The 230,686-nt window shown below is 39.5% G+C and carries 176 protein-coding genes and 1 tRNA gene (1 of these 177 cut by a window edge); 56 read left to right on the forward strand and 121 right to left on the reverse strand.

Features of this window, described 5'->3' with window-relative positions; all coding sequences use genetic code 11:
- Positions 1-191 precede the first annotated feature (191 nt).
- Positions 192-671, forward strand: a complete 480-nt coding sequence (locus tag ACXIUD_RS03990; protein WP_458051326.1) for an Mpo1 family 2-hydroxy fatty acid dioxygenase — start codon at positions 192-194, stop codon at positions 669-671.
- 193 nt (positions 672-864) lie between these two features.
- Complete coding sequence (locus ACXIUD_RS03995) at positions 865-2,877, forward strand: cation:proton antiporter domain-containing protein (protein ID WP_458051327.1); 2,013 nt, start codon at positions 865-867, stop codon at positions 2,875-2,877.
- A 1-nt stretch (position 2,878) separates the two neighbouring features.
- On the opposite strand, the gene ACXIUD_RS04000 is transcribed toward ACXIUD_RS03995, so the two are convergent.
- Positions 2,879-5,161, reverse strand: a complete 2,283-nt coding sequence (locus tag ACXIUD_RS04000; protein ID WP_458051328.1) for a patatin-like phospholipase family protein — start codon at positions 5,159-5,161, stop codon at positions 2,879-2,881.
- 123 nt (positions 5,162-5,284) lie between these two features.
- Here ACXIUD_RS04000 and ACXIUD_RS04005 point away from each other — a divergent pair, with 123 nt between their 5' ends.
- Positions 5,285-5,887 (forward strand): DUF4494 domain-containing protein, encoded by a 603-nt coding sequence (locus tag ACXIUD_RS04005; RefSeq protein ID WP_458051329.1) that lies wholly within the window; start codon positions 5,285-5,287, stop codon positions 5,885-5,887.
- 51 nt (positions 5,888-5,938) lie between these two features.
- Here the strand turns inward: ACXIUD_RS04005 and cdaA are convergent, their stop codons facing one another.
- Together cdaA and folP are read right to left on the reverse strand one after the other, a co-directional pair.
- Positions 5,939-6,811, reverse strand: a complete 873-nt coding sequence (cdaA, locus tag ACXIUD_RS04010) for a diadenylate cyclase CdaA (RefSeq protein ID WP_458051330.1) — start codon at positions 6,809-6,811, stop codon at positions 5,939-5,941.
- On the reverse strand, positions 6,808-7,692 hold the full coding sequence (gene folP / locus ACXIUD_RS04015) for a dihydropteroate synthase (protein ID WP_458051331.1): 885 nt from the start codon (positions 7,690-7,692) through the stop codon (positions 6,808-6,810). Before folP ends, cdaA begins: the two co-directional genes overlap by 4 nt.
- A 14-nt stretch (positions 7,693-7,706) precedes the next feature.
- On the opposite strand from folP, the gene ACXIUD_RS04020 reads away from it, so the two are divergent.
- From ACXIUD_RS04020 to ACXIUD_RS04030, 3 genes are read left to right on the forward strand one after another with little or no spacing between them, the layout of a single operon-like run.
- Positions 7,707-8,252 (forward strand): DUF1599 domain-containing protein, encoded by a 546-nt coding sequence (locus ACXIUD_RS04020; RefSeq protein WP_458051332.1) that lies wholly within the window; start codon positions 7,707-7,709, stop codon positions 8,250-8,252.
- A complete protein-coding gene (locus ACXIUD_RS04025; RefSeq protein ID WP_458051333.1) occupies positions 8,245-9,345 on the forward strand; it encodes a BT_3928 family protein in 1,101 nt (366 codons plus the stop codon). Before ACXIUD_RS04020 ends, ACXIUD_RS04025 begins: the two co-directional genes overlap by 8 nt.
- Positions 9,342-9,872, forward strand: a complete 531-nt coding sequence (locus tag ACXIUD_RS04030; RefSeq protein ID WP_458051334.1) for a shikimate kinase — start codon at positions 9,342-9,344, stop codon at positions 9,870-9,872. The genes ACXIUD_RS04025 and ACXIUD_RS04030 overlap by 4 nt, the downstream gene beginning before the upstream one ends.
- Here the strand turns inward: ACXIUD_RS04030 and ACXIUD_RS04035 are convergent.
- Together ACXIUD_RS04035 and ACXIUD_RS04040 are read right to left on the reverse strand one after the other, a co-directional pair.
- Positions 9,862-11,379 carry an OmpP1/FadL family transporter gene (locus tag ACXIUD_RS04035; RefSeq protein ID WP_458051335.1) on the reverse strand — a complete coding sequence of 506 codons (1,518 nt, stop codon included), beginning with the start codon at positions 11,377-11,379 and terminating at the stop codon, positions 9,862-9,864. The genes ACXIUD_RS04030 and ACXIUD_RS04035 overlap by 11 nt on opposite strands.
- Positions 11,380-11,450: 71 nt before the next feature.
- Positions 11,451-12,899 (reverse strand): hypothetical protein, encoded by a 1,449-nt coding sequence (locus ACXIUD_RS04040; protein ID WP_458051336.1) that lies wholly within the window; start codon positions 12,897-12,899, stop codon positions 11,451-11,453.
- A 126-nt stretch (positions 12,900-13,025) separates the two neighbouring features.
- On the opposite strand from ACXIUD_RS04040, the gene proS reads away from it, so the two are divergent.
- The 3 genes from proS (at position 13,026) to floA (ending at position 16,155) form a co-directional block, all read left to right on the forward strand.
- Positions 13,026-14,507, forward strand: a complete 1,482-nt coding sequence (proS, locus tag ACXIUD_RS04045; RefSeq protein WP_458051337.1) for a proline--tRNA ligase — start codon at positions 13,026-13,028, stop codon at positions 14,505-14,507.
- Positions 14,508-14,670: 163 nt separating this feature from the next.
- Positions 14,671-15,132: an NfeD family protein gene (locus ACXIUD_RS04050; protein WP_458051338.1), complete on the forward strand. Its 462-nt coding sequence runs from the start codon at positions 14,671-14,673 to the stop codon at positions 15,130-15,132.
- Positions 15,133-15,135: 3 nt separating this feature from the next.
- Positions 15,136-16,155, forward strand: a complete 1,020-nt coding sequence (floA, locus tag ACXIUD_RS04055; protein WP_458051339.1) for a flotillin-like protein FloA — start codon at positions 15,136-15,138, stop codon at positions 16,153-16,155.
- A 76-nt stretch (positions 16,156-16,231) separates the two neighbouring features.
- On the opposite strand, the gene ACXIUD_RS04060 is transcribed toward floA, so the two are convergent.
- Positions 16,232-17,800 carry a WG repeat-containing protein gene (locus ACXIUD_RS04060; protein WP_458051340.1) on the reverse strand — a complete coding sequence of 523 codons (1,569 nt, stop codon included), beginning with the start codon at positions 17,798-17,800 and terminating at the stop codon, positions 16,232-16,234.
- A gap of 76 nt (positions 17,801-17,876) precedes the next feature.
- A complete protein-coding gene (gene hemA / locus ACXIUD_RS04065; protein WP_458051530.1) occupies positions 17,877-19,148 on the reverse strand; it encodes a glutamyl-tRNA reductase in 1,272 nt (423 codons plus the stop codon).
- A 223-nt stretch (positions 19,149-19,371) separates the two neighbouring features.
- Here hemA and ACXIUD_RS04070 point away from each other — a divergent pair, with 223 nt between their 5' ends.
- Entirely contained in the window at positions 19,372-20,058 is a 687-nt protein-coding gene (locus ACXIUD_RS04070) for a ComEA family DNA-binding protein (protein ID WP_458051341.1), read from the forward strand.
- Here the strand turns inward: ACXIUD_RS04070 and ACXIUD_RS04075 are convergent.
- The 3 genes from ACXIUD_RS04075 to ACXIUD_RS04085 are packed head-to-tail and all read right to left on the reverse strand — an operon-like array spanning position 20,047 to position 21,572.
- Positions 20,047-21,012 carry an ABC transporter ATP-binding protein gene (locus ACXIUD_RS04075; RefSeq protein ID WP_458051342.1) on the reverse strand — a complete coding sequence of 322 codons (966 nt, stop codon included), beginning with the start codon at positions 21,010-21,012 and terminating at the stop codon, positions 20,047-20,049. The genes ACXIUD_RS04070 and ACXIUD_RS04075 overlap by 12 nt on opposite strands.
- Positions 21,009-21,362, reverse strand: coding sequence for an MmcQ/YjbR family DNA-binding protein (locus tag ACXIUD_RS04080; RefSeq protein ID WP_458051343.1), 354 nt, complete (start codon positions 21,360-21,362; stop codon positions 21,009-21,011). Before ACXIUD_RS04080 ends, ACXIUD_RS04075 begins: the two co-directional genes overlap by 4 nt.
- A 15-nt stretch (positions 21,363-21,377) precedes the next feature.
- Positions 21,378-21,572 carry a DUF6728 family protein gene (locus ACXIUD_RS04085; RefSeq protein WP_189579950.1) on the reverse strand — a complete coding sequence of 65 codons (195 nt, stop codon included), beginning with the start codon at positions 21,570-21,572 and terminating at the stop codon, positions 21,378-21,380.
- A 191-nt stretch (positions 21,573-21,763) separates the two neighbouring features.
- On the opposite strand from ACXIUD_RS04085, the gene ACXIUD_RS04090 reads away from it, so the two are divergent.
- Complete coding sequence (locus tag ACXIUD_RS04090; protein WP_458051344.1) at positions 21,764-22,342, forward strand: YdeI/OmpD-associated family protein; 579 nt, start codon at positions 21,764-21,766, stop codon at positions 22,340-22,342.
- 2 nt (positions 22,343-22,344) lie between these two features.
- On the forward strand, positions 22,345-22,506 hold the full coding sequence (locus tag ACXIUD_RS04095; RefSeq protein ID WP_458051345.1) for a hypothetical protein: 162 nt from the start codon (positions 22,345-22,347) through the stop codon (positions 22,504-22,506).
- 198 nt (positions 22,507-22,704) lie between these two features.
- Here the strand turns inward: ACXIUD_RS04095 and ispG are convergent, their stop codons facing one another.
- Positions 22,705-24,684, reverse strand: a complete 1,980-nt coding sequence (ispG, locus tag ACXIUD_RS04100) for a (E)-4-hydroxy-3-methylbut-2-enyl-diphosphate synthase (RefSeq protein ID WP_458051346.1) — start codon at positions 24,682-24,684, stop codon at positions 22,705-22,707.
- Between the two features lie 4 nt (positions 24,685-24,688).
- Positions 24,689-25,393 carry an SDR family oxidoreductase gene (locus ACXIUD_RS04105; RefSeq protein ID WP_458051347.1) on the reverse strand — a complete coding sequence of 235 codons (705 nt, stop codon included), beginning with the start codon at positions 25,391-25,393 and terminating at the stop codon, positions 24,689-24,691.
- Between the two features lie 128 nt (positions 25,394-25,521).
- On the opposite strand from ACXIUD_RS04105, the gene ACXIUD_RS04110 reads away from it, so the two are divergent.
- From ACXIUD_RS04110 to ACXIUD_RS04120, 3 genes are all read left to right on the forward strand, one after another.
- Complete coding sequence (locus ACXIUD_RS04110; protein WP_458051348.1) at positions 25,522-27,789, forward strand: helix-turn-helix domain-containing protein; 2,268 nt, start codon at positions 25,522-25,524, stop codon at positions 27,787-27,789.
- 99 nt (positions 27,790-27,888) lie between these two features.
- Complete coding sequence (locus ACXIUD_RS04115) at positions 27,889-31,101, forward strand: S41 family peptidase (protein ID WP_458051349.1); 3,213 nt, start codon at positions 27,889-27,891, stop codon at positions 31,099-31,101.
- Between the two features lie 199 nt (positions 31,102-31,300).
- A complete protein-coding gene (locus ACXIUD_RS04120; RefSeq protein WP_458051350.1) occupies positions 31,301-32,128 on the forward strand; it encodes an OmpA family protein in 828 nt (275 codons plus the stop codon).
- A 151-nt stretch (positions 32,129-32,279) separates the two neighbouring features.
- Here ACXIUD_RS04120 and ACXIUD_RS04125 read toward each other — a convergent pair whose 3' ends face one another.
- From ACXIUD_RS04125 to ACXIUD_RS04145, 5 genes are all read right to left on the reverse strand, one after another.
- Entirely contained in the window at positions 32,280-32,474 is a 195-nt protein-coding gene (locus tag ACXIUD_RS04125) for a hypothetical protein (protein ID WP_458051351.1), read from the reverse strand.
- Between the two features lie 228 nt (positions 32,475-32,702).
- Positions 32,703-33,932 carry a 6-bladed beta-propeller gene (locus ACXIUD_RS04130; protein ID WP_458051352.1) on the reverse strand — a complete coding sequence of 410 codons (1,230 nt, stop codon included), beginning with the start codon at positions 33,930-33,932 and terminating at the stop codon, positions 32,703-32,705.
- Complete coding sequence (locus ACXIUD_RS04135; protein ID WP_458051353.1) at positions 33,898-34,983, reverse strand: DUF4221 family protein; 1,086 nt, start codon at positions 34,981-34,983, stop codon at positions 33,898-33,900. The genes ACXIUD_RS04130 and ACXIUD_RS04135 overlap by 35 nt, the downstream gene beginning before the upstream one ends.
- A 171-nt stretch (positions 34,984-35,154) precedes the next feature.
- A complete protein-coding gene (locus ACXIUD_RS04140; RefSeq protein ID WP_458051354.1) occupies positions 35,155-36,033 on the reverse strand; it encodes a hypothetical protein in 879 nt (292 codons plus the stop codon).
- Between the two features lie 28 nt (positions 36,034-36,061).
- Positions 36,062-36,256 carry a hypothetical protein gene (locus tag ACXIUD_RS04145; protein ID WP_458051355.1) on the reverse strand — a complete coding sequence of 65 codons (195 nt, stop codon included), beginning with the start codon at positions 36,254-36,256 and terminating at the stop codon, positions 36,062-36,064.
- A 232-nt stretch (positions 36,257-36,488) separates the two neighbouring features.
- On the opposite strand from ACXIUD_RS04145, the gene typA reads away from it, so the two are divergent.
- Entirely contained in the window at positions 36,489-38,294 is a 1,806-nt protein-coding gene (gene typA / locus ACXIUD_RS04150; RefSeq protein ID WP_458051356.1) for a translational GTPase TypA, read from the forward strand.
- A gap of 480 nt (positions 38,295-38,774) precedes the next feature.
- Here typA and ACXIUD_RS04155 read toward each other — a convergent pair whose 3' ends face one another.
- From ACXIUD_RS04155 to ACXIUD_RS04165, 3 genes are all read right to left on the reverse strand, one after another.
- A complete protein-coding gene (locus ACXIUD_RS04155; RefSeq protein ID WP_458051357.1) occupies positions 38,775-39,953 on the reverse strand; it encodes a DUF4221 family protein in 1,179 nt (392 codons plus the stop codon).
- A gap of 537 nt (positions 39,954-40,490) precedes the next feature.
- Positions 40,491-41,033, reverse strand: a complete 543-nt coding sequence (gene hslV, locus ACXIUD_RS04160; RefSeq protein WP_458051358.1) for an ATP-dependent protease subunit HslV — start codon at positions 41,031-41,033, stop codon at positions 40,491-40,493.
- Positions 41,034-41,389: 356 nt separating this feature from the next.
- Positions 41,390-43,045 carry a pyruvate dehydrogenase complex dihydrolipoamide acetyltransferase gene (locus ACXIUD_RS04165; protein WP_458051359.1) on the reverse strand — a complete coding sequence of 552 codons (1,656 nt, stop codon included), beginning with the start codon at positions 43,043-43,045 and terminating at the stop codon, positions 41,390-41,392.
- A gap of 123 nt (positions 43,046-43,168) precedes the next feature.
- On the opposite strand from ACXIUD_RS04165, the gene ACXIUD_RS04170 reads away from it, so the two are divergent.
- The 8 genes from ACXIUD_RS04170 to ACXIUD_RS04205 all read left to right on the forward strand — a co-directional run bounded on the left by ACXIUD_RS04170 (position 43,169) and on the right by ACXIUD_RS04205 (position 51,054).
- Positions 43,169-44,128, forward strand: a complete 960-nt coding sequence (locus tag ACXIUD_RS04170; RefSeq protein ID WP_458051360.1) for a YheT family hydrolase — start codon at positions 43,169-43,171, stop codon at positions 44,126-44,128.
- A 20-nt stretch (positions 44,129-44,148) separates the two neighbouring features.
- Positions 44,149-44,847: an SOS response-associated peptidase gene (locus ACXIUD_RS04175; RefSeq protein ID WP_458051361.1), complete on the forward strand. Its 699-nt coding sequence runs from the start codon at positions 44,149-44,151 to the stop codon at positions 44,845-44,847.
- Complete coding sequence (locus tag ACXIUD_RS04180; RefSeq protein ID WP_458051362.1) at positions 44,847-45,746, forward strand: MBL fold metallo-hydrolase; 900 nt, start codon at positions 44,847-44,849, stop codon at positions 45,744-45,746. Before ACXIUD_RS04175 ends, ACXIUD_RS04180 begins: the two co-directional genes overlap by 1 nt.
- 111 nt (positions 45,747-45,857) lie before the next feature.
- On the forward strand, positions 45,858-46,856 hold the full coding sequence (locus ACXIUD_RS04185; RefSeq protein ID WP_458051363.1) for a 3-oxoacyl-ACP synthase III family protein: 999 nt from the start codon (positions 45,858-45,860) through the stop codon (positions 46,854-46,856).
- A 1-nt stretch (position 46,857) separates the two neighbouring features.
- A complete protein-coding gene (locus ACXIUD_RS04190; protein WP_458051364.1) occupies positions 46,858-47,406 on the forward strand; it encodes a hypothetical protein in 549 nt (182 codons plus the stop codon).
- An 89-nt stretch (positions 47,407-47,495) separates the two neighbouring features.
- Positions 47,496-49,061: a hypothetical protein gene (locus ACXIUD_RS04195; RefSeq protein ID WP_458051365.1), complete on the forward strand. Its 1,566-nt coding sequence runs from the start codon at positions 47,496-47,498 to the stop codon at positions 49,059-49,061.
- A gap of 63 nt (positions 49,062-49,124) precedes the next feature.
- Complete coding sequence (locus ACXIUD_RS04200; protein ID WP_458051366.1) at positions 49,125-49,292, forward strand: Lacal_2735 family protein; 168 nt, start codon at positions 49,125-49,127, stop codon at positions 49,290-49,292.
- 289 nt (positions 49,293-49,581) lie between these two features.
- Positions 49,582-51,054: a DUF6600 domain-containing protein gene (locus tag ACXIUD_RS04205; protein WP_458051367.1), complete on the forward strand. Its 1,473-nt coding sequence runs from the start codon at positions 49,582-49,584 to the stop codon at positions 51,052-51,054.
- Positions 51,055-51,109: 55 nt separating this feature from the next.
- Here the strand turns inward: ACXIUD_RS04205 and ACXIUD_RS04210 are convergent, their stop codons facing one another.
- Entirely contained in the window at positions 51,110-51,634 is a 525-nt protein-coding gene (locus tag ACXIUD_RS04210) for a cupin domain-containing protein (RefSeq protein ID WP_458051368.1), read from the reverse strand.
- A gap of 234 nt (positions 51,635-51,868) precedes the next feature.
- Between ACXIUD_RS04210 and ACXIUD_RS04215 the strand changes: the two genes are divergently transcribed.
- From ACXIUD_RS04215 to ACXIUD_RS04225, 3 genes are read left to right on the forward strand one after another with little or no spacing between them, the layout of a single operon-like run.
- Positions 51,869-53,107, forward strand: a complete 1,239-nt coding sequence (locus ACXIUD_RS04215; RefSeq protein WP_458051369.1) for an ROK family protein — start codon at positions 51,869-51,871, stop codon at positions 53,105-53,107.
- 23 nt (positions 53,108-53,130) lie between these two features.
- A complete protein-coding gene (locus ACXIUD_RS04220; RefSeq protein WP_458051370.1) occupies positions 53,131-56,418 on the forward strand; it encodes a VCBS repeat-containing protein in 3,288 nt (1,095 codons plus the stop codon).
- On the forward strand, positions 56,405-57,787 hold the full coding sequence (locus tag ACXIUD_RS04225; protein ID WP_458051371.1) for a vanadium-dependent haloperoxidase: 1,383 nt from the start codon (positions 56,405-56,407) through the stop codon (positions 57,785-57,787). The genes ACXIUD_RS04220 and ACXIUD_RS04225 overlap by 14 nt, the downstream gene beginning before the upstream one ends.
- Here ACXIUD_RS04225 and ACXIUD_RS04230 read toward each other — a convergent pair.
- The 6 genes from ACXIUD_RS04230 to ACXIUD_RS04255 form a co-directional block, all read right to left on the reverse strand.
- A complete protein-coding gene (locus ACXIUD_RS04230) occupies positions 57,750-59,606 on the reverse strand; it encodes an FAD-dependent oxidoreductase (protein WP_458051372.1) in 1,857 nt (618 codons plus the stop codon). The genes ACXIUD_RS04225 and ACXIUD_RS04230 overlap by 38 nt on opposite strands.
- A complete protein-coding gene (locus ACXIUD_RS04235) occupies positions 59,603-60,484 on the reverse strand; it encodes an ROK family protein (protein ID WP_458051373.1) in 882 nt (293 codons plus the stop codon). The genes ACXIUD_RS04230 and ACXIUD_RS04235 overlap by 4 nt, the downstream gene beginning before the upstream one ends.
- Positions 60,484-61,611, reverse strand: coding sequence for a glycoside hydrolase family 18 protein (locus ACXIUD_RS04240; RefSeq protein WP_458051374.1), 1,128 nt, complete (start codon positions 61,609-61,611; stop codon positions 60,484-60,486). Before ACXIUD_RS04240 ends, ACXIUD_RS04235 begins: the two co-directional genes overlap by 1 nt.
- Positions 61,612-61,681: 70 nt before the next feature.
- The gene (locus ACXIUD_RS04245) at positions 61,682-63,256 is read right to left on the reverse strand and encodes a SusD/RagB family nutrient-binding outer membrane lipoprotein (RefSeq protein WP_189579440.1); all 1,575 of its coding nucleotides are present in this window, start codon (positions 63,254-63,256) and stop codon (positions 61,682-61,684) included.
- 29 nt (positions 63,257-63,285) lie between these two features.
- Positions 63,286-66,414: a SusC/RagA family TonB-linked outer membrane protein gene (locus ACXIUD_RS04250; protein WP_458051375.1), complete on the reverse strand. Its 3,129-nt coding sequence runs from the start codon at positions 66,412-66,414 to the stop codon at positions 63,286-63,288.
- A 478-nt stretch (positions 66,415-66,892) separates the two neighbouring features.
- Positions 66,893-69,055 carry a glutamine synthetase III family protein gene (locus ACXIUD_RS04255; protein WP_458051376.1) on the reverse strand — a complete coding sequence of 721 codons (2,163 nt, stop codon included), beginning with the start codon at positions 69,053-69,055 and terminating at the stop codon, positions 66,893-66,895.
- A gap of 232 nt (positions 69,056-69,287) precedes the next feature.
- Between ACXIUD_RS04255 and mtaB the strand changes: the two genes are divergently transcribed.
- Positions 69,288-70,610 carry a tRNA (N(6)-L-threonylcarbamoyladenosine(37)-C(2))-methylthiotransferase MtaB gene (gene mtaB / locus ACXIUD_RS04260; RefSeq protein ID WP_458051377.1) on the forward strand — a complete coding sequence of 441 codons (1,323 nt, stop codon included), beginning with the start codon at positions 69,288-69,290 and terminating at the stop codon, positions 70,608-70,610.
- A gap of 13 nt (positions 70,611-70,623) precedes the next feature.
- On the opposite strand, the gene ACXIUD_RS04265 is transcribed toward mtaB, so the two are convergent.
- The 7 genes from ACXIUD_RS04265 to lpxK all read right to left on the reverse strand — a co-directional run bounded on the left by ACXIUD_RS04265 (position 70,624) and on the right by lpxK (position 81,359).
- Positions 70,624-72,537: a DUF3857 domain-containing protein gene (locus tag ACXIUD_RS04265; RefSeq protein ID WP_458051378.1), complete on the reverse strand. Its 1,914-nt coding sequence runs from the start codon at positions 72,535-72,537 to the stop codon at positions 70,624-70,626.
- Positions 72,527-74,575: a DUF3857 domain-containing protein gene (locus tag ACXIUD_RS04270; RefSeq protein ID WP_458051379.1), complete on the reverse strand. Its 2,049-nt coding sequence runs from the start codon at positions 74,573-74,575 to the stop codon at positions 72,527-72,529. The genes ACXIUD_RS04265 and ACXIUD_RS04270 overlap by 11 nt, the downstream gene beginning before the upstream one ends.
- 106 nt (positions 74,576-74,681) lie before the next feature.
- Complete coding sequence (locus ACXIUD_RS04275) at positions 74,682-76,370, reverse strand: GMC oxidoreductase (protein WP_458051380.1); 1,689 nt, start codon at positions 76,368-76,370, stop codon at positions 74,682-74,684.
- A 1-nt stretch (position 76,371) separates the two neighbouring features.
- Positions 76,372-77,616: an ABC transporter permease gene (locus ACXIUD_RS04280; protein WP_458051381.1), complete on the reverse strand. Its 1,245-nt coding sequence runs from the start codon at positions 77,614-77,616 to the stop codon at positions 76,372-76,374.
- A gap of 112 nt (positions 77,617-77,728) precedes the next feature.
- Positions 77,729-78,340: a tRNA isopentenyl-2-thiomethyl-A-37 hydroxylase MiaE gene (gene miaE, locus ACXIUD_RS04285; RefSeq protein ID WP_458051382.1), complete on the reverse strand. Its 612-nt coding sequence runs from the start codon at positions 78,338-78,340 to the stop codon at positions 77,729-77,731.
- Positions 78,341-78,343: 3 nt separating this feature from the next.
- Entirely contained in the window at positions 78,344-80,308 is a 1,965-nt protein-coding gene (locus ACXIUD_RS04290; protein ID WP_458051383.1) for a putative porin, read from the reverse strand.
- Complete coding sequence (gene lpxK, locus ACXIUD_RS04295) at positions 80,292-81,359, reverse strand: tetraacyldisaccharide 4'-kinase (RefSeq protein ID WP_458051384.1); 1,068 nt, start codon at positions 81,357-81,359, stop codon at positions 80,292-80,294. Before lpxK ends, ACXIUD_RS04290 begins: the two co-directional genes overlap by 17 nt.
- A 47-nt stretch (positions 81,360-81,406) precedes the next feature.
- Between lpxK and ACXIUD_RS04300 the strand changes: the two genes are divergently transcribed.
- The 3 genes from ACXIUD_RS04300 to ACXIUD_RS04310 all read left to right on the forward strand — a co-directional run bounded on the left by ACXIUD_RS04300 (position 81,407) and on the right by ACXIUD_RS04310 (position 83,788).
- Complete coding sequence (locus tag ACXIUD_RS04300) at positions 81,407-82,507, forward strand: Nif3-like dinuclear metal center hexameric protein (RefSeq protein ID WP_458051531.1); 1,101 nt, start codon at positions 81,407-81,409, stop codon at positions 82,505-82,507.
- A gap of 3 nt (positions 82,508-82,510) precedes the next feature.
- Positions 82,511-83,281, forward strand: coding sequence for a zinc ribbon domain-containing protein (locus tag ACXIUD_RS04305; protein WP_458051385.1), 771 nt, complete (start codon positions 82,511-82,513; stop codon positions 83,279-83,281).
- An 84-nt stretch (positions 83,282-83,365) separates the two neighbouring features.
- The gene (locus tag ACXIUD_RS04310) at positions 83,366-83,788 is read left to right on the forward strand and encodes a hypothetical protein (RefSeq protein ID WP_458051386.1); all 423 of its coding nucleotides are present in this window, start codon (positions 83,366-83,368) and stop codon (positions 83,786-83,788) included.
- Here the strand turns inward: ACXIUD_RS04310 and ACXIUD_RS04315 are convergent.
- A complete protein-coding gene (locus ACXIUD_RS04315; RefSeq protein ID WP_458051387.1) occupies positions 83,778-84,395 on the reverse strand; it encodes a histidine phosphatase family protein in 618 nt (205 codons plus the stop codon). The two genes, ACXIUD_RS04310 and ACXIUD_RS04315, sit on opposite strands and share 11 nt — an antisense overlap.
- Before the next feature lie 53 nt (positions 84,396-84,448).
- Between ACXIUD_RS04315 and ACXIUD_RS04320 the strand changes: the two genes are divergently transcribed.
- The 3 genes from ACXIUD_RS04320 to menD are packed head-to-tail and all read left to right on the forward strand — an operon-like array spanning position 84,449 to position 87,763.
- Positions 84,449-84,871: a hotdog fold thioesterase gene (locus ACXIUD_RS04320; RefSeq protein WP_458051388.1), complete on the forward strand. Its 423-nt coding sequence runs from the start codon at positions 84,449-84,451 to the stop codon at positions 84,869-84,871.
- A gap of 1 nt (position 84,872) precedes the next feature.
- Positions 84,873-86,087, forward strand: coding sequence for a chorismate-binding protein (locus tag ACXIUD_RS04325; RefSeq protein WP_458051389.1), 1,215 nt, complete (start codon positions 84,873-84,875; stop codon positions 86,085-86,087).
- Positions 86,084-87,763, forward strand: coding sequence for a 2-succinyl-5-enolpyruvyl-6-hydroxy-3-cyclohexene-1-carboxylic-acid synthase (gene menD / locus ACXIUD_RS04330; RefSeq protein ID WP_458051390.1), 1,680 nt, complete (start codon positions 86,084-86,086; stop codon positions 87,761-87,763). The genes ACXIUD_RS04325 and menD overlap by 4 nt, the downstream gene beginning before the upstream one ends.
- Positions 87,764-88,030: 267 nt before the next feature.
- On the opposite strand, the gene ACXIUD_RS04335 is transcribed toward menD, so the two are convergent.
- Both ACXIUD_RS04335 and ACXIUD_RS04340 read right to left on the reverse strand, forming a co-directional pair.
- Entirely contained in the window at positions 88,031-88,726 is a 696-nt protein-coding gene (locus tag ACXIUD_RS04335; RefSeq protein WP_458051391.1) for an ABC transporter ATP-binding protein, read from the reverse strand.
- Positions 88,723-90,210 (reverse strand): DUF5687 family protein, encoded by a 1,488-nt coding sequence (locus ACXIUD_RS04340; RefSeq protein ID WP_458051392.1) that lies wholly within the window; start codon positions 90,208-90,210, stop codon positions 88,723-88,725. The genes ACXIUD_RS04335 and ACXIUD_RS04340 overlap by 4 nt, the downstream gene beginning before the upstream one ends.
- Before the next feature lie 87 nt (positions 90,211-90,297).
- Between ACXIUD_RS04340 and ACXIUD_RS04345 the strand changes: the two genes are divergently transcribed.
- The gene (locus ACXIUD_RS04345) at positions 90,298-91,032 is read left to right on the forward strand and encodes a nitroreductase family protein (RefSeq protein ID WP_458051393.1); all 735 of its coding nucleotides are present in this window, start codon (positions 90,298-90,300) and stop codon (positions 91,030-91,032) included.
- Positions 91,033-91,093: 61 nt separating this feature from the next.
- On the opposite strand, the gene ACXIUD_RS04350 is transcribed toward ACXIUD_RS04345, so the two are convergent.
- The 8 genes from ACXIUD_RS04350 to purN all read right to left on the reverse strand — a co-directional run bounded on the left by ACXIUD_RS04350 (position 91,094) and on the right by purN (position 102,218).
- The gene (locus tag ACXIUD_RS04350) at positions 91,094-93,496 is read right to left on the reverse strand and encodes a ribonucleoside-diphosphate reductase subunit alpha (RefSeq protein ID WP_458051394.1); all 2,403 of its coding nucleotides are present in this window, start codon (positions 93,494-93,496) and stop codon (positions 91,094-91,096) included.
- Between the two features lie 36 nt (positions 93,497-93,532).
- Positions 93,533-94,513, reverse strand: coding sequence for a ribonucleoside-diphosphate reductase small subunit (locus ACXIUD_RS04355; protein WP_189579459.1), 981 nt, complete (start codon positions 94,511-94,513; stop codon positions 93,533-93,535).
- Between the two features lie 382 nt (positions 94,514-94,895).
- Positions 94,896-95,957 (reverse strand): aldose epimerase family protein, encoded by a 1,062-nt coding sequence (locus ACXIUD_RS04360; protein WP_458051395.1) that lies wholly within the window; start codon positions 95,955-95,957, stop codon positions 94,896-94,898.
- Between the two features lie 9 nt (positions 95,958-95,966).
- Positions 95,967-96,995, reverse strand: coding sequence for a LacI family DNA-binding transcriptional regulator (locus ACXIUD_RS04365; RefSeq protein WP_458051396.1), 1,029 nt, complete (start codon positions 96,993-96,995; stop codon positions 95,967-95,969).
- A gap of 27 nt (positions 96,996-97,022) precedes the next feature.
- Positions 97,023-98,006, reverse strand: a complete 984-nt coding sequence (locus ACXIUD_RS04370; RefSeq protein ID WP_458051397.1) for a M28 family peptidase — start codon at positions 98,004-98,006, stop codon at positions 97,023-97,025.
- Complete coding sequence (gene cysS, locus ACXIUD_RS04375) at positions 97,996-99,489, reverse strand: cysteine--tRNA ligase (protein WP_458051398.1); 1,494 nt, start codon at positions 99,487-99,489, stop codon at positions 97,996-97,998. The genes ACXIUD_RS04370 and cysS overlap by 11 nt, the downstream gene beginning before the upstream one ends.
- A 535-nt stretch (positions 99,490-100,024) precedes the next feature.
- Positions 100,025-101,551 carry a bifunctional phosphoribosylaminoimidazolecarboxamide formyltransferase/IMP cyclohydrolase gene (purH, locus tag ACXIUD_RS04380; RefSeq protein ID WP_458051399.1) on the reverse strand — a complete coding sequence of 509 codons (1,527 nt, stop codon included), beginning with the start codon at positions 101,549-101,551 and terminating at the stop codon, positions 100,025-100,027.
- Positions 101,552-101,660: 109 nt separating this feature from the next.
- Entirely contained in the window at positions 101,661-102,218 is a 558-nt protein-coding gene (purN, locus tag ACXIUD_RS04385; protein WP_458051400.1) for a phosphoribosylglycinamide formyltransferase, read from the reverse strand.
- Between the two features lie 219 nt (positions 102,219-102,437).
- Between purN and ACXIUD_RS04390 the strand changes: the two genes are divergently transcribed.
- Complete coding sequence (locus tag ACXIUD_RS04390) at positions 102,438-103,217, forward strand: prohibitin family protein (RefSeq protein WP_458051401.1); 780 nt, start codon at positions 102,438-102,440, stop codon at positions 103,215-103,217.
- Positions 103,218-103,272: 55 nt separating this feature from the next.
- Here ACXIUD_RS04390 and speB read toward each other — a convergent pair whose 3' ends face one another.
- The 21 genes from speB to htpG all read right to left on the reverse strand — a co-directional run bounded on the left by speB (position 103,273) and on the right by htpG (position 123,190).
- Positions 103,273-104,097 carry an agmatinase gene (speB, locus tag ACXIUD_RS04395; protein WP_458051402.1) on the reverse strand — a complete coding sequence of 275 codons (825 nt, stop codon included), beginning with the start codon at positions 104,095-104,097 and terminating at the stop codon, positions 103,273-103,275.
- A gap of 106 nt (positions 104,098-104,203) precedes the next feature.
- Positions 104,204-104,512, reverse strand: a complete 309-nt coding sequence (locus tag ACXIUD_RS04400) for a type II toxin-antitoxin system RelE/ParE family toxin (protein ID WP_458051403.1) — start codon at positions 104,510-104,512, stop codon at positions 104,204-104,206.
- On the reverse strand, positions 104,499-104,750 hold the full coding sequence (locus ACXIUD_RS04405; protein WP_458051404.1) for a type II toxin-antitoxin system ParD family antitoxin: 252 nt from the start codon (positions 104,748-104,750) through the stop codon (positions 104,499-104,501). Before ACXIUD_RS04405 ends, ACXIUD_RS04400 begins: the two co-directional genes overlap by 14 nt.
- Positions 104,751-104,854: 104 nt before the next feature.
- Positions 104,855-105,535 (reverse strand): hypothetical protein, encoded by a 681-nt coding sequence (locus ACXIUD_RS04410; protein ID WP_458051405.1) that lies wholly within the window; start codon positions 105,533-105,535, stop codon positions 104,855-104,857.
- Positions 105,536-105,815: 280 nt separating this feature from the next.
- The gene (locus ACXIUD_RS04415) at positions 105,816-106,139 is read right to left on the reverse strand and encodes a type II toxin-antitoxin system RelE/ParE family toxin (protein ID WP_458051406.1); all 324 of its coding nucleotides are present in this window, start codon (positions 106,137-106,139) and stop codon (positions 105,816-105,818) included.
- Complete coding sequence (locus tag ACXIUD_RS04420; protein WP_458051407.1) at positions 106,136-106,381, reverse strand: hypothetical protein; 246 nt, start codon at positions 106,379-106,381, stop codon at positions 106,136-106,138. Before ACXIUD_RS04420 ends, ACXIUD_RS04415 begins: the two co-directional genes overlap by 4 nt.
- Positions 106,382-106,491: 110 nt before the next feature.
- Positions 106,492-107,073 carry a precorrin-2 dehydrogenase/sirohydrochlorin ferrochelatase family protein gene (locus tag ACXIUD_RS04425; RefSeq protein ID WP_458051408.1) on the reverse strand — a complete coding sequence of 194 codons (582 nt, stop codon included), beginning with the start codon at positions 107,071-107,073 and terminating at the stop codon, positions 106,492-106,494.
- A gap of 231 nt (positions 107,074-107,304) precedes the next feature.
- Positions 107,305-108,075, reverse strand: coding sequence for a uroporphyrinogen-III C-methyltransferase (gene cobA / locus ACXIUD_RS04430; RefSeq protein WP_458051409.1), 771 nt, complete (start codon positions 108,073-108,075; stop codon positions 107,305-107,307).
- Positions 108,072-110,174 (reverse strand): HEPN domain-containing protein, encoded by a 2,103-nt coding sequence (locus ACXIUD_RS04435; protein ID WP_458051410.1) that lies wholly within the window; start codon positions 110,172-110,174, stop codon positions 108,072-108,074. Before ACXIUD_RS04435 ends, cobA begins: the two co-directional genes overlap by 4 nt.
- Before the next feature lie 299 nt (positions 110,175-110,473).
- Positions 110,474-111,736, reverse strand: coding sequence for a sulfate adenylyltransferase subunit 1 (locus ACXIUD_RS04440; protein ID WP_458051411.1), 1,263 nt, complete (start codon positions 111,734-111,736; stop codon positions 110,474-110,476).
- Between the two features lie 223 nt (positions 111,737-111,959).
- Positions 111,960-112,856 carry a sulfate adenylyltransferase subunit CysD gene (gene cysD / locus ACXIUD_RS04445; protein WP_458051412.1) on the reverse strand — a complete coding sequence of 299 codons (897 nt, stop codon included), beginning with the start codon at positions 112,854-112,856 and terminating at the stop codon, positions 111,960-111,962.
- A 244-nt stretch (positions 112,857-113,100) separates the two neighbouring features.
- On the reverse strand, positions 113,101-113,832 hold the full coding sequence (locus ACXIUD_RS04450; RefSeq protein WP_458051413.1) for a phosphoadenylyl-sulfate reductase: 732 nt from the start codon (positions 113,830-113,832) through the stop codon (positions 113,101-113,103).
- Positions 113,807-114,079: a DUF2061 domain-containing protein gene (locus ACXIUD_RS04455; RefSeq protein ID WP_458051414.1), complete on the reverse strand. Its 273-nt coding sequence runs from the start codon at positions 114,077-114,079 to the stop codon at positions 113,807-113,809. Before ACXIUD_RS04455 ends, ACXIUD_RS04450 begins: the two co-directional genes overlap by 26 nt.
- Positions 114,080-114,151: 72 nt before the next feature.
- Positions 114,152-114,568, reverse strand: a complete 417-nt coding sequence (locus tag ACXIUD_RS04460) for an RrF2 family transcriptional regulator (RefSeq protein WP_458051415.1) — start codon at positions 114,566-114,568, stop codon at positions 114,152-114,154.
- Positions 114,569-114,600: 32 nt separating this feature from the next.
- Positions 114,601-117,009, reverse strand: a complete 2,409-nt coding sequence (locus ACXIUD_RS04465) for a TonB-dependent receptor plug domain-containing protein (RefSeq protein ID WP_458051416.1) — start codon at positions 117,007-117,009, stop codon at positions 114,601-114,603.
- 401 nt (positions 117,010-117,410) lie between these two features.
- Positions 117,411-117,938, reverse strand: coding sequence for a hypothetical protein (locus ACXIUD_RS04470; RefSeq protein ID WP_458051417.1), 528 nt, complete (start codon positions 117,936-117,938; stop codon positions 117,411-117,413).
- A complete protein-coding gene (locus ACXIUD_RS04475) occupies positions 117,905-118,315 on the reverse strand; it encodes a 6-bladed beta-propeller (RefSeq protein WP_458051418.1) in 411 nt (136 codons plus the stop codon). The genes ACXIUD_RS04470 and ACXIUD_RS04475 overlap by 34 nt, the downstream gene beginning before the upstream one ends.
- A gap of 99 nt (positions 118,316-118,414) precedes the next feature.
- Positions 118,415-118,672: a hypothetical protein gene (locus ACXIUD_RS04480; protein ID WP_458051419.1), complete on the reverse strand. Its 258-nt coding sequence runs from the start codon at positions 118,670-118,672 to the stop codon at positions 118,415-118,417.
- 150 nt (positions 118,673-118,822) lie between these two features.
- Positions 118,823-119,848, reverse strand: coding sequence for a 6-bladed beta-propeller (locus ACXIUD_RS04485; RefSeq protein ID WP_458051420.1), 1,026 nt, complete (start codon positions 119,846-119,848; stop codon positions 118,823-118,825).
- Between the two features lie 202 nt (positions 119,849-120,050).
- Positions 120,051-121,031: a Fic family protein gene (locus tag ACXIUD_RS04490; RefSeq protein ID WP_458051421.1), complete on the reverse strand. Its 981-nt coding sequence runs from the start codon at positions 121,029-121,031 to the stop codon at positions 120,051-120,053.
- Positions 121,032-121,306: 275 nt separating this feature from the next.
- Positions 121,307-123,190: a molecular chaperone HtpG gene (gene htpG, locus ACXIUD_RS04495; protein ID WP_458051422.1), complete on the reverse strand. Its 1,884-nt coding sequence runs from the start codon at positions 123,188-123,190 to the stop codon at positions 121,307-121,309.
- Between the two features lie 269 nt (positions 123,191-123,459).
- Here htpG and ACXIUD_RS04500 point away from each other — a divergent pair, with 269 nt between their 5' ends.
- Positions 123,460-124,242: a formyl transferase gene (locus tag ACXIUD_RS04500; RefSeq protein WP_458051423.1), complete on the forward strand. Its 783-nt coding sequence runs from the start codon at positions 123,460-123,462 to the stop codon at positions 124,240-124,242.
- Positions 124,243-124,264: 22 nt separating this feature from the next.
- Here the strand turns inward: ACXIUD_RS04500 and ACXIUD_RS04505 are convergent, their stop codons facing one another.
- Positions 124,265-124,426 (reverse strand): DUF2200 family protein, encoded by a 162-nt coding sequence (locus ACXIUD_RS04505; RefSeq protein WP_458051424.1) that lies wholly within the window; start codon positions 124,424-124,426, stop codon positions 124,265-124,267.
- Positions 124,427-124,506: 80 nt separating this feature from the next.
- On the opposite strand from ACXIUD_RS04505, the gene ACXIUD_RS04510 reads away from it, so the two are divergent.
- On the forward strand, positions 124,507-125,172 hold the full coding sequence (locus ACXIUD_RS04510; RefSeq protein ID WP_458051425.1) for a heme exporter protein CcmB: 666 nt from the start codon (positions 124,507-124,509) through the stop codon (positions 125,170-125,172).
- 4 nt (positions 125,173-125,176) lie between these two features.
- Here ACXIUD_RS04510 and ACXIUD_RS04515 read toward each other — a convergent pair whose 3' ends face one another.
- Positions 125,177-126,049 carry a geranylgeranylglycerol-phosphate geranylgeranyltransferase gene (locus tag ACXIUD_RS04515; protein ID WP_458051426.1) on the reverse strand — a complete coding sequence of 291 codons (873 nt, stop codon included), beginning with the start codon at positions 126,047-126,049 and terminating at the stop codon, positions 125,177-125,179.
- A gap of 149 nt (positions 126,050-126,198) precedes the next feature.
- Between ACXIUD_RS04515 and ACXIUD_RS04520 the strand changes: the two genes are divergently transcribed.
- Positions 126,199-127,461, forward strand: a complete 1,263-nt coding sequence (locus ACXIUD_RS04520; RefSeq protein ID WP_458051532.1) for a replication-associated recombination protein A — start codon at positions 126,199-126,201, stop codon at positions 127,459-127,461.
- Between the two features lie 345 nt (positions 127,462-127,806).
- On the opposite strand, the gene ACXIUD_RS04525 is transcribed toward ACXIUD_RS04520, so the two are convergent.
- Positions 127,807-128,217 (reverse strand): nucleotidyltransferase substrate binding protein, encoded by a 411-nt coding sequence (locus tag ACXIUD_RS04525; RefSeq protein WP_458051427.1) that lies wholly within the window; start codon positions 128,215-128,217, stop codon positions 127,807-127,809.
- Between the two features lie 30 nt (positions 128,218-128,247).
- Positions 128,248-129,687, reverse strand: a complete 1,440-nt coding sequence (locus ACXIUD_RS04530) for a S1C family serine protease (RefSeq protein ID WP_458051428.1) — start codon at positions 129,685-129,687, stop codon at positions 128,248-128,250.
- Between the two features lie 187 nt (positions 129,688-129,874).
- Here ACXIUD_RS04530 and ACXIUD_RS04535 point away from each other — a divergent pair, with 187 nt between their 5' ends.
- The 7 genes from ACXIUD_RS04535 to ACXIUD_RS04565 all read left to right on the forward strand — a co-directional run bounded on the left by ACXIUD_RS04535 (position 129,875) and on the right by ACXIUD_RS04565 (position 140,558).
- Positions 129,875-131,041 carry a 1-deoxy-D-xylulose-5-phosphate reductoisomerase gene (locus tag ACXIUD_RS04535; protein WP_458051533.1) on the forward strand — a complete coding sequence of 389 codons (1,167 nt, stop codon included), beginning with the start codon at positions 129,875-129,877 and terminating at the stop codon, positions 131,039-131,041.
- A complete protein-coding gene (gene rseP, locus ACXIUD_RS04540; RefSeq protein WP_458051429.1) occupies positions 131,041-132,354 on the forward strand; it encodes an RIP metalloprotease RseP in 1,314 nt (437 codons plus the stop codon). The genes ACXIUD_RS04535 and rseP overlap by 1 nt, the downstream gene beginning before the upstream one ends.
- A gap of 110 nt (positions 132,355-132,464) precedes the next feature.
- On the forward strand, positions 132,465-133,694 hold the full coding sequence (locus tag ACXIUD_RS04545; RefSeq protein ID WP_458051430.1) for a hypothetical protein: 1,230 nt from the start codon (positions 132,465-132,467) through the stop codon (positions 133,692-133,694).
- Positions 133,695-133,707: 13 nt separating this feature from the next.
- Positions 133,708-135,768: a hypothetical protein gene (locus ACXIUD_RS04550; protein ID WP_458051431.1), complete on the forward strand. Its 2,061-nt coding sequence runs from the start codon at positions 133,708-133,710 to the stop codon at positions 135,766-135,768.
- Between the two features lie 154 nt (positions 135,769-135,922).
- Positions 135,923-138,406: an endopeptidase La gene (gene lon, locus ACXIUD_RS04555; protein ID WP_458051432.1), complete on the forward strand. Its 2,484-nt coding sequence runs from the start codon at positions 135,923-135,925 to the stop codon at positions 138,404-138,406.
- 12 nt (positions 138,407-138,418) lie between these two features.
- Positions 138,419-139,822, forward strand: coding sequence for an ATP-dependent protease ATPase subunit HslU (gene hslU / locus ACXIUD_RS04560; protein ID WP_458051433.1), 1,404 nt, complete (start codon positions 138,419-138,421; stop codon positions 139,820-139,822).
- A 7-nt stretch (positions 139,823-139,829) separates the two neighbouring features.
- Positions 139,830-140,558, forward strand: a complete 729-nt coding sequence (locus ACXIUD_RS04565) for an SDR family NAD(P)-dependent oxidoreductase (protein WP_458051434.1) — start codon at positions 139,830-139,832, stop codon at positions 140,556-140,558.
- A 17-nt stretch (positions 140,559-140,575) separates the two neighbouring features.
- Here the strand turns inward: ACXIUD_RS04565 and ACXIUD_RS04570 are convergent, their stop codons facing one another.
- The 5 genes from ACXIUD_RS04570 to ACXIUD_RS04590 form a co-directional block, all read right to left on the reverse strand.
- On the reverse strand, positions 140,576-141,334 hold the full coding sequence (locus ACXIUD_RS04570) for a 4'-phosphopantetheinyl transferase family protein (RefSeq protein WP_458051435.1): 759 nt from the start codon (positions 141,332-141,334) through the stop codon (positions 140,576-140,578).
- A 77-nt stretch (positions 141,335-141,411) separates the two neighbouring features.
- Entirely contained in the window at positions 141,412-145,416 is a 4,005-nt protein-coding gene (locus ACXIUD_RS04575) for a non-ribosomal peptide synthetase (RefSeq protein WP_458051436.1), read from the reverse strand.
- A gap of 12 nt (positions 145,417-145,428) precedes the next feature.
- A complete protein-coding gene (locus ACXIUD_RS04580; RefSeq protein ID WP_458051437.1) occupies positions 145,429-152,040 on the reverse strand; it encodes an aminotransferase class III-fold pyridoxal phosphate-dependent enzyme in 6,612 nt (2,203 codons plus the stop codon).
- Between the two features lie 138 nt (positions 152,041-152,178).
- The gene (locus ACXIUD_RS04585; RefSeq protein WP_458051438.1) at positions 152,179-153,033 is read right to left on the reverse strand and encodes a class I SAM-dependent methyltransferase; all 855 of its coding nucleotides are present in this window, start codon (positions 153,031-153,033) and stop codon (positions 152,179-152,181) included.
- Between the two features lie 70 nt (positions 153,034-153,103).
- Complete coding sequence (locus ACXIUD_RS04590) at positions 153,104-153,595, reverse strand: SixA phosphatase family protein (protein ID WP_458051439.1); 492 nt, start codon at positions 153,593-153,595, stop codon at positions 153,104-153,106.
- A gap of 89 nt (positions 153,596-153,684) precedes the next feature.
- Between ACXIUD_RS04590 and ACXIUD_RS04595 the strand changes: the two genes are divergently transcribed.
- From ACXIUD_RS04595 to ACXIUD_RS04620, 6 genes are all read left to right on the forward strand, one after another.
- Entirely contained in the window at positions 153,685-153,876 is a 192-nt protein-coding gene (locus ACXIUD_RS04595) for a cold-shock protein (protein ID WP_458051440.1), read from the forward strand.
- A gap of 106 nt (positions 153,877-153,982) precedes the next feature.
- Positions 153,983-155,440, forward strand: coding sequence for a DUF294 nucleotidyltransferase-like domain-containing protein (locus tag ACXIUD_RS04600; RefSeq protein WP_458051441.1), 1,458 nt, complete (start codon positions 153,983-153,985; stop codon positions 155,438-155,440).
- Between the two features lie 114 nt (positions 155,441-155,554).
- Positions 155,555-157,882 (forward strand): glucosamine-6-phosphate isomerase, encoded by a 2,328-nt coding sequence (locus ACXIUD_RS04605; RefSeq protein WP_458051442.1) that lies wholly within the window; start codon positions 155,555-155,557, stop codon positions 157,880-157,882.
- 74 nt (positions 157,883-157,956) lie between these two features.
- Complete coding sequence (locus tag ACXIUD_RS04610; RefSeq protein WP_458051443.1) at positions 157,957-158,838, forward strand: ROK family protein; 882 nt, start codon at positions 157,957-157,959, stop codon at positions 158,836-158,838.
- Between the two features lie 86 nt (positions 158,839-158,924).
- Positions 158,925-160,292: a cystathionine beta-synthase gene (locus ACXIUD_RS04615; protein ID WP_458051444.1), complete on the forward strand. Its 1,368-nt coding sequence runs from the start codon at positions 158,925-158,927 to the stop codon at positions 160,290-160,292.
- A 65-nt stretch (positions 160,293-160,357) separates the two neighbouring features.
- Complete coding sequence (locus ACXIUD_RS04620; protein WP_458051445.1) at positions 160,358-160,987, forward strand: hypothetical protein; 630 nt, start codon at positions 160,358-160,360, stop codon at positions 160,985-160,987.
- A 4-nt stretch (positions 160,988-160,991) separates the two neighbouring features.
- Here the strand turns inward: ACXIUD_RS04620 and ACXIUD_RS04625 are convergent, their stop codons facing one another.
- Positions 160,992-161,588, reverse strand: coding sequence for a hypothetical protein (locus tag ACXIUD_RS04625; protein WP_458051446.1), 597 nt, complete (start codon positions 161,586-161,588; stop codon positions 160,992-160,994).
- A 111-nt stretch (positions 161,589-161,699) separates the two neighbouring features.
- Between ACXIUD_RS04625 and ACXIUD_RS04630 the strand changes: the two genes are divergently transcribed.
- The 3 genes from ACXIUD_RS04630 to hemN all read left to right on the forward strand — a co-directional run bounded on the left by ACXIUD_RS04630 (position 161,700) and on the right by hemN (position 165,509).
- Positions 161,700-162,416, forward strand: coding sequence for an ABC transporter ATP-binding protein (locus ACXIUD_RS04630; protein WP_458051447.1), 717 nt, complete (start codon positions 161,700-161,702; stop codon positions 162,414-162,416).
- Complete coding sequence (locus tag ACXIUD_RS04635; RefSeq protein WP_458051448.1) at positions 162,409-164,040, forward strand: putative ABC exporter domain-containing protein; 1,632 nt, start codon at positions 162,409-162,411, stop codon at positions 164,038-164,040. Before ACXIUD_RS04630 ends, ACXIUD_RS04635 begins: the two co-directional genes overlap by 8 nt.
- A gap of 107 nt (positions 164,041-164,147) precedes the next feature.
- Positions 164,148-165,509 (forward strand): oxygen-independent coproporphyrinogen III oxidase, encoded by a 1,362-nt coding sequence (gene hemN / locus ACXIUD_RS04640; RefSeq protein WP_458051449.1) that lies wholly within the window; start codon positions 164,148-164,150, stop codon positions 165,507-165,509.
- A gap of 215 nt (positions 165,510-165,724) precedes the next feature.
- Here the strand turns inward: hemN and ACXIUD_RS04645 are convergent, their stop codons facing one another.
- The 30 genes from ACXIUD_RS04645 to ACXIUD_RS04790 all read right to left on the reverse strand — a co-directional run bounded on the left by ACXIUD_RS04645 (position 165,725) and on the right by ACXIUD_RS04790 (position 201,953).
- Positions 165,725-165,907, reverse strand: coding sequence for a hypothetical protein (locus tag ACXIUD_RS04645; protein WP_458051450.1), 183 nt, complete (start codon positions 165,905-165,907; stop codon positions 165,725-165,727).
- Between the two features lie 4 nt (positions 165,908-165,911).
- Positions 165,912-167,312 carry a radical SAM protein gene (locus tag ACXIUD_RS04650; RefSeq protein WP_458051451.1) on the reverse strand — a complete coding sequence of 467 codons (1,401 nt, stop codon included), beginning with the start codon at positions 167,310-167,312 and terminating at the stop codon, positions 165,912-165,914.
- Positions 167,302-168,045: a prolipoprotein diacylglyceryl transferase family protein gene (locus tag ACXIUD_RS04655; protein ID WP_458051452.1), complete on the reverse strand. Its 744-nt coding sequence runs from the start codon at positions 168,043-168,045 to the stop codon at positions 167,302-167,304. The genes ACXIUD_RS04650 and ACXIUD_RS04655 overlap by 11 nt, the downstream gene beginning before the upstream one ends.
- A gap of 197 nt (positions 168,046-168,242) precedes the next feature.
- Positions 168,243-168,950: a sulfite exporter TauE/SafE family protein gene (locus ACXIUD_RS04660; RefSeq protein WP_458051453.1), complete on the reverse strand. Its 708-nt coding sequence runs from the start codon at positions 168,948-168,950 to the stop codon at positions 168,243-168,245.
- Positions 168,950-169,375: a FixH family protein gene (locus tag ACXIUD_RS04665; RefSeq protein WP_458051454.1), complete on the reverse strand. Its 426-nt coding sequence runs from the start codon at positions 169,373-169,375 to the stop codon at positions 168,950-168,952. The genes ACXIUD_RS04660 and ACXIUD_RS04665 overlap by 1 nt, the downstream gene beginning before the upstream one ends.
- 628 nt (positions 169,376-170,003) lie before the next feature.
- Complete coding sequence (ccoG, locus tag ACXIUD_RS04670) at positions 170,004-171,416, reverse strand: cytochrome c oxidase accessory protein CcoG (RefSeq protein WP_458051455.1); 1,413 nt, start codon at positions 171,414-171,416, stop codon at positions 170,004-170,006.
- Positions 171,417-171,506: 90 nt separating this feature from the next.
- Positions 171,507-172,439, reverse strand: coding sequence for a cbb3-type cytochrome c oxidase N-terminal domain-containing protein (locus ACXIUD_RS04675; protein ID WP_458051456.1), 933 nt, complete (start codon positions 172,437-172,439; stop codon positions 171,507-171,509).
- A complete protein-coding gene (locus tag ACXIUD_RS04680; protein WP_189581407.1) occupies positions 172,426-172,617 on the reverse strand; it encodes a cbb3-type cytochrome c oxidase subunit 3 in 192 nt (63 codons plus the stop codon). Before ACXIUD_RS04680 ends, ACXIUD_RS04675 begins: the two co-directional genes overlap by 14 nt.
- 11 nt (positions 172,618-172,628) lie before the next feature.
- Positions 172,629-174,761, reverse strand: a complete 2,133-nt coding sequence (gene ccoN, locus ACXIUD_RS04685; RefSeq protein ID WP_458051457.1) for a cytochrome-c oxidase, cbb3-type subunit I — start codon at positions 174,759-174,761, stop codon at positions 172,629-172,631.
- Positions 174,762-174,764: 3 nt separating this feature from the next.
- A complete protein-coding gene (gene ccoS / locus ACXIUD_RS04690; RefSeq protein WP_458051458.1) occupies positions 174,765-174,947 on the reverse strand; it encodes a cbb3-type cytochrome oxidase assembly protein CcoS in 183 nt (60 codons plus the stop codon).
- Between the two features lie 2 nt (positions 174,948-174,949).
- Complete coding sequence (locus ACXIUD_RS04695) at positions 174,950-177,388, reverse strand: heavy metal translocating P-type ATPase (protein WP_458051459.1); 2,439 nt, start codon at positions 177,386-177,388, stop codon at positions 174,950-174,952.
- Positions 177,389-177,444: 56 nt separating this feature from the next.
- Positions 177,445-178,080: a hypothetical protein gene (locus ACXIUD_RS04700; RefSeq protein WP_458051460.1), complete on the reverse strand. Its 636-nt coding sequence runs from the start codon at positions 178,078-178,080 to the stop codon at positions 177,445-177,447.
- Positions 178,081-178,240: 160 nt separating this feature from the next.
- Positions 178,241-181,711 (reverse strand): hypothetical protein, encoded by a 3,471-nt coding sequence (locus ACXIUD_RS04705; protein WP_458051461.1) that lies wholly within the window; start codon positions 181,709-181,711, stop codon positions 178,241-178,243.
- Between the two features lie 60 nt (positions 181,712-181,771).
- On the reverse strand, positions 181,772-185,485 hold the full coding sequence (locus tag ACXIUD_RS04710) for an ATP-binding protein (RefSeq protein ID WP_458051462.1): 3,714 nt from the start codon (positions 185,483-185,485) through the stop codon (positions 181,772-181,774).
- Between the two features lie 49 nt (positions 185,486-185,534).
- Positions 185,535-185,798: a hypothetical protein gene (locus ACXIUD_RS04715; protein WP_458051463.1), complete on the reverse strand. Its 264-nt coding sequence runs from the start codon at positions 185,796-185,798 to the stop codon at positions 185,535-185,537.
- A gap of 11 nt (positions 185,799-185,809) precedes the next feature.
- On the reverse strand, positions 185,810-186,361 hold the full coding sequence (locus ACXIUD_RS04720; RefSeq protein ID WP_458051464.1) for a DUF420 domain-containing protein: 552 nt from the start codon (positions 186,359-186,361) through the stop codon (positions 185,810-185,812).
- Entirely contained in the window at positions 186,351-187,016 is a 666-nt protein-coding gene (locus ACXIUD_RS04725; RefSeq protein ID WP_458051465.1) for an SCO family protein, read from the reverse strand. The genes ACXIUD_RS04720 and ACXIUD_RS04725 overlap by 11 nt, the downstream gene beginning before the upstream one ends.
- Positions 187,017-187,094: 78 nt before the next feature.
- A complete protein-coding gene (locus tag ACXIUD_RS04730; RefSeq protein WP_458051466.1) occupies positions 187,095-187,418 on the reverse strand; it encodes a cytochrome C oxidase subunit IV family protein in 324 nt (107 codons plus the stop codon).
- A 19-nt stretch (positions 187,419-187,437) separates the two neighbouring features.
- On the reverse strand, positions 187,438-188,214 hold the full coding sequence (locus ACXIUD_RS04735) for a cytochrome c oxidase subunit 3 (protein ID WP_458051467.1): 777 nt from the start codon (positions 188,212-188,214) through the stop codon (positions 187,438-187,440).
- 15 nt (positions 188,215-188,229) lie between these two features.
- On the reverse strand, positions 188,230-188,811 hold the full coding sequence (locus ACXIUD_RS04740) for a cytochrome c oxidase subunit 3 (protein ID WP_458051468.1): 582 nt from the start codon (positions 188,809-188,811) through the stop codon (positions 188,230-188,232).
- A 1-nt stretch (position 188,812) separates the two neighbouring features.
- The gene (cyoE, locus tag ACXIUD_RS04745; protein WP_458051469.1) at positions 188,813-189,715 is read right to left on the reverse strand and encodes a heme o synthase; all 903 of its coding nucleotides are present in this window, start codon (positions 189,713-189,715) and stop codon (positions 188,813-188,815) included.
- Entirely contained in the window at positions 189,712-190,797 is a 1,086-nt protein-coding gene (locus tag ACXIUD_RS04750; RefSeq protein ID WP_458051470.1) for a COX15/CtaA family protein, read from the reverse strand. Before ACXIUD_RS04750 ends, cyoE begins: the two co-directional genes overlap by 4 nt.
- Positions 190,778-192,667 (reverse strand): cytochrome c oxidase subunit I, encoded by a 1,890-nt coding sequence (locus tag ACXIUD_RS04755; RefSeq protein ID WP_458051471.1) that lies wholly within the window; start codon positions 192,665-192,667, stop codon positions 190,778-190,780. The genes ACXIUD_RS04750 and ACXIUD_RS04755 overlap by 20 nt, the downstream gene beginning before the upstream one ends.
- A gap of 15 nt (positions 192,668-192,682) precedes the next feature.
- Positions 192,683-193,717 (reverse strand): cytochrome c oxidase subunit II, encoded by a 1,035-nt coding sequence (locus ACXIUD_RS04760; RefSeq protein WP_458051472.1) that lies wholly within the window; start codon positions 193,715-193,717, stop codon positions 192,683-192,685.
- A 21-nt stretch (positions 193,718-193,738) separates the two neighbouring features.
- Complete coding sequence (locus ACXIUD_RS04765; protein ID WP_458051473.1) at positions 193,739-195,028, reverse strand: quinol:cytochrome C oxidoreductase; 1,290 nt, start codon at positions 195,026-195,028, stop codon at positions 193,739-193,741.
- A gap of 2 nt (positions 195,029-195,030) precedes the next feature.
- On the reverse strand, positions 195,031-195,654 hold the full coding sequence (locus tag ACXIUD_RS04770; protein WP_189581321.1) for a c-type cytochrome: 624 nt from the start codon (positions 195,652-195,654) through the stop codon (positions 195,031-195,033).
- Between the two features lie 13 nt (positions 195,655-195,667).
- Positions 195,668-196,198, reverse strand: a complete 531-nt coding sequence (locus ACXIUD_RS04775) for a DUF3341 domain-containing protein (RefSeq protein WP_458051474.1) — start codon at positions 196,196-196,198, stop codon at positions 195,668-195,670.
- Positions 196,199-196,201: 3 nt separating this feature from the next.
- The gene (gene nrfD, locus ACXIUD_RS04780) at positions 196,202-197,566 is read right to left on the reverse strand and encodes an NrfD/PsrC family molybdoenzyme membrane anchor subunit (RefSeq protein WP_458051475.1); all 1,365 of its coding nucleotides are present in this window, start codon (positions 197,564-197,566) and stop codon (positions 196,202-196,204) included.
- A gap of 17 nt (positions 197,567-197,583) precedes the next feature.
- Positions 197,584-200,658: a TAT-variant-translocated molybdopterin oxidoreductase gene (locus ACXIUD_RS04785; RefSeq protein ID WP_458051476.1), complete on the reverse strand. Its 3,075-nt coding sequence runs from the start codon at positions 200,656-200,658 to the stop codon at positions 197,584-197,586.
- Positions 200,659-200,696: 38 nt separating this feature from the next.
- Positions 200,697-201,953, reverse strand: a complete 1,257-nt coding sequence (locus ACXIUD_RS04790) for a c-type cytochrome (protein ID WP_458051477.1) — start codon at positions 201,951-201,953, stop codon at positions 200,697-200,699.
- 367 nt (positions 201,954-202,320) lie between these two features.
- On the opposite strand from ACXIUD_RS04790, the gene ACXIUD_RS04795 reads away from it, so the two are divergent.
- A tRNA-Cys gene (locus ACXIUD_RS04795) sits at positions 202,321-202,391 on the forward strand.
- A 136-nt stretch (positions 202,392-202,527) separates the two neighbouring features.
- On the opposite strand, the gene ACXIUD_RS04800 is transcribed toward ACXIUD_RS04795, so the two are convergent.
- From ACXIUD_RS04800 to ACXIUD_RS04870, 15 genes are all read right to left on the reverse strand, one after another.
- Positions 202,528-203,142, reverse strand: a complete 615-nt coding sequence (locus ACXIUD_RS04800; protein ID WP_458051478.1) for a hypothetical protein — start codon at positions 203,140-203,142, stop codon at positions 202,528-202,530.
- Between the two features lie 353 nt (positions 203,143-203,495).
- Complete coding sequence (locus tag ACXIUD_RS04805; protein WP_458051479.1) at positions 203,496-204,836, reverse strand: TolB family protein; 1,341 nt, start codon at positions 204,834-204,836, stop codon at positions 203,496-203,498.
- A 31-nt stretch (positions 204,837-204,867) separates the two neighbouring features.
- Positions 204,868-205,491, reverse strand: a complete 624-nt coding sequence (locus ACXIUD_RS04810; protein WP_458051480.1) for a hypothetical protein — start codon at positions 205,489-205,491, stop codon at positions 204,868-204,870.
- Between the two features lie 795 nt (positions 205,492-206,286).
- Positions 206,287-207,429: a hypothetical protein gene (locus ACXIUD_RS04815; RefSeq protein ID WP_458051481.1), complete on the reverse strand. Its 1,143-nt coding sequence runs from the start codon at positions 207,427-207,429 to the stop codon at positions 206,287-206,289.
- Complete coding sequence (locus ACXIUD_RS04820) at positions 207,422-208,609, reverse strand: hypothetical protein (RefSeq protein WP_458051482.1); 1,188 nt, start codon at positions 208,607-208,609, stop codon at positions 207,422-207,424. The genes ACXIUD_RS04815 and ACXIUD_RS04820 overlap by 8 nt, the downstream gene beginning before the upstream one ends.
- Before the next feature lie 278 nt (positions 208,610-208,887).
- Positions 208,888-210,657 carry a 30S ribosomal protein S1 gene (gene rpsA, locus ACXIUD_RS04825; RefSeq protein ID WP_458051483.1) on the reverse strand — a complete coding sequence of 590 codons (1,770 nt, stop codon included), beginning with the start codon at positions 210,655-210,657 and terminating at the stop codon, positions 208,888-208,890.
- A 760-nt stretch (positions 210,658-211,417) separates the two neighbouring features.
- Positions 211,418-212,050, reverse strand: a complete 633-nt coding sequence (gene rsmG, locus ACXIUD_RS04830) for a 16S rRNA (guanine(527)-N(7))-methyltransferase RsmG (protein ID WP_458051484.1) — start codon at positions 212,048-212,050, stop codon at positions 211,418-211,420.
- A gap of 331 nt (positions 212,051-212,381) precedes the next feature.
- Entirely contained in the window at positions 212,382-213,755 is a 1,374-nt protein-coding gene (locus ACXIUD_RS04835; protein WP_458051485.1) for a vanadium-dependent haloperoxidase, read from the reverse strand.
- A 135-nt stretch (positions 213,756-213,890) separates the two neighbouring features.
- Positions 213,891-217,196, reverse strand: a complete 3,306-nt coding sequence (locus tag ACXIUD_RS04840) for a VCBS repeat-containing protein (RefSeq protein WP_458051486.1) — start codon at positions 217,194-217,196, stop codon at positions 213,891-213,893.
- Positions 217,197-217,226: 30 nt separating this feature from the next.
- Positions 217,227-220,541 carry a VCBS repeat-containing protein gene (locus tag ACXIUD_RS04845; RefSeq protein WP_458051487.1) on the reverse strand — a complete coding sequence of 1,105 codons (3,315 nt, stop codon included), beginning with the start codon at positions 220,539-220,541 and terminating at the stop codon, positions 217,227-217,229.
- Positions 220,528-221,148, reverse strand: coding sequence for a hypothetical protein (locus tag ACXIUD_RS04850; RefSeq protein ID WP_458051488.1), 621 nt, complete (start codon positions 221,146-221,148; stop codon positions 220,528-220,530). The genes ACXIUD_RS04845 and ACXIUD_RS04850 overlap by 14 nt, the downstream gene beginning before the upstream one ends.
- A 7-nt stretch (positions 221,149-221,155) precedes the next feature.
- Complete coding sequence (locus ACXIUD_RS04855; protein WP_458051489.1) at positions 221,156-224,533, reverse strand: VCBS repeat-containing protein; 3,378 nt, start codon at positions 224,531-224,533, stop codon at positions 221,156-221,158.
- A gap of 118 nt (positions 224,534-224,651) precedes the next feature.
- The gene (locus ACXIUD_RS04860) at positions 224,652-226,145 is read right to left on the reverse strand and encodes a RagB/SusD family nutrient uptake outer membrane protein (RefSeq protein WP_458051490.1); all 1,494 of its coding nucleotides are present in this window, start codon (positions 226,143-226,145) and stop codon (positions 224,652-224,654) included.
- A 19-nt stretch (positions 226,146-226,164) separates the two neighbouring features.
- A complete protein-coding gene (locus ACXIUD_RS04865; protein ID WP_458051491.1) occupies positions 226,165-229,149 on the reverse strand; it encodes a SusC/RagA family TonB-linked outer membrane protein in 2,985 nt (994 codons plus the stop codon).
- Positions 229,150-229,662: 513 nt separating this feature from the next.
- On the reverse strand, positions 229,663-230,686 hold the 3' portion of the coding sequence (locus ACXIUD_RS04870; protein ID WP_458051492.1) for a DUF4249 domain-containing protein. 53 nt of this gene lie beyond the right edge of the window; the window shows 1,024 of its 1,077 coding nt (coding positions 54-1,077); its start codon lies off the right edge, out of view — the gene reads right to left on this strand; its stop codon occupies positions 229,663-229,665.

The following is a 230,686-nucleotide window of genomic DNA, read 5'->3' on the forward strand; positions in this document are numbered from 1 at the left end:
CAAGTTTTGTATTTTTGTACATGATGTTTTGGTGTAGTGACTATAAACATCATAAATTTTAGCGAGGCATCATAGCCTCGCTATTGTATTTTTCTAAGATATCCAAAAACACGCAGTGTTTTTGTCGGATGACAGTAATTGTTTAACTTGTAAGCTATTCTACAAATAAACTCAAAATCACCTGATAACCCATGAGAAAAATTGATGAATTACTGCATGAATATGGTTTAAGCCACCAAAACGAAACCAATAAATTAATTCATTGGATATGCGTACCAGCTATTTTCTTTAGTATCGTCGGTTTGATCTTTTCTATTCCAGCAGGGCCTCTTCCAAACTTACTTCCCTTTCTGCACGGTTTTGCTAATTGGGCCACGATTACCTTAATTGTGGTACTATTTTATTATGTATCCATTTCTCCTCCCTTGGCTTTAGGAATGTTATTCTTTTCTGCTATTTGCTTAGCACTTGCAAACTTTATCCAGCTATCTCTTGGCGTACCACTATGGCTAGTAAGTGTTATTATTTTTGTTTTGGCTTGGATTTTCCAGTTTTATGGACATAAAATTGAAGGCAAAAAACCGTCATTCCTAAAGGACGTGCAATTTCTATTAATTGGCCCTGCTTGGTTGATGCATTTTATTTATAAAAAATTAGGCTTGGCTTATTAAGTCCTAAATATAACCCTAATACGCAGCAAGCCCGGTAGTTCACCTCCTAGGGAGCTACACAGTCTACCTTATAAGGAAAAACTACTGGGGTTTTTAACTAATTTATAAAAATAGGAGATTTATCGTGCACAGATTCACCTATTCCCCAAGAAAGCTTGTATTTTTAACATTAGTAACCATTAATTTTTATTGAATGCTACAATTTATACTCGCTGCCGCAGAATTACCCATGCTTTCTGATCTCGTATGGATCTTTGGATTAGCCACGTTGGTAATCTTGGTTTTTATGCGCTTCAAAGTACCTACCATTATTGGTTTCTTATTTACAGGGGCACTTGCTGGACCTTATGGACTATCACTTGTACAGGCATCAACGACTGTTGAGGTACTTTCAGAAATTGGTGTCATCTTATTGCTTTTTGTGATTGGGATGGAATTTTCCCTCAAAAGCTTGATGGCCATCAAGAAAGCGGTTTTTATTGGAGGATCCTTACAGGTATTTATCACGATTGCTGTTACTACTTTTGTATCCTATTTTTTAGGCTTTGACTGGAATGTAGCTGTTTTCATTGGTTTTTTGATATCCCTGAGTAGTACAGCTATCGTCTTAAAACTCTTACAAGAAGCAGGGCAAGTCAATACAATATCGGGAAGGACCACACTCGCCGTTCTCATTTTCCAAGATATCGTCATCGTACCCTTAATGTTATTGACCCCTATGCTTGCAGGGGAATCCGATAATGTGGTTTTATCATTGGTATTGATGTTGGTAAAAGGGGTTGCCGTGATAGTAATTACGATATTAAGTGCAAAATATCTGATGCCTCAGTTGCTATATAGAATTGCAAAAACAAGAAATGAGGAATTATTTCTGCTGAGCATCATAGTCATTTGTTTTGCCATTGCTTACCTGACTTCTTTGTTGGGACTATCCTTGGGTTTAGGAGCATTTCTAGCAGGGTTGATTATTTCTGAATCGGACTACTCCCATCACGCCACCGGAAAAATCTTACCATTTAGAGAGGTTTTCCTCAGTTTTTTCTTTGTGTCAGTAGGGATGCTATTTGATATCACCTTTCTGTATTCCAATATTTTGGTGATTTTGGAACTAACTTTATTAACCTTTTTTGTTAAGTTTATCATTGCTACACTTTCAGTAAAAGCTATCGGCCAAAATTTGAAAGACTCTTTAATTGTTGGATTTTCTGTTTTCCAAATTGGGGAATTTTCCCTCTTGTTAGCAAAGGAAGGAATGAAGTTCAACCTATTAGACCCAGTAACCTACCAGTACTTTTTGGCTATCTCTATTCTCACGATGACACTAACACCTTTTCTCCTGAATAACCGGGAGAAGTTAGCTTTTAAAATTATCAATCTGCCTGTTTCAAACAGACTAAACAAGCGTTTCAATATCAACTCAGCGACAAAGATTGCCATTGAAGAGGAAGAATTGAAGGATCACTTGGTCATTATTGGCTTTGGGCTAAATGGAAGAAACCTATCTTTGGCAGCAAAATCAGCCAAAATCCCCTACGCTATTATTGAAATGAACCCGGAGACAGTCAAAGTCGAGTCCTCCAAAGGTGAGCCAATCATCTATGGTGATGCAGGCAATGAAGCTGTATTGGAGCATGTGAATATCAATAAGGCCAGGGTAGCAGTTATTGCCATTTCTAACGCTGATGCCACCAAACGGATCGTAGCCACCATAAGGCATATCACTTCCAATCCTTATATCATTGTAAGGACACGATATGTCAATGAAATCGAAGAAAATATTAACCTCGGTGCGGATGAAGTAATACCAGAGGAATTTGAAACATCAATTGAAATTTTTTACCGTGTATTGGATAAGTACTTAGTAGCAAGGCATGACATTGAAAACTTTACTGAAGAAATCCGCTCCCATAATTATGAGCTGTTCCGGACTCCTCTCAGTCCAAAGCCTAATTTGAAAATTGACCTCCCCGACATTAATTTTGTGTGTCTAAAGGTTGAAAAAGATAGCGGTCAATATATCAATGTCCCCTTAAAAGATGCCCGGCTAAGGGACAAACTCGGCATCAATATCGTAGCTATCAAGCGAGATGGAAAGACCATCACGGATATCCAAGCTAATCAGGAACTCCGCTATGGGGATGCCGTCTATGTAGTGGGGAAACCAGATGCTATTAAGGAATTAGAAAATGAACTTGAAGTTGATTGATTCATTCCATCCATCTCACTTCTGACACCCTTCTGAGAGATGCTTGATTGAATGGATAATGGATCGTTTCTAAGATTGATTTCTTTTCCTGTGCCGTCAAACGCCAATTTAAAGATGCCCGTTGGATGTCCCGCAGATTAGTAGGAACCTCCCCCTCAGCATCTACAATTCCCCTTTCTCTTAAGAACTCCTCTGTGGAATATTCAAACTCAATTCTCTGCATGGGAAATGGTGCTTTTTCTTTAAAACGAGTAAATAAGGCTTCATTATGGAGGGTCTGCACATTATCCCAATTCACATAGATATTTTGAAGAGGAGTGAATAACTTTTGAAGAAACCGTGGATTGGGCTTCTCCTTGATTTCTGTAAATTTCTCAGAATCTCTGATAGTCACCAAGACTACTCCCGAGGTATTTTTTGAAATCCAATCTCGAAAGATATGCATAAACTTCAAGGCATCCTGAACCCCAAAATTATCTGACAAACCTGCATCCATCGTCTCCATACGAGGATTAGTTGGTAATTGCACATTAGGTGTTATAAATGGAAAAGAAGCTCCCATCCGCAGAGCAGAAATAAAACGTAACTGCATCGCATCCTTTTCTGTGAAAAATCGCTGAAAATCTATTCCCTGATTTTTTTCATTCCACCCTTCCAAGCGTTCATCCGAAATCGCCAAAAAAGACATAGGCGTTGGTGATATAATAAGTTTTCTTCCATCATTGGTAATCAAAGGAGTGATCGGCAATAAAGGGATAATCGCTTGTCTTTCTGGACCTTGATAATCAGAAATCGGTTTATCCAACACACCCTTTGTATTAATACTCAATTGATTTTCAAAAGCAAAACCACGATCTTTTAAATACCGCTTGCCATCAAACTCTGCATACTGAGTTCTGAAGATCAAATCATTGACCAATAGAGAGAAAATGATTGGGTTGAGATTATCTGCTGCAATTTGGTCCAAAAACTCCGATGAGAGATAGGGATTAGTAGGATTTAATTGATTCCTCAAGTACAGTTCTCTAAAAAATGCCGCTCCGATCATGCCTCCTGATGCCCCAGTGACCATTTGCGTATGCTTAAAAAGATTTTCGTCAGAAGCTAGCTGCATCTGTTGCAATACGTGCAATGTCCACAAAGCTGAACGCTGTCCTCCCCCACTGCTAGCAATAAAAACCATTTTGGGTTTTTTATCAGCCGGAAACTTCGCTCTCCAGTTATTCAATACATTCAACATGTACTCCTTATCTACTTTGACGGAATCCTCATGTAAATGTGCACGGATTTGATCCATGTTGTATGCTAGTGGCTCACCACTATAATCCATACCAAAAGCAGCATGCGGACGATTGAATAGTGGAATATCAGAAAAATAATTGAATAAAATCAATGCTCCCAATACAGCAGGAATCGCCCAACTTCTCAACCAAAATGTAATAGCACCTATCATCATGGTCAAAATAGCCATCAACAAAATAGCACTCGCTGCGGCAGGGATCTGTACGTATGGATTTTCTCGAAAAATACTAAGCAAAAATATTGAGCTTATCAGAACAGTCTGAATAATGACCAAGTTCAGGTGATTTTGATCAAAAACTTTCAATAATTTTTGAGCTTCAAACTTGGATAAATCTTGACGTACGGGAATAAAGTTGAAACTGATATCGAAATAATAGAGTACTTTATCTTTGGTCTGTTGTGTTTCTTTGATTCTACGGAGCATATTCGCTCGAGGTATTTTAGTTTTACGGAGTCTTTTTTCGACCGAATCCGCAAAGAGGATAAAAAAATCTTTGTTGGTAGCTCCAAAATAGACGAGTAAGATGATGTAGGTGAATAAATTCCCAATTAAGAATCCTAAGATTAATTTCCAAACTGACTGTTGGCTATCTATTTCATTGTTTTGCTGAAATTGAAAAATCGCAATCAAATAGATGACATGAAAGATTACAGGAATAATAGAGTTGTTCAGGCAAAATTGTAAAAATGGTCGATTGGAAACAGCCAGAAACTTAAATCTTGCCCCATCCAAAATATAGGTTGTCATCTGAAAAGCCATAGTAAAAATGGCAAGGGTAACACCTACCATAAAAAAGCTTCTCCATGAAACCTCATTGAGGTATTCTGGATCTAGAAACAGAAAAGGAATACCGAGTACAGTCCCAAAGCTTTGTACCACAATAAGAAACAGTACAAACCAAAAAGACAGCAATAGCAGGTTCTTTTTCAGGTGTAAAAAGAATAACTGAACAGGAAAACTGTATAAAAACTTATCCCACATGAAGACTTTTGTTCATATGGGAATATACGAGAAAAGTTTAAAATAAATCTATTGGATTCCTTTTGTTTTTCATTGTGGCTTTTCACATAATGCCTTACCTTCGCTTCCTTAAAATAAATAAACATGAGAGTCTGGTTTTTGTGTAAGGTAAAGTACGCCAAAGAAAATGAGCAAGGATTGCTTAAAAATGTCTCTGAGCAATATCTGGTAGATGCGGTGTCATTTACAGAGGCAGAGGCACGTATTTATGATATGTTGGGTTCCACTATCCGTGGGGATTTTCAAGTAACCAATATCAGTAAAAGTAATTTTGTAGATGTGTTCCCCTATGAGGACATCGATATTTGGCATAAGTGTAAAATTACCTATACCGTAGCAGATGGTGATAGTGGAAAGGAAAAAAAAGTTACCCAATACATGTTGGTTACCGCTCATGATGTGAAAGAAGCGTATGAGCGTATCCATGAAAGTCTAAGCAATATGTTGGTCACGTTCCGTGTACCTGATATTACGGAAAGTCCAATTGTGGAAGTCTTCCCATATGAACACGAGGATGAAGAGTTGCTACCTCCTCCCCCATCTAATTTGAAGCCTTTGAGTGAAGTGAAAGCAGAACAAGAGCGAAGAGAGGCTGCACGTCAAGAGACAAAAGAGCGTTTGGAGCCTGTAGAAGAGCCCAAACTAGTAGAATATGAGGAAGATGATGCGGAAAGTCTAGAGAATTAATTTTCTATCCAATTGAAAAAAGGGAGCTGATCGACATCAACTCCCTTTTTATTAGCTACTAGTTTTGACAGCCGATTTTTTAAATTGCGGGCGCTCGTACACAGAAATTGGATCAAACTTATCATCAATGTCTACTCCGGAAAGGTAATCATTCAAAAACTCTCGTACTTCCTGGAAAGATAGATTATGAAGAATCTTACCATTTTTTGCAAGTGATACTTGCCCAGTTTCTTCAGAAACAATCAGTACTAGGGTATCAGTCGCTTCTGACATCCCGATAGCGGCCCTATGCCTCAACCCGAATTGTGCAGGCACATCCCGCTCAGTTACCGGAAGAATACAGCGGGCAGCTTTTACTTTTCCACTGTAAATAATAACTGCTCCATCATGCAAGGGGCTATATTTATTGAAAATAGATATCAATAAACGCTTGGAAAGAATAGCGTCCATCAAATCTCCACTTTCAGAATAAAACTTAAGTTCAGAATTTCTGGATAAAACCATCAAAGCACCCGTATTGGTACCTGCCAAAGATTTGGTTGCTTCTATAATTGGACTGATATTGAATGCATTGGATTCCCTTTTTCTCCAAAACAAGAGCTCCTGCCAAATACTTTCATTTGACAGAAATGAAGAACGTCCTATGATCAATAAGAATTTACGGATTTCCGGTGCAAAAATGATGATGGCAGCAATCACCCCCACACCCATAAACTGCCCCAAAATGATGGTGAGCAGCTCCATTCGAAGGGCATTGACCAATAAATAAACCAAGTAAATTGATAAGAAACCCAAGAATATCTTGATGGCCACACTACCGCGAAGCAATTTGTATACCTGATAAATCAGGATACTCACCAGCGAGATATCGATCAGATTCACGACGGAGATTTCTAAAAAACCTATTTTAAATAAAAAGATCAACGGTATACTTGTTTATATAATTCAATTGTTTGCTTTGCTTCTAATACATCATGCACTCGCAAAACTTGTGCCCCATTTATCAAAGACACCATATGAAGTGCAGTAGTTCCATTTAACGAATTTTCGGCATTCACACCCAATTTTTTGTATATCATAGACTTCCTTGAAAGTCCTACTAAAATCGGCCGTGAAATATTCTTAAAATAAGATAAATTTTTCAGAATCCAATAGTTTTGCTCCAAAGTTTTTGCAAAACCAAATCCTGGATCCAAAATCACATCCCTAATTCCTGCTGCTACACATTCCTGATTTTTCTTATGAAAAAACAACAACATCTCTCTGAGTATATCCTCATAGTCCGTAAGATTTTGCATAATCTGAGGATTCCCCCGCATGTGCATGGCAATGTAAGGCACCTTCAGCTGCCCAACTGTTGGAATCATTTTAGAGTCCAATTCCCCGGCAGCTATATCATTTACGATATCTGCACCTGCATGGACGGCTTCTTGGGCAACTTTTGCACGAAAAGTATCTATGGAGATCCATTTCTCAGGAAACTCTTTCTTAATCAAGGATACAGCCCATACGGTCCGTTCGCACTCCTCGTTTTCAGAGACATCGGAAGCTCCAGGCCGGGTACTATATCCACCAATATCGAAAACATCCACCCCGTCTTGCACCATTTGTGCAGCTTTTTCAAGCAAAGCTTCCTCCTCAAATTTTACCCGACTTCCTTCAAAAAAAGAATCCGGAGTCAAATTCAAAATCCCCATTACCTTGGGTTCATCCAACAAAAAAAGCTTTCCTTTGGATTGAAGTGTTATTTTTGATGTAAAAGATTTATCTTCGATTTTCGAAGAAAGAAGAGAATTTGAACCCATTAAACTGAAAACCTTTGAAAACGCAAACTGTGAGCGAATATAATGAAGTTATCACCCATTGTAAAGAACTTTTCAAGAAGAAAACCCTCGATTATGGAACAGCTTGGAGAATCCTAAGACTTCCATCTATCACAGATCAAATTTTTATCAAGGCACAACGTATTCGGTCTATCCAAGAAAAAGGAAACCAAAAAGTAAATGACCCTATTGCAGATGAATTTATAGGTATCATCAATTATTGTATCATCGCTCTGATTCAGTTACAATTACAAAAAGATGAGCGCTTGGAGATTCCTTTTGAAGAACTAGAACCTCTTTACGATCATTGGGCAAATGCAACCCGAGGTTTGTTAGAAAATAAAAATCACGATTATGGAGAAGCTTGGAGAGATATGCGGGTTTCTTCTATTACAGATATTATATTAATGAAACTCTACCGGGTCAAACAAATTGAAGATAATTCAGGTAAAACCTTGGTATCGGAGGGCATTGAAGCCAACTATCAGGATATGATCAATTATTCAGTTTTCTGTTTAATCAAATTGAAAGACCATGTTTAAAAATATTTCTATTCTATTGGTACGCCTATTGGTAGGTGGCGTATTTATTTTCTCTGGACTCATCAAGGTAAACGATCCTGTGGGTACAGCTATCAAATTGGAAGAGTATTTTGATGTGTTTTCCAATGATATTGCCTCATTTTTCTACATCTTCAAAGACATTGCACTGCCGCTAGCAGTATTTTTGGTAGTACTGGAAGTGGTTTTGGGTGTTGCACTTATAGTCGGTACACGTTTGAAATGGACACTTTATGTATTACTGGCTCTGACAGTCTTTTTTACATTTTTGACCTTTTACTCTGCCTATTTCAATAAAGTAACAGACTGTGGCTGTTTTGGAGATGCTATTAAACTCACGCCATGGGAGTCCTTTACCAAAGACGTTATTCTCCTAATCTTGCTGAGCTTTTTATTTATATTCAGAAAAGATTTAGGCAATAATAGTCCCGCTTGGGCATCCTGGACCACACGAGTAAGCTTGGTTCTTTCACTTGTTTTAGCCATCATTGCTATTCGTAACCTTCCTTTCATCGATTTTAGAGCGTACAAAGAAGGTGTAAATATTCCTGAGGCAATGTTGCCTTCTGCCCCATTGCAGTACGAATATGTAATGACCAAGGATGGCGATGAATTCGTATTCGAATCTTACCCAATGGAAGATGATTACGAGTTCGTTGAAATGCGTTTAGTCAATGAAGATGCCCTTCCAAAAATCACTGATTTTGCTATTTGGAATAGTGAGGGAGACAATACAGAAGCAATCCTGCAAGGAAATCAAGCATTGATTTTAATCTCCAATAGTCGGAAATTAAATGTTGCCGATCTGAGAAAAATGAACGATTTGGTGGAAGAACTAGCCAACAGCCCTATTCAAGTTTCGCTGATTGCAGCATCATCTCAGGAGGAAATTGATGCGCTGATGCGCCAAATGAAATGGGATATCCCTACCTACCAAGGGGACGCTACAGTGATCAAAACCATAATGCGTGCTAATCCAGGAATTATGTTGCTGCAAGATGGTACCGTTTTGAAAAAATACCATCATAGAAACACTCCTTCTGGCTTTGATGTAAAAAGTCTCTATGTTCAATGAACAGGCCAATACTTAAAATTGTCTTAGTAGGCCTTCCCGGCTCGGGAAAGTCAACCTTTGGAAGAAAATTGGCGAAGGATCTAAACTTCGCCTTTATTGATTTGGACGAATACTTAGAGACTAAGGAAGGAAAAACTATCCCAAGTATCTTCTACGAACAAGGGGAAGGTGCTTTTCGAAAGCTAGAAACCCAGTATTTAAATGAGATTTTGGATCAAATAGAAGGCTTTGTATTGTCCACGGGCGGAGGCACCCCCTGTTTCAATGACAACATGGAACTTATCAATACCAAAGCAATTTCAATTTTCTTAGACATTCCAATTGACATTATTCATAAGCGACTATTACACTCAGAAGGAAATCGACCACTTTTTAATGGTTTAGACAGTACAGAACTGAAAACCAAACTAGAAGACTTAGCTCACATTCGCACACCTTATTATAATCAATCAAAAATAAAGTTCAGTGGAGAAGAGATCTCCACTGAACTTGTAGTATCTGAGCTTTTGGAATTCTTTAAAAGTTAATTCCAAAAGTTAAACTGCCCGAATTGATGGTGTTCCTAATCTCTGTGAATGGGCCTATATTAAATCCATTCTCAATGAAAGGGAATGAGTTGTACAATTGATCAAACATCATTACAGAATAAGAAAAGTCTATATAGAACTTATTCAATCGTATACCTGCGCCACCAGAAAACTGTTGTGCGGATCTATCAAAGTCTGAGTTTCTGAATGGATCTCCGTAAAATCCGTAACCACCTCTCAAGCGGAAAATATCTTTTCTAAACTCACCACCTAAGCGGTAATTCACAGCCTGACCGTATAAGCGTCGGATTTCTAAATTATCATCTGAAGGATTGAAATCTCTGGAATTTATTCTGGCAGTACTGTAATCAAGAAAATCAACATCTGCCGTTAAAAATCCATGCTTTCCTACGAAGAAGGTTGCACCACCACTAAGCCTTAATGGAGTATTGAGATTAAAGGTACCCAAAACTATGTCTGTTCGGGCCTCTTCTCTACCAAGTGTAATATTTTCTGGTTCGAAAAAGAAGTTATCAAATAAATTCACCATGCTGGCTTCATATTGCTCATTAAAACGATACCAAGTTGGTGATTGGAAATTAAAGCCAATATTCAATTGATCTATCGGCTTATAGATTGCACCAAAGTTCAAACTAACCCCGCCGCCTGTCATTTCTAAAAACTCGGTGATGGTAGATGTAATTAAGGGTTCATTAAAAAACTCTTCAGTATACCTTCTATCTCTTCGGAAATTAGCTGCTGTAAACATTACCCCTGCACCTACAAATAGCTTGTTATAGAAATTCGCCCCATAGGAAAAGGTTGTTTGGGAAGTTCGTCCTGTAGTTATAATAGTTTCGTCTTGAAATGGGAAGCCTAATACAAATGAATCATATTGCGTTGGATTGGTAATTGGATTACCATTTCCGTCTACTGTAATTGGGTTGATCAAGAAGGTGTCATAGGCCAAACCAGTCAATCCCGCATTTTGAATTTGACTTTCGGGAATTCCATCAGCCCTTCTCAAAAAGAAATCAATGATTGAAATGTCTCCCTCTATATCAGAGAAATACCCGAAGTCTGTATTAAAATAATTACTTCTATTAAAACTGATACCAAAAGAACCACCTCTAAATGCTCCACTTTGCAATGGGCCTTTAGGATTAGCGATGACTACCCCAATATTTGGCAATGCAAAATTGCTTGTTCTATTTTCCTGTACTTGACCCAAAAAATTAGATTCTGTAATCCAGTTATTAATCGTAGGAGTCATACTAAACTCAGATCTTCTAAAGAATCCAAGACCTGCAGGATTCATGTGAATGTTGGAAATGTCCCCTCCTAAGGACATCTGAGCTCCGCCTAATCCATTGATTCGCGCAGAACCTGAGGAACGAAACTGACTGAAACGTAAAGCATCTTCAAAATATCCAAATTGTGCAAATGCCTGTTGACTATCAAAGACATACATCACAAGGATCAAAAAAAAGATTTTTAAGATTCTCATATAGGTTAATGAATAGTATTGGTTAGTTTTCTTACTTGTTGGGGCAAAATTCGAGCCAAAAAAAGGGGGAATTAATTCCCCCTTCCTCCTCGTGAGCCTCCGCCACCGCCGGAGCTAACACCTCCGCCACCACTTCTCATTCCGCCACCACCGGAGCTAAATCCTCCGCTACTTGCGCCAGAACTTCTAGATGGAGCAGATCCAAACGATGAGCTTCTATTCGTTGGAGCTGTCATACCTGATGACCTTGAAGGTGCTGCCTGTCTTTGGAAGGAATTAGTGTTTCCTCTATTGTACGAAGGACTTGCACTTCTAGTATTTGATCTATTGTAAGAAGGGCTAGCTGAGCGATTTGCTGGCATTGCACCTCTATTGTTGAAACCTGAATTGTTTCCTCTAGCAGCTGATGGGTTGACTGCTGAACCTCTATTTCCAGCAGCTCTTGTATATGCTGGATTAGCACTGTTGACAGCAGAATTTCTACTTGGTCTAGTTGCGGCCGCTGAACTAGTAGTTCTATTGCCTGCACTTGATGAACTTGCTACTCTACTTCTATTGCTGTAAAGATCATTTTGCGATCTAGCAAAATCTCTGCTTGAATTTACTCTATTATTAGGAGCATAAGCATTGGCACCACTTGCGGCATCTCTCCTTGCTGCTCTTGCAGTAGCTGGCGCACCATTTGTCGCACCACCTCTATACCCAGGGGCCATGGAAGCACCTGTTCCCGGACGAGCACCTCTTACGATTCTTCGTTGTCCTTCAGCGCCACCCCATCCCGGATTGACTATGATTAGACCTGGACCGCCCCAGCCCCAACCTGGACCCCACATGCCTCCGCCCCAGCCAAAGCCAGGTCTCATCCATGGGTTACCCCACATGCCCATGCCACCCCAGCCAAAGCCAGCGTTCATGCCCCACATGGAGTTCCAACCTAGTCCCCATCCTGGTCTCATACCCCAACCAAAGCCAGGGCCAAAGCCCATACCTGGCCAGAATGGATCCCAGAAAGGATCCCACATACCCATCATGCCCATGCCACCCCAGCCCATGCCTGGCATCATCCATGGGTTGCCCCACATACCTCCACCAAAGCCAAAGCCAAGACCAAGGTTGAAGTTCATTCTAGGCTGATTCCATCCCATGCCATTGGCACCGGCACCATAGAAATTGTTGTAGACATTTACATTAGGAGCGGACTGCATTTCCGCGTCATCGAAATAAACAGTCTCATTATCCTGAACAGTTTGTTCTGAATAACGTGCGATATACTCAGGATTCACATTTCTTGCCGAAAAATTTTCTTGCTGAAAACTCTCCTGCGTCAGAGAATTGAAAGATCTGAAGTTTTCTGGATTGTTATTACGTACAGCGAATTCAGTAGCCACGCGAGCATCTGAAGCCATAAAGTAAAGGTCGTCAGTTTCACCACCTTTCATGGCATTAAATGAAGTACTACAGGATGATAATGCTATCGCTGCAGCTACTCCAAAGGGCAAGAAATTGTTTAATCGTTTCATTTGTTTGGCTTTTACTTGTACTCTTTTTATACGAGACAAATACCTGAGGGTTGTAATATTTCCCATATATTTGCCTTAAATATAGTTGAGCGAATATAAATAGATTTTTCAAATCAAAAAAATACTATGAGCAAAGGATTGCCAAAAAGAAGTGAAGACTACTCTTTGTGGTACAATGAATTAGTAAAAAGAGCTGATTTGGCAGAGAACTCTGCTGTAAGAGGATGCATGGTCATCAAACCCTATGGTTATTCTATTTGGGAAAAGATGCAGGCTGAACTTGACCGTATGTTTAAAGAGACTGGTCACACCAACGCCTACTTCCCCCTCTTTATCCCCAAATCATACCTCTCCAAGGAAGCAAGCCATGTAGAAGGTTTCGCTAAGGAATGTGCCGTTGTTACCCATTACAGACTAAAAAATTCCGAAGATGGCAAAGGAGTTGTAGTAGACCCTGATGCCAAACTGGAAGAGGAGCTGATTGTACGACCAACCTCAGAAACGGTCATTTGGAGTACGTATAAAAACTGGATTCAGTCATATCGTGATTTACCATTATTGGTCAATCAATGGGCAAACGTCGTGAGATGGGAAATGAGAACCAGACTTTTCTTACGTACTGCTGAATTTCTTTGGCAAGAAGGACATACAGCACATGCCTCCAAGGAAGAGGCTATAGCAGAAACGGTGCAAATGATGAATGTCTATGCAACTTTTGCAGAAGAATTCATGGCTCTTCCTGTAGTAAAAGGTGTAAAAAGTGAAAATGAGCGCTTTGCCGGAGCTGAAGACACCTATTGCATAGAAGCATTGATGCAGGATGGAAAAGCCTTGCAAGCAGGAACCTCACATTTCTTGGGACAAAACTTTGCGAAAGCATTCGATGTCAAATTTGCTACGAAAGAAGGTGGTTTGGAATATGTGTGGGGAACTAGCTGGGGTGTAAGTACGCGTTTGATGGGTGCATTGATTATGGCGCACTCTGATGACAACGGCTTGGTTTTACCACCAAAGTTAGCTCCTATTCAAGTAGTAATTGTTCCAATTTATAAAGGAGAGGAAGAACTAGAAAAAATCTCTGAGAAAGCCCAAGATATCATTAAGCAGTTGAGAAGAGTTGGCATTACCGTGAAGTTTGATGATCGGGATACGCACAAACCGGGATGGAAATTTGCAGAATATGAGTTGAAGGGAGTACCATTGAGAATTGCGATGGGACCAAGAGATTTGGAAAACAATACCGTGGAACTCGCCCGAAGAGATACTTTGACCAAATCAACTCTGTCCTTAGAAGGTATTTCTATTGCAGATTATATCTTGGACTTGTTGGATGAAATTCAGGCAACGATTTACTCCAAGGCTTTAAACTTCCGTACAGAAATGACAAGCGAAGCCAATTCATGGGAAGAATTTAAAGAAATTTTAGAGTCAAAAGGCGGTTTCATTGCTGCCCATTGGGATGGCACAACTGAAACGGAAGAAAAAATCAAAGAATTGACTAAGGCAACTATCCGATGTATCCCAATTGATGCAAAGGAAGAGACTGGTACTTGCATATTGTCAGGAAAACCTTCCAATAGAAGGGTCTTGTTTGCCAGAGCTTACTAATCGAAACGCTAACTTAATTCAAGCTATGAATTCTATTCATGCTAATGGTAATTAATCAAATTAAACGCCGGACCTAAATGTCTGGCGTTTTTTTTCAGATAAAATTCCTATATTGGATTGCTTTTCAAAACACGTGATGCGCTTCACCTTTAGTTGACTGAAAATGACTTGGTTTATTTTAATTAGCCTTTTATCTATCGGGTTAATCTTAGTAGTAGCAGAAGTTTTATTTGTGCCTGGAACCACCCTTGTTGGTATCCTGGGTGCTCTGGTAACTATCGCAGGGGTTTATTATGCCTTTATCAGTTTGGAAAAAAATATTGCCTACACAGTCGCTGCCGGGGCATTGACGATTAATTTGGCAGCCTTGATTTATGGCTTACGATCAGGGGTTTGGAATAAATTCGCTCTAAAAAATTCCATGCAAAGCAGAGCTTTTGACAACCGTTTAGATGGTTTATACGTCCAAATGGAGGGCGTGGCTACATCCGACATCAAACCTATTGGTAAAGCAGAGTTTGCCGACAAAATTTATGAAGTCAAGTCAGATGCAGGATTTATCCGCGTCGGAACCAAAGTTTGGATTAGTAAATTAGAAAATAATACAATCACCGTAAAAGTTTAACTTATGGAAATGACCAATTCAGCATTTATTTTATTTGCTGCCTTCGCAGGTTTGACCCTGCTTTTTATCTTCTTGTACTTTGTCCCTGTTAATCTATGGATTACTGCCATATTTGCCAATGTAAAAGTCGGCATTGGTGAATTAATTGGGATGCGTATCCGAAAAGTACCCCCAAGCATTATAGTTAACTCTATGATTACTGCCACAAAAGCAGGTCTTGATTTGACCACTAATGATCTAGAAACACACTACCTAGCGGGAGGGAATGTCCCCAATGTAATTAGAGCGCTGATTTCTGCCGATAAAGCCAACATCAACCTGAGCTTCAAACAGGCTACTGCTATCGACCTTGCCGGTAGAGATGTATTCGAAGCCGTACAAATATCTGTCAATCCAAAAGTAATCAACACCCCTTCTGTAGCAGCTGTAGCAGCAGACGGTATTCAATTGATAGCCAAGGCTCGTGTAACTGTTCGTGCCAATATCGCTCAGTTGGTCGGTGGTGCAGGCGAAGATACCATTCTGGCGCGAGTTGGTGAGGGTATCGTTACTTCCATCGGTTCTGCTCAAAATCATAAAATGGTACTTGAAAATCCAGATAAAATCTCTAAACTAGTATTGGAAAGAGGTTTGGATGCAGGTACCGCATTTGAAATCTTATCTATTGATATTGCCGATATCGATGTAGGAACCAACATTGGTGCAAAACTACAGATAGATCAAGCGTCTGCTGACTTAAAAGTTGCGGAAGCCAAGGCAGAAGAAAGACGTGCCATGGCTGTTGCATTAGAGCAGGAAATGAAAGCGAAAGCAGTTGAAATGAGAGCGAAAGTTATCGAAGCGGAAGCAGAGGTTCCAAAAGCGATCTCGGAAGCCTTCAGATCAGGTAACTTAGGAGTAATGGATTACTATAAGATGGAAAACATCAAGTCTGATACAGAAATGAGATCGTCAATTGCTGACCCAGGAAGCAGCAGTTCATCTTCTTCCTCTACTTCCAGCCTTGATCCAAACAAACAATAGTTTTTATCTAGAAAACAAAAAGCCAGTCAAATACAAATTGACTGGCTTTCTTATTTTTAACAAATTTACATTTGGTTTAAGAGCCCTTTCTTTTTCTTCCTTGAGTTGCTGTAGAGGGAGCTGCTGCATCTTCCATTTGAAACTGATAAAAATCCTCTGCAAGAATCTGCTGAGAGCCTTGATCAAAAATGATATTTCGATAATAGAGTGGAAGCAAAAACTCCCCATCTTCATTGAGAATTCCAAACTTATCTCCTTGTCTGGCGATGATTCTATCAAACTCCTCTCTTCTAACTTCCTGAAAGGCTGTCTCGGCGATAATTTTCCCTGCTGGAGATAACAAGCCTTGCAAACCATTTCGTTCTGTTAGGTAATAATTGCCTTCGGTTGGAAAAATTCTATCATACCCTTGTTCGAATAATAATTGTCCATTGCTATCAAGAAGGTTAAAAAGGCCTTGTTCCTGCACAATGGCAACTCCTTGAACAAACCCTTGTCCTTGTTCAAATCGAAAATCCGTTAACGTAGCCCCTTGGGTGTTAATAAATGCCCATCTATTTCCCGAGCGTACAGCTGCTTTTCCTTGATTAAACTTGCCCACCTGATCATAAGATGGCTGAATTATCCATCTTCCTTGTTTGTCTATGAAGCCAACTTTCCCACTTTTATACGCAGGGTAAAGACCTTCGGAGCCAGGAAGTATTTTATCAATTTGTGAAACAGGACTGACCTCCCAACCTTTAGGACCTAAAAGCCCAATTTTTGCATCTCTTAAGCGTACATTGTAATGCTTCTCTCCAACGCTATTTACTTCTTCCATACCCACTTGATCCAAGAGAATACCATCATAATTCATGACCCTTCTCAATTTCCCATGGATGTATTCCAAAATCACATCATTCTCTACTGTAATCTTGTGATATGAAGTGTAACGGATATCTGCCTTCCCTTCTCTTCCTCGGATCAGCATGTATTGATTGCCATCATATCCAAAGAAATAATCTCCATTCAAATGCTCCAAACGGTCAATTACTGGTTCCAATACATAATCCCCCTCTCTATTGATTAACCCATATCCCGTAGGTTGCTGAACAAACAAAAAATTCTCATTGACTTGGGTAATATTTTGAAAGATTCTGTCCGGATTGCTAGATAATGGCAAGAAATATCCTTGGGAGTTTTTGGCAATAACCTGACCATTTAAGGCCATAAAAGCTTCATCAAATATCCCGATCGATTTAGCTTGCTTGGTTGCATGATCATATACAAAATAACGATCACCTTTTTTGGCTAATACTCTGGTAAAATACGTTTGAATATCATCATAGGTAGTTGGGAAAACTTCAATTCCGTATTCGTGAAATGCCCCCATACCATCACTCCCTTTGACAACAATCCAAGGCTGATCGTAGGCAATCACCTGGTTTGCTTTTAAGTCAAAATAAGGCTTATACTCTCTACTCAATAATTTCAATTCATTGTTGACGGTACTGATGCGTACTGCTTCTCCCAAAATATTGATTTGATCGTATTCCACCCTGAATTTAAGTTTCAGGTCTTTATCAAACACCTCATATGTCTGAGCGTAAGAAGCGAGCGAAGACATACATGTCAACATCACCAACGATGCTTTTTTCAATCCCATAATTCTTCTTCTAATTAAAAAGTAAAGAAACAAGATTGGCGTGGGATTTCAATAAAAAAACCGGAGAAGCTCCGGTTTATTTTTTCTCATCTGAGACTTTTTCCAAATCAAATAAATCTGTAATAATATCAATCATTTGGTCAGCATCATCTCGTTGACATGCAGCTCTTAATTGTACCACAGGTACTTTCAAAATCTTCTGCATCATGCTTTTAGTAATTTTTTCTATGATAGCAGCCTCTTTTTCGTCTACATTTTTCAAGTATCGAGACAATTCTTCTTGCCTGATCTGCTCCAAAGCATTTTTCAATTTATTGATGGTTGGGAATACCATCATTTCTTTTTTCCAATTAAAAAAGTCAAGAATAGATTCCTCAATTATCTGTTCTACCATTGGAATGGCAGCCAAGCGTTTTTCCAAGGTAGCCGATGCTTTACTTCTAATATTGTCCACATTGTACAACAATGCACCTGGGACCTCTTCAATAGATGTTTCTATACTTCTAGGCACTGATAGGTCTACAAACAACTTGTAACTTGGTATTTCCAAGGACTGAACCAATGCTTTGGTAATGAATGGCTCCGACTTCATAATGGAGCATACGATAACATCAGCTTCCTGCACATAATCAAAGCATTTTTCAAAAGGCACTACTTCAAAACCCAATTCATCAGCCAATGCCTTAGCTTTTTCAAAAGTTCTATTCGTAATGGTAACTTTAGCCTCGGGAATATGCACCATATTTCGTGCAACATCCTCACCAATCTCTCCTACCCCTATGAGCAAAACTCTTGGCTGATACGTGTTGGAAGTTATCTCTTCTATTAATTCAACCGCAGCATAGGATACCGAAGCAGCACCATCGCGGAAAGCCGTCTCTTGTACCACTCGCTTACTAGTAAAAAACACAGAGTGCATCAAACGATGTAAAAAAGGACCTGCCATGTCCAAATCTGCAGAAAACTGATAGGCTTTCTTCACTTGACTGGCAATTTGTTGATCTCCAACGACCTGTGCTTCCAAACCCATGGATACCCTGAATAAATGATTGATAGCACCTTGATCATCATTCATTACTTTGAAATAATGCTGATAGTCAACAATATTGGTCAATCCCTTTTCTAAGCCAATGAGCTTAATTATCTCTGTACTTAGATCCAAATCATGGGAGTAGTAAACCTCTGTACGATTACAAGTAGATAATATCAAGATATCCTGGATACTGAAAAACTCTTTGAATTTAACCAAAAGCGAATGAATAGAACGTTCATCCAAAGCAATGACCTCTCTTATCTGTACAGGGGCACTCTTATGTGATAAACTAATAGCTCTAAACTTATTGGACATTTGATCTACTTTTAACATACAAATTTATATCAGAAAGATGAGAGAGGAAAACCGAGAGTATCGTATTACATAATTTATAATTCGTCTAAATAATTATTCCTTTTCATAAATTCTGTTTCGGAATACAAAATTGGTGAAAATTGTAAAATTATTCCAATTGTATTAACTTATGCCTCATAGATTCGAGCAATGAAGGGTGATCTGATTTTGAACTTCTCATTTTATGAAAAACAACTTGTTTTTTTGGCTTAAAACCTATCTAGGATTTTCCAAACGGGAATCTCAAGGCTTTGTTTTGGTTTTGCCACTATTAATTGCGCTTTATTCCATTCCTAAAATTTACGATCACTACATCCTCCAATCAAGCGAAGTAGATTATCAAACTTATCAACAGACCATAGACAGCCTTGTACATGCAGGGTTTACGGTTTCTCCAAAAGATGTTAATATATCAACACAAGATAGCTCTAAGAGATCAACTTCTTCTCCAAGACCTAGGACTGCTGCTACTTTCAACAAATTAGATTTTAATGAGGCCGACTCTATCGTGCTTCAAATAGTGCCTGGAATAGGGCAAACTATGGCGGGAAGGATTGTGAAATTCAGAGAAGGGCTTGGTGGCATGTGGGAAAAAGAGCAACTTTTAGATGTATTTGGCATGAGTCCGGAAGTCATGGAAAGGGTTTTTGATTACTTTGAATTTTCACCTGGCATATACCGTAAAGTAGCCATCAACGAATGGGATGCCTCTACCTTAGCTAATCATCCTTACATTACCTACGGCGCTGCAAAAGTCATCGTAGCCTTCCGAACACAGCATGGCCCCTATCAACAACCTGAAGACCTAATGAAGGTGAAAATTTTTACAGAAGATTGGGTAGAAAAAGTGAGACCATACTTAGAGTTTTAAGGGAAAATTCAAAATAGCAGCATCATCCCACTGTAAGAAAACAGAATCACCTTTTGAAAATCTCCTAGACTGATCTTCTAAACGCCACTGCGTCCCATCGGCTAAGGCTACAAACAACTGATTATAATGAATCAAATACTGCACATCAATGACCTTTACTTTCATCCCTTTTGTTTTGAATAAGCGTACGTCTGATGGTCGAATATAGGCACCTTTATTGTCAGGAATTGGATTCAAATGACTGAATAAGTGAGCTGCGTATTTATCGGCTGGAAACTTAAAAATCTCCGCAGCACTCCCTCGTTGTATCAATTTTCCATTTTTTATCAATACCAATTGGTCAGTTAATTGCAAGGCATCATCTAAATCATGAGTAACAAAAACTACCGTTACTCCCAATTCCCGAAACATGCTCTTTAACTCAACTAACAGCTCTCTGCGTTGGATGGTATCCAAGCTTGAAAAAGGTTCATCTAATAAAATCAATTCAGGCTCCAAACTAAGCGCTCGCCCTATAGCTACTTTTTGTTGCTGCCCTCCTGAAAGATTGCGTGGTAATTTATCCTTAAATGGCTCGAGCTTCAACAACTTCAACAAAAACTTCACGCGCTTTTCACGATAAGCTTTGTCATAAAGCAACAGCGGCCTTGCGATATTTTCCTCTACAGTGGCATTAGGATAAAGCTTATAATCCTGATACACCAGCTGTACTTCATCGTACCCCGGCACCAAACGCTCTGAGGGATTGGCTACCTTTAATTCCCCTACCATGATTTCTCCTGCATCCTTGTTTTCCAAGCCAGCAATCATTTTCAATAGCGTAGATTTACCAGAACCGCTTTCTCCAATCAAGGCCAATAAGGATGACTTTTCTACTTCTAAGGAAAAATCCTTGATGACACCCTTCTGATTGTGGTAATCTTTTTTTACATGTTGAATTTTAAGAAAACTCATGGATAAGAAAGCTCTAGTTGGAGTTTTTTGGGAAGTGATTTGACCACTTGATCATAAGAGTGGTCAACCAACTCTAAGATTTTTTTATCCGATACGGATTTATTAAAAAATACTGTATTCCAATGTTTTTTACTCATATGATAACCTGGCAGGATGTCTGTAAATTGTTCCCTGAGAACAATGGCATGCTCTGGTTCACATTTTAAATTGACTGATTCAAAAAGCTCGATATCAATAATCGCAAATATTTTTCCAGCAACTTTAAAACATAGCGTATTTACATCGAAGGGTGTATCTTCGGTCGCACCCTTTTTATTGAGGCAATATTCTCTAAAATAAACTATGTCCAATGAGTTTTAAGCTAGTTACAGAATGACTTTCCTGATAAATATAATAATCAGTGCACCTAAAAACATCAAAATGGAAATTTTATTAATTCCATGCATCATACGAAGGTTAAAATTACTTGGCTTGGATGGATCAGGTTTTTGAAACATCCTGATAAAATAATTGCCTACTTCTCCTAGTTTGAAAAACTCTTTCACTCTACTATTTGCCATGGGATTGCTGATTTTGATTGTTGCTATACTTTGTAAGAAAACACAGTTATCTATACATATGTTTCATCGCTAGCATAATTCTTTCGATACAAATGTACTACATATGAATCGCAGCGTAGCAAGAAAAACAATTCTTTGTATGAAATGCTTATACGTTTTAAGACTTTAAAAAATCTAAAGTCAAGTAGTTCATGATTCAAACAGACAATTTCCAAAAAATAGAAGTCAGCTCCCAAGAGGGCTTAAGAGATTGGCTTACTCAGCATCACCAACAAGAAGCGAGTGTTTGGTTGGTTACTTTTAAAAAATCAGTTCCGGAAAAATACCTTTCCACATCCGATGTTCTGAACGAACTACTTTGCTTTGGGTGGATCGATGGCATCCGAAGAAAGTTGGACGAAGACAGAACCATGCAACTGATTTCGCCCCGACGGATAGAACATTGGGCAAAAAGCTACAAGGATCGGGCTGCAAAACTCATCGAAGAAGGTAAGATGACCGAGGCAGGATTGAGATCCATCAAACTTTCCAAGCAAGCAGGTTTGTGGGATTTCATGGATGATGTGGATAATTTAATCGTTCCAGAAGATTTGCTGAATGCCTTAAAGCAATTTGACGGGGCGGAGGCCTTTTTTCACACGATCAATGACTCCAGCAAGCGATTTGTCCTACGATGGGTGAAATTGGCAAAAACCGAAAAAACCCGAGCTGCAAGAATTCAACAGCTTGCAGAGCTCTCAGCTAAAGGAGAAAAATTAAAGGGAAGCTGAACATGAGCTGGAAATGCCCCACATGTGAACGCACCCTACTACTAGACAATAAATGGCAAAGTGGTGTCAACAAGGGTATTGATACCCTGTTTGCAACGAAATCTAAGGAACAGGAATATGCTTTCGATAAAATCTTAGGGTTTGTCGTTGCGGAGTTTGGTTAATTTTTTTGTGCCTTAGCGACTTAGTAGCTACCAACTAATCTCGAATTGCCACAAAGTCTCCAAGACACAAAAACAAACCAATTGTATAATCAAACAAGCTTTGAATAAATACTAAAAGACAACTTTTGAGAAATCCTCTTTAATTTATCAGAAAAGACTAGTAAAGAAAATCCCGGTAATTCGTAGGAGATATGCCGATTACACCTCCGGTTCAATCCACATCCCATCCTTTCGGATGATTTCAATCAATTCATCTACAGCTTTCTCGGAAGGAACAGACTTTTTCATCACTTCCTTCCCTTTATAAAGCGTGATTTTTCCTTTTCCAGAGCCTACATATCCATAGTCCGCATCGGCCATTTCGCCCGGACCATTGACAATACAGCCCATGATACCAATTTTTACGCCTTTCAGATGATCTGTTCTTTTACGAATCATTGCCGTGGTTTCCTGCAAATCAAAAAGCGTTCGACCACAAGACGGACAAGAAATATACTCGGTCTTGGACATTCGGGTTCGTGCCGCTTGGAGTACGCCGAAACTTATGGAATTGTGCAATTTGATTTGGGCTTCTTTTTCTGTGCGCTCAGCCTCCTTATAGGCATCGGCACTAATCCAGATACCTTCTCCCAATCCGTCAATCAATAATCCACCAACATCTGTTGCTGCATGCAACATGGTTTTATCACTAGGTTGTATCGGATAATCCACCTTGACAACTACAGGGATCATTAAGTGATGTTCCATGATACTAACAAAAGCTCGTCGGAGTGCCGGTAAATTATGGGAATTATCACTACTCAATATCAAAACTATGTCCTTTCGATCTTCTAGGAGTGGAATAGCCTCCTCTACAGAAGTATCATTGATTTTCAAGAAATTCAACCCGTAGTGCGCTTCCTCCGCTTGTTTGAACTCTCCGAGTGTAAAAAGAGGAAATTTATTCGTTTTATCCTCCACAGATTTCCATACAGCATAATCTTGAATTTCCTTCATACCATTTGGTAGCATGAAAGGAATCGGATTTTTCCCCGAGTACACATAATCTGCTCCTTGATCGTTCATTTTCCACTTGTCCAATTCTGGTAAGTAAAAATGCCCGACTGCCTTCACTTCCTTTTCAGTAATCGATGGCATAATGGAAATGTCAGTAATCACTCGAGGTACATTACCTCCACCAAAATTGAATACTTCTAAACTCTCCCGTTTATTGTATTCAAAAGGTGTGATGGGGTAGTTTTTGATCGATGGAATTGGAGCATGACTGGATCTTTCATTATAGCGATCCACCAAAGCCTGTGCCACCGGTGGTTCAAACTCAGGATCCTCCGTCAACGATACACGCACAGTATCTCCCAACCCGTCTTCCAACAGCGCACCTATACCAACAGCCGACTTGATTCTACCATCTTCTCCATCACCCGCCTCCGTCACACCCAAATGCAAAGGATACGGTTTAAAACCTCCTTCTTCCAGCTTTTGAACTAACAAACGATAGGCCTGCACCATCACCTGTGTATTGGATGACTTCATGGAAATGACGATGTCGTGGAAATTTTCATCTTCACATATTCGCAAGAACTCCAAAGCCGACTCCACCATCCCAAGGGGTGTATCGCCATAGCGGCTCATGATTCTATCCGATAAGGATCCATGATTGGTTCCAATCCGCATGGCGGTGCCATGTTCTTTACAGATTTTCACCAATGGCAAAAAGCGTTCACGGATTCTGTCTAATTCTTCTTGATAGCTTTCATCCGTATATTCGATTACCTCAAATTTCTTTTTATCGGCATAGTTACCGGGATTGATACGGACTTTCTCCACAATCTTAGCTGCAATTTCAGCAGCATTTGGAGTAAAGTGAATATCAGCTACCAAAGGAGTTTGATATCCTCGATTACGCAACTCTTTTCGGATTTCACGGAGATTTTCAGCTTCTTTGATGCTCGGTGCTGTAATTCGAATCAATTGACAACCAGCTTCAATCATGCGAATACACTGTTCAACAGATCCCATGGTATCCATGGTGTCTACGGTAGTCATGGATTGGACCACGATGGGATTATCCCCACCAATGATGACATCCCCTACTTTAACTGGAATAGTTTTTCTTCGCGAGTACTGCGTCAGGCTATTGCAATACTTGATGCTTTCTAAAAGGTCCTTGGTGTGCATAGGTTTATAAGTCTCCTAATTGAGGTCTGATAATCATTTCTTCAACTACTGAAAAAGCAGAAAGGTTATACGCTCCCCACACAGCCTCCGCTACATCCTCTGCTTTCATAAATCGCTCCACTGGCAACTCCACGCCTTCCCAGCTCGCTGTATAAGTCGCTCCAGGAAGTATCGAAGTCACTCGTATATTAAAATCTTTTAATTCTTGACGTAAACACTTGGTAAAACCCAACATAGCCCACTTGGAAATGGCATAAGAACCACCGTTGGCATAAGCTGTAATTCCAGCAATTGACCCGATGGAAAAAATATGTCCCGATTTCCGCGCAATCATTTCATTGGCAAAAGCCCTCGTTAGATGGTATGCTGAAAATAGATTGGTCTGCATCATCAACTCTAAATTTCCTTCTGGCTCATTGTAAATGGATCCAGGAAGAAATACACCCGTATTATTTACCAAAATATCCGGAATAACCTCTGCTTTTACTGCCTCTGCAAAAGCCTTCACCTCATCCATGTTTGATAAATCAGCCTTCATGGTAAAAAGTCTTATAGAAGGATACTTTTCGGAAAATTCCTGTTGCATAACTGCCAAATCAGCAGCATTTCTTGCACAGGTATAGACATCGTAACCCTCTCGGGCAAATCGCTCAATGATGGCGCGGCCTATGCCTTTGGTACCACCTGTGACGAGAATTGATTGAGACATTTGATTAGTGCTTTAATAGTTAGTATAACAACTATCTTCGAGAGACAAAGTTACATTTTTTTAAAAACTTCCCACATTTAAACGTTTATTTCCCGACTCATCCCAACCCTATTGTTTAATTTTAGTGCATGGAATTTGAATTGACCGATAAAATTGAGATTGCTGCACAGTTTGTCAACAGCACCAACCGACCTATTTTCCTCACAGGAAAGGCAGGAACAGGCAAGACTACCTTTTTACGCAAGCTTACCAGCATCACGCACAAAAACTTCATCATCGTAGCACCAACAGGCATCGCTGCCTTGAATGCCAAGGGAGTAACTATCCACTCCCAGTTTTTATTGCCCTTTGGTTCCTTTATTCCTAGTCGTGAACCAGAGGGAAATTTTTCTCAGTCAGGAAATTTCTATTCCCAATTTACCTTGGGCAGGAGACATACCTTGAATGGTGCACGGAGAAAAGTACTGCGCTCGGTAGACCTGATCATCATCGATGAAGTGTCCATGCTGCGAGCAGATATTTTGGATGCCATCGATTACCGCATGAAAAGCCTCAAGCAAAATTTCGATGAACCTTTCGGTGGCGTGCAGGTGCTGATGATTGGGGACTTATTTCAGCTTCCTCCTATCGTGAAAAACGATGAATGGGCTGTGTTGGGTCAGTTTTATAAGGGCATGCACTTTTTTGAAGCACTGGCCTTACGCAACTCTGGCATGATTTACATCGAATTGGATAAAATTTTCCGCCAAAAGGACCAGACTTTCATAGATATTCTCAACAAACTGAGACTCAATAAAATTGAGCGATCCGATGTGGACTTTTTGAATCGTTTTTTCAAGACCGAAGCAGAAATCGAGAGCGAAAAAGAAGTCATCACCATCACTACCCACAATTACAAAGCTGACCAACAAAACCGGAAGGAATTGGATGCCTTGCCCGGGAAATCTCAGTTTTTTGAAGCGGTGGTCGAAAAAGACTTCCCTGAATCCCTCTACCCTGTTCCCTATACGCTAGAATTGAAAGTAGGTGCTCAAATTATGTTTATCAAAAACGATACGAGTGGTGAGGGGCGGTATTACAATGGAAAAATGGCAACCGTTACAGGGTTTGAGGAAGATGGAATTGAAGTAAAAATGAGCGATACCTATATGACGTATCATCTGAGTAGGGAAGTATGGGAAAATAAGCGCTATGCAGTCCAAGAAGATACCAAAGAAATCCAAGAAGAGGTTATTGGTACCTTTCAGCAGTTCCCTATCAAACTGGCTTGGGCCGTAACGGTACATAAAAGTCAAGGTTTGACCTTTGATAAAGCCATCATCGACGTAGGCCAGGCTTTTGCTCCGGGACAGGTGTATGTGGCTCTTTCCAGATTGCGGAGTTTGGATGGCTTGATTCTACGCACCAAAATCCAGCCCACGGTGATTTCTTCGGACCCAGAAGCCAGTCAGTTTACCAAAAGTACCGAAAGCCAGGAGCCCTTAGACAGCTTATTATCCAAAGGACAGCAGGACTACATGCTAACCCTTTTGGAAAAAACCTTCAATTTTTACGAAATCATCTTAGGAATCCAAGAGTTTCAAAAAGACTCAGATAGCAGTTTAGCATTTGAGGACGAGGAAATGAATCTAGCTATCCCTCAATTGCTGGCATGGATGGCTACGGAGTCAGAAAACACCTTCAAATTCCAGCGTCAATTGGTCTATCTTGGACACCATCAACAAATAGATCAACTTTCTGAGCGCTTAGAAAAAGGAAGTGCTTATTACCAGAACTTTTTGCTCGAAGCACTGAAGGCTTTGTACAAGCACATGGCCGAAGTAGAGCGATTCAGTCAAACCAAGCAATACCTTGAAAAATTAGGAGAGGTTGACCTGCTTATTTTCAGAAAATTGTTGGAAATCGCCCGTACCAAGACCTTAGTGGCCTGCATCATCAATGGAGAAGAAATTCCCAAAATGGAAAATTTCTCCCGTGAGCTCAGCAATCAAACCAAGGATATGCGTACCAAGGCTAAAGAAGAAGCGCTGGCTAATCCTAAATTTGGTAAAAACAAAACAGGAAGAAAGAAAAAAGAGGATGGTCCTAACCTGAAGAAAGCCAAGGGAGAAACTTATGAAATCACCTATGCTTTACACGATGAGGGGCTTACATTTCTCCAAATAGCAGAAATGAGAGGGTTGGCAGAATCTACGATCAAGAGCCATCTAGCAAAAGGGATTACGGAGGGCAGGATTGATATTGCCCAGCATTTTTCACCCGAATATATTGACGAGCTCCGAAAAGTAATTGTCATGCATCAATTCGACCTAGCCCAAATCAGAAAAGAATATCCTGGCATGTACGATTACGGGAGTTTGAAAATGGTATTGGCCCACATCAATCCGAAGGAATAAAGACTTTAAATCGTTTTTTGGAGCTTTATCCCAATGCTTTTGCAGGACAAACTAGGAAGAAGTATCTTGAAAGCTTGTAATTGAAATCTCAAGCTTGATATGAAACTGTTATTGAAATTTGTCTGTGCCTTATTTCTTGTTGGAAATGTGAGCGCTCAAGACATGGGCTACTACATGCATCCTGATATTCATGGAGAACTCATCGTCTTTGTTTCGGAGGGGGACCTTTGGAAAGTATCTACCAATGGAGGGAAAGCCACCCGTCTCACCACCCACCATGGAGAAGAATCCCATCCAAAAATATCTCCGGATGGAAAATGGGTTGCCTATGCGGCTTCCTATGAAGGCCCTACCGAACTGTACATCATCCCAATAGACGGTGGCCTACCTAGAAGATTGACCTATGAAACAGCCGCCTCCATTCCAACGGCTTGGAAAACGGCAGAAGTAGTAGCTTACACCACCAATCAATACGCCACTTTACCCCGCTTACAAACAGTTACTGTCAACATTCAGACAGGAGAGCGCTCCATTCTTCCCTTAGAAATGGCTGCGGAAGGAAGCTTTACAGAAGATGGCAGCACCTACTTTTTTGTACGACCCACCTTTCATAACAATGTCACCAAACGCTACGAAGGAGGCACTGCACGTCAAGTTTGGAAGTACACAGAAAATACCCCCGAGGCCATCAAATTGACCAAAGATTATAAAGGTGAAGACCACCATCCTACCTATCATCAGGGAAGAGTGTATTTTATTTCTTCCCGAGATGGCATCCAAAATGTATGGTCCATGGCCCCGGATGGAGCAGATCTTCGCCAACATACCAAACAAGAATCTTATGATGTGCGTGAATTTGCCCTGCATGGCAATTCCCTAGTGTACAGAGTAGGTGCAGATATCCATGTCATGAACCTCAGCAACAATACAGATAAGCAACTTGCTATTCAACTGAGTTCAGATTTTGAGCAAATGCGGGAAAAATGGATTAATAATCCAGAATCTTACATCACAGGCATTTCGGTTAGCAACGATGGACTGCAAGTAGCTTTGACCGCAAGAGGAAGAAGTTTTGTGCTTCCTGCCAAAGATGGGAGGATTGTTCGATTGGATAGAAAAGATGGGGTACGGATGCGAGATGCCGTTTTTTCTCCCGATGGAAAAAATATTTATGTCTTCTCGGATGAAAGTGGTGAATTTGAAATTCATCAATACGATAGTAAAGGGATGGATCAAGGTAAACAGTTGACCAAAGATGGAGTAACGTTACGCTTCAATCTGAAACCTTCCCCTGATGGAAAAAAACTTGCTTTCACTGATTTGAACAGAGATTTATGGATTTTGGAGCTTTCTACAGGAAAGCAAGTGAAAGCCTCTACCAACCGTGAGGGCATCAGTGGAGCTATGGCTTGGTCTCCTGACAGTCAATGGTTAGCATTTTCTCAGTCAGCCTCTAATACCTTTAATCAGATTTTCGCTTATGAATTTGCTACAGGCAAGCGCATTGCCATGACCTCGGACCGGGCCAACAGTACAAGCCCTCAGTGGAGTCCAGATGGCAATTGGCTGTACTTTTTATCCGATAGAAACTTCCAAACCAAGGTTGGTTCTCCGTGGGGTACCCGTCAGCCAGAGCCTTACTGGCACAAGCAGATGAAAATTTATCACATCTCACTAAAAAAAGGATTAGTCTCTCCTTTCCATTTCAACCATGAATTGAAAAAAGAAGAGAAAAAGGCAGAAGGTCCAGTGAAAGTGGTCATTGAAGAAGATGGTTTGATGCAACGTCTTCGAGAAGTACCTATACCTGCTGGCAATTACCGTAATTTAGTCGTGACCGACAAAGCACTTTATTACCTGAACGATGTCAACGATGATGGTAGAAATAACATTACCATGACTGCCATCAGTTCGAAAGTAGAACCAAAGACCTTTATCGACAATGTCAGGAGATTTGTCACTTCCGCCAACAATCAATTCATGCTAGTGACTGTAGGCAGTACGCATCATGTGGTAGAACTCAAGACCTCCCCTATTTCCAATTTAGCCGAATTCAAATTGGATTTGAGCAAATGGAATTTCTCCATCGACCCAAGAGAGGATTGGATTCAGTTGTATACCGATGCTTGGAGAATGGAGCGGGACTATTACTATGACCCGAATATGCACGGAGTCAACTGGGACAAGATGTATGAAAAATACTTACCATTGGCCAAGCGTGTAACTACCCGGGCAGAACTCTCAGATGTCATGGGAGAGTTGATCGGTGAGTTAAGTGTATTGCATGCCAGTGTGGGTGGTGGTGACCTGAGAAGAGGACAAGACCAAGTGACCATGGGCTTGCTTGGTGCCAGACTTTCTAAAAACGAAGCATTGAAAGGATTTCAAATCGATTACATTTATCAAACCGATCCTGACTATCCCGATGAGCAATCTCCATTGGCGCATCCAGACATTGATATTCCAGCTGGAACTGTCATTACCCATGTAGATGGTCAAGCGGTAGCTGAGGCTCTGGATTTGAATTACTTCTTAAGGGATAAAGCAGGTAAACAAATTCGTCTGTCATTAAAAAGTAAAACAGGTGCAGTTCTAGAAGACAAAATCCTCATTCCAATGAATGCCCGTGCAGAATCTAACTTGCGCTACAATGACTGGGAATATACCCGTCGACTGGAAGTGGAGAAAGCTTCTGATGGTGCGTTTGGCTATGTTCACCTGCGCGCGATGGGCGAAAGCGATGTCAACCAATGGTTCCGAGACTTCTATCCTCAATTCAAAAAACAAGGCCTGGTCATCGATGTCAGACATAACAGAGGAGGAAATATCGACAGTTTTATACTCTCCCGCTTGATGCGTGAAGCCTTCTTCTACTGGAAAAACCGGGAAGGGGAACCTTACTGGAATATGCAATATGCCTTTAGAGGTCATTTGGTATTGCTTGTGGATGAGTTCACTGCTTCGGATGGTGAGGCTTTCGCAGAAGGTTTCCGAAGACTTGAACTAGGCCAAAGCATCGGTGCACGTACTTGGGGAGGTGAAGTGTGGCTTTCGGGCGTTAATACTTTATCCGATAACGGCGTAGCCCGTGCCCCGATGATGGGTGTGTATGGAGAAGAAGGAGAATGGTTGATTGAGGGAGAAGGATTTATTCCAGACATCGAAGTGATCAACCTACCCAAAGCGACCTTTGAAGGAAAAGATGCTCAGTTAGAAGCCGCAATCGAGCATTTGAAGGAGTTGGACAAAAAAGACCCTAGACCCGTACCAAGTCCTCCGGCGTATCCTGACAAGTCGTTTAGGAATAATTAGTAAAATATAGTGAAACTATTGTAAAATGAGCTGGGAACATTTCCCAGCTCATTTTAAGTTTTAATAATTTCTATCTTAATCATACATATCGATTACAACATTTTAAAATAAGAGTCATTTTTGCATATACAAATCAAAACTATTCTTTAATTTTTTATATATTCGAACTCATTAATAAACAATTTCTAATATTTGATTCATGGCTAAGTTTTTATTTACTGCAATTTTTGTAGTAATGGTTGCGCAGCAAACCTTTCCCCAATCACCATGTAACCCACATCCACTTTTCAATATGCTACCCAATCACAGCATATCCGGATGTGAGGAAAAAGAGTTTGATAAATTGAAGTTGGACTATACTGATAGAGATGGGACTTGGATACAGTATGAAAAAGCTGGTTATTTCTTGAAGACCTATTATACCTTCGATGGAGAATGGGAAAAAAGACCTTCCAATGCTATGATTTTCCAAAATTACATCCAAGCAGTAGCTTCCAAAGGAGGGTCAGTCATCCATGAATCAAAATCTGTCATCTTTCTTACTTTAAAATCAGGGGGAGATACCTGGTGGATACAGGTTCAAAGTGATCAAAGCGGAACTTTCTCGGTGAGCACAGTTAAAGAGGAAGCGATGAACCAATACATTGTCCTTTCTGCTGAAGATATCGCCAAAGAAATGAAAGCCAATGGAAAAGCTACTTTTTATGGAGTTTATTTCGATACAGACAAATCAGAAATCAAGCCCGAATCCAAGGAAACCTTGGAGCAAATTGCCAAGTATTTAAATGAGAATCCTCAGGTAAATGTCTTTATAGTGGGTCATACAGACAACACAGGTACTTATGACCACAATCAAAAATTATCAGAAAAAAGAGCAGAAGCAGTTGTTGACTACCTAATTAATAATTATCAAATTGCTACTTCTCGACTAAAAGGATATGGCGTATCTTCCCTGTCTCCAATCACTACGAATACCTCAGAAGAAGGGAAAAGCAAAAACAGAAGAGTGGAGATGGTGGTAAGGTGAAATCTTATCAATCTACCATAACTCCATTCAATTACATGTTGGAAAGTACTTTACTAGGAAAAATTAACGCATATTTATTGAAGTATAAATAACTGTTTTGACTTTATCGGCTTTACGAGCATGGTTCAAAATAGAAAATATCCTACCCTACTCAAAAATTCAACTCAAACTGCACCATCAAAGACCTTCCAGGTAGCCAACTATTGGCATCGGCTATACCTGAAGCGTAATATGCATGAAAAGTCTCCACATGGTCATCAACGTTCCACACAGGTCTGCCATGCAAGCGGAGTTCAGGGTCTGCACCAGTAAATCGAGTGATAAAAAACAGGTTATTTCCGATCACAGATAATCTGTTACTAATTCTATTTCCTCTAATACTTACGTCAAAGCTTCTGGAGATGGATAAAAATTGAAGGTTGAGAAAACTTGAATTTTCAACGAAGTAGGAATTGAAGGTATTTTAGTGGATCAAACCCAAGACAAAACAAAATATCAGAACCAAACGCATACACATCAAAATCAAAGAATTGTAAATGTTAATGTAAAAAAAAATACAAATATACCTACCTGTCTAATTCTCCAGAAACTCTTTTTTCAATTTCATAATCATTATAACAGGATTATCCTCAGCTTTTACAATTCCAACCCCTTCCAATTCAATTTCTTCATTCTTGTTTTCAAAACTTTGAGAAGGAATAAGAATATCTATAAAATATCCTCCTTTATGGTAAACCTCATGATTCACAGGATGAAACGAGGTCAACAGCACTTTTTCAGGAAAGTTTGTGAGATCGTTTTTTATATTTTGTACATGAAATATCCTTCCTGAGCTTTTAAAGTCAATGAAATGATGAAGCCTTCCAGAATCGTTTTGCTTAAAGAAATAAGTAAGTAAAAAAAGGTTAGCATTGTTTACATGCAATACCGGAAATGAGGCAAGTCCCTCTGTATTCTTTTGCAAATACTCCATTTGTGCTTGTGTATTTCTTAAGCCAACCGAATTATCGATTCCATACTTACCAAAATCAATTGTCACTACTTCATGAGCCTCTCCATTGGAAAGTCTGTAGAATGTATTATTAAACATCAATGAAATAAATAGCTCTCCATTATCATTTATGGTAAAGCTCTCTGAATTGAAGGAGTAATAATTACCCTCAGTTGTGATTTTCTTTTTGAAAATTTCTTTTGGTAATTCATCATGTTTCACTGCAATAATATCTGCATTGGAGGCTTCCCCATTGACGATATTATCAATTTGCTGAGTTGAGAAATAATAAATATCTCCATCTCTCCTTGCTGAATTAGCTGAAGGTATAAAAAGAGGACGATCATTCAAGAACTCAAAGTTTTTAGTTGAATATCTAATAATTCGACCTTTATCCCCTCTACCATCTAAAATATCAATGTATTCCTCATCAATATCAATGAAAATATGACTCAAAAATGAATATTGATCAGGCCCATCTCCTCTTTTATCGAGCGTTGATACGAATTTTCCTTGCTTATCAAACACAAAAAGTACTGCTTGTGCAACATCGACGACATATATATATTTTTCTTTGATAATAATTCTATTTATCCTTTCACTAATCATACATTCATTGGTTGTCTCTAATTTGATATAATAAACAGAATCCACAAATTCTGATAGATTGATGGACTCTTCCGCATGAAATGGATTAATGGAAATTACCTCCTCTGATAAATCTTTCTCTTTGCAGGAAAACATTAGGAAAACCCCTGAAAAAGCAAGAAAAATGACTTTAAAACAAATCGAATTTATGGAAAGAAATTTCATCTTCTAATGTCTGTTTTAATCTAAGAAATAGTCTGTTCTCATGAACAAATGAATTTTCACTGACGTATTCGTTTTCGGGTATTTTAAAAAAAGTCATTGGAGTCAAATCAGGATAGCTATATTCAATCAATATCAATGGTCTGTTCGGATCTTTTTGATTTGATTTAACACCGTATTTATACCATCTAAATACTCTATTTGTAACATTATCAAATAGTAAACTCCCATACATATCTTTACTATTCATTGTCAAGTGCCAATCAGGACTATCATCTGTATAATTTGCTGAAGAAAACGGTGGAGAAATTTTTGTAAAAGTTTCACTAGTTGGAATTTCACCAAATTCTGAATCAGAAAGGTTGTAGTAGAATAGCGTATTAGAGGCTGGAAATGAATAAATTATTCTTTGATTTTTTAGATCCGGAATTTGATAGGCGTAATCAAATGAAAAAGCTCCCCAGTCGCCGTTATTATGATAAATCTCAGGTAACTTCCCGTACAGATTGATTTTCTTTGAGCTCAGTTGATACTTCATAAATGGCATATAATCTGAACTATACTGACCCCAAACGATTGAATTAAAATATAAAGCTTTTCCATCAAATATTACTGGACTGACCGAGCTTGAATATGGACTTTGCCTAAATTCAAAATCAATTAATTGAAACGTATCTATAATTTCTCCTGAGTAATCTGTGATATAAGAATATAGCCCTGTACCAAAGACCAAAATTGAATCCGTATTTAGATGATGATAATTCATGACACCTCTATTGATGCCTATTTCACCAACATGAAAATTTAATTTTTTCTCTAATTTAGTGTCAAGTAAATTATAATAGTAGATAGTATTTGTTAAGCTATTTAAAAAGGTCAAATAATCCTTATCAGCATCCTTTAACACTTCCATACCAATAAAATAGTTTGGTGTAACAGAGTCGAGTGAGAATGTTACCTTTTCTAAAAATTCTACTTCCTTGAATGTATCTAATTGTTTATGATTACAACCAAAAATCAATCCAATAAATAATAAAATGTAAGTTGTTTTCATGTTTAAATGCTTAATTAAAATCAAAAGAAATTAGAGCAAAAGCTCCAAAATGAAGAAATGCAAAAATTGCGATAAATAGTTTTTTCATATGAACTCGTTTTTTCCAAAGATATATATCAATATGAAATCTTGGTGATGCAACATTAAAAATTTAAGAAGTATTAAGTTGGGTTATTCCACCAAAAGCTCCACTTCAAAAGCATGATGGGAACTCCCTTTCATAGGAAAAAAATAAACAGTATTCGGTGGGGCGTACATGGCTGATTTGATCTTATTATCTTTATGCTGATGATAGGATATTGAGAAAATATCTGACTCCTCGTAAAGTTCTAAAATAATCACCAAATATTTGTATTCTCTCGAAATCTTAAGAGGTTCTGATAAAACAATTTCTTTCCAACCTCCATCTTTTACACTTTCTAGTACGGGTTCAAATCCTAATTCTGTAAATTCATTGGGATTATAAATTTTATAATCTACAAGATTTTTGTTTTTAGCTACTCCAAAAAGCCTCAAGTTGACTAATACAGAATGAGTATGAAACGCTTCTCCCACATGAAACTTCACTTTAGACAAATAAATTTCATTTGATTTTGGTAATGTAATTTTTACACCATAAAAAAGATTGTTTAAAGTTTTCATGTCTTCACTAACTAGTTTCCGGGATTTGCTTTCCTGAACAAGGTCTTTAGAGGAATCCCCAATCTGAAGTGCTTTAAGTGGTGAAGACTTCATTAGCATTTCTACCAGTTCCAGTTCTTTTACTCTTAATTTGATAACTGTACTATTTTTAATTTCATTTAACTCAAACAAAACATCATCCAATGCAAAACCCGACACCATTACCTCACGGTTGTCTGAAATGATTTGTGGAGTTAACTTAAATTTACCCTCAATATCAGTCACTATAAATTCTCTTGTTGGCAAAAATGTTACTTTTCGAAAAGACAGGGATTCCCCATTTTTTTCATCCACCAATTGAATAGTTTGGGCATGTAAACTTGATACCATCAAGCCTAACAGAACATATATGAAGTAAGTTATTTTCATTTTTTGGAATAAATGAGTAAGCATGAAATTATCTCAAAAGACCTGAAACCACATAAAATAAAGTCCCCAAAGTTTGACCCTGAGCAAGCAAAACTTGTCCTTTTCTTAAATCAAAGACATCTATCCAAGGCGAAAGATTAAAATCAGGGAGCCTTTTGGAAACAAAATCAAAACCATTCATATCAAAATAATTTAATAAAGTAAATACGTAACTAAAATACATGAATTAGTTTGATTTTAAAACACAACCCCAGATTTTTCCATAAACTCTACCAGAATTTCAAATTTAACAATGAATGACACCCTAAGCACGGCGAGTCTTGTAACCACTGGTTTTAACACAGGTACCATCAGCCCTCTCAAATAAACAAATCATTAAATCATAGGCACTTTGCATACTTAGCGAGTTGAAACCAAATTTTCTTCTTACCTTTGCACCCTAATTCAATTTTACAATGCTTAATATTCGGAATATCGCGATTATCGCACACGTTGACCACGGTAAGACCACCTTGGTAGACAAAATTATCCACGCCTCCAAAATCTTCCGTGAAAACCAACAGTTTGACGATTTAATCCTGGATAACAACGACTTGGAAAGAGAAAGAGGGATTACCATCCTTTCCAAAAACGTATCCGTACGATATAAAGACCATAAAATCAATATCATCGATACACCTGGTCACGCCGATTTCGGGGGTGAAGTAGAGCGTGTATTGAAAATGGCCGATGGAGTTATTCTTTTGGTGGATGCTTTCGAAGGCCCCATGCCACAGACAAGATTCGTATTAGGCAAAGCTCTAGCGCTAGGTTTGACACCTATCGTAGTGGTAAACAAGGTAGATAAACCAAACTGTAGGCCAGATGAAGTTCATGAGGCGGTATTTGACCTGATGTTCAACTTGGACGCTACCGAAGAGCAGTTGGAATTCCAGACCTTATATGGATCTGCCAAACAAAACTGGATGGGTCCAGATTGGCAAAATCCAACTGATTCTATCCTTCCATTATTGGATGCTATTATCGACCATATTCCTGCTCCAAAAATCGACGAAGGTTCACTGCAAATGCAAATCACTTCCTTAGACTACTCCTCATTCGTTGGACGTATCGCTATCGGAAGGGTAAAGAGAGGAACCATCACTGAAAATGCTCAATTGACCTTATGCAAGGCGGATGGTGTTTTCAAAAAAGTTCGTGTAAAAGAATTACATGTATTTGAAGGTTTGGGTAAAAATAAGGTTTCAGAAGTACATGCAGGAGATATTTGTGCGGTAACAGGCATAGAAGATTTCGAAATCGGTGATACCATCGCTGCATTGGAAAATCCTGAGCCATTGCCAAGAATTGCCATCGATGAGCCTACCATGAATATGCTCTTCACGATCAATAACTCTCCATTCTTCGGTAAAGAAGGTAAGTTTGTGACTTCCCGTCACATCAGAGACCGTTTGATGAAGGAAATGGAGAAAAACTTGGCTTTACGAGTGGAGTCAACTGATTCTGAGGACAAGTTTATTGTATACGGTAGAGGTATTCTTCACTTGTCAGTCTTGATTGAGACTATGAGAAGAGAAGGCTATGAATTACAGGTAGGCCAGCCTCAGGTAATCTTCAAAGAAATTGATGGTGTGCAGTGTGAACCTATCGAAACTTTGGTAGTAGATGTACCAGAAGAAACTGCTGGAAAGGTAATCGAATTGGCTACCCAAAGAAAAGGTGAATTACTCATCATGGAGCCGAAAGGTGATTTGCAACACTTGGAATTCAAAATTCCTTCCAGAGGTTTGATTGGTTTGAGAAATAACGTTTTGACAGCTACTCAAGGGGAAGCGATCATGAACCACCGATTCTCTGCTTATGAGCCTTTTAAAGGAAATATTCCAGGCAGAATTAATGGTTCCTTGATATCCATGGAAGGTGGACAGTGTACAGCTTATGCAATTGATAAATTGCAGGATAGAGGTGTATTCTTCATTGAGCCAGGAGACGACTTATATACTGGTCAGGTAATCGGTGAACACTCCCGTGACAATGACTTGGTGGTGAACGTACAAAAAGGTAAAAAATTAACCAACATGCGAGCATCCGGTTCCGATGACAATACCAGAATCGCTCCACCAAAAAGATTCTCTTTGGAAGAAGCCATGGAATATATCCAAAAGGATGAATACTTGGAAATCACTCCTAAATCCATCCGAATGAGAAAAATCTATTTGGATGAGAATGAGAGAAGTAGAATGGCGAAGAAAGATTCTTGATTGTTGTACCAAGTACGAAGTACCAAGATAGAGACCTCAGAAGTTGGAAGATTTTTGGGGTCTTTTTTTTGACCTTGGAGATTTAGCCACAAATGGCACGAATTTACACGAATTAAAAGGTAGGGGTGTCTAGCATTTAGGGGCGTAGCTCTGTAATATTCGTAAAAATTGATACCATAAGAGAAAGTAGAGATGCGTAAGACTGTAATCTTCTTAGGAATTGATATAATTGGAGAAAACAGAGGGGCGTAGCCCTGAGTTCTTCGTAGAAATTTGTACAAGGGAAGAAAAAGAGAGGCGCGTAGCGCTGATACCTTGTCAAGCTGGAAAGATTTTTTAGATAAAATGGAGGATTGAAACGGCAAATCAATTGTAAAACCTTCGAGGTTTCTTGAAACCTCAAAGGTCGTGGAGTCTGCTAACCTTTGAGGTCTTTTCGACCTCGAAGGTCTTTGTTACTTCAAAAAAAGAGCCTTTAAATTAATCAAACCTATAAATATCCAAAACAACTTCATCTTCATTGAGCCCTTCGTAAAATGAATTGGTTCGGGACAGGTAAAGTCCTTTTTTACCTACAAAAGAATTGTAAGGCTTATGAATCTTGCCTGGGAATCGCTTTTCAGTGAGCAGATTAAAGTCTTTATCCAATACAATGACGCTGAACTCATTTTTGACTTGAGGAAACTGTTCCTCAAAGTCTGAGTCTTCAACTTCTCGACCAATAGTGACAAATCGGTAATAAACATCCCTATAAGCATCATAGATCAATGAACTATAAGTAGTCTGAGATACTTTTTCTCTGATTTCGACATCTTTTGGAGCACCTGAACCAGCAGAATACTTCAATGGCTTAGCAAACTCACTTTTGGCATTAACAGATTTTACAAGTTCCCATTCATTATCATATATCAATAAAGAGTCTAAAGCAGACCAAGAATAAATCCATAAATCTCCTTTTCTGATTCTTGAATAATTCCCCAAACCCATGGGCCACATTTTACCATGATAAAATTCTGGAACAGTAATCTTTTCAATTCGCACGACTTCATTGTTTAGCAAATCAACTTGGACAGCTGGTCGAAATGCCTTCATATCTTCATCGGAATTCAAAAAGCCATTCAGAGTCATGTCCGAAAAATACAAACTACCAGCTTCAAAAATTGTCATATTATTCGCCCTTGAATAATGGTTCACCAAGCTTTTCATCATTTCCTGGGGATTACTCCTGTCCATTATTTGTGGATTATACTGAGTAACCACCTCTCCTTGACCATTCACCAAGGAAGTTCCATTCAATAGCATTTGATTAAATAAAAAAACCGAATCAGCATTGTGATAATAGAAACCATATAATGGACGTAAAGGAAACTTCTCATCTCTCACAATCACTGTTCTTTTGACCATTTCCCCCGTTTCCAACTCATAAAAATCAAGAGAAAAATTCACCTTGTTCAATACTAACAGCATCTCAATACCCTCTTCTTGAATTACCTGAAACTCAGTAAAATCAAAATTGGAAACAGAGTCTATTGCTAGTTTCACTTGTCCCTGATGAGTAAAACTATTGGTAAAAGCTTTCTTTTCAGAAAATGAATCTTTCTCTGAACAGGCCCACATGCAAACGCACAAGAGAATACACAGCAGCAAATATTTATTCATAATTTTCACACATTTCATTGACCTAAAATTAACTAATTAATTTTTTAATTACAAAATTAAAAATCTCTTTTACACTTTTTTTCGGACAAGCAAATCAGATAAAATCATCCTTAATGAGGATGTCGAAAATGTAATAATAGAGGAAGTTGAAACCAACCATATCAAGTACAAATATCTTGATAAAAATACTTCCTATACGGTTGATTTGAAAGCCCTAATTGCCAATGAAAAGCACAAGGCCTTTATGGAACAGCACAGAAATACCAAATACATTTACTTCCTCTTCAGCGAAAAAACATGGAGTGGTTCAAATAGTAACAACCAAGGAATTAAGGAGCGACAAATAAGATACCTTATCAAAAATTCTGTAGTAAACCAAAGGGAGTAGTCCCCTCAATCAATAAGATTTCAGGGATCTTTTTTTGATCCCCGAAGTTTCTAATACCCTTGGAATTTTTGCCACTTTGCACCCAACAGAAAAACAAAAAGCCTCTCAATTTTCCATTTGAGAGGCTTTTTGAAAAATTCCAAAGAGGTTTAGTTGACTACTTTTTCGACCACCAAATTGTGATTGGTATAAATGCAGACATCTGCTGCTATACCCAAACTTTCACGTACCATTTCCTCGGCACTGAGTTGGGGAGCAAATTTCTTCAATGCACGGGCAGCTGATTGAGCAAACATACTTCCTGATCCTATGGTTGCGATCTCCATATCAGGCTCAATAACATCTCCTGTACCTGAAATAATCAATATATCCTGAGAATCCGCCACAATCATCATTGCTTCTAGACGGCTCAGCATTCGGTCCATTCTCCATTCTTTGGCTAATTCTACAGCAGCGCGCTTCATATTGTTGCCATAGGCCCCCAATTTTTCTTCAAACTTCTCTAGCAAGGTAAAGGCATCAGCAGTCGAACCAGCAAATCCAGTGACGATTTTGCCGCCTTGTAATTTTCGGATTTTATTGACCGAACTCTTTGCAACCGTATTTCCCATCGTCGCCTGTCCATCCGCTCCGATGACCACTTCTCCATTATGCTTGATCGCTACGACGGTTGTTGATTTTATTTTTTCCATATGGGGAGTTGATTAGTGATTGGTTGATTAGTTGTTTAGTGATTAGTTGATTAGTTGATTAGTAATTGGTTGATTAGTGATTAATTGTTTGCTGGATAGGTCGAGAATCCACTATCCAAAGTTCGAACAATGAGCAGTGAACGATTCGCGTAATAAAAGGAAAAGGCGAGTTCTCTACATGCCCCAAGTCTTATGTCTTGTATCTTGTGTCTTATGTCTCATGCCCACTACCAGAATCCCTACTTGGTACTTAGTACATGGTACTTGGTACAACGTAAATGGTACACTCAAAACAATGACCAAAACAAAAAGTCCCGAAGAATCAGGACTTTTTGACAGGTATTTTATGTCTAGGATTAGATCAATATTCTAACCGGATCTTCCAAGAGTCCTTTAAGTGTCTGAAGGAAGGCAGAACCTACTGCTCCATCCACTACTCTATGGTCACAGGAAAGCGTTACTTTCATCACATTTCCGACTTGCATTTGACCGTTTTTCACAACCACAGTTTCTTTGATACCTCCTACTGCTAAGATGCAAGCATCTGGTGGGTTGATAATGGCGGTAAATTCATCGATACCAAACATTCCCAAATTAGAAATGGTAAAGGTATTCCCTTCCCAATCCTTAGGTTGCAACTCTTTTGTTTTTGCTTTTCCTCCAAGAGATTTCGCCTCGTTGGAAATCTGAGAAAGTGACTTGGAGTCCGCAAATCTGATTACAGGAACCAATAAGCCTTCTTCCACTGCTACAGCCATACCGATGTGGATATGGTCATTGTAACGAATTTTATCACCCAACCAGGAAGAATTTACCTTAGGATGCTGACGTAGAGCTGCCGCAGCCGCTTTGATCACCATGTCATTGAAGGAAATTTTTACTGGAGAGATTTCATTCATGCTCTTTCTTGCTTCGATAGCTTTGTCCATGTTGATTTCCATGGTCAAGTAGAAGTGAGGAGCTGTGAATTTACTTTCAGCCAATCGCTTGGCAATTACTTTACGCATCTGAGATACTTTCTCTTCACGGAAAGACTCCTGCCCCAAAGCAGGTGCAGAAACACTGGCAGCAGCTTGTGCTGGCGCCGCTTGGACAGCCGCAGGTGTAAAGGTCTCAACATCTCTTTTGATAATTCTACCCCCTTCACCAGAACCTTTTACCTGACGGATATCGATTCCTTTTTCCTCAGCTAAGCGTTTTGCCAAAGGAGAGGCTTTTACACGCTCACCATTCTCAGTTGCTGCAGCTACAGGAGTAGTAGAAGTGGTAGTAGAGGCCTTTGGCTCTTCTTTTGGCTCTTCTTTCACAGCTGGAGCAGATTCGGCTACAGCTTCAGGCTCATCAGAACTCTTGGCTTCATGGGCTTTTAACAAGGTTTGATAGTCCGCACCTTTTTCTCCGATGATCGCAATGACTCCATCTACAGGAACTGAATCTCCTGCTTCCACTCCGATGTAAAGTAAAGTACCATCTTCATAAGACTCCAATTCCATGGTCGCCTTATCCGTCTCTACTTCTGCGATAATATCACCAGATTTAATATCATCACCTACTTTTTTCAACCAGCTTGCGATAGTACCATCTGTCATAGTATCACTCATTTTAGGCATGGTAATGACTGTGGCATTGATACCGGAAGTATCGATTTTCTCTGCTTGTTTTGGTTTTTCTTCAGCAGCTTTTGATGGAGCAACTTCTTCTTTAGTATCTTCAGCTTTTGCAGCGGGAGCATCACCTGAGGCAATTTCCTTTAGCAAAGCATCTATGTTTTCACCTTTTTCCCCAATGATTGCAATGACACCGTTAACTGGTACTGCACCTTTCTCTTCCACACCAATGTGTAATAGTACACCTTCATCATAAGATTCCAATTCCATGGTCGCCTTATCGGTCTCCACTTCTGCTAGAATATCTCCAGGCTTAACAGTATCACCTACTTTTTTCAACCACGCTGCGATTACCCCTTCTTCCATGGTATCGCTCATTTTGGGCATTCTAATTATCTCGGCCATAAGTTTAATAGATTCCTAGTCCAAATTTAAGGAGTCCAAAAATAGTTGTTAAAATGTCTTTATTCAAATTTATAATACTATTTTCAGGATTGTAAAGCATGAAAACAGCAGAATTGTTCCCAAATGCCCTTAAGTAAAAACACAGAATATGAATCTCCTAAGTGGCTTTTCAATGGCCATCTTCAGACAATCATCCCTTCACTCTTTCGCTCAAGCATCCCGCTGCCCTTTGAAAGAGAGCGCATTACAACTGCCGATGGGGATTTTTTGGATTTGGATTGGTTGAAAAACAACTCCGATGATTTGGTTATCATCAGTCATGGATTGGAAGGTAATAGCCAACGCCCTTACATGACTGGTATGGCCCGACAATTTTATGCAAACGGATTTGATGTGTTGACTTGGAATTTCCGTGGTTGTGGAGAAGAACTTAATTCCAAACCTATTTTTTATCACTCTGGTGCCACTTATGACTTGGATACAGTCGTTAATCATGCCGCAATTGGTTACCAAAATATCCATTTGATAGGCTTTAGTCTAGGTGGAAATCTTACCTTGAAGTATTTGGGAGAAAAAAGAAACAGGCTTCCAAAAATTAAAAAAGGAGTTGCTATATCTGTTCCTTTGCATCTAGAAAGTTCTTGTCTCAAAATCTCTTCCGGGGAAAACATCATGTATGCCAAGCGCTTTTTAAAAACCTTGAAAGAAAAGGTCATCAAAAAAGCTAAACTATTTCCTGAAGATATTCCTCTGGGAACACTTCGGAAAATCAAAACTCTTAAAGACTTTGACGATATTTACACAGGCCCGCTTCATGGATTTGAGGATGCACATGATTACTACGAACAATGTTCTTCTTTATATTTCCTAGAGGGAATCGAAGTACCTACACTGGTCTTAAATGCACAGAATGATCCATTTTTAACAGATAAGTGCTTTCCAATTTCGCTGGGTAGGACCTTGGATACTGTCTGGATGGAGTTTCCCAAATTGGGGGGGCATGTGGGCTTTACTCCGAGAGAAAGCAAAGACATTTATTGGTCAGAGAAAAGAGCATTTGAATTTATCAGATTTGAACCTTAATTTTCTAAAAAAATACAGCTATGTGCGGTAGATATTCACTCAGTAAAAGTAAGATAGAACTCGAAGAACGATTTCAGGCAGAAATGCTGGGAGATTTCAATCCCCGATACAACATAGCGCCCTCACAACTCGTGCCCGTCATCACTTCAGATAGCCCCAAGGGATTTTCATTTTTCTACTGGGGACTTACGCCTGATTTTGCCAAAAATAAACCTGTATCTATAAATTTCATCAATGCACGTGCAGAGACAGTTCATCAAAAAGTCTCTTTCAAATCTGCCTTTAAACAAAGACGCTGCTTGGTACCGGCGGATTGCTTTTTTGAATGGAAACGGGTTGGCAAAAAGACTAAAATCCCTTATCGATTCGCATTGGAAAATGATGAAATTTTTGCATTTGCAGGGGTTTGGGAAGAATATGAGAATGAAAAGGGAGAAAATAATCACACATTTTTAATCCTTACCACCCAACCCAATTCGGTGGTTGGTGAAATCCATGACCGGATGCCTGTGATTTTGAAGAAAGAAGATGAGAAAAAATGGTTGGACAAGTATAGTTCGGAAGAAGCCTTGCTGAATCTTTTGCAACCATATAATCCCGAGTTGATGGTGTCACATACCGTTTCCCCTTTGGTGAATTCTGTTTACAATGATAGTCCTGCGATCATTCGAAAAACCTCCCCTATGGATCAATTTGGAAACTATACCCTTTTTGGATAATGCCCACTATACATACAATAGACCTACAATTTCTTGAAACCTCTGAAGCCATTGCTTGCTTTTTGATCGAAAGTTCAGAAGGCCCTATTTTAGTAGAAACTGGGCCTGAAAGCACATTTATACAGCTTAAAAACGGCATTGAAGCACTTGGATTTGAGATGTCTGATATTGCACACGTATTTTTATCACACATTCACTTTGACCATGCGGGAGCTGCTTGGAAGTTTGCAAAATCAGGTGCTAAAATACATGTTCATCCAGCAGGTTTACCACATTTAGCAAGTCCTGAAAAACTTTGGAACTCTGCGGCGATGATTTACGGGGCAGATATGGAACGTTTATGGGGTAGTATGGAGCCTATAGCTGAGGCCAATCTGGTTTCAGTAGCAGATGGTCAGCAATTTCCCATTGGAGACCTGACCTTGGAAGCCATTCACAGTCCCGGGCATGCGGTTCATCATATCGCATGGAAATTAGATGAAATCATTTTTACCGGGGATGTGGCAGGTGTTAAAATCGATGATGGCCCTGTGGTACCTCCTTGTCCACCGCCAGATATACACATTGAAGATTGGAAAAACTCCATCCAAAAAATCCTATCGCATCATCCAAAGCAACTTTTTCTAACACACTTTGGGGTAATTGATGAGCCTATTGGTCACATGGCATCATTAGAGGCTATCTTAGATGACTGGGCTAAATGGATGAAAATCCACTTTGAAAAGCAAACAGCTATTGAGGAGGTTACTAAATTATTTATGACTTACACTCGCGAACAACTCAGCTCCCAAAACTGTTCAGAAGCTTTGATCCAAGTGTATGAGTACGCCAATCCAAGCTGGATGTCTGTTGCTGGATTGCTTCGGTATTGGAAATTGAAAAGTCAAGGAAGGATTTAAACTTATTCAGAACATTTACAGGATTTAATAGTTTTGGTAATCCCATCCAAAGATTGGATATTTGCCTAGCCAACAGAATGCTAAGCCCAAGTTTAACCAAAATTATTTCCCATGAAAAAATCCAGAATAACAGGTGCAGGGCACTATGTACCTGAAAATATCATCACCAACGACTACCTTTCCTCTATCATGAACACCAATAATGATTGGATTGTGGAGCGAACTGGTATACAGGAAAGACGTTGGTTTACCCCTGGAAAAGATACTGTTACCAGCATGTCGGCTGCGGCTTCAAAAATGGCTCTCGAACGTGCCGGTTTAACAGCAAAAGACATAGATTTTATTGTTTTTGCAACTATTACCGCCGATTATTTTCTTCCAGGCAATGGAGTATTGCTACAGCGAGAGCTTGGGATGCATGGCATTGGAGCGCTTGATATACGAAATGCTTGCTCAGGATTCATTTACGGGCTTTCTGTAGCTGATCAGTTTATCAAAACAGGTATGTATAAAAATATCCTCGTGGTGGGAGCTGAAATCCAGTCTTCCGCTTTGGATAAAAGCGATGAAGGAAGGTCAAGTGCAGTAATTTTTGCTGATGGAGCTGGTGCTGTAGTATTATCAGCGGTAGAGCCCGATATGCCAGGAATCATGTCTACGCACCTACATGCTGATGGAGATTATGCAGAAGAATTATACTGCATAGCCCCAAGCTCAAGCCAACCTGTGAGAATATCTCAGGAATTGATCGAGCGTGGTGATTTCTTCTTAAAGATGAACGGAAATGCGGTATTCAAACATGCTGTGGTACGTTTCTCGGAAGTCATCAACGAAGCCTTGGAAGCTAACGGTGTAGATAAATCCGAAATCGATTTATTAGTACCACACCAAGCCAATCTTCGGATCAGTAATTACATTCAACAAAAAATGGGCTTACCTGATGAGAAAGTTTTCAATAACATTATGTATTTAGGAAATACAACAGCAGGCACCATTCCTATTGCTTTATCAGAAGCTTGGGAACAAGGGAGAATAAAAGAAGGTGACCTGATTTGCTTAGCCGCTTTTGGTAGTGGATTTGCTTGGGCCTCAGCTTTATTGAGGTGGTAATATGAGTCATACTATCAATCGTCGTTTGTTGGAAGACCAATCACTTTGGCCTGAAATCAACCAGCAAACGACGCTTTTTTTAGATCTTTTTGCAGAATTATCTAATACCTTCACACAGCAAAAACTTATAAAAATCTTCCCATCTTCTAAAGGCTGTAAGGTTACCAAAGGTTTGCAATTATTAGGTCATCCTTATCAAGTCTTGGATATCGTCAGAGATTTTAATGAAGAATCAGGTTTTAATATACGATTACTTAATTGGTGGGGTCATGGTCTTTTTTTGATTATTTTGGTTGGAAAAAAAAGAAACTCGCAACTAGCTAAATTTGGTGAAAGTCAGCCGAGTGACTATTCTTATTTTTCAGGAGTTGACCCTTGGGATTATGAACAAATGATCCGATCAAAAACAAAAATACAAATCTCAATAAAAGATGTTATTTCAGAAAATCGCTTACAAATTTTCAAGAAAATAGCGCTTCCCAGTAATGTAGGGATACTTCAAACAGTGCTATCCAAAGAAATTGACAGAATTATGGAATATACATGGTAATCTTTTCCTTTTTTCTTCAAATTGAACTAATTTACAACCGCATATTGAATATATTCGTACCTATATAATTGAATCCTGACCAACTTCTTATGAGATATATTTTTGTTGCTTTCTTTCTACTGAGTATCGCAACCCCGACGTTTGCTCAAAATAACCCCAATGTAGTCAGCATATTTAACAGTGACTCTACGTTGGTGGGCACAGGTATTTTGAGAAATGGCTTAATGGAAGGCCTATGGAGGTTTGAAAATCCAAGAACACGCCAGCTTATCCAAACTATTAATTTCGAAGCTGGAAGTAGAGAAGGTTTATTAACAACCTTTCAGGCTGGGAATGTAAAACGCTCCGAAAGACAATATAGAAACAATAAACTGAATGGCAGTTACCGCGAATTTGATAGCACTGGAGCATTAATTTTAGAAATGTCCTTTGCTGACTCTATCCCCGTAGGTAGTTACAAAGAATTTTTTGGAAGAGACGGCAATTTCAGCTGGCTTAACCCAAGACAGGTAAAATTAGAGGGACAATATCAAAACGGAAAGCGTGAGGGTCAGTGGGTGAGTTTTTATGACACCGGTGAACTCCTATCTCGGGAAATTTATAAGGATGGAAGAAGGGATGGCCCTTATCGTGAATTTTTCCCTCAAGGAGATGTAATGGTAGAGGTAGATTACCGTAATGGTGAACCCCATGGTCCTTACACCCGATACGCCGGAGCTCGCTTAGTTGCAGAAAAAGGCACCTATGATAACGGGAAAAAAATAGGGGAATGGGTAAGTTATTTCCCAGGCACTAAATCAGTGGAATCCAGACAATTCTTTGATAATAGAGGCAATAGAACTGGGGAATGGAAATTCTTTTATGAAAACGGAAGAACTGCCAGAATAGAACGTTACGAAAACGATTTGCCTACAGGTACTTGGGAAGAGTTTTTTCCAAACAGAAGACTTTCGAAGCGGATGATTTATTCACTTGGAGTACCTACAGGCGAATATATTGAAAACCATGCCAACGGAAAAGTATCTGTTAAAGGACAATATAGAAATGGGGCCAAGGATGGTCTTTGGATAAGTTATTTTCCGGAAGGAACCGTTTATTCTGCTGGTGAATACAGAAATGATCTTAAAACAGGTCTCTGGAAGTATTTTAATAAAATAGGCATTTTGATTGCAGAAGGAGAATATTCCTTGGGTTCTGAAAATGGACAATGGTTTTATTACTATGATGGAGGACAACTAAAATCCGTCGGTAACTATTTCCTTGGCTTTGAAAATGGTGTTTGGGGATTATTTTATGACAATAAACAGTTGACCCAAGAAGAATTCTGGGATAATGGAAGATTGATGAATGTTGGTGACTACTTCTCTTATGACGGTAGCACTACGTACGATAAAGGTACCCTAAGCAATGGCAATGGATCAAGAATCACCTATTACACTTCAGGGACCAAAGAATCTGAGGGAATGTATGTAAATGGAAAGGCAGATGGCACTTGGGTTTATTTCCATGAAAATGGACGGAAAGCCTCTGAAGGCCAAATGAAAGATGGCAAAAAAGAAGGACCTTGGAGATATTTTAACATTGCCGGTAGACTTGAGCAAATCATCAATTTCAAAGATGATGAGATCATACCTGATCCATCAGAAGGCTTTTAATTAACTAAACATTTGAAACCCTCAAACAAATAGACCATACAACTGTTATGATAAAAAAAGGCTATGTTTGGACTATTCAAAAAGAAATCAGAAATTGAAAAACTGCAGGATGAGTATAAGTCCTTGCTAGAAAAATCACATAAAATCTCCCATTCCAACCGTGCTGCTGCCGATAAATTGATGGCAGAAGCCGAAGAAATTGCAAAAAAAATTGACGCATTGAAAAAATAAAAAAAGCCGAATTAACGGCTTTTTTTATTTCCTTTATTTTCAGCGATTTATAATAAAACACACTGTTTCACCCCTCCCATTTAGCAATATGGCAAAGTATTTGCTATTTTTTAATCTTGAGCAATTATACTAACAACAAAATATAATTTTATTTTTTTAATTTTTTCATGCTTTTATTGCTTATTTTGACTTTTAACCGAAATCATAAATATGTATTTTGTAAAAAAACAAAACTTTCAATCAGTATCATCCGTAAATACATTCAAAAGTACACTAAACCAATACTGTTATGAAAAGGTCAATCAAAATATTCGTAATAGTCTTGATGATTGGCATAGCTAACATGCTTCCTCATCAAGCATCTGCTTCTCCTCCTTTCGGAGTAAGCTTTCAGGTTTTCTACAATGAATTAAGTCCATTTGGCGACTGGGTGATGGATCCTAATCATGGATATGTTTGGGTCCCTTATGTAGATGCTCATTTTCATCCTTATGCCTCTCACGGAAGATGGGTAATGACATCCTTTGGGAATACCTGGGTATCGGATTTCTCTTGGGGCTGGGCTCCTTTCCACTATGGAAGATGGTTTTGGTCAGATTTCTATGGATGGGCATGGGTACCTGGCTATCAGTGGGGTCCTGCTTGGGTAAGCTGGAGAAGTGGCGGAGGATTCTATGGATGGGCACCTCTAGGCCCTGGCCTTCATGTCAATGTAGGTTTTGGAATACCAAGTGCACACTGGGTATTTATTCCTCAAAGAAGATTCAGACATAGACATTTCAACAGGTATTTCATCCCTCATCACAGAGCGGTCAATGTCTTCCATCAAACTACGATCATCAACAATACCACTGTGATTAATAATAATACCTTCTACACTGGTCCTTCTAGAAGAGAAATTGAGCGTGTAACCAATAGTAGAGTGCCTGTATATACGGTACAGGAAAGTAACAGACCAGGAAGAGCAGTCGTACGTAGCAACGCAGTAGAAATGTATAGACCTCAGATCCAATCTGACAGAAATAGCAGAGAGGTTGTAAGACCTGCTACCGCTTACAGCCAAGATGAGTTTAGAAGCCGTAATGCTACAAGAGCTGCCGCTTCTAGTCAGGGAAGAGCTGTCTCTCCTGCTAGCCGTGGAACGGAAGTTAACGGGAATTCCAGAAATGGACAGGTAGGATCTGCTCAAACTCCTTCCAGAGTAAATACAGCAACTGGGAGTACAAGAGCAAATGAGGTCAATAGAACTTCCACTGGAAACAACAATACCTCCCGAGGGGCAACTGTAAACTCTGGTGGGCAGACTAGGAATGAAGGAGTGAGATCTACAGCTCCAGCAAATAGAAACACTACAAATGCTCCAGCGGTAAGAAATAATAATCAAAATACCAATAATTCTTCTGGTCCTGCTGTGAGAAATGCTCCTGCTAGAACTTCTGGAAATAATCAGTCTTCAACAGTTAACAGAAGTCAAAATAATGCACCAAGAGCTAGTGCACCTGCTTCTAGCCGAAGTCAGTCTGTCAAAGCACCTTCTAATAACCAAAGAAGCTCTGGCCAAGTAAGCGCCCCAAGATCAACCAATAACAGATCTTCGAACGCAAGCAAGCCAACGGTAGCTCCTAGCAGAAACAGTGGATCTTCAAGCGCTGCTAAACCAAGTGTTGCGCCTAGCAGAAAAAATAGTAGCTCCTCCAGTGGCACTAGTTCTTCTAGCAGATCTTCCAGCAGCAATTCCTCTAGAAACAGAGGCAACAACTAACAGGTAAACCAACTTAACTACCCTATAAAAACCAAAAAAGGCCTTCGGGCCTTTTTTATTTTCTTTTGAAGTCATCCTGAACTCTTACAATGTCCTCTTCATTGGAGGGATTATTGATGTCGACATGTTGCCATATTTCTGCTACTATACCCCAACTATCTTTTCCGATAAGACGATGTCTTTCACCCGTTGCCAATGTAATTATTCTCCCTGGAATTAAGTCTTCCACAGGACCTTCTTCATCTGAAAAACTTCTACAAATGGCCCCATTACCTGAAAGCAATTTCCAAACCTCAGACCTGCGGTGATGATACTGCCAGGACAACCTTTTTAGAGGTTCTACTAATAGCACCTTAGGACTAAGTTTCTGCTGAAATTGTTCCTCTGACATCTCCAGTTCAGAGAAAAAGAGCTCTTTAAATTCTCGGATTTGATCCTCGTCAATTACGAAAAAACCACCCCATGGTCTAGATTGATCTTCAGATATAACGCGAAAACCATATTCAGTAAGTTGGGAGCGAACCTGATCAAAAATAGATGTTCTTGGTGCCTGGGTATTTTGTATAACAACTAATTTCATGATAATTTTATTCAATCAAAAGTAGAAAAATCCTTTGGAAAAACTTGCCTTAAAGTGCTTTTTATTACTTTTCACTGCAAATCTTGCTGTTTTTGAAAAAAATCAGAGCGAATCATCTATCCCATATAAAATGAGCTGTGAATCTCTCTGATTTTTGGGTGATCACTAATTTTTTTAAAAAAGACAATTGCTAATCTTTGAAAATTTCTCATATTTGTTTAGAATCTTTAACTTATGAACTTAAAAAATCCAAATAAAACGCTTGAAAAAATCGAAGGGGTAGTTGAAGCCAAAAGTTATCTCAATAAACTTAAGCTGATCAAAAACCTTTATGTCAAAGGAAGCAACACAGCTGGAGAAATATGCAATGAAGTAGGTATCAGTTTACCAACAGTAAATTCTTTATTAAGTGATTTAATGAGTTCGGGTGAAATCATTAAACATGGCAGAGCAGAGTCCCAAGGCGGAAGAAAACCGGATTTATATAAGTTATCGGATAATTCCTTCTACATAATTTCAGTTGACATTAATAAATTCCGAGTTCGTACGGCAATTTATAACAGCAACAACCAACAAGTTTCTTCACCGGAAATACTTAAAGTCACTCTCAATAATGAAAAAGACACTTTTGAGATCATATGTGAATTTATCAGCACCCATTTACAAAATTCAGGAATTCCATCTGAAAAAATAATTGCAGCCGGCATATCTATGCCAGGACTGATTGATTCTATAACCGGCATCAATCATACATATTTAAAATTTGGTCAAAAAAGTTTGGTTGAAAAATTTGAAAACCGACTTGGAATAAAAGTTTTTTTAGAAAATGATGCTCGGGCAATGACACTTGCAGAATTTAAATTTGGTCAAAATGACCAATTTAAAAACGTCCTTGGAATATTTATAGGTTGGGGTATAGGCCTAGGGATCATTATTGATGGAAAAATATATCAAGGCGCCTCAGGATTTGCAGGGGAATTTTCTCATTCACCCATCTTTGAATCAAGAGAGGTAACCTGTACATGTGGCAAAAAAGGATGTCTAGAGTCCGTGGCATCGGGTACTGCCATTGTACGAATGGCCAAAGAAGCTATCGAATTTGATCATGATTCAATTCTTGCAAGGATGACCCGTGAAAACAATGGAGAAATAGAGCCTTATTTGGTAGTAGACGCAGCAATAGCTGGAGATCAACGGGCCATAACTATTTTATCCGAAGCAGGTTTGGATTTAGGAAGAGGAATTTCTATTTTGATTCAATTACTGAACCCGGAATTAATTATCATTGGCGGATCTGTAGCTGAAGCGAGGCAATACTTAGTGACCCCAATTCAGCAAGCACTTAATATTTACTCCATGGCCAAAGCGAGAGAAAACACAGAACTTACACTATATAAACTTGGCAAAGAAGTTGGATTACTTGGTGGAGTCGCTGTAGTCAATGAAAAAATATTTGAGGAATTCTTTCAATGAATTCCTCATTGATTTCCTAGCCTATGAATACCCAAAATCACCTACGCTTCTTCAGTCTTTTGATTATACTGTTATTAAGTAGCGGTAATACCACAAACCCAATCAATCCACCTCTTTTTGAGTTACTCAACCCAAAGAAGTCAGGTGTTACTTTTTCCAATAAGTTGACTGAAAACAAAAATAATAACATCCTTACCTATGAATATTTTTACAATGGGGCTGGAGTAGCGGTTGGAGACATCAACAATGATGGATTGGAAGACATTTTTTTTACAGGAAACATGGTGGACAATAAACTTTACCTTAATAAAGGGGACTTTAAATTCCAAGATATTACTCAATCGGCAGGCGTGGGTGGCAAAAACTCTTGGACTACAGGAGTCACCATGGTAGATATCAATGGAGATGGCCTTCTAGATATTTATGTCTGCTACTCTGGCAATGGAGATCTTGATAGCAGGAGGAATCAATTATTCATTAATCAGGGAGACTTGACGTTCAAGGAAGAAGCTAGTGTATATGGTCTAGATGATCCTTCCAATAGCACTCAGGCAGTTTTTTTCGATTTTGATAAAGATGGTGATTTGGATTTATTTTTATTGAATCATCATATAGAGGTGATCAATGAAATAGAATTTGATAAGGCACGATCGGTAAGGCATCCTTTTGCAGGAGATAAATTGTTCAGAAATGATAATGGAGTTTTTGTAGACATTTCAGAAGAAGCTGGCATCAAGGGTAATGCTATGGGCTTTGGCTTGGGTGTAGTCGCCAGTGATCTCAATGGAGACGGATGGTTGGATATCTATGTAAGTAACGATTATATAGAGCAGGACTATATCTATATCAATAATGGAGATGGCACATTTAGTGATCAAATGGAAGATATGCTCCAACATTTATCCCATTTCTCTATGGGGCTTGACATTGCTGACATCAATAATGATGGTTTGATGGATATTTTTACTTTAGACATGCTGCCCGAGGACAATAAACGTCAAAAACTACTCTATGGTCCTGAAAATTACGAACAATATGCTTTAATGGTCAATCGTGGTTTTTACCATCAAAATATGCGAAACATGTTGCAACTCAATCAAGGAATGGGGGCATTTTCTGAGATTGGACAACTTGCGGGCATTTCCAATACAGACTGGAGTTGGGCAGCCTTATTTTTCGACGCAAATAACTCCGGTTTCAAAGACCTATTCATAACGAATGGATACTTCAGGGACTACACCAATAGAGATTTTCTAAAGTATAAAGGAGATTATTACTTTAAGTCAGCTATTAATAGAGAAAAAGCGGATACACTTCACTTGGTCACTTCCATGAGTTCTACCCCTATTCCCAACTATATTTTTGAAAACAATGGGAATCTACAATTCAAAAATCAATCAAAAAACTGGGGTATTGCAAGCCCTGGTTTTAGCAATGGAGCTGCCTATGCTGACTTAAATAATGACGGATACCTTGACTTAATTGTCAATAATATTAATGAGCCAGCCTCTATTTTTCAAAATCAAGGAGGAAAGCTGGGAACAAAACAAAATTTTCTACAGATTAAACTAAAGGGGAATACGCTCAATAGCTCAGGTATTGGCGCTTTGGTTACTTTGTATACCGGCGGTATGATACAAACGCAAGAACTAATGCCCACTCGAGGATTTCAATCCAGTGTATCTCATCGCTTACATTTTGGACTTGGAAACGCCAATATGATAGATTCTATCGCCATTAGATGGCCAGAAGGCAAAGTCCAAAAATTAGGTTCCACTGAAGCCAATCAACTACTGACTATTGAGCAAGCACATCTGCAATCGTGGACAGTACCCTCATTTATACCACCAATTTTCACTGAATCCACCCTCACAATTCCATACAAACATGAGGAATCCGGATTCAATGACTTTAAGAGACAACCCTTGCTGATCGAAATGCCGTCTTTTGTGGGCCCGGTAATGGCAGCCGCAGACATAACAGGTGATGGACAAGAAGAGATTTTCATTGGTGGAAGTAAGGGCAAAGCAGGAAACCTCTTTCAATTGGTTGATGGAAAATGGAAAGTATTTAATGGTTATAAGGCCTCCACTGAATTTACGGACGCATGTGCCCTTTTTGCTGATTTTAATGGAGATGGATGGATAGATTTATATGTTTGTAGCGGTGGATATCATGATTATCTTTCCAATGATGAGTCACTTCAAGACCGTCTTTACATAAATGATGGAAAAGGCAATCTCATCTGGGACAAAGATGCCTTGCCAAAAATCCGGACGAGTACAACAGTCGTCACTATTGCAGACTTCAACCAGGACGGAAGACCTGATATTTTTGTAGGTGGTACGGTTATGCCCGGAAGGTATCCTTCTACTCCCCAAAGCTACCTCTTGATCAATGATGGTCAAGGGAAATTTAGTGACCAAAGTAAAAACTGGCTACCCAAACAAGGAAAGCTGGGCATGGTCAAAGCAGCTGCAGTAATTGATTTAAATTCAGATAGCAAACCAGACTTGATCATCACAGGGGAATATATGCCTATTGAAGTATTCATTAATCAAGGGAATTCATTTTCAATAGAATCCGATCAATATATCGATCAACCTACGCAAGGGTGGTGGTCAAGTATAGCATTGGCAGATTTAAATAATAACGGCAAATTGGATTTAATTATTGGAAATTTCGGTCTAAATAGCCCTTTTAAACCTAGCCCAAAAGAGCCATTAACCTTGTATTTTGAGGACTTTGATGACAATGGTTCCTTAGATCCCATCCTAACTTCTTACATACAAGGCAAAGCTTATCCATTTGCAAGTAGAGACGAGCTATTGGATCAACTTTATGACATGAGACGCAAGTTTACAGACTATGCTAGCTATGCGACAGCTGAAATTCATCAAGTATTCACCAAGGAGCAATTGGTAAATGCTTCAAGCCTGCAAGCAACAGAATTGCGGTCTGTTATTTTATTAAATAAAAACGATAAACTGGAAATGCATCCGCTTCCTATTGAAGCTCAATTTGCTCCTGTCCATGCTATACAGGTCTTAGATTATGATGATGATGGAAACCCTGATATTTTGCTTGGTGGCAATCAAAACTACACAAGGCTTAGAATAGGCCTGATCGATGCTAGTTTTGGACAACTATTCAAAGGGGATGGTAAAGGAAATTTCTCTTATATCCCACAACGGGAATCTGGACTTTGGCTAAAAGGCGATATAAAATCTATTCTTGCGCTGCCATCTAAGCCCAAAACTTTCTATTTTGGATTAAATAATCAAGGAATCAGCAGTTATGAATTGCAGTAAACAGTCTTGCATACAATTACAAAAAAAACTCCAAAGTTTATATCTTATTGGTATTTTGGCTTTAGCTTGTATTACTCAGGAGGTGAGTGCCCAAAAACAAGCTGCAACTCCTACCCTTTTTACTGAGAATTTATTTTTCGTCACCGAAGTAATGGTGACAGACGTGGCCTCCCCTCCTGCCGCGGCGAGGTTTTATGCATATTCAACCCTAGCTGCTCACTTGGCATATACTCAAGCTACCAAAGGCTCTTTGGATAAAAGCCTTCTTCACTTGACTAATAGACAACTACAATCACCGAGCATGGATAATGAAGGAATCAATCCTTCATTTGTATCTACCTATGCTATGCTATTGGTTGGTCAAGAAATCATGCCCTCAGGTGATTTTTTAATAGAAAAGCAACGAAATCTAATCCAAACTTTTTCAAAAAATAGATGGATAGGTAAGAAAGAAGTTGAAAAGAACATTCAATTTGCAAGCAGCATTGCCAAGCAGGTTTTGAACCTAGCACGAACAGATGGATATAGAAAGTTAAGTACACTTACACGTTACAGTCCCAAAAAAGGAGAAGGGTATTGGTTTCCAACCCCTCCAGCCTATATGGCTGCAGTTGAACCGGAATGGAGGACAATTCAACCATTTTTTTTGAAAAACATCGAACAGTATAAACCTAATCCTCCAGCACCATTTGACTTAACAGAAGGGTCTCCATTTAAATTGCAGCTAGATGAAGTGTTTGCAGTAACAAGTAAGCTAAATGAAGAGCAAGAGCTTATTGCCAATTTCTGGGATTGTAATCCCTTCAAGGTAGAATTTTCAGGACATATGGCCATCGGAATAAAAAAAATTTCCCCCGGAGGACATTGGGTAGGTATTACTGGAATTGCCAGCGAAAAAGCAGGGTTAAATTGGGAAAAAACATTGTATATACACGCCTTGGTCTCCATGGCTTTGCATGATGCCTTCATCAGTTGCTGGGAGGAAAAATATGATTCTGATCGAGTCCGTCCAGAGTCTGTAATTCAACGCCATTTGGATCAAGAATGGAGACCTTTGCTACAAACCCCTCCATTTCCCGAATATACAAGTGGACACAGTGTCATTTCTAGTGCTTCGGCAGAAATTTTAACCGCTTTCTTTGGTGATAACTTTGATTTTATAGACACTTCCGAGGTTTACTTCGGATTGCCAGAAAGAGCTTTCAACTCCTTCTACCAAGCTGCTGAGGAAGCTGCCATTTCCCGACTTTATGGAGGCATACATTTCCGCGATGCAATAGAAGAAGGAGTCAAACAGGGAAAGAAAATAGGATTGACTATTTTGCAACAAGTCAATTCTTCAACCTCCCTTGCAAATCAATCGAAATAGCAAAAGGATTTAGTAGCTTATCCACCAATACAGCCACCTGTTCACGGGTCAACTTTTGGTCACTCATTGGACGTTCTCCAAGGCCGCATTTGTCCCACGCTTGAAGAATCATTTCTACAGTCAGACTCTTATGGATTACTTCCATAAGTTCGGAAAAGAAAGCAAAGGTTAAGGTTTCACCAGACGCATTCCAGTAATTGGTAAGATTAGGGAAGAAAAGTCTTAAACCTTCAGCCAGCTCAAACTCCGAAAGTGTTTTTTCTGGATAAAACCAAGTTTGATTGGCCCATTTATAGGGTACTCCATATCCTTTCAAAATCCCAGTAGCTCCAATTCGTTGGATTGCCTGAAAGTTGGCATGAGAGGGTTGAATATCAATATAAGGCATTATGTAAGCATTGGAATCAAGTAGTTGTTGTTGCACTTCCCTTACTTCGACCTCTTGAAGATTTTGTTGGTTCAATATTGCCACAGCTGCTAAAGCTCCAGCAGCTTGACCAATTCCCAGTACAACTGGTTGTAATCGGCTAGCTCCATTTACAATATTTGAAACCCCTATACTTTTCTCGGCTACAATCAAATGGGTGGAACTCTTAGGAATCAAACTCCCCAAAGGAACATTATACGAAGGCACCCTGATTTTAATAAAGTCGATTTCCGGTGCTTCCGGATTCATCTTATGATGATGATCTATGGTATAATCACCGACTGCAATACCAGTTCTGTACAAGGGTTTTTCTTGTTTGAAGGGCTCCAATACATGGGGTAATGTAAACATTGCTTCCGCCAATGTTCTCCGTGATTCTCTATGATAGGGAATAAACGGCAATTGATCCTCCGTTGGAAACTCATCATCTGCAATCCCCAAATGTTTAAAGCCTAATTCCTGTTGAATGTAATAAATAAATCTCAAGGAATGCAGTTTAGCCTCCTTAAGTGCTTCCATTCGCTCTTCTGGAGTCATTTCAATGATATTCATATAAATATCATTCCCACAATTAGGCCAGTTGATCATATATTTTCCATTGGGAAGCTTCCCATAATTGAGCATTTTCTGACAGTCATTGGTGGGATCGTCAAAAGAAGTAGGATCAGCATGGTCACAAGCACATGCGAAAATGGACGCATCATAACCTGCTGGCTTAGGAATTGTCATATCGGCGCCTATTCCGAAATCCTTCAAGGTAACTACATAAGTTAAATCCTGAACTATATCATTTGCTTCTAGTGGTGCATAGATTTCTCCAAATCTCGCTTGACTGTCCATACCTACAAAATACTCGTATCCCTGAGACGCCATCACATCACCGAGCTCTGTCGCATCAATCAGCATTTGAGCCTGTATACTCTTCATCTGACCATCTTGTGAATAAGTCACTAACCATCTATTGTTTTCAAATTCAACAGTTTCCCATTTGGCACGTTGCATCACACGCAGATTGATTTGGTCTTTGGTCCATTCCTGAAAAAATTTATTCCCTATGGACGGTTCAAATAAGGTATTCGATACCCAGCCAGTACCAACGGCTTCAGGTCCTCCATAATGCCCGTAGAGCTTTCTCCTAAACTCTCCCCAAATACCAGATGGCATGCGGTGATTACCATCGATGGCAGAAACCCCCGCAGAAGTGAGCATTCCTCCCAACCAAGGAGTCTCTTCCAAAATTACCGTGGAGACTCCCATACCGGAAGCTTGAATTGCTGCGGAAACTCCACTAGCTCCTCCACCTATGATCAATACTTGTGTTTGATCTTGAGAAAAGGAGAGGGACCATGAAGTAACCAATAAAAGTAGCGTACAAAGGCTAAATCGTATCATAATTTTGTAGGGTTAAGTCCAGCAAATGAGGCTGCTCCATACAAGGGGGCAAGTCCGCCAAGTTCGCTGATGATAATGGTTAGATAAATATCGGCATCAATTAAATTTCTTTGTAAGGCAGGAATAAACCATGCATGAGCTTTGGCTATATTACCACCTAAAACCAAAGCTTCAAAAGGCTGCATCCGCCATTGAAGCCCAATAAATTCCGTAAGATTGGCAGCAAACTCATCAAAAAGTTGAAATGCTATTCTTTGATAAGCGAGATTTTCGAACAAGGCTCTTACATGGGGAACAGCTACGCCATACTTCTCTCGGGCCCGTCGAACAAACCAAGCTGTGCCTACATAAGATTCAATAATACTGTCTTTGAATGGGCTTGACCACAAGCCAGCATCCTTTACTACTTCACTTAGCTTCCAAGCAGACCCTAAACCTGTACCTAAGGTCAACAACAGCGCTGTATCAAAGTCAAGATTACTTCCAACTACCTCTCCTCTTAAATAAGCCTCTGCATCATTCAAAAAGCATATATCTTGCTCCTCCAATCCCAAAAATCTGCCAAACTCCTTTTTGAGATTTAGACCAAAAAGTGAGCGAAACTTATCTTGTTGCTCAATTAGACAAACACCGTTTTCATAATCAAAAGGTGCAGGAAATGCTACTCCTACTTTTTGAATTATATACTTGGATTTTAATTGGAGGAAAATATTTTCCCAAGCACTCAAAATCTCTTGCTGATTTTTAGACGAATCTACTGCTGCATCAATCGAATCAATTAATACTGGGACCGACTGAAGAGCATCAAATATCCCAACACCTATACGAGAACCTCCAACATCCACTCCTACAGTCACTATTTTTTTTGTGTCAATCATCAAGGTCGAAGATAACGATTCATTGCTTTTAGTAAGGTTCGCTCTTCAGTATCTTCATGATACTCCCAAAACATCATACCTCCTAATCCCATTTCTTTTACAAAATCTGCTTTTGCTTTGATGGACTGTTCATTTTCAAAAGTAAAGAAAATCGAATCAGCCGGGTTCCATAAATATGGGGCTTGACTAGCTTCATCCCATAGTTTCTCATAAGCATTATTTGCTATAAATGCTTGTATATCTTTAAAAGAGAAATTTTTCCAGCCAGTGGCAGGTTGGTATAAGCCATTATTTTCAGGGAATACAGACTTCCATGCTTTACCATAAAACGCAACACCTACTACCAATTTTTCGGCAGGAACGCCCGCCTCCAAATGTTGCCTAACTGCCGCCTGGGTTGAACGCATTTCAGATTTCGGAGCATTCAAGTTAGTATGATGTCCTGTCTCCGACGCCCAAACTCCTGTAAAGTCGTAGGTCATAATATTAATAAAGTCAAGATACTTTTGAGCTTCTCCAAGATTATTGGCATCTACATATTCTTTGAATCCACCCGATGCAATCGTGTGCAAATATTGCTTTTGATGAAGCCCCCCCAAACTGTCTAAGGCTTCCTTTACAGACTTCAACATCCAAACAAAATTTTCCCGGTCTTCATCCCTGTAAGGGTTATCATCTCCAGGAATACCAGGGTACTCCCAATCAAAATCCAAACCATCTAATTGGTGCCTTAACAAATACTCTATGGCCGAATCTGTTAATTTTTTTCTACCTTCTGGAGTAAGGACGGCATCTGAAAATCCCTTAGACCATGTCCAGCCTCCAATGGAGATCAAAATTTTTAAATCAGGATTAATAGTTTTTAAAGAATTTAGGGCTACTAAATTAAGGCTATCTTGCTCAAACCTACCCTCGCCTTCCATCACGAGTCCATCTATCACATTAGCAAAGGCGTAATTGATGTGGGTAAATGCAAATGGATCTATGGTCGAAACATCCAGATTTTTCCACCCTGCAATATATCCGATGAGTTTATAGGAAGGTTCCTCCACAGAATCCGTTGGTAACGTACATGAAACCAAACCAAAGAAACAGTATCCAATTAGAAAGAAAGATAGTTTTTTCATAGTATTTTGGAGTAAAAAAAGGTGCCACTACTCATGGCACCTTTTGGGACTAACAATAAATTATGAGCTTTTAATTTCCACCATCCCACCAAGTTTTAGTCATGAAGAAATCTCCTCCAATCCTGCTAACAGCAGAACGGTAATTTTGAGGATTGTTACCAATTTCATCTTCCCAGTATCTTAGACGTCGAGGAATTTCATTCGCTTCAAATCTATTTGGATCTTGCGTAGGCTCTAAAACAGGAAACCCTGTTCTTCTCCAATTAGCCCAAGATTCAATTGAATTCAACCAGGTGGCTGCCCAATATTCTTCACCTATAAGACGGAGTTTGTCTTGTGTAGAGGCTGCTTCGAAACCTCTTCCTGCAATGTAAGCGCTGATCTCAGCAGGAGATCTAGCAAATGAGGCGTCAAAATCTACCCAAGAATTGATTGCGGCGGCAACTCCATTAGCAAAATGTGTTGATGCGTCAGAAGTAATCCAACCCAACACTGCGGCTTCAGCCTTCATTAACTCCACTTCGGCATAAGAAATTAACCAATAAGGATCTTCCCAATCTAAATATTTAAGGTTTAGCATGGAAAACATTCTATTACCGACACCGGGGGTATCAAATATTGCCACATCCTCCGGAGACAAGATTGTCCTTAGTGTAGCAGAATTATAACCATTTGGCATTCCTCTTTGCGCTGCTGGATCTGTATTCCAAGTTTCTGGTCTTTCCGGATCTCCTAACCCCCCAGACACTATCATCAATCTCGGATCATTATTAGCTTTCATCCAATCCATGAATGTTTTACTAATTTTACAATCTCTAGAATACTTGTACGTATTCCAAAGTCCATCATTTAATCCATTTCTATTGACACCAATAGGTCCCGTAGTAAAGTGAATGTAACCATTGTCTGCAATAGACTGAAATGCCCCACTATTATTTGCCTCTACAAAGACCTCTCTAGCCCTAGTAGGGTTAACCTTACTCATTCGCATAGCGATTCTCATCAATAGAGCGTTCGTAAACTTTCTCCATTGATCAAGATTGCCCCCGTACATAAAGTCCTGATTACCCAACCCACGAGCAGCAGGAGAAAATTTCCCTCTTGCATCTCTCAAAGAAGAAATCATATCTTCGTAGATTTCCTGCTGACTATCGTAAACTGGAAACCAATTTTCAGCACCTTCCAAACCTCTTCCTGCCTGGAAGTACGGTATATCACCATAAATGTCTGTCATTCTGTGCAAGTCAAATACACGCATAACTGTGGCTGCCGCATACACATTAGCTTCCGCAGGATCATCTTGGGTTCTATTGATCACATGAGAATATAAACGGATCACATCGGTATAATGACGCTCCATATAAGCTCCACTATATTGTGGATTGTAGAAATATTTATCCCCACTGAAATAACCAGCTAAAGATGCAATATGCTGTATCATTGGAGCAGCATATAATACATTTGCTCTAGTATTTTCATATTCACCAGCAATTCTAAGAGTCGCTAGAGAAAACAAAAATTGCATATCCATATCTGTTACCGCATTCGGATCCACATTGAGGTCTAATAGCTCTTGCTCATTACAAGATGAAAACACAAGTGTGAATGCTAATAAAATACCTATAAATTTATTAATCGTTTTCATAATTCTTTCAATTTAATTGTTCAGGGTATTTAGAAATTCACATTTATATTAAAACCAAAGTTTCTAGCCACTGGCATTGCAAAGAACTCTAAACCCTGAGCGTTACCTGACACTGTGTATGCTGACTCGGGATGGATATTTGGAACATTAGACCAAAGCAAAGCTAAATTCCTACCGACCAATGATATACTAGCAGACTCAAATGGGGTTTTAGCTAAAAGCGTCCTTGGTATTGTATAACCAAATGACAATTCTCTTAACTGAACAAAAGACGCATCATATACAATATTTTCAGTAACCTGCGCATAGCGACTATAATAATTATTCAACCAATAATTATTTGGATCACCAGTCACAGCTGGTATTTCCCACGTTCGGGCTTCACCATTTCTATCTACGCCAGACACTGTCAGACCACCATCACGTCCAACCAAAGTTTCTTTGTGCAATCCATTGGAATAAGCAAAAAAGTTTGTACCCGAAACTAAACTACCTCCGTATCTCATGTCTAGCAAAACCATCAACCTGAAACCCTTATAGGAAAAGTTATTAGCTAGACCCGCAGAAACTGGATGCCTTGCTTCTGCGATTGTCTCCAAACCATCTGTCCAAACAGGTAAGCCATCATCATCATATACTTTCTGCCCGTTGATAGTTTTATGCTTAAATCCAGCAATCATTCCAAGTGGCTGACCTACGATGTGACGAATTCTTTCTCTTCTTAATCGAGATTCATCAAGGTTGATAAATTCTATTGGGTCGCCTTCAGCGTCATTGCCTAAGCTGAGCACCATACTCTGATTATTCGCATAATTGAATGAGAAATCCCACTGAAAATCTTTATTCCTTATGGCTGTGATGTTCAATAATAATTCAACACCACGATTTCTCAACTCTCCTATATTAACAATTGTGGAATTGAAACCAGAGGTTGCAGAGATCCCAGTTGCCAAAATATCATTGGTGGTATTTCTATTATAATAGGCAAAATCTAAACCAATTCGATTATCTAAAAATCTGAAATCACCGCCAATTTCATACTCTGTGGATAAATATGGTTGAAGTGCATTATTCGGAATTGACCCATTATTGATTTGTCCAAGACTACCACCCAAGTGACCAGCGCCCACTAATCCATAATTGAGATTCAAAGCATAAGGCATTGGAGCTCCACCCCCTGTTTGTCCCCAAGAAGCTCTTAATTTTGTAAAAGTGATAGCTTTTGGCATTTCAATTACATCACTCAATACAAAACTTGTTCCTACAGAAGGGTAAAATAATTTACTATTATCTGGAGCTAAGGTAGAAAATTGATCTTGACGAGCTGTTAGGTTTAGGAACAAGAAGTTTTTGTATCCAAAATTTGCTGAACCAAATATAGAATTGATACCCCATTCAGAGAAGTTGTATCCGACTACTGGTTCAGCGACATTTCGAACACTGTGAAAGAATGGAACGACTAAATCATTCCCTCCACCACTCAATGCCTCACTTGACCTTCTCATTCTATTAGCGCCCACCATAGCATCCACCGAAAAATCTCCAAAATCTTTCTGTCCACCAATAAACAGATCTAAATTATCTTCTCTTAAAGTCAATTTTGTTAAATTATAACTTCCTCTAGGTCTGTAAGCAGTACCCCAAGGTTCGTAGGCATTATCGGTTCTCGCTTGATAGTCTGTACCCGCTCTACCCATGATATATAACCAATCAGTAATATCATATTTTAATGTAACCTGACCAAGAACCCTATCAGTAACGTCTGATCTTGAAAACTGATGTGCTGCCCAATAAGGATTGGTTTGGAAAACGTTTTGCTGATATCTTAACTCAAGTAAATCCTCATTTGCCCCCAACTTATCCCCAGGACCTCTTAAAGCAGAAAATGGTACATTGCCAGGTCTGTTGAAAACTGAGAAATTTGCATTCCCCGGAGAATCTGACAATCTTGGTCTATTTTGAGCATCTTGATTGGAGTATTGACCACTGAAATCTAAGGTCAACTTCTCTCCTAGTTTACTATTAATATTTACATTTAAAACCCTTCTTTTAAATCCAGCATTTGGCATGATATCCTCATTATGCAAGTCTGAATAAGCAAAACGATAGGTTGCCTTTTCATTTCCACCACTAAGCGCTACAGAATTATTGATAGTCATTCCAGTCCTATAGAAATCATTAATCCCCTCTCCTGTATGTGAGTAAGGTCTAGACACCCCATCAAACTGTATAGAAGGAACACCATCATATCTAGGCCCCCAATGTCCTTGACCAATTTCTATCGCCTCATCAGCGGTTAATGGCCTAAGACCATCCCTACCTGGACCAAACTCACGCTGATAGTCTGTTAAATCCCATGCTCTATCAAATGTGATATTACTATTTAAGGAAACTCCAATACCTTTTCTTGCTTTACCTGATTTAGTAGTAATCATGATCACACCATTTGCAGCTCTAGCACCATATAAAGCAGCGGCAGCATTCCCCTTCAAAACTGAGATACTCTCAATATCATCAGGGTTAATAGAAGCCAAACCATCTCCGCCATCATTACCTCCCCACATCCCGGCACTTCCAAGATTACCTGTCTCTATTGGCATTCCGTTAACCACATAGAGTGGCTGATCATTACCGGTTAAAGACGACCCTCCACGAATAACTACACGAGTAGAACCTGCGGCACCAGAAGCCGGAGGAGAAACATTCACTCCTGCAATTTTACCTGTTAGGGCATTACCCAAATTGATGGCTCTAGACTCCGTGAATTTATCACCTCCTACTTGGGTCACTGAATAACCTAATGCCTTTTTGTCTTTCTCCATCCCAAAAGAAGTGACTACTACTTCTGTCAAATCAGCTGTATCATCCTGTAAAGTCAAGTCAAGTTGCGAACGGTTACCAACTAATACTTCTTGGGCTTTAAAACCGATAAATGAAAATACCAGCACTGAGCTATTTGTAACTGGAATTGAGTACTTACCATCCAAATCGGTGGTAGTACCTGAGTTTGATTGCTTATCCAAGACATTGACGCCTGGAATAGGCTCACCTGTAGGATCAACTATCTTACCTGTAAGCACTCTTGTCTGGGCATAAGAATCTAAAACTATTAGTAAACTTAAGACCAGTGAAATCATTAATAGTACTGCTCTGTTCATAGGATTTAATTAAGGTTAATCATATTTATTTTGGGTTAGGTCAATTATTTGCGGGAAAACTCTTTGTGGGACTTTTATTATTTTTTTCAAAAACAAGGTTGTTTTTCATAAAACACAATTTCCAAGCTTATTTTAAAATCTAATTTCACGAAAGTGGAAAAAGAACCATTAAACCATCAATGATTTAGACTTATTCATAATTTAATACTTGTAAATGTATCAAAAAAAACCTGTTACAAAAACTTTTTATAATTTTTTTTTAAATAAGTGGCCAATCTTTTATAAATTATTAATTCAAATGAATTCTTTTACAAAATATTTTTATTCAAAAATACTCTAAAAGACCAACTTTTTAATTTTTTAGTGAAAGATACTTGTACTTAGTTGCATTTATTAAAAAACCTGATTAATCAACTATTGACCATAAAAAAAGCCTGACCTCAAAGAGATCAGGCTTAGATTCCTTACATTCTATGTATTACTTAATAAACAGCATTTCTCTATACTTCACCAAAGGCCAGAATTCATCATCTACGATCAACTCCAACTTATCGGCAGCATATCGGATCTTGTCAAAGTAAGCTTCTTTTACATCTGTACAATAACCTTTAGCTCTTACTACAATATCGTCCTCTTTATTCAAACGACGTCTCGCATCAATCATTTCATTGACATTTTGCTTCAACGATTCTAAATAACCTGTAATCTGATTGATGGTTTCAATTGCAGCTTTATTTTCCAAGCCCAAATTTTTTAAACCTGTTGCATTTTCAATCAATTTGTTTTGATACTGAATCGCTGTCGGAATCACATGATTCAATGCCAAATCTCCCATCACTCGGGATTCAATCTGCACTTTCTTAATGTAATTCTCTAGCATAATTTCATGTCGGGCATGCACTTCTAATTCATTCAACACCCCGTGCTTTTCAAACAAAGCAATTACTTTTTTGTCGCGATATGCATCTAAGGCAAAAGGCGTACTCTTCAAGTTTGATAAACCTCTTTTTTCTGCTTCTTGCGCCCACTCTTCCGAGTAGCCATCGCCTTCGAAACGAATTTTCTTACTATCCTTGATGTATTTTCTCAAGACATTAACAATAGCAATCTTCTTTTCTTTTCCAGCTGCCATTTCTTTCTCGATGTCTTTGGCCATCCCTTTAAGCACTTCAGAAACAATCACATTCAGTACAGTCATTGGACCTGCTGAGTTAGCGCTGGAACCTACTGCACGGAACTCAAATTTGTTTCCTGTAAAGGCAAATGGAGAAGTTCTGTTTCTATCGGTGTTATCTAAGATGATTTCAGGAATTTTAGAAATCCCTAATTTCATATACATGTTATCCCCCTTTTCAATTTTTACATTACCATTTTTCTCCAATTCATCCAATACAGAGGTAAGTGTAGAACCCAAGAATACAGACATGATGGCAGGAGGGGCTTCATTTGCACCCAAACGGAAATCATTACTTGCAGAAGCAATACTTGCTCTCAATAAATCTGCGTTGTCATAAACAGCTTTAACCGTAGCTACCACAAAGGTTAAAAACTGTAGGTTTTCACGTGCTGAACTACTCGGCTGAAATAAGTTGATACCCGTATCGGTTATCAAGGACCAGTTGTTATGTTTACCCGAACCGTTAACGCCTGCAAATGGCTTCTCATGGAATAATACTTTCAGGCTATGCTTTTCAGCAACTTTCTCCATTAAATCCATCAACAATTGGTTATGGTCAATAGCCTTATTGATTTCTTCAAACACAGGAGCAACTTCAAACTGCCCAGGAGCCACCTCATTGTGACGGGTAGAAACCGGAATCCCTAATTTATGTGCCTCAATCTCAAAATCCATCATAAAATCCTTCACACGATTTGGTATAGATCCAAAATAGTGATCTTCCAATTGCTGACCTCTTGCAGGATTATGACCGAATACGGTTCTACCAGCCATTACCAAGTCAGGTCTTGTTGCAAACAAAGCTCTATCAATGACGAAATACTCTTGTTCAACACCTAATGAAGGAATTACTTTACGGACATTTCTATCAAATAACTGACATATCTGTACAGCCGCATCGCTTACAGCCTCCATGGACTTCAATAAAGGCGTTTTATAATCCAATGCCTCTCCTGTATAGGAAACGAAGATAGTCGGAATACAAAGTGTCTTATCAAAGATAAAAATAGGAGAAGATGGGTCCCATGCGGTGTAACCTCTTGCCTCAAAAGTAGATCGAATACCTCCATTTGGAAAAGATGAAGCATCTGGCTCCTGCTGCACCAAAGATGAGCCCTTAAAACGCTCGATACCGGCATGTGCATCGAAAAAAGCATCATGCTTCTCTGCCGTAGAACCCGTCAGCGGTTGAAACCAGTGAGTGTAATGAGTTACACCTTTAGAAAGTGCCCATACTTTTACAGCAGATGCAATTTCTTCAGCAGTTGCAGGATCAATTTTCGCTCCTTTATCAATCGCTTCAGCTACTTTTTTATACACCGAAGGTGCCAAAGACTCCTTCATTTGTTTTGTTCCAAATACATGACTTCCATAAAAGTCAGAAATCTTAGTGGACGGTGGGGTTACAGGAATTTTTGGTCTTCCCTGCGCAATTAATAACGCTCTTTGTCTTAAAGTTGCCATTTTCTACAATATGTGGTTTGATTTTACACCCACAAAATTAAAAAAATATATGTATTCTAAAGCAAAAGACTAATTTTTTAACCCATTTTTGGAAATTTTTACACATTTTTCAAAAAATCTACTCGATTTGAGGCCAAAATAGCTCAAAAATAGTGTGTTTGAGCTCAAAAAATAGAAAATTGAAAAATCTCACTTATTCCTTACCTTTGTGCCTCGTAAATAAGCAATTCCCGTGAAAAAAGTAGCATTCTATACCTTGGGTTGTAAGTTAAACTATTCTGAGACCAGCACGATCAGCAGAATGTTTGAGCAGAAAGGGTATCAAAAGGTAGAATTCGAACAAAATCCAGATATTTTCATCATCAACACCTGTTCGGTGACCGAAAATGCGGACAAGAAGTGTAAAAAAATTGTCAAAGAGGCAAAAAAGATATCTCCGGATTCTTATGTGACCATCATCGGGTGCTATGCCCAACTCAAACCACGTGAGATTGCAGAAATCAACGGGGTGGATGCTGTATTGGGAGCTGCCGAAAAATTTCGCTTAATCGAATTATTGGATGGGTTTGCCAAAGAACAAGAAACTAAAGTGCTTGCCTCCGAAATCCAAGAAGCCAAGTCATTCAATAATGCCTACTCCATGCACGACCGTACACGTACTTTTTTAAAAGTACAGGATGGGTGTAACTATGGATGCGCATTTTGCACGATTCCATTAGCAAGAGGGAAAAGCCGAAGTGATAGCATCCAAAATATTCTACAATCTGCTCATGAAATCGCTCAGACTGATGTAAAAGAAGTGGTACTCACAGGAGTCAATATTGGTGACTTTGGAATTCATGAAGGAAAAAGACAAGAAAAATTCATCGATCTGATACAGGCATTGGATACAGTCGAAGGGATTGAGCGATTCAGGATTTCTTCCATAGAGCCAAATCTATTGACAAATGAATGCATTGAATTTGTAGCTACTTCTAAAAACTTTGTTCCACATTTTCATATTCCACTACAATCGGGCAGCAATACTATATTGAGGAGAATGGGGAGAAGGTACTTACGGGAGCTGTATGAGGACCGAGTAGCAAAAATCAAAACACTCATGCCTCACTGCTGCATAGGTGTGGACGTAATCGTCGGCTTTCCTGGAGAAACGGATGAATTATTTTTGGAGACCTATAACTTCTTAAATGAATTAGACATCTCTTATTTGCATGTGTTTACTTATTCAGAACGCGCAAATACCCGTGCGGTAGAAATGGATGGTATTGTTCCTATGAAAAAGAGAAATGAGCGATCCAAAATGCTCCGAATCCTCTCGGAGAAAAAACGCAGGAAATTTTACGAAGAAAATCTAGGCAAAACATTTACAGTGCTGTTTGAAGAAGATGTTGAAAATGGTCAGATGCATGGATTTACTGAAAATTACATCCGTGTAGCCGCCAAGTACGATCCTCTTTTAGTGAATGAACTCAAAACAGTCACCTTAACTTCCATCAATGAAAATGGTAATGTGGAAGTAATTGAACCAGAATTAATCTATGAAAAACATACTTGAAAAGGAACTTCCATCAGTTCCTTTTCAAGACAATCTTAGCTTTATCAGCCTGTTCTACGACTGACAGAAAGTTTACATATTCATTATACAAAGAACCTTCATACACGCCATCTCTCATCTCAACTTTCCGATACACCACTATACCTGTGTCATGTAGTTGGTACTCATTTTTAAAATACCCAAAACTAGTCTCCATCGTTACCGATTTTGGCAAATTCTCCACGGTGTAGCCTTTTGGCAAGGTAAATCCAAATTCATCTTCGTCGATAAATCCCAATACTATTTCAAAATCTGTAGTACGGTTATCTGTAAGAGGAAGTGAACTTCTCAAGGTATTGAACTGATTGGGCTGGAAAAACAACCGGTTACCTGTCAGACTTCCAAAATTCTTAGACTGTATACTTGCCTCAAACCTAGCTTCAGGAACTGCCGATGGGATGATATCAAAAGTGTAAGAATCAACAGTCATGGAAGATAATTTATACATAGTCAAAGCCCATTTTTTCTTTTCCTGCTCCCCTGCTCTCGCTATATCTAGCAATCGGTTATTTTCTGCTTGTAGTCCTTTGGCAAATAACTGAATGGAACCTTTCATATCCCCTGTCTCAAGTAAGTCAAATGATGCTTTATGTACCTGAACATTCTCAGCAAATCCATATTTAGGTGTTCGAACAAGCTTCCCTCCACTTGGTGTAATCAACAGCGCATATCTATCCGATGTGAAATCAGACAAATACCCAAAAGGATTGTTTTGATCCGTACATTCTAAAAATAAATGGTCATCATCCCCTTGAGGAACAGTTAATATCACATGATTGAAATAATCCGCTGTAAATTCAGGGTAGACTTGTCGTGGATTATTACCTCCATAAATCAAGGTGTAATAATTCTCAATACCTACTACATCCAATAATGCCCCCATGTAATTGGACAAGGCTTTACAATCGCCAAAGCCATTTTTTTCAACATTCATAGCATCAAAGGGAACCAAACCACCCAACCCAAGCTGAATACTTACGTAGCGTGTTTTATTCTGCATGTAACGGTACAAAGCTTGGATTTTTTCCGCATCAGTCTGTAATCCCTCAGTCAGTGTTTTGACATCCTCAATTGTTTGGGGAGGAAGTTGTCTTTTGCCTTGATTCAGTCCATAAAACCATGCCCCCATTTCTTCCCATGAGTTCAAATTTCCTGCGAAACCATCATAGACAAAATCTGCCGGAGAAACCAATAAGCTAAAATAATTCTGACTGTTGCGTGCACTTAATGGCTCAACTTTTACTGGGTTCAACTCAAGCATCTCCCAGGTATAAATCACTCGGTCAGCTTCATTTTTGACGAGCTTGTAGTCATCGGAAATTGTTTTTGAAAAAAAGCGAATCTGTTTATCCCTGGGAACACTATAACTGACACTGGCTTTTTGAACTGGTATTTTTGTATAAATCTGAGGGCTCCATGAAGGAATATAATACAAATTAGGGTATTCTACTTCATAATCAAAGCTCACCCGATAAGGCAGCTTATGCTGTTGAATATCCAATACTTTTACACGGTTATCCTCATACACCGAAAAAGAGCTGAAATTGCTGTAATCCTGTATATCAGACTTTTTAAATTTATAGATCGATTTCCCAAGCAAATCAGTTGCCTCTCCTGTGATACTTTTTACTTTGATACTTTTGGTATAAGGAACAGTAAGAACAGCCAGCGCATTAGCATCTGTTTTTAAAATCGTAGCACTGATTTTCTTCCGTACGGTAAATTTACCAGAAGCATCTACCGTTACTTCTTGTGTGCTCTCATGAATAATTGCCGGTGCGTTCTTCCATTCATCTGGCAATTGATCTACACCAAACAACTGAGCTTGTTGGGCAACTGTAGAAAATATGCAACAGAAAATAAATAAGATCGAAACACTAAATCGCATTGGAGGTCTTTTTTAAGACAATCATTTCTTTTTGTTTCTTAGACATTTCTTGGAAGAAAACCTTCAGCTCTCCATATTCTTTTGTAGTAAACATGGTTTCATTCAGCTGATAATTCACCATAACTTGGAGTTTATTGGCAGCTATTTGAGAGATTCGATAGCTATACACAATTTTTTTATCCTGAAAATTCATCAACTGCGATTTTGGCATTTCATCTATTTCGTATCCTTCCGGAATTTCTAAGGTATACACTAATTGTCTTTTGGCTGGATAAATAAAATCAATTGGAAAGTCCCTTTTTTCTTGATTGAATGGATTAACTGCCAAGACCCCTTCCTCAAATGGGGCTAAGTAAATCAATTGCTGAAGATTGGATGCTCCCTCCCCCGCTACTACTGTGAGTTTTTCAACAAAAGGTAAATCCTTATTGGACTCATTTTCCATTGCATAATCTTTAATGGTCCAAGTCTTGCCTTGCGTACGAAGATCATCCATATATTTTTCTTTCCCATCACTCTGGATTTTTCGACGAACCTGAGATGATTGATAACCAAAAGAATTTCGTTGAATTTCCTGAATTTGACCTTGGTCCGTAATACTGACATTCACAAGAGAGGCATAAGAATTAACTTTTGAATTTTTCAAATCCGTCCATTTCGCTCCGCCTGAAACCACTATTAAACCTGTATTGTTGATTGCTCTGGTAGGTAAATATCCGAAAGGTAATGATGCGTCTGTCGCATCCACCAATAAATTTTGATCTTCTAACTGCACCAAACTTATAACATAATTCAACTTATGCATAACAGGGTTGGAAGGGTTCAAAAACCCCTTATCTCTACTGGTACTCACCACCGCATATGCATTCAATCCCAACTCCTGCAAGAGCAAGGTTTGAAGCAAATTGATTTCTGCCACAGAGCCTTTTCCTTCTTTGTACACCTTATCCAAGGACTTTCTGGGATAGATGCCGCGGGTACCATCCCAAGCAACAGTTGAAGTAAGGTGATTGTAGACAGCGATGATTTTTTCTTCAGGAGTCTCCAAGCCATCAGTAATTTGCTGAGCTAACTCTTTGGAAAACTTTCCTTTGGTTAGATGCTTTCCAAAATCCTCATCTTTTAACAATGACTCAGCCACTTCCTGCCAAGAGCCTGTAATTTGCTGCGGTTGAGTATTTGGAAACTGAACCGACTTCAATTGTAAGTCCACCCTTGATGCATAACTAAAAGGATTGTCAATATAAGGTTCAGATTTTAAGCCTGGAGCATTCCTTACTGCCAGCGTAATCTTTCGGGTACTGTAATCTACCCGATGTGAAGAAGATTGAGAGGTTGTGGTAACTCTTGTGTTCACTCTTTCGGTTTCCATCCAGCTTGCCACACCAGCACCTGCAGTCTGCTCGTTTTTGGCAAATTTCAAATGACCTTGAGTAGTCTGAGCATAAGTGAAGTATTCTGGATATTCAAAGCTGTATTCACTCCAAACTGTTGGAATCTCTTCCTGAAAAAACCATTCCCTCACATAGTTGAACAAATCTGATGTCAATTCATAATAAATCTCCACTACTGCCCCTTCGCGGACTGAAGGTGGGGAAACCTTTTTGATGGCATAAGTTTTGGATACTGCTTCATCAAAAATATTTTCCTTATCAATTTTCTGCTTGACCAGTTTTCCGTTTTCTTCATAATGGACAAAACCTTTTAGGGTATTCAACCCATCAGTTCTTCCTGTAAATTTATAATAAGGAATTTCTAAATCCGCATGTGACAAACCATCCTTATTCAAGATCTTCACCACCCTATAAACCCTATACTTAATTAGAAATCCATTACTTTGCTGATACTGGATTTCTGCATGCGAACTCGAGTGCAATATCACCGCAGGATCATCAGGATAAGAATCCTGATGCTTTTTGGTGATTAAATCATTCGGAAGTTTTCCAAATTTTAAATCTGCTTGCGCAACAACCTGACTAAAAGTAAGGCAACTGATGAGTAGAAATCCTCCAAAGGATCTCAAAAATGAATTTTTCATAAATGCTGGAACTAACAGTCTACAAATTAAAAAAACACACCAACTAAAACAAGTGGATTAGTTAATATTTTTGAAATATTTAAATTTTTTTTTGAAAAATAAAAACTCAGATTTCCCCTTTTTTCATTTGCTCAACAGCATAATTAACGGCCCTTGCTGTCAATGCCATATAAGTGATGGACGGATTTTGTGTGCCTGTGGAAGTCATACAAGCTCCATCGGTTACAAATACGTTTTTACAGGCATGCATTTGATTAAATCCATTGAGCATGGAGGTCTTCGGGTCTCGGCCCATACGCACTCCTCCCATTTCATGAATATCTAATCCCGGTGATTGCTTGGTATCTATTGCGCGGATATTGGTACACCCGGCAGCATCCAGCATTTCCGCCCCCTGTTCAAAAAAATCCTTTACTATTTTCTCATCATTGTCATCATAGTCCACAGACACCACCAGTTGAGGAATACCCCATGGATCCACCAAATCCTTGCTCAGGCGCACATGATTGGCCTCCTTTGGAATGGTTTCCCCCTGCATCATCATATACACATGCCAAGGACCTGGCTCTGAATTGAGTTCTTTAAATTGCTCACCAAAAGGCGCATCCCTTACACCTCCCCACCCACCTCTGCCAGCAGTATAGAAGGTCATGTAGCCTCTGAGAAAATCCATTTCCTGCTGGTGGACATTACGGAAATTGGGAAGCATTACAGCTGTGGGCCTTCTTCCAAAATAATACTTATCTTCATAGCCAGGCACATCAGCAAGGATATTTCCTCTGTAATTATGGAATGCAATATATTTCCCTAATATACCGTGGTCATTACCAAGACCCTGGGGGAATCTATTGGATAAACTGTTGAGTAAAATCAAATTGGTATTTAAACAGGCTGCATTCAAAAAAATCACTGTTGCAAAATACTCTTTTATCTCATTTGTCTCAGCATCTACTACCCGTACCCCCGTTACCTTTTCTAATCGGTCATCATAGATAAGAGAATGAACGACAGAGTCAGGGCGAATAGTCAAGTTACCCGTAGCCATGGCTGCGGGCAATGTCGCAGAGTTGGAGCTAAAGTAAGCACCATAAGGACATCCACGATAGCATTGATTTCTAGCCATGCACTGACCTCTGCCCATTTGAAGGTGATGTTCTTGAGGCTTTGTCAGATGAGCGCATCGGCCTATCATTACATTTCTATCAGAATACTTTTCGAGTATTCTTTTGCGAATATCCTCCTCTACACAATTCATGGTCCATGGAGGCAAAAACTCTCCATCAGGAAGCGTATCTACACCATCCCTATTCCCACTAATCCCAACAAAACGCTCAACATAACTATACCAAGGGGCAATATCATCATATCGAATGGGCCAATCTACTGCAAACCCATCACGGGCAGGCCCTTCAAAGTCATACCTACTCCAGCGCTGTGTCTGCCTCGCCCACGTGAGTGATTTTCCACCAACTTGATACCCCCGAATCCAATCAAATGGTTTTTCTTGCTGATAAGGATGCTCTTGGTCTTTAACAAAAAAGTGCTTCGTATCTTCCGCATAGGCATAACATCGATTGACTATGGGGTTAGACTCTTTATCATCCAATGTAATTTTATTCCGATGAGGCATTTCCCAAGGACTGGCAAGACTTGTAGGATAGTCCGACTTATGCTGAACCATTCGACCACGTTCTAGTACTAAGGTTTTCAAGCCTTTTTCACATAACTCCTTTGCCGCCCAACCGCCACTGATACCAGACCCTACCACAATTGCATCATAGGTATTTTCAGCCATTTTATTCGTATCTAAGTGACTCAATAGGATCCAGTCGGCTGGCCTTTCTAGCAGGGAAATACCCGGATGCCAATCCTACAAAAATACAGATCAAGAAAGCGACAATAATCCAGGTCCATGGAATCAAAAAACCTCCCGGACCTATCGCATTGGCAACTAGATTACCAATTCCAATACCCAAAATCACACCAAGGATACCCCCTAGTATACAAATCACGATGGCCTCTATCAAAAACTGCTGCCGAATTCGAAGCGGTGTTGCGCCCAAAGCTTTCCTTATTCCAATTTCTCGGGTACGTTCTGTCACTGAAACCATCATTATATTCATCAGACCTATAGCCGCTCCTAATAGTGTAATGAAACCAATTCCAAAACCTCCAATTCTTAGATATCCAGCCACTTCTTCCAAGGTTTCACCTACAGATCTACTTTTGGCAATTTCAAAAGAATCTTCTTCTCCCACACGGTCCTGTCGTACTTTACGCATCAAACCTGTGGCCTGCCCCATTTCATAATCCAATCGCAAGGGATCTGATCCACTTACTGTCAAAGTATATCGAAAGGCACCTCTCCGATCCAAGCGTACGCCGTTTTCTATCGGAATAAAAACAGCTCTATCAGCACCCGGTCCTCCGCCTACACTCCCTTGCTTCTCTAGAATCCCTATAATAGTGTATCGATTGCCAAATACTGTAATAGTCTGATTTAACGCATCCTCGTTTTTATCGAACAAGGTTTCAATCACATCCTGACCAATCACACATACATTATTTCCGTACTGCAATTCAGTCGCAGAGAAATTTCTACCCGTTTCAATCTTTAAAGCTTTGATTTTAAAGTACAAATCATCTACAGCTGTTACTCGGACATTAGGATTAGTTTTTTTAGAACCTCTCTTTACTTCTGCTGCCCCTGAAACAGTTGTGAATATGGTGGAAGGCGCAGTGTTATTAAAATCACTTTGAAAAGACTTTAATTCACGATACTTGACCAAGGGAAATGATTTTTGAACTTTCCCTTCCTGTACAGAAGATCCACCGGAAAAACCTTTGGATCTAATATCAAAATTACTAGCACCAAGACCTGAGAAACTATCTTCGATTTGGGCTTTGATGCCGTCGATAGCCGTAAGCATCCCCACCAACGCAGTAATACCGATAGCAATAATAGTTCCCGTCAGAATGGTTCTAAGCAAATTAGATTTTACAGACCTGAGGGCTTCCTTAATATTTTCGACCAAATTCATAGAATGTTCGGGTTTGAACAGAATTAAAAATTTCTTTCAATACAGACCTTAATATTAAGGAATAAACATGAAACTATACGTAGAATTTATCCAAAAAGAACAAATCAGTCCATCAATGCATACGATCCCCGCGAATCTCTAGATTTCGGATAACCTTGGCCTCAAAGTCCAGCCATTCCTGCCATCGAGTATTGACTTTAGCTGTATCATAAATCTCTCGGGCCAACTCAATGAAATTTACATAATGCCCAGCCTCGGAGATCATCAGTTCATAGTAAAATTTCTTCAATTCCTCGTCTCGTATATGCTGATATAACAGCTTGAAACGCTCACAGCTTCTTGCTTCGATTAAGGCGTTCATCAAGAGATACTCTGTCAATTGCTGCTGCCGACTGCCTCCTTTTTTCACAAACTGAGAGAGCTGCACCACATAATCATCTTTTCTCGGCTTGCCCAATTCCATTCCACGCTTTTTTAAATGCTCCAAAACGCGTTCAAAATGCCCCCATTCCTCAGCTACAACAGGCGTCAACACATCCACCAATTCTGGAAAATCGAAAAAATTTACAATTAACGATATACAAGAAGATGCCGCTTTTTGCTCGCAGTATGCATGGTCCACCAAAATATCCTCAATATTCATTTCTGCAATATTTACCCAACGCGGATCTGTAGGCAACTTAAGATGCAACATCTTCTGTCGTGTACTTTCTTCCCAACTCATAATCTAATCAAATAAAGGCCAGCTAATTCCAATATCAAATACCCTACGAAGACCTGTATAATACGGTGTTACGAAATATCCCGGCTGCTGCAGGGTATTGATATTTAAATGATTGAATCGAAATAAGATGCGAGTACGGTTAATTCGGGCATTGATAAAAAAATCTACAATAGGATATGCAAACACATTGAATTCATCCTGCAAGAAAAACTGTTGCATGGCGGGGTTATAGTTATCAGCAAAAAAATCATCCCTAAATCGACCATCAACCCCAATTTGCACATACAAGTTATCATTAAACATAGGGGATTCATAGTACACCCTAGAATTGATAAACCAAGATGGAATACGGAAATTATTTGCTCCCTCACCTTCTAACAAGGTGTAGTAAACTTCAGATTCCCAGAAGAGTTTTTTTCGGAGATTGACCGAGGAGCGGATACCAGGAATCACCATAAATACCTCAGCATTGGATTGGGTAGCTTGCTGTTCTTGGTTGAAGAAGACGTAATTATTAATTCTATTCAATGTCAAGTTTGGACGAATCGTAAAATAACGTCCATCAATTTTCAACATGCCTTGAATCTGATCTAAGCCTGTATTAGAAAAGCGATTGCTCCAACGATGATGATTACCCCGAGCAAGCTGCTGAAAAGAGGTGGGTCTATAGAGTGCTTTTGTGTAAGAAGCCTCTAACCAAGGAGACACAAACAATCCTTTGATTCTAAATGCATCTGGAAATAAATACTCACCCTCTGCCTCAAATCTCCACTGTTCTGTGATATCTCCTCTTAAGGCACCTCCTACAGAAACTTCCGTGAATCCATTATCTGCCACAAAAAAAGGACTTCTCATTCTACCGGTACGGTATTTCAAAAAGGCATTGTAATAAATAGGACCTAAATCACCTTTGAATCCAACTTCATTTCTCCACTCTAAAAACTGATTGTTATTAAAGGTACTATCTACATTATTGAAGCGTTCAGGGTTGAAACGATTAAAAAAGGCTGAGTCTGGAGAATTCAAATTAGTCCTAAAGGTAACTTCTTGATTTCTCCGATCGATCACATGATACAACTGCCATCCTTTGACTAGTTCATACTCTTGATAAAGATGTATATCCTGTCTTAAATCCGAAGCCCGGGAATTTCGTAACCAGACTTTTGCATCCTCATATGCGAACAGTAAGGAATTTTCATCAATAGTAGGAGATATAATTCCGCCCTGTTCATTGACTTTGTGGAGCATTCGGGAAAAACTAGCCAACAATAAATACCTATCATTCTCAGACTTGTACGAGGTATGCATAGAATAAGCATTTTGCTCTGCCAAGTTATCATCCCTTCGGTTGGGGTTCAGCGTTTTTCTGGCACGGATGGTATGGAAGTTGAAACCAACATTCCATCGTGGGTTAACATTTCTGGCAAAAACGATATCCAATAAATTTCTATTTCCTCCACCATAAAAGGCATTCATCGATGTGTAGGGTGACTTCGTATCGTAATACTTCATGCTATCCGTAGAGTTATAATACAGATCGTAAGCATGAAATCCACTTGTCGTCCCGATCATGACCGGTGCTTGATAAAACAAAGGTTTAGCTGCACTTCCAACATTTCCCAAGTCTTGGAACTTCCAGCCACTATTCGCATTAGGCTCGTAATAATGAAAATTATCTAACAAGGTATCCACCTCGTATTTTTTCATCCGATTACGTTTGATATCTTTTTCTAAAAAATATAGGGTTGTTTTAGGCCCATAGACCATCTTGGTAGAGTCATCGATCAATTTCTTTCTACCGGTTTGATCTCCTCGCTCTTGGTCAGGATTTCCTTGCTGCTCTCTATTTTGACCTTGATTGGGAGGAAATCCTTGATTTTGTCCGGGAAGCGGGCGCTGTGCCTGTGCAATTGACACAAGCATCATACAGCTTAATAAGAAAAATACGTACTTAATTTGCTTCTCCATCCGTTAATTTATCCTCCAACAGCTTTAACAGGTGCTCCTGCAGCAAATGCTGATCAGTTGCATCGAAAGTCATCATCATTGGCATGGCAAAAATCGGAATTTCTTCCAAAAATTCACTAAATGCCTGCACATTAAGTTTAGTCACATCCTTTTCCGTGGTCAAAAGAACCCAATCAGGGTTTTTCTTCAACTTTTCAGCAAGCATTTGGAGATCTGATTTAGAATACCGGTGATGATCTCCAAACGTCACCACTTCCTCTAAGGTATAGCGATTCTCCACTTCTTTTTTCAGCACGGTATCATCTGCGATTCCTGACACCAACAACACCTTACCAGTCCATGTTTTAGCTGCTTTTGAAACTGGATAAGGCTCTCCATATTGCAGACTGCTAAACAACACAGGCGTATGTTGACTGCTTGTATACTTATGGATTTCATGCTGAAAGCGATATTTTTCATCCCTAGATAGATTCCTGGGACATTTGGTCACTACTACTAAATCTGCTCTTTTAGCACCAAATCTATTTTCACGCAAAGTCCCCAGAGGAATCACATGATCTTCAAAAAATGGTTTTTGATAGGTTGTAAGCAGCACATATCCATCCGCTTTTACATAACGATGTTGGAAAGCGTCATCCAATAAAATGATATTCGTATCAGGCCTTAAAGCAATCAATTCTGGAATAGCCATGACCCGCTGTTCCCCTACTGCTACACTTACAACCTTGCCAAACTTGGTATAAATCTGAAATGGTTCATCTCCAATTTGCTTGGCATCAGAAGAATCATTTGCCAATATAAACCCGCTTGTTTTTCTTCCATATCCCCTACTTAATACTGCCAATTGATACTGTTTCTGAAACATGCGAATCAGAAACTCGATCATGGGAGTTTTACCCGTACCTCCCCAACTCAAGTTTCCGACTGCAATACTTGGCACAGCAAAGGAAATCATCTTCTTTTTCCCTGAATCAAAACGATGATTTCGGTAAGCGGTGGCCTTATCATACACCTTGGACAATAGATAGAATAAAGGATTATATGTGGGCATTAGGGAAATTTAAGTACTTTTGAATGAAACAAAGTAAAGGAAAATATATGGCATATACGATTCGGGAAGTTGTTTCTTATTTAGAGCAAATTGCTCCTCCTGCTTATCAGGAATCTTATGACAATGCACAGTTGATTACAGGTAACTCTCAGGCTGCTGTGAAGGGAATCCTATGTACCTTAGACGCCACAGAGGAAGTGGTCCAAGAAGCTATTGAATATGGATGCAATTTGATCGTCGCACATCACCCCATCGTATTCAAAGGACTCAAGAGTTTTACTGGAAGAAATTACGTGGAGAGGACTGTGATTCTAGCGATTAAGCATGATATTGCAATTTATGCGATCCATACCAATCTGGATCATGTTGCGCATGGAGTCAATAAAAAAATCTGTGATCGGCTTGGCTTGGAGAAGACCAAAGTTTTAGCTCCCAAAAAAGGATTACTTTCCAAATTGGTAACCTTCGTACCGAAAAACGCCAGCGACAAAGTCATGCAAGCACTCTTTGAAGCTGGAGCTGGGGAAATTGGAGAATATTCTTCCTGTAGCTTTTTATTGGATGGCACAGGTACTTTTACACCTTCTCAAAAAGCCAATCCATATGTAGGTAATCCTGGCAAGCCACATCAAGAACCTGAAACACGCATAGAAGTATTACTACCGACCCATATAGAGCGACAAGTACTGGGAGCGCTCAAGAATGTCCATCCTTACGAAGAAGTCGCTTATTACTTACAAACCCTTGAAAATGAACATCAGGAAGTAGGCGCAGGCATGGTTGGTGAGTTGACTGACCCTATGAGCGGGGAAGCCTTCTTAGCACACTTAAAGCATTCAATGAACTTAAAAGTAGTTAAGCATACAAAGCTCCTGGATAAACCTGTTACCAAAATAGCTGTATGCGGAGGTGCTGGCATTTTCTTACTTTCCCAAGCTAAAAAATCTGGGGCTCAATTTTTTATAACATCTGATGTAAAATACCATGAATTCTTTGATGCTGAAAATCAGATTGTTATTTGTGACATTGGACATTATGAAAGTGAAATCTACACAAAAGAATTATTGGCAGACATTTTGTCGCAAAAATTTACTAATATTGCACTCTATTTGACAAAAGTAGTTACGAATCCCATAACTTACATATAGTACATGGAAAGTACAGTTGCACAGAAGCTTGAAGCCTTATTAAACCTTCAGAAAATAGATTCCAGACTTGATTCAATTTTTAAAGTTAGAGGCGCTCTACCCGAAGAAGTTCAAGACCTAGAAGATGAAATAGCCGGATACGAGACAAGATTGGATAAATTCCAGTCTGACATCCAAACGCTTGATGATGATATCAAACGATTCAAAGAGAACATCAAAGAATCGGAGAAGTTGATCAAAAAGTACACCGAGCAGCAGATGAACGTCAGAAACAACAGAGAGTATGACGCAATCACCAAAGAATTGGAACTTCAAGATTTGGAAATCCAGGTTTCTAAAAAGAAAATCGGAGAAGCACAAGCCAAAATTGAACAGAAAAATACAGATGTCGAAGCTTTGAAAGAAGTGTTGAAAGACAGACAGAAGGATTTGGATGGAAAGAAGGGTGAATTGGATACCATCGTTGCTGAAAGTGAAGCGGAAGAGGCTAAATTAAACAACGACAAGGAGAAAGCTTCCAAGAAAATTGAAGAAAGATTGTTGAAATCTTACACCAAAATCAGACAAAACGCGAAAAACGGTTTGGCGGTAGTAATGGTGAAAAGAAATGCTTGTGGCGGTTGCTTCAACGTGGTACCTCCTCAAAGGCAAGCAGATATCAGAGAAAAGAAAAAATTGATTGTTTGTGAACATTGCGGTAGAATCTTCGCTGGTGTAGAAGATGAGGTGGAAGAAGAGGTAACAACCAAGAAAAAAAGAAGCAGCAGAGCTTAATACTAAAACCCGGAAAATCCGGGTTTTATTTTTTTGTGGAAACAGTTTTTTGGAAAGCTCGTTAAACTTTCATAAGTTTCTATCATGAAAAGGATTACACTCTCCATAATTTGTCTATTAATGATGACTCGGGCATTTGCGAATGATCCGGGGGAGAAGACATTTTTAATACTTTTTGATAAGGCTGAACTTAAAGAAAACAAAACCAGTACGGCATACATCGAACTAAGTTTGATGAATATTTTCAGAACAAAGTCTTATGCAGGCAATTCTGATGCAGCAATTTTGGTCAAAGTACCTTTCGGCAATATAGATAAACGCCAATTAGGTGATTTTTTTATTCGAGTAAACGCTTCTAAAATTACACCTTTAGATGAAATAGCTTTCCAAATTATCGACATGGATGAAAATCGAGCGATTTTTAATGCTATGTATGCGAGTTTGGAAGAGAAACTCAACAAAACCAAGAAAAACGGAAAAACAGCAAAAGCTGTGGCTACACCTTAAAATGAGCTCCTGAATTATATTTTTCAACTACATAATTTCCACTTTCATATCTATGTAGTAGGTATAATCCTAGATTTTGATGTTGAAATACGTCCATATACCTTAAATCAAGTCTCAAAAGTACAGCCATTAAAATACGAATGGCTCTTCCATGCATACAAATCAAAAGCGTTTCTCCCGGCTGTGATAAAATATAATCCATCCCGCGCTGCAAGCGTTCTGCTACTTGAATGGGGCTTTCTCCTCCATCAATCGCATAATTCAAATCACCAATCGACCATCGATGTAGCATGTAATGATAATATTGATTCTCTGAAGGAGTCATGGGAACACCTTCATATTTTCCCCAAGAGATTTCATTCAAATCCGGAATAGATTCCGAAGGAATTCCTAAATCTAAAAATCCTTGAATAGATTGCTTGGTTCGTTGCAGACCGGTGTAATAAACTTTATCAAATGCAACATCTTTATAATGCTCAAAAAAAGCCTTTGCCTGAGTAAAACCTGTTTCATTTAAGGATGCATCTATCCCACTTCCCTGCACCACTCCCTTTAAATTATAATCTGTTTGCCCATGTCGGACTAAGTAAATTTTTTTGCTCGGCAAGATTCTTTATTTTTGTTTGAATTCCCAAAGAAAAGAGTTTTAACTGAGAATACATGATATTTCCCCCGAACATTGCACTAGAAACCCTCAATAGTTGGGGAAAAAATACCATGACAGATTTCTTAGATATTCAGTTTACAGCAATTGGAGAGGATTATTTGGAAGCTACTATGCCCGTGACTGAGCGAACCAAACAGCCTTTAGGACTGTTACATGGAGGTGCTAATGTGGTATTGGCCGAAACCTTGGGAAGTGTCGCTGCGACCTTGACGGTGAATCCACAAACCCATTATTGTGTAGGTCTGGAAATAAACGCTAACCACATAAAATCCGTAAGAGATGGACATGTGAAGGGTATCACCAAACCTATTCATTTGGGTAAGAAAACACAGATCTGGGAAATTAAAATTTATACAGCCTCGGGAGATTTGAGCTGCATCAGCAGAATCACGATGGCTGTCATGGAAAAGAAATAACATGCAGACTTCAATCATACATCAGTCCTTGGACTTAGATGAACTTTTGGGGAGACTTATTGCGGAGCATTTACAGGATGATAACCAATTAGCAATTTGGAGATTTCCTAAGTCTAATGTCTTGCATGTCTTGATTGATACTACAAAAAGCATCACACGGGTACCCTTAGATCTGGAGGAGCTTCCTTCGGGATTTATTGTACACCCTTTTGAGGATCAGGAAGATCAAAAAGCTTATTTTTTGGAGGCGAATAACTATTTCACCATACAGTTGGATGTTACTTTGGAAGAACAGGAAGTTCCTTATTTTGAAGAGAAAACCGTCAAGGATCCCGATACGATACATGAACTTATCAGAAAATCATTTGCTTCCATCAATTCCTCCAGTGAATCGGTAGAAGATTATGCTTACACCAAAGAGGATTTTATAGATTTGGTAGAAAAGGGTATTGAAACCATCAGGGAGGGTAAGCTGAGCAAAATTGTACCTGCCAAATTAAAAAGAATCCCCTTATCAGAGGATTTTAATTTGATTACCTCTCTCCACCGATTATTGGAAAGTTATCCGAATGCCTTTATAAATTTCTTCCACATTCCCGGAATTGGTACTTGGATTGGAGCTTCACCAGAAACACTGATTCAGACAAAAGACAAAGAATTTTATACCATGTCTTTGGCAGGAACCCAAAAGGCACAAGGAGACAATCCCATTAAAAATGCTGCTTGGACACAAAAAGAAATCGAAGAACAAGCATTGGTCAGTAGGTATATTGTTGATTGCTTCAAAAAAATACGGTTAAGGGAATATAGCGAGCAAGGCCCTAAAACTGTAATTGCAGGGAATTTGCTCCACTTAAGATCCGATTTCACGGTGGACATGGAAGCAACCAACTTTCCTCAACTGGGGTCTGTGATGTTAAAGCTATTGCATCCAACCTCGGCGGTATGCGGAATGCCACGAAAAGAAGCTTTTGAATTCCTTCGAACACATGAACGCTTTAACCGTTCTCTATTTGCTGGTTTTATTGGACCTGTGAATATGGAAGGAGAGACAAGAATCTTCGTTAATTTACGGACAGCCCGATTACTGGAAAAAGAAGCTTTACTATACGCAGGCGCAGGGGTCACTGAAGACTCCAACCCTGAAAAAGAATGGGAAGAAACAGAAATGAAGTGTGATATCATCGGTAACTTCTTAAAAACCTTAAAGGCTTGATCTTACAACCAATACTTGACCTCGTCAGCATCTGCGCTGCTCAAGGAATCACAGACACCGTATTATCTCCTGGATCCCGGTGTGCACCACTTACGCTGGCATTTGCACGTCACCCCGATATTCATGTGAAAACCATCTCAGATGAGCGTGCTGCTGCATTTATCGCCATGGGAATGGCACAACAACAAGAAGTCCCAACAGTCTTGGTATGTACCTCAGGTTCGGCAGCCTACAATTATGCGCCGGCTATTGCAGAAGCTTTTTTCCAGCAAATTCCACTTCTAGTATTGACTGCCGATAGGCCACCCGAATGGATTGACCAATGGGATGGACAGACCATTCGACAGCAGGAGATTTACGGTAAGCATATCAAAGCCTCCTATCAGTTTCCAGATGACTTCAATCATCCAGAAAAAGTATGGCATGCGAATAGAATCGTCAGAGAAGCTATTCAAAATGCTCAGGAATTCCCGATGGGACCTGTGCATATCAATATTCCGCTCCGGGAGCCTTTTTACCCTAGTAAAGAGGAGGCATTTGAATTTCAGCAGTTTGATAAATTCGAAGTAATCGAAGGAAGCCGTACACTTAGCATACATCAGGCATCACACTTACAACAACAACTGGCTTCTTTTAAAAAGATCTTAATCCTTTGCGGACAACAAAGGCCTGATCCAACAGTCCTTAAGGAATTGGAAAATATCATTCAATCCCAAAAAGCGATTGTAGTAACCGATACCATTTCCAATTGTCAGGTGGATGGAAGCATTTGTTTTCATGACCATTTTTCAGGCATACAAGATCTTTCGGATGCACTGCAACCTGACCTGATTATCAGCTTTGGAAAAAGTATCATCTCTAAAAACCTCAAACTTTTTCTAAGGAAATCTGATGCCAGCCATTGGCATATCAGCCCTTCAGGCTATGTTCCTGACACTTTCCAAAAACTCTCAAAAATCATTCGCTCAGAAATACAACCTGTTCTGAACTTGTTGGAAAACACAGAGCCAACAGACACAAAATTTGTGGAGACTTGGGTGCATACAAACCAACTGCTGGCTGACAACCTGCCTAAGTTCCTTGCATCCTCTCCATTTGGAGAATTTCCAGCCCTTGAGCGTGTTACACAGTCCATACCTGAGGATTCCATCATCCATGTAGCCAACAGCATGGCTGTTCGCTATCTCAATTTTTTGGGACCAAGAAAACAGGAGATTGTTGCAAACCGCGGCACTTCAGGAATTGATGGTAGTAATAGTACAGCTGTTGGTTGTGCGTTGACCACAGATAAATTCGTAACACTCCTCACAGGAGATATGGCATTTTTCTATGATCGTAATGCCTTTTGGCACAATTACTCCACTCCTAACCTCCGCATCATTGTATTCAATAATCATGCAGGAGGGATTTTCCGCTTAATTGATGGTCCTGCCAATCAGCCTGAGTTGGAAGAGTTTTTCGAGACCAAACAATCCCTTGATGCTAAGAATCTCTGTGAAGAATTTGGATTTGACTACCATGCTGTAATGGATAATCCAACCTTGGACAACAGCCTCCAAGACTTCTATAGCCCAAGCACAAATCCAAAACTTATCGAAATCTTCTCGGAAAGCGGTGCAAATGCTAGAATACTAAAAGAGATTAAGGAGAGGATTCGGGAGTTAATAAGTGAATAGTATTTGAAATGAGGAATGCTTGTACTGAGCGTAGTCGAAGCAAGGGAATGAAGATTGGGGGGATTCTTTGGGACTATCGAGGGTGGTAACGAATAGCAATTGATGGGGATTAGAGGAAAAAACTTTTCCAAAGTTTAGAACTTTGGAAAAGTTAATTAGCCCACCTGTGGATTAACCAAATATGCTTTCAGTAATGAAACCCCTACTTAGTGAATCCCATAAAGCAATCTGCGCCAAATCCACTCAATTTCCTGAATCTGCGAGAACCTAAGTCCCGAAATAGGAATTCAACTCCTCCAACATTTGTTCTTTCTCTTGGAGATCTTTGATGATTTTCCCTTTTTCCAATAAGACAATACGATCACAAATCTCCGTCACATGATTCAAATCATGGCTGGAAATCAGGAATGTAGTATTGCTACGCTCTTTTTCCTGCAAGATGAATTTCTTCAGTTTAACCTGTGAACTGGGATCCAAATTCTCAAAAGGCTCATCCAAATACACTACCTCAGGATTACCGATCATGGCAGCAGCGATTCCGACTTTCTTTAAATTCCCTTTAGACAAATCTCGGATATACTTCTTTTTTCCTAGGATTTCATCATTGAACAATTCTTCAAACTTGGCCAAATGGTCCTGCATATCTGCATCAGAGAGCTTGTGGATTTTACGGAGTGTTTCGAAATACTCATCAGCAGTCAAATAAGACAGCAACATATGCTCATCTAAAAAAGCACCTACTTTACCTTTCCACTCTTCATGTTTAGCAACATTTAAATCATGCATGCGAACCTCTCCTGAGGTGGCACGAACCAAGTCCAGCATGATTCTGAAAAGGGTGGTTTTTCCTGCCCCATTATTGCCGACTAGACCGAAGCATTCACCCTGAGGAATGGTCAGTCCTGCCACATCGAGGACTACCGCCTCCTTGTATTGTTTTTTAAGTTCAATTACCTGTATCATAATTCTTGTCTAAATGCAGATGAAATTTCGTAACGTTTACTCATAACTCTTTTAATGATCAATTGGACGATATAGGGGTATGCAATGATGCCAATAATCCCAACAGCTCCCAGAGCTACCAAGCCTACATATTGATTGACCAATAATGCAAAAGGTAAATAAATAGCATAAGGAGCTCCCATCATTGGGATAATCATTAAAAACTGCGCTATCCCTACACCCTCGTAATTAAACATAGCCCCCTTGTTGAGATCCATAGGTTTAGGTTTCCATAAGGCCAAATAGATGACCATGTGCATGACTACCCCAATATTAAACAGAAAAGCAGCCACATGGATCATCAAAATCTCTACTCCAAAGTACACATAGGGAATGGAGAACAACAGACAGAGTAGAGAAACACCAATAAACAGTAAATACTTGCCCCGAATCAATGCTTCCAATCCACCTTTTTGACTGATGTAAAAATCGAAATTGGAAGAATTCCAACTGAGAAATAACTGCCCGTATTGTAACATGAATATCCCAGTGATAAAAGACCCTACAAAGACAAACATATGGCTAAATCCTTCATCAGATGCATACAATGGGTTGGTATAGAAAAACAGGCCATACAATAACAAAAAGCCAGCAAGCATCAGATAAGTACGGCTTTTCTTATGGCGCAAAATCAGTTTCCATTCTAAATTGGCCAACTCCCCTGCCAAGCCAAAGCGATCCAAAAAAGGAATATCCTGATTGATTCGCGCATCCACTTCCTCATCCACTAAGTCTTCCAAATAGGCATTGTCGAAATAATACCGGTAAGCAAAAAAGTATAGGCCTATACAAACCGCTAATAGTGTTATCACAGGAAGTGGGCTTGCCAAAGACCAATCAAACAGTGGTTTCATCCAGTCACCTAAATTAAACCATCCAAAATAATTGGAGCCTGCCCCCAGTAAAAACACAACAAAAACTGTCCCAATTCCTGCCAAGCTGTCTTCAAACTTTTGCTTGAACCACAACATCAGCCAATGCAATGACCAAGATGTAAGGATAACCGACCCTAACCAATAAATTGCCGCGTCTGTCCCAAATCGGGGAGCAATCTCCATAAATGCAAACGGAGAAAACAATAAAGGAGCAATCAAAGTCAAAGGAGAAACAACTGACTTACCAAGCAAAAAATGCATCAACCATTTCTTTTTGATGGGTAGATGTAGGAAACTCTGTAAATCCAATACCGGGAGCTTTTGTATGAAATACCGGTACATAAACTCCGTCAGAAAAAAGAAAATCAGGTTAGCGCTCAAGAAGGCATAAGCATCCTCCTTATCCAAACCTTTCACAATGATTTCCTTCAATAATATCCCCGCTATAAACACATAGCCGAGGAGTAGGACTGCCAAGAAGGCAAGAAAAACCGCCACCAACACACTTTTCGCAAATGCAGTGGAGCGAATAGTTTTGAGCAATTGTAATTTTAATAAAACAAGTATCATAGGCAGTGGATTAGAAATCGTATTTTTGAATCATTGAAGCGTTAAATATAACAATCCAATTTTAACTATTTTAAAATTAGTCGACTAATGCAACATAATACCTACGCTAACGAATTTTCTGAAATAATACATAGACGCAGATCGGTCAGGATATTTGACCAAAAAGAGGTTTTTGATCATGATATCGTCAACAAATGCCTGGAATTAGCTACGCTTTCGCCCAACAGCTCCAACTTACAATTATGGGAATTTTATCGTGTAAAGGAGTCCTCTACAAAATTTCCAACTTTGGTTAAGCTGTGTATGGGACAAAAGGCGGCAAAAACCTCACGTGAGTTGGTAGTGGTAGTTGCACGAAGAGATTTATGGAAATCCCGTGCGAAAGCTAATTATGTCTATATCGAGGATTGCTATAAGGATGCGGATCCTAAGAAACAAAAACAGGCTCTTTCCTACTATGGTAATTTGATCCCAAAACTTTACAGCAAATACCCTGGGTGGTCTGTGCTCAAAAAAGGAATTGCCTTCGCAGCCGGCTTGGGAAGACCGATGGTACGGGAGGTATCCGAAACAGCTGTTCGTATCTCAGTCCATAAAAGTGTAGCCTTGGCAGCAATGACCTTTATGCATGCCATGACTGCCCATGGATATGACACTTGTCCTATGGAAGGCTTTGACTCTAGCCGTGTAAAAAAACTATTGAACCTGCCGGCACCTTCTGAAATCAGCATGATCATCGCTTGTGGCAAAGGATTGGCAGAAGGAATCTACGGAGAACGATTTAGAATTCCGAATAAGGCTGTTATTCATGAAATCCCATAAAAAAAGAGCCCGAAACTTTCGGGCCCTTTTTTACCATAACGAACTCTAACTTAATTCTGTATTAACTGCCGCACATCTCGCAACCCTCAGGATCATCCAAAGAGCATGCGATAGCTGCCTGATTATTTGATCTTGTCATGTCAATTTCAGGTGTTGCAGCTGCGTTTGGCTTATCGTCCAAAGCAGACTTATCTACCGTAAACTGGATTGCACTCGCAGCAGCCTGAGATCTTAAATAGTACATTCCCGTCTTCAATCCTTTCTTCCAAGCGTAGAAATGCATGGAAGTCAACTTACCAAAGTTAGGGTCTTGCAAGAACACGTTCATGCTTTGAGATTGGCAGATATATGCACCTCTGTCCGCTGCCATATCAATGATGGTTTTTTGAGAGATTTCCCAAACGGTTTTATACAAATCCTTGATGTTTTGAGGAATACCTGGGATATTTTGTACAGAACCGTTCGCTGCTACAAGGCGATTTCTCATGGTATCATTCCAAAGGCCTAAACGAATCAAATCTTTCATCAAGTGCTTATTCGCCACAATGAATTCACCTGACAGGGTTCTTCTTGTATAAATGTTTGTGGTGTATGGTTCAAAACACTCGTTATTACCCAAGATCTGAGAAGTAGAGGCTGTTGGCATTGGTGCTACCAACAAGGAATTTCTCAAACCATACTTCACGACTTTTCCTTTCAACTCATCCCAATTCCATCGACCTGAACGTGGGGTTACCCCCCACATATCAAACTGTAGTATTCCTTTGGATGCCGGAGAGCCATCGTAGGTTTCATAGGTACCTTGAGTCTTCGCCAATTCCATAGAGGTCTCAACAGCCGCATAATAGATAGTTTCGAAGATATCTTCATTCAATCCTTTTGCCTCAGGAGAGTCAAATGGCATACGCAACATTATGAAAGCATCAGCCAAACCTTGCACACCCAATCCAATAGGTCTGTGACGGAAGTTTGATCTTCTTGCTTCTTCTACCGGGTAGTAGTTGACATCGATCACCTTATTCAGGTTTTTGGTTGCAACTTTGGTGATGTCATATAATTTCTGATGATCAAAGAACTTCTTACCATCCGGCCCTTCCTTCACAAATTTTGGAAGCGCAATAGAAGCCAGGTTACATACGGCAACTTCATCAGGAGATGTGTATTCCAAAATTTCGGTACACAAGTTAGAAGACTTGATAGTACCTAGATTTTTTTGGTTGGATTTTCCGTTGGCAGCATCCTTGTAAAGCATGTAAGGAGTACCTGTCTCGATTTGGGATTCCAAGATCTCAAACCAAAGGTCTTGCGCTTTGATTACTTCTCTAGCCCGACCTTCTTTTTCGTACTTTTCATACAGCTTCTCAAACTCTTCTCCATAGCAATCTGCTAGGCCAGGAGCTTCATTTGGACAGAATAGTGACCAAGATTCGTTTTGCTCTACACGCTTCATGAAAAGGTCAGAAATCCACATGGCGTAGAACAAGTCTCTTGCTCTCATCTCTTCCTTACCATGGTTCTTTTTAAGATCCAAGAAGTCTTTGATATCTGCATGCCAAGGCTCTAGATAAATTGCAAAGCTACCCTTACGTTTTCCTCCACCTTGATCTACATAACGGGCCGTCATATCAAAGTTTCTCAACATCGGTACAATACCATTGGAAACACCATTTGTGCCACGAATATAGCTTCCTTTTGCACGGATATTATGGATAGATAACCCGATACCACCTGCTGATTGAGAGATTTTAGCACACTGCTTTAAGGTGTCATAAATACCATCAATGCTATCATCCTTCATCGTCAATAAGAAACAAGAAGAAAGCTGTGGTTTTGGTGTACCCGCATTAAACAAAGTCGGAGTAGCATGGGTAAACCATTTCTGGGATAATAAGTGATATGTCTCGATAGCAGCGTCGATATCTTCTTTATGGATACCTACAGCTACACGCATCAACATGTGCTGAGGACGCTCCACCACTACCCCATCTAATTTGATCAAATAGCTTTTTTCAAGGGTTTTGAAACCGAAGTAATCGTAATCAAAATCTCTTGAGTAATCAATCACTTCATCCAACTTGGCAGCATATTTTTTCACAATCCCATATACATCAGGAGCGATTAAAGCAGCATTATCTCCTGTCTTTGGGTTGATATAGGTGTACAGCCTTTTCATGGTATTCGAAAAAGACTGACTGGTAGTCTTATGAAGATTGGAAATAGCGATCCTTGCTGCCAAAACTGCATAATCTGGATGCTTCACAGTAAGAGATGCACAAACCTCCGCAGCAAGATTATCTAACTCTGTCGTCTTTACGCCATCGTACAAGCCATCAATGACTTTTTTAGCAACCTCTATGGGTTGGATATATCGTGTATCCAGTCCATTGCAAAGGTTTTCAATTCGCGCAGTGATTTTATCGAATCTTACCGATTCTCTGCGCCCATCTCTTTTTATTACTAACATGCCTCTGTGATTTTTGGGTTGGTGGAAAAACTATTATTAGAAATCTTCTCCAATGGAGAATTTTGGTGAGTCTACTACTTCTTTACCTTTCATAACTCCTGCTTTTTGGTAATCGCCAACTCTCTTCTCAAAGAAATTGGTTTTACCTTGCAAGGAAATCATATCCATGAAGTCAAATGGATTGGTGCTATTCCAAACTTTTTCACATCCTAACTCTACCAATAGTCTATCTGCCACAAATTCGATGTACTGACACATCAAATCTGCATTCATACCGATAAGTCTAACTGGTAAAGCATCCGTCACAAATTCCTTCTCAATCTCAACTGCATCTTTGATAATCATCGTTACCGTTTCTTTTGGCAACTGATTGACCACATGCTTGGTATAAAGGTGACAAGCAAAATCGCAGTGTAAGCCTTCATCTCGTGAGATCAACTCATTAGAGAAAGATAATCCAGGCATCAAGCCTCTTTTCTTCAACCAGAAGATAGAACAGAAAGATCCTGAAAAGAAAATACCTTCTACTGCTGCAAAAGCAATCAATCGTTCTTGGAATGTACCGTTGTCAATCCAACGAAGTGCCCAATCCGCTTTCTTTTTTACACAATCAATATGCTCGATTGCATTCAATAATTTATCTCTTTCTGCTGAGTCCTTTATATAAGTATCAATCAACAAACTGTAAGTCTCAGAGTGGATGTTCTCCATGGCAATCTGAAATCCATAGAAAAACTTGGCTTCTGTATACTGCACTTCTGCTACAAAGTGCTCTGCCAAATTTTCATTCACAATACCATCACTTGCTGCAAAGAATGCCAATACATGTGAAATGAAATGACGCTCTCCATCGTTCAATTCTTTCCAGTCTTTCAGATCCTGGCTCAAATCAATCTCCTCTGCGGTCCAAAAACTCGCCTCCGCCTTTTTGTAATATTGCCATATATCATCATGCTGAATTGGAAATAACACAAAACGACCTTTGTTCTCCTCTAAAATCGGTTCAATCTGCTGCATCTTTTTATTGGTTTGTTTTGAAAATCAGATAGTAAGCGGCTGCTGACTCTCTTCAATTGCCGGAAAAGCGTGAGTGATTAACAAACGCTCTGAACAAATATGCCAAGCAATTTTCAAAAATAAAAACCGAAAACTCTAAAAATCAATAAAATTTGAATAAAGTTCAAATTAGTAATAAATAATTGACTTACAAATATTTATGATCATTTATTTAAAGCTTTTGATTATTGAAAACGGGTGTTTTTCAGCCATTTAAAGAAATTGAAGAAAATTGAAAAAAATTTCAAGTCTAAAAACGAATGATTTTTTAATAGAAATTGAACTTTGTTCAAAAAACAAAATCTCCTGAAAGAGCTTTAAAATTCAAGTATTCAATTAATAACTAGACAGTTAGCACAAATACTGTTTTACTAAGAAATACATCCCCTGCCTCTAATACCACTGATTTAAAGCTTGGTTGATTTACTGCATCCGGAAAATGTTGGGTTTCCAAACAAATAGCTGAATGCTTTCCATAGCGTACTCCATTCTTCCCAGTAAACTCCCCTCCAAGAGAATTTCCAGTGTAGACTTGCAAGCCTGGTTCTAAGGTATGTACCAACAATCTCCTTCCAGAAGCAGGGTGGACAAGTTCGGCAGCATCCATAGAGCTGTTTAGTACAAAACTATGATCGATTCCCCCCACCAGTTGTATTTGTGCGTGTTGATCTTCCAACCGCTCTCCCAATGTGGTAGGCTTCCTAAAGTCAAAAGGACTATTATTCACATGATTTATCTCACCTGTTGGCATTCCTTGTTTGTCAATGGGAAGGTAAGCATCCGCATCCACCCTAAATACATGATCTGAAATGGCCTTTCTAAAATCTCCGCTCAGATTAAAGTAAGCATGATTGGTAGGATTAATGATGGTTTTTTTGTCTGTTATAGCTTTGTAATGAATGAGAAATTCACCCTTATTAGTTAACTCATAAGTAACCCAAACATCCAAATTCCCTGGATATCCTTCCTCCCCATCTATACTCCTATAATTAAACTCAACACCAACTGAATCTGCTTGCTCCAAAATTCTAGCCTGCCACATTTTTCTGTCCCAGCCTTCCATTCCTCCATGCAAGTGGATAGTGCCTGTGTTCAAGGGCAATGAATACGTAATACCATCTAAGGTAAATTCATTTCCTTTGATTCTACCTGCTATTCTACCAACCGTCGAACCTATATAACAGTAATTATTTTGATAATCTTCTTGTAAGTACCCATCCAAATCATCAAAACCTAAAACTACATCCGCTAAGTTACCCTCTCGATCTTTTCCATAAAAATGAGTCCAAGTGGCTCCATAATCCATAACGGAGACAATAATGTCATCTCGAAAATTCAAAGTAAAAAGGGTCACTGCCTGTCCGGAAGGCAACACACCAAACGTTTGTTGTTGGATGGAGAGCATGAATGAAAATTAAGAAGAAGATTTTTTGGTAGAATTTCTCGGCACTAGGGTAGTTTGTAAAACAAAGGATTGTGGCTCCGTAGAAACCACTTCATCCAACTGATCTAACAAATGATTGGCAGCAATAACCCCCATTTCGTAGCCTGGCTGAGATACTGTGGTCAGGGAAGGTTCAATAACTCCGGAAGTTGGATTATTAGTAAAGCCAGCTAAGGCGATATCGCTTGGTATCTGAACGTTGTTTTCTTTGAATACCATCAAGACATCAATAGCTACAGGGTCAATCATGCAAAATACTCCATCTGCCCGAGGGTTGTCCGCGATGATTTTTTGCGCTATCTCCTGATTTCCTTTGGTAGTCAAATCTGTAACATAGACAATCGCATCCTCTAAGGACCTTCCATTATCCTGAAGTGCTTTAAGATAGCCTTCTTTCCGCTTTTTACTGATGTACAAATCCTCAGGACCAGAGACGAATGCTACTCGCTGACATCCCTCTTTCAGTAAATGATCCACAACCAAATAAGCACCATGAGCGTCATCCACAGTGACTTTGGAAACAGGAATTTCCTCCGTCACCCTATCAAACATCATAAAAGGAATCTCCCGCTCATATAAGTTAAGAAGATGCTCATAGCTCTTGGTCTCTCGACTCAAGCTGATCAATAATCCATCCACCTGTGCCGCTACGAGCGTACGTAAGTTGGCTTTTTCCTGCTCAAAGGATTCGTTGGATTGACAAATCATGACGTTATACCCCCGCTTGGATGCGGTATCCTGTATACCTGAAATGTTGGAAGAAAAAAAGTGGGAAGTCAACTCCGGTACAATTACTCCCAATACCTTGGTCTTACTGATACGCAGACTTTGTGCGAGTAGATTGTACTGATAGTTCATGCTTTCCGCCATCTCCACAATTCTCTTCTTGGTATCCGGATGCAATTCGGGTGAATCTTTTAATGCTCTGGAAACGGTAGAGACAGAAACCCCCAATTTTTTGGCGATTTCTTTCATGGTAACCTGATGCCCTTTTTTCATGCTTGTGTGGTTGAGGGGAATTGTATGTTATTCCTGATAGAGACTGAACAACACTGTTTGTCCAACCGCTTTCAGGGTACGTCTATCGATGATATCCATATTATCCAAATGGGTATGATGGTATAGTCCAAAACCCGTTTGAGGAGAATATTCAATAATATTGATCATAGGTATTTTTGCATCTCTATTGACAAATAGGTGATCGTCCATGATTTCCGGACTGTCCCGATGTATAAAGAAGTCAGAAAAACCTAATTCAGTTGCATAATTCCATACTTTCTGCACAATATTTTTAGCAAAATACATGGAATACCCTTCTCTATAAAAGCGTGCTCCTTTTGCTCCAACTAGATCAACTAATATACCAAAATAGGCAGTGTATCCCGGTTCATGTAGGTTCTTAGACCAATATTGGGATCCGTGGCACCACCAAACCTTGGAATTATTCCTAAAGTTTACATGCTCGGGCTCTCCATCATCCTCCCCATCAAATAAAATAATATCAATTCCAACATCGGGCTTATCTGAACCCGTACCAATCACCCGAGCAATCTCCAATAAAACAGCCACTCCCGAACCGCCATCGTTAGCTCCATCGATCGGTTCGTCCATGCGCTCTGTATCTTTATCAGCAATACGACGAGTGTCCCAATGGGCCCCAAGTAAAATCCGCTTTTTGGCATTGGGATTATAGCTCGCAATAATATTGGTTAGATCCCAAGTTAGATTGTCGTAAGTGGTTGCTTGAAATTCTTGGGTTTGAACTTCCCAACCATAGGACCTAAACTGTGCTATCAACCACTGCTTGGTGGCAGTGTGACCGGGCGTGTTCGGAACCCGAGGGCCGAAATCCACTTGTCGCTGAATAAACTGATAGGCAGAATCTGCCGAAAACTCAGGAGCTTCACGAAATGTAACTACTGACTGACCTTGGTCACTTTGCTTCTCACTGGCACAAGACCAGAGTAATAGCAAACCAAACAGACCTATCCAATACCTTTTACTCTTCATACGCCCAGTCGATTTTATCTTTCATATCCTTAACCACAAAACCCATGCCTTTCAAGGCAGCTCTGATTTCGTCAATCTTATCGTAGTTTCGGGCGGTTTTCGCTTCAGCGTATAACTTCAGCAACACCTGTATCAACTCGTCTTGTACATCAGATTTTTCTTCCCGAATACCCAATATCTCCTCCACGAAGGTCATGAAGGTTTGCAACATCTCGGTAAATACTTCCTCCCCTAGCTGTGCAGATTTGAGTTGCCCTGTATAAATGGAATTGATTTTCTTTAACAAGTTGAATAGGTGGCCAATCGCCTGGGCAGTATTGAAATCATCGTCCATAGCCCGGAACGCTGCCTGTATACTGGAAGTCACCTGCTTCACCTGATTTTCATCTGTAGCAATATCCTCAGATACATACACAAGCTTTTTGGCTATTTTCAGACCATTGATAATCTTCTTATACCCCTTTTGAGCAGCTTTTAATGCATCATTGGAGAAATCCAATGTGGAGCGATAGTGGGCCGTCAACATAAAATAACGAATCGTCATGGGGCTGTAGGCCTGTTCCAATAATTTATGATTACCTGTGAACAACTCCTGAAGGGTAATGAAATTCCCCAAGGACTTGCCCATCTTCTGTCCGTTGATGGTAATCATGTTGTTGTGCATCCAGTACTTGGCTGGGTCTTGGTGATTGCAGGCATTGCCTTGGGCAATCTCACACTCGTGGTGTGGGAACATCAAATCCATCCCACCTCCATGTATATCGAAGTGCTTTCCTAGATACTTGGAAGACATGGCCGTACACTCCAAGTGCCAACCTGGAAAGCCCATACCCCAAGGTGAATCCCATTTCATCAGGTGTTCGGGTGCGGCTTTCTTCCACAAAGCAAAATCAGCTGCATTTCTCTTTTCTCCCTGCCCATCCAAATCACGGGTTCCTGACATTAAATCATCCAACACACGGCCCGACAGCTTGCCATATTTCTCACGCTCATTGTATTTCAACACGTCGAAATACACCGAGCCATTGACTTCATAGGCAAGTCCTTCTTCCAAGATGGCTTGTACCAAAGCTATTTGCTCCGGAATATGGCCCGTAGCACGAGGCTCGATACTTGGCTTGATAGTATTGAGCAATTCCATATCCCGATGATAGGTATCCGTATATTGCTGGGCTACCTCCATAGGTTCGAGTTGTTCCAACTTGGCTTTTTTGGCAATCTTGTCTTCTCCCTCATCCGCATCACCCGTTAAATGTCCTACATCTGTGATGTTCCGGACATAACGTACTTTGAAGCCCAAATGGGACAAATATCTGTAAACCGTGTCAAAGGTAACCGCAGGTCGGGCATGCCCTAAGTGAGCGTCTCCGTAAACCGTAGGTCCACAGACATACATACCCACCAAGGGTGCATTGAGGGGTTCAAAAGTTTCTTTTTCCCTGGAAAGGGTATTGTAAATTTTCAGATTTGAAGAATGTCTCATAGTAGAATTTCCAATGTCCAGCCCATACCAGACTAATGATATCACAAAATAATGGATTTAGTTCGCAAATTACTGGATAAAATTCATTTGAGCGGAATTTGAAGGCAATTTTTAACTTTTTAAAAAACTGTACGAACAATTTTCATTCAGGAATCCAAAAACTTAAAATTGAGCAAATTTATCGAAGACGTATCATTTTTCAGTTTGAAGATATTTGGGCGAAAGCCAAAAATAGCCAACCTGACTCTCAATTATCCAAGTATCTAAATCAACTGAAAACAGTACCAAATTTTGTTATGGTCAAATATAAGTTGAAAAATTTTTGAGGGCAGCTTTACTAAAGGTTATATTCCCAAAAGAGTAAAACTAATGGTTTTATTATCTTCTTAGAATTCTTTTTTGCTGTATCTCTCAGCATAGGGAATCGTTCTTTCAAGATAATAAACCACTTTTTCTTCGGTTTCCCTTTATTAAAAGAACTTTATAAAGGCTGCCCCCTATTCGAAGACAGCCTTTTTTTATTTCAGCTTACCTCTCAGTGTTTGAAATGCCTCACTCCTGTCATGACCATGCTCATGCCATGAACATCACAGAAGTCGATAGAGTCTTGATCTTTGATGGAGCCACCTGGCTGAACCACGGCTGTAATACCTGCCTCGTGGGCAATTTCCACACAATCCGGGAATGGGAAGAAAGCATCAGAAGCCATCACAGCACCTTTCAACTCAAATCCAAAAGCTTTCGCCTTTTCAATTGCCTGACGCAAAGCATCTACGCGAGAGGTCTGCCCTACTCCAGAAGCAAACAGCTGATTGCTATTGCTCAAAACAATGGTATTGGACTTGGTATGCTTACATACTTTAGCTGCAAATACCAAGGCATCTAGTTCCTCCTCGCTTGGAGCAATTTTGGTAGCCACTTTGAAATCAGCCTTCGTTTCGGTCTGTAAATCCTTATCCTGCTCGATAATTCCGTTCAACAAGGTCTTGATTTGCTTGGTACCTGGCAAATCCATTTTCTGCAGTAGGAGAATTCTATTTTTCTTACCCTTCAATAGCGCCAATGCGTCTTCATCAAACGCAGGAGCAATCAATACTTCGAAAAACAAACTGTTCATTTCCTCCGCCGCTGCCAAGTCCACTCTTTGGTTGGTAACCAATACTCCACCAAAGGCAGAAGTAGTATCCGCCGCAAATGCCTTTTGGTAGGCTTCTTTTACGGTTGATGCTATAGCGCAGCCACAAGCGTTGGTATGTTTCAAAATCGCAAAAGCTGTCTCTCCTTTGAATTCGGAAATAAGTGCTACAGCCGCATCAATGTCAACCAGGTTGTTGTAGGAAAGTTCCTTACCGTTCAATTGCTCAAACAAGGCTTCCAAATCTCCATAGAAGTGAGCTGCCTGATGCGGATTTTCGCCGTATCGCAAGGCCTTTGCTTTGGATTCAGACACTTTCAGTGCAGGAATTTGTTCGGTTTGGTTGAAATAGTTAAAAATGTGGGTATCGTAATTGGAAGATACTTGGAACGCCTGAGCAGCGAAGTAGCGTCTGTCTTCTAAGGTTGTTCCTCCATCTTGAGTACGCAGTCTTTCTTCTAATTCACCGTACTGGGCTTTGGATGCGATGATGACTACATCTTTGAAGTTTTTGGCAGCAGCTCTGATGAGAGAAATCCCTCCAATATCAATTTTTTCAATCACATCTGCTTCTGAAGCACCCGAAGCAACAGTTTCTTCGAATGGATACAAATCCACAATCACCAAGTCAATGGCAGGAATAGCAAATTCAGCAGCCTGGGACACATCGGAATCATTTTCCCTGCGGTGAAGAATCCCTCCAAAAATCTTTGGATGCAAGGTTTTCACCCTTCCGCCGAAGATAGACGGGTAACCTGTCAATTCTTCTACCGGAACAACTGTGGCACCTTGCGCTTCGATAAACTGCTGTGTACCACCTGTAGAGTAGATAGTAACTCCTTGGGCTTTTAGCTGAGCGATGATGGGTTCTAGATTGTCTTTGTAGTAGACGGAGATTAATGCAGATTGTATTTTTTTGGTAGCCATGATTTTTGATTGCCACAAAGACGCTCAGACACAAAGAAATTGGTCAGGGCTTTGTAGCTATATTTTGGTGGAAAATTTTTCAAGTCGCAAAGGTAGGAAAATCAATAGATTAAAGCAGGCTTTCAATCACATTTGGAAAGTATTTGTATTCCAATTGATGGACTTTTTCAGCAATTTGTTCGGGGGTATCCTCTGGAAGAACCTCCACTGCCGCTTGAAAAATAATTTTTCCATCGTCATACTGTTCATTCACCAAATGGATGGTAATGCCCGTGTGGGTTTCTCCTGCTGCTTTCACAGCCTCGTGAACACGTATACCATACATGCCTTTTCCACCAAACTTGGGCAGTAAAGCTGGATGGATATTGACAATTTTATCAGGGAACGCCTGAATTAAATTTTCTGGAATTTTTAAAAGAAACCCCGCTAATACGACGAAATCTATTTGCAAAGCTTGCAATTGACTAACAAGGGTACCCTCCTCCAATTCTTGCTTAGAAAATACCATGGACGGCACATTCAGCTGTTGGGCTCTCTCTAACACGTATGCATTTGCTTTGTTAGAACCGATGATTACGACGGTGCCTTTATCCGATTGTTGGAAATAACGAGTGATGGCTTCGGCATTGGAACCGCTACCGGAGGCGAGAATGGCAATCCTTTTCACATGCATGGGGTTTGATTGATTTCAAAAATAAGAAGATGAAGGAAGGATGACAAAATTACTTTTTAAAACCTAAAACCTTGAAATTAAAAGTATTTCACAAATTACGTATTTGAAGATACTTTGTTTCAAATTGAAAATTAATTTGAAATTATTTTTTGTTTACGAAACCTTGATAAAAGATTCTTCCGTATGAACACTCAAACCAATATTATATTTCCCATGAAAAACCAACTGATAATAGCTAGTCTTTTAGGAATTTTTTTCCTGAGTTCGTGCGCCGTCATCCGTCAAGGAGAGGTAGGAGTCAAAAGTAGATTTGGAAAACTTTCCGATACTTCACTCGACGCAGGCTTAGTGGGATTCAACCCTTTTACCACCAGAGTGATTAAAGTTCCTATTCGTACTGTCAATCAAGAAATCCGCTTGCCACTTCCAAGTAAAGAAGGCTTGACCATTGAGTCAGAGATTTCGATTCTTTATAGCATTGAAAAAAATAAGGTGCCATTTATCCTGGAAGATATCGGAGAGAATTATGAGCGTGTGTTGATCTTAAATGTATTCCGTTCAGCGGCAGCAGATATTACCGCTCAATACATGGCTAAAGATATGCACTCAGGCATGCGTTCAGAAATTGAAAAGGAAATTCAGGAAAGAATGCATGAATCCTTAAGACAAAGGGGCTTCGTAGTCGAGCGAGTATTGATGAAAAGTATCAATCTACCAACAGAGTTAAGCCGAGCAATTGAACGTAAACTGAAAGCAGAACAAGAAGCGCAACAGATGGAATATATCTTAGAGCGGGAGCGTAAAGAAGCCGAGAGACGTAAAATTGAAGCGGAAGGTACCCGGGAAGCTCAAAAAATCTTAGCTGAAGGACTAGTAAGAGAAATCATCGAATTAAGAAGTATCGAAGCTTTCCGTGAGCTCGCCAACTCTCCAAACACCAAGATTATCATTACGGATGGTAAAACACCTTATCTGATTAATTCTCAGAAATAAAAAAACAAATCAACTGAATCATAGCGGCGTTAACGATAGGTTCTATTAAAGAACCCTAAAGGCCCTGCATCCTCGACAGGGCTTTTTTTTGTTTCATTTTACCGATCAACTCTTTCACCAATTTGAATGCAAGCATCGCAGTCATGTCGTGATGATCTCGAATTGGATTATACTCAACCAGGTCTGCGCCAATAATTGGTAATTGGATAGCATGAATAATATCGAGTAGCTGACGTGAACTCATTCCCCCTGGCTCATAATGCGATATTCCAGGAGCAAACGCAGGATCCAATACATCAATATCCAATGAAATATACAGCGGTCCTTCTAATGTCTTGATAAAATCCATACTGAAATCTTTCATTTCCATGATCTTGACCCTGTATTTAGCAGCCTGTTCCCGCTGATGTTGCGTCAGTGTTCGGATTCCCACCTGAGTCAGGGATTTTAGCAAGCCTTTTTCTAGTAAGCGTGCAAAAGGAGAGGCATGGGAATAGGGATTGTCTTCAAAATTCTCATACAAATCCCCATGAGCATCGAGCTGAAGCACATTCAAAGGCCCATATTTCAAAGCATGGGCTTCAATGACTGGGTAAGCGATGGAATGATCCCCTCCCAAACTCAGGAGTTTGCTTCCATCGGCGATGGCTTCACTGACAGCTGCTTTGATGTGTTCGTAAGCCTTTTGGGGATCCTGACTGGCAAATGATAAATCTCCTAAATCCTGATAATCCCTACCTGCTAGGATTTCGACTCCTTCCTCGGTGTAGTTATTGGCGGATCCTTCACTTGCCATCAGGCGTATTCTGGGAGGAGCTAAATACGATCCACGGAGGAAAGAACTATTAGCGTCAAAGGGTATTCCGAGTAGTTTGATCATGGGTGGTTTTTGATTGAATTTAATATTTAATAGTTAATTTCTACTCTAAATACATCTGAAAGAGCCATCCTAGTAGTTTGAGGGAGGAGTTAGCTAGCCTGATTTATTAGGCCTTGTGGAACTTTGATTTTAAATCCATTCTTTCATGAAGAATTCTAACAATTAGAACGTGATTTTTTTCAATTACTTTGTAAAAAACGATATGTTTCCCCGATTTAAACCCAAATATATCATCCTTAATCTCTGGATATCTTTGCCCGATTGAAGGTTGCATACCTATCATCTCACATACTTCTAAGAGTGTTTGATAATAAGTTTCCGCCTGTCTTTCAGACCAGTTGAAAACCGTATATTCCCAAATACTAGCAATATCCTGAAGGGCCTTTCTTGTTAAAGAGAAATTAGGGTTCAGCATTATAATTTGCCTTTAATTGCTCTAAAAATAGTTGAGGATCAAAATCTTCTACTATTCCACTGTCTAATCCTTCTTGAATAGCTAACTGTAAAGCCTTTACCTTTGCCTCTTCTTCCTCTAGCAGCCTTAATCCAGCCCTTACCATCTCGCTAGCATTGTTGTATCTACCATCATCAATACCTTTTTGAATAAAGCTTTCAAAGTGTTCTCCCAACGAAATAGATGTGTTTTTTGCCATAGCTAAACTTTTTCACTAAAATACCAATTTTTGGTAAAATCACCAAAATGCAAGAATCTGTATTCTCGTTTGAAAAAATGAACTAATCAACCCAACCACCTAACTTAAAGAAAAAACTTCAATGCAATACTCGGCGTCAGCAATTGAAAGGCTGCATTCCGGGTATTCAGGGTTACGGCTCCTTGGGCATCATAGCTCGCATCACGGCTTGTTAAGAAATTCATTACGCCCGTTTGCATGTAATTCACCCTCAGTTCAAGGAATGTATCCCCTCCCTTTTCTAAGGGTATCATCAAACCACCTCCCAATTGATACACATGAGCCCAATCATACACTTCTGTCCCTGCTACAAAAGGTTCTGTGAGTCTATTTTCCCTGACTTTGGAACGAGTATAGGTATGAATAGCCCCCAGTTGACCTTCTACAAAGGGACGAACACCAATTCCAATATCCGGCATGACACGAACTACTCCTGACAGATGAATGGCATTATTATTTCTTCTAATTCTGAATCGCTGATCAGTCCCGTTGATCACTTCTCTACTTCTATGAACAGCTGTTCCATATAGCATATAGCCAAACTCACCCCCCACATAAATGGGCGTATTTGAAAGCTGATGTAAAAATCCAAGATTGAGGGAAGGGAACCATTGACTGCCCACTTCTGATCGGAAATCAGCGGTAGGAAGTCCCGCATTGAATCGTAGTCCTCCAAGCATTTCCTGAGCCTGGGCTGAAAAAGAAAGACTAAGAAAAACTAGTAAGAAAGAAAGTATTGCTTTCATAAGCGCTTATTTTCAGAAGAAGGTATTGACTTTCTGAACGAAAAAGTAAGAAAGTGGTTACGGTTTTGGGATAGTTCTCGCAGAGGCGCTAAGAAAAAGTTGGGATAATGAATTCAGAACTTATAAATTGAACTAGTGCCAATCGATTACCTATGTGAGCTTGAGAAAAAGCCAACGCACCTATAATAAAAAAAAATTCAAAATTAAGAGAAGCTAGCGAACAACTGCGCCTTTGCGCCTTCGCGAGAAACCGTTATTAAACTTAGGTTTTCTATTAAATTTAGGTCTTAGGGTTATTTGACCTCTTTATTTTTGAGGGATTTTGTCTCGTATCAAAAACATCGGATATTTTGACACAATTATTCTCCTCATCTACAGAATAAATGATTTTATAATTAGTACATATCAGGTAACGATACTCAATGTGCCTACCTTTTAAAAACTCTTCTATTGGACCAACTAAAGGATTTCTCTTTAAAATTTCAGGAGCTTCAATGAGCTCTAAAACAATTTTCAAAGCCAATTGATGACTTACCTTTTTCGAGTAATAATCAAAAATTTCATCCAATTGTTTCTCTGCAAAAAGTGACCATATAATAGTCATATTTTTGTATTCTGATATTTTAAGAGTAATTCCTCGGAGGATTTAAATCTACCTTTTTCAAAGTCCTCCTCTGACCTTTCAATCCTTTTGTATAATTCTTCTTTATCAAAAGGGTTTAAGTTGCTTTTTCCAGACTCCAGTTTCTCCAAACTTAATAAACTCTCAAGTTTTGAAATTGAATCTTCATCTTCAAGTTGCAAAAACTCTTGAATAAACTTTATTTTCCTCGCTTCAATATTCATAACTTCCTTTTTTACAAAGTTAAAAAATCTCATGTAATCTTCCCACCCATTTTAGTAGTAGCTTTTCCTTTTAACCTTTCCGTCTATGCGAGAACCCAGTCTGAGTAACTTTACACCCGCTCCTTCTCCACTAGCATCCCAGTAATCTCGTTCATAGCCTTGACCTTGTACTCAAAATCACCTTTCAGGGTAGCGCGGTAGGCATTTAGGTTTTCTAGCAAAACATCGATTTCTTCCGGCAAAATCTCCTCAAAGAGTTCACGCAATCGCTTGGCTGTAGTCGGGGACTTGCCATTGGTACTGATGGCAATCTTCAAATTCCCCTTGGTCACTATCCCGCCCAAATAAAAATCACACAAAGCCGGCGTATCGGCCACATTGACCAAAATAAAACGTTCCTTGGCCTCATCATGTATCTGCTTATTGATTTCTGGGAAATTGGTAGCAGCGATGACAATATGTTTGCCCCCTAAGTACTTTTCGTGGTAAGCTTCCTTAATCAAGGTCACATGAGGAGCTGCTCTAGCAATCTCCAAGAATTCATAATTGAATTCTTTGGACACTACTGTCACATGTGCTTCAGGACTACTTTTGAGGAGAAAGGAGAGTTTCTCCGTACCCACAAAACCACCTCCGACAAGGAGGACGTTGAGTTGGTGAACTTTGAGGAAGATGGGGTATAAATGGTTCATGTTTTTAGATGGTTAGAGGCGAGAAATTAGATTAGAGACAAGAAACAAGAATCAAGATGCAAGACTTAGATTTTCCGAGGAAATACTATCCTTCAATAATTGAAATAAGGTAGAAATAAGGTTGATATAAAATTGAAATAATTTTTGTTGGACAAATCCTCCCTAGTATCGGGAATAATTTTTGATTCAAGATTATTTCACAAAGTATGTTTCCACCTTATTTCACGTAGTTTATTTCAACTTTATTTCCACCTGTTCATAAACCTCCTTCAATCGATAACTCTCCTTTACCACCTCTCCTACCACAATAATCGCAGGTGCGGCAATGCCGGCTTGGGCAGCTTTGAAAGTGATGTCTTGGATGGTACTGGCAACAAACTGCTCTTCTTTGGTAGTGCCATTTTGAATGATGGCCACAGGAATATCTGCTTTACCAGCTGATGTATAAGCCTTCACAATTTCAGGCAGCTTTTTGGTGCCCATCAAAATCACTACTGTAGCCGTAGATTGAGCAGCAATAGCAATATCACGGGAGAGTTCTCCGTAACTTGTGGTCGCTGTGATAACCCAGAAACTCTCGGAAACCCCTCGCTTGGTTACGGGAATGCCGATGGAAGCAGGAACTGCCACCGCAGAGGTAATCCCTGGCACGACCTCCGTAGGAATACCAAACGCTTCGATGTAGTCGATTTCCTCCGAACCACGACCAAATACAAAGGGGTCTCCTCCTTTTAGTCTGACCAAATGTCCGTGTTTGAGGGCATATTCCACACAGAGCCGATTGGTCTCCTCTTGAGGACAGGAATGTTTACCTACCCTTTTACCTACAAAGATTTTGATCGCTTTATCGGGAGCGTGTTTGAGCAAGGACTTATCGATTAATGCATCGTACAAGACCACATCAGCTTTATTGATCGCCAAAATGGCTTTCAAGGTGATTAATTCGGGATCACCTGGACCGGCTCCTACGAGTGTAACTTTTGGTTTGATGAGCTGATTCATGCAAGTACCTCCTTTTCTCTGTATGAACTAATAGCCTCGAATACTTTTCCTGCATCCTCAAAATAGGATTGGGCAAAAGCTTCGGATGGTTCGTGTTGATTGATTTGATAAATGATCTCTTTGAGCGTTCCTTCGATGATTATCTTTCCTGTATCCACGAAGGTCTCATCAAACAAATTCACAATATTCGCGTAGGAATTGGTGCTCTTGTTTTCGGATAATAAAATAGCTTTGGCTGCATTGACCAAGGCTGCATAGGTATGGTAAATGCTATCAGACCATCGTTTTTCCACAAAAGCTTCTTTGGATAAATCCAACTTCTCACGGGCTTCCAATAGCAAGGTAGCTACCAAGTCAATCACCACTCCTGCACATTCTCCTACACCCACTGCCACTTTGTAAGCATCTTCATTTCCCCAGTCAACTTGATCTTCTTCAGTAAGTGTTTCTGTATAAGTCAAAACTTTCAGAATATCATAAAAATACATTTGTCCATTCCGATCGTAGTAATGGAGGAAATCTTCTCCTGACTCTTGATTTTGAGCAAAGTCATCCAATAAAATTCTCAGTGCCTGAGGACCTCGTTTACTTGGAATTTTAATCACCTTGTCCGCAAAACGTCCATTACCATCTCCCAAAGTTCCTCCTCCTAGCAACACTTGCAAGGCAGGAAACACAGTCTTACCTGCTTTCAAGGACATACCCTGAAATCCAATATGGGCCATATTATGCTGCCCACAGGCATTCATACAACCAGATATTTTGATGGTCAACTCTTTGTTTTGGAGATATTGTGGGTATTCTTGGGCTATTACTTTTTCTAATTCCCTAGCAATCCCCGTACTACTCGCAATTCCCAAGTTACAGGTATCCGTGCCTGGGCATGCCGTAATATCACCTAAGGAATTATAGCCATAATCCGCCAACCCAATTTTCTTCAACTCTTGATAGAAATAAGGTATTAGCTCCTCCTTCACATCGCGGATCAAGAAGTTTTGTCTGAGCGTAAATCGGATTTCATCATTAGCAAACTGCTGAGCCAAGGCTGCGATGGCTCTAGCTTGAGCAGTAGTAAAATCCCCCAATAAAACTTTCACACCAATAGCTACATATCCTTTCTGTTTCTGTGGAATAACATTAGTCACTTTCCATTGCTCGTAGGCTAGGTCAAGTGGTTCTGAAATCTCTACCAATTCGGGATTTGGAAGACTTTTACTTGACTCATAGCTTTCAACTTCAATTGGATAGGTTTTATAAGGCAAAGCTTTTTTCTCTTCCTCTACCAACTGCAAGAATGACTCAATCCCCATGTCATTAATCAAAAACTTCATACGTGCCTTCAAGCGTCTTGCCCGCTCTCCATGTCGGTCAAATACTCGCAAAACACCCTCAATGAATGGAATTAACTCTTCGATTTTCAAGAATTCAGTAATCACATTTGCATGCCTAGGCTGAGAACCCAATCCCCCTCCTAGCAATACTTTGAAACCCCTGACTTCTTGTCCGTTCTCTACTTTCACTTTTGGAATAAATCCTAAATCATGCAAGTAGGAAAGCGCGGTATCTTCATCGGAAGAGGAAAATGCCATTTTAAATTTCCTGCCCATCTCTTGGCAAACAGGATTGCGAAGGAAATAACGAAAGACCTCATCCGCATAGGGAGTGACGTCAAAAGGTTCGTTAGGATCGATTCCGGCAGTTTCTGAGGCTGTCACATTTCGCACCGTATTCCCACAAGCCTCACGCAAAGTCACATCATCTTTTTCCAGTTCTGCCCAGAGTTGCGGGGTTTCGTCCAAACTCACATAGTGAATCTGAATGTCCTGACGTGTTGTAATGTGGAGTTTTCCAGTCGAATATTTATCCGAAACATCACAGATACGGATGAGCTGATTACCGGTAACACGTCCATAAGGCAATTTGATACGGATCATCTGAACGCCCGGCTGTCGCTGTCCATAGACCCCACGCGCCAATCGAAGGCTGCGGAATTTCTCCTCATCTATTTTCCCCTCCCGAAACAGCCGGATTTTCCGCTCCAATTCGATGATGTCCTTTTCGACAAGGGGATTCTCAATCTCGGTTCTAAAGCTTTCCATTGTTAGTTTATTCTATAGGTTAAGTAGAGTAATATGTTGTACGAAGTACAAGGTACCAAGTACCAAGTATGGATTTCTTGTGAGTTTACAATTTGGTTTTATTAGAGAGCTTACAATAATTTTAGAAACCTAATGGTTTCTAAAAAAGTCGAAAATTCAAATTGTAATACAAAATTACTTATCGAACCGTCTTGGTACTTCGTACCGTACTTTTGAAATGCACTTCTCTCTTGATTCTTGTTTCTTGCTTCTTGCTTCTTGTTTCTTGCTTCTTGTTTCTTAAGTCTAATCTCTCGCTTCTAGTTTCTCGCCTCTATAAAACCTACACTCACCGTATCATGCGTTCCTTCATCGATCAGGATAAAGCTTCCATTAGACCGGTTAACTTGGTAGGAATCGAAATGAATGGGCTTACTGAGTTTGAAACTCACTTTGCCTATATCATTTAACTTCAAGGTTTCAGTAGCTTCTTCCCCGCTGAAGTCGGTTTGGATTTTGGATTGGATAGCTTCTACTTTGGCCAAAACACGGTTGACGCCGTGCTGCAAGGTATATTTTTCTCCGATTCTCAAGGGCTTATGATTCACTTGACAGATGGTAGCAGTAATGCTTTTCTCAGAGGTTGGTAATTCCGAAGATTTGACAATCATGTCTCCCCTGCTGATGTTTACCTCATCTTCCAAGGTGATGGTAACTGAAGCACCCGGAACGGCCACTTCTAACTCCTGATCAAAGAATTGTATGGATTTGATTTTGGATTCGGTGAAAGATGGCAAAATGGTTACCTCATCGCCTACCTGAAGGATTCCTCCATACAACTTTCCTGAAAAACCTCTGAAATCATGGAAAGCATCTGTTTTGGGACGGATGACATACTGAACTGGAAATCTTGCGAATGCTTGCTCCTGCAAATCTTCTGGCTCCAACACTTCCAAATGATCCAAGAGAGTATTTCCAACATACCAAGGCATTTCTTCAGATTTCTTGGCAATATTTTCACCTTTCAAGGCTGAAATGGGAATAAAGGTAATCTGCTCTGTTTGGAAGTTGCTTTTCTCCACCAAGGCATCAAAATCTGCTTTGATTTTTAAATACACATCTTCCTCATAGCCTACCAAATCCATTTTATTGATAGCAACCACTACATGACTAAGGCGGAGCAAATTACTGATGAAAAAATGTCGGTAGGTTTGCTCGATCACCCCTTTTCTGGCATCGATTAGGATGATGGCAACTTGCGAAGTGGATGCACCTGTTACCATGTTGCGGGTGTACTCCACGTGCCCGGGTGTATCGGCTACGATAAAGTTGGTCTTATCGGTATTGAAGTAAATGTGGGCCACATCGATGGTAATCCCTTGTTCACGCTCAGCCACCAAACCATCCGTAGCCAAGGAAAAATCAAGGTAATCAAAACCCCGCTGCCGACTGGTCTTCTCGATGGCCTCCAGTTTATCCGTGGTCAAAGAACCCGTATCATACAATAATCTACCGATCAGGGTACTTTTCCCATCATCCACCGAACCGGCAGTAGCTATTTTTATCAATTTTCTATTTTCCATTTTTTTAGACGTTAGACGTTAGACATTAGACGCTAGACTTTGTGGGTATCAGAAATGCGATAGAGGTTTAATTGAAATAAAGTGGAAATAAGTAGAAATAAGGTTGAAATAAGAGGTTTGGCTAAATTCAATGGATTCGTTAGCATAGAAGGAAAGGATTGATTTTTTACACGAATTTCTACTTGGTACATGGTTCATGGTACTTGGTACACTTTCTGCGCTTCTAGAAATACCCCACCTTCTTCCGTTTTTCCATCGCTGCTTCCGATCGTTTGTCGTCGATTCTGGCACCTCTTTCGGAGATGGTGGATTGACGAATTTCATCTACGACAGTTTCTAGTGTATCCGCTTCAGACAACACCGCTGCTGTACAAGTCATGTCACCGACTGTACGGAAGCGCACCATTTTCTCAACAACTTCTTCATGAGCTTCTCTGTACACATGCTCATTGGCAGTCCAAATCAGTCCATCCCTGAAGAAAACTTCCCGCTTATGTGCAAAGTAGATGGAAGGGATGTTAATATTTTCAGTTTTGATGTATTCCCATACATCCAATTCTGTCCAATTAGAGATCGGGAAAACACGAACATTTTGCCCTTGCTCAATACGTCCGTTGAGCATATCAAAGAACTCAGGACGCTGGTTTTTCTCATCCCACTGACCGAAATCGTCTCTTACGGAGAATACACGTTCTTTTGCTCTCGCTTTTTCCTCATCCCGCCTCGCTCCTCCAATACAAGCATCAAATTTGAATTCCTCAATCGCATCCAAAAGTGTGGTCGTTTGCAAGGTATTTCGGCTGGCATAGCGGCCTTTTTCCTCCCGAACTTTCCCTTGATCTATGGAATCCTGTACATTTCTCACGATGAGTTCCAGACCCAATTCCTTAACCAATTCATCTCTGAATTGAATGGTCTCAGGGAAATTGTGCCCTGTGTCGATGTGCAATAATGGGAAAGGAATCTTAGCTGGATAAAAAGCCTTTTGCGCCAATCGCACCAAAGTAATGGAATCCTTCCCTCCCGAGAATAAAAGTACTGGACGCTCAAATTGCGCCGCCACTTCCCGCAGGATGTAGATGGATTCGGATTCTTTAGGATTGAAGTATATGGAGGACATGGTATTTTTGATTTTAGATTTTAGAATTTAGAATTTAGATTTGGTTAAAAGAGATAAGAGTCAATAGACAAGACTCAAATGCTCGTTGAAACACAATTATTCTAGTATTGGCACTAGGTTTTAAATGTTGTTTTTGTCTATGGCATTTAAAACCATGACAAATATTTTCAGGTCAAATTTTATGATTCTACACGAATCCCATCTTGGTACTTTATACTTGGTACTTGGTACAATTAAATTATGTCTAGCTTCTCGCTTCTAAACTCTCGCTTCTACTCCCATGCAAGCCACATTCCTTCTTCGACTCTTCCCACCACCATCTGCCTGCTCTTGGATCTTCTCCGGGTAGGATGGCTCGGGTACAGGGAGCGCAACCGATGCTGATGAACTGTTGATCGTGTAAGGGGTTGTAAGGAATTTTATGTGCATGGATGTATTCCAAGAGTTGCTCGTAGGTCCAATCCAGCAAAGGATTATACTTGATGATTTGGTTGGCTTCATCCCATTCCAAGCGCTTCATGCTGGCGCGATTGGGGCTTTGCTCAGCTCTCAGGCCTGTTATCCAAACTTGATTACCCGCCAATGCTCGCTGCAAAGGGACTACCTTCCTAACGAAGCAACATCTTTTTCGCTGCTCCACCCCTTCGTAGAATCCATTGATACCCTGTTGGAGCACTAATTCCTCCACCTGTTGAGTTTCGGGATAATACACCTTGATAGGAAGTTCGTATTTAGCTTGGGTGCGCGCTAACAAGTCCAAAGTTTCGGGAAAGAGACGTCCTGTATCTAAAGAGAAGATGCTAACTGGCAATTTCAAGGATGCTATCAAATGCGTAATTACTTGATCTTCCTGCCCTAGGGAGGTGGAAAAAGTGATTTTCCCTTGAAAATGATTCGCTATTACCTGCAACTCCTCCTCCAAGGAAAGATTAGCGATACTAGCTTCCAACTCATGCAAACTCTTTGGTAGGCTCATCTTTGTTTTGTTTAGTTGCTGCTTCCCATGCGCGCTCATGTAAATAATACAAAGCGATTTTAGTAATGACTTCAATAGAACCTATAGATATCGCCATCATCAATTCCCCAGTCACGAAATAAGAGATAACCATGGTATCCAAGGTGCCGACTATCCTCCAGGATATGGACTTTAGGAAGCTCTTGATGTTGCTGTCCTGTCCCTTTTTATTGATAAACCATCGCTTGATGGGCTGATCTAGTATCATAGGTTCGAATACAAGTATTTTACAAAAGTATATAAAACCTATTTATTTTATAGGGTAATTAGGTAAAAAATTTTATTCTTTGTCCAAAATATCCGCTAAACTCTTGTTTTCCAGCACATTTAACATTTCGTCCCGAACTTGAATCATCACTTTATTCAAGCCGCAGGCTGTTTCATCCTTGCATTCCGCGCAGGGCTCATAGTAGTTTAAACTTACACAGGGAAGCAAAGCAATCGGCCCATCCAATAAGCGAATTACCTTTGAAAGGGCTACATCCTTGGGGTCTTTGATTAAGTAATAGCCTCCACCTTTTCCTTTTTTGCTACCTAAGATGCCCGCTTTTTTGAGTTCCAAGAGGATATTTTCCAAAAACTTATGGGAAATCCCGTATTCCGCAGCGATATCTTGAATCAACACTGTCTTTTGGTCTCTGTTTTTGCCCAAATAGGTAAGGGCATGGAAAGCATATTTGGTTTTTTTGGATAGCATGGTCAAAAATACAAGAATTTTTGAAAAGGTGTCTATTTCTGTATGCGGTAATACATTTGAGCGCTTCCTGGAATACCGCTAAAACTCAATCCTTGTATTTCTACCAATATCTCACTTTCAAGGTCATGATTAAAAAAATTTATTGAGGCTTTTCCATTAACATCAGTTTCTATCATAGGCTCCCAAAATAATGTAACCCTGCGATCTGGTTTGGGAGAGCGTAATTGCTGCCCGTCATAGCTAGGAGAATAAAACTCTTTATGGACCTGATAGCCTTTGAATCCTTGGGGCAGATTTTTTTTAACATCGATTTTCTCAACAGCATTAGATATTTTCCCTCTTTTAGTATAAAACCCAATGGCACCATTTGAGCCTCTAGACCCAAAAATAGCAGTATCACCTCCTTTCCATACAGTTACCTCTTCGATTTCTTCAACTGGAAGCGTTAACAAAACTTCTAAAGAAACTGGAATATCGTCCACCATAATCAAAGGTTGTGAAGAACTGTTCAAAGAATTTATCCCTTGTATAGCAACAGATTTATTCTGACCAGAACCAGATACCTGAACTCCTGGCACCCTTCCTCTTAGGAGATCAAGTGGATGAAAGAGATTTTCTAAAGCTGGATTCCCAGAAACCTGTATTTTGGTTGTACCTCCCACATAAATTCTTGGCTTACCCTCTAAATTGGAATTTTTTTTAGCTAGAACCTCTACTTCATCCAAAAACACTTCATTATCAATGGATGGGAAAGCTTGCTCTATAGACTTACGGATTTTTGCTTCCTCCCAAAATAATCCTAGATTTTTTTGAAAATTGTTAATTGTATTTCTTTTACTAAAAGACAGGCCCTCTTTGTCTTCATCAATTAAAAGCTCCAAAGATTTTCGATTTTTAGCAGCTTTAACTTCTAGTAAGACTTCACTCCCATCATAAAAATATAAATCATTCATCTCAAATCTACCGTCTTGATCAGATTTGACACTAAGAGAAGAAATAATTGGATTTACAGATAAAAAGGAAACATCTGCGTTGGAAACAGGCTGTTTGGAGACTTGATTAATAACAGTACCCCTTATGCTAATTCCACGTTCTACACCAAATGTCGATTCTGGTAAAATCCCCTTCGATGCTTCTTGAATACTATATTTGCGCCATCCCTGTGTTAAAAGTAAATAATCCAATGCCTCCCATCTATCCTCATTTTTTTCATCAAAGTAATATTCAGGAGACTCTACAAAGCCTTTCAGTTCTGACGTCATCAACAAATGTGTTCTGATAGAAGTAACGTTTTGGGATTCTGGCAATAGAGTTGAATCAACTACTCGAAGAGAAAAATTACCCTGCACTGGTTCCCCATTTTTATCAAGAACTTCAATTTCCAAAGAAGTCTCTTCTCTTGGTAGGTAAACTTGCTTTGGCGACTGTATATTTATACGAAGCTGATCTCCTTGATCAACAAAGACTAATCGTTCTGTAAGTGGGACTCCTTCCTTATCAAGAACTGTTAACTGAACAATTCCTGAAAGAAACTCTTGTTTGGGCAAACGGATAAATGCTATTCCATTGCTGAGGTCTACCTTAGCAGATGCATTTACTACCCCCCGACTTTGGGCTAAGAGGTAAACTTCTTCCAATTTGGACTCAACTGATGCTAGTAACTTCACTTGCAAAAAATCAGCTTCTGGGTTATTATTGACCGCCATAACTATACCTGTTGGTAAGGCAACTGGCAATACATAAATGTAGGGATGGTTATGTATTTTGGCGGTATAAATTTTACCTTGCTGTGGAACTAAAGGAAAAATTCCTGTTCCTAAATGATTACTCCTAAATTGGGTGATTTCTGTATCATCCTCTAATATTACCCCTTCAATCTTCCGTCCAAGACCATCTGAACCAACAACTTTGAAAGCGACTTTGCTAAACAAATTCTGCACGAGTGTTCCACCTTCGGGAAAAAACTGTAACGTTAGGCTATCAATAGAAGAAACTGTGTCCTGATTTATTGACTTTTCGCCATAAACCTGAATAATCCGCTCATAAAAATATGCTTCATCATTATTTCTCATCCATTGTGTGTACGCTCTGATACGGTACTCCCCTGTATTCAACGAATCAGGAAGCTCCAAATAACCGGTGCTAAATCCATGAAAACCGTAAATTAACTCACGCTTAACAACGTGATTATTACTATCCCATAACTCTATATAGAGTGTTTGACTAAGGGAAGATGGCAACAGATACGGACCTGATGTAAGGTAAGCCTTTAACCAAATAGTTTCACCGGCAGCAAATATATCTCTATCAAAATGTAGAAAAACCTTCTCTTCGGGCATTTCCTGAATCCACCGTTCAAAAGAAGTTCGAATTTTTTCGATAGGATCGATGTAAAAAATAATAACTATAAAACCTTTAACAACAAATTGCAACAGCCGCATATTAACAAAATTTTTTTTAATATGTAATTTGTTAGGTACTACATTCAAAATCCATGTAAATCTTTATAACATTTATACAGGATGAACTTCCTGTAGCCCAATATAATTGACCACATCCATCATAATATTCAACTCTAGAGCAAGCATCTCCTCCATAAACTTTAACTTCTTTTAAAAAAAAGTCTAAAAAGATTACTATCGAACACGCAACTATAATCTTTTTAAGATAATTTAATTTCATTTTTTTTATTTTATTTAAATCACAAATGCATTCTCGAATATAAATAATGTATTTTATTAAATTTAATCTGAACGATATTATATATACTTATAACTATGTAAGAAGGTTGTTTAATAGTAATCTAATTTTTTTTAAGCACTTCCCTGAACTCTTGTATAATTTAATCCAATGTCTTCATCTTACACAGCACTAAAATAAATGTATCCTCTCCTAAGCGAGGACCAAACTCATGTACGAACCTGTATAGATTGGAATCTCTGGAAGGTAGTTTATCATCAGAAAATATTTTTCTGTAGTCATTACGAAAGTCAGACGCATGCATGTAAAATCCAATAGCTTCGTCTGTTGCAAACCAAGGCACTACATTTACCGGCATTTGGTCAATGTCGTTTTGTATGTTCTTCAAATGCTTTACCATTTTAAAATTCTTATCGAGCAATACCTCCATAGATTCTTTAAGGCCTCTAGCATAGGACAGATAATAGCCAGACTTGACAGGGTAGAAAGAAAAAATTTCCAAAACAATCTTTTCATCCATTTGTAATTCAATCGTTTGGTCAATAGACAGGTTATTTCTCTCAGCCTCCGAAATACCTGCACTACCAAAATCCACTGTAACAAGGTCATCTAATTTTCCTTGAGAAGAAAATAATGCTACTTGATAACTATTCGGAATCCTGAATAACAACTTCCCTGAATTAGAATCCCAAACGAAGCCATCTTTATCTGAAAATCTTCTGCCCTGATAAATTCACCCGGACCATCCCCGGATGGAGTTAGTTGAAATAAAGGCTGCCCCTTTAAATTGTATGAAACAAACTTATCGAGGTCCCAATCCACTAAGTTTATGCTGGAATCACTTATAACTATTTTCCCTGGTCGAATAATGGGAAAATCGTCTGCATTACTTAAAAAGACATACTCAATGTCCTCAAAAATATCAGAAAACTTTCCTTCGATTGATTCATCTGGGTTGATGGAAATAGTAAATGCACTTTCTGATTCCAATGAATAATTTGTACAGCCAAAACAGAAAAAGAGGATAACTATGAAAAAGTTCTTCATGTACTATAATGAAATTAAATAATATGGCAAATCCTCATGTTTGATTATCAATTATTGCCAAATATATACAAAATCAAAAAGAAGGCCACAATTAAAACCTCAGGTCAATCCAAGCTTATCTTTAAAATAGTCCATAACTTTAGGTGCTATCACCAATGCCAAGTCCACCATAACCAACAAAATCAACATGGAAAAGAAAATTGTAAAGCCCGCCAGTGCAGCATAAAATCTCCAAGATTCAGGAGTATTTAAAGCTTCAATTGAATTGCTAAAAACATATCCAGAACAAACTACTGCAAGTATCGCACATATGTAAGCAGTTAATTTTAGAAAGCGTAATCTAAATTTTAAATCCATATCACTTATCTGTATGATCAAATTATTGACATACTTTAACTTAGCCGATCGAAATTTAAATTACTATTTAGAAGAATTAAATCCCAACTATTGAAAAAAAGAATATGTTCAAAAACACAACCAACTGATTTTCAATTAAAAATATTAAAATCACTTACTCCTCACCGCTCCCATCACCAACACATGCCCATTGCCATTCCATTGATCTAGCACTTCTTGGGGAAGGATGGCTTGCTGTTGAGAGGGATTTAATTGCTCGAATTGTTCCATATCAAGTGCCCAAATCAGCTGATTTGAACTATGCACGCCAACCAAAATAATCGGAAGGGTATTGCCTGAGATAGACAATTTCTCAAAACTTATTGCTTCTCCTGAAACCTTATCAATTGCAGTATGAATAAATTTTCCAGTCCCAAAAGGACCGATAAAATTTGTCAGCAGGTAATGATTTTTGGTTTCTTCTATACTAAAGGAATGTGCTTTAGGTCTTTCAGGATCCAAAATCAAATCAAAAGCTCGATTGAAGTCGTTATTCAACTCATTTAATTCCTCATCAGAAATTCCATACTGACCGAAATCCAACCTAACCATTTTTACTAAATTCAATTCTTCATCAAAATTGTGAATAACTGCTTGAAAAGGATGTATATATGAAAGGGAGTTTTCGTTTTTTGATAAACCTTTATCCCCTCCAAAATCAAAACCTACTACTATAGAATCTAAAGGACTGACCCATTCGAGTAATCGGGAGTTTTTATCCAATACCCTAAATTTATAATTAGAACCAGTAATTGTATTTAAAACCACTCGATCATCAAGGACCTGAAAAGCTCCATATCCATCCCTTTGGTTACTTTTCAAATCCACTATTTCTTTCAACTTTCCATCGAAAGTAAAAACCATTAAACGGATTTTAGCTCCATCTAATATCCAGATTTCATCTTCTCCAAGTTTAAAATCATCAATAAGTGTATACTCTTCAGGACCTTCGCCTTTTCGAGCAATAAGTACTGAAGTATTTCCATAAGAATCGATTTTGTAAACCTTTTCTTTTTTTCTATCTATTAAAAACAAGCCATCATCAGATGATTGGACCCTGTAGATTGGCGATATTAACTCTGGATTACTAACCAATAAAAATGTTGGTTCGTCAAAAATAGTTATCCAAGAAATCATATCCTGGATTGATTCAATGGTTACTACTTGGTCGGCTTCTTTTTTGGGCGATTGGCATGCTAACAAAAAACCAAGTAGAAATATCGTTAAAAATTTTTTTACTAAAAGTATTCTTATCATATCTTTATAAAACTAGGATCATAATTAAAATTAAGGTTGAAATTTATCAAAACTTTCAAACTTAATTCGCCTTCAAATTAAACTATGAATGCATCACCTGGGGCAGGATTACATTCTTTTGATAGAGCGTTGTTTTTTTATCTCCTGATTTGGTGATCAAACCAAGCGCTACTCCATTTTTGAGATCTCTACTTGCCGTAGCGGAAGATAGCTCCTTATGGAACTTCATATAATCTTTCCTTGAAAACATGTTGTCTGATTGTTCCAAGAAAATTTCAAGTCTTTCTGTTTCATCGAGCTTCTTTGTATTGGTTTCAAGAAGTTCGTCTAACGATTTCTGAATTAGCGATAGCATGTATTCAATAAACTGTGTTGATTTCCCTTCCTTATCACTCGCAGAAAGAGCCAAATAATACTCCTTTTGATTTTTAGCGATGAGACTTTCAAATGGAAGAAATTCGAATAAAGGGTGATTTTCCATTAGAATAACAGTTTGCCACAACCTCCCCATTCTTCCATTTCCATCCATGAATGGATGAATAAATTCCATCTCGTAATGAAACACACAGCTTTTGATCAACGAAAGCTCAGACTTATCCTTAAGGTAGGTAAAAAGTTCTTTCATGAGGAAAGCAACATTTGATGCTGGTGGTGCAAGATGTTCAACCTTGGAGCCTTTGACAATCCCCACCCCTTTTGTTCTATATGTGCCCGGAACCTCAACCAATTTATTCATCAACATCTTATGTGCCTTCAAGAAATCTTTTTCTGAAGAAGGCTTCCAATGTTTCAAGTGCTTATACGTATCCAATGCATTTAAGACTTCAATGATATCTTTTTCAGGCCCAACCACTCTTTTATTCTCGATAATTGCAGTAATCTGTTCCTCAGATAAGGTATTTCCTTCGACACTTAAAGATGAATGGATGGTCTTGATTTGATTTTGTTTCCTAAGTTTCGGATTTTGTTTGACAATGAATTTGGCATTTACCGCCCCTATTTTTTCTGAAATCGAGGTGAGGAGTTTAAGGATCGAAGGCGTTAGATCGTACGGAGGTTTCATTATTCTGATAGTATCAAATGATACTATCAAAAATAACAATTTTTGAGAAATATTTATACCAAACCCCCAAATCATAAATAATACTCCTACAAAAAATCTGTGAAAATCAGTGAGAATCCATTCTCAATCCGTGTTTTAAAATCTACGTTTAAAAACCGTTAATCATTCCCCCTAAAAATCCTGCTCATTTGCGATAAAAAAACCTTTGAGCGCAACTTTTTGCACCCAAAGGTCTCCCTAGTGTACTCCATTGAAGGCTTTAAGGCCTTTATGACTTAAATCATCTCCACACTTCTCTTCACAAAGGCAGTCAAATCCTTACCAGTCAACAATCCTTGCGCCAAGAGAGCCAAGTCAAAGGCTTGCTTCGCCAATTTCTCTTTTTCTTCTACTGATTCGGATTTAAGGATCTTATCTACCAATGGATGGTTTCCATTGACCGCAACTTTATAATTATCCGGCATTGCTCCGTAGAAACTCATGCCTCCACCCATCTGAGCCATTTCTTTCATGCGGCGCATAAATTCATCCATGGTTACGGTTACTGGCAGTTCTTCTGGACTTAAGCCTTCTACTGCCACACTGTACGTTTGGCTTCCGATTGCTTTTTCAAAGATTTCCTTCACCTGCGTAGATTGCTCCTCTGTCAACAAGTTGGCGTAGCCATCGTCCTTGACGATCAACTTCTCCACCACATCAGAATCCACACGCTTTAAGGTAGTTTTCTCCTCCTTCATTTCCAGATGTTGGATGTAATGGTTGTCAATCGGAGAATCCATCACCAAGACATCGTAATCCTTTTTATTGGCAGACTGAATGAAAGCATCCTGCTTGGCTACATCCGTTGCGTACAAATACACCACCTGATCCTCTTTGTTAGTCTGCAGTGCTTTTACTTTTTCTTTGTACTCGGCAAGCGTGAATAACTCACCATTGGTATTTTTCAATAAGGTGAAGTCTTTTCCTTTTTCAGCAAATTTTTCTTCGCTGATCATACCATACTTCACAAATAGACCGATATCGTTCCACTTTTCTTCGTACACCTTCCGGTCTTTCTTGAACAATTCTGCCAACTTGTCTGCCACCTTCTTGGTGATGTAGTTGTTGATCTTTTTCACATTACCATCCGACTGCAAGAAGCTTCGGGATACGTTCAATGGAATATCCGGAGAATCAATCACTCCATGTAGAAGCATCAAGAATTCAGGCACAATATCTTTCACCTCGTCGGTAATAAACACCTGACGGCTGAAAAGCTTGATTTTGTTCTTTTGGAACTCAAAATCATTTTTCACTTTCGGGAAGTACAATACTCCCGTCAAGTTGAACGGATAATCCACATTCAAATGAATCCAGAACAATGGATCTTCGCTCATTGGATACAACTCTTTGTAGAATGACAAGTAATCCTCATCCTTCAAGTCATTCGGAGACTTGGTCCAAATTGGGGCAGTCGTGTTGATGATGTTATCAACTTCTACAGACTTCCACTTCTTTTCGCCCTTATCATCTACACCGTCTTCTACGCTTTCAGACTTGGTACCGAACTTAATTGGAATAGGTAAGAATTTGGCGTATTTGTCCAAAATTCCCTGCAATTTCCACTTATCCAAAAACTCTTCTGAGTCCTCATTGATGTGTAGAATGATGTCAGTACCGCGTGTTTTTCTGTCTCCTTCGGAAATTTCAAACTCCGTACTTCCATCACAAGTCCAACGGGCAGAGGCAGCGCCTTCTTGGTAAGAAAGGGTATTGATCTCCACCTGCTTGGCCACCATAAAGGCAGAATAGAAACCCAAACCAAACTTACCGATGATTTCATTGGCATCTTTGGCATCCTTGAATTTCTCTACAAACTCAGTAGCACCGGAGAAGGCAATTTGGTTGATGTACTTCTTGATTTCCTCAGCGGTCATTCCAAGGCCGCTGTCAGAGATGGTGATGGTCTTTTTGTCTTTGTCGAAAGCAACTTCCACAGTCAGGTCACCCAACTCACCGCTATACTGCCCCAATTGAGCCAATCGCTTGATTTTTTGGGTGGCATCTACAGCATTGGAAACCAATTCCCGAAGGAAAATCTCATGATCGGAATATAAAAACTTTTTGATGATAGGGAAAATGTTCTCGGTATGTATCGAGATCGTACCTTTTTCCTGCATAGCTCTATAATTTTATGTTGTGAAATACATGATTGATAATTACTCTTTATCAATGCCTGTTCCAAAGGTGTAAAAATGTCATTTTGGCAGAATTTTTAAAGATATTGGTTGATATTCGATATTGGGATATTGGGGGTTGGAGAAATTTATTGGGGTAGAGAGAGGAAATAAAGTTGAAATAAGGTGGAAATAGAGTGGGAACTAGCAGTATCTTATACTCCTTGAAATTAAATTTTTGTATATTGCGTAGTAGTTCCCAAACAATTATAATGAAAATTTTATTAATCAGTGAGTGTACACCGAGAGAGCGGATATTGGTGTATGAAGTTCTCAAAAACTTTAAAGATGTCACATTAATAGTACCCTCATCCAAGTCTGGCAGCCCAAACGGCACGAAAACATCTAAAGGCAAATCTAGCTTTTCGCATCGTTTTTTTAAAAAAATACATAAAACCCGACTCAACAAAGCCATTAAAGGATTTGATCTGAATGAGTTTCCTCATAAACGTATTCCCGTAGCTTTTTCAGATCTGCAAACAAAAGAATGCATCGCTCAACTTTCAGCACTTCAGCCAGACCTGATACTCACGTGCAGAGCACCTCTGTTGACTAATGAACTGCTTTCAATTCCAAAAATTGGATCTATAAACATCCACTATGGTATTCCTCCGGAGTACAGAGGAAATGACACCTTATTCTGGGCTTTTTTAAATAAAGATTTCGACCATGTAGGAGCATCGGTTCATTCCATCAATTCGGGAGTGGACAGAGGTGAAATCTTCGCATTGGGCTACCCAAGTCTAGAACCCAAAGACGGGGAGCTCTCTATAGATATTAAAACCAGTCTGGTGATATCAAAGGCCGTGATAGAAATTTTAAAAAAGATAGAACAAACCAATGCCCTTCCTTTGGGATTGAAGCAAACCAGTTTAGGTAAAAATTACAAAAAAACGGATAGGTCATTATCAGCCGATCTCAAATATGTGTTTAAAAAAAATCTAGGCCTCCTTCGTCCAAAGCCTAGAGAAGAAACCATCGAGTATTATTTGTAGTCCAAAAGTAAGATCCTACATTTTACTTAGGCTCTTGAGCTTTATCCATTTTCTTGCCTTTAGCAAATTGATCAACAAGGCTATTCAGACATGGAACTTGTGTAGACAATTCATTTTCAATATTTTCAAAAACAAAGTACTCAAAACTAATTCTTGGCTTGGTAGGTTTTTGAAATCCTGCCATGCCTGCAGTAGTTCCATTTAGAGCTTTGTCTCTAGTTGGCACTGCAAATCTAATCTCTAAAAATCCCCTATCTTTGCTCCATGTTGCGACAAATCCAAACCCTTATCATTAAAGAATTCACCCTCGAATGGAGGCAGAAATATGCCCTCAATGGTATTTTACTTTATGTGGTATCTGCTGTTTTTATCGTGTATCTGAGCGTAGGAGCAAAACAGGGGAACATAGGTGTTCCAACCTGGAATGCACTTTATTGGATCATTATCTTATTTTCGGCAGTCAATGCGGTGGCGAAGAGTTTCATGCAGGAACATCAAGGCCGACAATTATACTACTACATGATTGCTTCACCTGAAGCTATTATCATTTCAAAAATGCTTTATAACACCCTGCTAACATTGGTTTTGGCCTTGTTAGGATACTTGGTTTTCAGCATCATTTTAGGTAATCCCGTTCAAGATCAAGGCTTATTTATCCTAAATTTGCTATTAGGTTCCATCGGGTTTTCCGCATGCTTGACCATGGTTTCGGGGATTGCTTCCAAAGCCAGTAACAATGCCACTCTGATGGCAATCTTAAGCTTTCCAGTCATTATCCCTATTTTGTTAATGGCCATTCGGGTCTCCAAAAATGCCATTGATGGATTGGATTTTTCTGTCAGTGTAGATAAATTAATAACACTTGCTGCCATCAATGCCATTATTGCTGCGGCTGCTTACATTTTATTCCCTTATTTATGGAGAAGTTAATCAACTAGATTAGCCCCATACTCAGTATCCCCGCAAGCATCAAAAGTTTAGACAGCAAACTCAATTGGGTAAAATGAGCCTTACGATCTGCTTGATAGATTTTGTACATAAACAAAAAGAACAGAAAGCTTAGTCCTCCAAAGTAATAGAAGAGTGATAATTTATTGATTTTAAAAGTTACCACCAAGATGGCAATCACAAACACAAAGGCAATAAAAAATATGATGTACTTGGTGTTACGAAACCCAAAGACTATCGGTAGGGTCTGACACCCGTGTTTTCTATCCCCATGTCTGTCTTCTATATCTTTGAGAATCTCTCGAATCAAATTCAAGAAAAAAGCAAAAATGGCGTAGGTGAGTACCAACAACTCTGAGTTTTGATAGTAATAGCCAATGATCCAAATAGACGTCCCCGTCAATAAGGCTACAGTCAAATTCCCCACAAAAGGCAGGCGCTTCAGTGCGTTACTATACCACCAAAGTAAGAAAGCTGCTATAAAATTAATCACTGCTACCCGAGGACTAACTAAGTAGCCTATACCTATACCTGAAAAATTGAGTAAGGTATGCAAAAAAATCACTACCCTGCGCTTCATTCCTTTGCCAATAATCACCTCATTAGGCTTATTGACATAATCAATCTTCACATCGTAATAATCATTAATCATATACCCAGCAGCTGCAATAATCACCGTAGACAAAATGATTAAATACAAGTTGATATCCTGCAACACAGGTACTCCTTGACGGGTAGTTTCCACCAAAAAATGCGCAGTCATCAACTGTGCGAATACCACAATCAGCAAATTGGAAGGTCTGCTGATTTTCAGCAGGCCTTTGATAGTAAATGTAGGTGTGGCTGTCATGGAATTCATCTTACAAAATTAAGCAAAAAACCTTGCCTTATCAGCGAATTTAACGGGCTGATAGATTTAATGTTGGCACCTTACCAATACTTACCCAAAATATACCTTAGATAACCTTGAGCTTTTTATCTTTGAAATTCCTTCAAGCATTGAAAATGATGAATCCCACTCCTCTAGCCGAACGCATGCGCCCTACCCGCTTGCAAGAATTGATTGGACAAGAACACCTGAGCAAACCTAATACGTTTTTGTACAGAGCCATTCACTCAGGAAATGTACCTTCCTTGATTTTATGGGGACCTCCAGGGGTGGGAAAAACAACCATAGCCAATATTATAGCCAACGAGATCAAAGTACCTTTTTACACACTCTCGGCCATTAGCAGTGGAGTCAAGGACATCCGGGAAGTCATCGAAAAAGCTAAATTCCAGCAAGGTGTAGTCTTATTTATCGATGAAATCCACCGATTCAATAAATCCCAACAAGATGCTTTACTCGCTGCAGTAGAAAAAGGAACCATCCGTCTCATCGGAGCTACCACAGAAAACCCTTCTTTCGAAATCAATGCAGCCCTACTCTCACGCTGTCAGGTATTTACCTTGAATGCATTGGGAAAAGAAGAACTCCTAGCCATGCTTAAGCAGGCCATGGAAAAGGACCTTGACTTGAGAAAAAGAATCATACAATTGCAGGAAACGGAGGCTTTACTCAGACTTTCCGGAGGAGATGGAAGGAAATTGTTAAACTTGTTTGAAATCGTCGTCAATGCCATCGAAGAAGAACCTTGTGTAATCACCGATGCTCAGGTAAGCACTATTGCTCAACAAAAAGTGGCCTTGTATGACAAAAGTGGAGAACAACATTACGATATCATTTCTGCATTTATCAAATCTATTCGGGGTTCAGATCCAAATGCAGCTGTATATTGGCTGGCTCGTATGATTGAAGGAGGTGAAGACGTGAAATTTATAGCCCGTAGATTGGTTATTCTTGCTTCCGAGGATATTGGAAATGCTAACCCCAATGCCTTGCTATTAGCAACTAACTGTTTTGAGGCAGTAAAAATCATAGGTTACCCCGAAGCTCGAATCATCTTATCCCAATGTGTCACCTACTTAGCTAGCTGCCCCAAAAGTAATGCTGCCTACATGGCAATAAACGAAGCACAACAAGCGGTAAGGCAAACGGGCGATTTACCAGTTCCATTCCACCTTCGCAATGCCCCAACCAAATTGATGAAGGACTTAAACTATGGCAAAAACTATCAATATGCCCATGACTATGAAGGGAACTTCATCAACCAAGAATATCTTCCCGACGAACTCAAAAACACCTCCTTCTACCGCCCGGGTAGCAATGCCCGCGAACAGGAACTCAAACGCTATCTTAAGGAAAAGTGGAAAGGGAAGTATGGGTATTAAAAGTGAGCATTGCGCAGTGCGTAGTGAACAGTGGAGAGTGAAAGATTAGGAATGAAGAATGAAGAATGAAGAATGAGGAATGGGATGTAACCTTCGTCTGTGGGTTTTAACTCACTATCTTAATTGAATTTTTGAGACGAAACTCATGCGAAGTTCTAAAGAATCCACCAAATCAAGTGCCGTGGATTTTAATCCTTAGCATTGGAGGAAGAATGCGTAGTGAACAGTGAAGAGTGATAAATTAGGAATTTGGAATGAATAATTGGGGGTGAAGGAGACCATAACATCCTAAAACCACTACTTGGTATTCAGAGTGTCGGTACAGGCTATTGTACTTGGTATAATTCAGATCTTAGTAAACTTCCGATCAAAATTATCCATAAGTTTGATGTATTGTTGAATGATTTTTTCGGCTAATTCCGCATCGTGATCTTCGGGATAAACAGGGTTGAACTTGATGCGGTCGATTACCATGTCTAGCCAGCCCTTTCCATCATCAATCAAGTCTGCATGAAAAGCCTCTACTGTCAAATCTCTGGATCCTGAAAAAGGACCTTTCCCCTGTTTGCGAAAAAACTCCTCCATGGTAAGCAAGGCTTGTTCATGCGTGATTTCGAACAATCGAATAACCTGTTTGCGATACTTTTTCACATCGCTATTTTTGAAATCAGATGTACGAGTGTAATCATTCAATTCTGCCAGTGCTTCTTGAAATTTTGCATGGGGAGCATATGTAGTCGAGCTGTTCAATTTCATGATAATCTTGATTTTGGGTTCACGGAATATTTAACGAACATTATAGGACTGCATAAAAGGCTGTCCATTGGCGGTAAATCCTTCCAATCGCAACCGCCCACTGAACTTCTCCAAGAATTCACCTGTTTGTTCAGGATTTTTGGCAGCCTCCCCATTGATTTGAGTAATGATAAAGCCATTATTTAAGCCTAAATCCCTAAGGTAACCACGGGTCATTCCTGTTATTTTTATTCCATGAGAAATATTGAAACGGTCCTTTTCCAAGGTATTGATTGTTTCTAATCGAGCACCTAATATATTGGAAGTAAAGAACTCTCGACGTAAAACACCAGTACCCCCTTCCAGATTTTGAAGAGTTAATTGAGCGGCACGAGAGTCCTTACCTCTTCTGTAATGAACAGTGATTTTATCTCCTGGATAGTAGTATGAAAGCACTTCTTCAAAACTCCCTTTACCAGTTACCTCAAAATTCTCAATTCTAGTAATTACATCATTTCGCTGCAAACCAGCTTTTTCTCCGGCACCATTACGAATAACATGGGTGACGATTACTCCATCTAATGAATTGAGAGCCATCTCTTCTGCCAATTCAGGAGTCACCTCCACCACATCTACCCCAGGAATTGCCTTTTGAACTTCTCCAAATTTGATCAAATCATTGGCAATTTTTACCGCAATATCTACCGGTACAGCAAAACCATACCCAGTATAGGATCCTGTTCGTGAAAGAATAGCAGTATTGATTCCCACCAATTCCCCTTTTACATTTACCAAAGCCCCACCGGAATTTCCAGGATTAATCGGAGCATCGGTTTGAATAAAAGACTCCAAGGGAAATTCTCCGCCAAGGATATTTATCTGACGTTCTTTTGCGGAAACAATCCCTGCCGTAACAGTGGATGTCAAATTAAAGGGATTTCCTACAGCAATGACCCATTCTCCAATCCTCAACTCCCTGCTGCTACCTTGTTTGATCGCAGGAAGGTTAGAAGCCTCTACCTTTAACACGGCAATATCTGTATTTTTATCTGTCCCGATCAATCGTGCCGGATAAGTTCTTTTTTGATGTACCACTTCTATAGTCTCGGCTCGCTCAATCACGTGGTTATTGGTAATAATGTAACCATCAGAACTAATAATCACTCCTGAACCTGTACTTACTCGTTGGGTAGGACCAGTACCAAAGAAATAGTCAAAAATACTATATCTGCGTTGATCTGTTCCGGAAAAATTTTTGATAAAAACCACGGAAGGAGTGCTTTTTTCTGAGGCCTCCACAAATGAGGTAGGTGCATTCATCGATACTTCTGCACTGCTCTCGGTGGCATAATTGACACGGAAAGGTGTTTCTATTGGATTAAATTCGGCTAAAGAGTATTCCTGAGTGGAAACAAAAAGCTGCTGGTAGGTCCAAGCACCCGCTAAACCTGCGAGAAACGCCAATACTATAAATTTTAAATTCTTTCCCATATACTTTTTAACGAAAATGAATTAGAAACAGTTAATCAAATGTCAATTTACATCATCCTTTTCCCAATTGCATGCCAAATCGGCCAAAACATAAAAACAAACCGAAGAATAGCAGGAAAAGTAAGATAACCTTGTAATTTTGTCAGATTATTTAAATAACCCAAATTATTTCTTCAGGGATTCGTTGATGTCAGAAAAAAAACACGTCGCCATCTTAGGGTCGACAGGAAGCATAGGAACACAGACCTTGGATGTCATTCAGGCACATCTTGATAAGTTTGTGGTAGAAGTCTTAACTGCCCAAAACAATGCAGATTTATTGATTTCTCAGGCCAAGCAATTTCAGCCAAATGCAGTAGTAATTGTAAATGAAGAACTTTACATGTATGTAAAGGAGGCTTTAGACCCATTGGACATTAAAGTCTATGCAGGTGAAAAGGCGCTAGCGCAAGTGGTGGAAATGGATTGCATCGACGTTGTTTTAACTGCCTTAGTGGGTTATTCTGGCCTTTTGCCAACCATCCATGCAATCAATGCAGGTAAACACATTGCCTTGGCTAACAAAGAGACTTTGGTAGTAGCCGGAGAATTGATAACCGAATTGGCAAAAAACAAAGGAGTCAATATTTATCCCGTTGATTCCGAGCACTCAGCAATCTTTCAATGCTTGGTTGGTGAATTCCATAATCCAATTGAAAAATTGATCCTGACTGCCTCTGGTGGTCCTTTCAGAGGAAAAGATAGAGCATTTTTGGCAAATGTAACCAAGGAACAAGCCTTGAAGCATCCTAATTGGGATATGGGGGCAAAAATCACCATTGACTCTGCTTCTTTGATGAATAAAGGCTTGGAGGTAATTGAAGCAAAATGGCTTTTTGGCGTCAAAAGAGAGCAAATAGAAGTCATTGTGCATCCTCAGAGCATCATACATTCCTTGGTACAATTTGAAGATGGAAGTATCAAAGCCCAACTTGGATTGCCAGATATGCGTATCCCTATTCAATTTGCATTGAGTTATCCTGATAGATTTCCATCAAATTTCCCTAGATTTGACTTTATTAATTACCCCAATCTTACATTCGAGCAACCTGACACAAAAACATTCCGCAACCTCCAATTGGCCTACGATGCCTTGGAAAAAGGCGGCAATACCGCTTGTATACTCAATGCTGCCAACGAAATTGTTGTGGCAGCATTCTTGCGGGATAAAGTTGGCTTCTTGGAGATGTCAGACATCATCGAAGAAACCTTAGTAAAAATGAATTATATTCAACACCCAAGCTTGGAAGATTACGTAGAAACAGATAAGCTTTCGCGGTTGATGGCAACAGAACTAATAACAAGTAAAATATAATGGATACTTTGATTATGATAGCCCAGCTTTTGCTCGGGTTGTCAATCTTGGTGGGCTTGCATGAACTTGGCCACCTTCTTACCGCCAAAATGTTTGGCATGCGTGTAGAAAAATTCTCTATCGGTTTTCCCCCCAAGATTATTGGATTTCAATGGGGAGAAACTGAATACTCCATTGGAGCAATTCCTTTGGGAGGATTTGTAAAAATCTCCGGAATGGTAGATGAGTCTTTGGATACGGAACAAATGTCTTCCGAGCCTCAACCTTGGGAATTTAGAGCTAAACCAGCCTGGCAACGCTTGATTGTCATGCTTGGAGGTATCATTGTCAATGTAGTGACAGGTATTATCATATTTGTAGTTTTGGTGTATCAAAACGGAGAAACATTCTTTTCACGAGATCAAGTATTGGAGCATGGTATCGTAGCCTATGAAATCGGTCAACAAATCGGTTTTCAGGATGGAGATAGAGTATTGGATATTAATGGTGAATCATATACCAGTTTTGCGGAGCTTAGCAGTGGAGAAGCTTTACTGAGCAGCGGATACTATACTGTAAATCGAAATGGAGAAATCATCCAAATCCAAATACCAAGAGGCTTTATCAATTCCTTCAGTAATGAACAGGCCATAGCCAGTTTTATCAATATCCGATTCCCCTTTGAAATACGGGATGTTGCTGCTGGATCTGTAGCCGAGCAGATCGGGCTACAAGCAGATGATAAAATTGTTGCTGTAAATGGTCAACCGATTGTTTATTTTGATGAATTACAAAAGGCATTAGCAGAAGTTAAAGAGCAGAAAGTAGATTTAACTATTGAGCGTAATGGAGCAACTATAGAAAAAACTGCAACTGTAAGTGCCGAGGGGACTATAGGGATTGCTGTAAATTCGTTGCTGGAACCCGTCGTTAGAAAATATGGTATTGCTGAATCCATAACCAAAGGAACCGAACGGGCCTTCGGTGTAGTCATCATCAATGCAAAAGCACTTGGTAGAATGTTCACGGGAGAAGTTTCAGCAAAAAATGTTAGCGGCCCTATTGGCATGGCTAAAATTTATGGAAACAAATGGGATTGGGTTAAGTTTTGGAGTATAACAGGTTTGATTTCCATGATTTTAGCATTTATGAACTTACTTCCGATTCCAGCCTTGGATGGAGGGCACGTCATGTTTCTCTTGTATGAAATGATCTCAGGTCAAGCCCCTTCAGATAAGTTCTTGGAAAATGCCCAAAAGGTTGGCATGGTTGTCTTATTGGCGTTAATGGTATTTGCTATCGGCAACGACATTTTAAAACTATTTACCTCGTAATTTAATGGTTTGATTTACACAAATTTATGCAATCGGGAATAAATATTATTCCCGATTATTTTTTTTAAATTATTTTTTTCGGTAAAATTCATAGCATTATTAGTAAGCTTATGAAGTTTTTAACCTCACTTTCCTTTTGCTTTTTGCTGTTGTTAGTCAGCTTTTCGCAAAAATCATGGTCACAACAGTTACCTAACCAAGATTATATCATCTTAAAGTCCGGAGAAATTGAAACTGGTAAGATTGTAAGATCTTTTGACCAAAGTAACTATTCCGTAGTGAAATTTATATCTCAATCTGGAGCAAAAAAAGACTTATTACCTAATGATATTCAGGGATTTGGCTTGGATAATGGAAGAATCTTCAAAAGCATGAAGTTACCCGGTAAACCAAACAAAGTTTTTGTTCAACAGATACTCACAGGCACTTTCAATTTACTTAGCCATCAGGACGACATTTACATTGAAAGTGAGTCAGAGCTTATTCTTATGTATAAATCGCTGGAAGAAAACAACTTCGCTGGGAGAATTGTAACCAATATCAAAAAACCATTCGTAGATGATTTATTGATCTTATTTGCCGGAAACTGTGGAACTTCGTTGAGAAAAAACATAGAAAAAACCTATTACTCTGATTATGGTTTTTTAGACCTGCTGGTCAGATACCACGAATGTGAAAATCTCCCGTACCAAGTTCACATCGAAAATATTCCAAAGTTTAGGTTATCTCCTACCATAAATGTGGGCGGCAATTATGCTGCAACCCTCATAAGTGACCGAACCAATGATCGCTTGGATGTTTTTGAGCAACAGTTCTTCCCTTCTTTCCAAATAGGTTTGCGACTCCATCAAATAAGAAATGTGCCAAAATTTGGGCTTGATTTGGGCGTAGGGATGAGTTCCTATTCAAACACGGTCATTTCCCAGTTTGAAAACCAAAATACGGTTTTTACAGGTAGAGAGAACTTTCATATAAGTTCTACTTTCATCCCCTTTTCAATCAACTATTCATTTTATAGAAATAGATTTTTCGATGCATTTGCAGGTGTAGGGGTGATTTATCGGATGAATACCATTGAAAGTGATTTTTCAATTTTAGATAGAAAAAACAAGGTAATAAATACAACTACTTTGGAGGAAATCCGACTCACTACTTATAAAGAACACATTACAAGCCCCACTTTTAAAATCGGTACGCATATTAATTATTCCAAAAAACTTGGGATAATTATAGAATTGCAAAGCAGCTTGCTGTCAAGTAGTTACTCTGTTTGGTTAGAGAATAATCGTGCGCAGTACAGCGAAGTCATTAACTCTCTTTTAATCGGCATTAGATATTAATTCATAGAACATCATGAAAAGCATTCAATTTTATATCGCTGCAATCACATTTTTATCAATTCTATCTTGTCACTCAGATCGCATTGAACCAATAACCCATCCAAGATTTACAATTGCATTTATCCAAGATATTAGTGAGAACGGGGTTCAATTATCCGCCGATATTCATGAATTTGGGAGTGAAGAGATATTGGAATATGGGTTTATGTATACATCCACTGCTGTTCCTCGAAGCAATAACTCCATTCGAGTCTTTGAAACAGGTAGACCAAGTAAGTCCTTTCAAATGCTTGCTACACATTCCATGAAGAAAGGAATAACGTACAATGTTGTCGCTTACATCAAAACTTCCTCCGGATATGTTTATTCTGAAAATGTACGATTTGAAAGTAAGGGCTCCCAAGGATTTGTTTTACAGGACATGATTATCCCACAACCACTTTACTTTGGAGACACCATTACCGTATTTGCAGCAAACATCAGTCAGGTCTTGAGTTATTATGATATCAAAATTGAAGAGGCTTATCCAGCAAAAACCATAGAAATCGGTGAAAACAGCTTCAAATTCATCTTCCCTGAAGTATTTGAATTCAATACCCGAAACTCCGAAGAAGGGATATTTCGCTTTGATTTAAAAATTTCAGATAACACTTTGACGGTCCTGAAAGAGGTAGCATTTCGAGAACCCGTCTTCAAAGAAAATGCCTTATTTCCCGTAAACTATAATCAAAACGTAGTATTAGAAGGAGAATTTTTAGAGTCCTCAGAAATACGAGTAGAATATCAACAGCAGCCTTTGGAAGTTGTTCAAAAATCACGCAATCAACTTACTTTCAGGCTAAATGCCCGTTTTGATGAGGCTACTCCCACTATTCATGTCTGGATAAGGGGTCGGTCCTACATTGTGAAAAATAGTTTTAAGATAAACCCCACTGAATTTGCTACTGCGGAGCCCTTGGTTATTTCCAACTGGCTTGAACGTATTACAGTTCCGGTTGTAAATAAAAACCCTTTTGAAAACACCTTTTTCGTAGAAAATGAAAGCTTGAAATTGGAGGAATTACAATTCCCGATAAGTGCTGATGATGTAAATTTTAGAATTTTACAAGTAAATGATTTGAGTAAAGCCCAGCACAAGGTGTATTTTAAAAACTCTAATAATCAATCAGAAAATTCACTCAACTTACAAATTACAGGCCCCTATTTACCGATACTTCATTTGACTCCAGAAGAAATAAACATCCTAGGTGTAGGGGGTATAGGTATTAGTGATGATTCAAGAAAAGTCGGATATTTCTTTAGAAGAAGAAGCATCTACCAATACGATCCTAAAACAAATCAATTGACATTTAAAATCAGTAATAGTGAATCAACTAAGAACACTATAGCTAATCTTTTTGCTATGAGTTCACCAAATGGGAAAATTTATACAGGAGCATCTGACCCTTGGAATTCCTCAGTACCTTCAGATTTTTATGAATTTGATCCGGCGATCAACAGCCTGAAAAAACTGCCAAACTTACCATCAGATTTATTATTCATTAAAGCGGCACTTGCGCTTAATGATTACTTTTACTTGGAAACAGAAGATACTTTTTGGAATGAAAAGATAGGTGGTGCTACTTCTATCGTGGAACGCTGGAAATTTGATTACGTGCAACAAACCTGGCAGCTGTTATCGAAAGTGACAGAAGCCCGTGAAGCAGGAGTAAGATTTCTCCAAAGTTTTAGATACAATGGTCATACATATATGATTGGAAGCCTTGGAGGTGATAGAAGGCTACTTATCTTCGATGAGGCTCAAGAGCAACTAAGAGATCTAACAGCTATCAACTTACCTAGTCTGCAAAAGAGTGAGCCCATAGTGAGAGGGAATAAGGTATATTTATCTGCAGGAAATGGATATTATGAATTAAACATGATGACCTACGAGGTAAACCCTCAGCTTAAAGCGGCTCGTAGCTATTTCAACCGATTTAATCAATCTATGGCTGTACATATAAATGATGAACTTTTTATGTACAGCGGTGATGATCAATTAGTCTATCTGAATATGAAATTATTTGATCAATAAGTGGAGGTAACCCACCAAGGGAAAAGACACCTGTCAATTTGTACCGAAATAAACATTGGCATATTCCTTGAATTTATTGAAAGAACCTTCTTAACTTGAAGGTTCTTTCTATTTATACGATTAACGTGGCAGTAAACCTGCCATCTTGTCCTTTATGAACAAACACAACGAAAATCCATATCAATCATTATTCTTGGGAGATTTTGCGGGAGAAGGAGATTTGATCCATTTAATTACAGAAGAAGAGGGAGAAACTTCCAATCAGATTGATTCCTACCCAGATGCAATACCCATTTTATCGGTTAGAAATACGGTTCTTTTTCCAGGAGTTGTCATACCAATTACGGTAGGGCGACAGCGAAGCATCAAATTGGTAAAAAAAGCCCAAAAGGGAGATAAACTTATTGGTGTCTGCGCACAGGTAAATCCAAATAACGATGACCCTTCTTGGGATGATATCTACCATGTGGGTACTATTGCAAAAATCATCAAAATGATTGTCCTACCAGATGGTAACACAACGATCATTATCCAAGGCAAAAAACGGTTTAAAATAAGCGAGCCAATTTCAGAGGATCCTTATTTTACTGCAAAAGTTGAGTTTTTGGAAGAAAATTTCCCCAAAAACAGCAAGAGGATTCAAGCCTTGGAAGAGTCTATCAAAGAAGCTGCCGCTAAAATCCTTCACTTAAATCCTGAGATTCCAAGAGAGGCCCAAGTAGCCTTGGATAATATAGACAATACTGCTTTCCTGACGCATTTTCTTTCATCCAATATCAATGCTCCCGTTGAGGCAAAACAGAAACTGTTGGAAATTAATGATGGCTTAGAGAGAGCTACGCTACTGCTAGAGTTGATGATGAAAGACATACAGATGTTGGAGCTTAAAAGTGAAATTCACCGAAAAGTTCACACCGACATCGATCAACAGCAGCGTGATTATTTTTTGCGTCAGCAAATGAAGGTACTTCAAACTGAGTTAGGTGAAGAAGGTCCCGAAAAAGAAGTGGAGGAACTACGTGCCAAAGCTGCCAAAAAGAAATGGCCAAAGGCAGTTGCTGAGCACTTCGAAAAAGAGGTCAATAAAATTCTACGCATCAACCCTTCGGCTGCAGAATACCCGATCGCGCTCAACTATGCAGAAACCATGGTTGAGTTACCTTGGAATGAATTTACAGAGGACAACTTTGACCTGAAAAATGCCAAAGCCATTCTCGATAAAGATCACTCTGGATTGGAAAAAGTAAAGGAGCGCATCATTGAATACCTAGCTGTATTGAAGCTAAAAAATGATTTAAAAGGTCCTATTCTTTGCTTATATGGACCTCCAGGAGTTGGTAAAACTTCCCTGGGCAAATCCATTGCAGCTGCTTTGGGAAGGAAATACATCCGCATGTCTTTGGGTGGTGTGCATGATGAAGCTGAAATCCGTGGTCATAGAAAAACCTATGTAGGAGCTATGCCAGGTAAGATCATCCAAAACATGAAAAAGGTCAAAACTTCTAACCCAGTATATGTATTGGATGAAATTGATAAGTTAAAAGCCGATTTTAGAGGAGACCCTTCTTCCGCTTTTTTGGAGGTTTTGGATCCTGAGCAAAACAGCACCTTCGTGGACAACTACTTGGAGGTGGAATATGACCTATCCAAAGTCTTATTTATTGCTACAGCCAACTCCTTGGATACTATTCAACCAGCTTTGCGCGATCGAATGGAAATCATCGAAGTGACTGGCTATACCATGGAAGAAAAAGTAGAGATCGCCAAAAATCACTTGATTCCTAAGCAGCGTAAGGAACATGGACTGAAGAGCAGAGATATTACATTTGATAAGACTGCTATCGTAAAAGTCATTGAAGACTATACCAGAGAATCCGGCGTAAGGAGTTTGGAGAGAGCTATTGGAAAAATCATCCGTAACGTCGCCAAATCCATAGCCATGGAGGAGGAATACAATAAAAAAATCACTCCTGCCGCAGTACGAAAAATTCTCGGAGGTGAGATTTTTGATAAGGAATCTTATCAGGATAACTCTGTAGCGGGAGTCGTTACAGGACTTGCTTGGACTTCTTTTGGAGGGGAAATTTTACATATTGAAACTTCCCTGAGCAGAGGAAAAGGTAAACTCACTTTATCTGGTCAACTAGGAGATGTCATGAAAGAATCTGCTATGACTGCCCTCTCCTACTTGAAATCCAAAGCAGATAAGCTAGGAATAGATTACCGGGTTTTTGACAACTATGACCTGCATATACACGTTCCAGCAGGAGCAGTTCCGAAAGATGGCCCTTCTGCAGGAATTACCATGCTTACTGCAATGGCATCTATTTTCACGCAACGGAAGGTAAAAGCTAAAATTGCCATGACAGGTGAGATTACCTTAAGAGGTAAAGTAATGCCAGTGGGTGGAATTAAGGAAAAGATATTAGCTGCACGTAGAGCCGGCTTAAAGGAGATCATTCTCTGTCAAAAGAATGAACGGGATATTGAGGAGATCGATGAAGGATACTTGAAGGGAATACAATTCCACTTCGTCGATAAGGTTGAGGAAGTATTAAACATTGCTCTGCTCAAAACTAAAGTGGAAGACCCTATGCATTTTGTCTTCCCTGCGGAGTCAACTAAACAGGAGCACTAAGCCCACAAACGTATGAGACAAGATTTTCAAGACTTAACTCCCAAGCAGATTGTTGCGGAGTTGGACAAATACATTATTGGGCAGCACGATGCCAAAAGAAATGTAGCGATTGCTCTGCGGAACAGAATCCGTAGAATGCATGTCAAAGGAGATATCCAAAAGGATATTGTGCCTAATAATATTCTAATGATCGGTTCCACAGGTGTTGGTAAAACTGAAATCGCCAGGAGACTTGCCAAAATCGCCAATGCCCCATTTACTAAAGTTGAAGCTTCTAAATTTACGGAAGTTGGGTATGTTGGACGTGATGTAGAAAGCATGGTGAGAGACCTTGTGGAGCAATCCGTTCACCTTGTACGTGAGAAAAAGAATGAAGAAGTAAAGGAAAAAGCAGCGCTTGCTGTAGAAGAGCAATTGTTGGATATTCTCATTCCCCCAGTGAAAAGTCCCGGATTTGTCAGAACAGGTTATGCTCAGGAAAACGATTTTGACCCTGCACAAGCCGGAGATGATGAATTGAACGAACGTACCAGAGAGCGCTTCCGGGAAAAGTTAAAAAATGGCGAGTTGGAAGATCGCAAAATTGAAATCCAAGTGAAGCAATCTCCTCCGGTAGGCATTGGCATGATCGGTAATGGTATGATGGATGATGCTAGCATGCAGGGGTTACAGGACATGATTTCTGGCATGATGCCAAAGAAAACCAAGAAACGTAAGGTCAGCATTGCAGAAGCCAGAAAGATTTTGTTGGAAGATGAAACTTCCAAACTGATAGATTTTGATGAGCTAAAAGAAGAAGCCTTACGATTGGCCGAGAATAACGGGATTATCTTTATAGATGAAATCGATAAGATCGCATCCAAAAGTAGCAAAAGTGGAGGTGGTCCAGATGTAAGCCGTGAAGGTGTACAAAGGGATCTATTACCCATTGTGGAAGGCTCAGCGGTAAACACGAAGTATGGTGTCATCAACACAGACCATGTGTTATTCATAGCTGCTGGAGCATTTCACGTAGCGAAGCCTTCAGATTTGATCCCAGAATTACAAGGTAGATTCCCGATTCGCGTGGAACTACAGAGCTTGACAGAAAAGGATTTCTACAAAATCTTAAAAGAACCAAAAAATGCCCTTACTAAGCAGTACCAGGCATTATTTGAATCAGAAGAAGTGTATTTGGATTTCAATGACGAGTCCATAGAGGAAATCGCCCACTTGGCTTTCAAGATCAATGAGGAAGTGGAAAACATCGGAGCAAGAAGATTGCATACAGTCATGAGTCACTTGCTCAACGACTTCTTATTTGATGTACCGGATAGCATTGAGCCAAATTCTAAGATTATGATTACGCGGGATATGGTTCAGGAGCGTTTGAGTTCCTTAGTGAAAAACCGCGATTTATCGCAATACATTTTATAATTCAGCTATGGATTCTCTTTTCATTATTACCGGCAGTAGCAAGGGTATAGGCCTTGCGTTGGTCGAGCAATTGTTAGAGCATCCATCCAATCACATCATTGGTATCGCTCGCTCAGCGAGCACGCTAGTACACGAGCGATACCAATATTTTCAATCAGATTTATCTGACATCCAAACCCTTATACAGCAAGTTGATAACTTTTTCATTACTAAACCCTTTGAAAGGATTGTGCTAATCAACAATGCAGGATGGATCGGTGAAATCGAGCATATAGGAGACATCCAACCAGAAAATATCGTAAGCCTTTACAACTTAAACGTCATTGCTCCGGCAATCCTGAGTAATGCTTTTGCAAAAGCTTATCGAGAATTGGATGTTATTAAACTTGTCATCAATATTAGTTCGGGAGCTGCCAAAAAAGGATTGGATGGCTGGTCGGGATATTCTTCCTCCAAGGCAGCCATAAACCTATTCACAGAAGCCGCTCAAAATGAAGCGAACTTAAACAAAAATGGTATTCGATATTTTGCTGTAGCCCCTGGGGTAGTAGATACCGCCATGCAAACTGATATACGCTCTGCCAAATCAGATTCCTTTTCCTCCTTAGCTAAATTCCAAGGGCTTTATGAAAACAAACAGCTTAGCAGTCCCTCCCACGCTGCGCAGAAAATCATTTACCTGATTGACCGCTTCGAGGAGTTTGAAGGAGTATTGCAGGATGTGAGGGAGTTTTGATTTAAGAGTTTTAGATTTCAGTTGCTACGTTTTTCCCGAAAAATAAAGTCTTTCCTTTTTTCGAAATCAATATAGCTAATAGTTGTTAGCTTATCACCTTGCAAGCTTAGTCCACACCAATGGTTGTGTGAAAGCTTGAATACTTGCCGAATTTCAGATTCATGTAGAGGTTGACAATACTGACCCCGAGCATTGCTTTGAAAAATAGAGATCTCGTGAAGTTTTTCCTGTATACCAGTTCCAAGCCTTTTAAGATAGGCCTCTTTCAACACCCAAAGTTTGAAAAAAGCATCTTCGCGGACGGGGCTTATTTCAATACAGGCCAATTCATCGGTATGAAAGATATCTTCCAAGAAATACCGTTCCAATGGGATTTGTTTTTGTTGCTCAACATCAACTCCACAAGCCATCGGTCCACAGATAAACATAAAGTAGCTTCTGTTATGTGCGATATTGAAAAAAAAGGATGGATCATTTTTCAAGAATGGCTTACCAAATTCATTTGTATAAAAAGAGATATTACTGAAATTTTCATTCAGGTAGGCTCCGATGAGTAGCCTGGGAAACAGTGTACTAATAATCCTAATTTTTTGATCTTCCTGGTGTCTATACTTTCGTATAGCTAACCAATCCTCCTCTTTTAAAAGATCATAATATGCTTCAAATGAAGCAAAATCCCTCGTGATATCTACTTTCCACAGCTGATAACCATGAGTTAAGTTACGTTTAGGATTATCCCCCCATTGTACTTGCAATATACTTTGATTGAATTCCATATTTGAATCGAAGGGAATCAGCTCTTGAATTCGCTTCCTATTTATCACGCAAATTCTTGGAAATAATTATCTAAACTTCAGTTCTCTTCTAGAATTTGTTGCAGTTTTGCTGCAAAATCCACCACTAACTCTGGGTCATCGATCATGGAATTGTGATCGCCTTCCACATCAATCGGAATCACTTCTTTAGCAAATCGCTGCCATCCGTAATACATTTTATCAGACACCAAAAATGTTTTGATTTTTGCTTTCATCAAATATATTCGGTCCTCAAAAAAGGAAAGTAAATAGGAATCACTTGCCTTATGATTAATGGACCGGATCTTTTCAATGGTTGTAAATAAATCTGCGCCATCTTCGGCTTTTTCCAAACCAAGCCATTTTTTGAGGAAAGTACCCTTTCTTGTAAATGAGTTTACTTTCATTCGTTTGAAACTTTCAGGATTTTTCACTGCTAATTGTAAGTCTACCACCCTTTTTTCAAACTCATTCTCCACTTTCATTTTTATTTTACCCCAAGTATCCAAAGCAGTTTCAGATTGATAGGCAGGCACATCAAATAGGATGAATTTACCCATTTCTTTGCCTTGGGTTTTGAGTTGCTTAGCCATTTCAAATGTCACGTAGGCTCCAAAAGACTGCCCTCCAATATGGAAGATACCCTTAGGACAGACTTTTTTTATTTCTTCCAAATAGTAAGAAGCCATTTCTTCTATTGTGTGCAAAGGCTCATCAATTCCATTCAAGCCTTTGGACTGAATACCATAGACAGGCTGATCTTCATCCATCTGAGCAGCAAGTCCATAAAAAGGCGTAACATTAGCACCTGCTCCATGAATCAAAAAGAGTGGCGGCTTGGAACCTGTTGGCTTAATGGGTACAATTACATCCCATGACACATTAGATTCCTCCTGTTCAATAATCTTGGTACAAAACTCTCTAAAAATAGGGCTTTGGAAAATAGTATTCACTGGGAAAGTTTTTCCAAAAGTCCGCTCAATCTCCACCATAATTTCAACAGCAAGCAGTGAATGCCCACCTAAATTAAAGAAATCATCATCCATCCCCAGTTGGTCTACTTTTAAAATTTTTTGCCAGATAGCTGCAATACTTTTCTCAGCATCAGTTTCGGGAAAAGACGAAACTGCCCTGTTTAATTTTACTATTTTTAGCTGAGCCAGCTTAGTTTTATCTACTTTTCTATTAGTTGTCAGGGGAAGTTCCTCTAATACATTCCATGCTATTGGCACCATGTAATCAGGGATTTTTTGGTGTAGCGCTGATCTGATTTCTTGAATCAAGATTTGTTCGTCCATCATCATACTACCGGTAGATCTTGTAATAAATGCCGCCAAAAACTTCTCTTGACTTTCTTCAAGGGCTAACACGGCTGCATTACTGACATATTGAAGGTTAGTTAAAACAGACTCGATTTCTCCCAGTTCGATTCGAAAACCTCGAATTTTAACTTGGTCATCCATTCTACCAAAACACTCTAATTCACCATTCAGGTTTATGCGGCCAATATCTCCTGTTTTATAAATCATTCCCAAGGATGGATTGGCAGGATGGAGCAAGAATTTCTCTTTTGTAAGCGCTTCTCTATTGAGATACCCCTTACCAACTCCAAGTCCTCCTATACAGATTTCCCCGGTAGAACCTAAGGGAACCATATTCCCTCTTGAAGAAAGTATGTAAATTTGGGTATTTCCTATTGGTTGTCCTACTGTAATTGATTTTGCGTTTTTGACTTCTTTGATAGTAGACCAAATGGTTGTTTCAGTCGGTCCGTACATGTTCCAAAGCGAACTTGAATTTTTAAATAGAAAACTAGCCAAATCGGAAAATAATGGTTCACCTCCACACAAAATTTTCAAACCCTGTGTTGGCTCCCAACCCAAAGTTTTCAACAATTTAAAGGTACTTGGAGTCCCCTGCACTATATCTACTTCCCACTTTTGAATAAGCTGACTGATAGCTTTCCCATCTTTATGCTCTTCACTTGTCGCAAGTACTACCGTAGCCCCTGCAATCAAAGGCAATAAGAGTTCAAGACCAGAAATATCAAATGAGATTGAAGTTATCGCTAAAAGCCGCTGTCCCTTAAAAATTCCAGGACACTGCTGCATACTCTCTAAAAAGTTCAAGAGATTCCCATGACTGATTTTGGTACCCTTAGGTTTTCCTGTAGAACCTGAGGTATATAATATATAGACTAGATCATCCAATGCCGGCAAGTGCTCTTCAAAATGCTCTGAATATCGACTTGAATCCAATAGTTCATTTATCAGCTGAACTTGGAAAGTATCTCCTACGTTGTGCTTTAAATCATGATGAGTAAGCACTAATGCTACTTGAGCATCCGCTAAAATGTAATCAATCCTATCTTTTGGCATACTAGGGTCGATCGGTAGATAGGTCAACCCACTTCGAGAAATACCTAAAAGTGCTGCAATTAATTCAACTTCACGATTCAAATAAAGTGCAACAATAGCACCTTTTGGAAGCTTTAATGCTTGAATATTTTGAGAAATTATCCGAGAAAGTTCATCCAGTTTTCGATAGGTATAAGACTCTTCTCTAACTATTACCGCTGTAGCTTCGGGATCATTAGCGACCTGTCGAAGAAAATGTTCCAAAAAACTCCCTTTTCCCTGAAGCAAAAGATCAGTATTATTAATCCTTAACAGAGAATCAGAAAAATCTTTACTTTGACACAAAACTTTTTCAATATGCATTTCTGGAGAGACTGAAACCATTTGAATGATCCATTCCAAGGTATGCATCCAATAAGTAATCAGCTCATCATCAAAAAGCTGAGTATTGTATGACCACTCTAAGACGAGAGATTTATCGCGTTGAGTGACATTGAAAAAGATTTCAAAGTTCTCATACAATCTAGGGTTTGACAGCACAAAGGACTCCAGTCCATCGAATGAGACTAAGTCATCCATACCTAAATCCACATTGAAAACAACAGGTACCAGCGGAATTCTACCTCCTTCCCGTTCAATTTTTAATTGATACAAAAGTGTCCCAAAAGTTAAATTTTGAAATTCCAGATCATCCAAAACCTCGAATTTTCGTTGTTTGATAAAGTCTAAAACGCTAATAGTATCTTGTATTTTCACCCGTGTTGGAAGCAAATTCACGCAATGACCTACTACGTTCTCAAAACCTAATAGATTTTGTCCGGCTGCGGGAAATCCAATAACAAAATCATGCTGACCGGAAATTTTATGTATCAGGATTTCAAACAAACTTTTGATGGTGTGAACTAAAGAACTTTTGGAAGCAAAACTGAGTCTTTTGATAGAATCTACCACATCTTCATTCAACTCAAAGTCTAGCCTTTTACCTTTAAATGTTCGAAATTTTGTCCTTTCTCTGATGGTTGGAAGATTCAGTTTGGGAGGAGAATCTTGAAATTTTTGTAACCAATAATTTTCTGCGTGTTTGCTGATTGAAATACCTTCATCTGAGCTCAAATAATTAGCATAATCAGCAAATTGAATGGATTTGTTTCCAAAATTCTGATAAGTTGGACCAGGATTATTATAGTACTTCGCCAATTCCTCTAACATAAGCCCATAAGACCAACCATCACAAACCACATGATGTGCAACGACCATTAATTGATACCAATTTTCAGACAGCTTAAGCAATCTAAAACGCACCAAAGGACCATCTGTTAAATTAAAAGGTTCTAATGCTTCCGCAGTTGACACCTGTTGAACAGCTAATTGCTTTTCAAACTCATCCAAATTGCTGTAATCAATCTCCTGAAATTCAATATTAGGTTCCTTTAAGATGAGTCCATGACTTCCATCATGGGTGAAAATCATCCTTAAACTATCAAATTTTTCAACCAAACTTTGAATAGAAGTTTTCAAGACCGACACATCTACAGCACCTTTAAGGTCCAATGAAATCGACTCATTATAGGATAGATTTGCTTCGTCACCACCTAAATAGCACGATAAGAGTATCTCTTTTTGAGCCTCAGTAGGCAAAAAAACACGTTCAATGATCCCTTTTGAAAATGGATTATATGTTACCTCTGTCAGTTTATAGTCGGTCATATTTTGGAAAGTCTAATTCACATCTATTTTGTAAAAAGTACAGGACTGGTCAACATCTTTTTTAAACCAAGCGGGTTTGCCCTGTGCATCCAAGCCTAATTCAGCCCCTAGTACCGGTGCATGGTCAAACGGATTAGGTTTATTTTCTTTGGGTGCTCCCACAAAATCAGCGAAAAACCCGTTAGTAACAAGCTCATGAATACTCTCTTGGAAGGCCTTTACAATCCTATCCAAATCGGATGGTTCATAAGGTTCCGTCAAGAAACATGGAAAGTTTTCATAGATATGAATTCCTTTTTCCCTCATTAATGCAAATATGAGCTCCGATTGCGGCAACTCTTCCTTGTATTTTGTTAACCAGAGTGATCCAAAATTAACCGTATACATAGGTAGATTATAATGCTCAAAAACTTGATTCAATCGTTTCATCAAATGAGTAGTATATTCATTGAGCCTTTGCTGAATTGCTCCATTATCTTTGATTAGGTATTCAACAGATGCTTTAGTACTTGCCAATGCTAAGGGATGTCTGACAAATGTCCCTGCAAAATATGTAACGCCAGCTTCGGGAACTGAATCATCCCCATATTGCCAAAAGCCACCGTCCAAAGCATCCATAAATCGGGACGAGCCAGCCATGACACCAATAGAAATTCCACCACCAACTACTTTACCATAACTAGCAATATCTGCCTTGATTCCCAACAAACCTTGTACACCTTGCATACCCATTCGAAACCCGGTAATCACTTCATCAAAAATCATGGCAGCACCTGACTCATCGCATATCTTCCTAACTTCCTTCATAAATTCCACTGGAATAAATTCAGGGCTCCTACTTTGTACAGGTTCAAGCAATACAGCTGCTATATCATCCTTTTTTTGTCTGATTATTTCAAGTGATTCGGGAGTTCCATATTCTAAGACCATAATGTTATGTACTGTCTCAGGCATAATCCCCGCAGCTGCTGGATAACTTTTCCCATTCGGAAGACTTCGGACAATCACCTCATCAAAAATCCCATGATATGATCCATTAAAAGATATCACCAATGATCTTCCAGTGACCGTACGAGCCATTCGAATAGCACCTAAAACAGCCTCAGAACCAGTATTACAGAGTGCAACTCTATCATGCTCTAAGACATCCTTAATCATTTTGCTAACAATTCCAGCCAATTCATGCTGTGGTCCAATTTCATAACCCTTTTCTAATTGATCAATTATCGCATTTTTAATGAAATCTGGATTATGTCCTAAAAAAACAGAACCAAATCCATTCAATGCATCTAAATATTGGTTGCCATCAATATCCCAGAGATACTTTCCTTTGGATTTATTGACTACTAGAGAATAAGTGATTTCTTTGATTGCAGGCTTAAACCCAGACACTACCCTTGGATCCGCCATGTAGGATCTATGCTCCTGAGTATATGATTTACTTCCTTTGGTTTTTTCGTTGAATCGTTTTTGAAAGTTGTGAATAAAGGCCTCCTGGCTAGCGCTCAATTTGGCTCTTTGCTTCTCAATGCGTGCCATAGCACCAAAAGTTTTTTGTTTTTTAACCTCGACTGTAGCTGGAGGAGATGATTTCTCTTGAGCTACTGTAGACTTAGCTTCTTGTGCTTGATGAATGGACGAGGAAATTGGTTGAGATGGTACCACGGTACTTTCCACCATTCCTCCACTTAGAACTTGTATTTGCTGAGACAGCAATTCCAATTGTTTGGATATCAATTGAAGATGAAGGTTCCCCGTAGCACCAGAATGCACGGGCTGTACCGATTGAATCTGTTGCATCTGAGGAAAAACAGGAGTTGCTGCCACTGGAATTGCTTGAGTCGGTTTCTGAGAGACGGGTTGAACTCCCACAGTCGATTCCGTTTCTTTTGGCAGTACTTGATCCAAATAAACTGCCAAAGACTTTACATCTGATAGCTCTGAATTTAGCTGTTTAAATGTTACCGAAACATTGAATTTAGACTTAACCATGCTTACCATTTGGGTAAGCAGTAAAGAGTCAATACCCATTTCAAAAAATGATTCGTCTTCTGATTGAGACTCAATGCCAGCAGCATCTGCCAACATTTCAAATACTTGATTTTTAAGAGTAGTCAAGCGTTCCATAGGCTTGTTTATTGGTTGAGTAAATTGTTCTTGAATAATTTGGGAGAATTCAGGTTTTACTTCATCTTTTTTAGATGGTAAAACTGGCTCTATCCATAATTTTTGTTTTCTAAAAGCATAGGTTGGCAAATCAACTAGTTTACCTGTCCCCCTATTAATCTTATCAAGTTTCAAAGGAAGTCCAGAAGACCAAAGCTTGCCGACTGTCGTCAAAAAAACTTTATAGGAATTTTGTTCTTCTAAGGAATTAACAATTAGCTTTCCTTTACTTTGCGAATGTTGTCTAAGCAATGAGGAAAGAACTTTTCCCGGCCCAAGTTCAATAAAAACTGAATAGCTCTCCTGCTGTAAAATTGTAGAGGCTGCATCATAAAATCTGACTGCCTCTCTCATATGACCAACCCAGTAATTTACATCACAGGCCTCCTCATGTGTCAACAACTGACCGGTAACGGTTGATATGATTAATTTATTAGGAGGTGATAAATGAATTTGGGAAAACAACTCTCTGAATGGTTCCTTGGCTCCATCCATCATATGTGAATGAAATGCATGGCTGGTTCGAAGTATCCGATTAACAATTCCATTATTCGATAGCACTTTTTCCAGTGCTTCAATAGTTTCCTGTTCCCCTGCTACAACAATTTGTTTAGCAGCATTAACACCTGCTAGGGAAATCTTCTCATCAAGAAATGGCCTAATCTCTTCAAAAGTGGCCCGAATAGACATCATGATACCTCCCGGAAGCTCGGAAATCAAACGGCCACGTTCACAGACCAACTTCAGGGCATCTTCCAATGAAAAAACTCCTGCCAAATGTGCTGCCACAAACTCCCCCACACTATGACCGCACAATAAATCGGGTTCAATACCTAGCCCCTGCATTAACTTTGTCAATGCATACTCGATAGAAAACAGAGCAGGTTGTGTAAACTTCGTATTATTCAAATTTACTATCGCTTGTTCATCAACAGTTTTTTTGAAAATATAATCACAAATCGAAAAACCTGCCACTTGCTGTATGATGTTGTCACAGGCGTCTATGGATGCTTTAAAAGTTTCATTTAATCCATAAAGCTCCAACCCCATATTAATAAACTGGGATCCTTGTCCGGGAAATAAAAAGACAATTTTTTGATTCTTAAAGGTCTTTACAGACTCTGCAACTGATTCAAAAACAAATGGTCGATTCACCCCTTTTTCAACAATTGCGAAATTTCGCCACTGAAATAACGGTCTTTTTTGATGCAAAGAAAATGCTATGTCATGCAAATGAAGCGTTGGATTTTTTTGCAAATAGCTTTCCAGTTTTCCTCGATAGTCATCAACACTTTCCTTTGATTTGGCGGACCAACCGAAAAGTTGAGCAGTACATTCAGCTTTTTCAGGCAATTGGGTATCTTGTGCTGTTTGGTATTCCCCAAGAATTAGATGAACATTTGTACCACCTACTCCAAGAGAGCTGATTCCAGCATATCTTGGTTGATTAGCAACAGTTTCCCAGTTTTTCAACGCCGTATTCACGTAGAAGGGACTCTCCTCAAAATTGATATTTGCGTTCGCCTTTTTGTAGTTGATCTGAGGGAAAAGCTGCTTATATTTAATTGATAAAAGTACTTTGGCCAATCCTGCCATTCCAGAAGCAGCATTTAAATGTCCCATATTAGCCTTGATGGTTCCGATGGCACAACCTACATCTGACTTTTCTTTGCCAAAAACCATGGTTAAACCATCAATCTCAATAGGATCACCTAAAGGAGTGGCTGTTGCATGAGCTTCTAGATAAGTTACATCCTGAGGCTTTAAACCTGAGTTTTGGAAAGCCATTCGAATAGCTTTGGCTTGTCCTAATGCACTTGGACCGGAAAAACTTCCTTTAGCCCCACCATCGTTATTCACTCCAACACCTTTGACAACGGCTAGTATTGGGTCTCCATCCTGCAAAGCCTGATCTAAGCGTTTTAGAAATACCACACCCAAACCATCACTAAAAATAGTCCCATTTGCTCGGTAGTCAAACGAATACACATGCCCATCACGACTGTATACCCCTCCATCATCATAAATATGACCTGTTTTGACGGGGCTATGGATACTTGCAGCTCCTGCTAAAGCCATTGAACATTTTCCTGATTGAATTGCTTCCACCGCTTGAGCTACTGCTAATAATGATGTTGAACATGCAGAATAAACACTTACCGCAGGACCAGTAAGATTTAGGTGATAAGCTATCCTTGAAGCTATGTAGTCTTTTTCATTGAGGGAATCCACTTGAAAATCCCCATACGTAGCCAACAAATCTTTATGGGAAAGCAAGTTATGCTCATAATAAGTATTCTTGGAAGCGCCGGCAAATACCCCTATCTCCAAGCCTTCTTCCACTTTGGACACATATCCAGTTTTTTCAAGTACGGCATAGCTTAACTCCAACAATTTTCTGATTTGCGGATCCGCTAATTCAGCTAACTTAACATTAAGTCCAAAAAAACCACTGTCAAACTCATTGTATCCATCAATTATTCCTCTTGCTGCTACCAAATTGGGGTTTTCTAACAGTGAGGAGGATAGTGAAGGATCAAGTTCCTTCTTTGTGAAAAATTGAATGGTTTCTTTGCCTTCTGTTAAAATTTTCAATAAACTTTCTTCATCCGTAGCACCAGGAAAGTTGAATTCCATTCCTATTATAGCCACATCAGATCTTTCTAGATCTATTTTATTAATATTAGATAATGATAAAACCTGATTTTTGCCTTCCACAAATTCTGCTAATGCCTTTGCAGTTGGAGCCTTATAAAACTCAGTGATAGGAATATTCAGCTGATATTGAAATCGAAGTTCAGAAATAGTTCGCTGAGCCAAAAAGGAGTTACCTCCTAATTCAAAAAAGTTATCAGTAATGCTAAGAGCTTCATATCTCAAAAAGTATTTAAATATCGAGAGAATTTTTTTCTCAGTTTCATTGGTTGGAATCTGAAGTTCCCCCATCCAATCTGGTCGTTCTTTGGAGATGATGGGCAAAGCTTTTTTATCAATCTTCCCTGTGGCAGTTTTTGGCAAATCCTCTAGCGCAATCAGCTGTGCAGGAATCATATAAGTTGGCAATTTTGTCGCGATCCCTTTAAAAACATCTATCTTGTTTACAGAAGACCCTTCATTTACTTTGAAATAAGCGATTATCGATTTAAGTCCTGAATCCTCGGCATGAAGCTTTACCGCTGATTCTCCCACTCCGGGAATGGAGGCGATAGCAAGCTCTATCTCCGCAAGTTCAACACGATTCCCATTAATTTTTATTTGATCATCTGCCCTTCCTTTAAAATAAAACTCATTCCCAAGTTTATAAACTTGATCACCTGTGCTGTATAACCGGATATTCTCTCCTTTATTATTCCAAAAAATAAAACGCTCGTCTGTTAAAGTTTGATTATGGATATAGCCTTCAGCCAAACATGTCCCACCAATGAATAATTCTCCTATTTCACCTTCGGAAACCTCTTCTAATTGCTCATTTAAGACAAATGGAAATACATTATCTAAAGCACTTCCTATAGAAGGCAATTCTTCCCAAGATTGAGGGTCTCCTTTTAAAATTTTATGCATTACAGCCACTGATGCTTCTGTAGGGCCATAATCATTGACTAAAATGGCTTTGGTATGGTTAGTGAAAAAATCCCGGATGTAAGCTGTGATTTTTAGTACTTCCCCACCTACAGTCACCTGTTTTAACGAAGGGAGTACCACTTTTTGTTTGAGTGCTTCCTCTGCCAATAACGAAAGTGTCGCGACAGGTATATCTATAGAATGAATAGACTGAGTCTTCAGGTATTTTAGCAACTCCCATGAATCTTTTCTAACCACATCATCTAACAAATGAAGCTCACCACCTACGGCAAAACATTCAAAGATTTCTTTGATGGAGGCATCAAAACCAATATGTGCAAATTGCAGAAATTTAAAAACCTCATTGGAATTCAATCCAAATTCAGTTTTCCCATGACTCAATTTATTTTTGACATGTCCATAAAGTCCTTGATGCATTAATTTCACCCCTTTTGGCTTACCTGTAGACCCTGATGTAAACAGGACTGCAGCTATTGGGAAGTATTTATTTTCAAAATCAACATCCCTAGCTTGGACTGAAATTGAAAACACATTAACACCGATAGCAGTCCAAAAACTATTTTCTTCTGGTTGACAAAGAACAGTTGTCAACTGAGATGTTTGCACCATATCTTTAATCCTCGCCTCAGGAAATGTTGGATCTAAAGGCACATATGCATTCCCAGACCTAAAAATTGCTAAGATCGCAACTATTAATTCTACATTTTTAGTTCCGCTTAAACCAAGAATATTCCCTTTACCATACTCTCTGAAAATAAGACTTGCGAGATACCTTGATCTAATTTCAACATCTTCATATGTTAAAAATCTCTCACCAAAAACCACAGATCTTCGATTATTTGATTCTTTTGGGAAGTATTGATGTAAAAAAGCCATATCAACCTTGTTATACTCTCAAAATTACACAAACCAACATGTAAAGCAAATTTTTACATTTGAAAATACTTTTTTTTTATTTGAAAAGAAAAATTAAATCATGTACCAAGAGATAAAATTAACCAGATAAGAAACAAACTATTTTTTTTTGGCGCCAATAAAGACCCAGTCTCCGCCAATCCAAGATTTTGTATTGAAAATTGAGAGCTTCAATTTACTTTTTTCAATCTCTTGGTAATAAGGATGGCTAAAGCTTGACTCTGTTCCAAATACTATGGTATCACATTCCTTTTCTATACTTTTGGAATTGGCTATAGGTTCAAAAAACAACAATGCAGAATTTTTTTTATCTCCGATAAGCTTTACGAGTCTTTGAAACTGCTCCCCATTTAAATACTCTAAAACTCCCCCAAACGTAAAATAAACTGTATTTACTTCAGTATCATCCTCGAGCCAATTCAGAATATCTCCCTCTATAAACTGAAGTTTCGCATTATTTTTATGTAAATCTTTATTTTTAGCAATTTGCGATGAGTTTATGTCTAAACCGACAAATTTTTGGATTAAGCCCAAACGTTCAGATTTTGATAACTCATTAAGCATCCATCCATTCCCACACCCAAATTCAACAAGTCTATGAATGGTATTTGGTTCACTTGCTAGTGTTTCCAATGCAGAATTCAATTCCTCCTTGAGCAAATCATAGCCTCTTTTATTTCTATCAACAATTTGATCATAATAATTTGAGTATTGAGGGTTTGCCCAAAGCTTTGCATGCAGGCTTGATAATCCGTCCAAATTTTGCTTTTTCTCCAAATCTGTTATCAAAGCAGACAAGGCCCATCGTTCAAATTTTCCATCAGGATGTGCTCCACCCTCTAGCTTAGACTTTAATTTTTGATTGAAATTCAAAAATATTGAGCCTATAAAAAGCCTAAGCTTACCTTTGAACGTCTTTTCGGGAATATAAACTGGAAATTGCAAGTTTTTCATAGGCTTCTCATGAATAGATAAAAATCATGAATACTCGAACATAATCAAAAAAGTCAATAAAATAATCAAGTTACCCTAACTTCTTCGGATAATCCTCAAACCAAAATTCAACTTTATCTACATCAAAATACTTCCAATCAGCAATCGCTGCTTTGACTGCAAAAATCCCTGTGGTAGGCAAATTACCCATTGTTCCTTTCAGTTTCCACATCAAATCGTTCATCCCCGGATTATGGCCAAATAAAAATAACGTATTTATTGCTGACTCCGCTTGCCTAATAACAGCTAACATTTCAAGAGCTGATGCATGATACAATTCTTTTGTCAATACAACCTTTTGCTTGGGATAATCCAAGATCTTACTTATCAAAAAGGCTGTTTCCTTGGCTCGCTCTGCATCTGAAGAAATCACTAAATCTGGGCTTACATTTTTATCTTTCAATCGCAATCCCATAATAGGAGCATCCCTCAGTCCCCGTAGCGCTAACGGTCTTGCATGGTCAGATAAAAAGAGGTTTTCCCATGAAGACTTTGCATGTCTGATTAGCAGGAGTTTTTTCATATTTGCAATTTAACGAAATTTTTGTTTGAATTTTAAATATCTATTTTTACATTTATAAGGCATTTAACCACATATTTATCCAATTTATCATGCTTACCGGAACAGTAAAATTCTACAATGAAGCAAAAGGATTCGGATTCATTGTAGATGATGAATCTCAATCCGATGTCTTTGTCCATGCCACAGGCCTAGTAGACAAAGTAGCGCAAAACGACAAAGTAACCTACGATGTAAAAGATGGCAAAAAAGGCCTGAATGCAGTAAATGTTAAGAAAGCTTAATAAAGTACGTTACCCAGCACTAGAAGATATAAAGAGACCAAATATGTATTTGGTCTCTTTATTTTTGGAAAAATCTGAAAACAACAAGGGCTTTCATTGAAGTTTTATGACCACGCTAAACGCTTCTTTTTCCGAGCAATTTTTCTCTCGCCGATTAAGCGATTTACATTACCATGGGCTGACCACTATTGCAAGCAGCAATACCATACAATCTGCAGCTATGCTCATGGCATCACAAAAAATATCCATACTATTTGTCACGGATACTTACAAAAACCTGATAGGATACCTAACAGATATCACCTTGCGGGACAAAGTTTTGGCACTAGGGATTTCCTACGAAAAACCTGTTTCCGACATCATGGAGGGAAACATCATTTCCATCAATCAAAATGATTTCCTTTATGAGGCTTTGCTGTTGATGTTTCAAACCAAAACAAGATACCTTCTCGTAAAAAATGGTTCTTCATATATCGGCTGGATTAGTCGAACGAAAATATTAATGGAGCAATCCAACAGCCCATTTATTTTTATACAATCAGTAAGGCAAGCATTGGATACCTTTGAGCTTACAAAAAAATGGAAACAAGTTCCTGACTTGGTCAACCGACTAATTCAACAGGGGCTGAAAGCATCCATCATCAATCAGATCATTACTAGTATCGCTGACACCATTACCCTCCGCGTGATTGAAAATGTCATTCATGATTTAGGTCCAGCTCCTGCTAAGTTTGTCTTCTTTGTGCTAGGTTCTGAGGGAAGAGAGGAGCAAACCCTCAAAACTGATCAGGATAATGCCATCATCTATGAAGACAAAGCCAATGAGCACCGAGAGGAAGTTCGTGCCTATTTTCTAGAATTTGCAGATCGGGTTTCTACCCAATTGAACACCATAGGTATTGACTTTTGTAAAGGCGGATTCATGGCAAAAAATCCTAAATGGACCCATTCCCTTAGTCATTGGAAACGGAACTATCTCGCATGGATCAAAGAATCTTCGGAAGACACTATTATGAAATATGCTACCTTCTTTGATTGCAGACCCATTTATGGGGATTTCACATTGCTGGAGGAGCTCAAAAAATATACCGACACCCAATTGACAGATGCAAGTGAGCGCTTCTGGGTACACATGGGTGAAAATGCATTGAAATACGAGCCACCATTGACCATCTTTAAGGGCATTAAATCAGTCAAAGTCGACGGAGATAAAAAAATCAATAGCAAAGAAATGATGAATCCAATTGTTGATTTAGTCCGTGTATTTGCCCTGAAAAATAGTATCCACCCAACCAATACAGGTAAAAGAATTGCGCTTCTAAGAGCAAAGGGTATATTCTCCGAAAAAGAAGCGCAAGAATTGGATCATGCTTATTATTATCTCATGTCCTTAAGACTTGAAAAACAAGCTGTACAATTAATGAAAAACGGCGCTATAGTCGATAATTTCATCAGTCTTCAAGAACTGACTAAAGTCCAGCTCGTCACCTTAGTGGAAATCTTCAAGGTAATCAAAGGCTTTCAGCTGAAGGTAAAGATAAACTTCACAAACACTATATTTTAACAAATGGCAAAATATCTTTTTTAAATTTTTTACTAAAGTTTGTGTTTTTAGAGAAAAGTTTTTTTATTTTGTGAAAGATTCAACGCTTTCTAACACCAAATAAAACCACAATTTATGCTAGGCAATTACCCTCTTTCAGCAGTAGAAAAAGCATTCCAAAAAGAATCAGGCATTGAAAAAATCAATACTAAAATACCTTATCTGGTAGTAGACAACTTTCCAAAATTAGGATTAATAACTGCATGCAGATTCCTTGAATGGGTTGCAGCCAATCCAACTGGAGTTATCAGCTTACCAACTGGTAAAACTCCTGAGTACTTTATCAAATGGACGAAATACCTGCTTGAACACTGGGATAGTCACAAAGGAAAAGAAATCAGGAAGCAATATGGGCTGGAAAAAACCTCAAAACCTGTATTAAATGACCTTACCTTTGTACAAATAGACGAGTTTTACCCGATCTCCTCCAAGCAAAAAAATAGTTTTTTTGATTATGTAAATAAGTTCTACCTTGAAGGATTTGGCTTGAGTAAGGAGAAGGCTATCCTGATCAACTCAGACGAAATACCTTTAGCGGAGGGAAAACATTTTAAAGAAATATTCCCTGACTTGAAAGTAGACCTTTCCTTGCGGTTCAGAGAAGCGCAGACCTCTCTGGAAAAACTACAGCAGGATTCTATTTACCTGATCGACAAGTGGTGCGGGGATTACGAGCAACGGATTCGTGACAAAGGCGGAATTGGATTCTTTCTCGGTGGCATTGGCCCTGATGGACATATTGCATTCAATACCCGAGGTTCCCATCTTTTTTCCACGACCCGACTGACCGAAACCAACTTCGAGACCCAAGCTGTAGCTGCGGGAGACTTAGGAGGAATTGAAGTTTCTGCCAATAGACTGGTAATCACTATTGGGCTAGACACAATTGTCTATAACAAAGATGCAGTCGGAATAATTATCGCCGCAGGAGAGGCAAAAGCGCAAATCGTCAAAGATTCCTTAGAACAGGAAATGACCAACATCTATCCTGCTACCGTATTACAAAAACTGAAAAATGGACGTTTTTACCTTACCAAAGGAGCTGCTGTGCGTTTATCAGATTCAGTAGACTCCTATTTCTATAACGGAGAATGGACATGGGAAAAAACCGAACGGGCAGTTATCGAACTCTGTAAAAAATTGAAAAAATACGGACATCGATTGAAACTAGAAGATCTAAAGAATGATCGGTATGCGTCTAGGATACCTGATTTATCAGAAGATACTGTATCTCAGGTGATGGAAAGCATGATTGCAAAAATCAATCGCGGTATTAGTAAAGAAAAAAACGAAGTACTACTTCATACCGGACCCCACCACGATGACATCTCACTGGGAATACTTCCTCACATCACCAATCAGCTGAATGAAAACAGCAATGAAGCTCATTTTTCTGTACTGACCTCTGGATTTACGGCCGTAACCAACACTTTTGTCATCGAAACTCTCTTACACACCAAGAAACTCTTGGATAATGGAGAGATTCAAATGGTCCATTATGAAGACTTTTTCCGAATCGGTTACAAACTAAAAACGGACAAAGATGTCTATCACTACCTTACCAAAGTAGCGGCAGAGGATCCGCTAGCAAGAGCGAGGGGGTTGAGTCACCGGGTAGTCCGCGCATTGGTAGATATTTTTGAGGTAAAAAACAAACAACAACTGAGGGAAACTATCAATGATGTTATCAGCATTCTCAGAAATAGCTATGATGGAGAGAAAAACCCAGCAAAGATCCAAAAACTGAAGGGAATGATACGTGAGTTTGAAGAAGAGCTGGTATGGGCACACTTTGGCGTGCAGGTAAAAAATGTACATCATTTGCGACTAGGATTCTATACAGGAGACATCTTTACAGAGCAGCCGGATAAAAAGCGAGATGTGGAGCCTATTGTCAATTTATTCAGACAGGTCAATCCAACCAAAATCAGCTTAACCTTGGATCCCGAAGGCTCTGGACCAGACACACACTATAAAGTACTACAGGCTACAGCTGAAGCTGTCAGGCAATGGGGAGAAGAAAAAGATTTGAGCAATCTCAGAATCATAGGATATAGAAATGTTTGGTTTAAGTTTGAACCGCATGAGGCCAATGTGATCGTCCCAGTTTCCCTTGGTGACATGTCAGTAATGGAGGATTCATTTGCTAACTGCTACCTTTCTCAGGTCAATGCATCTTTTCCAAGTTATTCTCACAACGGAAAATTCTCCACGGTTGCCAAGAGAGTGTGGGTAAGTCAATTAAGTGACATCCAACTATTATTGGGAAAAAACTATTTCTATTTACATGAAACGGCAAAAGTCAGATCCAGTCATGGCTTAATTTTCTTTAAGGACATGAATGTGGAAGAATTTTTAGCCCATGCAAGGGAACTAGAAAAGTCAATTGAGGGTATGTTATAATAATCATCCTCAAACCTATACAAAAAAGACGGATAGTGATTCCGTCTTTTTATCAATACTCTTAAAATCGCTTTATGTTCAAAACTGAAAGACCTATCCTAGGAATTGATATTGGGGGTACAAACATCAAGACAGGTGTTTTGGTGGGTAGCCAACTTATTGATATCCGTAGTATCCCTACACCTTCCATGGAGACTCAGGAGTTTATCTTGGAAACTATTTCGGATGTCATACAATCCTACATCCATCATGATTTTTTCGCCATAGGTATTGGAATACCTGGATTAATCAATGCAGAAGATGGCATCGTATTAAACCTCTCCAATATCCCTTCTTTCAGAAAAGTACATTTACGCGACTTTATTCAAGCCCGCTTTAACAGACCTGTTTTCATCAACAATGATGCTAATTGCTTTGTCCTTGGGGAATATAAATTTGGCAAAGCTCGCATATTCAAAAACATTGTAGGTATCACCCTTGGAACTGGCCTAGGTGCAGGTATTATCGCAAATGGACATTTGTACTGTGGATTCAACTGTGCAGCGGGAGAATGGTGCTCTGTTCCTTACCTTGATAAAGACTTTGAGCATTATTGCAGTAGTAAGTTTTTTATTTCAGAATACGGTATAAAAGCCAAGTCTATGGCCAAAAAAGCATTGGAAGGTGATAAACATGCCATCAAAGCTTATCAAGAATACGGACATCATTTGGGAGAATTAATTAAATACATCCTCTATACACTTGCTCCTCAAGCCATTATTTTAGGAGGTTCTATACGTAAGGCATATCCCCTTTTCAAAGACAGTATGATGAGTTCTATCGCTTCATTCCGATACCCTTCGGTTGGTCAAAATTTAAAAATTCTCATTTCTGACTTAGATGAAACAGGCATTCATGGAGCAGTGGCCTTGATAGATGAGTTTGCTATCCCGATGAAAGCTATCCCAGAAAGATAAACCAAATATTCTTCGGATTTACAACCTCCTCTAAACTAAGGCATGGAAATAATTCGTAACTTGCAGGCTTATAAACCCAACTTGTTATGATTTATAATTCCATCATTGAGACGATTGGTAATACACCTTTAATCAGGCTCAATAAATTAAATAAGGGGATTAAAGGCGAAATTCTTGTTAAAGTAGAATACTTCAACCCAGGCAACTCTATGAAAGATCGTATGGCGATCAAAATGGTAGAGGATGCCGAAAAGACCGGAATTTTAAAGCCAGGAGGAACCATCATCGAGGGAACCAGCGGTAATACAGGGATGGGACTTGCCCTTGCTGCTATTGCTAAGGGCTACAAGTGTATTTTTACAATGGCTGATAAGCAGTCTAAAGAAAAAATAGATATTTTGAGGGCTGTTGGTGCCGAAGTGGTGGTATGCCCGACGAATGTATCTCCAGAAGATCCTCGCTCCTATTACTCAGTAGCTAGAAAACTCAACCAAGACATCCCTAACTCTTTTTACCCCAACCAATACGACAACTTATCCAATGCCCTGGCTCACTACGAGACCACGGGTCCTGAAATCTGGAAAGATACGGAAGGAAGAGTTACACATTATGCTGCAGGTGTAGGTACAGGAGGCTCCATGTGCGGAACTGCCAAGTACCTTAAAGAACAAAACCCTTCCATTGTAACTGTTGGTATTGATACTTATGGCTCCGTATTCAAGAAATACAAAGAGACTGGGATTTTCGATGAAAATGAAATCTACCCTTACCTTACAGAAGGAATTGGAGAGGACATTCTTCCAAAAAATGTAGACTTCGACATGATTGACCATTTCATCAAAGTAACCGACAAAGACGCTGCTGTGATGACGAGAAGGCTTTCCAAAGAAGAAGGGTTATTTGTCGGTTGGTCTTGTGGTTCGGCTGTTCATGGTGCTTTGGAATACGCCAAAGAAAACCTGAAAGAAGGTGATGTAATGGTTATCATCCTTCCGGATCATGGCACGCGCTACTTAGGCAAAATCTACAACGATGACTGGATGCGTAATCATGGGTTTATGGAAAACAAAACCTTTGGCACTGCCAGAGAAATTATCGCTTCAAGAAATGGAAGTTACCACCTGGTCACTGCTCAAAAAGGCGACTCTGTAAAAGATGCCATCAAACTCATGAATACAAAATCCGTATCTCAAATTCCAGTGATGGAAAAAGGCCATGTTATAGGCAGCATTACGGACAGCAAGCTCCTGAACAAGATTATTGAGAATCCTGCATTAAAAGACGCTGATGTATCAGAAGTGATGGAAGGTTCTATGAAGTTTGTAGCCTTGGACAGCACCTTGGATGTATTATCTTCCATGTTAGAAAAAGAAAAAGCTGTATTGGTGCGTGATGAGCATCATGGCATACACATAGTCACCAAGCATGACATCTTGGAGGCAATGACAAAATAATTCACTGAAAAGAGCTTATTAAAGGAGGCAGTGAAAATCATCACTGCCTCTATTAGTTTATTCGTATGTATCAGGAAAAATTAGCTAGCATTCGAGAAAGAGGCTACGACTTTGACATAGTAAATATTTTAGGTCGTGCATGGATCATGTATAAAAAACAAGCGATCAATAGCGCAGCATTTACCATGCTCATCATTTCGCTGGTTTTATTAACTATGCAATATCTACCACAAGCACAACTAGCTATTTCAGTTTTGCTTTTGCCTGCATTATTTACAGGTTTTTATATTGTTGCCAATAAATTGAACAATGATCAACCGGTACACTATGGACATTTCTATGGTGGGTTTTCTTTTTATATCCATGTAGTCACTATTTGGATGATCGGACAATTACTCACAGGTGTAGGTTTACTTTTATTGGTTGTACCTGGAGTATATTTAATGGTAAGCTATAACTTTTCTGTCCTGATGAGCATTTTCGGAGGAATGAACTTTTGGCAAGCCTTGGAAGAAAGTCGCAAACTGATCACGGTACGATGGTTTAAGTTTTTTGTCTTAACACTGATCTTTATCGGCATCAATATTCTAGGTGCCCTTTTGTATTTCCTAGGCCTGATGATCACCATTCCGATTACATTCTATGCAACCTACATCCTTTTTGAGGACATTACCAAAGATGCATTTGAAGGGTAATCATTTACCATTTGCCACCACCTACATAAAATCCAAGAGTAAAACCTAAATAAGAGTTAGCGACGGTTCCTATACGCTGATTTTGTGCATTGACGAGCGCTGAACTTGGTAAAATATTATAATCTAACGAAAGCCTAAATTTTCTATATTCAAATCCTGCCCGAATCATGGGAGCTATGGCCATAGAAGTGTCAAGTGCACTATCATCTGGAACATCACTTGAATCTATTTCAATATTTGCAAATCCATAATAGCCAATACCACCACCGACAAAAGGAACAAACTTACTACCTGTCAGGAAATAATAATCAAATGTAAGTCCCAAAGTACCTGTTCCTCCAATTTCAGCCCTAACATCCGAAGAACCTTGACTCAACTCAACATTTCTAAGAGTTACAGCTCCACCATAACGAATCCCAATATTCATACGGTCATTTAGATTAAATTTAGGCTCTAAGTAAAACCCAAAGCCAAGGCCTCCACCTTGTGGGATTGCGGGTCCCATATCTAAACCTACCCTAAATTTTCCCGATTCTTGTGCAAATAATAGGCCCGAGCTCATAACAAAAGCTACCAAGGACAATACGATGATTTTCTTCATAAAAGGATTTGAATAAATTGTTTGATAAAAGTAAGAAAATAGTTGAACCATTGATGCTTTTATGGGGTAAAAGGTTAATATTGAGAACCGAAATTTTAAACTCTTGCATGCATGCTTCAAGTTACAGCGTTGGTTAAAAAATACGACAAGCAAAATGCCGTCAACAACATTACTTTTTCCTTGGAAGGTGGTGAAGTAGTCGGGCTTTTAGGACCCAATGGGGCTGGGAAAAGCACGACCATGAAATGCATCGTTGGTTTACTTCGCAAAACTGCCGGGGAAATAACCATCGGAGGTCATGACCATCTTTCGGTTGAAGCCAAGAAATTATTTTCATATATTCCTGAAACTCCACATGTCTACGATTTATTGACTACTTGGGAGCATCTACAATTTATCGCACAAGCCTACAACGTGCCTAATTGGAAAGAAAAAGCCGAACATTGGATGGAGGTATATGAATTGATTGATAAAAAAGACAAGTTGGGCAGAGATCTTTCCAAAGGAATGAGACAAAAAGTATCCATTTGCTGCGCTCTACTCCCAGAACCACAAATCCTGTTTTTTGATGAGCCTATGATAGGATTGGATCCTAAGGCTATCAAAAACACCAAACGGGTTTTCAAAGAACTCAAAGAAAGTGGAAAAACCATTCTGGTAAGTACCCATTTGATCGACTCTGTTGAGACCATAGCAGACCGCATCATGATTATGAAAGATGGCAATATCATAGGTAATGATACCTTAGCAAACTTAAAAACAACCTTTAGCCAAACGGAAGATTCCAGCTTAGAAGACTTATTTTTAGAACTGACCAAAGATGAATGAGATAAAATTACTCCTTCGTAAGGACTGGTTTATTGTTATTAACAATATTAAGTTGATTTTAAAAAACCCAGCTCGATTACTCCCTTATGCATTGATCCTAGGATACTTCAGCTTTTTTTACCTCAATCGGGGCAGTAGAAATTCTTCCATGAACTCTGGTGACCTAGACCAGGTAACTGATCAACTTTCAGAAATCGATTACGGATACATTGCAATATCTGGAGGCTTTACGCTACTGGCATTATTATTCCTAATGTTCCAATTATATAATGCAACGAAAAAGAATATCAGCTTTTTCAGCATGGCGGATGTCAACCTTTTATTTACTGGTCCGGTTGTTCCATCTAATATCCTTTTGTATTATATGGTCAGGTCTATTATTCCTGCCTTGGGTGGATCCATATTATTTATAGTCTACAGTACAGCGCAACTCAATGATTTCATTGAACTAACTGCGGGAAATATCTTGATCACATCTTTAGGGATCACCTTCTTTTTCTTTATTTTATCCCCCATTAAGTTTTTAATATACACACTGAATACAAAGTACCACATTCTACCGACTATTAAAGGAGTAATTTTTGGCTTAGGGTTAATTTTAGCCCTCATGATCATGATTCCTGGAATGATGGCTGAGGAATTCTGGAAAGGAATGTTTTTGTGGATTGGTTCTCCTTGGTTTGATTTCTTCCCCTTAGTAGGCTGGAGCAGAGCCATTACTACCTATTTGTTACACGAGAATTTATGGATGGTAGGAGGCTTTGTTTCATCGTATATTTTACTTTTTTTAATAATAGTCAATCAAGTAATTTACCACTCAGGTTACTATTACGAGGATGTTTTAGAGTCTACCAAATCCAACGAGCAGGTAAAAGAGCAGGCACAAAAACAGCAAGCTTCAGAGTCTGCTATGAGTTTGAATGCTAAAAAGAAATTGGACCTTAAAAATTTTGGAACAGGATCAACAGCCTTGTATTGGAGAAATTATGTACATGCCAGCAGGCAAGATTTCCACCCCTTATTTGGCCTATATGCCTTGATTTTTGCCGGAATTGGCCCAATCATGGCTATCCTATCCCATTTTGATTGGTTCTCACATAAAGTTATTTACGGTTATATGTTATTGATGATCGTGATGTACTTCTTTTCAGGAATGGGGAGAACCAATATCGGAGATTTGAAAAAACCTTATTTTATTTTGATTCCTGCATCTTGGACCTCCAAATTCTGGAATATGATCCGGCTGGATTTGATCCAAACACTTTTATTTGCTCTAGGGCTGATTATCCCAACTGTACTCATAGCACAACTGAGTTGGGGCTTGATTATCATCTTCCCGCTACTACTAGGAATGTATTATATCACAGGATTTTCTATTGCCCTCGTCACACATGTAGGTTTTGATGAAGGTTGGGACAGAAAACTTGTGCGTCCATTGATTATAGGTGGTGTAGTTCTTTTTGGAGTATTACCTTCTATTGGAGTAGGATTCTTCACTTACCTCATCAGCAGCCAAACTGTTTATGGTATGTTGGGAATGGCTATCGGTATGAGCTTGGTTACTGGTATTATGATCCATCTAACCTATGACATCATTTCCAAGGTAGAGTTTAAAGAGGCATAAATCGATGAATGCTATAAAAACCTGATTTTTATCAGTTTCTAGCGGGATTTTCATCAGTTAATTCATGCTCAATTTCCTCCAAATTTGTAGGAAATACTGATGAACCTATGGCTAATCCTTCGATTGATTTAATTCAAAAATACAACGTCCCTGCACCTCGCTACACTTCTTACCCTACGGTGCCCTTATGGGCAGATGATCTAAGTCCTAAAAGCTGGAAGGGTTTTGTGCAAAAGGCTTATGATAGCTTTGGTGAGGTGGACGGTATTACGTTATACATTCACCTGCCATACTGCGAAAGTCTATGCACCTACTGTGGCTGCAACAAACGCATCACCAAAAACCATGCGGTAGAGATTCCCTATATCACCTCCATCATGAATGAGTGGGATGCTTACCTTAATTTGCTTGGGGAGCAACCCAAACTGAAAGGAATCCATTTGGGGGGAGGCACACCAACCTTTTTCTCACCTGAGTCCCTTCAGGAAATGCTTAGCTTTATCATCAATAGCAGCCTTCCGATGGACGATGCAGAATTCAGTTTTGAAGGGCATCCCAACAATACGACGAGAGAACATTTACAGGTGTTGTATGACCTTGGATTTAGACGGGTGAGTTATGGTATTCAAGACTTCAATGAAGATGTGCAAAAAGCTATCCACAGAATTCAACCTTTTGAACGAGTTAAAGAAGCGACGGATGTAGCCCGTGAGATTGGCTATACTTCTGTGAACTTTGATTTGATTTATGGCTTACCCCATCAGACAGCAGAGACCATCGCTGCCACTTTTGAAAAAGTAGCCGAACTGATGCCAGATAGGATCGCATTTTATAGCTATGCCCACTTACCAACCTCATTCCCCGCACAAAAAAGCTTTGAGCAATTCCTTCCAAAGGAATCTGAAAAGCGAAGCTTGTACGAAAAAGGAAAAGAAATTTTAGCAGGTATGGGTTATCTGGAAATCGGCATGGACCATTTTGCCTTGCCACAAGATCCACTACATATCGCCAAATTGACCAAAACCTTGCATAGGAACTTTATGGGCTACACTACTTCACCGTCTCGAATTTTGATCGGATTGGGAAATAGCTCCATCTCTGATGTGTACTATGCCTATGCGCAGAATGTCAAGGAAATCGAGCTATACAAAGAACAAATAGCTTCCGGTCATTTTGCCATCAGTAAAGGGCATTGCATGAGTTCAGAAGACATCGACAACAGAAATCTGATTTTACAATTGATATGCAATCAGCAAGCCACCTGGAATTTTTGTTATTACTCGCTCTTAGGAAAGAGAAACTGGGAAAAGCTCAAAACCTTTAAAGAGGAAGGTCTGATTGAGTTTGATGCCACTGGCATCGAGGTACTCCCCGCAGGTTCGCCCTATTTGCGCAATATCTGTATGGTGTTTGATTTACGAATGCAAGCAAGAAACCAAGAAAGATTCAGCTTTAGTAAAGCAATTTGACAGTTCAACCCAGCCTAACCAACCAAAAAGCCCTGAGAGATTGGGGCTTTTTTCTTGATAACCATCAGACCCCATATGGAAGAATTGGTAAACTAGCATTGAAAAAGACATTTGAAAGAAAACAACCTATGCTTTCAAATCCTACAGTAATATTGGTTTAAAACCAGTGAATATAGTTTTATTTACAGGTATACCCAAGGAAGCTTTTCTTATAATTAACCTATCAACGCTCCACAAATACCAGTACCAATCAGGAAATAAATCCCGGCAGCAATAAATAATTTCTTCGCACTTTCTGGTCTAGACTTTAGTCTTGACAAACCAATCAAAACCATAAGGATTGCCGGACCAAGGTAAATGAGGAGTATTCCGATCACTAATAACCATATTTCATCCATCTGTCTAAAAGCTACTAATGTGTGTTTTAAGTTTTTCTAAGTACGCTTGCTTGTCATCCCGATAAAAAAGATTCATTGTCTCAAATGGAATGATTTTATTGTCTTTATTGACAATGTGAACACATGACTTTTTGATTGCCCTCACGTCAAAATTGTAGGCATCTACAAATTGCATAATGATAATTCTGAAAAGATTGTCATAGCTCAGATTTGGTGCTTCCACAAATGGTAAGCAACAGAGTAGACTATGCAATTTGGATGATGCTTTCTCCGTGGATGTCCCCGTGCTAAATATTTCGAACATTTTTTGGTGTAGATCTTCGTCTTGCTCATACACAATGGTGTTTTTTCCATTATCCAGCAAGTCTGCGGGATTGATGTATCTAGTAAGGGGAATATGATTTCCTCCCAATTTCAAAACATACCCCATGACCAAGGCATCAGGATTACAAGGTACGGGAATCAAATCATCAGAAGTAAAGAGTTCTGTCTGTTCCAGTATTTTCCTACGGACTTCTGTAAGCGTAATTCTGTCTGTTTCATGATTGAAATTATCAAGCCTTCCCGCTATTTGTGTGGGTTGAAAAGTCACCCCTCTTACACACGTTTGTTGAAGTGCATAGTCAATTATTTCACCTATTTCATCGTCATTAAGCCCCTTTTGCAAGGTAACTACGAGTGTGGTTGCGAGATTTAATTCATTGAGATGTTGTATAGCCTTCTCTCTGATTTTTCTCAAATTGGCTCCACGCAATGAAACCAATGCCTCCTTTCTAAATGAGTCAAATTGCAAATAAATTTCAAAATCAGGAGAATAGCTTTTTAATCGCTTGGCAAACTCCATGTCTTTTGCAATCTCAATACCGTTTGTATTGACCATTAAATGTTTGATGGGCAATGATTTAGCATAGTCAAGGATTTCAAAAAACTGGGGATGAAGTGTAGGCTCGCCACCGCTTAATTGAACTACATCCGGTTCTTTTTCATTTTCGACAATGGTATCAAGCATGGCTTTGACCTCTTCAAGTGTCCTATGCCTGCCATAATTGGGCGACGAACCGGCATAACAAGTTGGGCAAGTTAAATTGCATCGGTCGGTAATCTCAATGATGGTAAGACAAGAATGTTGTTCATGGTCTGGACAAAGCCCACAATCGTACGGACAGCCATAATGAGTTTTTGTATTGAATTTGTAAGGAGTTTCTGACGGCTTGTTGTAGTTCCTGATATTTTTGTAATAGGCTGCATCGTCTGCAATCAGCACCTTTGAATTGCCATGTTCAGGACATCTTTTCAGCATGAAGACATTGTTATCTTCAAAAACAATTTTAGCATCAATGCGCTTCAAACAAATAGGACACAAACTGATTGTGTAATCGTAATAGGTGTATTTTCTAGTAGGCATTTTTTACTATTTTTTTTAGCGTAGGTGCATAATATATCCAACAAATGACACAAAGCCATTGAATGCTGCTCAATCCCAACACATGAAAAACATTGGGTTTGATGAACTCAATTAGAAAGCGAAAACCAAAGTACGATATCATAAAGAGTTTAAAAAGCAGTCCACTTTCTTGGCTTATAAAGTAGTTGATTTTCTTCAAACCGATAAAGAGTAATATCAAAAATATGATTTCATACATTGCTATCGGATGCCTTGACAATCCATCACCTAGATCCATTCCGGTGATAAAATGGGTTTCAGTCCCATAAGTAAATTCATTAATCCCCGTCAAAAAACACCCGATTCGTCCAATGATGATTCCTAGGATAATTGGGTATGTGAACAGATCTCCTGAAGATTGTTGCTCATGAATGATCTTTTTGGTGAGCTCAACACCGAGTAATCCTCCAAATAGCCCTCCCATGATGGTTTTTGTATTTAGTAATTGAAGTAAATTGTTTGGAGAGAAGGTAATCATTGGATTTTCTAAAAAACCAACGAGTCTTGAACCTATGAAAGCTCCCAAAATTGCTCCGAGGATAATTGAAAGCCTGTTTCCATTTGAAATGGGGTCGATTGATTGCTTACGCAAGCGAACATAGTACCTGTAGGCTGTAAAGAATGCGAGGTATTCTAAGATAAGGTGGATATTGATTTTTGTCCCAAAAACGGTCGGCTCAAATGGTATGGTCAATGTCTTGTCTCTTCATAAACTTTTGACTAATGTAAGCTAATTCCGTCTATATTTTTTGACCCCCGAAAAAATAAAATTAGTTAATACGGTGATTTTTTTTTCCTTGGGCTATACCCTAGCCGATTGCTGATTTTCTATATACCTCTCCATCACATCAATTTCCGTCAGGTATACCAAAAAGCTTTCATACCTACGATTCAATCTCCATGACATACAGTCATCTCTGTCACCGTACCATCCGACTTTACAACAGGTGGCTTAGGACTCCATTGATTCCCAACACCTAAACCACGGACGATAAACAAGATACCGATAAACATCGCAAAGTAAGGGACACTTCGCACGAAGCGCTCGCGCCACACTAAGGGCAAAATCTTACCTGAAAGCATGACTGCAAGCAACATAGGAATCGTGCCTATTCCAAAAAAGAACATATACAAAGCCCCTTCCAAAGGACTTTGCAGAGCCAAAGAGGCAATCAATGCAATATACACCATGCCACATGGCAGTAATCCATTAAGCAAACCCGATGCAAAAAAAGCTTGAGTCCCTCCCCTTTTCAGAAAAAAACCAAGCTTAGATTTCAATTGATTGACCAAACCAAACAAACCTGATTGGGTAATAAAACGCTCTGAACGCTTATAAAAAAATGCCATCGCTAGTATAAGTATCCCCATACCGATGGATATCCACTGCTGGATTCCTGCCAAAGCGAGAGAGAAGCCAACCAGACCAATTACTGCGCCGAGGACAGCATAGGTTAATGTCCTTCCTATATTGTAGATGATTTTATTGGCAATAAACCGGGAGTTATCCTTGGCAGATACAGCCAAAGCTATGGGTCCACACATACCTAAGCAGTGAAATGACCCAAAGAATCCCAGTAAAAATGCCGTCCAAATCATCAGATAGTAATTTTTTTCTCGAGGTAATAGGAAGTTTCATCCTCCACCCAAGTCATTTTGATCTTCCAGTAGCCAGGCTTCAACTCGCTTAAATTGATCGCATTGACCTCTAGATCCTGAATTTCAAATTCCAACTTCTGATCCAAGCGCGCATCCGAAGGTCTGAACAGATGAAGCGTGCCTTTGGCTCCTTTGGGTAAATTCAATTCTATCAAGCGTCGCTGGGCATCAAAAGCCAAAGCTTCATAGTCCAGCATACTCGCATTGACCATTTTATCAATCTGATCTTGATACTTGATCTCTTCCTCGTAATAGTTTTGTGTAACTAAGTGTATGTCATCCTGACGCACACAAATCACCACCATGCTGATAATTATCCCAGCAAAAGCAGTTAATGTTAAAATGATTCCTTTTCCCCAGTCCATTGGTGTAGTGCTTTAGTGATTAGTGATTGGTTGATTAGTGATTGAAGGTCCACGGTCCACTGTCGACAGTTAACGGTTTCGGTGGTGGTTTAAATACGATTATTCTTTTTTACTTCCTGAATCCCTACTTTGTACTTGGTACTTGGTACATTTAAGTGATTGAAGGTCCACGGTCCACTGTCGACAGTTAACGGTTTAGTTAGTGAACAGTGAGTAGTTAACAGTGAGCAGTTTGTGTTCATAATTCAAAATTCAGCGTTCATTATTCGATATTTTGAGATCTCCCTTTTAATATGCAATCTCCTTAGAGGATTACAAATCCTCATTATTCCTCCCCATTCGAGATTACAAATCTTGAACAGCTCTTTATTTAAAGGTCCACAGTCCATATGATACACGAATCGAGTCTTATGACTAGTGTCTTGTATCTTATCTCTCCTACATGAATCCCTACTTGGTACTTGGTACATTACAGTGATTAGTTAATTAAGTGAGTAGTAATCAGTGAAGATACTGCCTCGAGTCTACGACATAGAATCTTGATTTGGCTCTTGTTTCTTGTTTCTTGTCTCTAAACTCTCGCTTCTCGCTTCTAGTCTCTAAACTCTCGTCTCTCGCTTCTAGGATCTCACCTCACCGGTGCCACAAAGCTCGTCTTGATCTTATCAATGACTTCTCCATTCTGAAGCAATAGCAATACTACATCTTCCTGATTTTTACTGATCAGTTGTTGATCTTTGACTAGGAAGAACCTACCTTCAAACTTCGCCTGACCATCTAAGTGCCAGTTTTGATCGCCGATTACTTCCACTTGGAAGCCTTCATTTTCGGTTTTGAAGGATACATCTTGTCCTTTAAATGTTTTATTGATGAATGTGACTTCGTACAAATTACTTACCTGACCACCTTCTCTTTCCTGATAGGTCATTCCTCTAAATCGGGTTACCGTGGCATCCAAGTCAGCGCGTGTAGCCAATAAGGTGACGAATGCAGCCACAAGAACAACCAGCATTCCACTGTAAGCCATTACTCTTGGCGTAATCAGCTTTTGTGTTTTTTCTATAACGCTATTATCGGAGGCATAGCGAATCAGGCCTGTAGGTCTATCTACTTTCACCATGACTTCATCGCACACATCGATACAAGCGGTACAATTGACACATTCCATCTGTACGCCATTACGGATATCTATTCCAGTGGGACATACCTGCACACAAAGCCCACAGTCAATGCAGTCTCCTTTAGGTTTTTCCTCCACTACATTTTTCCTGATCATTCCTCTTGGCTCGCCTCTCACATGGTCATAGGTTACATTAATGGAGTTGGCATCCAGCAATACTCCCTGTAAACGTCCATAAGGACAGACTACAATGCATGCCTGCTCTCTAAACCACGAAAAGACAAACAAGAAAACACCCGTGAATGCCATCAAACCAATAAATCCAGCCATGTGTTCGGTGGGAGGCTGCGTTACAATTGCTTTCACCTGATCAATCCCAATCAAATACGCCATAACCGTATGGGAAATTAACAAGGAGATCAGTGTGAAAATGGTCATCTTTAATCCCTTCTTCCGTATCTTTTCCCCATTCCATGGCATTTCATCCAGCTTCCGCTGCTGATTGGCATCCCCTTCTATCCAGTATTCGATTTTACGGAAGACCATCTCCAAAAAGAGTGTTTGCGGGCAGGCCCATCCACAAAAGACACGACCAAAAACAGCGGTAAAAAGAATAATGAATACGAAGAAGATCAACAACAGGAAAATCAATATATGGGTATCCTGGGGCCAAAAGGCAGCTCCAAAAATGATGAACTTCCGCTCAAATATATTGAATAGCATATATGGTCGTCCATCAACTTTGATAAATGGACCCACAAAGAGAATAGCAAGCAATACCCAAGAAAGATAGGTTCTCCAACGATAAAACTTACCGCTGACTTTTTTGGGGTAGATCCAATTACGCTTCCCCTCGGCACTGACCGTGCCCAAAGAATCTCTGAATTTTTCAGGATCTAGATTGGGATTAATTTTGCTCATGATAAACGTGGTGTTTAAATTGTCTCAGTTGTGGTGTGATGGGACAATTGTATCCCGATGGTCTGAAAGACCATCGGGAAATTATCTGACTTACAATGCTTCAGCTATAGCCTCTTCAGCAACCGCTTCCGAAGACTCATCTTCTTCCGCTTCCGGTATATATTTTTCACCTTGAGGCTCCTTCGGATTTGCCGGAGTAGTACCTACTAGGGTCTTGATATAACTGGAAACTTGTTGCATTTCTTCGGGGCTCAACTGATCATCCCAAGGAATCATCCCTTTCGCTGGGACACCATATTTCACAATTCGGAAAATATCATTGATACTTCCACCATGAATCCAATACTCATCCGTAAAGTTAGGACCAACACCTCCACCTCCATCTTGAGCATGGCAGGCAGCACAGTTCATGTCATAGATACTTTTACCTGCTGCCAGAGCTGATGCACTTTGATCAAACTCTACATTGAATTCATCAATCAAATTCAATAAAGTAGCTTGATATGCTTCAATTTTGATGGCTGCTATACGCTGCTCTTCTGCATATTCTTCCAGTTGGGTTTTGCCCAGACCTAATACGGAATAGTAAACAAAGTAGCCTATACCAAATGCGATGGTAATGTAGAACACATTCGCCAACCAAGGTGGCATGTGATTATCCAGTTCGACGATACCATCATAGGAGTGGTCCAACATCAATTCTTTCTCCTCTTTACTTCCTACAGGTTTCATTCTGCCGACGATATAGTTCAATTTGAACTCATCCCACCAGCTTGGCTGTGCTGCTAATTCAGGATTTTCTTTCTTGAATACAGCTACCATGAAGCTCATCAAGTAGATCATCAGCAAAAGCAATAAGATAATCACGAAGAGTACCACTCCAAGGATAATCAATATGGTTACTTGACTACTGTCGAGGTCTTGAAGACCGCTCACCCAACCGATATCACTAGTTTGGGCAAATCCTGGTAGGGTCATGAACATCCCTATCAGTAGTAATAGTAAGACTTTAAACTTTTTCATAGCCGCTGTTCTTTTCTGGTTTATCACTGAAAGGCATGTCTTTCATGTAATTGATATATTTTTTATCAGTCGTAATCACCCAGATAAACATCCCCACAAAGAAGATCACAAAGATCAATAAAGAGATGATAGGGTAGATTTCTATATGCTCAATAGAATTTAAAATATCCTTTTTCATAACTCAGAGAATTAAGGGTTAGAAGCTGTTGTCTTTTTGATATCTGTACCCAAGCGCTGCAAGTAGGCAATCAAAGCCACCATTTCAGACTCTGGCATGACTGAAATTCCTGACTCCTTCAGGTTTTTAACAATTCCATCCGCCTGAACCATCAAATCTGCATTTGCTTGATATTCGTAATCATCAGGGTAAGGAACACCCAATTTTCTAAGTGTAGTGATTTTGGCAGGAACTACCGAATGATCCATCAGATTATCCGCCATCCAAGGATACGGAGGCATCAAGGAACCTGGAGACATACTGGTAGGATCTACCATATGGTTATAATGCCAGCTATCAGGGTATTTCCCTCCCACTCTATGTAAATCTGGTCCTGTTCGCTTAGAGCCCCATAAGAATGGCCTATCATAAACAAATTCACCTGCTTTGGAGTACTCACCGTAACGCTCTGTTTCCGAACGGAATGGACGGATCATCTGAGAGTGACAGCCCACGCAACCATGAGAAATGTATAAGTCTCTTCCTTGCAATTCTAATGGCGTATAGGGTTCTACAGTAGCGATTGTCGGTACATTCGACTTCACCAAAATGGTTGGGATAATTTCTACCGCACCACCAATCAAGATGGCAACAGTAGCCAAAACAGTAAAGAAAACTGGTTTTCTTTCCCATGCTCTATGCCAAAACTCTCCATCGTGTGCTACATGTGGCTTCAATGCAGGAGCTTCATCAGCTTCCTCTGCCATAAATGTTCCTTGCTTGGCTGTTTTCACCATGTTATACACCATCAGGAAGGCACCAGACAAATAAAGTAGCCCACCAAATGCTCTCAACATATACATAGGTACAATCTGAATGACAGTCTGAAGGAAGTTAGGATAAGCCAAACGACCTGCTTCTGTAAACTCTTTCCACATTAAAGACTGAGTCAATGCTGCTACGTACATGGGAAGTGCATAGAATATAATACCCAAGGTACCTAACCAGAAGTGTGTAGTGGCCAATTTAGTTGAATACAAGTTAGTCTTCCACATCTTTGGCCATAACCAATACAACATGGCAAAGGTGAAGAAACCGTTCCAACCCAAACCACCAATGTGCACGTGTGCTACGATCCAGTCAGTATAGTGAGCAATAGCGTTTACGTTTTTCAAGGAAAGCATTGGGCCTTCAAAGGTTGCCATACCATAAGCGGTCACAGCTACCACCATAAATTTCAACACAGGATCTACACGTACTTTATCCCATGCACCTCTAAGGGTAAGCAAACCGTTCACCATACCACCCCAAGATGGAGCAATCAACATCACGGAGAATACTACCCCTAATACTTGCGCCCACTCTGGGAGTGAGGTATATAATAAGTGGTGAGGACCTGCCCAGATGTATAAGAAAATCAGAGACCAGAAGTGCACAATGGATAGTTTGTAAGAATAAACAGGTCTATTGGCTGCTTTTGGTAGGTAATAATACATCAATCCAAGGAAAGGTGTGGTTAAGAAAAATGCCACAGCATTGTGACCATACCACCATTGAACCAAGGCATCTTGAACCCCTGCATATGCAGAGTAACTTTTAAAGAAACTAACAGGTAATGCCAGAGAATTGAAAATATGAAGTACCGCAACAGTGACGAATGAGGCTAGGTAAAACCAAATAGCCACATACATATGTTTTTCTCTTCTCTTAATAAGTGTACCAATCATGTTAGCACCAAAAGCTACCCATACTACTGCAATCAATATATCAATTGGCCACTCCAATTCTGCATACTCTTTAGAGGATGTGATCCCAAGAGGAAGCGTGATTGCAGCCAATAAGATAATTAATTGCCAGCCCCAAAAGTGGAACCAGCTAAGGGCTTTATTCCACATGGGTGCCTTTAATAATCTAGGCATAGAATAATAGATCCCTGCAAAAATTGCATTCCCCACAAAGGCAAAGATCACCGCATTGGTGTGCAATGGTCTGATCCTACCAAATGTGGTGTAGGGATTTCCTAGGTTAGCCTCGGGTAAAAACAGCTGGGTTGCAGCTAGTACCCCGACCAACATCCCGACGATACCCCAAGCAATGGTGGCTACGCCGAAGTACTTAACAATCTTGTTATCGTACTTAAACTGTTCTAGAGTTGTTCCTGACATACGTTACTTCTTTTTTGTTGATGGTACTTGTTTATCTTTTTTGTTTGGTTGATTTTCGAATAATATCCGAATGGCAGGAGTATGACTATCGTCAAACTGTCCCCCCTTCATCGCTTTGAAAAAGAGAAAAAGGAAAGTCCCTGCAAGGATTAGACTGATGGCAATGAGTACAAAGATTACTTCCATACTTACCAGATTTGAGGTTTAAGCCCACGTTTGTAGGCCAAATAATTGGTCGTCACAGTGGTAAACACCACCACTGAAATACTGGAGATGGGCATCAAAATCGCACAGAATACAGGGCTGACCAAGCCTTGCACAGCGAAGAATACTCCAAATGCGTTATAAGTAAAGCTCAGTCCAAAACTGGCTTTGATGATATTTCTACTGGTTTTGGCAAATTGCAAGAAGCGAGGTAACTTTTGTACCATGGCAGCATCCATAATGGCATCAGAAGCAGGAGAAAAATTAGTAATACGATCCGTTAAGGCTATCCCCACCTGACTTTCTTTCAAGGCCCCTGCATCATTCAACCCATCACCCACCATCAAAGTCTGAACGCCAGACTGATTAAGGTTTTTGATATACGCTAGCTTATCCTTAGGACTTTGATTGAAATTCATCAATACATCCTGACCAAAGGTTTCTTGAAGGTTATCGCGCTCATGATCTTGATCACCGGAAAGTAAGTGTACAGAAGCATGTCCTTGGATTTCCTCTACCACTTCGGCAATTCCTTCTCTCAATCCAGAGAGAATGAAAAAATATCCAAGCACCTGCTCTTCAATAGCCAAGAAGACCAAGTTCCCGCCTGAAGGAAGTTTTTCCATAGTAGCTCCAACGAATGTCGCCGAGCCTAATCGGATGCTTTGTCCTTTGTAGGTAGCTTCCAATCCCTTTCCAGGGATTTCCAAAACCTGTGGAAGTGTAAATGTTTGTACTCCCTCTAACCAAGAATTGATGCGATTACTCAAGGCATGAGTGGATTGAGTAACCATTCCTTTGATCAAAGACTTGGTTTCCTCAGATAATGCCTCTCCTTTATAAGTCACAGAAGCTCTAGCAGGATCTGTAAGTGTCCCTGTTTTATCAAACACGACTGTATCTACTCTTGCCAATCGCTCGATTACCTGTGCATTTTTCAAATAAAACTTCCCTTGTCCAAATACCCGCAATGTATTCCCCAAGGTAAATGGAGTAGACATAGCCAATGCACAAGGGCAAGTAATGATCAATACAGAGGTGAATGCAAGCACAGCAGTAGAAACCTGTCCAGCATAAGCCCAATAGGCAAAAGCTAAGATGGCTATGAAAATGACAGTGAATGTAAATTTCCCTGATATACGGTTAGCTAAGGAAGCTAAATCCTGCATTTTATCTTTTTCGAAGCTTTCATTATTCCACAAGTCTGTCAGATATCCTTGAGAAGGAGACTTCTGCACAGTCAATGTCAAGGCATTTCCTTTTTGTCTTCCACCTGCATAGATGAGCTCGCCTTTTTGCTTAGCCACAGGCACTTCCTCGCCCGTCACAAAACTATAATCTATATAGGCCTCTCCCTCCAACAAAATGCTATCTGCGGGAATCAATTCCTCGTTGCGAACCTTGATAATATCTCCCACCTGAAGCTTGATCAATGGAATGACTTCTTCTCTATCGCGCACCACCTTGGTTACAGCAATTGGAAAGTAAGACTTATAATCTCTATCAAATGAAAGGGTATCGTAGGTCTTTTGCTGATAGTATTTACCTATCAACAAGAAAAATAAGAGACCTCCTAAGGTATCCATATACCCTTCATTGCCCAATGCGAAAATATCAAAGAGGCTATAACCAAAAAGTGTCACAATCCCAATGGCAATGGGTACATCCATATTGACCGCTTGATTACGGATGGAAAGCCATGCAGATCGATAGTAATCAGTAGCAGCATAGAAAAAGACTGGTAAGGCCAAAAACACATTCAAATAATTGAAGGTCTTTTTAAAACCATCTCCCAATAACTCGGCCTCTGCAAAATACTCCGGAAGCGAAAACAACATCATGTTACCGAAGCAAAAACCAGCAACGGCTAATTTCTTGATCAGGTTTTTATCCGAAATCTCTGGTTTCTTCTTGTCAGAATCAGCCAAATTAATGGAGGGCTCATAGCCGATTCTAGAAAGCAACTGCACCAATTCTTTCAGACTGATTTGTTGCTGATGATATTTTACCTGAACTTTTTTCTTGATAAAATCTACCCGACCAGAAATTACACCTGTATGTAGCTTATGCAAGTTTTCTAGCAACCAAATACATGAGGCACAGTGGATAAGGGGAATAAAAAAAGTAATATGAATTTCGTCTTCATTTTTGAAATCCACCAATTTATTGATGATATCCTGATCGTCTAAATAGTCAAATCGATTGTCTTTTCCTTGCTTGGCCTTTTGACTGATACCTGGGGTTTCGGCAATGTCATAGTAACTGCATAACTCATTTTCAGAAAGCACTTCATATACCAATTTACAGCCCGAACAGCAAAATTCTTTCCCATCAAAATGGAGAATTTCTTCCTTGCACGCTTCGCCACAATGAAAACAGGCTTGATATTCGGTAATCGGCTTCACTGGTACTGGGTTACTCATTTTTCCTAATTTACAAATTATTCTATTGAATATATGACCGATGTCATATTTTTTTATCAAAACGAGAGATAAAATGCCAAACGATCATACCACATACCACCCTTGTAAAAGTGAAAAAGTACTTTAGCTAAGTCCGTCTGATAGTTTTTAGTTGTCACCAATAATGTACACTGATGTTTCACTGCATAAGACCAAAAGTCTCCAATCCTAGAGAAATTAAATTTGATAAATGAGGTTTCGTCAGTAGCCGCAGTCACCAATTGTACGATTTCTTGTTCTTCCCTCAACTTAGATTTTGGAATAAAAGAAGGGGAGATAATGGTCGCTTTGCTGTTCTTAATAGTATGTTCAAATAAGGAAATAAAATTTCGGATCAATTTGGCAGATGCAGGGGTGCCGTCGTAGTGAAAAAGTAAGCGGTCCATTGATAAATGTTTATCGTATAGTAGGACTGGAACATGACAAGGATCTTCTTCCAATGCCTTAGGATGGTCATGTTGATGTAACCAATCCAAAACTTCTGGTAGATGAACCGTGAATAAAGTAGGTTCTTGATGCGGGCTACAAGCCAAAGACTCCCCATCTGACAATAGATGTTCTGAAAAACCCGCAGGCAACTTGTCACAGTAGTGTGTAGAGACGATATCCTCTGGCACTACAAATCTTAACTTATGATCCACTTTTCCCTGCATAACCAAAATATTTCTTACAAATCTAAAGGCTATGCTTCTGAGAGAAGGTGACATTGAGAAGGTCAAAACATGATTAATATCATGTTTTGAATTCGAATAAAAATGCTAATAAAAAATTTCAAAGCAAATCTTATGAAGGAGATGGAATGGGCAATCTCAACTAAAACAATGCGGTCACTTGCATACGCCCAATATGAACTAATCTATTGAGGCCTTGCGAGTTTCTCCCCTCATACACCACATTCATCTGGAGTCCCTCCCCTATTTTTTGTAACCAATTGAAGGTCCAAGTCACATTATTTCCTGGAGTCAAGGCCTGCAACATCTCATAACCCGCTGGTGTATTGGGCTGTCCATTATAATCAATGTACACATATTTCACATTGGTATTGATGGTGGTTTTGATGGCTTTTGCGTAGCGTAAGTCTAGTGATACTTCATTTAATCTAGATCGCTCATTGATTTCCACATTGGCCAAATTTTCTTTAAAGGTATATTGGTACATCATAGTGGTCCGGAAAAAGGTATTGGGCTGCCAAGCAAATTCTGGCCCAATTGCACGCTGGGCAATATTGAAACTTCGGTTTTCCAAAAAATCAGAATCCGCAATCCTTACCCCGCTCACGAGCAGCATCCTTGCATTAAACTGCTGTCCAAAGCTTGTCCGGGTGTTTAGTCGCAAATCCTGCTGTTTCAAATCATCGAAACCTCCAGCCAATAACTGCTTATTTTGACTATCAAAGATGGAGAAGTCAAAACCATACTTTGCAGAAGCTCTATTGAAGAAAAAACTAGATCTAATCACCTGTCTCACTGAAATCAAATCCTCCTGTGCAAAAGCTCCCACAAAGGGATTAATTCTATCCCAAAAACCATCAGAAGTAATCTTTTTTTCTATACTTACACTGGTAGTATTCGAAAACTTTTGGGCAAACTTTTTCAAGCCCTGCTCTTTTCTCCAAGCATCTGGAAATTTGGCATTGACACGATAGTTAAATATGGTGGTGTATGCTTGAACAAATTCGGTCGTGGGAACAAAGATTTTGATAAAGTTCTTTTCCTCGGGGTTGATCGCAATAAAAAATTCATTCAACTGCTGTATCCCATCCCCATTATCATCTCGCCATGTATGTGTACCCTCTCCAGTAGGCACTGGCAGAAAAATAAATTCTCTCCGAAACTCCCGTCCATTCCCCAAAGCATAGCTTAATTCATTCCGAATATTCCCCTTCCAAAAATTACCCAAGTAATCTATTTTACCCAACACGGTGGTCTCTCGCTCATTTTCCAATCGCAAAAACGCCAACTCCCTATAGGTAAACGTTGCACTGACATCATGTGTACCAAAACGCCTCTTCAGCCCAAACATAGTTTGAATTGCCTCAGTATCCGCCTCAAGCGCGCCTGCTACAGGAAACTTATCTTCTCTCATAGAAGCATTTATAAAAAATGAATAAGCCAAAGAATCATTGCTCTTGAGGTACACCAAATGCTCACGAAAATTCATCGCTGTACTGATCACCGAGTCAGTTTCCACATTTCTGACGGCATTTTCATCCAACATAAATCGGTAACCAGGAACAAGTACTTTGGAACGATAGCTAATATCTCCAGTATAGCGCAACCAACTGGAATTGAGGTCTCGGATATCTGAATCCAAGTAAAAGAAGTCATTTTTCATTACCAAGCGAGACCCAATTTCCTGATTCCAAGTCGCTAGGTGTTGGAATCCCGATTGGATCGCTCCCCTATTCCTCCAATTGAGCCGGTATTTCATGATATTATTGGCATCTTTTGAGAGGCCAACCTCTGTATTAAAAATCCGTTCGTGTCCCGACAGCAACATATCCTCAGGAGACAAACTCCAATCTCTATCAAATTCAATGAAGCGCAATCGGTCTATAAAACTAAAATGAGCAGAATTGTACTCAAATTCTGTCAGTGAACTGAATCGATACCCTTTGAGCTTCTCCAAAGGTCTATTTTCCGAAAGAATACCCGATTTGATACCCATCCCTCTATTTTCCTCATTATCTATGGCAGAAAAAAGGTTTCGATCCGAATTAGAAACAGCTACTTCTGTATATACTTGCTCATAAGGGCTCAACTTGTACCGAGACCCAACTGTAAACATCTGATTTTTATTAGGTGCAGGCATGGGTGAAACGATTGAAAAATTCCCCTGAGATACCCCGTCTATCGGCGGACGGAATGCAAAAACTTGTCCATTGGCCAGTTGTTGTTCCCGTACATAATCCCCATTGCCTTGACCGACTTCCGAGAAGCTAATAGCAAAGAATGCCTCTTCAGGATTGGTTGAATACTCAAAAAAGACCAAAGGGTTTCCCTGATTATCTACACTTTGCACTCGTCGATATAAAATCCTATTGGGGTCAAATGCAACAGAATCAATTCTCGGCACAACAGCATCTTGTACATTATTACCCACGGAAGCTAAGAGTCTGCGCTCATTTTCCGTAAAATCGAAAAATAAGGGTCTATTTCTATTATCCTGCTCCCGATAGAAATTCATATAGAAAGAGAGCTTATCCGTCTCCTGAATATGATTTACTGCCAATATAGATCGCTGAAAGTTCCGCTCCGCAAACTCATAATCAATCCGAACACGTGAATATTTTGTAATCAAAACTTTGGGAGTGAAGGTAATTTCACCCTGATTGTAATCAATCACATAATCATAATTAAATCCCCTCTGCAACTGTACCCCATCCAAAAATACTCGCTCAGAATTGGCCATAATAATTACAAACCGCTCATTTCCGGGGCCTTGGATTCGATAGGGACCAAGCGTTCCTTCCTGTATTTCCAATTCTATAGAGGCAAACCTCCCTTTGGCTACAGAGGCTGCTGCTTGGGTAGATGCTTTCCATTTGTCTCCTACATTGTATTGCGTAGTGATTTGCACACCTTGCACGTTTTTGTAGTAGCGAAGAAATTCAGATTTCCGCTGTTGCAAGACAACATCACCTGCTGCGAGGTTAAACTGATCATTGTATAACTCTACAAGCACATTATCAAAATCCTGTAATTGCTGGGTATTCCCTTCTGGCTGAAAAGGTACATTTTGATCCGAAATACTCGCTCGAATATTGAGATTTTCTGCCAGTTCCCCACTCATTTGCAGATTTAGGGAGGAGTTAACAAAGAGGTTTTGAGTATTCCCAAAAGAGACTCCTCTTGTCAGATTACCGGATTTGGTCAAATTGGAGGATGAAAATAACTCTTCCCTGAAATCAAAAGTAGGAATAGCAGCCACTCTTCTATCCCTGAATTGAGCCATGGAATCATAATCCGTCATCAGTGTCCTCCTTGCAAAGCTTTGATGAAAAGCGATGGGAAAAGTGCGGTAACAAAAATTTAATGAATCTGGCATAGACGGTTCCAGGCTCACTTGAATCCTGCCTGTTTTCAAATCATAGCTGAATTCAAAAGACTTTCCTGATTGGTCCCTAACCTGTATACTTTCTTCAAGTACAGAGAGACTATCCAAAAGAAAAGCTTGTCTAAACACCTCCTGAGAAAACCATTTACAGGTTTGTTCCTGGGCCATACTTGCCGCGGTACTCAGCACAAGCAATAGGATACAAAAGAAAAACCTTAAATGAATCATGAATACAGGATTAGTATTCCCTAAGTTACAATTTTTGACTAATAGCTCGCATGGGAACAGTTATTGGCTTTGAATAAGAGGAAACTTGAGAAAGAAGGTACTACCTTCACCTTCGACTGTCTCAAACCAAATTTCACCTCCAGCAGTTTCTGCACCACGCTTTGCAATAGCCAAACCTAACCCAGATCCCTCGGATTTGGTGCTGAAATTTGGAATAAAAATCTTATTTCTCAGCGTTTCCGGAATCCCTTTCCCATTGTCCTTGACAGCAAGAATAGCACAGGATTCTTCCAGGTAAAGACGCAGTTGGATCACCGGTTTCTTTCTTCCTTCGACTGCTTGAATCCCATTGATGATCAAGTTTGAAATGATTCGTCCAAATAATTGATCATCACCTCTGACGTTAATCGTTTGCAGATTGGTTTCGTCTGAGAATCGAATCATTCCCTTATCACGGGACTTAAAAAGTTCAATTGCATCCGCTACCACCTTTTTGAAGTCCATTACCTCATTTTTTGGTAAAGGCATTTTGGCAAAGGTTGAAAAAGATGTGGCAATATCGCTTAGGGTATCCACCTGATGAATCAGCGTTTCAATCGGACGCTTGAGCATGGATGGGTCATCTATTTTATTCTCCACCTGCAATCGCAACAAATGCTGTAAGGTTAGTTTCATTGGAGTCAGAGGATTTTTAATCTCATGGGCTACCTGCTTGGCCATTTCTCTCCATGCAGTCTCTTTCTCCGTTTCCGAAAGTACCTTTTTACTTTCCTCCAGCTTGAAAAGCATATTATTATACTCATTCACCAATAAGCCAATCTCATCTCGAGTGGGCCAATACATGGGTTCGTTATCCTCCAATCCTGTCATTTTTAATTTTTGTGTCAACAACTTGAAAGGATTGGTAATCTGTTTGGAAACAAAATAGGATACAAACAAAAAGAGAATAAAAACCAGCACAAAGATATTGACGATATTACTCAATACATCTGCAATCAAGCGATCTAACTCCTCCTCACTTTCAAAAAAAGGAACAGCAATAATCGCTTGTATCCGTTCACCATCTGAACTTCTAATAGCGGCATACACCGTCTTGAAGTTTAACTTCCCTACACTTTCATACAATAAGGCAATATTATTTTCCTTTTCTACTATCTCAATAATTGCCCTAGGGTTGATTTTTCTGGAGATAATCCGCTTGTCAAAAATCGTTGGTTGAGAACTATATAACATACCCCCTGATGCTGCATACACATTGATTTCTGTGTTAGAAGTAGCTGAAAGACTATTAACAGCCTCTGGAAATTCATCTCTAAAACCTATACCAGCATCCTGTCGCTCTAAAATTGTAGTCAAATTATCCCTAAGAATGGTTACTTTTTCCAGATATTGCCTGTCTAGTTCCTCTTGATAAGAGTTGGATAGCAAGCCAATGATAATAATGGAGATAATCAGGATGGGGAAAAAGAAAGCGAAATTGAGATACATCTGAAGCTTAGTAGCAAAATTAAACTCAAATCGTCCAAAGCCCAGAATAAAGGCATTGACCAACATGCTTATCAAGGTCAAAATGATAAAAAAGATAAACAGGAGTGAAATATCTGCAAATATGTAATATATTGGGTAAATAGGAGAAGACACAATCACGGTCTTCACTCCATCTTGTACTCCAATGTGGTGATATCCTTTTCTGTAAATCCCCCTGCCAAATAATTCAGGTTCTTGCCAAAACGTTTCCAATGAAGCCATCCTGTAATTAAACACCCCCACTGTATACTGCAACTCATCCTCCACAAGTACGGCATAATCATAGGACTGCTCATTGTAAAAATTAGAATAACGGTTATCCAACAATAACTTGGGAAATACTGCACTTGGCAACACCCTTAACTGCTGCATCTCTAGAAAGACTGTGCCCAATAGATTCCCCTCCCTATACAAGGGGACAAATACCGCATAAAGCTTGCTTAAAACATCTCCACTGGTAATACTTGGCATATACAAATCACGTACTGGGGTAGCATAATCACTTTTCACATAGGCCAACCGGAGGTCTTGAAGAGTAGTGGCATCTTCTCTGTTCAATATGTTATCACCATTGGTATTGAAAACCTTAATTTTTATAGCATATTGATCAAAGTAATTGGGTAAATGAATTCTTCTGATTTTTCGTTCGATTCCCTCCTTTGGTTGGAAAGGGTCATTGATGGCAGACTTGATAAATAGGTCTTGACGGATCTTATCCATCACATCCGTGAGAAGAAACTCAGCCATGAGGTCATTTTCCAATAATTGTTGTGTTCCAAATCTCTCTTTACTTTCTATTTCCCGCTCCAAATACACCTCATAAGAAGCAATGCCTGTGATCAATGCGGCGATAAAGCAACCAAAAAAGAATGTTAAAAAAGTAGATAAACCAATGCGCTCTACATTTTTAAATAATTGAAAGCCTATCACAGGTCCCAAAAACATGATATGAACCCCAACAATTATTGCCCAAATCCAATTTACCCAAATCAACGCAACACCAAGTGGAAGAAAAAGAATAAATAGAACCTGTAGGGCTTGCTTTTTTTCTATAGAGCTATCACCCAATATAACTTTTAAGCCAAAAAGGTTGAACAGCAAGTAAACAGAGCCTCCAAAAAAAATAATCAGTAGCGACAATCCTTTAAATAAATCAAAAGAAGGCAGACTAAGAATATTCAGCTCCCACTGGGAATTGGTAAGAATATTGACATACAGACTATAAAACAACACCAATAAACCAAAGGAAAGGATATAAGCAAAAATTAGTTTCAACCAATAGGAAAACTTAGCCTTAGACATCAATACCAAAAAATGAAAATCAGGAAAGGCCAGAACCCGAAGCACCATTCCAAATACCAACATCACTGAGAGCATATTGAGTAACAAATCCCCTAAGCTAGGATTGAACCAAGAGGATGCATACTGCACCGAGTCAAACAAAGCAAAATCAAAATACTCCTTGGGAAAGCTCAGGGCCAACATCGACGCTCTTACTATGACCAATATCAAAATGGTATAAGCAATAGCTCTCCAATGCTGTCCTTTGCTCCAAAGGGAACGAACTAAATCAACAGACAGAATTGCTATTAAACCAAGTAGAGAAAAGAAGAATATCAATACTGGAATATTTCTAGACTCCCCTATAGATTGGTAATTTTCCAAAAAGGATACGTAAAATAAGGGTTCTCCTTTAGTTCCTAAAATGGGAATACCCCGATCACTTTGCTCACTAACAATAACAAAATCACCAGAGCCAAATAAGTCTTCATTATAGCCAGAAGGCAAATACTCATTTTGCACCACTGAATTGAGAATCAAAGGATAGACCTGAAGTAATCGATATGAGCGGTTATTCCTGGTAAAACGTCGTAGTTTGCTAAAAAACACTCCTTCCCTTGTTTCAAGAATATAAGGGTTTACACTACCCTGAACACTTTCATAATCCGGGATAAATAGGAAATCTGACCAAAAGATCAATTCTCCTGTTTCGGAATAAACAAAATACGGATGATTGGAATCAATATAGAGACTCGTGAAGTCCATATCATCCTCTGGACGGTTTTTCATGAGAATATCAATGAAATCCGAATCAAAGGAGGACTCAATCATTTGGATTTTTTCAGAAATCGGGAGTGCATAGCGCTTTTCCGGATCAGAAGAAGAAAAATCAACCAAAAACACAAATACCAACCCTATCACTACAAGAGCAAAGGTGACTAATAATGGTTTGGTTCGTGTATTCATGGATTAAAAGTAAAAAAGCAAAGTTTAGATTCAAACTTTGCTTTCTCTTTTAAAATTTATCACCGTGAAAAACGAATTTGGTTTTCCGCTGTTTTGCGTTTTTATACCAGAGATACCCTATGATCATAGCAATAGTATAAGGCGCTGCCAACAAGTAAAGGATACCTTTATTTAAACCTGCGCCTATGGAGGTATCACCATTACTAACGTTTATTTCTACCGTTGCTCTACACATAGCACACTGCGCATAGGCAGGCAACTGAATCAATAAAAAACCTACGGCCAATAAAATCACTCTTTGCAAACGCTTCATACTTCCATCAATTAAAAGGTGTAATAAGGACTTATCATTAGATACACCAAAACACCCGTTACGGTTACATATAACCAAATGGGATATGCAAATTTAACAATTTTTTTATGCTGTGCACGCTTATCCATGTAGCCATAGTAGTATGCTAGGAGAATAGGAAACAATGCTACAGCTGCAAGAATGATATGTGAAATCAAAATAAAATAATAGACAGGTCTAATCCAACCTTCCCCACCAAAGGTAGTACTTTCGGCCGTGGCATGATAAATTACATAGGAGACCAAAAAAATCGCTCCTAGACCAAATGCACTAGTCATGGCAGTTCTATGCAATTGGACATTACCATTTTTGATAAATACCAAAGCCAAGACGAGGGCAAAAGTAGCCGCAGTATTGATAACTGCATTCAAATGGGGAAGGAAAAACACCCAATCAGAAGCTACATCTATCTTGGAAGGCATAAACAAGAGAATAGCTACCACTACAGGCACAGCTATTGCAATAACTGTAATCCACTTAAGGATACCTTTATCTTCGGATTCGAAGGTTAACTTATTTTCCATGTAACAGGATTTTTGTTTCTAATATTAATCGATCAACTTCTTCTCGGGTAGTCCCACTGTAATATCCTCTGATACGTCCAAATTCATCCACCAAGACGAATTTATCGCTATGAACAAAGTCATCTGGGACTCCATATCCATCAAAGGTAGGTAGTACAAACCCACAACGTGCAAGACTATAAATTTCTTCTTTATCTCCCGTAAGAAAATGCCATTTATGAGAAGCTAAGTGTTTTTGGGCATAGCTCTCTAAAACTTCCTGGGTGTCAAACTCAGGATCTATTGATATGGAGTAAATCTGAACATGAGGATTATCTTTAAAAGCATCATCCACTCGTTCCATTTCAGAAGACATCACTGGACAAATACTTGGACAGGAAGTAAAGAAGAAATCAACGATAGTGATTTTACCTTCCATTTCAAATCGGCCTACTTGCAAGCCTTTATTAGAGGTGAAAGTAAAATCAGGAATAATATGTTGAACCCCTTGTTGGTGGTCACATTCCATAAATAAATCATTTGGAATACCATCGACATAGAATACATCAATATCGTACTTATTGGATCCAAATGTTCGTAAGAATACAATGATAACAATAGGAATCAACAAGATACAGAGTAATACGAAGCCTTGTAATATGCGTAAACTTTTCATAAGTACTTTGAATGGTAAACAAAAAAATAGGTTAAAGTTCTCACCTTAACCTACTTTTTTTACAATTTTATTTAAATATTACCAACGAACCATGAAGACATCACTGCCCTCCCTAATCATTGCAATAACAAACCAAAGTAGGAAAATCAAAGGAACTACAATTGAGTAGAACAATGGTTTTGCCTCTTCACCCAAGTGCATAAAATCCATCATAATGTATTTAGCCTTCCAAATCGTCAAAGCAATGAAAAGCAAATAGAGAAATATACCTCTTGGAAGTGTGAAGGCGAAAACAAGCTCAATGGAAGTCAATACAAATAGAATTCCGGCCGTCTTCCACAGTTTTTTGATTTTTGCCTCATCTCGAGGGATTACAACCAATTTATTTTCTTGAGAAGCCATAATAGTTCAATTAATTAGGTTAGATCAAATAGAAGAAGGTGAATACGAATACCCAAACAAGGTCAACGAAGTGCCAGTACAATCCGATTTTTTCAACCATTTCGTAGTGACCTCTTCTTTCATACACTCCGACAGCTGCCTGATAGAAGGCCAAGAACAATAAGAATACACCTATGGTAACGTGGAAACCATGGAATCCGGTTATAAAGAAGAATAATTGTGCAAAGGCAGCGGGACCATATTCATTTACAGTTAAGTTAGCACCAAAAACGGTTTCAGTGACTACTTGCCCCATTTTATTCACGTAAGTTATTACCGAACCACCGTCAGTACCATGAATGAAGTGAGACCACTCCCAAGCCTGACAACCTAAGAAAGTAGCACCACCCAAAATTGTCCACAACAACCACTTTACAACATCATTTCTATCGTTTCTGTGACCTGCCTCTACCGCCAATACCATGGTGATAGATGACATGATCAAAATAAATGTCATCAAGGTTACAAATACCAATGGTAAATGCATACCATGAAAGAAAGGAAAAGCATCAAAAACTAAATCAGGTACTGGCCAATATTCATTCGATCCAACAAATCCATCAGCAGGACCAGCATACCCTGGATAACTGACTCTGATCGCTGCATAGGCAATCAAAAATGCGGCAAAAGTGAAGATATCGGAAAGTAAGAAAAACCACATCATGAGTTTTCCATAACTCGCTTTGAGAGGCTCATTACCTCCTCCCCAGATTCCTCTTTTTGGGCTTAACCCAACAGTAGTTGCAGTTGTCGACATATGTGTAAGTTACTTTTAATGATTCAATAATAAGAACATAAATAGATACAACCAAAGCCCCCCTAAGAAATGCCAATAGTTCATACACATTTCAAGACTGATCATATTTTTGGAATGTACCTTGTAATTAAAGGACGAAATTAATACAATAATTAGAAATATCACACCACTAATTAAGTGTATTGCATGCAATCCAGTAAAGATATACAAGAAAGAGCCCGCAGGATTCCCTACAAAGTATACATCCCTATCCACCAACGCAACCCACGAATACCACTGAGAGACCAAGAAAGCTACCCCAAGGATACTAGTAATTACCATCCCTGTTTTCACAGCACTCAGCTCATCTTTTTTTGCAGAAAGATACGCCCAATGCAAAGTCAAACTACTCAATACAATAATTACGGAACTGTACCAGAAAATTTGAGGTAAGTCAAATTCTAACCAATTACCCTCAGATTGTCTAACGATATAGGCACTTGTAAGAGACGCAAAAATCATCACCACCGTTACAATAAACAACCATAATGCAAACTTTTTAGGATGCATAGAGATTGGTTGTTCTGCCCCTTCTATATATGCAAATTTCTCTTCCATATTAAACTTTATCCAGCAAGTATGCTATTTGTACAATTGGTAAATACAAGAATGACCCAAACATGATACGAAGTGCTGATTTTCTTGAGCAATCTCTCATCAATGAGAAGGTCTGAGCTAGAAACAATACCCCACACAAGGTGGCTACAATTCCAGAATTAATCCCTGTCAATCCAAAATAAGTAGGTAAAAGACCCAGCGGTAGCAAGAAAAGCGTGTAAATCATAATTTGAATTGCAGTATTCAAATCCTTTTTTCCACCACTCGGAAGCAATTTGAATCCAGCTCTTTTGTAGTCATCATCACCTACCCACGCAATAGCCCAGAAATGCGGAAATTGCCAGATAAACTGAATACCAAAGATAATTAAAGCCTCATGAGAAATCATACCAGTCGCAGCTGTCCAACCCAACAAAGGGGGCATAGCTCCTGGAATTGCACCAACAAACACTGCAATAGGGCCAACCCTCTTTAAAGGAGTATACACGAACACATATAAGATCATGCTGAGTACACCCAAAGCCGTTGTCAAGGGGTTAGTTAAGGACCACAAAATCACTACACCTGCAATAGCAATAAGAGATGTAAACCAATAAGCTTCTTTCAAGGAGATTAAATTTAATGGAAGCGGTCTATTTTGAGTTCGCTTCATTAATTTATCAAAATCCTTTTCCCAGATTTCATTTGCAGCACCAGAGGCTCCACTAATCAAGAGACCACCAATGATCAAACCAATGAAATTAACCCAGGAGAAATTTACTCCACTATCACCCAGAATAAATCCAAAGCCAGCAGAGAAAGTAACCAAGGCAGAGAGCCTCAGTTTTACAAGATCAGCATAAGCTTTCAAACGAAAACTTATGAAATCCAACAGCGCATCATTAGGTATGTTTAAAGTTCTCATGAACTTAATTTAACAGCTATTAATTGTTTTTGATCAGATAATTTCATCAACAGTAGGAACTGAATTCCAATCAATAAAGCACCAAACAACAAGTGAATAGGTTGTAGAAATGCAGGAATAGCAAAATAAGCCATACCAACACCTGAAAGGATTTCAATTACCAACACCACAAACAAGAGTTGGGTAAGTTTAAATATTACGGAGTTTCTTACGGTAAGTTTATATATCCTGTAGACAAAATAAATATGTATCGCAAGAATCGCTATACTGTAAGACCGATGAATCAGAAAGGATAAACCTAAATTATCAACCCATTCCGACCTCAATAAACCTCCGAATTGAAATGCAACTTGATCTACCGCTTCCCTCACTTGAGTCCCCAATACAATTTGTCCAATTGTAAGAACAAATCCAATAATCAAAACATTGAATAAGTAGTTTGGATTCTCTGTAACCTCTAGACGATCTTTGATTAATCGATTAGATCGGTAATACAAGTAAATTAATAAACAAACGATTACTAAAGCTAGAACCATGTGCACAGTTATCATCCAAGGCATCAAATTAGTAGATACTACTATAGAACCAATCCAAGCTTGAAAGAGAACTAGCAATACATTAAACACCGCCAACAGGGGAATAACCTTATCAGTTTTCCATAGAGGTAAGGAGCGGATCATTGTTATCAAAACCAATAATCCGATAACTGCACCAACCAATCTATTGAGGTATTCGATCCATGTCTTCACAGGATTAAATTCCTCTTCAATCAAAATGCTTTTATCATTTCGAATTTCTTCCGCCTTTTTATGGAAACCTAATGCTTCTAGGTTAGTAATAAAGCGATCATTTTTAACTAATCGCTTTTCTAGATAAATCTCCTGATAATTAGTTGGGAGCTGATCCACACTTGTCGGTGGAATCAAGCTCCCAAAGCATTTTGGCCAATCAGGACATCCCATACCAGAACCTGTACTACGGACAACCCCTCCAACCAGAATAAGAAAATAAACAGCTATCACAGTAATCAGAGATATACTGCGAAAGCTATTTATAGAATGATTAAACGGTTTTTGTTTCATCTGCCACTAACATAGCTTCTTCCTCTGCAATAATCTCCTTCTCTAACTTCACAAGCTCTTGCTCATGTGGTAAGTTAGATTCAGGCGTTGCAGACAAAGGAACTGTTTGAGGTATGAAATCCTCAGCAGCACCTGGCTTAGAGTAATCATAAGGCCATCTGTATACAGCAGGAATCTCCCCAGGCCAGTTACCATGACCAGGATTTATAGGGGTAGTCCACTCAAGAGTATTAGATCTCCATGGATTCATAGGAGCTTTACGACCTCTATACATGCTGTAGAAGAAATTGAATAAGAATATAGCCTGAGCAGCAAAAGTAATGATTGCAGCAGCTGATACAAACATATTCAAATCAGTGTACATATTCGTGAACTCAAAGTTTGTCCAAGAATAATATCGTCTAGGGAAACCAGCAATACCAATATAGTGCATTGGGAAGAACACCATATATACCCCAATGAAAGTTAACCAGAAGTGGATATAACCCAAACGAGCATCCATCATTCTACCAAACATCTTTGGGAACCAGTGGTACACACCAGCCATCAAACCGAAGAAAGAAGCAGAACCCATTACCAAGTGGAAGTGAGCTACTACGAAATAGGTATCATGTAATTGGATATCAATAGCAGAGTTACCCAAGAAAATACCCGTCAAACCTCCAGAAATAAAGAAGGAAACAAGCCCAATTGAGAATAACATGCCCGGAGTGAAAATCAAATTACCTCTCCACAATGTAGTCAAGTAATTAAATACTTTCACCGCAGAAGGAATGGCAATAATCAATGTCAGGAACATAAATATAGATCCTAAGAAAGGATTCATGCCTGAGACGAACATGTGGTGAGCCCAAACCACGAAGGAAAGGATAGCAATACCCAACATAGAAATAACCATCGCTTTGTAACCAAAGATTGGTTTTCTAGATTGAGTAGCAATAATTTCAGAGGTAATACCTAAAGCAGGCAATAATACAATATACACTTCAGGGTGTCCTAAGAACCAGAACAAGTGCTGATAAAGAACAGCGCTACCACCTGTATTAGGAAGTGCTTCACCACCAATGTAGATGTCAGAGAGGTAGAAAGAAGTTCCAAAGCTTCTATCAAATACCAACAACAAAGCAGCTGAGAACAATACAGGAAATGACAACAATCCAATAACAGCAGTCAAGAAGAAAGCCCAAATTGTTAATGGCAGTCTAGAGAATGACATACCTTTCGTTCTCAAGTTAATTACCGTTGTGATATAGTTGATACCACCAAGTAGGGAACTTGCAATAAAGAAAGTCATAGATATCAACCACAAAGTCATACCCAAACCAGAACCTGGCATTGCTTGCTCCAGCGCAGACAATGGCGGATATACTACCCAACCACCTGAAGCTGGTCCTGTTTCAATGAATAAGGAAATGAACATGATCACACCAGAAACGAAGAATAACCAGTAAGACAACATATTCATAAATCCTGAAGCCATATCACGGGCACCGATTTGAAGTGGGATCAAATAATTCGAGAAAGTACCACTCAAACCAGCAGTAAGCACAAAGAATACCATGATGGTACCGTGCATAGTTACCAATGCCAAATAGAAGTTAGGATCCAGTTTGCCACCTTCGTCAATCCAACCTCCTAGCAAAGGCTTAAGCCAGTGCAACTCCATGTCAGGGAAACCTAACTGTAATCTGAAAATAATAGACAAGGCACCACCAATGATAGCCCAGAAAATCCCCGTTACCAGGAATTGTTTCCCAATCATTTTATGATCAGTACTGAAGATATACTTGGTAATAAAATTGTCATGATGCTCATGATCATGGTGATCATGTGCAGTGGCATTGTGTAAAGCTGATTCTGCTGTCGCCATATTAATTGATATTTATTACTTGTATTCGCTGATGGTAATTTCAGCTAATTCTTTTAACTCCAAAGGTAGATCTGCAACTAAAGCAGGGTTGTTAACAATATATGGTTTTTGTTCAGCAACCCACTTTCTATATTCGTCAGGCTCTACCACTACAATTTCTCTCTTCATAGAGAAATGACCTCTTCCACAAATCTCGGTGCACGCAATTTCGTAGTTGAATTCAGGATTGTTCAATTCAGCCCTCATTTCAGCGGTAGTTTTTGTAGGAACAAACCAGAAACGAGTAGGCATCCCAGGAACAGCATCCATTTTCAAACGCATGTGCGGAGCAAATACAGAGTGCAATACATCTCTCGCACGGATTTTAAATAATACCGGCTCGCCCTTAGGGATATAAACTACAGGAGAAGAAAAATCATCTAATGCATTTCTATCTGTGAAATCAACTCCAGAAACATTTGAAGCATTGGTTAAGCGGTAATCATTAGCCCCTAATACATTATCCATTCCAGGATATCTCACTTCCCAAGCAAATTGATAACCCATCAATTCAACCACATGAGCATTTTCTGGCGCAGGAGCAGTAATATCTGTCCACGCTCTCCAACCACCAATTACCAACAAAGCTAAAACGATCGCTGGCACAACTGTCCAAATAACTTCTAGTTTGTTGTTATCAGGATAAAAGCTAGCCGATCTTTTTTCAGAGTACTGGTACTTGTAAGGAAATATGAATAATAGAATATGCGTAATGATGAATACAATACCAGTAACAGCCATTGTAATCCAAAACAACTGATCTGTTACCACACCATGTTCAGACGCAACTGGTAGATTGTAGTTATCAAACTCTTTGATTGAATACCAAAACATCAACCCACCTGCACCTACCAAGAACAAGATAAACATCAAGGCATTGACCTTATTGCTACCTGTTACAACCTTTTTATCACTGCCTTTTACAACAGAGACTAATGTCTGAATTCTATAGACCATCCAAATAATGGATAGTAATAGTAAAACTCCAACTGCAATCAGAAATCCGTACATAGAATTAATTTTTTCGGATAATTAAATATGATGATGATAACTTTCTTCCAACATTGGATGATTCTTCGCTACAAGGTTACCTTTACCCAAATTGCTCATTACAACCCAAGCAGCACCCGCACCATAAACTAAGAACATTCCAATTTCCATTAGACCAAAGCCACCATTGTGACCCAAAGTACCTGGTTGAACCATCAAGAAGAAGTCAAACCAATGTCCCAAGATAATCAAAGAACAAACAACCTTCAAGAAAATCCCATGTCTCTTTGCATCACGTGTCATTAAAACAAAGAATGGTAAGAAGAAGTTTAGGATTAGATTTACAAAAACAAACGGTCCATACACGTCAGACTGTAATCTTTCTACGAAGTACACAGATTCCTCTGGAATGTTCGCATAATAGATTAATAAGAACTGAGAAAACCATAGATAGGTCCAGAAAATAGAGAATCCAAAAACGAACTTCCCTAAGTCATGAATATGGTTTTCATTTACCATTTCAAGATAACCTTTATCCCTTAAGTACAGGGTGATCAAAGTAATTGCAGACAATCCCGCAACAAACCATGAAGCAAACATATACCATCCAAACAAAGTAGAGAACCAGTGAGTGTCAATAGACATTACCCAATCCCAAGCAGCGATAGAAGAAGAAACTGCAAAAAACACTAAGAAAAATGCAGACCAAGTTCTCATTTTTCTCCAATGTTCTGTTCCACCAACTCTATCCTCTTCAAAAGACAGCGCCTTCAATTTGTTAAAGAAGAAGATCCATACTCCAAGGAATACAAACATTCTTAGGACAAAGAAAATAGGGAACGTACCTTTTTCTAAAGGCCAGAAGAAGAAACCACCTTTACCATCAATGATATAATCATACTGAGGATCATTTTTATCAAAGAGATAAGCATGTGTCCAATGGAAAATGTCATGACTTACGATAAAGTAAGATACAATCAATAAACCAGCACCGATAGGCAACCAGTAACCAAGGGATAACATCACTCTAAGAATACCCGCAGACCATCCAGCCTGAGCAGCGTATTGAATAGCAAAGAAGAATACACCAATTACGGCAATACCTGTAAAATATACGTTATTGATCCATAAGTTGGCAAATAAACGCTGATACCAATGATAAGCATGAGCACCTTCCTCAGCACCATGATCATGGCCTCCAGTCATACTCAAAATAATACCAGCTACCAAAAGTACCGCACCAATTCCAAGCACAGTCATGATTGATTTTTTCAGCGCAGCCGAAAAATCAAATTTTTGGTCCAAATTGTAATTAGTTGTACTGTGACCCATGATTATTGTTTCTGAATTTCTTGTTTAACATAGTGAACAATTTTCCAAATTCTCTCCTGAGGAATTTGTGAACCGTGGGCACCCATTCTGCCTTTCCCTTTCATGATCACATGGAAAATATGACCTTCAGGCAAATCAATGTATGCACCACCTTTTAAATTTGCAACACCACCTACTACTTCACCAGCCTTACCATCACCTTCGCCATTATTACCATGACAGGTAGAGCAATATTGTCTGTACAACACCCTGCCCTCTGCTAATACTTGCTCGGTTAATTCAACAGGATTTTCAATTTTAGCGGCTTCTTCCAATTCGAATGCTTTCAAACGGTAAGGAAGAGCACCATCTTTGGTTCTTGGAACAGTATTAGCAACCGGTTCACGCATATTCATACGATTTGGGTTATTAATATTACTGTTGAAGAATTCACCCTTGCCATCTTCTCTTGTAGACAACCAAGAACCTTGGGATTCATCTACAATCTGATTCAATGGTTCGTAAGCTACGGAGTTATACATCTGAGGTGCATACTCATATCCAGGATGGTCACCAGAAGCTGTACAAGCACCCAAGAAAACAAGGCCTGACAACCCAAGTACATATATAGAATTCGTAATTTTCATAGCTTTCAATATTCTATTCAAAACTTTTTTTATTCACCTCAGAAGCACCCGAAGACTTCAATACTTCCGCTAACTTCTCTTCTTCCATGCTACTATTGACAGCTAGATCAATTGCCATGACATGCTTGTCATCAGTCACTCGCAAGTCAAAGATTCTAGCTTGACCCCAAGGCTTCAAGTTGGAGGACACGAAAAACACACCCACCATACCAAAAGCTGCCAAAAGTACCGTCAACTCGAAAGTTACCGGAACAAATACAGGAAATCCAGCATAATCTTTACCACCGATGATCATAGGCCAATCCCATTTCATCATGTAAAACTGCATCAACAAAGCCAAACTCGTTCCCAACATTCCGAAAAGGAAAGCTGCAATTGGTAGTTTGCTTCTTTTATATCCTAAGACATCGTCAATTCCGTGAACTGGGAAAGGTGAATAAACCTCGTGGATTTTTACTCCACTCTGACGAACTTTTGTAATTGCGTCTAATAGTACATCCTCATCGTCGTACACACCGAGGATAAAATTCTTATCTCTTTCCATGTCTTATTTAGTAACTTTTTCAGATGAAGATTTAACAATTGACTTAACTTCAGCCATGTTGATTACTGGGAAGAATTTAGCAAACAACAAGAATAAGGTGAAGAACAAACCGAAAGTAAACAAGTACACACCTACGTCAGCCCAAGTTGGATAGAACATCGCCCATGAAGAAGGCAAGAAGTCTCTGTGTAGGGAAGTAACAATGATTACAAATCGCTCAAACCACATACCGATATTTACCACTAAAGATAAGATAAAGGTAAGAACGATGGAAGTTCTAATCTTTTTGAACCAAAATAGCTGAGGGGAAATTACATTACAGGTCATCATGGCCCAATATGCCCACCAATACGGACCAAAAGCTCTGTTAACAAAAGCATATTGTTCTGGTGCGACACCGGAATACCAAGCAATGAAGAACTCCGTGATGTATGCAATACCAACAATGGACCCCGTAATGATAATTACAATATTCATCAACTCAATGTGTCCGATTGTGATATAATCTTCCAACTTAAATAGCTTCCTGGTGATGATCATCAAAGTCAATACCATGGCAAATCCCGAGAAGATCGCACCTGCAACGAAGTAAGGAGGGAAAATTGTTGTATGCCACCCAGGGATAACAGAGGTAGCGAAGTCAAAGGATACAATCGTGTGAACTGAAAGTACCAATGGAGTAGCCAAACCAGCCAAAATCAAGGCTACTGACTCATATCTGCTCCAAGTTTTAGCAGCTCCATCCCATCCAAATGCCAAAGCACCATAAATAGTTTTCCTTAGGCCTGTAGCTCTGTCTCTAATAGTTGCAAAATCAGGAATCAAACCAATATACCAGAACACTAGGGATACTGAGAAGTAAGTAGAAATCGCAAACACATCCCACAATAGAGGAGAGTTGAAATTCACCCACAATGAACCCCAGGTATTTGGAAGAGGCAAAGCCCAATAGGCACCCACCCATGGTCTACCCATGTGGATAATTGGGAACATTGCCGCGCAAATTACAGCAAAAATTGTCATCGCTTCAGCAGCACGGTTGATAGCCATTCTCCATTTCTGTCTGAATAGCAACAATACTGCGGAAATCAATGTACCAGCGTGACCAATACCGACCCACCAGACGAAGTTGGTGATGTCCCAAGCCCAACCGATAGTTTTATTCAACCCCCACATTCCAATACCTTCCCAAAGAGTGGCTGCCAAAGCAAGTCCCCCTAAGCCCAAGGCACCAACGGAAACCAAAAGACCAAGAATCCAGCCAATGGATGGCTTTCCCTCTACCTGTCTTGAGATATCATGGGTTACATCTTTTAAGGTTTTACCGCCGGTTATTAGCGGCTCGCGTACGGATGAAGTTACCTGCATATCTTTAAAATTATTAATTACGCTTCTGTTATATCCTTATTTCTGATTTTGGTAAAGTACCATACATTTGGATTTACATTCAAGTATTCCAATACATGGTATGCTCTTTCCTCACCCACCTCTTTTGTTGGAGAATCGTTGTTATCTTCGATCTTCAACATTTTGGTGATGTTGCTTTCAGGATCATTCATATCACCAAAAACAATCGCATTCGTAGGACAAGCCGTAGCACAAGCTGTGTTAATTTCACCATCTTGTACTTTTCTACCTTCTTTTTTAGCAGTCAGCTTACCTGACTGAATACGCTGCACACACATGGAGCATTTCTCAATCACACCACGTGCTCTAACTGTAACATCCGGATTCAATACCATTTTACCCATATCATCATTTTGGGCAACGTTCACAGCTGCAAAAGCCTTGTTATCATGATACTTGAACCAGTTGAATCTTCTTACTTTGTACGGACAGTTGTTTGCACAGTATCTAGTACCGATACATCTGTTGTACGTCATTTGATTCAAACCTTCTGAAGAGTGTGTGGTAGCAGCTACTGGACATACTGTCTCACAAGGAGCGTTGTTACAATGCTGACACATCATTGGTTGGAAGATGACTTCTGGATTATCAGCAGCAGCTTCTAATTCCTTGTTACTAGAAGCACCTTCCGGAGAGGAGTAGTATCTATCGATACGGATCCAAGCCATCTCTCTTCTATTCAACACTTCCTCTTTACCAACAACAGACACGTTGTTTTCCACTTGACATGCTACAGTACATGCACCACAACCGATACATGAGTTCATGTCAATCGCTAATCCCCAGTGGTGATTAGAATATCTGTGACCTTTCCACAAGGAAATCTTACTTGGCTTCACAAACTCCCCTTCCATATACACTTTAGGGAAATCTCTACCTGCGGATGGATTTTCTTTATATTCTGGCAATGTAGACTCCTGGATAACATACTGTCTATCCATGTAGGTCTGATGCGTCTGCGTTTGAGCAATTTTATAAGAATCACTAGTAAGCTCAACACTTACGCCTTCCGTGATTTCATATGATGTAAAGCCATTTGCATTCGTAAGCAATTCATAGGCATTGACCCCTACTCCATTAGCTACTCTACCTGCTTTAGATCTACCGTAACCTAAGGCCAACCCTACGGTTCCCTTTGCTTGACCAGGCTGAACCAATACAGGAACTGTTATGGTTTTATCACCAATAGTAACTTTCGCTTTTTTAGTAGCACCTTCAAACATTTTTAAGCCTTGCTCTGCAGCCCAAGACTGAGACACTGTCAAGTAGTTATCCCAAGTAGCCTTAGAGATAGGATCAGACATTTCCTGCAACCATGGGTTGTTAGCAAAAGTACCGTTACCTAGACCTACTTTCGTATATACCACCAATTCAGTACCTGCATTATCTGCTTTGTACACTCTGTTGATAGCACTTGCAGCAACAGAAACATCAGCAGAACCTGTTACAGGAGTAGATGTGCTTTCTACTGCATATACACCATTGAACAATGATCTATCCCAAAACTCCTGGAAACTTGTAGTCTCTGACTGAGTTGAGAAAAGTGTAGATCTCCAGTTCTCCTGTAAGAAATCGTAATAGTTAGTGTCATTGCCCGCCCAAATCAAGAATGACTCCTGAGCTTGGCGAGTATTAAATAATGGAGAAATTACAGGCTGCGATAAGCTGTAGTGTCCTTTTCTTGGATTGAAATCATTCCAAGACTCCAAATAATGATGATCAGGTGCAACAAACTTCACCAAAGAAGCTGTCTCATCTAAAGTACCATTAGTAGCAACAGAAACTTTAGCTTTTGCAATAGCCTCACCAAGTTCAGCTCCATTTACAAAATCGTAAACAGGGTTACAATTGAAGAAAACTACACCACCAACTCTACCCGCTTTCAAATCAGTAACAAACTGATTCATTTTGGCATCGTTTCCTTTTCTGAAATATGTTGGAGTAGAGAAGTCTACAGTAGCACCGTTATTGTCAAGTAAATCATTGATTGCATTGATGACTACCTGAACATTTGGATCGTTGGACCCAGACACCACGATAGATTTTCCTCTGTTTGCCCATAATTCATTAGCAGCCTTATCCAAATATTCAATTTCTACAGCAGCACCTGAAACAGTAGCAGCACCCGCTTTTCTTGCAATAGCATTATATAATGCTAACACCGCTAAGCCATTTTGAGAAGCTTTGATAGGAGTTCTGTAGTCTGCATTCGCACCAGTCAAGGAAAGATTTGACTCAAATTGGAAATGCCTAGACATAGTCGGCTTCTCTTTAGTAATCTTTCTTGTCTTGCTGTACTGCTTAGCAAATTCAATTGGTGAAATCCATGTTCCTAAGAAATCAGCTCCAAAGCTTACAATTACAGAAGCTTTGTTGAAATGATAGGTAGGAAGGACAGCAGATCCGTAAGTCATTTCTGCTGCTTTGGTAATACCATAAGCTGAAACTGGATCATATGTAATTACTTCCGCTCCACCAAAAGCATCTGCGAACTGCTGCAATGCTTTTTCTGTGGAAGGTGAAAGGATAGTATTCGTTACAATTTTGACAGCACCCGCAGAAGCCAATTGAGATTTAACCTGTGCATCAAGTGCAGACCATTCTACTTGCTCTCCATCAGCCAAAGGCCCGGCCAAACGTTGCTTGTCATATAAAGACAATACGGAAGCTTCTACTATGGCGGAAGTACCACCTTGGGAGATGGGTGAAAGTTCGTTACCGTCAATTTTTATTGGTCTACCTTCACGGGTCTTCACTACGATAGAAGCATAATCACCGCCAGAAGCGAATGTTGACGCATAGTAGTTTGGAATAGAAGGATTGATATCAACCGGCTTATTTACATAAGGGATTGCTTTTCTGACAGGAGCCTCACAAGCTGCCAAAGAAGCTGCTGCCAAACTGAATCCCATCATTTTCAAGAAATCTCTACGAGAAGAGCCATCTAAAGTAGACGGACCCTCCGGAAACTCTCTTTCAGCATTTCTGATAACTGACTCATCATTGGTCAGTTCTTCTAACCCTTTCCAGTAGGTTTTTTTATTTTCTTTCATTGTATATTCAAGAAAAGTAGGTTCCTAATTGATTTAAATTAATAGTGACACTTAGAGCATTCCAAACCACCGATATCTTTCACTTTTAGTGAACCTTTAGATCCGGAATGAAGCTGAACTAATTTATCATAGTACTCATTACCCTGAGCTTTGATGTCAGTCTGTCTATGACAGTCGATACACCAACCCATTGTTAGAGAAGAATGCTGATATACAACTTCCATCTCTTCGATAGGTCCGTGACAAGTCTGACACTCAATGCCACCTACTACTACGTGCTGTGCATGGTTGAAGTAAGCCAAATCAGGTAGGTTGTGAATCCGAACCCACTCAATTGGTTTGTTTTCTTCTACTGCTGCATAAATTTTTGCAATTTCAGGAGACATCCCATCCTGACCACCAACATTTTGAATGTGCATGTGACAGTTCATACAAATATTTGCAGAAGGAATGTTGGCAGATTTACCTAGCTCAACGCCTGTATGACAATACTGACACTCGATTTCATACTGTCCAGCGTGTAAAGCGTGAGAGAATGCGATAGGCTGTGTAGGTGCATATCCTTGTTGAATACCTACTGAATACAAACCGTCGATTGCTGTTTTCGCTACTAATGCTACTACAAGAGCAGTGACAATCAGGACAAAAGCATCGCTTTTAACTAATTTCGAAAAATTAAATCGCTGATTGATAAATTCTTTATCATCTTCTTCCAGGTTTTGAGTACCTAGGTACTTGGTTAAGATCGAGATAATCAATCCTAGAACAATCAGAATCAACAATAATACAATAACCAATACTGCAAGAATAATGGTCAAGTATTCGCTTGGTACCCCTGCACCACCAGCGGCAACCGCGCCTCCACCATCGCCAGTGGCTGCTACTGCTTCAGCTTTATCGCCATACTCAATGTAAGCCAAAAGGTTCATCACATCATCATCTGACAAGAACTCATGAGCCGGCATCAAAGTCTGATTCCATTGGTTGTAAAGGGCCACTGCATCTGCATCACCGGATGCGATAAGAGCCTGAGAATTTCGGATGAATTTCGTAGCCCAATCTAAAGTTCTTCTTTCTGTAACCCCTCTCAAGGCAGGACCCACGTTGTTTTGGTCTAGCCTGTGACAAGCTCTACAATTCGAATTAAAGATTGATTTACCGGCAGAAATTGCCTCCTCACTGTCTGAGACTTCAGGATTAGCTGCCATGACCCCACTTCCAAGCAATAGGAAGAAAAACATCATAACGTAACCAAATCTCAAGGGAACACTTAATAAAGAGCGCTTGATCGACATATTTATTGTTTATTAAACAGTTTTTTCACCTATACGGATAATCCCTGCAAATGTACTACCCCAATTCTATTTTTCAAACTAAGGACAAATACCCTACGAATAGACTTAAAAAAAAGTTTATTTTTTATAAGGGCTTGAAATGCAGTTGATTAATTCGAAAACGACACAAACTTGACTTATTTAGAAAAATTATAAATAAAGAAATCTTTCACGCAACATGAGCAATGAGGTGATTTTGGATTTTCCAAGCCTTTTTTCATATAAATGCAATTTATATCAAGTATAAATTACCCTTATGCTTAAAATTTTATTTTCAAATATTTTTTGGGAGATGATTCTATTTTCCTACCTTTGCCCAACGAAAAAAGGTCGTGTGGCCGAGTGGCTAGGCAGAGGTCTGCAAAACCTTGTACAGCGGTTCGAATCCGCTCGCGACCTCCCTCAAGGCATCCTCAAAAAGGATGCTTTTTTTTTATTAAAACCATTACCATTCGTACATGCTCCACAACAGATATTTTTATTGAAAAATTATCTTGGAAGGTATCTGTCGGAAAACCTCTGTAGTCTTCTGGATTTAATTCTTGGTTGTCAGACGGTACCCAAAACCCAGTTGCAAACCCACTTCTGTCAATCTAACATTCTGCTGACTTGCACCAAGCACTGCATGCTGCTTGAAGTTGGGTTGGAGATAAATAAGCCATTTGTTCATTGTATGGTAGAGATTCAATCCTACCAAATACCCTAAACCAGATTGCTTCATCCATGCACTAGATTCTGAAAGTTGCATACCCAAGATTGGCCCTGCTTGAAAAGAAAAAAAAGAAGTGACATCATAGGTAGCTAGGATCGGGATACTTAGGTAACGAAATGGTTCATCTCGAACAGAAAGAGTTAGACCACCTAGTTGAGGCATCGTCCCTGGGGTCGGTAATGGGCGGTAGGTAAGCATTGCTAGTGTATAGGTAATTCCCGATTCTATTCCCCAGCGGCTTTCCTGCTGCCATGAAACTCGTAGTCCGTATTCTCTCAATGCATCTACATTCAACGATGAACCTCCATCTAGAAAACTTCCAACAAATACTGCATCAGACAACCCCGTAAAAACTTTAATCTGCCATTCAGACTGCCCTAGGACAGGAAGCTGCATCGTCACCCAAAAAATCACCAATACCCAGATATATTTTTTCATAGATATAGACCTTTAGAATGGTAAGACGTAATATATGAATCAAACGCTACAAGCTTAGCGAAAATAGTGACTAGGTGATTGAGTAGTTGGTTGATTAAGTGATTTAAAAGTCAACTGCTAACTGTCCACAGTCAGCAGTTGGAGTTGTAGTGGAAAAATTAGTACTCATTTTTATTTCCAGAAACCCTACTTGGTTCTTGGTACTTGGTACTTGATACAACTTCCAGTAGGACGAGAACTTTCCCAAAGTTTAAAACTTTGGGAAAGTTCTCCAATGGCTAACAATTCTGTCTTGTTTCTTGTTTCTTGCCTCTTTGATTCAAACCATTGAAGTACTAACCAAAAATGAAAAACTAATCAATCAGCGATGCCTTGACCAACGTTCTTGTTCCACCGCTATTACTAACTGGAAACACCAAGGATCTACCATTATCAGTCCAAGAAATAGTTATCCCAAATTCAGACACACGCATTCCAAGTTGGGTTACTTCAAAAAATGTCACTTGTTTGACTGCACCAGTAAGCATATCAAGAATCCAGATTTGAGGGGTTCCCGATCTATCGGAAACAAATGCCATCTTATAGGGATCAACAGGTGACAAAGAAGGAGCATAATCATTCCATTGGGAAACCAACACCTCTACTTTTAGCCTTCCTCTACTCATATCAAACCCGAAAATATGATATACAGGTAAATCATTGAACAATTGCAAATGATCTGCAACTACCATTGCATTGATACGTGAAACATCCAGCCCACGGAATACTGCCTGATTGGTCACGAGATTGACACCATCATCGAAGGACGTAAATACGGGAGTTACAACTCCTGAGAAATCACGTTTCCAAATACCAAAATCCCCACTTGCTAGGGAGTCAGCATAAAAAAACACCTCTTGATCATCATTACTGAAACTTGGGACTGCTTGTTGGTGCAAACCTCCACTGAATAGGCTAAATTCTTCGGTATTCAAATTATAAATCTCCAGATGTGTTGGCCGGATTCCTTGTGGTATTTGGTCAGAGCCTGCGCCAACACTGTAAATCAATCGCTTACCATCCGAAGACCAGTTCGGATGATTGGCATTTCTTCGAACTAAGCGGTTTTCCTGTGTCAGTTGATCAAAAACAAATAAGCTCAACGCTCGACGCTCCTCACCATTCTCCGCAAATCTCACATCTGAGACATAAGCTATTTGATCCCCTGATGGGCTCAAGCTAGGGTGTAAAATACCATGTGGCCCAAGACCAGAATCGAATATAGACTCTATTTCAGGAGACTTCCCCGGAACAATCATCACCGTGTTGGAATCCACTTGTACTCCCGCTAGATTGGATCGGATAAAAAATTCATAAGGCTTACCCTTCCTTACATTATCAACTAAATATTGGCTTGTCCCTCTTGACAAACGGACTAATCGTTCAAAATTTTGCGAATTAGGCCATTTTACAAACAAATCATAAGAACTTGCTTCAGCTTCCTGGACACAGCGCCAACCATTGCAAATCCTGAAATTTCCCCACATCAATAAAATATTACCGTCATCTGTCAATTCTGAAAGTAAGGTAGCTCTTGCTAGAGATACCCCTTCAGGAATCGGGTCATCCCAGTGTTCCTCGCAGGAAGCCACCGTAAAAAGGAAAGAAATCCCTACAATCAACCCAAAAAACCTATTATTCAATGCTATGCTCATGACTAAGTTTTAAAATACCTGTATCTATTTCCTAATTCACTCGTGTAGAATTTAATTTATAGGCTACTCCAAGCTGTAACCCAAACTCTGTCAACCGAGTATTGCTTTGATTGAAGCCTATGGCTGCATGTTGCTTAAAATTAGGTTGTAAAAACACACCTAATCGGTCAAAATAGTGTTGCAAATTAACACCAACTAAGTAACCTATCCCTGATTGTTCCATCCAGCTACTGTATTCAGACTGCTGAAATCCAAGCAGAGGCCCTGCTTGCAAGGAAAGAAAGGATGTAATATCAAAGGTAGCCAAAATCGGCACATAGAGGTATTCAAATGGCATTTCACTGATGACTGTCAGCGATGCAGGTCTTGGGGGAGGGTTAAATATAGGAATCCACATAGTATTGAAATTTAGTACAGCCCTCGAATATGTGAAGCCTAACTCTACCCCCCATTTACTTTCACTCTTCCATGCAACACGAAAACCATATTCCTGAAATCTATCTATGTTCAAATTCGGCGCACCAAGTAACATATTCCCCGAAAAAGCAGCATCCGACACCCCCGCAAAAGCTTTGACTTGCCAGTCAGCCTGCGCCAGTGCCGGAAGCTGCAAAGTCACCCCAAAAAGTATTATTCCCCAGATTAGTTTTTTCATAGTTTATGGCCTTTATAAAAATAAGACGCAGATAAGAAGTAAAACGCTACAAGCGTAATGAAATTAGTGTTTGGTGATTGAGTAATTGGTTGATTGAGTGATTGGTTGATTGAGTAATTAGTTGATTAAGTGCTTGGTTGATTAAGTGATTTAAAAGTCAACTGCTAACTGTCCACGGTCAACAGTTGGATTCCAGTAGAAAGACAAGTACTCTTTTTTATTACCCTAAACCCTACTTGGTTCTTGGTACATCTTAGTGATTAGTTGATTAGTAATTGGTTAATTAAGTGACAAAGTGTTAACTGCTAACTGTCCACGGTCGACAGTTGGATTTGTAGTAGAAAAACAAGTACACTTTTTTATTACCGGAAACCGTACCTAGTACTTTGTACTTGGTACTTGGTACATCTTAGTGATTGGAAGTCAACTGCTAACTGTCCGCGGTCAACAGTTGGATTCGAGTAGAAAAGTAAGTACTCTTATTTATTACCTGAGTCCCTACTTGGTACTTGGTACTTTGTACTTGGTACATTTTAGTGATTAGAAGTCAACTGCTAACTGTCCACGGTCGACAGTTCGATTCCTAGTATAAAAACGAGTACTCCTTTTTTTAACCAGAAAACCTACTTGGTTCTTGGTACTTGGTACAATTTCCAGTAGGACGAGGAACTTATCCAATGTTTAAAACTTGGGAAAAATTCTCCAATGACTAACAATTCTGTCTTGTTTCTTACCGCTTGTCTCTAAACATAATTCCTAAGCCCTAATTTCCCATTCCTAATTACTTATTCCTAATTAAACATCCCTTCTCCTCAACTGTAGCTTATAAAACGTCAAGAAATCTTGTTCTTCTCCAATGAAATCGTCGTCTCTTAAGGCATAGAATGGTTTTTCTACTGATTCGATGTTTAGAATTTTTCCTACCCGATATGGAACTACGATTTCGTTCGAAAAAGAATCGTTTGGAAAAACTAATCTCAAAATTTGCCTTTGAAATTGCTTGTATAACGGAAAGTTTTTAGGAATATTTAATTCATTTTGTAAAAAGACATCCTCTTCTATCCCTTCTGTATAAATTAATACAGATCCCTTTTCTGTGACAAAAAACTGCTTAATATGTCCATCAAGCATTCTTGTACCAGATATATATTGATATTTCTGTGAATGTTCCCCATTATCCAAAAATTTGCTCGGCATAAAATCTATAGAAGACATGTACTCCCCTCCATTGTTTAAGTCATACTTATGGATAAACGTCTCATTGCTTAACACTAATTCGAGTATATTTCCCTGAATACCGAATTGCAACCATGGCCTTTCATAAAATTTATCAGAAGCATATCTTGATATCGAAGGTATTTTAATGATTGGGGTAGCCTCCCGAGTTTCGGGATTGATTTTTTCCAATAAATAATGGTCTCTAAAAAAATGAGGGTCATAAGGATTCGCACCATCTCTACCAGGATAAAAACTAATTAAATGTTTATTCCAATATTCCAAGGTTCGAAAAAAACCACCACCATCTTTTGCTTCGGTTGGAAAAGGTAGTTTTATCTCTTGCTTGAGGGTTAAGTCAGGGTTCAATTCGTATAACCAACCTATGAAACTCGCCGAAAAAAGTCCCCCTCCGTCAGTCAATCTTAATTTTGAAGGATAATATAATGAACCCGGACCCTCATAAGGAAAAGAATTCTCATATAGTATTCTTCCAGTTGAATCAAATGCTATTAACTTATTCTCCTTATAGTTAAAAATAACAGCTTGACCGTTTCTATAGTCTGCTCCACCAATTGTCCCCAGATAATCTACCTGTATAGAATCCAAAATAACCAGCTCCCAATCATTAGAATATGTAATAGTATCATTCTCTTTTTTGGCACAAGAGCAAACAAAAAAAACAGCTACTATCAGCATCAAAGAAACTCGTTCCTTACTCATGTTTTTTTAGTTGTACTTTATAAATCCTTAAAAAGTCTTCTTCTTGCTCTACACTAGCACTCCGCTCCATCCAGAGATAACTGCCACTGGAAGCAAATCCAGCTTGGTTGACTCCTTCTGGGAAGGGCACATTTCCCACTATATCCAAGCTTTTTCGATCCAGAACCAAAACCCCCTTAGTTACTTCCTTCTCATACTTGTTATAAAGCTCAAGGAATGCCTTTGAATCACCAGAGCCCTTCAATGCATTTATCTCCTTCTCTTTACTTTCAGAAAATCCACCATAATACTGTATTAAAACATATTCGTCCACAACATGTATATTCCTGATTGATGGAGTACTGGCTTTGACTGACATTGATCCTTCATAAAATTCATCACGGGAAGTAATGGAAAGCTTTTCGAAGCCGGGAATACTTAAAGAAACGGAATTTTCCAGTATAGCTCCTTCTGAACTAAGAGCATAAACGTACAATTTGGGATCCCCTCCCAAAGCCACATAGAGTTTATCTCCAACAGCTTCTAAAGCTGGCGCATAATCACTTGCAAAATAGCCATTCCCATCCAAGAACTGACTTCCATCTTCAAACGGTACAATTTCAATAAATTCACCACGATTAATATTTATAAGCTCAAGTGCTTTAAAGGTATCATAAAACTGCTGCTCACCGGGATAAGTACCACGGGTACGTACAGAATTACTAAGTAAAAAAGCATTGCCCCCTATAGAGGTAGTTTCCATTCCTTTCCCCACAAAGATCATCGTAGCAGCCCCCTCTAAAGATTCTGGATGTGCCAATCGCTGAAGCAAATTACCTTCCAAATCATATATAAATATTCCATTCATCCCAGATACAGCAATGCTATTTTCATTAACAAAGCCCGGAAATTCTAAAAGAAAACCGTGTGCATCCGGTATATCTCCGGTCTTTGCAAAGGTATTGATTACCTTTCCTGTATCATCTGTAAATACAAAGCCCCTACTTGAGAAATCGAAAAATACCAACCGTTTTCCTTCTGGACTTACATCCACAAGCATGAGACTACCTAATACATCAACATCCAATGAGTCTACAAAATCGAATGAAAAACTCAACTGAAGATCGGACTCTTCCACTGTTGGGCGGGAACAGGAAATTAGACCTAAAGCAATCAGGAGAAAAAAACTAAATTGTTTCATAATGTTATCATGCTAACTAAAGCAAGTGTACACAATTGTCTTTAAAAAATCAACTAAAGGAGATTTATTTTAGAATAAAGAAGATACAACCGGCGTGATGGAATTAAAATCAGGGAAGACGATCAAAAAAACCGAGCCACTCTTTTGTGGAAACAGTGAACGAAAAACCTTCGAGGTTTGATAAAACCTCAAAGGTTAAAAAAAAGTGACTGCCTTCCGACAGCCACTTTGTATTTGCAAGTCACGAATCTAGACTCTCGTCTCTCGCTTCTCGATTCTTATTTTTTCCCGCCTTCCATCTTCTCTTTCAACTCTGCCAATGCATCGATGTCGCCGAAGGTAGACTTCTCTGCTGGAGCAGCGTTTGCAGGAGCGTCAGCTTGCTTTTTCGCTTTCTTAGGAGCGGCAGCTGGTTTTGCTTCTTCTTTGAAGGTAGCAGTGTGAGAAAGAACGATTCTTTTATCGTCTTTAGAGAACTCAGTTACTTTGAAATCCAAAGATTCACCAACTTCTACTTGAGAACCATCTTCTTTTTCCAAGTTTTTAGAGGTAGCAAAGCCTTCCAAGCCGTAAGGTAGCTCCAACACAGCACCTTTGTCATTCTTGGAGTTTACTGTACACTTGTGAACAGAACCTACAGGGAATACAGTCTCGAAAGTATCCCATGGATTCTCTTCCAACTGCTTATGACCTAGTGCCAATCTTCTGTTGTCCACATCCAATTCCAACACAGCCACTTCTAGCTCATCACCTACTTTCACAAACTCAGATGGGTGCTTGATTTTCTTAGTCCAAGAAAGATCAGATACGTGAACTAGTCCATCGATACCTTCTTCCAACTCCAAGAACAATCCGAAACCAGTCAAGTTTCTTACCACACCTTTGTGCTTCGTACCTACTGCATACTTAGCAGCCATATCACCTTTAGTCCAAGGGTCTTCAGTCAATTGCTTGATACCCAAAGACATTTTTCTATCATCCTTATCCAAGGTCAAAACTACTGCTTCGATCTCATCTCCAACTTGTACAAAGTCAGCAGGGTTTCTCAAATGCTGAGACCAGCTCATTTCAGATACGTGGATCAAACCTTCAACGCCAGCAGCCAATTCAAGGAATGCTCCATAATCAGCAACGTTTACGATTTTACCTTTTACTCTTGAACCAACTTCCAACTCAGCAGAAAGCGCATCCCAAGGATGAGCAGTCAACTGCTTCATACCTAAAGAAATTCTCTTCTTATCATCGTCAAAGTCAAGAACTACAATCTGTACCTTATCATCCAAGTTCAATACTTCCTCTGGATGGTTGATTCTACCCCAAGAGATATCAGTGATGTGCAATAGACCATCTACACCACCCAAGTCGATGAATACACCGAAGTTGGTCATGTTTTTGATCACACCTTCCAATACCTGACCTTTCTCAAGGTTGTTCAAGATCTCTGCTTTTTGCTTCTCAAGATCCTTTTCGATCAATACTTTGTGAGAAACAACTACGTTATCGTTGGTGTGGTTGATTTTTACCACTTTCACTTCCATCATTTTACCTACATAGACATCAAAGTCTCTGATAGGCTTCACGTCGATTTGAGAACCTGGCAAGAAGGCTTCTACACCGTAGATATCTACGATCAAACCACCTTTAGTTCTTCTCTTCACAAGGCCTTCGATCACGCTGTCATTTGCAAACGCATCTTCAATGTCCTGCCAAGCTCTGACCATTTTGGCTTTCTTTCTGGAAAGTACCAATTGTCCAAGAGAATTCTCTTGCTCTTCAATGAACAATTCAACTTCGTCACCGATTTTCAAATCAGGCAAGTCTCTGAATTCAGTTCTTGGAACCAAACCATCAGACTTAAATCCAATGTTGATGATCACATCTTTGTCATTGATACCTACTACGGTACCTTTGATCACTTCTTTTTCTGTGATTTCATTCAACGTTCCAGCATAAAGAGCTTCCATTTCAGCTCTTTTGTCTTTGGAATAACCTTCTCCGAAACCTTTGGTGTCGAAATCTTCCCAGTTAAATTCTTTTTGATTAGACATAATGTATGAATAACCCTGATTTTCAACAGCCCTAGGGTCATGAGGCTGAGGTTTTTTAGTGTTACAATAAGTCTCTGATCTCCAATCAGAAACCCCGTTCACCCGAACGGACTGCAAAGGTAAGGATTTTTAAGAAATAGTCGAGGAATATGAAGAAAAATTACAGCAAGTACTAAAGCCTGTACCATCTCTCGAGATACCAAGAACCAAGTAGGGATTTGGGTAATAAAAAAGAACAATCGTATCTCATACACTTATATCGAATAATGAACACCGAATGTCGAATAAATTGATGAAAGACAGGACTCATGATTTAAAGTGCGTTTACTGTCCCTCTGATAACTACGTTCAATTACAAATACTTACTACCAACTGTTCATTATCAAACTGTTCACTTCTCCTACAATGCCGAGGCTTAAAAGCCACGGCTATTGTTTGGTGTATTCTTCAGAAATCACCTGAATAACCCCTTAAATTAAGATCATATTCGTGGGTTAAAACCCACATGAAAAATTGAATTCTTAATTTCTAATTCTTCATTCCAAATTCCTCATTCCAAATCCCCCACTGTTCACTCCTACTCCAATGCCGGGGCTTAAAAGCCACAGCTATTGATGGGAGCATTCTCCTAAAAATTAAATGAATAACAGATTCAAATTAAGACCATGTTCGTGGGTTAAAACCCACATGAAAAATTCCTCATTCTTCATTCCTAATTCCCTACTCCCCCACTGTTCACTTCTCACTGATTAACTGTCAACTACCTCTTCCCTTCCCAAGGCACGAAAACCACCTTTTTGGTTTCGAAAAATTCACTTTTGAAGTAGTCGTCGATATGGTAAGTTACATAGGAAACTTCTCGCTCTTCCATCTCTTCGTCTACATCTCCGCCTTTAAGCAGGAATAAACCGTTGGGGAATTCATTGAAGTCTTCCTTGCGAAACTTCCCTTTTACCCAAGGAAGCATATTGCTAAAGCGGGTCACTGCTCTACTCACTACAAAATCATATTTTCTGACCAAACTTTCCACACGAGCTTGCTGCGCCTCTACATTAGAAAGCTTCAGCGCTCTCGCTACCTCTTTGACTACGGTGATTTTTTTACCAATGGAGTCCACCAAGTGAAAATGACATTCCGGAAACATGATAGCCAAGGGAATTCCAGGAAAACCTCCACCAGTTCCGATATCCAAAATTTTAGTTCCCGGCTCAAACTGCATCACTTTTGCAATAGCCAAGGAATGTAATACATGGCGCTCATAAAAATGCTCCATATCTTTCCGGCTGATGACATTTATTTTTTCATTCCACTCTTCATAAAGAGGTCCCAACCGCTCAAATTTCTCCAATTGCGCCTCCGTAAGTTCCGGAAAATATGTTTTGATTAACTCCATTTTTCTAATATATCCTGCAAAAGTACGTAATCCCTAGCAAAAAAGGAACGAGGTAAACAAGGAAGCAGGTAATCATCGACAGGAAATCGGGAATAGAATTTTTAAGTTAAGATTTTAATCTAAGATCTGAAATCTTAACTCTAAAATGATCCAAATGTGGCCAAATAAGTGTTTAGCGTCCGTTGCGTATACTCTTTGCGGTCGTTGCTAGAAATAAAGGTATCCACTGACATCTCAATAGAATAGGTTGAAACCTTATTTCCTCTTTCTATTTCCAAATAGTCTCCCCTATCGACCATAACCCAATATCAAATATCAACCAATATCCTCTTCAATCTTTTCTACTCTTTTCCGCTCCTTCCACATTTTCCACAAGCCCACTCTTCTTCGTTTCTACCTGATTTTTAATAAACTCTCCTAATTTCTTTCCCTTCGTAGCTCCATGAACAATCGCAGGCATGTAGTGAATTCCCCCATACAAGCGGCTGATGGTGGCTTCTTCGGCTGCGTGTCGGAAAGAGTCAAACTCTCGGATAGGTAGACCATAGGCAACTTCGGTAGAGTCTACGAAATGGAAAGGCTCCCCAAACAACTTGGTTAAAGCTACAGCAGCCGCATTGGATGCCACGCTATGACCTGAGGTATACTCTGGGAATGGAGGTGTTTGTAATAAAGGCAACCAATCCTCGTCAATGTATTTATTGATATAGGTCTCCGGACGGATCAAAACTGAACGGTACTTTTCATCCCAACAAGCAATAAAGGCATCAAATAATGCTATCGAAGTATATGCCAAGGTCTCAGCCATTCCTTTCCAATCTTGCCCTGCTGTCTTGCTTGCAATGGAAGCAATCCCCATCCAGTGTCCTCCCGGGGTGATTTTCTTCTCCGCAAACATTACATGTCCTTTGATATTGACCTTGTAAGGATTACAATCCCAGAAATAAGCTATATCCTTTTGCTCAGGCGTCATGGCTTGGGTTACCGTAAATACTTCCATAGCTTCTTCATAAAACTTTGAGCCAGGCTCGGTAGAAAAAGGAGTGGCTGGTTCAGAGAGAAACTGATCAGGCCTTTCCATCACCAAGGTTCGGATCTTGTTCCAGTGAGGTTCAATTCCCTCCATGTAATGAGGAGGGGTTGGCTGCCAAGTGTGTGGTTCATTGGAGATGCTGTATTTCTCAAAAGAACGGCTCTCGTGGTAGTTATCTGTTTTGGAATAAGCAATCACATGGTCTGCCACAGCATGCCCCAAAGCCACTGATTGTTCAAATACCTTTTTAGGCATTCCCTGCTTTCGCAAGGTTGCAAACACCCCATCTCTATGCTCATCCATGATGTCTTCACTGAAAATCAAGGCCGTAGCAACCTTGTAATAGGCTGCCAAAGCTGCCAAGGAAAAGTCTACTTCCGCTGGAATATCATAGCTCTTGGTTTCAAAACCTCGCAATTGCCCAGCTAAACTCTGATAATTTTTATCTGCCAAAGCCGCCACTTCAAATGCAGCAATGGAGGGGTAAGCATAAATCCTGCTAGCCACTGGAGGTGAAAAAATATCATGTATAATCACCTCTGTCAATTGAAGTTGAGCGGCAATTAACAGCTCCCCATCTTCCAAGGTTTTCTTATAATCTTCTAAACTATTACATGCCCCTAGAAATGATACGAACACTATCAAAAGGGTAAATCGAACAAATACTTTCATGTTTTTTGAATTTTTTACTTTTATTCTTCCAACACATTCTTTTCTATGATACGATCGAAATGTCCTCAGGTTGGGATATCAAATGTATGGATATTTTGCAATTTCCAGCATTTTGAAGGGATGATTTTCAACAGCTTATTCACTTTGGATACGAAAGAAAACCGGTGATTGGTTGTTCCTGACAGCCATAATGGTAGGGTGACCAGCAAGGTCTATCAACTCCAATTTCCTGTACTCACCCCAATAGCTTGCAGCAGGAATAGTCAATACTTGATGCTTCCACTCTCCATTTTCCCAATGAAGCAAGGTCAACGCCTGAGCATCACTTTTCCCCAAATCATTCCGGAATCCATAGAAATTTCCAGCCACCAGTAGATACTGTTTCCCATTTGTCTCAAAAGACAAGAAGTCACGCACAGGGCTAAATTGTACCTCTAACGGGAATTCTTGAAAATGATGCTCATCCGCAACTCCTGAAATAATCCCTGATTGAAGATTAGATACACTTAATTTACGTGCTTTTTGCGCAACCTCCTCTGATAATACATCCTGAGGCTGCCTTATTCTTGAATAAGCTACATAGGACTCATGCTTTCTTTTGATGCCAGGCACTTGCTTAATCAAGTCATCCCGAGTAGCAAAAGGCACTAACAACGCTTTCATGTAATGAAAAATGAAGGGGTCCTCCTGCTTATTGGCATCCATATCCACATGATACAACCATAAGGGCTTATCTGAACTAGCCTTCCATTTGCTGTTCAATCCCAAATTACCCAACAGCAACTGTGCGCTTGGATAAGTGATTTTTTTCATAGCAGTATATAAGCCCGAAGGGCCCAATTCACGGGCAGTAAACTTTCCATCTGCTCCCAGTTTATAAGCGGTCACAGGCATCCATTCTCCAGCGACTACTAAGTTCATCTCTCCTTCCAACACCATCCATTCCGCAGCTTGAATCATACCCGGACGAAATCCTTGTTCAAAATACTGAGCCGTAACATCCCTGAATCTGCCTTTACCGTCATTCAATAACAAATAGGCTGGTGCCGCTGCTCCATAGTTACCAGTCACTACTGCCGCAGCAACAAAGATATCGACATACCCATCTCCATTGACATCCTGAAAAGCCACAGCCGAGGTATTCTCTCCTATGGGTGGCAGTGAGTTCATAGAAAATGAGAAATTCCCTTTTCCATCATTAAAAAAGATCCTGTCAAAATTGAAAAGTTCTCCAGACTTAAACTCATTTCCTCCACTTCCTATGTACAAATCCAAAAATCCATTCCCATTCAAATCTACCAAATGGGCTACCACATCCTCCGCTGGTTTAAATGCATCAAAGACCTCTTGATTATGTAACTTGAAACTTCCGTCTTGCTGCTGTAAAAATAATCGCCCCGCCTGCATCCGAGCTCCACCAAAGAACAGATCTTCGAGTCCATCTCCATCGACATCACCAACAGCCACTGCCGGCCCTTCGGTTGCATAACGTCTTGGCATTAAATACTCACGCCGAAATTCATCGACCTCAACATTTTCCTCATGTTTCCAGTCCAAGGCTACCTTAGCCAGAGTCAATGGAGATTCTTCAGTAGCTACTCGAGGCCTTATGGTAGCCTTTCCTGTTCCTGCTTGCAGTGTTGTCTTGGAATTAATAGACACTTGATCAAATCGTTCAACTGCTGAAGCTTTCCAGGAAACGATGACTGAATCAATCTGGACATGGCTCCCAAGTCCAAATGTCAGGGTAGTCGAACTCCCCGATTGAAATCCCCTGGAAGTGGATAGGGTCTGCTGAAATAATTCCCCCTCTGCAAAAATCCAAACGCTTGCTCCAATCCCAAATAGGTTGAAATCCTCACCCCTCAAATCAATTTGCACAAAATTATTAGCCAACTTTTCTGCTTGGTTGCGATACACAAAAGAAGGCTGATCAGTATTTGCGAGCACCAAATCCAAATCCCCGTCATTATCCAAATCCGCATAGGCTGACCCATTGGAGTAAGAGGCTTGATCCAAACTCCATGCGCTGGCAACTTCTTCAAATTGTAGTCCTCCTAGGTTTCGAAACATGTAATTGGGCAATTTCACACTTGGCAACATCTCGATTTGTCGAGCTTGCCGCTGCTTTTCTGTCAACTCAGGAGTAGGTGTTTGTGAGTACTGAATAAAATCCAAATCATTGGGGCGCTTGACAATCCCGTTGGTTACATGGATATCTTTGTAGCCATCATTATCCAAGTCCACCAGCAAAGGAGCCCATGACCAGTCTGTTGCAAACGTATTGGTTAGCAGCGCAATTTCTGAAAAGCGCCCATCGCCTCTATTCAATTGAAGATGGTTGCGAACATATTGATCCTTGTATCCCAAGCGCTTTTTTACATCGAATACTTCTTGCTTATCCTCTCCCACCGATTTCATCCAAATCGCAGGATCTTCCGGCAACATATCCGTAGTAAAAATATCCGGCAACCCATCGTTATTGATATCTGCCAAGTCATTTCCCATGCTGTAGCGACTGGTATTGGAGATATAGCTACCCAGCGATTCCGTGAATGTTCCGTCCTGATTGTTGATATACAAGTAATCGTCTTCTGTGAAATCATTGGACACATAGATGTCCATCCACCCATCTCCATTGACATCTTCGATACCCACTCCAAGACCAAAGCCTAAGCTGCTGGAAAGAATACCGGCCTCCATTGTCACATCTTCAAATCGGGCTTCTCCTTCGAAGAGCATATTTTTAAACAAGCGATCACCTCCCTTTTCGTCAGTGTTATCAAACTTGGTATCCGCGTGGGAAAACACTTCAGGCTTTTTGATGGAGTGATTCAACAAATACATGTCCAAATCACCATCTTGATCGTAGTCAAAAAACACGGCATGGGTTGAAAAACCTACAAAGTCCAACCCATAGGCTGCGGCAGATTCCGAGAATGTTTGGTCACCATTATTGATATACAGCTTATTATGCCCACTCAAGCCTTTGTAATCCCCTACTTGGCATACATAGATATCCAATAATCCATCTCCATTGATATCCGCCATGGTAACTCCCGTAGACCAGCCTCCATCTCCCGTAACTCCGGCAGCTTCCGTTATATCTTCAAACTGGAAATTACCCTTATTCAAATAGAGCTTATTGGAACCTTGATTGGATGTAAAGTAAATATCTACCAATCCATCGTTATTGATATCGCCAAGAGCCACTCCCCCACCATTGTAGAAATAGAGGTATTCTAAAATATTGAGTTCCTCAGTGGATGTAAGGTTATTGGAAAAATCAATCCCTGTTTCTTCACTGGAAAGTAGTTGAAATAGGGTGTCACGATCTTCTTGTGATTGTTTACAAGAAATGCTGCTAAAAAGAAATAACCCAATAAATACTCTAAACAGCCAAACAATTGAGCCTATTTTTTTAACCTTTATTAAAATCACCTGGACTCCTCTCTTTATTTAAACGAAACCTCAAAACTCCCAAAACTCCACTTTATCCGAATTTCTTGTCACCATCAACTGTCGTTTTCCTTGAAGTTGTATGACCCTCAAATCACGAACCTCTCCTTTGATCAGTAATCCATGCTCCCTGTTGGGAATATATCCAAATGTACCATCTCCTTTACCTAACATCACTTCTCCGTAACTCGCATCGTACTGCCCAACCTCTGGTTTTGCTCCGTGGAGATTACCACCCATGATAATATCCAAGTTTCCATCTCTATTCACATCTGTTAAGGCAATGCTATACATCCAACTGCGTTGTGCCATTCTCGGCAATGCCTGTACATCAAATGAACCATTGCCTAGATTAAGCAAAACTGAACTCTGAAAATAATTAACCTCCTGTACAACCGCTTTTTCCAGTTGCTGAGGCGTGAAGATCTCCTCCAAAAACTTATCATTGAAAGAACTGTATTTTAAGAAATTCTTCTTGATGGAAGGAATTTGACGCTCTAATTCATGCTTCAAGGTAAAAGGAACATGCTTATCTCCAGACTTTTGGACAAATACATGTTCGACAGAACCATTTTGGTCAAAATCATTCACAAACATGCGAATGGGTCTTTCAAACGAGGTTTTGAAACGGGTATTCAGCCCATGATTGCCCAAAACCAAATCAGGAATTCCGTCCCCATTCAAATCTCCTGCTGCAATAGATTGATACCAGCCCGTTAGTTTACTTAGGTCAGCATTCACTGCTTTTTCCAATTTTCCATTTTTGTTCCAGAAAATCGTTGGAGCCATCCATTCACCCACAACTGCCAAATCCAAACTTCCATCTCCATCCAAGTCGGCTACCACTGCATCTGTCACCATGCCCAACTCTCTAAACTCGGGTGCAAGGGTTGTGGTAGCGTCTGTGAAGACACCTTTGCCATTATTCACTAAAACCAAAGAGTTGGGATTAACCCCATAAAGAAAAGGCACTACCCTTGAAAATGCCACTATATCCAAATGACCATCCCCGTTGACATCCAATAAGCGAACAGCAGCTGTACTGTTTTTAAAACTGTTCAATCCTGATTCAACTGATTTTGTAAAGTTCCCTTTGCCATCGTTGAGATAGAGCCTGTCTGCCAATTCTAAAGAACCAAAACCAGATTCATTTCCACCGGACGCTACTAATAAGTCTAGCAATCCATTGCCATTCAGATCTGCAAAGATTGCATCTACGTCTTCCGACAATTTATCTGCTTCAAAAGCAGTTTGTTTAGAGAGCCTAAAGGTCCCATCGCGCTGTTGCACGTAAAGGGAAGCCTCAAAGCCTCTGGCACCCCCAAAGAAAATATCTTCCAAACCATCTCCATTGACATCTCCTACCGCTACGGCTGGACCTTCGGTGGAAAGCTTGTGATACGTCAATCGATCCCGATCAAAATCCACGAAGCGATTTTCCTGATGGGTAAAGTCAAGGGCTTCCTTGCTGACTTTTTTGAATACTTGCTGCTGAGGTTCCGTGAAAAACTGAATATCAACTGCTTCAGCATCTTCCCAACTGACTTTCAAGGTCTTATTCACTGCCACATTGGACAGCTTGGTAAATTTCCCATCGGGCCACCTGATTTGCACCTCATCAATGGATTCGATACTTCCAAGCCCAAAGTTCAATCGTGGATCCACAGAAGACTGAAACCCTCGATTGGGCATTTGCTCTTGATAAAATGCCTGTCCTCCCGCGATGACACGTACCTGCGCCCCTATGGCATGGGTATTTTTTGCTTTTCCTAGCAGTTCAATTTTAAGAAAATTATGCTCAGGATGTATTTCCCTACTTTTATTCTTAAAAATCAAAACCTCCCGATTGACATTATTCACTACCAAGTCCAAGGCTCCATCATTGTTCAAATCTACATATGCCGAACCATTGGAATGAATGGGATCGCCCAACCCCCACTGATGCACCACATTTTCAAAGACTAAATCCCCCTTGTTTTTAAAGGCATAATTCGAAACCGGATTGATCGGCATGGGGTCAATTAGTGCTTTATAATCCACTCCTTCCTTGGAGATGATCGCGCGCTTGGTGTCTTCATTATCAATAAAGTTGAGGTAATCTAGGTCAGTCAAGTCCTGGTAAATGCCATTGGCCACCCAAATATCCTTCAAACCGTCATTGTCCATATCAAACATCAAAGCTGCCCAAGACCAATCGGTAGCTTCCACATTGGCCATTCTACCCAAGTCTGAATAGGTTCCATCTCCATTGTTGATATGCAACATATTTCGGGTGTATTGATAGTGATATCCATGTTCCAGATTGAACTGAAACTTATCCCAACTTTCAAAAGTGGTGATTTGCTTCAAACGCTGAGGTGGTTCCGGAAGCATTTCTGTCACGAAGATGTCCAAATAACCATCATTGGTCAAGTCTGCTATATCTGCTCCCATGGAAGCCGCCGAAGTAGAAATCATGTAGTCAGTGAGGCTTTCGGTAAATGTACCATCCTGATTATTGATGTATAAATAATCCCGTTCAAAAAAATCGTTGGAGATAAAGATATCCATCCACCCATCTCGATTGACATCTCCTATGGTAATTCCCAAGCCAAAACCAATGACCGAACCATAAATCCCAGCTTCTTCGGATACGTCTGTAAACGTCCCCCCATCGTTCCGAAACAACTTATCACCTCCCACAGGATCTCTCCTTGGTCGTTCATTTTGCATTTTATTAAAACTCCCGATTGCTTGGTAGCTGTTGTTGAGCAGATACAAATCCAAATCACCGTCATTGTCATAATCAAAAAATACAGCATGGGTGGAAAACCCTTCATCTGCTAGCCCATAAATTTCAGCCATTTCGGTGAAAGTACCGTCTCCATTGTTGATAAATAGTTCATTCTGCTTATTGTCTCCTTTGACGTCTCCCGAGTTGCATACATAAATATCCAACAAGCCATCACCATTGACATCTGCCATGGCCACCCCTGTACTCCAAGCGCGGGAACCTGCAACTCCAGCCTGTTCAGTCACATCGATAAACTTAAAATCTCCTTGATTGAGGTACAGCTTATTTGGACCCATATTGGCAGTCAGATAGATATCTATCAAGCCATCGTTGTTGACATCACCAACGGCTACCCCTCCACCATTGTAGTAGTTTCGGTAAGTGAAAATATTAAACTGATCATCAAAGCTTAGATCATTCCGAAAGTCTATGCCTGTCAAAGATGATGGCAACTTTTCGAAAAGCGTATTTTCAGGCACTGGTTTTTCCGAAGTACTACAAGCCCAAAAAACAGACAGCCCTACTAGATAACCATATATACTAAACTTCTTCATCACTTTTATTTAACTGAGCGAAATCCTTGATGCGCAGGTCCAAAATCTCAACTTTCACCGTGTTGATGTTTTTCTTATGTACACGAATCACCCGATTCCCATCCACTTTGACCATGGCTTTTACTGTTTTTTCTTTGTTCGACACTTCAAAAAATCCATCACCATACCATTTCTCCAACATTCCCATCACATCCACCATCAGATTATCTATTGAGAACTCCTCATTGCTAGGAAACCAGTCTTGATACAAAATTTCAATAGGCATGTAATACAAATGATCTTCTTCAAACTTAGGATAAAAGTGCATATTAGCAACCTTCCCAGATGGTAGTATGGGGTTATACAAAACCTGTAAGTAATGCGCCCCATTGGTTAAAATTCCGTTTTTATTATGTTCCCAACAGGTTCCATAAAAGTCTTTTCTGCCCATTCCCAAGCGAAGGTCCAAAAATAAATCTTCTACCACTTTCCCTGACTTTAATTCACGCGCTTTGACTTGATCGTACTCGGATTTAGGGGTACAAGATGCCAAAAAAAATATGCTTAGCAAGATCCCTGCAACCAATCCCTTGATAGTTATACCTTCGCTGTTAATGCTTCTTCTCATAGCAATTTTATTTACTCCATTCATATATTAACGGTCTTTCATTGGATCGGGTCACTAATATCTTAGCACCGACATTTGTATTTATTTGCTGTATAGATCGGATTTCTCCCGGTATATAAATCCCTGAACTAGCTGCATCGATAAGTTTCCAGTTAGTTACGCCCCGCTTCATCAGCCATCCATAACTTCCCATTTGTATACCCCATTCAGGCTTGATACGGGAATGATTCCCTCCTACAAGCATATACTTTTTTTGATCGGGCGCTGTTACCAATTGCCCATGGAAAATGGGAGCATATTGAAGTTCGGATGGGAGTTTTTCTTGTTCAAATGTACCATTCTCTTGTTGGATATACAGCTTGGAGGCTAATTCATGTACTTCCCAAACTACGCTTCTACTTAAAATTTCCTCGCTCACCAAATCTTCCAAGCGTTTGTCTTTGTAACTATCAAAACTAAGTAATTGCTTTCTCCAACTTGGTAATTGCTTTAATAGGGCCTGTTTGAGTACAATGGGATACGCATACGGACCTTCAAACTGTGTAATGATTTGTTCCACACTTCCATTTTGGTCAAAATCATTGACATACATCCTTAGAGGTTTGGAAGTTTCTGCCTCAAATCTGGAGTTTTCTCCAAAATTCCCAACAAAGAGATCCAGTTTACCATCTCCGTCCATATCTTCAACCATCAGATGATTGTAAAACCCATTGGTACCAGAAAAGCCGAAGGCATCTGTTTTATCCACAAATCCATCTGCTTGCCGTTCAAAGATCCTAATAGGTATCCAATGACCTGCCAAAACCAGGTTATTGGCTCCATTCCCATCCAAATCTCCCCACCACATGTCTCTGACCATTCCTAAGGACCTCAAGGCTGAAGACAAACTTGTTGTTTGATCCACAAATGTGCCATCTCCTTGATTGACCAGCAAACTCAAACCAACAGGAACGCCATAAGCAAAAGGGATAGTACGCGTGGCAACTAGGATATCTTCCAATCCATCTTGATTGATGTCAAGAGCAATAGCTTTTGAACTGCTTTCATAGCGTATGGGAAGTGCATTGTCACACTTGATTAGTTTCCCCTTTCCATCGTTGATATATAAGCGATCTTGATAGTTCGGGTTTTTCAATGAAAACTCCAAACTTCCGCTCAGTACATACAAGTCAGGGAATCCATCTCCGTTTGCATCGATTATCAAGCCATCGACATCTTCAGCGATCGCATCGGCATCAAAACTCTGAGAAGGTGTAAAAGAACCGTTCTTTTGTTGTGCCCAAATTTGTGAGGATTGACCTTTGGCACCTGGTAAAAATACATCATCTAGTCCATCTCCATTAAAGTCTGCGACCACAGCTTTTGGACCTTCATTGGATATCATTTTCATCCGAAGCCTATCCCGATCAAAATCAACAAAATCACTCTCCTCATGCCTCCATGAAATTTGCTCCTCAGCTAATTTTAAAAGAGGTACATGACGATCAAAATCTTGTGACCTTACCAAAACTTCACTACCATCTGGGCTCAAATCAAGCAGTTGATTAACAGGCACATCGATTAACTTGGTGACTTGCTTGGTAGGCCAACGTACGATGATCGAATCAATTCGGCTATGTTGACCTAGCCCCAAATGCAAACGATGGTCTACTGAAGACATATATCCCTTGACAGGATTGTGTTCTGCATAATACAGCGCTCCAGCGGCATACACACTCACTTGCGTTCCGAAATATCCTCCAAGGTTGAATTGAATAAAGGAGTTATTTGTTAACTCCCGAGCATTATTTTTCAGGATAAATGCTTCTCCATTAAGATTATTAATCACCAAATCCAAGTCTCCATCGTTATCCAAATCGGCATAAGCTGCACCCGTTGAAAAGGTCAATTGATCCAATCCACTCGTGGCAGCTTTATCCTCAAAACGATAACCTCCTTTATTTTTAAACAGGTAGTTTCTTAAAGGGTTGGAGGGAAACTCATCAATCATTTTGGTCAATAGTATAGAGTCTCGCTTGTATTGAGAAATAAGGTTCTGATTATTGACGTAATAATCCACATAATCAAAATCTGTCAAATCTTTGACGATCCCGTTGGCTACAAAAATATCTTTCAAGCCATCATTGTCTGCGTCAAAAATCAAGGCTCCCCAAGACCAGTCTGTGGCATGAACACCTGCAAATCTGGAAACCTCTGCAAAATGAATTTCTGTGGAGTTAGGTTTGAAGCCTAAATTCCTCTGTAAAGTATTGCGGGTAAATTGATGATAATAACCTGTCTTTACATTGGCTTGGTACTTATCCCAATCTTCGAAAGGAGTTTTGGTTTTCACTCGATCCCAAGTAGCAGGTAACATTTCGGTCACAAAAATATCCTGCCAGCCATCATTATTCAAATCAGCGATATCGGCTCCCATAGAGCCCATGCTGATTTCAGTCATCATATCCTCCAAAGCCTCTGTAAATGTCCCATCCCCATTATTGAGGTATAGATAATCTTTTTCAAAAAAATCATTAGATACGTACAAATCAGGCCAACCATCTTTATTCAGGTCTGCTACGGTTACCCCTAGCCCATAGCCAATGGCAGAACCATAAATTCCTGCTTCCTCACTGATGTCAACAAAGAACCCACCATCATTTCTGTATAACTTATTACCTCCTTCCGGATCTCGGATTTCCCGTTGTCCCAAGCGAAGATCATTGATACCAACCGAGCGCGCAGAGTTATTGAGCAGATACATATCCAAATCTCCATCCAGATCAAAATCAAAGAAAACCGCATGTTGAGAAAGGCCGGTATCGGCTAGTCCATACACATGTGCCATCTCTGTGAATGTCAAATCTCCATTATTGATATAGAGTGCATTGTGACGCTCCTCACCACCAAGCGGACCTGATTTACAAATATAAATATCCAATAAACCATCCCCGTTGATATCTGCCATACTTACACCTGTGGACCAAATACCAGGAACAGCTAATCCTGCCTGTACTGTAATATCTTCAAATTGAAAATTTCCTTTGTTCAGGTATAATTTATTTTCGGCTTGATTTCCAGCAAAAAATATATCTATCAAACCATCATTATTAATATCGCCTAGAGCTACTCCTGCCCCATTGTAAAAATTCCGAAAGGTGTAAGGATTAAATTTTTCATCATACACCAAGTCATTTCTAAAATCAATCCCAGTATGGGAAGAAGGCAGCAACTCAAACAAAGTCTTTTCTTCAGGAGAGGGAGTGGAATTACAGGCAATAAGGCTGAGTCCAAGCAAAAATAGCGCAATTAAATGACTATCATTTTTAAAAGTTCCAGCAAATAAATCACCAATTGCCCTAACCAATGAACCAAGAAATAATGTAAGAGGGAATTTAAATCGCATACCTGCCATTCAGCCAATTTCTGGAAGTGAAGTTGAAAAAAAGAATGCTAAGAAGCTATAAAAATTAAAAAGAAGTGCGCCAAGCAGACGCACTTCTCTTATCATTATCCAAGAAAGATTAATAACCTGGATTTTGTCTCAAATTAGGATTTGCTTGCAACTGATTCTCTGGGATTGGGAACAAGTTTCTGAAGGCTGGAGAAGCATTTTTCTCCCACCAAGGAGCATTGAATCTACCGAAGCGGATCAAATCTGATCTTCTATGACCTTCTGCAAACAATTCTCTACCTCTTTCAGCTAATAACAAATCAGCATTTAAAGTAGTCAATGCAGGTGCATTTGCTCTTTCTCTTACTTGGTTTACAAAGTTTAAGGCAACAGCTGTGTTTCCTTGTCTCCAAGCAGCCTCTGCTTTCATCAACAATACGTCAGCATACCTGAAGATTGCGAAGTCATTGTCCAAATCAGGTCCTTGACCAACAGGAATTTCCCATTTGTTAATTCTTGTACCTGCTTGTCTCAATGCATTAGGTGCAAGCATGTTGATGTTTGGAGTAAAATTAATCGCAGGACCATCAGGATCCGCAGGCTCAACAGAATCATCAATGATTGGTGTCACTCCATCAGACGCAAACTGCGGACCTTCTCTTAGTGAGTTTATCCGAGCGTCTCCTTCTTCAAAACTGTTATAAAACTCTTCCAAAGCAGCATAACCATTCCAAGGCTGTTCTTGCAAGTCAAATGTCAACTGAGAGGAATAGTGATAAGTCATTTGGTGAATATTAAAACCACCAGCGTTGTTAGCATCGTATGGAAGTGTAAACATATTCTCAGGGGAGTTGCTATTGTTAGCAGAGAAATTAGAGAAGAAGTTTGGAGACAAGCTGTACGGACCTTCATTGATGATCACATCCAAAATTCTTTCTGCATCTGCCCATCTAGCTGTCCCTGTATACACCTCTGCATTTAAGTACAATTTAGCAAGGATCATGTGGGCAGTCCAATAATTCAGGTTTGTTCTGGTATTATTTTTAGTTAACAAACCAACATTTTCTAGAATGCTATTTTCAATAAATTGGAACACTTCTGCTCTTGTATTTTGAGCTGGGCTTCCACCTCTATCAGTTTCACGAATAATTGGTACATTTCCGAAGGCGTCAATTAGCCACAGATAAGCAAGCGCTCTTAATGTTCTCAACTCAGCACCTAACTCTTCTAAATCAGGGAATTGCTGCAATAAAAGGTTACACTCAGCAACAATTGTGAAAGGATATTGCCATGAACCATTCAAAGGACCATCTACTGACAACCATGTATGCCTGTGCGCTCTTAACCAAATACCCCCATCTTCCCAGTCAGCACCCTTTTGAGGGATTGCCAATTGATCCGCTGTCACTTCTAATACACTGTATAAGCCACCGTGGCTACCCCAGTTCCCTACTACTGCTGAATACGCAGTTTGCTTCAACACCTCGATGAGTTCAGGAGTCACGTTATTGTTCAATTGCTCTTGGGTAATCCCAGAAAGTACCTCCTGCTCCAACTCCCAACATGACCCCATGGTCATCGCTACCAGGCTCCCGACGAATAATGATTTAATTGATCGTAACATATATTAATTTAGGTTTATGTTATTTAAAGGTAATTGTTAAACCCGCTGTCCAGATTCTTGGTAAGAAATACGTATTTCTACGCTCAATACCTGGTGCCAACGGATTAGGATTAAATACATCTTCTGTATCTGTCCATCTTACTTCAGGATCTACCCCTGAAAAACGGGTGATCGTAAATAGGTTCTGAACACCTGCATATATGCGTAAGTTGTTGATAAAGGCCGATGTAGATGGTACGTTGTAACCAATTTGAAGGTTATCCAATCTCATGAAATCTCCCGGCTCTAAGTACAAATCAGAGAACGTTGGTGTAGATGTAACCAAAGGATTGGTAGGAGTGTTTCGAGTTAACACAGAATTCCATGTCAAAGAAGCACCATCTGCATTTTCGTAGAACCCTCTGAAGGAGTTGTAAATCTGATGTCCCCAGCTGCCTCTTAACAAGAAATTCAAATCCCAGTTTTTATAGATAAAGGTATTGGAGAAACCGAAGTCACCAATTGGCAAACCATTCCCTAATCTCTCAAATTCTTCTGGGTTTTCACCTGAAAGAATATATTCTCCTGCATCTGTCAAGCCTAGCATGCGAGGACCCCAGAAATCACCAATTCTTTCTCCTTCTCTATTCCAAACGATTGGGTTGTTGTTTTGACCAGGGGCACCTGGGATACCTTGTCTGATTTCAGGAAGTCTGATGGAACCTACACCGATATTTCCAAATCTTGCTCTTTCGTAGATAGTGAAATTCAAGGAAGGAATCCAATCTACCACACCTAGTTTAGTGCCGTTCAATTGAGCCAAAAATTCAAAACCACCGGAATTCAACTCACCGATATTTGCCCAAATGTTGGAAGCAGTATAGAAGTTACCAGGAGCGAATTCGTTTGGCGCACCGACAGGTACTTCAACGTTAAATAACAAGTCAGAAATAGTTCTTTTGTAATAATCAATCTGACCAGTGATTTTACCATTCATGATTCCATAGTCTAACCCTATTGTAAATTCTCTGGTAGTTTCCCAACGCAACTGAGGGTTAGGGTTAGATAACTGACGAGGACCTACGAAAACCGAATTGATTGGCTGGTCAGGGTTTAATGGAATTCTATTACCATTGCCGAAAACACCCAAGGCTAATGTAGCGGATGGTGGCAACTGACCTACCACACCGAAGGAAGCTCTAGGCTTAAATTGATTGAAGATACCCATATCAAAGATTTGAGTAAAATCAGCTCCCAAAGAAACCGCAGGGAATAAACCAGTTTGGTTATCTCTACCAAATCCAGAATAGGTTTCCGCTCTTACCGATGCATTCAAGAAATAAGTATTGTTGTAGTTAAAGCTTGTTCTGGCAAATAATGAATTTAACACAGATCTTTCAGCAAATGAACTCAAGTTAGTTCCAGGACCAAATCTTAAACCACCCGCACCCAAGTTATTAGGTCCTACATCGAACAGGAATCTTGCAACTTCCATGTTATTGGATCTCTCAGAGAAAACTTGAGTTTCACCACCTAACAAGAATGTAAAGTCTAAGTTATTGGCAATCTCATTTTGATAACGAATAGTACCATTCCAAATAGACTGCGTTCTGGTCTCCATATTTTGTCCAGCTTGTCCAAATCTACCAAAACCCACATCGAAATCCTGACGAGACCAGAAATTGCTACCTAATCTTGTAAATCTATCTTGAGAAAACTGAGATGCAATTGTCAAATTATCTGTAATATCAAACTCTACTCTGTATGAGTATATCGCAGCTGCAATTTCATTTGTAAATCTTTGCTGATTGATCAAAGCAACTGGATTGAAGAAATCAAATAATTGTCTTTGGAAATAGCCACCAAATCGCTGAGCGGCCTCTGTATTTTCAAAAATAGGCGCTGTTGGGTTGTAAATCGTAGCATATCTTACCGCCTCACCGTTTACGTTTGTCTCATCGATGTTAGAATAAGACAAATTCAGATTCATTCTCAATCGATTATTCAGAGCACCATGATTCAAGTTGAATCGTGTGTTCAGCTGTTCTCTATTGGTACCGATAACGATACCATCATTATTACGATAATTTACGGAAGCCAAAAATGAAGTGTTTTCAAAACCTCCAGTTACGGAAGCATTCACTGTACCGTTTAAAGCTGTTTGCGTAACCTCTCTTCTCCAATCCGTGCGAGAACCAAAATCAACTCCACCTCTTTCTACAAATTGCTCTGGAGTCAATACAGGAATAAAGTTGGTAGGCTGTTCAGCAGAACCGAATGTATTGATAGTTACGGAGGAAATACCTTTTTTGGAAGTACCTTTTTTGGTTGTAATCAAAATAACCCCAGCAGCACCTCTCGTACCATAAATTGCAGCAGCAGACGCATCTTTCAATACATCAAATGATTCGATATCATTAGGGTCCACTGCATCTATAGAAGCACCGATGACACCATCCAATACAATTAATGGAGATTGTGCAGCACCAAAGGAAGAAATACCTCTCAAACGGAGTTCAGGCTGTGCATTTGGGTTACCACCTGGTCTTGACACGTTCAAACCAGCCACCTTACCTTGTAGTAATTGAGTAGGATTAGGGAAGTTACCTCTGTTAAATTGCTCAGAACTTACAGAAGCAACCGCTGACGTGATTTCTTTCTTGTCTTGTGTACCATAACCAATAACAATGGCCTCGCGAAGACTTTGAATATCTTCTTCAAGCTCAATATTAAAGGTGGACTGATTACCGATGGTAATTTCCTGTGCTGTAAATCCAACAAAAGAAACAACCAACACCTGATCTCCAGGCTGAACTGTTAATCTAAAATTACCATCCAAATCTGTTGTAGTACCCCTTGTGGTACCCTTGATTAAGACAGTTACTCCCGGAAGCGGATCCTTCAAGGTAGCATCCAGGATGGTTCCCGTTACCTCCCGGCCTTGCGCAAATGCCACTGCAATACTGAACATCATCAGTGAAGCAACTAACACATACGTCTTTACTTGTTGTAAATAATTTCTCATAGGGTTTGTTGTTTTGAAAAAAACGGTTTTTGGTTTATGTAGTTAATTTCAAATCTAAAATGAGCGATTAAATTGAATTTTGCAATTATTAACAAACCCCATACCTCGGTTTTGAAAAAAATGGCGTTAACAGAATATTGGTATTTTTTGATAATCATTAACCATACAAAGTTTTTATTACTGATTATTCAACCGAAAACGTTTGAATTTTTCGAATAGTTAAAATTTTTTGTTTTTTTTAAAAAAGTGAAAATTCATAGCAGCACACCCCTCTCCACATTTAAATCCATTCTTTTGGAAATATCATTCATACCCAAATTAAATTTCATTTACCCCCTATTCTTAAAAATTAAAGCGAAAAAAGCATCCAATCAGGAATGATTAACAAAAGATTCGTAATCAATTCATCTGTGGTCAAGTGATTTTTTAAACTTTATAAGACACTCTATAGAATTCCCCTGAAATAATCTAAAACTCTCGTGAAAATTTGTGGATTTTTTATGGAGTCTTCTATTAATTAAACACCCACCAAGATGGACGCTGTCGGATAATCGTCCTCCCTTGTGCTCGTTCTTCACAACTCAAACAAAAACCAGGATACGAACTTACAGGACGTGCGGGAGAAAACACGCAGGGTCTTGGTAAAAAAAACGGCACGTCCTCCGCTGTTGTGAAAAATCTAGTTTTTTGGACCTTGGCTACTTCAAAAACACCTAAGACACGCTCTTCCGGATTGGAAAGGTTTTGAAAATTTCCATTAACTGGGGCTGGTGGAATATCAAATATCCCACCTTGATTATTGACTGCAATCCTGATTTTTTCCCAATATTCGAATGTAGCCTGATTCAGGCTATATTGCTTGATGGTGACAAAAAATGGATTCAAAAAAGAATCATCTACATTTCTTCGTCCAAAAAATAAATCGACTGCACGTGTTTGTGTGCCTGCTGTGCTAAATAAATTAATTCTACTCGGCTCTATTACAGATTGAATAAAGCAAGGTGGCATAGTTGATGTTGAAGGGCCGGACGGTGGTAGTTCAAGGAGACTCCAAAGATATGTTTCCTCTGCACTCCATCGGAGAAATAAAGGCTCGGATGCTTGTGGCATGGTGGAATTTCCAAACACCTCAAATGTAGGCACATCTACACGGGTATCTGTCAATAGCGTAGTAAAACGAAAATCTATTTGATCAACCGCACTCGACTCTGGCATACGCTCAAATGATGACTCGTAAATTTGATCATTGATAACCACCCTTAAAGAATAGGAAATTCCTGGAGTACCAACAAAACCCTCCAGTTTATACGCTCCATTCCCCGACGGAATATATTGCCGAACTAAGCCATCAGACGATATTAAAACTACAAAAGCATTGTTTACAGGTGATTGCACCAACCCGAAATTTTGTGTGATTCCTACATTGACACTATGTACATCTTCCTCATCATCTGTAAACAGACCATAAATAACGACTTGTCCTCGCGCTGTATCACCAATAAAATCCAAGGGATCTACACAGGAATTTCCTAAGATG

It is taken from the genome of Mongoliitalea sp., assembly GCF_054166905.1.

What these genes read in the sequence shown, in the direction of transcription:
- ACXIUD_RS03990 (WP_458051326.1), top strand. Translation starts at nt 192, where the DNA reads ATGAGAAAAATTGATGAATTACTGCATGAATATGGTTTAAGCCACCAA.
- ACXIUD_RS03995 (WP_458051327.1), top strand. Translation starts at nt 865, where the DNA reads ATGCTACAATTTATACTCGCTGCCGCAGAATTACCCATGCTTTCTGAT.
- ACXIUD_RS04000 (WP_458051328.1), bottom strand. Translation starts at nt 5,161, where the DNA reads ATGTGGGATAAGTTTTTATACAGTTTTCCTGTTCAGTTATTCTTTTTA.
- ACXIUD_RS04005 (WP_458051329.1), top strand. Translation starts at nt 5,285, where the DNA reads ATGAGAGTCTGGTTTTTGTGTAAGGTAAAGTACGCCAAAGAAAATGAG.
- folP (WP_458051331.1), bottom strand. Translation starts at nt 7,692, where the DNA reads ATGGGTTCAAATTCTCTTCTTTCTTCGAAAATCGAAGATAAATCTTTT.
- ACXIUD_RS04025 (WP_458051333.1), top strand. Translation starts at nt 8,245, where the DNA reads ATGTTTAAAAATATTTCTATTCTATTGGTACGCCTATTGGTAGGTGGC.
- ACXIUD_RS04030 (WP_458051334.1), top strand. Translation starts at nt 9,342, where the DNA reads ATGAACAGGCCAATACTTAAAATTGTCTTAGTAGGCCTTCCCGGCTCG.
- ACXIUD_RS04035 (WP_458051335.1), bottom strand. Translation starts at nt 11,379, where the DNA reads ATGAGAATCTTAAAAATCTTTTTTTTGATCCTTGTGATGTATGTCTTT.
- ACXIUD_RS04040 (WP_458051336.1), bottom strand. Translation starts at nt 12,899, where the DNA reads ATGAAACGATTAAACAATTTCTTGCCCTTTGGAGTAGCTGCAGCGATA.
- proS (WP_458051337.1), top strand. Translation starts at nt 13,026, where the DNA reads ATGAGCAAAGGATTGCCAAAAAGAAGTGAAGACTACTCTTTGTGGTAC.
- ACXIUD_RS04050 (WP_458051338.1), top strand. Translation starts at nt 14,671, where the DNA reads ATGACTTGGTTTATTTTAATTAGCCTTTTATCTATCGGGTTAATCTTA.
- floA (WP_458051339.1), top strand. Translation starts at nt 15,136, where the DNA reads ATGGAAATGACCAATTCAGCATTTATTTTATTTGCTGCCTTCGCAGGT.
- ACXIUD_RS04060 (WP_458051340.1), bottom strand. Translation starts at nt 17,800, where the DNA reads ATGGGATTGAAAAAAGCATCGTTGGTGATGTTGACATGTATGTCTTCG.
- hemA (WP_458051530.1), bottom strand. Translation starts at nt 19,148, where the DNA reads ATGTCCAATAAGTTTAGAGCTATTAGTTTATCACATAAGAGTGCCCCT.
- ACXIUD_RS04070 (WP_458051341.1), top strand. Translation starts at nt 19,372, where the DNA reads ATGAAAAACAACTTGTTTTTTTGGCTTAAAACCTATCTAGGATTTTCC.
- ACXIUD_RS04075 (WP_458051342.1), bottom strand. Translation starts at nt 21,012, where the DNA reads ATGAGTTTTCTTAAAATTCAACATGTAAAAAAAGATTACCACAATCAG.
- ACXIUD_RS04085 (WP_189579950.1), bottom strand. Translation starts at nt 21,572, where the DNA reads ATGGCAAATAGTAGAGTGAAAGAGTTTTTCAAACTAGGAGAAGTAGGC.
- ACXIUD_RS04090 (WP_458051344.1), top strand. Translation starts at nt 21,764, where the DNA reads ATGATTCAAACAGACAATTTCCAAAAAATAGAAGTCAGCTCCCAAGAG.
- ACXIUD_RS04095 (WP_458051345.1), top strand. Translation starts at nt 22,345, where the DNA reads ATGAGCTGGAAATGCCCCACATGTGAACGCACCCTACTACTAGACAAT.
- ispG (WP_458051346.1), bottom strand. Translation starts at nt 24,684, where the DNA reads ATGCACACCAAGGACCTTTTAGAAAGCATCAAGTATTGCAATAGCCTG.
- ACXIUD_RS04105 (WP_458051347.1), bottom strand. Translation starts at nt 25,393, where the DNA reads ATGTCTCAATCAATTCTCGTCACAGGTGGTACCAAAGGCATAGGCCGC.
- ACXIUD_RS04110 (WP_458051348.1), top strand. Translation starts at nt 25,522, where the DNA reads ATGGAATTTGAATTGACCGATAAAATTGAGATTGCTGCACAGTTTGTC.
- ACXIUD_RS04115 (WP_458051349.1), top strand. Translation starts at nt 27,889, where the DNA reads ATGAAACTGTTATTGAAATTTGTCTGTGCCTTATTTCTTGTTGGAAAT.
- ACXIUD_RS04120 (WP_458051350.1), top strand. Translation starts at nt 31,301, where the DNA reads ATGGCTAAGTTTTTATTTACTGCAATTTTTGTAGTAATGGTTGCGCAG.
- ACXIUD_RS04130 (WP_458051352.1), bottom strand. Translation starts at nt 33,932, where the DNA reads ATGAAATTTCTTTCCATAAATTCGATTTGTTTTAAAGTCATTTTTCTT.
- ACXIUD_RS04135 (WP_458051353.1), bottom strand. Translation starts at nt 34,983, where the DNA reads ATGAAAACAACTTACATTTTATTATTTATTGGATTGATTTTTGGTTGT.
- ACXIUD_RS04140 (WP_458051354.1), bottom strand. Translation starts at nt 36,033, where the DNA reads ATGAAAATAACTTACTTCATATATGTTCTGTTAGGCTTGATGGTATCA.
- ACXIUD_RS04145 (WP_458051355.1), bottom strand. Translation starts at nt 36,256, where the DNA reads ATGTATTTTAGTTACGTATTTACTTTATTAAATTATTTTGATATGAAT.
- typA (WP_458051356.1), top strand. Translation starts at nt 36,489, where the DNA reads ATGCTTAATATTCGGAATATCGCGATTATCGCACACGTTGACCACGGT.
- ACXIUD_RS04155 (WP_458051357.1), bottom strand. Translation starts at nt 39,953, where the DNA reads ATGAATAAATATTTGCTGCTGTGTATTCTCTTGTGCGTTTGCATGTGG.
- hslV (WP_458051358.1), bottom strand. Translation starts at nt 41,033, where the DNA reads ATGGAAAAAATAAAATCAACAACCGTCGTAGCGATCAAGCATAATGGA.
- ACXIUD_RS04165 (WP_458051359.1), bottom strand. Translation starts at nt 43,045, where the DNA reads ATGGCCGAGATAATTAGAATGCCCAAAATGAGCGATACCATGGAAGAA.
- ACXIUD_RS04170 (WP_458051360.1), top strand. Translation starts at nt 43,169, where the DNA reads ATGCCCTTAAGTAAAAACACAGAATATGAATCTCCTAAGTGGCTTTTC.
- ACXIUD_RS04175 (WP_458051361.1), top strand. Translation starts at nt 44,149, where the DNA reads ATGTGCGGTAGATATTCACTCAGTAAAAGTAAGATAGAACTCGAAGAA.
- ACXIUD_RS04180 (WP_458051362.1), top strand. Translation starts at nt 44,847, where the DNA reads ATGCCCACTATACATACAATAGACCTACAATTTCTTGAAACCTCTGAA.
- ACXIUD_RS04185 (WP_458051363.1), top strand. Translation starts at nt 45,858, where the DNA reads ATGAAAAAATCCAGAATAACAGGTGCAGGGCACTATGTACCTGAAAAT.
- ACXIUD_RS04190 (WP_458051364.1), top strand. Translation starts at nt 46,858, where the DNA reads ATGAGTCATACTATCAATCGTCGTTTGTTGGAAGACCAATCACTTTGG.
- ACXIUD_RS04195 (WP_458051365.1), top strand. Translation starts at nt 47,496, where the DNA reads ATGAGATATATTTTTGTTGCTTTCTTTCTACTGAGTATCGCAACCCCG.
- ACXIUD_RS04200 (WP_458051366.1), top strand. Translation starts at nt 49,125, where the DNA reads ATGTTTGGACTATTCAAAAAGAAATCAGAAATTGAAAAACTGCAGGAT.
- ACXIUD_RS04205 (WP_458051367.1), top strand. Translation starts at nt 49,582, where the DNA reads ATGAAAAGGTCAATCAAAATATTCGTAATAGTCTTGATGATTGGCATA.
- ACXIUD_RS04210 (WP_458051368.1), bottom strand. Translation starts at nt 51,634, where the DNA reads ATGAAATTAGTTGTTATACAAAATACCCAGGCACCAAGAACATCTATT.
- ACXIUD_RS04215 (WP_458051369.1), top strand. Translation starts at nt 51,869, where the DNA reads ATGAACTTAAAAAATCCAAATAAAACGCTTGAAAAAATCGAAGGGGTA.
- ACXIUD_RS04220 (WP_458051370.1), top strand. Translation starts at nt 53,131, where the DNA reads ATGAATACCCAAAATCACCTACGCTTCTTCAGTCTTTTGATTATACTG.
- ACXIUD_RS04225 (WP_458051371.1), top strand. Translation starts at nt 56,405, where the DNA reads ATGAATTGCAGTAAACAGTCTTGCATACAATTACAAAAAAAACTCCAA.
- ACXIUD_RS04230 (WP_458051372.1), bottom strand. Translation starts at nt 59,606, where the DNA reads ATGATACGATTTAGCCTTTGTACGCTACTTTTATTGGTTACTTCATGG.
- ACXIUD_RS04235 (WP_458051373.1), bottom strand. Translation starts at nt 60,484, where the DNA reads ATGATTGACACAAAAAAAATAGTGACTGTAGGAGTGGATGTTGGAGGT.
- ACXIUD_RS04240 (WP_458051374.1), bottom strand. Translation starts at nt 61,611, where the DNA reads ATGAAAAAACTATCTTTCTTTCTAATTGGATACTGTTTCTTTGGTTTG.
- ACXIUD_RS04245 (WP_189579440.1), bottom strand. Translation starts at nt 63,256, where the DNA reads ATGAAAACGATTAATAAATTTATAGGTATTTTATTAGCATTCACACTT.
- ACXIUD_RS04250 (WP_458051375.1), bottom strand. Translation starts at nt 66,414, where the DNA reads ATGAACAGAGCAGTACTATTAATGATTTCACTGGTCTTAAGTTTACTA.
- ACXIUD_RS04255 (WP_458051376.1), bottom strand. Translation starts at nt 69,055, where the DNA reads ATGGCAACTTTAAGACAAAGAGCGTTATTAATTGCGCAGGGAAGACCA.
- ACXIUD_RS04265 (WP_458051378.1), bottom strand. Translation starts at nt 72,537, where the DNA reads ATGCGATTTAGTGTTTCGATCTTATTTATTTTCTGTTGCATATTTTCT.
- ACXIUD_RS04270 (WP_458051379.1), bottom strand. Translation starts at nt 74,575, where the DNA reads ATGAAAAATTCATTTTTGAGATCCTTTGGAGGATTTCTACTCATCAGT.
- ACXIUD_RS04275 (WP_458051380.1), bottom strand. Translation starts at nt 76,370, where the DNA reads ATGGCTGAAAATACCTATGATGCAATTGTGGTAGGGTCTGGTATCAGT.
- ACXIUD_RS04280 (WP_458051381.1), bottom strand. Translation starts at nt 77,616, where the DNA reads ATGAATTTGGTCGAAAATATTAAGGAAGCCCTCAGGTCTGTAAAATCT.
- miaE (WP_458051382.1), bottom strand. Translation starts at nt 78,340, where the DNA reads ATGAGTTGGGAAGAAAGTACACGACAGAAGATGTTGCATCTTAAGTTG.
- ACXIUD_RS04290 (WP_458051383.1), bottom strand. Translation starts at nt 80,308, where the DNA reads ATGGAGAAGCAAATTAAGTACGTATTTTTCTTATTAAGCTGTATGATG.
- lpxK (WP_458051384.1), bottom strand. Translation starts at nt 81,359, where the DNA reads ATGCCCACATATAATCCTTTATTCTATCTATTGTCCAAGGTGTATGAT.
- ACXIUD_RS04300 (WP_458051531.1), top strand. Translation starts at nt 81,407, where the DNA reads ATGGCATATACGATTCGGGAAGTTGTTTCTTATTTAGAGCAAATTGCT.
- ACXIUD_RS04305 (WP_458051385.1), top strand. Translation starts at nt 82,511, where the DNA reads ATGGAAAGTACAGTTGCACAGAAGCTTGAAGCCTTATTAAACCTTCAG.
- ACXIUD_RS04310 (WP_458051386.1), top strand. Translation starts at nt 83,366, where the DNA reads ATGAAAAGGATTACACTCTCCATAATTTGTCTATTAATGATGACTCGG.
- ACXIUD_RS04320 (WP_458051388.1), top strand. Translation starts at nt 84,449, where the DNA reads ATGATATTTCCCCCGAACATTGCACTAGAAACCCTCAATAGTTGGGGA.
- ACXIUD_RS04325 (WP_458051389.1), top strand. Translation starts at nt 84,873, where the DNA reads ATGCAGACTTCAATCATACATCAGTCCTTGGACTTAGATGAACTTTTG.
- ACXIUD_RS04335 (WP_458051391.1), bottom strand. Translation starts at nt 88,726, where the DNA reads ATGATACAGGTAATTGAACTTAAAAAACAATACAAGGAGGCGGTAGTC.
- ACXIUD_RS04340 (WP_458051392.1), bottom strand. Translation starts at nt 90,210, where the DNA reads ATGATACTTGTTTTATTAAAATTACAATTGCTCAAAACTATTCGCTCC.
- ACXIUD_RS04345 (WP_458051393.1), top strand. Translation starts at nt 90,298, where the DNA reads ATGCAACATAATACCTACGCTAACGAATTTTCTGAAATAATACATAGA.
- ACXIUD_RS04350 (WP_458051394.1), bottom strand. Translation starts at nt 93,496, where the DNA reads ATGTTAGTAATAAAAAGAGATGGGCGCAGAGAATCGGTAAGATTCGAT.
- ACXIUD_RS04355 (WP_189579459.1), bottom strand. Translation starts at nt 94,513, where the DNA reads ATGCAGCAGATTGAACCGATTTTAGAGGAGAACAAAGGTCGTTTTGTG.
- ACXIUD_RS04360 (WP_458051395.1), bottom strand. Translation starts at nt 95,957, where the DNA reads ATGCTCTCCATCCAACAACAAACGTTTGGTGTGTTGCCTTCCGGACAG.
- ACXIUD_RS04365 (WP_458051396.1), bottom strand. Translation starts at nt 96,995, where the DNA reads ATGAAAAAAGGGCATCAGGTTACCATGAAAGAAATCGCCAAAAAATTG.
- ACXIUD_RS04370 (WP_458051397.1), bottom strand. Translation starts at nt 98,006, where the DNA reads ATGAAGAGTAAAAGGTATTGGATAGGTCTGTTTGGTTTGCTATTACTC.
- cysS (WP_458051398.1), bottom strand. Translation starts at nt 99,489, where the DNA reads ATGAGACATTCTTCAAATCTGAAAATTTACAATACCCTTTCCAGGGAA.
- purH (WP_458051399.1), bottom strand. Translation starts at nt 101,551, where the DNA reads ATGGCTACCAAAAAAATACAATCTGCATTAATCTCCGTCTACTACAAA.
- ACXIUD_RS04390 (WP_458051401.1), top strand. Translation starts at nt 102,438, where the DNA reads ATGAAAAACCAACTGATAATAGCTAGTCTTTTAGGAATTTTTTTCCTG.
- speB (WP_458051402.1), bottom strand. Translation starts at nt 104,097, where the DNA reads ATGATCAAACTACTCGGAATACCCTTTGACGCTAATAGTTCTTTCCTC.
- ACXIUD_RS04400 (WP_458051403.1), bottom strand. Translation starts at nt 104,512, where the DNA reads ATGCTGAACCCTAATTTCTCTTTAACAAGAAAGGCCCTTCAGGATATT.
- ACXIUD_RS04405 (WP_458051404.1), bottom strand. Translation starts at nt 104,750, where the DNA reads ATGGCAAAAAACACATCTATTTCGTTGGGAGAACACTTTGAAAGCTTT.
- ACXIUD_RS04410 (WP_458051405.1), bottom strand. Translation starts at nt 105,535, where the DNA reads ATGAAAGCAATACTTTCTTTCTTACTAGTTTTTCTTAGTCTTTCTTTT.
- ACXIUD_RS04415 (WP_458051406.1), bottom strand. Translation starts at nt 106,139, where the DNA reads ATGACTATTATATGGTCACTTTTTGCAGAGAAACAATTGGATGAAATT.
- ACXIUD_RS04420 (WP_458051407.1), bottom strand. Translation starts at nt 106,381, where the DNA reads ATGAATATTGAAGCGAGGAAAATAAAGTTTATTCAAGAGTTTTTGCAA.
- ACXIUD_RS04425 (WP_458051408.1), bottom strand. Translation starts at nt 107,073, where the DNA reads ATGAACCATTTATACCCCATCTTCCTCAAAGTTCACCAACTCAACGTC.
- cobA (WP_458051409.1), bottom strand. Translation starts at nt 108,075, where the DNA reads ATGAATCAGCTCATCAAACCAAAAGTTACACTCGTAGGAGCCGGTCCA.
- ACXIUD_RS04435 (WP_458051410.1), bottom strand. Translation starts at nt 110,174, where the DNA reads ATGGAAAGCTTTAGAACCGAGATTGAGAATCCCCTTGTCGAAAAGGAC.
- ACXIUD_RS04440 (WP_458051411.1), bottom strand. Translation starts at nt 111,736, where the DNA reads ATGGAAAATAGAAAATTGATAAAAATAGCTACTGCCGGTTCGGTGGAT.
- cysD (WP_458051412.1), bottom strand. Translation starts at nt 112,856, where the DNA reads ATGTCCTCCATATACTTCAATCCTAAAGAATCCGAATCCATCTACATC.
- ACXIUD_RS04450 (WP_458051413.1), bottom strand. Translation starts at nt 113,832, where the DNA reads ATGAGCCTACCAAAGAGTTTGCATGAGTTGGAAGCTAGTATCGCTAAT.
- ACXIUD_RS04455 (WP_458051414.1), bottom strand. Translation starts at nt 114,079, where the DNA reads ATGATACTAGATCAGCCCATCAAGCGATGGTTTATCAATAAAAAGGGA.
- ACXIUD_RS04460 (WP_458051415.1), bottom strand. Translation starts at nt 114,568, where the DNA reads ATGCTATCCAAAAAAACCAAATATGCTTTCCATGCCCTTACCTATTTG.
- ACXIUD_RS04465 (WP_458051416.1), bottom strand. Translation starts at nt 117,009, where the DNA reads ATGCGGCTGTTGCAATTTGTTGTTAAAGGTTTTATAGTTATTATTTTT.
- ACXIUD_RS04475 (WP_458051418.1), bottom strand. Translation starts at nt 118,315, where the DNA reads ATGAAGAACTTTTTCATAGTTATCCTCTTTTTCTGTTTTGGCTGTACA.
- ACXIUD_RS04480 (WP_458051419.1), bottom strand. Translation starts at nt 118,672, where the DNA reads ATGGATTTAAAATTTAGATTACGCTTTCTAAAATTAACTGCTTACATA.
- ACXIUD_RS04485 (WP_458051420.1), bottom strand. Translation starts at nt 119,848, where the DNA reads ATGATTTCTTGGATAACTATTTTTGACGAACCAACATTTTTATTGGTT.
- ACXIUD_RS04490 (WP_458051421.1), bottom strand. Translation starts at nt 121,031, where the DNA reads ATGAAACCTCCGTACGATCTAACGCCTTCGATCCTTAAACTCCTCACC.
- htpG (WP_458051422.1), bottom strand. Translation starts at nt 123,190, where the DNA reads ATGCAGGAAAAAGGTACGATCTCGATACATACCGAGAACATTTTCCCT.
- ACXIUD_RS04500 (WP_458051423.1), top strand. Translation starts at nt 123,460, where the DNA reads ATGAAAATTTTATTAATCAGTGAGTGTACACCGAGAGAGCGGATATTG.
- ACXIUD_RS04505 (WP_458051424.1), bottom strand. Translation starts at nt 124,426, where the DNA reads ATGGCAGGATTTCAAAAACCTACCAAGCCAAGAATTAGTTTTGAGTAC.
- ACXIUD_RS04510 (WP_458051425.1), top strand. Translation starts at nt 124,507, where the DNA reads ATGTTGCGACAAATCCAAACCCTTATCATTAAAGAATTCACCCTCGAA.
- ACXIUD_RS04515 (WP_458051426.1), bottom strand. Translation starts at nt 126,049, where the DNA reads ATGAATTCCATGACAGCCACACCTACATTTACTATCAAAGGCCTGCTG.
- ACXIUD_RS04520 (WP_458051532.1), top strand. Translation starts at nt 126,199, where the DNA reads ATGAATCCCACTCCTCTAGCCGAACGCATGCGCCCTACCCGCTTGCAA.
- ACXIUD_RS04525 (WP_458051427.1), bottom strand. Translation starts at nt 128,217, where the DNA reads ATGAAATTGAACAGCTCGACTACATATGCTCCCCATGCAAAATTTCAA.
- ACXIUD_RS04530 (WP_458051428.1), bottom strand. Translation starts at nt 129,687, where the DNA reads ATGGGAAAGAATTTAAAATTTATAGTATTGGCGTTTCTCGCAGGTTTA.
- ACXIUD_RS04535 (WP_458051533.1), top strand. Translation starts at nt 129,875, where the DNA reads ATGTCAGAAAAAAAACACGTCGCCATCTTAGGGTCGACAGGAAGCATA.
- rseP (WP_458051429.1), top strand. Translation starts at nt 131,041, where the DNA reads ATGGATACTTTGATTATGATAGCCCAGCTTTTGCTCGGGTTGTCAATC.
- ACXIUD_RS04545 (WP_458051430.1), top strand. Translation starts at nt 132,465, where the DNA reads ATGAAGTTTTTAACCTCACTTTCCTTTTGCTTTTTGCTGTTGTTAGTC.
- ACXIUD_RS04550 (WP_458051431.1), top strand. Translation starts at nt 133,708, where the DNA reads ATGAAAAGCATTCAATTTTATATCGCTGCAATCACATTTTTATCAATT.
- lon (WP_458051432.1), top strand. Translation starts at nt 135,923, where the DNA reads ATGAACAAACACAACGAAAATCCATATCAATCATTATTCTTGGGAGAT.
- hslU (WP_458051433.1), top strand. Translation starts at nt 138,419, where the DNA reads ATGAGACAAGATTTTCAAGACTTAACTCCCAAGCAGATTGTTGCGGAG.
- ACXIUD_RS04565 (WP_458051434.1), top strand. Translation starts at nt 139,830, where the DNA reads ATGGATTCTCTTTTCATTATTACCGGCAGTAGCAAGGGTATAGGCCTT.
- ACXIUD_RS04570 (WP_458051435.1), bottom strand. Translation starts at nt 141,334, where the DNA reads ATGGAATTCAATCAAAGTATATTGCAAGTACAATGGGGGGATAATCCT.
- ACXIUD_RS04575 (WP_458051436.1), bottom strand. Translation starts at nt 145,416, where the DNA reads ATGACCGACTATAAACTGACAGAGGTAACATATAATCCATTTTCAAAA.
- ACXIUD_RS04580 (WP_458051437.1), bottom strand. Translation starts at nt 152,040, where the DNA reads ATGGCTTTTTTACATCAATACTTCCCAAAAGAATCAAATAATCGAAGA.
- ACXIUD_RS04585 (WP_458051438.1), bottom strand. Translation starts at nt 153,033, where the DNA reads ATGAAAAACTTGCAATTTCCAGTTTATATTCCCGAAAAGACGTTCAAA.
- ACXIUD_RS04590 (WP_458051439.1), bottom strand. Translation starts at nt 153,595, where the DNA reads ATGAAAAAACTCCTGCTAATCAGACATGCAAAGTCTTCATGGGAAAAC.
- ACXIUD_RS04595 (WP_458051440.1), top strand. Translation starts at nt 153,685, where the DNA reads ATGCTTACCGGAACAGTAAAATTCTACAATGAAGCAAAAGGATTCGGA.
- ACXIUD_RS04600 (WP_458051441.1), top strand. Translation starts at nt 153,983, where the DNA reads ATGACCACGCTAAACGCTTCTTTTTCCGAGCAATTTTTCTCTCGCCGA.
- ACXIUD_RS04605 (WP_458051442.1), top strand. Translation starts at nt 155,555, where the DNA reads ATGCTAGGCAATTACCCTCTTTCAGCAGTAGAAAAAGCATTCCAAAAA.
- ACXIUD_RS04610 (WP_458051443.1), top strand. Translation starts at nt 157,957, where the DNA reads ATGTTCAAAACTGAAAGACCTATCCTAGGAATTGATATTGGGGGTACA.
- ACXIUD_RS04615 (WP_458051444.1), top strand. Translation starts at nt 158,925, where the DNA reads ATGATTTATAATTCCATCATTGAGACGATTGGTAATACACCTTTAATC.
- ACXIUD_RS04620 (WP_458051445.1), top strand. Translation starts at nt 160,358, where the DNA reads ATGTATCAGGAAAAATTAGCTAGCATTCGAGAAAGAGGCTACGACTTT.
- ACXIUD_RS04625 (WP_458051446.1), bottom strand. Translation starts at nt 161,588, where the DNA reads ATGAAGAAAATCATCGTATTGTCCTTGGTAGCTTTTGTTATGAGCTCG.
- ACXIUD_RS04630 (WP_458051447.1), top strand. Translation starts at nt 161,700, where the DNA reads ATGCTTCAAGTTACAGCGTTGGTTAAAAAATACGACAAGCAAAATGCC.
- ACXIUD_RS04635 (WP_458051448.1), top strand. Translation starts at nt 162,409, where the DNA reads ATGAATGAGATAAAATTACTCCTTCGTAAGGACTGGTTTATTGTTATT.
- hemN (WP_458051449.1), top strand. Translation starts at nt 164,148, where the DNA reads ATGGCTAATCCTTCGATTGATTTAATTCAAAAATACAACGTCCCTGCA.
- ACXIUD_RS04645 (WP_458051450.1), bottom strand. Translation starts at nt 165,907, where the DNA reads ATGGATGAAATATGGTTATTAGTGATCGGAATACTCCTCATTTACCTT.
- ACXIUD_RS04650 (WP_458051451.1), bottom strand. Translation starts at nt 167,312, where the DNA reads ATGCCTACTAGAAAATACACCTATTACGATTACACAATCAGTTTGTGT.
- ACXIUD_RS04660 (WP_458051453.1), bottom strand. Translation starts at nt 168,950, where the DNA reads ATGATTTGGACGGCATTTTTACTGGGATTCTTTGGGTCATTTCACTGC.
- ACXIUD_RS04665 (WP_458051454.1), bottom strand. Translation starts at nt 169,375, where the DNA reads ATGGACTGGGGAAAAGGAATCATTTTAACATTAACTGCTTTTGCTGGG.
- ccoG (WP_458051455.1), bottom strand. Translation starts at nt 171,416, where the DNA reads ATGAGCAAAATTAATCCCAATCTAGATCCTGAAAAATTCAGAGATTCT.
- ACXIUD_RS04675 (WP_458051456.1), bottom strand. Translation starts at nt 172,439, where the DNA reads ATGAAAAAGTTTAAAGTCTTACTATTACTACTGATAGGGATGTTCATG.
- ACXIUD_RS04680 (WP_189581407.1), bottom strand. Translation starts at nt 172,617, where the DNA reads ATGAAAAAGGATATTTTAAATTCTATTGAGCATATAGAAATCTACCCT.
- ccoN (WP_458051457.1), bottom strand. Translation starts at nt 174,761, where the DNA reads ATGTCAGGAACAACTCTAGAACAGTTTAAGTACGATAACAAGATTGTT.
- ccoS (WP_458051458.1), bottom strand. Translation starts at nt 174,947, where the DNA reads ATGGAAGTAATCTTTGTACTCATTGCCATCAGTCTAATCCTTGCAGGG.
- ACXIUD_RS04695 (WP_458051459.1), bottom strand. Translation starts at nt 177,388, where the DNA reads ATGAGTAACCCAGTACCAGTGAAGCCGATTACCGAATATCAAGCCTGT.
- ACXIUD_RS04700 (WP_458051460.1), bottom strand. Translation starts at nt 178,080, where the DNA reads ATGCAGGGAAAAGTGGATCATAAGTTAAGATTTGTAGTGCCAGAGGAT.
- ACXIUD_RS04705 (WP_458051461.1), bottom strand. Translation starts at nt 181,711, where the DNA reads ATGATTCATTTAAGGTTTTTCTTTTGTATCCTATTGCTTGTGCTGAGT.
- ACXIUD_RS04710 (WP_458051462.1), bottom strand. Translation starts at nt 185,485, where the DNA reads ATGAATACACGAACCAAACCATTATTAGTCACCTTTGCTCTTGTAGTG.
- ACXIUD_RS04715 (WP_458051463.1), bottom strand. Translation starts at nt 185,798, where the DNA reads ATGAAGCGTTTGCAAAGAGTGATTTTATTGGCCGTAGGTTTTTTATTG.
- ACXIUD_RS04720 (WP_458051464.1), bottom strand. Translation starts at nt 186,361, where the DNA reads ATGGAAAATAAGTTAACCTTCGAATCCGAAGATAAAGGTATCCTTAAG.
- ACXIUD_RS04725 (WP_458051465.1), bottom strand. Translation starts at nt 187,016, where the DNA reads ATGAAAAGTTTACGCATATTACAAGGCTTCGTATTACTCTGTATCTTG.
- ACXIUD_RS04730 (WP_458051466.1), bottom strand. Translation starts at nt 187,418, where the DNA reads ATGGCTTCTCAAGAAAATAAATTGGTTGTAATCCCTCGAGATGAGGCA.
- ACXIUD_RS04735 (WP_458051467.1), bottom strand. Translation starts at nt 188,214, where the DNA reads ATGTCGACAACTGCAACTACTGTTGGGTTAAGCCCAAAAAGAGGAATC.
- ACXIUD_RS04740 (WP_458051468.1), bottom strand. Translation starts at nt 188,811, where the DNA reads ATGGAAGAGAAATTTGCATATATAGAAGGGGCAGAACAACCAATCTCT.
- cyoE (WP_458051469.1), bottom strand. Translation starts at nt 189,715, where the DNA reads ATGAGAACTTTAAACATACCTAATGATGCGCTGTTGGATTTCATAAGT.
- ACXIUD_RS04750 (WP_458051470.1), bottom strand. Translation starts at nt 190,797, where the DNA reads ATGAAACAAAAACCGTTTAATCATTCTATAAATAGCTTTCGCAGTATA.
- ACXIUD_RS04755 (WP_458051471.1), bottom strand. Translation starts at nt 192,667, where the DNA reads ATGGCGACAGCAGAATCAGCTTTACACAATGCCACTGCACATGATCAC.
- ACXIUD_RS04760 (WP_458051472.1), bottom strand. Translation starts at nt 193,717, where the DNA reads ATGTACGGATTTCTGATTGCAGTTGGAGTTTTACTATTACTATCCATT.
- ACXIUD_RS04765 (WP_458051473.1), bottom strand. Translation starts at nt 195,028, where the DNA reads ATGGGTCACAGTACAACTAATTACAATTTGGACCAAAAATTTGATTTT.
- ACXIUD_RS04770 (WP_189581321.1), bottom strand. Translation starts at nt 195,654, where the DNA reads ATGAAAATTACGAATTCTATATATGTACTTGGGTTGTCAGGCCTTGTT.
- ACXIUD_RS04775 (WP_458051474.1), bottom strand. Translation starts at nt 196,198, where the DNA reads ATGGAAAGAGATAAGAATTTTATCCTCGGTGTGTACGACGATGAGGAT.
- nrfD (WP_458051475.1), bottom strand. Translation starts at nt 197,566, where the DNA reads ATGCAGGTAACTTCATCCGTACGCGAGCCGCTAATAACCGGCGGTAAA.
- ACXIUD_RS04785 (WP_458051476.1), bottom strand. Translation starts at nt 200,658, where the DNA reads ATGAAAGAAAATAAAAAAACCTACTGGAAAGGGTTAGAAGAACTGACC.
- ACXIUD_RS04790 (WP_458051477.1), bottom strand. Translation starts at nt 201,953, where the DNA reads ATGTCGATCAAGCGCTCTTTATTAAGTGTTCCCTTGAGATTTGGTTAC.
- ACXIUD_RS04800 (WP_458051478.1), bottom strand. Translation starts at nt 203,142, where the DNA reads ATGAAAAAATATATCTGGGTATTGGTGATTTTTTGGGTGACGATGCAG.
- ACXIUD_RS04805 (WP_458051479.1), bottom strand. Translation starts at nt 204,836, where the DNA reads ATGAGCATAGCATTGAATAATAGGTTTTTTGGGTTGATTGTAGGGATT.
- ACXIUD_RS04810 (WP_458051480.1), bottom strand. Translation starts at nt 205,491, where the DNA reads ATGAAAAAACTAATCTGGGGAATAATACTTTTTGGGGTGACTTTGCAG.
- ACXIUD_RS04815 (WP_458051481.1), bottom strand. Translation starts at nt 207,429, where the DNA reads ATGAGTAAGGAACGAGTTTCTTTGATGCTGATAGTAGCTGTTTTTTTT.
- ACXIUD_RS04820 (WP_458051482.1), bottom strand. Translation starts at nt 208,609, where the DNA reads ATGAAACAATTTAGTTTTTTTCTCCTGATTGCTTTAGGTCTAATTTCC.
- rpsA (WP_458051483.1), bottom strand. Translation starts at nt 210,657, where the DNA reads ATGTCTAATCAAAAAGAATTTAACTGGGAAGATTTCGACACCAAAGGT.
- rsmG (WP_458051484.1), bottom strand. Translation starts at nt 212,050, where the DNA reads ATGGAGTTAATCAAAACATATTTTCCGGAACTTACGGAGGCGCAATTG.
- ACXIUD_RS04835 (WP_458051485.1), bottom strand. Translation starts at nt 213,755, where the DNA reads ATGAAAGTATTTGTTCGATTTACCCTTTTGATAGTGTTCGTATCATTT.
- ACXIUD_RS04845 (WP_458051487.1), bottom strand. Translation starts at nt 220,541, where the DNA reads ATGAAGAAGTTTAGTATATATGGTTATCTAGTAGGGCTGTCTGTTTTT.
- ACXIUD_RS04850 (WP_458051488.1), bottom strand. Translation starts at nt 221,148, where the DNA reads ATGAGAAGAAGCATTAACAGCGAAGGTATAACTATCAAGGGATTGGTT.
- ACXIUD_RS04855 (WP_458051489.1), bottom strand. Translation starts at nt 224,533, where the DNA reads ATGCGATTTAAATTCCCTCTTACATTATTTCTTGGTTCATTGGTTAGG.
- ACXIUD_RS04860 (WP_458051490.1), bottom strand. Translation starts at nt 226,145, where the DNA reads ATGTTACGATCAATTAAATCATTATTCGTCGGGAGCCTGGTAGCGATG.
- ACXIUD_RS04865 (WP_458051491.1), bottom strand. Translation starts at nt 229,149, where the DNA reads ATGAGAAATTATTTACAACAAGTAAAGACGTATGTGTTAGTTGCTTCA.